189 protein-coding genes, 10 tRNA genes, 3 rRNA genes, 3 pseudogenes and 1 riboswitch (1 of these 206 running past the window's edge) are annotated in these 227669 nt (G+C 71.5%); of the genes and pseudogenes, 113 read left to right on the forward strand and 92 right to left on the reverse strand.

Translation table 11 applies throughout. From position 1 onward, the window contains the following. On the reverse strand, positions 1-705 hold the 5' end (the start) of the coding sequence (locus tag AC4BDD_RS15255) for an SDR family oxidoreductase (protein ID WP_490691552.1). 810 nt of this gene lie to the left of the window's left edge; only the first 705 of its 1515 coding nucleotides appear in the window; it begins with the start codon at positions 703-705; its stop codon lies off the left edge, out of view. Between the two features lie 358 nt (positions 706-1063). Here AC4BDD_RS15255 and AC4BDD_RS15260 point away from each other — a divergent pair, with 358 nt between their 5' ends. Together AC4BDD_RS15260 and AC4BDD_RS15265 are read left to right on the forward strand one after the other, a co-directional pair. Next, the gene (locus AC4BDD_RS15260; protein WP_490691553.1) at positions 1064-1831 is read left to right on the forward strand and encodes a GNAT family N-acetyltransferase; all 768 of its coding nucleotides are present in this window, start codon (positions 1064-1066) and stop codon (positions 1829-1831) included. A gap of 135 nt (positions 1832-1966) precedes the next feature. Continuing rightward, on the forward strand, positions 1967-4018 hold the full coding sequence (locus AC4BDD_RS15265; protein WP_490691554.1) for a hypothetical protein: 2052 nt from the start codon (positions 1967-1969) through the stop codon (positions 4016-4018). Between the two features lie 319 nt (positions 4019-4337). Here AC4BDD_RS15265 and AC4BDD_RS15270 read toward each other — a convergent pair whose 3' ends face one another. Next, a complete protein-coding gene (locus AC4BDD_RS15270; protein WP_490691555.1) occupies positions 4338-5267 on the reverse strand; it encodes a zinc-binding dehydrogenase in 930 nt (309 codons plus the stop codon). Positions 5268-5395: 128 nt separating this feature from the next. Here AC4BDD_RS15270 and AC4BDD_RS15275 point away from each other — a divergent pair, with 128 nt between their 5' ends. Further along, positions 5396-6043, forward strand: a complete 648-nt coding sequence (locus tag AC4BDD_RS15275; RefSeq protein WP_490691556.1) for a TetR/AcrR family transcriptional regulator — start codon at positions 5396-5398, stop codon at positions 6041-6043. Positions 6044-6229: 186 nt separating this feature from the next. On the opposite strand, the gene AC4BDD_RS15280 is transcribed toward AC4BDD_RS15275, so the two are convergent. Next, positions 6230-6859 carry a TetR/AcrR family transcriptional regulator gene (locus AC4BDD_RS15280; protein ID WP_490691786.1) on the reverse strand — a complete coding sequence of 210 codons (630 nt, stop codon included), beginning with the start codon at positions 6857-6859 and terminating at the stop codon, positions 6230-6232. A 113-nt stretch (positions 6860-6972) separates the two neighbouring features. Between AC4BDD_RS15280 and AC4BDD_RS15285 the strand changes: the two genes are divergently transcribed. Further along, on the forward strand, positions 6973-7557 hold the full coding sequence (locus tag AC4BDD_RS15285) for a dihydrofolate reductase family protein (protein ID WP_490691557.1): 585 nt from the start codon (positions 6973-6975) through the stop codon (positions 7555-7557). 59 nt (positions 7558-7616) lie between these two features. Next, positions 7617-8396, forward strand: coding sequence for a VOC family protein (locus AC4BDD_RS15290; protein ID WP_490691558.1), 780 nt, complete (start codon positions 7617-7619; stop codon positions 8394-8396). 228 nt (positions 8397-8624) lie between these two features. On the opposite strand, the gene AC4BDD_RS15295 is transcribed toward AC4BDD_RS15290, so the two are convergent. Genes AC4BDD_RS15295 through AC4BDD_RS15305 form a run of 3 tightly spaced genes read right to left on the reverse strand, consistent with a single transcriptional unit; the run spans position 8625 to position 9753 of the window. Next, the gene (locus AC4BDD_RS15295) at positions 8625-8888 is read right to left on the reverse strand and encodes a hypothetical protein (protein WP_490691559.1); all 264 of its coding nucleotides are present in this window, start codon (positions 8886-8888) and stop codon (positions 8625-8627) included. After that, the gene (locus AC4BDD_RS15300) at positions 8885-9184 is read right to left on the reverse strand and encodes a hypothetical protein (protein ID WP_490691560.1); all 300 of its coding nucleotides are present in this window, start codon (positions 9182-9184) and stop codon (positions 8885-8887) included. The genes AC4BDD_RS15295 and AC4BDD_RS15300 overlap by 4 nt, the downstream gene beginning before the upstream one ends. A 5-nt stretch (positions 9185-9189) precedes the next feature. Beyond that, positions 9190-9753: a DUF5994 family protein gene (locus AC4BDD_RS15305; RefSeq protein ID WP_490691561.1), complete on the reverse strand. Its 564-nt coding sequence runs from the start codon at positions 9751-9753 to the stop codon at positions 9190-9192. A gap of 300 nt (positions 9754-10053) precedes the next feature. Here AC4BDD_RS15305 and AC4BDD_RS15310 point away from each other — a divergent pair, with 300 nt between their 5' ends. The 4 genes from AC4BDD_RS15310 to AC4BDD_RS15325 all read left to right on the forward strand — a co-directional run bounded on the left by AC4BDD_RS15310 (position 10054) and on the right by AC4BDD_RS15325 (position 12314). Further along, the gene (locus AC4BDD_RS15310; RefSeq protein ID WP_490691562.1) at positions 10054-10581 is read left to right on the forward strand and encodes a DUF5994 family protein; all 528 of its coding nucleotides are present in this window, start codon (positions 10054-10056) and stop codon (positions 10579-10581) included. A 34-nt stretch (positions 10582-10615) separates the two neighbouring features. Further along, positions 10616-10894: a TetR/AcrR family transcriptional regulator gene (locus tag AC4BDD_RS15315; RefSeq protein WP_490691563.1), complete on the forward strand. Its 279-nt coding sequence runs from the start codon at positions 10616-10618 to the stop codon at positions 10892-10894. Positions 10895-11107: 213 nt separating this feature from the next. Beyond that, a tRNA-Trp gene (locus tag AC4BDD_RS15320) sits at positions 11108-11183 on the forward strand. A 363-nt stretch (positions 11184-11546) separates the two neighbouring features. Beyond that, positions 11547-12314 (forward strand): GNAT family N-acetyltransferase, encoded by a 768-nt coding sequence (locus AC4BDD_RS15325; RefSeq protein WP_490689069.1) that lies wholly within the window; start codon positions 11547-11549, stop codon positions 12312-12314. Between the two features lie 153 nt (positions 12315-12467). Here the strand turns inward: AC4BDD_RS15325 and AC4BDD_RS15330 are convergent, their stop codons facing one another. The 3 genes from AC4BDD_RS15330 to AC4BDD_RS15340 form a co-directional block, all read right to left on the reverse strand. Then, the gene (locus AC4BDD_RS15330) at positions 12468-13709 is read right to left on the reverse strand and encodes a PP2C family protein-serine/threonine phosphatase (protein ID WP_490691564.1); all 1242 of its coding nucleotides are present in this window, start codon (positions 13707-13709) and stop codon (positions 12468-12470) included. A 314-nt stretch (positions 13710-14023) separates the two neighbouring features. Continuing rightward, positions 14024-14296: a hypothetical protein gene (locus AC4BDD_RS15335; RefSeq protein WP_490691565.1), complete on the reverse strand. Its 273-nt coding sequence runs from the start codon at positions 14294-14296 to the stop codon at positions 14024-14026. A gap of 366 nt (positions 14297-14662) precedes the next feature. After that, positions 14663-15496 (reverse strand): YhjD/YihY/BrkB family envelope integrity protein, encoded by an 834-nt coding sequence (locus AC4BDD_RS15340; protein ID WP_490691566.1) that lies wholly within the window; start codon positions 15494-15496, stop codon positions 14663-14665. 157 nt (positions 15497-15653) lie between these two features. On the opposite strand from AC4BDD_RS15340, the gene AC4BDD_RS15345 reads away from it, so the two are divergent. Continuing rightward, positions 15654-16010 (forward strand): PRC-barrel domain-containing protein, encoded by a 357-nt coding sequence (locus AC4BDD_RS15345; RefSeq protein WP_304462683.1) that lies wholly within the window; start codon positions 15654-15656, stop codon positions 16008-16010. Between the two features lie 44 nt (positions 16011-16054). After that, positions 16055-16225 (forward strand): hypothetical protein, encoded by a 171-nt coding sequence (locus tag AC4BDD_RS15350; protein ID WP_490691567.1) that lies wholly within the window; start codon positions 16055-16057, stop codon positions 16223-16225. 181 nt (positions 16226-16406) lie between these two features. Here AC4BDD_RS15350 and AC4BDD_RS15355 read toward each other — a convergent pair. Continuing rightward, positions 16407-16480, reverse strand: a tRNA-Gly gene (locus AC4BDD_RS15355). Between the two features lie 475 nt (positions 16481-16955). Here AC4BDD_RS15355 and dcd point away from each other — a divergent pair. Together dcd and AC4BDD_RS15365 are read left to right on the forward strand one after the other, a co-directional pair. Beyond that, positions 16956-17531 carry a dCTP deaminase gene (dcd, locus tag AC4BDD_RS15360; RefSeq protein WP_490691568.1) on the forward strand — a complete coding sequence of 192 codons (576 nt, stop codon included), beginning with the start codon at positions 16956-16958 and terminating at the stop codon, positions 17529-17531. Positions 17532-17536: 5 nt separating this feature from the next. Further along, positions 17537-18034 (forward strand): phosphoribosyltransferase, encoded by a 498-nt coding sequence (locus AC4BDD_RS15365; protein ID WP_490691569.1) that lies wholly within the window; start codon positions 17537-17539, stop codon positions 18032-18034. Positions 18035-18152: 118 nt separating this feature from the next. Here the strand turns inward: AC4BDD_RS15365 and AC4BDD_RS15370 are convergent, their stop codons facing one another. Both AC4BDD_RS15370 and AC4BDD_RS15375 read right to left on the reverse strand, forming a co-directional pair. After that, positions 18153-19253 carry a Yip1 family protein gene (locus AC4BDD_RS15370; protein WP_490691570.1) on the reverse strand — a complete coding sequence of 367 codons (1101 nt, stop codon included), beginning with the start codon at positions 19251-19253 and terminating at the stop codon, positions 18153-18155. A gap of 170 nt (positions 19254-19423) precedes the next feature. After that, positions 19424-20887: an FG-GAP-like repeat-containing protein gene (locus tag AC4BDD_RS15375; protein ID WP_490691571.1), complete on the reverse strand. Its 1464-nt coding sequence runs from the start codon at positions 20885-20887 to the stop codon at positions 19424-19426. Positions 20888-21260: 373 nt separating this feature from the next. Here AC4BDD_RS15375 and AC4BDD_RS15380 point away from each other — a divergent pair, with 373 nt between their 5' ends. Further along, complete coding sequence (locus AC4BDD_RS15380; RefSeq protein WP_490691572.1) at positions 21261-23939, forward strand: SpoIIE family protein phosphatase; 2679 nt, start codon at positions 21261-21263, stop codon at positions 23937-23939. Between the two features lie 97 nt (positions 23940-24036). On the opposite strand, the gene AC4BDD_RS15385 is transcribed toward AC4BDD_RS15380, so the two are convergent. After that, positions 24037-26316 carry a 4Fe-4S dicluster domain-containing protein gene (locus AC4BDD_RS15385; RefSeq protein WP_490691573.1) on the reverse strand — a complete coding sequence of 760 codons (2280 nt, stop codon included), beginning with the start codon at positions 26314-26316 and terminating at the stop codon, positions 24037-24039. A gap of 300 nt (positions 26317-26616) precedes the next feature. Between AC4BDD_RS15385 and dnaK the strand changes: the two genes are divergently transcribed. The 6 genes from dnaK (at position 26617) to AC4BDD_RS15415 (ending at position 32848) form a co-directional block, all read left to right on the forward strand. After that, positions 26617-28476 (forward strand): molecular chaperone DnaK, encoded by a 1860-nt coding sequence (dnaK, locus tag AC4BDD_RS15390; protein WP_490691574.1) that lies wholly within the window; start codon positions 26617-26619, stop codon positions 28474-28476. Continuing rightward, positions 28473-29129 carry a nucleotide exchange factor GrpE gene (grpE, locus tag AC4BDD_RS15395; protein ID WP_490691575.1) on the forward strand — a complete coding sequence of 219 codons (657 nt, stop codon included), beginning with the start codon at positions 28473-28475 and terminating at the stop codon, positions 29127-29129. The genes dnaK and grpE overlap by 4 nt, the downstream gene beginning before the upstream one ends. A gap of 48 nt (positions 29130-29177) precedes the next feature. Next, entirely contained in the window at positions 29178-30347 is a 1170-nt protein-coding gene (dnaJ, locus tag AC4BDD_RS15400; RefSeq protein ID WP_490691576.1) for a molecular chaperone DnaJ, read from the forward strand. Positions 30348-30351: 4 nt separating this feature from the next. Continuing rightward, positions 30352-30795: a heat shock protein transcriptional repressor HspR gene (locus tag AC4BDD_RS15405; RefSeq protein ID WP_490691577.1), complete on the forward strand. Its 444-nt coding sequence runs from the start codon at positions 30352-30354 to the stop codon at positions 30793-30795. 162 nt (positions 30796-30957) lie between these two features. After that, a complete protein-coding gene (locus tag AC4BDD_RS15410) occupies positions 30958-32259 on the forward strand; it encodes an AAA family ATPase (protein WP_490691578.1) in 1302 nt (433 codons plus the stop codon). Then, positions 32237-32848: an RloB family protein gene (locus AC4BDD_RS15415; protein WP_490691579.1), complete on the forward strand. Its 612-nt coding sequence runs from the start codon at positions 32237-32239 to the stop codon at positions 32846-32848. The genes AC4BDD_RS15410 and AC4BDD_RS15415 overlap by 23 nt, the downstream gene beginning before the upstream one ends. A 22-nt stretch (positions 32849-32870) precedes the next feature. Here AC4BDD_RS15415 and AC4BDD_RS15420 read toward each other — a convergent pair whose 3' ends face one another. Next, positions 32871-33317, reverse strand: coding sequence for an ATP-binding protein (locus AC4BDD_RS15420; RefSeq protein WP_490691580.1), 447 nt, complete (start codon positions 33315-33317; stop codon positions 32871-32873). Between the two features lie 207 nt (positions 33318-33524). Between AC4BDD_RS15420 and AC4BDD_RS15425 the strand changes: the two genes are divergently transcribed. The 5 genes from AC4BDD_RS15425 to AC4BDD_RS15445 all read left to right on the forward strand — a co-directional run bounded on the left by AC4BDD_RS15425 (position 33525) and on the right by AC4BDD_RS15445 (position 36173). Then, positions 33525-34334, forward strand: coding sequence for a helix-turn-helix domain-containing protein (locus AC4BDD_RS15425; RefSeq protein WP_490691581.1), 810 nt, complete (start codon positions 33525-33527; stop codon positions 34332-34334). Positions 34335-34342: 8 nt separating this feature from the next. Next, complete coding sequence (locus tag AC4BDD_RS15430; RefSeq protein WP_490691582.1) at positions 34343-34540, forward strand: DUF397 domain-containing protein; 198 nt, start codon at positions 34343-34345, stop codon at positions 34538-34540. Positions 34541-34611: 71 nt separating this feature from the next. Beyond that, positions 34612-35409, forward strand: coding sequence for a bestrophin-like domain (locus AC4BDD_RS15435; protein WP_490691583.1), 798 nt, complete (start codon positions 34612-34614; stop codon positions 35407-35409). An 83-nt stretch (positions 35410-35492) separates the two neighbouring features. Beyond that, a complete protein-coding gene (locus tag AC4BDD_RS15440; protein ID WP_490691584.1) occupies positions 35493-35861 on the forward strand; it encodes a cupin domain-containing protein in 369 nt (122 codons plus the stop codon). A gap of 18 nt (positions 35862-35879) precedes the next feature. Then, complete coding sequence (locus AC4BDD_RS15445; RefSeq protein WP_490691585.1) at positions 35880-36173, forward strand: hypothetical protein; 294 nt, start codon at positions 35880-35882, stop codon at positions 36171-36173. A gap of 10 nt (positions 36174-36183) precedes the next feature. Here the strand turns inward: AC4BDD_RS15445 and AC4BDD_RS15450 are convergent, their stop codons facing one another. After that, a complete protein-coding gene (locus AC4BDD_RS15450) occupies positions 36184-36618 on the reverse strand; it encodes a pyridoxamine 5'-phosphate oxidase family protein (protein ID WP_490691586.1) in 435 nt (144 codons plus the stop codon). Between the two features lie 142 nt (positions 36619-36760). Here AC4BDD_RS15450 and clpB point away from each other — a divergent pair, with 142 nt between their 5' ends. Together clpB and AC4BDD_RS15460 are read left to right on the forward strand one after the other, a co-directional pair. Further along, positions 36761-39355 (forward strand): ATP-dependent chaperone ClpB, encoded by a 2595-nt coding sequence (clpB, locus tag AC4BDD_RS15455; protein WP_490691587.1) that lies wholly within the window; start codon positions 36761-36763, stop codon positions 39353-39355. A 170-nt stretch (positions 39356-39525) separates the two neighbouring features. Further along, the gene (locus tag AC4BDD_RS15460) at positions 39526-40062 is read left to right on the forward strand and encodes a type III secretion system chaperone family protein (RefSeq protein ID WP_490691588.1); all 537 of its coding nucleotides are present in this window, start codon (positions 39526-39528) and stop codon (positions 40060-40062) included. 34 nt (positions 40063-40096) lie between these two features. Here AC4BDD_RS15460 and AC4BDD_RS15465 read toward each other — a convergent pair whose 3' ends face one another. Then, the gene (locus tag AC4BDD_RS15465; RefSeq protein WP_490691589.1) at positions 40097-41371 is read right to left on the reverse strand and encodes an ArnT family glycosyltransferase; all 1275 of its coding nucleotides are present in this window, start codon (positions 41369-41371) and stop codon (positions 40097-40099) included. Positions 41372-41606: 235 nt separating this feature from the next. After that, on the reverse strand, positions 41607-42992 hold the full coding sequence (locus AC4BDD_RS15470; RefSeq protein ID WP_490691590.1) for an alpha/beta hydrolase family protein: 1386 nt from the start codon (positions 42990-42992) through the stop codon (positions 41607-41609). A gap of 311 nt (positions 42993-43303) precedes the next feature. Between AC4BDD_RS15470 and AC4BDD_RS15475 the strand changes: the two genes are divergently transcribed. Next, positions 43304-44302 (forward strand): hypothetical protein, encoded by a 999-nt coding sequence (locus AC4BDD_RS15475; protein ID WP_490691591.1) that lies wholly within the window; start codon positions 43304-43306, stop codon positions 44300-44302. Between the two features lie 47 nt (positions 44303-44349). Beyond that, a complete protein-coding gene (locus AC4BDD_RS15480) occupies positions 44350-44763 on the forward strand; it encodes a fucose-binding lectin II (protein ID WP_490691592.1) in 414 nt (137 codons plus the stop codon). Positions 44764-44842: 79 nt separating this feature from the next. Here the strand turns inward: AC4BDD_RS15480 and AC4BDD_RS15485 are convergent, their stop codons facing one another. Continuing rightward, on the reverse strand, positions 44843-46027 hold the full coding sequence (locus AC4BDD_RS15485) for a pyridoxal phosphate-dependent aminotransferase (RefSeq protein WP_490691593.1): 1185 nt from the start codon (positions 46025-46027) through the stop codon (positions 44843-44845). A 659-nt stretch (positions 46028-46686) separates the two neighbouring features. Here AC4BDD_RS15485 and AC4BDD_RS15490 point away from each other — a divergent pair. From AC4BDD_RS15490 to AC4BDD_RS15545, 12 genes are all read left to right on the forward strand, one after another. Continuing rightward, positions 46687-47205 (forward strand): DUF2617 family protein, encoded by a 519-nt coding sequence (locus tag AC4BDD_RS15490; RefSeq protein WP_490691594.1) that lies wholly within the window; start codon positions 46687-46689, stop codon positions 47203-47205. Between the two features lie 133 nt (positions 47206-47338). Then, positions 47339-49069: a polyamine aminopropyltransferase gene (locus AC4BDD_RS15495; RefSeq protein ID WP_490691787.1), complete on the forward strand. Its 1731-nt coding sequence runs from the start codon at positions 47339-47341 to the stop codon at positions 49067-49069. 139 nt (positions 49070-49208) lie between these two features. Continuing rightward, complete coding sequence (locus tag AC4BDD_RS15500) at positions 49209-50234, forward strand: SRPBCC family protein (RefSeq protein ID WP_490691595.1); 1026 nt, start codon at positions 49209-49211, stop codon at positions 50232-50234. A gap of 267 nt (positions 50235-50501) precedes the next feature. Beyond that, a complete protein-coding gene (locus AC4BDD_RS15505; RefSeq protein ID WP_490691788.1) occupies positions 50502-51308 on the forward strand; it encodes an aldose epimerase family protein in 807 nt (268 codons plus the stop codon). Further along, entirely contained in the window at positions 51305-51844 is a 540-nt protein-coding gene (gene pyrE / locus AC4BDD_RS15510; protein WP_490691596.1) for an orotate phosphoribosyltransferase, read from the forward strand. Before AC4BDD_RS15505 ends, pyrE begins: the two co-directional genes overlap by 4 nt. A 221-nt stretch (positions 51845-52065) precedes the next feature. After that, positions 52066-53088, forward strand: coding sequence for a class II fructose-bisphosphate aldolase (gene fbaA, locus AC4BDD_RS15515; RefSeq protein ID WP_490691597.1), 1023 nt, complete (start codon positions 52066-52068; stop codon positions 53086-53088). A 180-nt stretch (positions 53089-53268) separates the two neighbouring features. Next, on the forward strand, positions 53269-54783 hold the full coding sequence (locus AC4BDD_RS15520; RefSeq protein ID WP_490691598.1) for a DHA2 family efflux MFS transporter permease subunit: 1515 nt from the start codon (positions 53269-53271) through the stop codon (positions 54781-54783). 147 nt (positions 54784-54930) lie between these two features. Then, positions 54931-55344 (forward strand): DUF3151 domain-containing protein, encoded by a 414-nt coding sequence (locus AC4BDD_RS15525; protein ID WP_490691599.1) that lies wholly within the window; start codon positions 54931-54933, stop codon positions 55342-55344. A 237-nt stretch (positions 55345-55581) separates the two neighbouring features. Continuing rightward, a complete protein-coding gene (locus AC4BDD_RS15530) occupies positions 55582-56460 on the forward strand; it encodes a tryptophan 2,3-dioxygenase family protein (RefSeq protein ID WP_490691600.1) in 879 nt (292 codons plus the stop codon). Beyond that, entirely contained in the window at positions 56453-57802 is a 1350-nt protein-coding gene (gene kynU, locus AC4BDD_RS15535; RefSeq protein WP_490691601.1) for a kynureninase, read from the forward strand. Before AC4BDD_RS15530 ends, kynU begins: the two co-directional genes overlap by 8 nt. Continuing rightward, complete coding sequence (locus AC4BDD_RS15540) at positions 57799-58854, forward strand: alpha/beta hydrolase family protein (RefSeq protein ID WP_490691602.1); 1056 nt, start codon at positions 57799-57801, stop codon at positions 58852-58854. Before kynU ends, AC4BDD_RS15540 begins: the two co-directional genes overlap by 4 nt. 70 nt (positions 58855-58924) lie before the next feature. Beyond that, positions 58925-60139: a cytochrome P450 gene (locus AC4BDD_RS15545; protein WP_490691603.1), complete on the forward strand. Its 1215-nt coding sequence runs from the start codon at positions 58925-58927 to the stop codon at positions 60137-60139. 164 nt (positions 60140-60303) lie between these two features. Here AC4BDD_RS15545 and AC4BDD_RS15550 read toward each other — a convergent pair whose 3' ends face one another. Further along, entirely contained in the window at positions 60304-61245 is a 942-nt protein-coding gene (locus AC4BDD_RS15550) for a diacylglycerol kinase family protein (protein ID WP_490691604.1), read from the reverse strand. 154 nt (positions 61246-61399) lie between these two features. Between AC4BDD_RS15550 and AC4BDD_RS15555 the strand changes: the two genes are divergently transcribed. Further along, complete coding sequence (locus AC4BDD_RS15555; RefSeq protein ID WP_490691605.1) at positions 61400-62683, forward strand: adenylosuccinate synthase; 1284 nt, start codon at positions 61400-61402, stop codon at positions 62681-62683. A gap of 2197 nt (positions 62684-64880) precedes the next feature. Here the strand turns inward: AC4BDD_RS15555 and AC4BDD_RS15560 are convergent. Both AC4BDD_RS15560 and AC4BDD_RS15565 read right to left on the reverse strand, forming a co-directional pair. Next, positions 64881-66023: pseudogene (locus AC4BDD_RS15560) on the reverse strand (serine/threonine-protein kinase); the annotation flags it as partial. A 196-nt stretch (positions 66024-66219) separates the two neighbouring features. Further along, the gene (locus AC4BDD_RS15565; RefSeq protein WP_490691606.1) at positions 66220-67911 is read right to left on the reverse strand and encodes a serine/threonine-protein kinase; all 1692 of its coding nucleotides are present in this window, start codon (positions 67909-67911) and stop codon (positions 66220-66222) included. Between the two features lie 186 nt (positions 67912-68097). Between AC4BDD_RS15565 and AC4BDD_RS15570 the strand changes: the two genes are divergently transcribed. From AC4BDD_RS15570 to AC4BDD_RS15580, 3 genes are all read left to right on the forward strand, one after another. Then, positions 68098-69462 carry an aspartate aminotransferase family protein gene (locus AC4BDD_RS15570; RefSeq protein ID WP_490691607.1) on the forward strand — a complete coding sequence of 455 codons (1365 nt, stop codon included), beginning with the start codon at positions 68098-68100 and terminating at the stop codon, positions 69460-69462. Between the two features lie 164 nt (positions 69463-69626). Next, positions 69627-70343 (forward strand): GntR family transcriptional regulator, encoded by a 717-nt coding sequence (locus AC4BDD_RS15575; protein WP_490691608.1) that lies wholly within the window; start codon positions 69627-69629, stop codon positions 70341-70343. 161 nt (positions 70344-70504) lie between these two features. Next, positions 70505-71155 (forward strand): putative DNA-mimic protein, encoded by a 651-nt coding sequence (locus AC4BDD_RS15580; RefSeq protein ID WP_490691609.1) that lies wholly within the window; start codon positions 70505-70507, stop codon positions 71153-71155. 100 nt (positions 71156-71255) lie between these two features. Here the strand turns inward: AC4BDD_RS15580 and AC4BDD_RS15585 are convergent, their stop codons facing one another. Further along, a complete protein-coding gene (locus tag AC4BDD_RS15585; protein ID WP_490691610.1) occupies positions 71256-71987 on the reverse strand; it encodes an SLATT domain-containing protein in 732 nt (243 codons plus the stop codon). 375 nt (positions 71988-72362) lie between these two features. Between AC4BDD_RS15585 and purD the strand changes: the two genes are divergently transcribed. From purD to AC4BDD_RS15605, 4 genes are all read left to right on the forward strand, one after another. Next, complete coding sequence (gene purD / locus AC4BDD_RS15590; protein WP_490691789.1) at positions 72363-73622, forward strand: phosphoribosylamine--glycine ligase; 1260 nt, start codon at positions 72363-72365, stop codon at positions 73620-73622. A 276-nt stretch (positions 73623-73898) separates the two neighbouring features. Beyond that, positions 73899-76157 (forward strand): hypothetical protein, encoded by a 2259-nt coding sequence (locus tag AC4BDD_RS15595; RefSeq protein WP_490691611.1) that lies wholly within the window; start codon positions 73899-73901, stop codon positions 76155-76157. A 414-nt stretch (positions 76158-76571) separates the two neighbouring features. Beyond that, complete coding sequence (locus tag AC4BDD_RS15600) at positions 76572-78041, forward strand: N,N-dimethylformamidase beta subunit family domain-containing protein (RefSeq protein WP_490691612.1); 1470 nt, start codon at positions 76572-76574, stop codon at positions 78039-78041. A 135-nt stretch (positions 78042-78176) separates the two neighbouring features. After that, positions 78177-79076: a phosphoribosylaminoimidazolesuccinocarboxamide synthase gene (locus tag AC4BDD_RS15605; RefSeq protein ID WP_490691613.1), complete on the forward strand. Its 900-nt coding sequence runs from the start codon at positions 78177-78179 to the stop codon at positions 79074-79076. Positions 79077-79125: 49 nt separating this feature from the next. Here the strand turns inward: AC4BDD_RS15605 and AC4BDD_RS15610 are convergent. The 4 genes from AC4BDD_RS15610 to AC4BDD_RS15625 form a co-directional block, all read right to left on the reverse strand. Continuing rightward, a tRNA-Gly gene (locus AC4BDD_RS15610) sits at positions 79126-79201 on the reverse strand. A 234-nt stretch (positions 79202-79435) separates the two neighbouring features. Beyond that, a tRNA-Gly gene (locus AC4BDD_RS15615) sits at positions 79436-79508 on the reverse strand. Between the two features lie 95 nt (positions 79509-79603). Then, a tRNA-Gly gene (locus AC4BDD_RS15620) sits at positions 79604-79675 on the reverse strand. Between the two features lie 109 nt (positions 79676-79784). Next, positions 79785-80102 (reverse strand): histone-like nucleoid-structuring protein Lsr2, encoded by a 318-nt coding sequence (locus AC4BDD_RS15625; RefSeq protein ID WP_490691614.1) that lies wholly within the window; start codon positions 80100-80102, stop codon positions 79785-79787. A 302-nt stretch (positions 80103-80404) separates the two neighbouring features. On the opposite strand from AC4BDD_RS15625, the gene purS reads away from it, so the two are divergent. The 3 genes from purS to purL are packed head-to-tail and all read left to right on the forward strand — an operon-like array spanning position 80405 to position 83618. After that, positions 80405-80671, forward strand: coding sequence for a phosphoribosylformylglycinamidine synthase subunit PurS (purS, locus tag AC4BDD_RS15630; RefSeq protein ID WP_490691615.1), 267 nt, complete (start codon positions 80405-80407; stop codon positions 80669-80671). Continuing rightward, complete coding sequence (purQ, locus tag AC4BDD_RS15635; RefSeq protein ID WP_490691616.1) at positions 80668-81372, forward strand: phosphoribosylformylglycinamidine synthase subunit PurQ; 705 nt, start codon at positions 80668-80670, stop codon at positions 81370-81372. Before purS ends, purQ begins: the two co-directional genes overlap by 4 nt. Then, positions 81369-83618, forward strand: coding sequence for a phosphoribosylformylglycinamidine synthase subunit PurL (purL, locus tag AC4BDD_RS15640; RefSeq protein ID WP_490691617.1), 2250 nt, complete (start codon positions 81369-81371; stop codon positions 83616-83618). The genes purQ and purL overlap by 4 nt, the downstream gene beginning before the upstream one ends. 70 nt (positions 83619-83688) lie before the next feature. Here the strand turns inward: purL and AC4BDD_RS15645 are convergent, their stop codons facing one another. Beyond that, positions 83689-84087, reverse strand: a complete 399-nt coding sequence (locus AC4BDD_RS15645) for a nuclear transport factor 2 family protein (RefSeq protein ID WP_490686052.1) — start codon at positions 84085-84087, stop codon at positions 83689-83691. Between the two features lie 86 nt (positions 84088-84173). Here AC4BDD_RS15645 and AC4BDD_RS15650 point away from each other — a divergent pair, with 86 nt between their 5' ends. The 3 genes from AC4BDD_RS15650 to purM all read left to right on the forward strand — a co-directional run bounded on the left by AC4BDD_RS15650 (position 84174) and on the right by purM (position 87987). Continuing rightward, a complete protein-coding gene (locus tag AC4BDD_RS15650) occupies positions 84174-85028 on the forward strand; it encodes a sterol carrier family protein (RefSeq protein WP_490686053.1) in 855 nt (284 codons plus the stop codon). Positions 85029-85316: 288 nt separating this feature from the next. After that, complete coding sequence (purF, locus tag AC4BDD_RS15655) at positions 85317-86834, forward strand: amidophosphoribosyltransferase (RefSeq protein ID WP_490686054.1); 1518 nt, start codon at positions 85317-85319, stop codon at positions 86832-86834. A gap of 55 nt (positions 86835-86889) precedes the next feature. Next, on the forward strand, positions 86890-87987 hold the full coding sequence (purM, locus tag AC4BDD_RS15660; RefSeq protein ID WP_490686055.1) for a phosphoribosylformylglycinamidine cyclo-ligase: 1098 nt from the start codon (positions 86890-86892) through the stop codon (positions 87985-87987). Between the two features lie 152 nt (positions 87988-88139). On the opposite strand, the gene AC4BDD_RS15665 is transcribed toward purM, so the two are convergent. Both AC4BDD_RS15665 and AC4BDD_RS15670 read right to left on the reverse strand, forming a co-directional pair. Next, on the reverse strand, positions 88140-88400 hold the full coding sequence (locus tag AC4BDD_RS15665; RefSeq protein WP_490686056.1) for a DUF3073 domain-containing protein: 261 nt from the start codon (positions 88398-88400) through the stop codon (positions 88140-88142). A gap of 350 nt (positions 88401-88750) precedes the next feature. Next, entirely contained in the window at positions 88751-89860 is a 1110-nt protein-coding gene (locus tag AC4BDD_RS15670) for a Leu/Phe/Val dehydrogenase (RefSeq protein WP_490686057.1), read from the reverse strand. Between the two features lie 180 nt (positions 89861-90040). On the opposite strand from AC4BDD_RS15670, the gene AC4BDD_RS15675 reads away from it, so the two are divergent. After that, entirely contained in the window at positions 90041-90871 is an 831-nt protein-coding gene (locus AC4BDD_RS15675) for a DUF8083 family protein (protein WP_490686058.1), read from the forward strand. A 519-nt stretch (positions 90872-91390) separates the two neighbouring features. After that, positions 91391-91597 carry a developmental transcriptional regulator BldC gene (gene bldC / locus AC4BDD_RS15680; RefSeq protein ID WP_003949541.1) on the forward strand — a complete coding sequence of 69 codons (207 nt, stop codon included), beginning with the start codon at positions 91391-91393 and terminating at the stop codon, positions 91595-91597. Positions 91598-92114: 517 nt separating this feature from the next. Here bldC and AC4BDD_RS15685 read toward each other — a convergent pair. The 3 genes from AC4BDD_RS15685 to hrpA all read right to left on the reverse strand — a co-directional run bounded on the left by AC4BDD_RS15685 (position 92115) and on the right by hrpA (position 97053). Beyond that, positions 92115-92315, reverse strand: a complete 201-nt coding sequence (locus AC4BDD_RS15685; protein WP_490686059.1) for a DUF6274 family protein — start codon at positions 92313-92315, stop codon at positions 92115-92117. 558 nt (positions 92316-92873) lie between these two features. After that, positions 92874-92948 (reverse strand) — tRNA-Asp (locus tag AC4BDD_RS15690). Positions 92949-93099: 151 nt separating this feature from the next. Beyond that, entirely contained in the window at positions 93100-97053 is a 3954-nt protein-coding gene (gene hrpA / locus AC4BDD_RS15695) for an ATP-dependent RNA helicase HrpA (RefSeq protein ID WP_490686060.1), read from the reverse strand. A 182-nt stretch (positions 97054-97235) separates the two neighbouring features. Between hrpA and AC4BDD_RS15700 the strand changes: the two genes are divergently transcribed. Both AC4BDD_RS15700 and AC4BDD_RS15705 read left to right on the forward strand, forming a co-directional pair. Further along, positions 97236-98336, forward strand: coding sequence for an ABC-2 transporter permease (locus tag AC4BDD_RS15700; RefSeq protein WP_490686061.1), 1101 nt, complete (start codon positions 97236-97238; stop codon positions 98334-98336). Positions 98337-98455: 119 nt separating this feature from the next. Further along, a complete protein-coding gene (locus AC4BDD_RS15705; RefSeq protein ID WP_490686062.1) occupies positions 98456-99679 on the forward strand; it encodes an amidohydrolase family protein in 1224 nt (407 codons plus the stop codon). A 152-nt stretch (positions 99680-99831) separates the two neighbouring features. Here the strand turns inward: AC4BDD_RS15705 and AC4BDD_RS15710 are convergent. The 3 genes from AC4BDD_RS15710 to AC4BDD_RS15720 form a co-directional block, all read right to left on the reverse strand. Next, positions 99832-99908, reverse strand: a tRNA-Phe gene (locus tag AC4BDD_RS15710). A gap of 23 nt (positions 99909-99931) precedes the next feature. Further along, positions 99932-100006: transfer RNA gene (locus tag AC4BDD_RS15715), tRNA-Asp, on the reverse strand. Between the two features lie 38 nt (positions 100007-100044). Beyond that, positions 100045-100117: transfer RNA gene (locus AC4BDD_RS15720), tRNA-Glu, on the reverse strand. A 242-nt stretch (positions 100118-100359) separates the two neighbouring features. On the opposite strand from AC4BDD_RS15720, the gene AC4BDD_RS15725 reads away from it, so the two are divergent. The 8 genes and pseudogenes from AC4BDD_RS15725 to AC4BDD_RS15760 all read left to right on the forward strand — a co-directional run bounded on the left by AC4BDD_RS15725 (position 100360) and on the right by AC4BDD_RS15760 (position 109505). Beyond that, positions 100360-100710: a metallopeptidase family protein gene (locus AC4BDD_RS15725; protein ID WP_490686063.1), complete on the forward strand. Its 351-nt coding sequence runs from the start codon at positions 100360-100362 to the stop codon at positions 100708-100710. Positions 100711-100796: 86 nt separating this feature from the next. Further along, a complete protein-coding gene (locus AC4BDD_RS15730) occupies positions 100797-101381 on the forward strand; it encodes a hypothetical protein (protein ID WP_490686064.1) in 585 nt (194 codons plus the stop codon). Positions 101382-101638: 257 nt separating this feature from the next. Then, on the forward strand, positions 101639-104011 hold the full coding sequence (locus AC4BDD_RS15735; RefSeq protein WP_490686065.1) for a DEAD/DEAH box helicase: 2373 nt from the start codon (positions 101639-101641) through the stop codon (positions 104009-104011). Positions 104012-104247: 236 nt separating this feature from the next. Beyond that, positions 104248-104320, forward strand: a tRNA-Lys gene (locus tag AC4BDD_RS15740). Positions 104321-104646: 326 nt separating this feature from the next. Continuing rightward, a pseudogene (locus AC4BDD_RS15745) lies at positions 104647-105150 on the forward strand (DoxX family protein); the annotation flags it as partial. 511 nt (positions 105151-105661) lie between these two features. Beyond that, entirely contained in the window at positions 105662-106432 is a 771-nt protein-coding gene (locus tag AC4BDD_RS15750; RefSeq protein WP_490686066.1) for a DUF6227 family protein, read from the forward strand. Between the two features lie 459 nt (positions 106433-106891). Further along, positions 106892-107053: riboswitch (cyclic di-AMP (ydaO/yuaA leader) on the forward strand. An 11-nt stretch (positions 107054-107064) separates the two neighbouring features. Further along, positions 107065-108276, forward strand: coding sequence for a M23 family metallopeptidase (locus AC4BDD_RS15755; protein WP_490686067.1), 1212 nt, complete (start codon positions 107065-107067; stop codon positions 108274-108276). A gap of 221 nt (positions 108277-108497) precedes the next feature. Beyond that, positions 108498-109505, forward strand: coding sequence for an aldo/keto reductase (locus tag AC4BDD_RS15760; RefSeq protein WP_490686068.1), 1008 nt, complete (start codon positions 108498-108500; stop codon positions 109503-109505). 98 nt (positions 109506-109603) lie between these two features. Here the strand turns inward: AC4BDD_RS15760 and AC4BDD_RS15765 are convergent, their stop codons facing one another. Then, on the reverse strand, positions 109604-109906 hold the full coding sequence (locus AC4BDD_RS15765) for a hypothetical protein (RefSeq protein ID WP_490686069.1): 303 nt from the start codon (positions 109904-109906) through the stop codon (positions 109604-109606). Positions 109907-110053: 147 nt separating this feature from the next. Here AC4BDD_RS15765 and AC4BDD_RS15770 point away from each other — a divergent pair, with 147 nt between their 5' ends. Beyond that, entirely contained in the window at positions 110054-110659 is a 606-nt protein-coding gene (locus tag AC4BDD_RS15770; RefSeq protein WP_490686070.1) for a GNAT family N-acetyltransferase, read from the forward strand. Between the two features lie 36 nt (positions 110660-110695). Here AC4BDD_RS15770 and AC4BDD_RS15775 read toward each other — a convergent pair whose 3' ends face one another. The 7 genes from AC4BDD_RS15775 to AC4BDD_RS15805 form a co-directional block, all read right to left on the reverse strand. Beyond that, positions 110696-111898 carry a L,D-transpeptidase gene (locus AC4BDD_RS15775; protein ID WP_490686071.1) on the reverse strand — a complete coding sequence of 401 codons (1203 nt, stop codon included), beginning with the start codon at positions 111896-111898 and terminating at the stop codon, positions 110696-110698. A 35-nt stretch (positions 111899-111933) separates the two neighbouring features. Then, a complete protein-coding gene (locus AC4BDD_RS15780) occupies positions 111934-112776 on the reverse strand; it encodes a hypothetical protein (RefSeq protein ID WP_490686072.1) in 843 nt (280 codons plus the stop codon). Next, on the reverse strand, positions 112769-113311 hold the full coding sequence (locus AC4BDD_RS15785) for a SigE family RNA polymerase sigma factor (RefSeq protein WP_490686073.1): 543 nt from the start codon (positions 113309-113311) through the stop codon (positions 112769-112771). The genes AC4BDD_RS15780 and AC4BDD_RS15785 overlap by 8 nt, the downstream gene beginning before the upstream one ends. A 199-nt stretch (positions 113312-113510) precedes the next feature. Further along, on the reverse strand, positions 113511-115103 hold the full coding sequence (locus AC4BDD_RS15790; protein ID WP_490686074.1) for a PrsW family glutamic-type intramembrane protease: 1593 nt from the start codon (positions 115101-115103) through the stop codon (positions 113511-113513). Positions 115104-115304: 201 nt separating this feature from the next. Beyond that, on the reverse strand, positions 115305-116123 hold the full coding sequence (gene trmB / locus AC4BDD_RS15795) for a tRNA (guanosine(46)-N7)-methyltransferase TrmB (RefSeq protein ID WP_490686075.1): 819 nt from the start codon (positions 116121-116123) through the stop codon (positions 115305-115307). A 94-nt stretch (positions 116124-116217) separates the two neighbouring features. Then, positions 116218-117438, reverse strand: a complete 1221-nt coding sequence (gene lhgO / locus AC4BDD_RS15800) for an L-2-hydroxyglutarate oxidase (RefSeq protein ID WP_490686076.1) — start codon at positions 117436-117438, stop codon at positions 116218-116220. A 158-nt stretch (positions 117439-117596) separates the two neighbouring features. Next, positions 117597-119030, reverse strand: coding sequence for an NsdA family TPR-like regulatory protein (locus AC4BDD_RS15805; protein WP_490686077.1), 1434 nt, complete (start codon positions 119028-119030; stop codon positions 117597-117599). 735 nt (positions 119031-119765) lie between these two features. On the opposite strand from AC4BDD_RS15805, the gene AC4BDD_RS15810 reads away from it, so the two are divergent. Both AC4BDD_RS15810 and AC4BDD_RS15815 read left to right on the forward strand, forming a co-directional pair. After that, the gene (locus AC4BDD_RS15810) at positions 119766-121850 is read left to right on the forward strand and encodes an asparagine synthase-related protein (RefSeq protein ID WP_490686078.1); all 2085 of its coding nucleotides are present in this window, start codon (positions 119766-119768) and stop codon (positions 121848-121850) included. Between the two features lie 217 nt (positions 121851-122067). Further along, the gene (locus tag AC4BDD_RS15815; protein ID WP_490686079.1) at positions 122068-126048 is read left to right on the forward strand and encodes an AfsR/SARP family transcriptional regulator; all 3981 of its coding nucleotides are present in this window, start codon (positions 122068-122070) and stop codon (positions 126046-126048) included. A 20-nt stretch (positions 126049-126068) separates the two neighbouring features. Here the strand turns inward: AC4BDD_RS15815 and AC4BDD_RS15820 are convergent, their stop codons facing one another. Together AC4BDD_RS15820 and AC4BDD_RS15825 are read right to left on the reverse strand one after the other, a co-directional pair. Beyond that, the gene (locus AC4BDD_RS15820) at positions 126069-128396 is read right to left on the reverse strand and encodes a sigma-70 family RNA polymerase sigma factor (RefSeq protein WP_490686080.1); all 2328 of its coding nucleotides are present in this window, start codon (positions 128394-128396) and stop codon (positions 126069-126071) included. Positions 128397-128658: 262 nt separating this feature from the next. Then, positions 128659-129396, reverse strand: a complete 738-nt coding sequence (locus AC4BDD_RS15825) for a TetR/AcrR family transcriptional regulator (RefSeq protein WP_490686081.1) — start codon at positions 129394-129396, stop codon at positions 128659-128661. A gap of 323 nt (positions 129397-129719) precedes the next feature. Between AC4BDD_RS15825 and AC4BDD_RS15830 the strand changes: the two genes are divergently transcribed. Together AC4BDD_RS15830 and AC4BDD_RS15835 are read left to right on the forward strand one after the other, a co-directional pair. After that, the gene (locus tag AC4BDD_RS15830) at positions 129720-131186 is read left to right on the forward strand and encodes an NAD(P)/FAD-dependent oxidoreductase (RefSeq protein WP_490686082.1); all 1467 of its coding nucleotides are present in this window, start codon (positions 129720-129722) and stop codon (positions 131184-131186) included. 372 nt (positions 131187-131558) lie between these two features. Continuing rightward, positions 131559-133769, forward strand: a complete 2211-nt coding sequence (locus AC4BDD_RS15835) for an ATP-binding SpoIIE family protein phosphatase (RefSeq protein WP_490686083.1) — start codon at positions 131559-131561, stop codon at positions 133767-133769. A 195-nt stretch (positions 133770-133964) separates the two neighbouring features. Here AC4BDD_RS15835 and AC4BDD_RS15840 read toward each other — a convergent pair whose 3' ends face one another. Beyond that, complete coding sequence (locus AC4BDD_RS15840; protein WP_490686084.1) at positions 133965-135263, reverse strand: MFS transporter; 1299 nt, start codon at positions 135261-135263, stop codon at positions 133965-133967. Between the two features lie 140 nt (positions 135264-135403). Between AC4BDD_RS15840 and AC4BDD_RS15845 the strand changes: the two genes are divergently transcribed. The 4 genes from AC4BDD_RS15845 to rrf all read left to right on the forward strand — a co-directional run bounded on the left by AC4BDD_RS15845 (position 135404) and on the right by rrf (position 141637). After that, positions 135404-135964: a MarR family winged helix-turn-helix transcriptional regulator gene (locus AC4BDD_RS15845; RefSeq protein ID WP_490686085.1), complete on the forward strand. Its 561-nt coding sequence runs from the start codon at positions 135404-135406 to the stop codon at positions 135962-135964. A 543-nt stretch (positions 135965-136507) separates the two neighbouring features. Next, positions 136508-138035 (forward strand): 16S ribosomal RNA (locus AC4BDD_RS15850). Positions 138036-138318: 283 nt separating this feature from the next. Beyond that, a 23S ribosomal RNA gene (locus AC4BDD_RS15855) occupies positions 138319-141442 on the forward strand. 78 nt (positions 141443-141520) lie between these two features. Next, positions 141521-141637: ribosomal RNA gene (gene rrf, locus AC4BDD_RS15860) — 5S ribosomal RNA — on the forward strand. Together the 16S, 23S and 5S rRNA genes form the textbook arrangement of a ribosomal RNA operon. 213 nt (positions 141638-141850) lie before the next feature. Here the strand turns inward: rrf and AC4BDD_RS15865 are convergent. From AC4BDD_RS15865 to AC4BDD_RS15895, 7 genes are all read right to left on the reverse strand, one after another. Further along, on the reverse strand, positions 141851-143731 hold the full coding sequence (locus tag AC4BDD_RS15865; protein WP_490686086.1) for a type IV secretory system conjugative DNA transfer family protein: 1881 nt from the start codon (positions 143729-143731) through the stop codon (positions 141851-141853). A gap of 1 nt (position 143732) precedes the next feature. Next, positions 143733-145184 carry an ATP-binding protein gene (locus tag AC4BDD_RS15870; RefSeq protein WP_490686087.1) on the reverse strand — a complete coding sequence of 484 codons (1452 nt, stop codon included), beginning with the start codon at positions 145182-145184 and terminating at the stop codon, positions 143733-143735. Positions 145185-145309: 125 nt separating this feature from the next. After that, entirely contained in the window at positions 145310-146860 is a 1551-nt protein-coding gene (locus AC4BDD_RS15875; protein ID WP_490691790.1) for an SCO6880 family protein, read from the reverse strand. A 2-nt stretch (positions 146861-146862) separates the two neighbouring features. Then, positions 146863-148182, reverse strand: coding sequence for a hypothetical protein (locus AC4BDD_RS15880; protein WP_490686088.1), 1320 nt, complete (start codon positions 148180-148182; stop codon positions 146863-146865). After that, positions 148172-149086: a DUF8175 domain-containg protein gene (locus tag AC4BDD_RS15885; RefSeq protein ID WP_490686089.1), complete on the reverse strand. Its 915-nt coding sequence runs from the start codon at positions 149084-149086 to the stop codon at positions 148172-148174. Before AC4BDD_RS15885 ends, AC4BDD_RS15880 begins: the two co-directional genes overlap by 11 nt. A gap of 462 nt (positions 149087-149548) precedes the next feature. Then, on the reverse strand, positions 149549-149860 hold the full coding sequence (locus tag AC4BDD_RS15890) for a DUF8827 family protein (protein ID WP_490686090.1): 312 nt from the start codon (positions 149858-149860) through the stop codon (positions 149549-149551). Positions 149861-150177: 317 nt separating this feature from the next. Further along, positions 150178-150414, reverse strand: coding sequence for a DUF397 domain-containing protein (locus AC4BDD_RS15895; protein ID WP_490686091.1), 237 nt, complete (start codon positions 150412-150414; stop codon positions 150178-150180). A 281-nt stretch (positions 150415-150695) separates the two neighbouring features. On the opposite strand from AC4BDD_RS15895, the gene AC4BDD_RS15900 reads away from it, so the two are divergent. Together AC4BDD_RS15900 and AC4BDD_RS15905 are read left to right on the forward strand one after the other, a co-directional pair. Beyond that, entirely contained in the window at positions 150696-151721 is a 1026-nt protein-coding gene (locus AC4BDD_RS15900) for a bifunctional lytic transglycosylase/C40 family peptidase (protein WP_490686092.1), read from the forward strand. A 193-nt stretch (positions 151722-151914) separates the two neighbouring features. Further along, entirely contained in the window at positions 151915-152655 is a 741-nt protein-coding gene (locus tag AC4BDD_RS15905; protein ID WP_490686093.1) for a phosphatase PAP2 family protein, read from the forward strand. Positions 152656-152929: 274 nt separating this feature from the next. On the opposite strand, the gene AC4BDD_RS15910 is transcribed toward AC4BDD_RS15905, so the two are convergent. Continuing rightward, positions 152930-154546, reverse strand: coding sequence for an FAD-binding oxidoreductase (locus AC4BDD_RS15910; RefSeq protein ID WP_490686094.1), 1617 nt, complete (start codon positions 154544-154546; stop codon positions 152930-152932). 573 nt (positions 154547-155119) lie between these two features. On the opposite strand from AC4BDD_RS15910, the gene AC4BDD_RS15915 reads away from it, so the two are divergent. Continuing rightward, positions 155120-155938, forward strand: coding sequence for a hypothetical protein (locus AC4BDD_RS15915; protein ID WP_490686095.1), 819 nt, complete (start codon positions 155120-155122; stop codon positions 155936-155938). 130 nt (positions 155939-156068) lie between these two features. Beyond that, entirely contained in the window at positions 156069-156275 is a 207-nt protein-coding gene (locus AC4BDD_RS15920; RefSeq protein ID WP_490691791.1) for a hypothetical protein, read from the forward strand. Between the two features lie 129 nt (positions 156276-156404). On the opposite strand, the gene AC4BDD_RS15925 is transcribed toward AC4BDD_RS15920, so the two are convergent. Next, on the reverse strand, positions 156405-156785 hold the full coding sequence (locus tag AC4BDD_RS15925) for a metal-sensitive transcriptional regulator (RefSeq protein WP_490686096.1): 381 nt from the start codon (positions 156783-156785) through the stop codon (positions 156405-156407). Between the two features lie 196 nt (positions 156786-156981). On the opposite strand from AC4BDD_RS15925, the gene AC4BDD_RS15930 reads away from it, so the two are divergent. Next, on the forward strand, positions 156982-157602 hold the full coding sequence (locus AC4BDD_RS15930) for a DUF47 domain-containing protein (protein WP_030837909.1): 621 nt from the start codon (positions 156982-156984) through the stop codon (positions 157600-157602). Between the two features lie 6 nt (positions 157603-157608). Then, entirely contained in the window at positions 157609-158607 is a 999-nt protein-coding gene (locus AC4BDD_RS15935; protein WP_490686097.1) for an inorganic phosphate transporter, read from the forward strand. A gap of 160 nt (positions 158608-158767) precedes the next feature. Here AC4BDD_RS15935 and pstB read toward each other — a convergent pair whose 3' ends face one another. The 4 genes from pstB to pstS all read right to left on the reverse strand — a co-directional run bounded on the left by pstB (position 158768) and on the right by pstS (position 162875). Next, positions 158768-159544 (reverse strand): phosphate ABC transporter ATP-binding protein PstB, encoded by a 777-nt coding sequence (gene pstB / locus AC4BDD_RS15940; RefSeq protein WP_490686098.1) that lies wholly within the window; start codon positions 159542-159544, stop codon positions 158768-158770. 31 nt (positions 159545-159575) lie between these two features. Then, entirely contained in the window at positions 159576-160652 is a 1077-nt protein-coding gene (gene pstA, locus AC4BDD_RS15945; RefSeq protein WP_490686099.1) for a phosphate ABC transporter permease PstA, read from the reverse strand. Further along, complete coding sequence (pstC, locus tag AC4BDD_RS15950; protein ID WP_490686100.1) at positions 160649-161647, reverse strand: phosphate ABC transporter permease subunit PstC; 999 nt, start codon at positions 161645-161647, stop codon at positions 160649-160651. The genes pstA and pstC overlap by 4 nt, the downstream gene beginning before the upstream one ends. 106 nt (positions 161648-161753) lie before the next feature. Next, positions 161754-162875, reverse strand: coding sequence for a phosphate ABC transporter substrate-binding protein PstS (gene pstS, locus AC4BDD_RS15955; protein WP_490686101.1), 1122 nt, complete (start codon positions 162873-162875; stop codon positions 161754-161756). Positions 162876-163346: 471 nt separating this feature from the next. Between pstS and AC4BDD_RS15960 the strand changes: the two genes are divergently transcribed. Continuing rightward, positions 163347-164339: a C40 family peptidase gene (locus tag AC4BDD_RS15960; RefSeq protein WP_490691792.1), complete on the forward strand. Its 993-nt coding sequence runs from the start codon at positions 163347-163349 to the stop codon at positions 164337-164339. Positions 164340-164709: 370 nt separating this feature from the next. Beyond that, the gene (locus tag AC4BDD_RS15965) at positions 164710-165933 is read left to right on the forward strand and encodes a PP2C family protein-serine/threonine phosphatase (RefSeq protein ID WP_490691793.1); all 1224 of its coding nucleotides are present in this window, start codon (positions 164710-164712) and stop codon (positions 165931-165933) included. A gap of 45 nt (positions 165934-165978) precedes the next feature. Here AC4BDD_RS15965 and AC4BDD_RS15970 read toward each other — a convergent pair whose 3' ends face one another. From AC4BDD_RS15970 to AC4BDD_RS15980, 3 genes are all read right to left on the reverse strand, one after another. After that, on the reverse strand, positions 165979-166323 hold the full coding sequence (locus AC4BDD_RS15970) for a DUF2516 family protein (protein ID WP_490686102.1): 345 nt from the start codon (positions 166321-166323) through the stop codon (positions 165979-165981). 134 nt (positions 166324-166457) lie between these two features. After that, positions 166458-167201 carry a hypothetical protein gene (locus AC4BDD_RS15975; protein ID WP_490686103.1) on the reverse strand — a complete coding sequence of 248 codons (744 nt, stop codon included), beginning with the start codon at positions 167199-167201 and terminating at the stop codon, positions 166458-166460. 36 nt (positions 167202-167237) lie between these two features. Continuing rightward, on the reverse strand, positions 167238-167699 hold the full coding sequence (locus tag AC4BDD_RS15980; RefSeq protein ID WP_490686104.1) for a helix-turn-helix domain-containing protein: 462 nt from the start codon (positions 167697-167699) through the stop codon (positions 167238-167240). A gap of 93 nt (positions 167700-167792) precedes the next feature. Here AC4BDD_RS15980 and AC4BDD_RS15985 point away from each other — a divergent pair, with 93 nt between their 5' ends. From AC4BDD_RS15985 to AC4BDD_RS15995, 3 genes are all read left to right on the forward strand, one after another. Next, the gene (locus AC4BDD_RS15985) at positions 167793-168212 is read left to right on the forward strand and encodes a helix-turn-helix domain-containing protein (protein ID WP_490686105.1); all 420 of its coding nucleotides are present in this window, start codon (positions 167793-167795) and stop codon (positions 168210-168212) included. 10 nt (positions 168213-168222) lie between these two features. Beyond that, positions 168223-168639 (forward strand): VOC family protein, encoded by a 417-nt coding sequence (locus AC4BDD_RS15990; RefSeq protein ID WP_490686106.1) that lies wholly within the window; start codon positions 168223-168225, stop codon positions 168637-168639. Positions 168640-168720: 81 nt separating this feature from the next. After that, positions 168721-171123, forward strand: a complete 2403-nt coding sequence (locus AC4BDD_RS15995; protein WP_490686107.1) for an ATP-binding cassette domain-containing protein — start codon at positions 168721-168723, stop codon at positions 171121-171123. A 77-nt stretch (positions 171124-171200) separates the two neighbouring features. On the opposite strand, the gene sigJ is transcribed toward AC4BDD_RS15995, so the two are convergent. Further along, entirely contained in the window at positions 171201-172085 is an 885-nt protein-coding gene (gene sigJ, locus AC4BDD_RS16000; RefSeq protein ID WP_490686108.1) for an RNA polymerase sigma factor SigJ, read from the reverse strand. A gap of 105 nt (positions 172086-172190) precedes the next feature. Here sigJ and AC4BDD_RS16005 point away from each other — a divergent pair, with 105 nt between their 5' ends. Next, the gene (locus tag AC4BDD_RS16005) at positions 172191-172952 is read left to right on the forward strand and encodes an SDR family oxidoreductase (RefSeq protein ID WP_490686109.1); all 762 of its coding nucleotides are present in this window, start codon (positions 172191-172193) and stop codon (positions 172950-172952) included. A 44-nt stretch (positions 172953-172996) separates the two neighbouring features. Here AC4BDD_RS16005 and AC4BDD_RS16010 read toward each other — a convergent pair whose 3' ends face one another. Beyond that, entirely contained in the window at positions 172997-173386 is a 390-nt protein-coding gene (locus AC4BDD_RS16010; protein WP_490686110.1) for a MerR family transcriptional regulator, read from the reverse strand. A gap of 66 nt (positions 173387-173452) precedes the next feature. Here AC4BDD_RS16010 and AC4BDD_RS16015 point away from each other — a divergent pair, with 66 nt between their 5' ends. Beyond that, positions 173453-174619, forward strand: a complete 1167-nt coding sequence (locus tag AC4BDD_RS16015; RefSeq protein WP_490686111.1) for an alkene reductase — start codon at positions 173453-173455, stop codon at positions 174617-174619. A gap of 32 nt (positions 174620-174651) precedes the next feature. Here the strand turns inward: AC4BDD_RS16015 and AC4BDD_RS16020 are convergent, their stop codons facing one another. The 3 genes from AC4BDD_RS16020 to AC4BDD_RS16030 all read right to left on the reverse strand — a co-directional run bounded on the left by AC4BDD_RS16020 (position 174652) and on the right by AC4BDD_RS16030 (position 176343). After that, positions 174652-175323: a TetR/AcrR family transcriptional regulator C-terminal domain-containing protein gene (locus AC4BDD_RS16020; RefSeq protein WP_490686112.1), complete on the reverse strand. Its 672-nt coding sequence runs from the start codon at positions 175321-175323 to the stop codon at positions 174652-174654. A 122-nt stretch (positions 175324-175445) separates the two neighbouring features. Then, complete coding sequence (locus AC4BDD_RS16025) at positions 175446-175793, reverse strand: hypothetical protein (protein ID WP_490686113.1); 348 nt, start codon at positions 175791-175793, stop codon at positions 175446-175448. 118 nt (positions 175794-175911) lie between these two features. After that, entirely contained in the window at positions 175912-176343 is a 432-nt protein-coding gene (locus tag AC4BDD_RS16030) for a VOC family protein (RefSeq protein ID WP_490686114.1), read from the reverse strand. 49 nt (positions 176344-176392) lie between these two features. Here AC4BDD_RS16030 and AC4BDD_RS16035 point away from each other — a divergent pair, with 49 nt between their 5' ends. Further along, positions 176393-176971 (forward strand): MarR family winged helix-turn-helix transcriptional regulator, encoded by a 579-nt coding sequence (locus AC4BDD_RS16035; RefSeq protein ID WP_490686115.1) that lies wholly within the window; start codon positions 176393-176395, stop codon positions 176969-176971. A gap of 28 nt (positions 176972-176999) precedes the next feature. On the opposite strand, the gene AC4BDD_RS16040 is transcribed toward AC4BDD_RS16035, so the two are convergent. Continuing rightward, complete coding sequence (locus tag AC4BDD_RS16040; protein WP_490686116.1) at positions 177000-177941, reverse strand: serine hydrolase; 942 nt, start codon at positions 177939-177941, stop codon at positions 177000-177002. 217 nt (positions 177942-178158) lie between these two features. Between AC4BDD_RS16040 and AC4BDD_RS16045 the strand changes: the two genes are divergently transcribed. Further along, complete coding sequence (locus tag AC4BDD_RS16045) at positions 178159-178842, forward strand: TetR/AcrR family transcriptional regulator (RefSeq protein WP_490686117.1); 684 nt, start codon at positions 178159-178161, stop codon at positions 178840-178842. Between the two features lie 59 nt (positions 178843-178901). On the opposite strand, the gene AC4BDD_RS16050 is transcribed toward AC4BDD_RS16045, so the two are convergent. From AC4BDD_RS16050 to AC4BDD_RS16060, 3 genes are read right to left on the reverse strand one after another with little or no spacing between them, the layout of a single operon-like run. Next, a complete protein-coding gene (locus AC4BDD_RS16050; protein WP_490686118.1) occupies positions 178902-180875 on the reverse strand; it encodes an ABC transporter ATP-binding protein in 1974 nt (657 codons plus the stop codon). Beyond that, positions 180872-182632: an ABC transporter ATP-binding protein gene (locus tag AC4BDD_RS16055; protein WP_490686119.1), complete on the reverse strand. Its 1761-nt coding sequence runs from the start codon at positions 182630-182632 to the stop codon at positions 180872-180874. Before AC4BDD_RS16055 ends, AC4BDD_RS16050 begins: the two co-directional genes overlap by 4 nt. Positions 182633-182675: 43 nt before the next feature. Further along, the gene (locus AC4BDD_RS16060) at positions 182676-183314 is read right to left on the reverse strand and encodes an NADPH-dependent FMN reductase (protein WP_490686120.1); all 639 of its coding nucleotides are present in this window, start codon (positions 183312-183314) and stop codon (positions 182676-182678) included. Between the two features lie 53 nt (positions 183315-183367). Here AC4BDD_RS16060 and soxR point away from each other — a divergent pair, with 53 nt between their 5' ends. After that, on the forward strand, positions 183368-183823 hold the full coding sequence (soxR, locus tag AC4BDD_RS16065; protein WP_490686121.1) for a redox-sensitive transcriptional activator SoxR: 456 nt from the start codon (positions 183368-183370) through the stop codon (positions 183821-183823). A gap of 56 nt (positions 183824-183879) precedes the next feature. Here the strand turns inward: soxR and AC4BDD_RS16070 are convergent, their stop codons facing one another. The 3 genes from AC4BDD_RS16070 to AC4BDD_RS16080 all read right to left on the reverse strand — a co-directional run bounded on the left by AC4BDD_RS16070 (position 183880) and on the right by AC4BDD_RS16080 (position 186913). Continuing rightward, positions 183880-185127 (reverse strand): GNAT family N-acetyltransferase, encoded by a 1248-nt coding sequence (locus AC4BDD_RS16070; RefSeq protein WP_490686122.1) that lies wholly within the window; start codon positions 185125-185127, stop codon positions 183880-183882. A gap of 172 nt (positions 185128-185299) precedes the next feature. Next, entirely contained in the window at positions 185300-186259 is a 960-nt protein-coding gene (locus AC4BDD_RS16075; RefSeq protein ID WP_490686123.1) for an asparaginase, read from the reverse strand. 126 nt (positions 186260-186385) lie between these two features. Beyond that, on the reverse strand, positions 186386-186913 hold the full coding sequence (locus AC4BDD_RS16080; protein ID WP_490686124.1) for an RsiG family protein: 528 nt from the start codon (positions 186911-186913) through the stop codon (positions 186386-186388). Positions 186914-187057: 144 nt separating this feature from the next. On the opposite strand from AC4BDD_RS16080, the gene dtd reads away from it, so the two are divergent. Then, positions 187058-187483, forward strand: a complete 426-nt coding sequence (dtd, locus tag AC4BDD_RS16085; protein ID WP_490686125.1) for a D-aminoacyl-tRNA deacylase — start codon at positions 187058-187060, stop codon at positions 187481-187483. Between the two features lie 130 nt (positions 187484-187613). Here the strand turns inward: dtd and ygfZ are convergent, their stop codons facing one another. Genes ygfZ through AC4BDD_RS16100 form a run of 3 tightly spaced genes read right to left on the reverse strand, consistent with a single transcriptional unit; the run spans position 187614 to position 189720 of the window. After that, positions 187614-188579, reverse strand: a complete 966-nt coding sequence (ygfZ, locus tag AC4BDD_RS16090) for a CAF17-like 4Fe-4S cluster assembly/insertion protein YgfZ (protein ID WP_490686126.1) — start codon at positions 188577-188579, stop codon at positions 187614-187616. 25 nt (positions 188580-188604) lie between these two features. Next, positions 188605-189117: a Fur family transcriptional regulator gene (locus AC4BDD_RS16095; RefSeq protein WP_490686127.1), complete on the reverse strand. Its 513-nt coding sequence runs from the start codon at positions 189115-189117 to the stop codon at positions 188605-188607. 27 nt (positions 189118-189144) lie between these two features. Further along, on the reverse strand, positions 189145-189720 hold the full coding sequence (locus AC4BDD_RS16100; protein ID WP_490686128.1) for a heme-binding beta-barrel domain-containing protein: 576 nt from the start codon (positions 189718-189720) through the stop codon (positions 189145-189147). A gap of 275 nt (positions 189721-189995) precedes the next feature. Here AC4BDD_RS16100 and AC4BDD_RS16105 point away from each other — a divergent pair, with 275 nt between their 5' ends. Next, complete coding sequence (locus AC4BDD_RS16105; RefSeq protein WP_490686129.1) at positions 189996-190361, forward strand: DsrE family protein; 366 nt, start codon at positions 189996-189998, stop codon at positions 190359-190361. 98 nt (positions 190362-190459) lie between these two features. Here the strand turns inward: AC4BDD_RS16105 and AC4BDD_RS16110 are convergent, their stop codons facing one another. From AC4BDD_RS16110 to AC4BDD_RS16145, 8 genes are all read right to left on the reverse strand, one after another. Then, positions 190460-190726: a DUF3099 domain-containing protein gene (locus AC4BDD_RS16110; protein WP_490686130.1), complete on the reverse strand. Its 267-nt coding sequence runs from the start codon at positions 190724-190726 to the stop codon at positions 190460-190462. A 104-nt stretch (positions 190727-190830) separates the two neighbouring features. After that, the gene (locus AC4BDD_RS16115; RefSeq protein ID WP_490686131.1) at positions 190831-191118 is read right to left on the reverse strand and encodes a DUF1416 domain-containing protein; all 288 of its coding nucleotides are present in this window, start codon (positions 191116-191118) and stop codon (positions 190831-190833) included. Positions 191119-191152: 34 nt separating this feature from the next. Beyond that, entirely contained in the window at positions 191153-191989 is an 837-nt protein-coding gene (locus AC4BDD_RS16120) for a sulfurtransferase (protein ID WP_490686132.1), read from the reverse strand. 153 nt (positions 191990-192142) lie between these two features. After that, positions 192143-192250 carry an Ms5788A family Cys-rich leader peptide gene (locus AC4BDD_RS16125; RefSeq protein ID WP_490686133.1) on the reverse strand — a complete coding sequence of 36 codons (108 nt, stop codon included), beginning with the start codon at positions 192248-192250 and terminating at the stop codon, positions 192143-192145. 208 nt (positions 192251-192458) lie between these two features. Beyond that, positions 192459-193703: an LmeA family phospholipid-binding protein gene (locus tag AC4BDD_RS16130; RefSeq protein WP_490686134.1), complete on the reverse strand. Its 1245-nt coding sequence runs from the start codon at positions 193701-193703 to the stop codon at positions 192459-192461. Between the two features lie 90 nt (positions 193704-193793). Beyond that, on the reverse strand, positions 193794-195494 hold the full coding sequence (locus AC4BDD_RS16135) for a hypothetical protein (RefSeq protein ID WP_490686135.1): 1701 nt from the start codon (positions 195492-195494) through the stop codon (positions 193794-193796). Positions 195495-195504: 10 nt separating this feature from the next. Then, on the reverse strand, positions 195505-195789 hold the full coding sequence (locus AC4BDD_RS16140) for a MoaD/ThiS family protein (protein ID WP_490686136.1): 285 nt from the start codon (positions 195787-195789) through the stop codon (positions 195505-195507). A 133-nt stretch (positions 195790-195922) separates the two neighbouring features. Next, positions 195923-196858, reverse strand: coding sequence for an alpha/beta hydrolase (locus AC4BDD_RS16145; RefSeq protein WP_490686137.1), 936 nt, complete (start codon positions 196856-196858; stop codon positions 195923-195925). A 319-nt stretch (positions 196859-197177) separates the two neighbouring features. Here AC4BDD_RS16145 and AC4BDD_RS16150 point away from each other — a divergent pair, with 319 nt between their 5' ends. The 5 genes from AC4BDD_RS16150 (at position 197178) to AC4BDD_RS16170 (ending at position 202543) form a co-directional block, all read left to right on the forward strand. Further along, positions 197178-198002 carry a response regulator transcription factor gene (locus AC4BDD_RS16150; protein WP_490686138.1) on the forward strand — a complete coding sequence of 275 codons (825 nt, stop codon included), beginning with the start codon at positions 197178-197180 and terminating at the stop codon, positions 198000-198002. A gap of 24 nt (positions 198003-198026) precedes the next feature. Further along, positions 198027-199049 (forward strand): LacI family DNA-binding transcriptional regulator, encoded by a 1023-nt coding sequence (locus AC4BDD_RS16155; protein WP_490686139.1) that lies wholly within the window; start codon positions 198027-198029, stop codon positions 199047-199049. Positions 199050-199143: 94 nt separating this feature from the next. Further along, positions 199144-200229, forward strand: a complete 1086-nt coding sequence (locus AC4BDD_RS16160; protein WP_490686140.1) for a S1C family serine protease — start codon at positions 199144-199146, stop codon at positions 200227-200229. 161 nt (positions 200230-200390) lie between these two features. Beyond that, complete coding sequence (locus AC4BDD_RS16165; protein ID WP_490686141.1) at positions 200391-201143, forward strand: response regulator transcription factor; 753 nt, start codon at positions 200391-200393, stop codon at positions 201141-201143. After that, positions 201140-202543, forward strand: coding sequence for a sensor histidine kinase (locus AC4BDD_RS16170; RefSeq protein ID WP_490686142.1), 1404 nt, complete (start codon positions 201140-201142; stop codon positions 202541-202543). The genes AC4BDD_RS16165 and AC4BDD_RS16170 overlap by 4 nt, the downstream gene beginning before the upstream one ends. A 31-nt stretch (positions 202544-202574) precedes the next feature. Here the strand turns inward: AC4BDD_RS16170 and AC4BDD_RS16175 are convergent, their stop codons facing one another. Further along, positions 202575-204125 (reverse strand): LmeA family phospholipid-binding protein, encoded by a 1551-nt coding sequence (locus tag AC4BDD_RS16175; protein ID WP_490686143.1) that lies wholly within the window; start codon positions 204123-204125, stop codon positions 202575-202577. A gap of 245 nt (positions 204126-204370) precedes the next feature. On the opposite strand from AC4BDD_RS16175, the gene AC4BDD_RS16180 reads away from it, so the two are divergent. Further along, complete coding sequence (locus AC4BDD_RS16180; RefSeq protein ID WP_490686144.1) at positions 204371-204703, forward strand: hypothetical protein; 333 nt, start codon at positions 204371-204373, stop codon at positions 204701-204703. 254 nt (positions 204704-204957) lie between these two features. Further along, on the forward strand, positions 204958-206448 hold the full coding sequence (locus AC4BDD_RS16185) for an oxidoreductase (protein ID WP_490686145.1): 1491 nt from the start codon (positions 204958-204960) through the stop codon (positions 206446-206448). Between the two features lie 101 nt (positions 206449-206549). On the opposite strand, the gene AC4BDD_RS16190 is transcribed toward AC4BDD_RS16185, so the two are convergent. Next, a complete protein-coding gene (locus tag AC4BDD_RS16190; RefSeq protein WP_490686146.1) occupies positions 206550-208391 on the reverse strand; it encodes a bifunctional metallophosphatase/5'-nucleotidase in 1842 nt (613 codons plus the stop codon). A 119-nt stretch (positions 208392-208510) separates the two neighbouring features. On the opposite strand from AC4BDD_RS16190, the gene mshD reads away from it, so the two are divergent. The 5 genes and pseudogenes from mshD to AC4BDD_RS16215 all read left to right on the forward strand — a co-directional run bounded on the left by mshD (position 208511) and on the right by AC4BDD_RS16215 (position 214673). Then, on the forward strand, positions 208511-209443 hold the full coding sequence (gene mshD / locus AC4BDD_RS16195) for a mycothiol synthase (RefSeq protein WP_490686147.1): 933 nt from the start codon (positions 208511-208513) through the stop codon (positions 209441-209443). Between the two features lie 406 nt (positions 209444-209849). Next, positions 209850-212147, forward strand: a complete 2298-nt coding sequence (locus AC4BDD_RS16200; protein ID WP_490686148.1) for an RNA degradosome polyphosphate kinase — start codon at positions 209850-209852, stop codon at positions 212145-212147. Between the two features lie 160 nt (positions 212148-212307). Beyond that, positions 212308-212592, forward strand: a pseudogene (locus tag AC4BDD_RS16205) (CHAD domain-containing protein); the annotation flags it as partial. Positions 212593-213069: 477 nt separating this feature from the next. Next, the gene (locus tag AC4BDD_RS16210; RefSeq protein WP_490691794.1) at positions 213070-214158 is read left to right on the forward strand and encodes a CHAD domain-containing protein; all 1089 of its coding nucleotides are present in this window, start codon (positions 213070-213072) and stop codon (positions 214156-214158) included. Positions 214159-214166: 8 nt separating this feature from the next. Continuing rightward, positions 214167-214673 (forward strand): NUDIX hydrolase, encoded by a 507-nt coding sequence (locus tag AC4BDD_RS16215; protein ID WP_490686149.1) that lies wholly within the window; start codon positions 214167-214169, stop codon positions 214671-214673. Between the two features lie 56 nt (positions 214674-214729). On the opposite strand, the gene AC4BDD_RS16220 is transcribed toward AC4BDD_RS16215, so the two are convergent. After that, positions 214730-215755, reverse strand: a complete 1026-nt coding sequence (locus AC4BDD_RS16220; RefSeq protein ID WP_490686150.1) for an aldo/keto reductase — start codon at positions 215753-215755, stop codon at positions 214730-214732. A 198-nt stretch (positions 215756-215953) separates the two neighbouring features. On the opposite strand from AC4BDD_RS16220, the gene AC4BDD_RS16225 reads away from it, so the two are divergent. Next, positions 215954-216850: a helix-turn-helix domain-containing protein gene (locus AC4BDD_RS16225; protein ID WP_490686151.1), complete on the forward strand. Its 897-nt coding sequence runs from the start codon at positions 215954-215956 to the stop codon at positions 216848-216850. 99 nt (positions 216851-216949) lie between these two features. Here AC4BDD_RS16225 and AC4BDD_RS16230 read toward each other — a convergent pair whose 3' ends face one another. Then, on the reverse strand, positions 216950-217789 hold the full coding sequence (locus AC4BDD_RS16230) for a class I SAM-dependent methyltransferase (RefSeq protein ID WP_490686152.1): 840 nt from the start codon (positions 217787-217789) through the stop codon (positions 216950-216952). 164 nt (positions 217790-217953) lie between these two features. Between AC4BDD_RS16230 and mshA the strand changes: the two genes are divergently transcribed. Further along, positions 217954-219324 carry a D-inositol-3-phosphate glycosyltransferase gene (mshA, locus tag AC4BDD_RS16235; protein WP_490686153.1) on the forward strand — a complete coding sequence of 457 codons (1371 nt, stop codon included), beginning with the start codon at positions 217954-217956 and terminating at the stop codon, positions 219322-219324. After that, positions 219317-219814: a type III secretion system chaperone family protein gene (locus AC4BDD_RS16240; RefSeq protein WP_490686154.1), complete on the forward strand. Its 498-nt coding sequence runs from the start codon at positions 219317-219319 to the stop codon at positions 219812-219814. Before mshA ends, AC4BDD_RS16240 begins: the two co-directional genes overlap by 8 nt. Positions 219815-219853: 39 nt before the next feature. Here AC4BDD_RS16240 and AC4BDD_RS16245 read toward each other — a convergent pair whose 3' ends face one another. Next, a complete protein-coding gene (locus tag AC4BDD_RS16245) occupies positions 219854-221239 on the reverse strand; it encodes an MDR family MFS transporter (RefSeq protein WP_490686155.1) in 1386 nt (461 codons plus the stop codon). Positions 221240-221434: 195 nt separating this feature from the next. Between AC4BDD_RS16245 and AC4BDD_RS16250 the strand changes: the two genes are divergently transcribed. Then, positions 221435-222196: a phosphoglyceromutase gene (locus AC4BDD_RS16250; protein WP_490686156.1), complete on the forward strand. Its 762-nt coding sequence runs from the start codon at positions 221435-221437 to the stop codon at positions 222194-222196. A gap of 455 nt (positions 222197-222651) precedes the next feature. Here the strand turns inward: AC4BDD_RS16250 and phoU are convergent, their stop codons facing one another. Continuing rightward, positions 222652-223329 (reverse strand): phosphate signaling complex protein PhoU, encoded by a 678-nt coding sequence (phoU, locus tag AC4BDD_RS16255; protein WP_490686157.1) that lies wholly within the window; start codon positions 223327-223329, stop codon positions 222652-222654. Positions 223330-223721: 392 nt separating this feature from the next. Between phoU and phoR the strand changes: the two genes are divergently transcribed. Continuing rightward, positions 223722-225026 carry a two-component system sensor histidine kinase PhoR gene (phoR, locus tag AC4BDD_RS16260; protein ID WP_490686158.1) on the forward strand — a complete coding sequence of 435 codons (1305 nt, stop codon included), beginning with the start codon at positions 223722-223724 and terminating at the stop codon, positions 225024-225026. A 5-nt stretch (positions 225027-225031) separates the two neighbouring features. Then, positions 225032-225703 (forward strand): two-component system response regulator PhoP, encoded by a 672-nt coding sequence (gene phoP / locus AC4BDD_RS16265; RefSeq protein WP_490691795.1) that lies wholly within the window; start codon positions 225032-225034, stop codon positions 225701-225703. 95 nt (positions 225704-225798) lie between these two features. Here the strand turns inward: phoP and AC4BDD_RS16270 are convergent, their stop codons facing one another. Beyond that, the gene (locus AC4BDD_RS16270; RefSeq protein WP_490686159.1) at positions 225799-226548 is read right to left on the reverse strand and encodes a DUF461 domain-containing protein; all 750 of its coding nucleotides are present in this window, start codon (positions 226546-226548) and stop codon (positions 225799-225801) included. Positions 226549-227060: 512 nt separating this feature from the next. Between AC4BDD_RS16270 and AC4BDD_RS16275 the strand changes: the two genes are divergently transcribed. After that, positions 227061-227543: a CarD family transcriptional regulator gene (locus AC4BDD_RS16275; RefSeq protein ID WP_009716930.1), complete on the forward strand. Its 483-nt coding sequence runs from the start codon at positions 227061-227063 to the stop codon at positions 227541-227543. Positions 227544-227669: the final 126 nt, after the last annotated feature.

Genomic DNA, 227669 nt, shown 5'->3' on the forward strand with positions numbered 1-227669 from the left:
CCGCATCATGTCCCGGTAGGTGAGCACCTCCGGGCCGCCGATGTCGAAGGCGCGGTTGACGTCGGGGGGCAGACCGGCGCAGCCCACCAGGATGCGCAGCACGTCCCGCACGGCGATCGGCTGGATGCGGGTGCGCACCCAACGCGGAGTGATCATCACTGGCAGCCGCTCCGTGAGGTAGCGCAGCATCTCGAAACTCGCCGAACCGGAGCCGATGATCACCGCGGCGCTCAGGACAGCGGTCGGCACGCCCGAGGCCAGCAGGATGCGGCCGACCTCCGCACGGGAGCGCAGGTGCGGAGAGAGACGGGACTCCGGAACGCCCGCGGGATGGAGTCCGCCGAGGTAGACCAGGCGGCGCACACCGGCCCGCCGGGCCTGTTCGCCGAAGACCTGGGCAGCGGCGCGGTCGGCACGCTCGAAGCCGCGCCCGCTGCCCAGCGCGTGCACCAGGTAGTAGGCCACGTCCACACCGTCCATCGCCCGCGCCACCGACCCGGCGTCGGTCACGTCGCCCGGGACGATCTCCACCCGGCCGGACCACGGATGGTCACGCAGCTTGCCGGGGGAGCGGACCAGGCAGCGCACCCGGTGACCGGCGTCCAGCAACTCGGGCACCAGCCGGCCACCGACGTAGCCGCTGGCGCCGGTCACCAGACAGGTCAGGGCGACCGGAGCCGCCGCCGTGTCATCGGCCGTCGTCATGGCTGCCTTCTCCGCCACAGGTCCCGTTCCCGTCCGCCCATGAGTGATGTTCCGATGCACCGCACCGGATCTCTTCGCCCCTCCACCGTGTGGGTGGGCCGGCCGGGTGCGCCAGTGCGCGCGGCGATCGGGTGACATCCGAGCGCCAGGGAGCACGAGGCCGCGTCCGTACTCCTCCGGTCAGCCGTCGGATCGGCCTACTCCCGACCGAGGTCTGCGACCGGGCAGGGGCGGCAACGATCGAGACGGAACATGGAGCCGGTCGTGCTCGCCAGGTGGTCCGGCCGTGCGGGTGGCCCAGTCAGCTCGCATGGAATTGGCCCCTGCGATGGGGCAATTGAGCAGTAGCGTAGGCGCAATGACAACACGATCTCCGTCGGCCGACCAGCCCGTCTCCATAGCCTTGGCCGAGGCGCCGATGCGTCAGGCCCGTAACTCCGCCGCCTTCTGGACCGCGACCGGCCGATCCCGGGGGCATGAGGTCATCCGGCGCCGCGGATTCGTCGCGGTCGACGGCGACGCGCGCGCCGGCCTGCGGATCCTGATCCAAGAGCCGGTCCTCGACCCGCGCGAACTGACCGAGTTGAGCGAGCTGGTACGCCGAGCCGCAGGCCCGGTGAACGCCGAGGATCCGTTCGGCTCGACCGACCTGAGCCACCTGGGCATGCGCAGCTGGCAGATGCCGGTCATGCTGCGCCCGCCCGGGCCCGTCGGCGAACCGATGCTGGACGTGATCCGGGTACGGCGGCCCGAGGACCTCCAGGCGGCCGAGCGGATCGTGATCGACGGCTTCGAGCTGGCCGGATTCAAGCCCTACCGCCCCGGCGAGCTTTTCCCGGTGGCGCTGATCGAGCAGCCGGGCGTGGACGTGTTCCTCGCCACGCACGACGGCGTGCCCGCGGGAGCCGGCGTCTGTGTCGTGGACGACGGCGTCGGCAGCCATTACTGGGTCGGCACTTCGCCGGCTTTCCGGTCGCGTGGCGTGGGGCGGGCCGTCATGCTCGGCTCCCTCGCCCACCTGGCGGAGCTGCCGGTCACGCTCACCGCTTCGAAGCTGGGCAGGCCGCTGTACGAGTCGCTGGGTTACACCGCCGCGGCGCTCTCGACCTGGTGGGCCTCTCAGTGACGCCGCCGCGGTGAAGCCCGTCGGTCTGGAAACGGCGGGCCAGCGCCGCAGCCCGAACGGCCGCTCTGGAGAAGGGCGGAGAGGAGCTGGGCAAGTGCTGGGGGACGCGGCCGGACGGACGCTATAACAGAGCGCATGAACGCCATCGAAAGCCAGCGTATCGAGCTTCAACTGGCACTCAAACGAGCACATCGCTGGCTGACTGCCGGACGCGAACTGACCCACTATCTGGACGCTGATGCCGGGCGGCTGGATTACGACCTGAGGGTCATGGAGCAGTTGGGGACCCGCGCCGCCTCGACGATGATCAACGTGGCGATGCTGGGCGGGTTCTCCTCCGGAAAGAGTTTTCTGGTGGGCGGGCTCCAGGGCCGCCTGGAGTACGCGCCGGTCACCAATGACAACGGCATCACCTCGGACCAGTACATCGGACTGCTTTACTCCGCTTCCCGGGTGACAACCGCCTGTCCCGCGTCGGTGGTTCCGGTGGAGCGGACCACGGAGATCGACGCGAGCGGGCGCGGCTACCTCCGGGCGCGGTTCACCGATGAGCGGGCCTGGTACGACATCGGGCACGCGCCGGTACCCGCCGTCGTCGCGGCCTATACGACGCAGGATCCCCGGGCAGTCGCCCGGGGGCGGGCGGCCGAGCACCGGGAGCGGACGGTGGCCGAGGTGGAGGTGCTGCTGTCGGATCCGCTGCTCCCCGCGAAGCTGTACGACCTGCCCGGCCATGGCTCGCCGCATCCGGTCCACGACGAGATCGCCAACAACGCGTGGGCGGAGGCGGACTGTTTCCTTTACGTCGCCCAGGCCACGCACACCCTGTCGGCAGCCGATCTGGAGTTGATCAACCGGCTGCACGCGCACCATCTCAGCTCGGGCAAGCGCGTCATCTGGGTGCTGACCGCGATCGACCGGGCGGACAACGTCAACTTCGACAACGAGCCGGAGTGGAAGGACACCCTGGAGGCGAACAACGCTTATCTGCGGGAGAACTTCCCGCCCGCCTCGGGCGCCGCGGACACCTTCATCGGGCCGGACGGCTTCATCCCGGTGTCCCCGGCCTGGGAGGCGCTGGGCAACTGGCATCTGGCGCAGGGGAACGCCGCCATGGGCGAGCGGATGGTGGCCGCCAGCCGGATGCGCAGGCTGCGGCGGACGCTCTCCGACCTGATCGACACCGGCACCGGGAAGCGGCACATCGGCACGGTCGCCAAGGAGGCCGTGAAGCTGCTCGCGCCCCGCCATCAGGTGATCTCCGAACTGCTGGTCGCGGCGCGGCTGCCGCTGGACACGCTGTCGAGCGAGCGCGACGACCTGAGCCGTCGGCTGCGCCATCTGGGTGCGGCGGTGGATACGGTCCGCGACCAGCTGGCGGGCGCGCTCCGATCACATATCCGGCGCACCGAGGCGAGTTTCAGCGGGCTGGCGGACTTCCTGCACCAGCGGCTGGACCCGCAGATCAAGGAGGCCGACCTGACCAAGGACAAGGAGGCGAACCGGATCGAGGTCCGCAAGTCGCAGGTGCTGCAGGACTGGGTGGCGAACCACGGTCCCATGCGCGAGTGGGAGACGGAGCTGGGGGCGTTCACCGACGGCGCCCTCAACACGGTCCGAGCCACCCTCAGCGACACCGACCCACTGGGCGATCTGGGTGTGACTCCGGCCCGGGTGAACCTGGACGACCTGACCGTGCCGCCGTCCCAGCGACCGCAGAACGGGGCGCAGGACGTCGCGCAGACCGCGACCGGATTCGTCACCCTGGCCACGCCGGTGGCCGGCGGACTGGCGGCCGCCACCGGCATCGTCACCGGCCCGCTGCTGGCCATCCCGGCCGCGGTGACGCTGATCGCCGGGCTGATGTACGGCGGGATCCGGGGGCGGCGGCGGAACAAGACGGCGCTGGATCTGCTGCGGCAGGAGTGGATCGATGATCTGGACGAGACGGCCCGGCGGTACAAGCAGGCGTTCATCGGGGCGGCTCGAATGCAGGGCGACCTGATCATCGAGCGCGCGATCGAGCTGCTGTCCGAGCGAGAGGATGAGCTGTCGCGGAAGATCATTCTGGTGGAGAGCCGTCTCGCCGAACCGGCGAACACGGACCGGAGTGATCTGATCGCGCGGATGGGCCCGCACTGCCAGGCGGTGGAGGAACTGCTGGCCGACCTGAAGACGTTCACCTGACCCGCCGTCGTGCCGGACCTGCTCGGCTGGTCCGGGCCGATCCTGACCAGAAGCTCGTGACCGACTTCACCGAAAGCCCCTCCGCAGCACTCGTCACGACCGACGCGTGATCCGGCACAGCCCGATGACCGCTTCAGCCGTCCCCCCGAGGGAAGGTGACGTTCGGGGGTCACGCGGGGCATTACGGCCCTCACCGGAAGAATTCTCCGCGTACACGTGTACGCGGACGGTCGGGTACAGCGATACGCCCCCACCCGGAGGGTGGTCGCGAGCAGGCCAAAGAGTCGGGGCCGCCCCGGCCTGAGCGCCGACATCTTCGTCAGACGATTTCGAGTACCGCTTTGCCGTGGAGCCGGCGTCCGAGCAGGGTCTCGGCTGCTTCGGCCGCCTTCTCCCAGCTCCCTCGCCAGGAGATCCGCGGATCGAGGTCGCCGGCCGCGACTCGGGTGGCGAGCCAGGTCAGATCGGGGCCCAGACCGGTGCAGGAGAGCAGGAAGAAGGTGGCGATGGAGCGGTCATGCCGTCCCTGATCGCCGAAGAAGGCTCCGAACGGGAAGTTCTCACTCGCGCCCGTCGCGTGTCCCACGGCGACCAACGTCCCCTTCTCGGCCAGCCGCTCGTAGGCATCGACAAGCTGCCGGCCACCCACCAGGTCCACGACGCCGTCCACCGGCGTGCCGAGCGAGGCGGGCTCCGCGACCACCTCGTGAGCGCCGAGGCTGCGCAGGCCGTCACCGTGTGACTCGGGGCTTGCGGTGGAGGCGATGACGTACGCACCACCAAGCCGGGCGAGCTGGACGGCGTACCGCCCGACGCCACCGGTGGACCCGGTGACGAGGACCCGCCTGCCGAGGATCGGACCCAGGCGGTGCAGGGCACGCAAGGCGCTGGCGCCTGCGACGGGGATCGTACTGATCGCCCCGGGGTCGGCGCCGGCAGGAACCGTGCCGATCAGATCGGTGTCGACGGCGCGGAGTTCGGCCCAGGCCCCGTCGGGAGCCAGTGTCACCACGGGGGTTCCGGCGGCCGGCCCTGAGCCGTCGGCCGCCGCCTGCTCCACGACGCCGGCCGCGTCCCAGCCGGGGACGGCCCCGTCCGGCGCGTTCTCCAGGCCATGCCTGATCTCGCCGTAGTTGAGGGACGTCGCCGTCACCCGGACCAGTGCCTGATGGGGCGCTGGTGTCGGGTCGGGAGCATGGCCGAGCCGTAGTCCGGCGGGGGCGGAGCGGTCGACGAGCAGAGCACGCATGCGTGTGCACCTTCCGGCAGGGCTGAGCGGCGCCTCGGTGGAGGCACCGGAGATACTTATGCCACTGAGTGGCATAAGTGTGCAAGTGGCGTTAGCGCTCCTGAGGCATCACCGGATACGCTGCCGCCATGGCGGAAACCCAGAAGGAGCGGCTGCCGCTGCGCGAGCGCAAGAAGCTCCGCACCCGGCAGTCGCTGATCGATGCGGCCCTGGAGCAGTTCACCGAGCGCGGCTTCGACGGCACGACTCTCGACGAGCTCTGCGACGCGGTGGACGTCTCCAAGCGCACGTTCTTCCGCTACTTCGCGAGCAAGGAAGACGTCGCCATGGCGCCGGCCCAGGACCTCTGGGTGGCCTTCCTCGACGACCTGGAGACCCGCGACCCGGGCGGCCGTGCCCTCTTGGAGATGCTGCAGGACGCACTGCTGGCCGCCCTGGACCGGATGACGGCCGACGACTGGGCCCGACGCCTGCTGCTCAGTCGCCGACTCGCGGAGAAGACACCCTCCATGGGCGCGCACGGCCTCCACTTCTGCGACCGCACCTGCCGCGCCGCGCTCGCCGTCCTGCACCGCAGGTTCGACCTCGACCCCACGGGAGACCCGCGCCCCCGGCTCGCGCTGGATGTCCTGATCGCCGCGTTCCACTGCGCGCTGGCCACGTGGACGTCGCGTCCGGGCACCCCCACACGCGCCGGCCTCGCGGCCGACCTGCGCGAGGCGTTCGCCGCCGTACCCGGCAGCCTGACGCTGGCCGCAGTGCCGCGAAAGGGGTGAGTGGGCAGTCGTCCTGTCGATCACCGGCTGGGTTGACGCCTGCGGCTGGAACCACCGGGCCGATGCCATCGAGGCGTTGGGCCCTGTCGAAATTCAGGACGTCGTCATCGCATCAGAGATGACGGACCACGGAACTGCAACCAGGCGGGTCGTCTACCGTCTTGGCGGCCCGGACGTGCGGCAAGGTCACGAGGTTGCCGCCGTGGGATGGTTGCCAAGGGCGGCGGCGAGGAGAGTGCGGAGGTGGTCGGCCTCCGGAACCAGTGTGGCCTCGATCTCGTCGTCGGAGTGGCCGGCCAGGGTGAGTTCCTGGATGCGCCGGAACAGCAGCCGGTCCGCGGCGGCGATCAGGGCGGCGGCGGCCCGGGGCGCGATGTCCGGGGCGGGATCCGGGGTAGCGTCGGCCAGCGCTGCGGCGAGTGCCTCCTCTCGCTGATCGTGCAGTTCGCGCAGCCGGGCGATGAGGGTGGGGCTGTCGGCGACCATGCGTGCGAACGCGGGGCCGGTGAAGCCGACGACGGGGCTGTGTTCCAGCAGGGCGGCGCGGAACGTCCGCCGCAGGGCGGTGAGCGGCTCTTCGTCGGGCTCACGCTCGGCGACGGCCAGGGCCAGGCCCTGGGTGAACGCCTCGTGGTGGTCGAGGGCCAGGTCCTCCTTGCGAGGGAAGTAGTTGGTCACCGTCTTCTTGGCCACGCGAGCCGCCACGGCGATCTCGGCGATGGTCGTCTGCTCGAAGCCCTGCTCGATGAAGAGCCTGGTGGCGCAGTCGGAGATCAGCTGCCTGGTCTCCTGCTTCTTGGACTCGCGGAGCCCCATCTCGGTAGTCATGAAGCAATCTTACCCTCGATGCAAAATTATGCTTGACGTTCGATCATGCTCCGACGTAAAGTTGCGCCCGTTATAAAGTTCACCCTGACGAACGGACTGGGATGCGCAAGCTCACCTACCTCATCGGAACCACCATCGACGGCTTCATCGCCGCCCCCGACGGCGACTTCGACTTCTTCATGCCGCACGTCACCGAGGACTACCTGCCGCACCTGATCGCCGAGTACGCGGAAACCCTCCCGACTCCGGGCCGCGCGGCCCTCGGCATCCCGGACGCGCTCAACACCCGCTTCGACACCGTGCTCATGGGCCGCAGCACCTATGCCCCGGGGCTGGCTGCTGGCCTCACCAGTCCGTACGCCCACCTGCGGCAGATCGTCCTCTCCCGCTCGCTCACCACCAGCCCGGACCAGGCCGTCGAGGTCACCGACGAGGACCCGCTCACTCTGGTGCGCAAGCTCAAGCAGGAGGAAGGGCTCGGGATCTGGCTCTGTGGCGGTGCCGATCTGGCCGGCCAACTCCTGCCCGAGATCGACGAGCTGATCGTCAAGCAGTACCCGATCGTGGCCGGCTCGGGCATCCCACTCTTCCGGGCCGACTTCTCGCCGCGCACGTTCAAGCTCACCGACACCCGCGTGTTCGAGGGCGGGAACCTCGTCCTCACTTACGCGAAGACCTCCGACTAGAGCAGCACCCGCCCAGGCGCCCGCACACGATCCACCAGCCGAACCAGCCAGGAGCCACCTTGCGCGTCACCTCCTCCACCCTGTCCCTCACCGTCGCCGACGTGGACGCCTCCCGCGACTTCTTCTGCACCTACCTCGGCTACCAGGTCGCCATGGCCGCCGACGGCTTCGCGTCGCTGACCCGCGATGACGCCGCTGCCGACGTCGTGCTGCTGAGCCGCGGCACCGAGGTGCTCCCGCCCGAGCAGCGCGACCAGCAGGCCACGGGTCTGATCCTCGCGCTCACCGTCACCGGCATCGAGGCCGAGGAGCGGCGCCTGCGCGAGGCGGGCGCCCCGATCACCATGCCGCTGCGCGAGGAGCCCTGGGGTGAGCGGCTCTTCCAGCTGACCGGCCCGAACGGAATCGTCGTCCAGCTCGTCGAATGGTCCACCCCCGACGAGCCCACCCAGAGCGAGGAACCCGCCGTGATCGTGATCACCCCCGCCGCCGAGAACGTCACCGAGTCCCCGAACGCCCGCATGACCGGTCTGGCCGCCCCCAGCCGGGGCAGCGCGGAACTCAGCACCTGGACCGTCGCTATGGAGGCCGGTCAGACCGGCCCCGAGCACGTCATCAGCCGCGAACAGGTGTGGACGGTCACCGCCGGCGTCCTCGACGTCACCTGCGGAGGTCGCACCGAGAAGATCACGGCCGGGCAGACCTTCGTCCTCCCGCCGGATGTGCTCCGCCAGGTCCACGCCCCGCAGGCGGCCGAGGCCCACGTCGCCATGTGCTCGGACGGCGTGGCCTCCGTACCCGGCACGGAGGGCACCCGCATCCTGCCCTGGGCCCGGTAACGGCCGCGCGCAGGACGAATCCCACCCCTCGCACCTCCTTCCCGTAACGGAGACGGCTTGTCCGTGCGCATCACCGCCCTGACCGACCCCGAGGAGACCTCCGCCGGCCGCGCGCAGTGTTGCCATCGCCGCCGCCCTCTCATGCTTGGTGTCGGCGCGGGAAGTGGCCGGGGCGGGCGCCCTGCCCGGCCGTCTGGCACGCCGCCGCGCGGGTTTGCGGCCGGTGCCTCAGACCTCGTCGGACTGCGTTCGGTCGTCGTCCGATGACTTGCTGGACAGGAGCCAGGAGCGGGCGGGTTCGGCGGCGTGGGTGGTGTCCACGGTGAGGTGGAGACGGGTTCCGCCGTCGTGGCCTTCGGGGTAGCTGCGTTGTTCGGTGGAGGCGAAGCGGCGCCGGAGAACCTCCGCGACCTGGCGTGCCGTCTCCGGGGACGCGGCGACGATACGAACCTCGGCGTGTCCGGCCGAGGGCACGGGTTCCGCTGGTTTCATGGTGTCCTCGTTCCTCGGGTGACATGAGGTGACGTGCCGGTGGGCGCGCCGCCTTGGCGTCCCACCCACCGCCCCCGGTCGGAGAAGAGTCGGTGCCCTTCGCGGTCCCCGTGGTGTCCGGCGGCCCCGTCGACCGGCCGTCGGAGCTTCCGTCTCCGGCCGCCGCGCACCGGCAGGACGTCGCTGTAGCGGAAGGCCGCGATCCTTTGGGCGTGCTGGGCGTTGAGCAGGTGGATCAGCAGAACCGCCAGGACGATCATGGCGAGGATCACCGCGGTGGTGATGACGGTCTCCACTGTCCTCACCCCTCTGGGGCGGGGGTCGGGGGTCTGATCGGGTGCCTGAGCGGCGGGGGCGCGGCCCCGCCCTCGGTGTCCCACTCCGATTCCCGGCCGCGGTCCTGGGCCGCGTCGCGGATCGCGTCCTCGTCGTCCATCAGCATGCTGGCGGCGAGGAGGCTCCCCGGGGTGGTTGCGGCGGACATCAGCCGGGCGGCGGAGGCCGCGCTGGTTTCCGGCGGGATCACCAGCAGGTCCCAGCGTTCGGCGCTGTAGGAGAGCAGAACCAGCTTGTGCGGATCCTGCTCGTCCCTGAACCAGCCCACGTGCACCGTGTGCCCGGCGACGGGCACCTTCGGGGGGATCACCGGCCAGTGGGTGGGGTTCACCGTGACGCGGGTGATCCGGCCCCAGCACCTGTCCAGCCTGTCTGTCAGAGCGGGCAACTCGCGGAAGAGGTCGCGGGACCGGGGCCACCAAGCGCCGTCCAGAAGCCCTGGAAGCGCGCCCGTGGGCGTCAGAGCCAAGCGGGCCGGTGGCGAGGAGGCGCGCTCATCCGTCATCGTTCGTTCGGTGGTCATGGTCATGGCGCGAACCCGCCTCCGGGCTTCGACTGCCCGGTGTTGTTGCTCGCCGGGAACGGCACCGGTACGGGAGCCGGTGTGCGAAGTACTCCCGGTGTCTTCACACTACTCCGGCCCGCGACCCTCATCCCCCCGCGACCAGCGCTTTCTCAGGCGCGAGCACCGTACCTGGATTCGCGGACAAGCCTGCGGGCCGGCACGCGGAGTACGGTGAAGCCCTGGGACCCTTCGCTGTGACGACCACGGCGGTTCTGCCACGGGCTATCCAGTGAAGATGCCGATCCCCGTCGAGGGGAGCTCACCATGACCGACTCCGACACCCCCCGTCCCCCCGGGCTCCTGCCGGATGGGATCCACGAGGCAGTGAAGCCCGGGACAGCGCTGCTGCGACTGGAGACGACACGGCTGCGCGAGGGAATCCTCGACGGCGCGTGGTGGCCGCGATCCCGTGACATCGCCGCCGAACTACCCAATCTGATCACCGCGTTGAGCCGGCACCTCGGCCCGATCACCCGCGTCGGACTGGACGCGAGTGCCTGGGAGGAGTTGCCGACGCGACTGATCATCGACGACCGGGTCGTCCACCTCGACTCCTTCCCGGTCGGTGACGACACCGTCCTCATCACCCGGGGCGACAAGGATCATTTCTCACTGCTGGTCGTCCCTCCGCAGGCGACGCCGGATGTGGCACGCGCGGCGATGGCCCAGGCCGTACGAGCCGACAACATCACCTCGGCCGAGCAAATCCTCATCGACACCGGCACCCATCCCGCACGCCTGGGTCTCGCGGAACCCGCACAGACGGACCAGCGGGGCAGCGATTCGACCTGACGCCCCGCCCACGGCCCAGACGCTCACCCCGGCGGTGCCCGGGACCGCGTCTCGGGAGGGCCTCAGTCACCGGGCCATCGCCGAGCGGGCCGATGTCTCGCTCAGCTCCACGACCTACCACTTCGCCGATCGTGAGGCTCTGATCCAGGCCGCGATGGAGCGGGCTGCGGAGGGCTTCGCCGGGTATGTGCGCCAGTGGGCCGCCGACCATGCGGACGACACGCGTGAGCAGCTGGCCGAGGCGCTGGCGGACTCCGTCATGGCGTGTCTGGGCGAGGGGCGGACCGGGGCGGTCGTGGAGTTCGAGCTGTAGGGCCCGCGGTGGATGGCCGGCCCGCCGCCCACGTCGTCGGCGAGGAGGCGCTGGAACTGCTCGTGCCCCAGGTGCCCGCCGCTGGGTGACGCTCCTTGCTCGCGCCTTGTGTTCTGCCGCCACGTGGCCTCTTGCCGGCGGCGGCAGGAGAAGTGCCCACCATGAAAATGTGTGGAACCACCTGCTCGGCCATGCCAAGCTGAGCGGTGTCGAAGGGGTGTAGCTCAGAGGCCAGAGCGCCGGTCTCCAAAACCGGATGTCGCAGGTTCGACTCCTGTCACCCCTGCCATGGTTTCCGCGCGGTAAGCGGCGCGATAGGGACCGCGTGTGGCATGAATTCCCACGAGAGGTCTGGATAAGCAACAAGGTCCAGGTCGCTGACCCGGGCCTTCGTTATGGAGCGGGTGACGAGAATATCGAACTCGCGCTCCGAGCTTGGGAATCACCCAGCACTTGAGCGCTCAGACGGCCTCTGACCTGCGGGAAAGACCATCAGCTGCAGGGCTCGCAAACCATCTTCCCGTGCCTGCTGTTGACCGCTGTTCACTGGAGCCGCTCGTGCTCGCCAGGTAGTCCGGCCGTGCGGGTGGCCCAGTCAGCTCGCATGGAATTGGCCCCTGCGATGGGGCAATTGAGCAGTACCGTAGGCGCAATGACAACACGATCTCCGTCGGCCGACCAGCCCGTCTCCATAGCCTTGGCCGAGGCGCCGATGCGTCAGGCCCGTAACTCCGCCGCCTTCTGGACCGCGACCGGCCGATCCCGGGGGCATGAGGTCATCCGGCGCCGCGGATTCGTCGCGGTCGACGGCGACGCGCGCGCCGGCATGCGGATCCTGATCCAAGAGCCGGTCCTCGACCCGCGCGAACTGACCGAGTTGAGCGAGCTGGTACGCCGAGCCGCAGGCCCGGTGAACGCCGAGGATCCGTTCGGCTCGACCGACCTGAGTCACCTGGGCATGCGCAGCTGGCAGATGCCGGTCATGCTGCGCCCGCCCGGGCCCGTCGGCGAACCGATGCTGGACGTGATCCGGGTACGGCGGCCCGAGGACCTCCAGGCGGCCGAGCGGATCGTGATCGACGGCTTCGAGCTGGCCGGATTCAAGCCCTACCGCCCCGGCGAGCTTTTCCCGGTGGCGCTGATCGAGCAGCCGGGCGTGGACGTGTTCCTCGCCACGCACGACGGCGTGCCCGCGGGAGCCGGCGTCTGTGTCGTGGACGACGGCGTCGGCAGCCATTACTGGGTCGGCACTTCGCCGGCTTTCCGGTCGCGTGGCGTGGGGCGAGCCGTCATGCTTGGCTCCCTCGCCCACCTGGCGGAGCTGCCGGTCACGCTCACCGCTTCGAAGCTGGGCAGGCCGCTGTACGAGTCGCTGGGTTACACCGCCGCGGCGCTCTCGACCTGGTGGGCCTCTCAGTGACGCCACCGCGGTAAAGCCCGCCGGTTTCCAAACGACGGGCCAACGACGAAGCCCCAGGTCACTGACCTGGGGCTTCGTCATGGAGCGGGTGACGAGGATCGAACTCGCGCTCTGAGCTTGGGAGACGCCGTCAGCGATGGAGCGGCCGTCGGCTCACTCCAGGACGGCGAGGTGGTCGGCGGCGCCCCCGTGCCACTCGATCAGGAAGAGGGTCGCGTCGTCACTGGTGCTCCCGCCCCGTTCCTCCTTCAGGGTGTGGGAGAGCGCGCGCACCACTGCCCGCACTCCCTTCTCCTTCTGCCCGATGCGGTTGACCCAGTGGATGAGCTGTTCCTCGCCGAACTGCTCTTGGCCGGCTTCGTGCTCCTCGATCAGGCCGTCGGTGAAGCAAAGGACCCGATCGCCACGATGGAGTGTCTGCTCGCTGACCTGGGGTTCCTCACCTCCGAAGCCGACCGGCAAGGTGGTCGGGCTCTCCAGTCGCCGGAGGACCTGGCGGTTGCGGATCAGCAGCGGTGGGGGGTGACCCGCGTTGACCCACTGCAGGTGGCCCGTTGCGATGTTCAGGCGCATCATCTGCGCGGTCACGAAGTGTTCGGGGCCGAACTGCTCGGCGATGGCCCGATCCATGAACGTGTAGATCTCGGACAGACCGATGCCGGCACGTCTGGAGTGCCGGTAGGCGCCGATGGCGACCGTGGCCATCGTGGCGGCGTTCAGGCCGTGGCCCATGGCATCAACCACGGCCACATGCAGGATGTCGTCGTTGAGTGCGTAGTCGAAGCTGTCCCCGGCGACGCTGTAGGCGGGCTCCAGGATCCCGGCCACTGAGACCTGCGGCACGGACATCGCCAGCGGCGGGAGCAAGGACCACTGGATTTCCGCAGCCACGCTCATGGGTTCACGGCGCCGGGCGAGGAAGAACTGGTCGGTATAGCTGTGCTTGGTGACCAGCATGTCGGCGATCAAACCGGCGAGCCTGCGCAGCAAGCGCCGGTCGTCGTCATCGACGGTATCCAGAGTGAGGGCCAGCACACCCACCTGGTCACTGCCGTCCAGCAACGGTAGATACATGCGGAGACCGTCTGCCCGCGGTACTTCGACAGTGGTCGCCTCCAGGAAGGCCGTGCCGGCGGGGGAATCACCGATCGGCTCAGGCCCGCCGACGGCCAGCCGTCTGCCCGGCAGCGGCACCAGCAGCAGCTGTGCGTAGTCCTGCAGGAGGATCGAGACGTCCCGGCCACCGACCCTGGCCACCTCTTCCGCGATCAGCGGAGCGACCAGCTGAGGCGGCATCTCGTGGGCCCGGTCCAGCAGCACCCCCAGCAGTCGCTCACCGAACCCCTCCGACCGGTCCACCGTGTCCCTGCCAGGCTGCCGATCATCCTCCGCCATCGCCGTGCCCTTTCACCTCACCGGCCTGGTGTCGCCCGCACCCCGAGCCGGTGGTCCAACGAGTGGGCCCCAGGGCAGCCTCGTGCTGGGCTTCGGTGTTGCTCGGCCGCCAAACTCGCCAGGACCCGCTGGTTCCCTGCCGTCCGCCGACGGTGCGCAACGGCCCCGGCGTATACACACCGGGGCCGCCCTTCCGGGCCGGTTGCACGTGAGAGTGCACCGGTCCACTGACCATGTTATGCCTGTGTCGCTTATCCGGCAGAAGGGCTCTTTCCGGACAGTGTGGCCCTGGATCGAAGAGGGTCCGTGTCGTGTCAGCCGCGTCCCTCCTCCTCGGCCTCCATGAGCCGGATTCCCTCATGCGTCAGCATGACCATCGCGGGCGTGTTTCCCCGTGCCCAGTCGACGGTGATCAGCCCCTCGCCCGCCAGATATGTGCAGGCTGCGGCCAGGTCCTGCTCAGCCATGTGGAGGTCGTCGCGCAGCTTCGCCCCGGCGACGCCTAGGAGGCGATCGCCTTCCGTTGCCTCGTACAGGGTCTTCATGATCGCTTCGCGGTAGTTCTTCCGCTCGTGGAGTGTTGCCATGACTGCCACTCAATCGTCCAGGTTCAGCGTCTCCCACACGGCACGCGTGATGTCCTCGCCCGCCATCAGACCGCTGGCGGTATCGAGCCCGCCGGGGTGGCCGCGGCGGACATCAGCCGGGCGGCAGCAGCCGCACCGGTCTCCGGCGGGATCACCAGCAAGTCCCAACGGCCCTCGGTGCGATGGTCGCGGTCATGGCGCGGACCTGTTCCCCGGGCTCGTTTCGACGTCGGCACCGGCGTGGGAGCCGGTGCGCGGGTACTCCCGGTATGTCCACCGTACTCCGGGGCGTGGTCCGGCGAACCCCGCGTGACCAGCGACTTCCCAGGCGATCAGCGCACGCATAACGAACCCCGCTGCCGTATCTCATCCTCGCCTTCTCAGCGCCTGGGCCACGCGTGGGATCTCCTCGTGGACCAGGCGGCCGACCACCGCACCGCCGAAGACGACGACGCCGACACCGACCAGCCAGGACTGGAGGACCAGGACGGTTCCGAAGGGCCCGTAGGTGACCGTGTTGGATGCGATCAGCGGTGAGAAGACGAGCTGGGAGAAGACCCTGAGACCGAGCAGTCCGATCACGGTGGCCACCGCGCCGGGCAGCAGAGCGCGCCAGGCGACCCGCCCGCCGAGCAGCAGGCGCTGCGACCACCAGAAGAACACGACGGCGCTCAGCGCGGCGGCGAAGGCGCCCGCCGGGGATTCTCGCCGCAGTGTGGTGGTCGCGGAGACGAAGAGGTAGCCGGTGAGGACGCCGAGCCACACCACATGCCGCCACCTGGCCCACCAGCGAGCCGGCGGCAGATCCCAGATCTTCTCGTAGCCGGTCTGCACCGCCGCACCGAAGGACAGACCGAAGACGGCGAGGGCGGCGATGCCGAACACGGTGGTGGTCCGCAGCGCCTGGCTGGGGCGGATGAACAGTTGTTCGACCTCTTCTCTGGCGGCAGTCGAGACTCCCAGTCCTTCCCCCAGCCACTGCGCGAACCCGCGCCCGTGCTCCGGGTCGCCCGAGGACACAATGATCAGGAGCGGCACCAGAGTGAGGAACCCCAGCGCCGCGAAGCCCAGGGACCGCTGCCACAGTTCGAGATCGATGCTCCGCCGCCACCAGCGGCCCACTGGTGAATGGCTGATCGCGTCGCGTAGTCGTCCGAACAGAGATGGACGGCCTGCTGCACTGGAAGGCTTCATCGGCATGCCCGTCGACTACCACGGTCGATACGGTCACCGCGCGAACGCGCGACGCGCAGGTTCCCGGATAGCCTGGAAGGGCAAGGACGACCGGTCTCCGCGGGCTGTGATACTCGTGTTGACGGCTCGCACCGGCTGGGTGAACGGCTCAGGAGGGCAGGCCATGATCCAGGCAGCCGATATCCGTGAGTGGCGCAACCACAACGTCGTCGACCCGAGGGGCCACAAGATCGGCGTGCTCGAAGCGATCTATGTGGACACCACCACCGACGAACCGGCCGTGGCCACGGTCCGGACCGGACTCCCCACCCGTCACCGCCTGGCCTTCGTGCCCCTGGACGACGCGATCCTCGGGCCGGACTACCTCAAGGTCTCCTACGCCAGGGCACTGGTGAAGAAGGCGCCCTCGGTCGGCATGGACGACATCCTGCCCGCCGAGGCAGAGGAAGCGGTCTTCCGGCACTACGACATGACCTACCAGCCGGGCGCAGGCGGCGAACGGCAACTCGCCCGCCGCTGACCGCCACCCACCCAGTCCCCCAGCCACAAGGAGGCGTTCGCGTCATGGCTCTCTTCCTGTTCCTCGCACTGGTGGCCGTCGTGCTGGGGGTCATCGGCGTGGTGGCAGAAGGTCTGGGCTACCTGCTGATCATCGGCATCGTGCTCCTCGTGGCCGACCTGGTGTTCATCGCCGTGCGCTGGTCCCGACGGACGGGGCGGCGCCCCATCCGGTGACACCGGCAGCTTCGGGACACCCGGGGCCGCAAGCGTCAAGTGCCGCCGCAGTACGTGCTGATCCACTCATCCGGCACAGGGAGGCAGCGCGGTGGCCCAGAAGTGACGCGGAGGGCACGCCGCCCCTGAGGGGTTGTGAGACAACAAGTAAGGCCCAGGTCGCTGACCTGGGCCTTCGCAATGGAGCGGGTGACGAGAATCGAACTCGCGCTCTGAGCTTGGGAAGCTCATGTTCTACCATTAAACTACACCCGCCTGAGGGTGATCTTGCTTCGCCCTCATCGTTGCACACTGTACCCCATGGCTGACCCCCGGCGCATGCGTCGCGGGGTTTTTGTCGTGCCCGGTGCGGTGGTCCGGTGGGGGATGTGACTGCGGGGGGCGGGAGTTGGGGCGTACCGTGGTGGACCGGAGTGCCGCGTGGAGCGGCGACCCTTTGATCCCCTAATGTGGCTTTTGTCTTTCACGTCTCGGGGAAGGGACTCGATGGAGCGCACCATCGTCCGTTGTGCCGAAGGGCACGTGTTCAGTACCGCTTCGTTCCCGATGCAGAACCTCGGAGCCGATCGGATCGGTCCTGGGCGGCTGCTGCGCTGCCCGCGCTGTGCGCGGTTGCGGCGGGCGGTTCCGGTGGGATCGCGGAAGCGATAGTTCCGCAGTGCGGTGGGCTGGGGCCCGGTCCGGTTGGGCCGGGCCCGCGGCGTCCGCGGGGTTTGCGTATCCTCGTCCCGTGCTTCTCTCTGACAAGGACATCCGGGCCGAGATCGACGCCGGGCGGGTGCGGATCGATCCGTACGACCCCGCCATGGTGCAGCCGTCGAGTATCGACGTCCGGCTGGACCGCTTCTTCCGGGTGTTCGAGAACCACCGGTACCCGCACATCGACCCCGCCACCGAGCAGGCCGATCTGACGCGGCTGGTGGAGCCGGAGGGGGAGGAGGCCTTCATCCTGCACCCCGGTGAGTTCGTGCTCGCCTCGACGTACGAGGTGATCTCGCTGCCGGACGACATCGCCTCCCGGCTGGAGGGCAAGTCGTCGCTGGGCCGGCTGGGGCTGCTGACGCATTCGACCGCGGGGTTCATCGACCCCGGGTTCTCCGGGCACGTGACGCTGGAGCTGTCGAATGTCGCGACCCTGCCGATCAAGCTGTGGCCGGGGATGAAGATCGGGCAGCTGTGCATGTTCCGGCTGACCTCCCCCGCGGAGCACCCCTACGGGTCGGCACGGTACGGGTCCCGGTACCAGGGGCAGCGCGGGCCGACGCCGTCCCGGTCGTTCCTGAACTTCCACCGGACGCAGGTCTGAGGCATATGAGTGAGCAGCGGGAGAACCTGACCTACGAGCGCTTCGGCGGAGCCATCCGCGAGCTGGCGCAGGAGATCGCCGACGACGGGTACGAGCCGGACATCGTGCTGTCGATCGCGCGCGGCGGAGTGTTCGTCGCCGGCGGCCTCGCGTACGCGCTGGACTGCAAGAACATCCACCTGGTCAACGTGGAGTTCTACACGGGAGTGGGAACGACGCTGGAGATGCCGGTGATGCTCGCGCCGGTGCCCAACGCGATCGACTTCTCCGACAAGAAGGTCCTGATCGCCGACGACGTCGCCGACACCGGCAAGACGCTGAAGCTGGTACACGACTTCTGCGTCGGCACGGTCGCCGAGGTCCGCAGCGCGGTGATCTACGAGAAGCCGCACTCGCTGGTGAAGTGCGAGTACGTGTGGAAGCGGACCGACGACTGGATCAACTTCCCGTGGAGCGTCGAGCCGCCGGTGGTGCGGCGGGCGGGACAGGTCCTCGACGCCTGATCCTCACCCACGGAGCAGTTACGGCGAAGGGCCCCGGTCGCGATGACCGGGGCCCTTCGCCGTCACGGCCGGCGGGTCACGCCAGCCGTGGGCCATGCCGGGTGAGCCGCCGGGCAGCTCAGAAGGTGCCCAGCTTCAACAGCGAGAGCAGGCCGATCAGCTGGATCGCCGAGGCTCCCAGCGCCTTCGGCCACGGCAGGTCGTGCGACTTGCTCACCATGGAGGTGAACAGCGCGCCGGCCGCCACCCAGGTCGCCCAGCCCAGCACCTGCACCAGGGAGCTGTCGCCGCCCAGGAACATCGCGATCACCAGCCGCGGCGCGTCGGTGATCGACGTGATCAGCATCGTCAGGCCGATCGTGGGCGCCCAGGTGCCGTTGCCGCCCAGCTGGCGGGCGAGGGTGTGGGTGACCGCGCCCAGCACCAGACCGCTGAGCACCACCACGACGCCGGTGCTGAGGATCCACGGGATGCTCGTCGCCATCGAGGCGTTCAGCACGTCCTCGCGGGCCTTGTCGAAGCCGAAGACGGCGAGCAGGCCGTAGACGAAGGTGACGATGAGCGCGGGGCCCCACATGGTGTGGTCGCGCATCTGCCAGAAGGTGGCCGAGGGGCGGAGCACGATGCCGCTCAGCAGCTCCTTCCAGTGCAGCCGGGGACCGGCCGGCGGGGCCGGAGCCTGCCCGGCGCGGTAGGCGTCCCCGTCGTCGTAGGAGTCGGGGCCGTATCCGGGGTCCTGGCCGTACGGGTCGCCGTACGCGTCGTGGTCGGGCGCCTCGCCCACGCTGAACTGCTGGGTGTGACCCGCATCACCGCCGGGGTATCCGCCGTGGCCGCCGGGGTGGCCCGGGTGCCCGTGGCCGCCGGGGTGGCCGTGGCCGCTGTGCGGGTCCCGGCCGTCGAAGTACTCCGGCTCGCCCTGCGGGCCGGGCTGCTGCCACGACCGGCCGGGGCCGCCGGGGTTTCCATGGCCCCCGGGGCGGCCGTCGCCGCCGGGCGGGCCAGGCTGCCACTGCCCGCCGCGCTGGGCGGCCTGCGGAGGCTGCTGCCCGTACGGCGCCGGGGGCGGGGCCTGGCGGCCGTACGGGGACGGCGGGGTCTGCGGCCCGCCGTACGGCTGCCGGCCGTACGGCGGCTGCGGTGCTTGCTGCCGGGGGTGCTGCCCCGGCCGGCCATGCGGCCCCTGCTGCGCGGAGCCGGGGTCCTGTCCGCGTCCCATCCTGAATCCAGACACCATTCGAAAGTACCTGGTCGCCGGGGCCGCGACGCCCGCCTGTGGAAAACCCACCGGGCATTGCGGCCGAGCTGTGACATCCCCTAAGGGAACCCTGGGGTGATGGCCCCAGGGTTCCAGGGGAGAGGGCCCCCGGGAGGCGAACGGACGGCCCGTCAGCCGGAGATCTGCCCGCCGAACTGCGGGTAGCCCGCGGTGCTGACGCCGACCGCGGACGGGGCGTAGGAGCGGGCGCCGGTGGTGGTGATCCGGGTGCCGTCCGAGCGCAGGGCGACGACCGAGCCGTTACCGTCGTTCTCGCCGAACGCACCGATCGTCAGATCGGCCTTGGCGTCGCCGGTGACGTCCGAGAGGAAGACCTCGCCGCCGAAGTTGTCGTACGCCTCGTTGGCGCCGGGCACCCCCGGGGTGTCCTGCTGGAAGTACTGGACGCCGCTGGCGGTGTCGAGTCCGTCGCCGGAGCCGTAGACCAGGGTGACCGCACCGGTCTGGGTGATGCCGCCGAGGCTCTCGCCGGGGGCGCCGATGGCCAGGTCCTGGAAGCCGTCGCCGTTGACGTCCCCGAGGGTGACCTCCCAGCCGAAGCCGTCGCCGGTCTCCGAACTGCCGGGCACCGCACCGGAGTCCTGGGTGATGGCGTCGGTGCTGCCGGACGGGCCGCCGGCTGAGCCGTAACGGACGCTCACCTTGCCGCCCTTGGTGGCGCCGGGCACGGTGTTGTCCCAGTGCACGCCGGTGACCAGGTCGCCGTAGCTATCGCCGTTGACGTCGCCGATGGCGGTGACCAGTCCGGCGGGCAGCTTCTGGGTGGCCGAGGTGTCCAGGCCGGACGGGCTGCCGGGCAGGTAGTAGTTGGAGTTGTACAGGTACTCGCCGGAGCCGGTGTTCTCGATGCCGTTGACGACCAGGTCGGCGCGGCCGTCGGCGTTCACGTCGCCCGGGGTGAGGGTGTAGACGCCGTTGTCGCCGCCGCCGAGCACCGGGGTGGTGACGGCGGCCTTCGAGCCGGCCGCGCCGGAGGTGGCGATACCGCCCTTGAACAGCCGGAGGGTGGCCGAGGAGTCGCCGGTGACCAGATCGGTCTTCCCGTCGCCGTCGAAGTCGCCGGCGGCCACCGCGGCGCCGAACCGGTCGTGCTGGCCGGGCGCCGGGTCGGTGAGCGAGGCGCCGCCGGACAGGCCGGCGGCCGAGCCCCAGATGATCTGGACGGTGCCGCCGTCGGTGTCGCCGGAGACGTCCTCGCCGGGCGCGCCGACGGCCAGGTCCGCGAAGCCGTCGCCGTTGAAGTCACCGGCGTCGGTGGTGACGCCGAAGTAGTCGCCCTTCTCTGCGGAGCCGGGGACGCCCGCGGAGTTCTGGGTGATGGTGGAGCGCCTGGTGGCCCCGGCGCCGTCGGCCGAGCCGTACAGGACGGTGATCTGGCCCGCGTTGGCCTGGCCGGCCACGGTGGCGTACGGGGAGGAGACGGCGATGTCGCGGTAGCCGTCGTTGTCGAAGTCGCCCTGGAGGGTGGCGGGGGCGGGGGCCGCCGCGGCCTGTCCGGTCGCCGCGGTGAGCAGGCCGGTGGTGAGCGCGGTCACGGCGGCGGTGGCGAGGGCGATGCGGTGGTGCTGGTGCACGCGGAGTTCTCCTGCGGCATGCGGGGGATGCACGGGGGACATCCACAGTCGATGGGGTGCCGTCGCTTCTCGTGCCGTCGTTGACGGGGCAGCGGTCGGCGGCGAACAGGAGACTCGCGGTGGTGCGGCAGGGTTGTATCCGGATGGCTGATTTCTTAGGGGTCGCTGGCTGAAAGATGCCCATGCGTGGGCGCTGCCCCGGCCGCCTCGGGGGTTGTTAATACGGGCACTTGGTGGACAGGATCAGGACAGCGCCGAGAAGGTGCCAGGACGTTGAGTCCGTCAATGCTGAACGGGGGAACGGTCATGTCCGAGCAGGGCGGTGTGCAATCCGATCACAAGGTGGCGCGGGCGGCGGCCACGGCGTAGTCGGATGTTAAAAGGACACGGGGGAGCGGCCGCCGGTGCCCGGCGGCCGCCGAGCGGGCGGCGCGTGCGCACGGTCGCCGGTCAGGTCTTCGTGCTGCAGGCGGCGGTCGTCCTGCTGGTCGTCGTCGCCGCGGTGGCCGCGCTGCTGCTCCAGTCGCGCCACGACAGCAACCAGGAGGCCGAGAACCGGTCGGTCGCGGTCGCGGAGACCTTCGCCAGAGCCCCCGGGGTGGCCGAGGCGCTCCAGGGCTGGGACCCGACCGCGGTGCTCCAGCCGCGCGCGGAGGCGGCCCGCGAGGCGGCGGGGATGGACTTCATCGTCGTGATGACCCCGAGCGGCATCCGCTACACCCACCCCCGCCCGGACCGCATCGGGGGCAAGTTCCGCGGCACCTACGAGCCCGCGGCGCGTGGCGAGCGGGTCGTGGAGACCTGGACCGGCACCCTGGGCCCGTCCGTCCGGGCGGTCGTCCCGGTCCGGGCCGCGGACGGCAGGGTGGTCGGGCTGGTGGCCGCCGGCATCACCGTCGAGAAGGTCAGCGGGGTGGTCGAGCGCCAGCTGCCACTGCTGATCGGCGCCGCGATCGCCGCCCTCGCCCTGGCCACCGCCGGCACCGCCCTGGTCAGCAGACGGCTGCGGCGGCAGACCCACGGTCTTGACCCGGCCGAGATGACCCGGATGTACGAGCACCACGACGCCGTCCTGCACGCCGTACGCGAGGGCGTGCTGATCGTCGACGGGGACGGCCGGCTGGTGCTCGCCAACGACGAGGCGCGCCGGCTGCTCGACCTGCCGCCGGACGCCGAGGGCCGCCGGGTCTTCGAGCTCGGCCTCGATCCGCGCGCCGCCACCCTGCTGGCCTCCGGCCGCGCCGCCACCGACGAGGTGCACCGGGCCGGGGAGCGGTTGCTGTCGCTGAGCCACCGGCCCACCGACCGGCACGGCGGGCCGCCCGGCAGCGTCGCCACGCTGCGCGACACCACCGAGCTGCACGCGCTGTCCGACACCGTCGACCAGGCCCGCAAGCGGCTGAAGCTGCTCTACGAGGCCAGTGTGCGGATCGGCACCGGCCTGGACGTGACGCGCACCGCCGAGGAGCTGGCGGAGTACGCCGTGCCGCGCTTCGCCGACTTCGTCACCGTCGACCTGCTGGACTCGGTGCTCACCGGCGAGGAGCCCACCGACCAGCGCGGGCTGCGGCGTACGGCGGTGAGCGGGATCCGGGACGACGTCCCGCTTTTCGGGCGCGGCGAGCTGATCCATTTCTCCCCGTCCACCCCGCAGGGCTGGTCGTTCGAGAGCGGCAAGGCGGCCCTCGAACCCGACCTGCCCGCGTTCACCGGCTGGCAGTTGCAGGATCCGGAGCGGGCCAGGCGGATCGTGGACCGCGGCCTCCACTCGATGATCGCGGTGCCGCTGCGGGCCCGCGGGGTGGTGCTGGGCCTGGCCAGCTTCTGGCGTGCGGCCAAGCCCCAGCCCTTCGACGACGAGGACCTCTCGCTCGCCGAGGAACTGGTCGCGCGCGCCGCGGTCTCCATCGACAACGCCCGCCGCTACACCCGCGAGCACACCATGGCCGTCACCCTTCAGCGCAGCCTGCTGCCCCGGGTGCTGCCCGAGCAGCACGCCCTCGACGTCGCCTACCGCTATCTGCCCGCCCAGGCCGGCGTCGGCGGCGACTGGTTCGACGTCATACCGCTGCCGGGCGCCCGGGTGGCCCTGGTCGTCGGCGACGTCGTCGGCCACGGGCTGCACGCCGCCGCGACGATGGGCCGGCTGCGCACCGCCGTGCACAACTTCTCCACCCTGGACATGCCTCCCGACGAACTCCTGACGCACCTGGACGAGCTGATCGCCCGGATCGATCTGGAGGACGCGGAGGACGAGGGCGGCTTCAAGGCGATCACCGGCGCCACCTGCCTGTACGCGATCTACGATCCGGTCTCCCGGCGCTGCGCGATGGCGCGGGCGGGCCATCCGCCGCCCGCGCTGGTGCACCCGGACGGCACGGTGGAGTTCGTGGAGCTGCCCAGCGGCCCGCCGCTCGGCCTGGGCGGGCTGCCCTTCGAGACGGCCGAGTTCGAGCTGCCGGAGGGCAGCTCCATCGTGCTCTACACCGACGGGCTGGTGGAGAAGCGCGACCGGGACATCGACGACGGTCTGGAGCTGCTGCGGGAATCCCTCGCGGTCCCCGGCCGCGGCCCGGAGGAGACCTGCCGGGTGGTGCTGGAGGAGCTGCTGCCCGCCCGGCCCGGTGACGACGTGGCGCTGATCGTGGCCCGCACCCGGGTGCTGCCGGCCGAGCGGATCGCCGAGTGGGAGGTGCCGGCGGATCCGGCGGAGGTGGCCGGGGCGCGGGCGGCGGTGGCCGGCCGGCTGGCGACGTGGGGGCTTTCGGAGCTGGCGTTCAGCACCGAGCTGATCCTCAGCGAGCTGATCACCAACGCGATCCGGCACGCCGCGGGCCCGATCCGGGTGCGGCTGCTGTGCGACCGGACGCTGATCTGCGAGGTGTCCGACGGCGGCAGCACCTCTCCGCACCTGCGGTACGCGGCGACCACGGACGAGGGCGGGCGCGGACTGTTCCTGGTCTCCCAGTTCGCGGAGCGCTGGGGCACCCGCTACACCCCCGAGGGCAAGGTCATCTGGACCGAGCAACCCCTGCCGACGGGTAAGCCGTGAGTTTACGGCCGTAAAAGCCGAGCGCCGGACGGGCTGGAAATCCAGCCCGTCCGGCGCTTGAGGACCGGGGCTCGGGGCGGAGCCCCGAAAACCCGCGCTACTTCACCGGCTCCGGCTCAGCCTCCGCCTTCTCGCCGTCCCCGTTACCGTCCCCGTCGCCATCCACCGGCACCGGCGTCTTCACCGACTCCAGCAGCAGCTGCGAGACGTCCACGACCTGGATGGACTCCTTCGCCTTGCCGTCGTTCTTCTTGCCGTTGACCGAGTCGGTCAGCATGACCAGGCAGAACGGGCAGGCGGTCGAGACGATGTCGGGGTTGAGCGACAGCGCCTCGTCAACGCGCTCGTTGTTGATGCGCTTGCCGATCCGCTCCTCCATCCACATCCGGGCACCACCGGCGCCGCAGCAGAAGCCGCGCTCCTTGTGCCGGTGCATCTCCTCGTTCCGCAGGCCCGGCACCTTGGCGATGATCTCGCGCGGCGGCGTGTAGACCTTGTTGTGGCGGCCCAGGTAGCACGGGTCGTGGTAGGTGATCAGACCCTCGACCGGGGTGACCGGGATCAGCTTGCCCTCGTCGATGAGGTGCTGGAGCAGCTGGGTGTGGTGGATGACCTCGTAATGGCCGCCCAGCTGCGGGTACTCGTTGGCGATGGTGTTGAAGCAGTGCGGGCAGGTCGCGACGATCTTCTTCTTGGACTTCTCGACGACGACGCCCTCGTCCGCGTCCTCGCCGAACGCCATGTTCAGCATCTCGACGTTCTGCTGGCCGAGCTGCTGGAAGAGGAACTCGTTGCCCAGGCGGCGGGCCGAGTCACCGGTGCACGCCTCGTCGCCGCCCATGATCGCGAACTTGACGCCCGCCATGTGCAGCAGCTCCGCGAAGGCCTTGGTGGTCTTCTTGGCGCGGTCCTCCAGGGCACCGGCGCAGCCGACCCAGTAGAGGTAGTCGACCTCGGTGAGGTCCTCGATGTCCTTGCCGACGACCGGGACCTCGAAGTCGACCTCCTTGGTCCACGCCAGGCGCTGCTTCTTGGCCAGGCCCCAGGGGTTGCCCTTCTTCTCCAGGTTCTTGAGCATCGTGCCCGCCTCGGACGGGAAGGAGCTCTCGATCATCACCTGGTAGCGGCGCATGTCGACGATGTGGTCGACGTGCTCGATGTCGACCGGGCACTGCTCGACGCAGGCGCCGCAGGTGGTGCAGGACCACAGCACGTCCGGGTCGATGACGCCGTTCTCTTCGAGGGTGCCGATCAGCGGGCGCTCGGCCTCGGCGAGAGCCGCCGCCGGCACGTCCTTCAGCTGCTCCTCGGTGGCCTTCTCCTCGCCCTCCATGGTCTTGCCGCCGCCGGCGAGCAGGTAGGGGGCCTTGGCGTGCGCGTGGTCGCGCAGCGCCATGATGAGCAGCTTGGGCGACAGCGGCTTACCGGTGTTCCAGGCCGGGCACTGCGACTGGCAGCGGCCGCACTCGGTGCAGGTGGAGAAGTCGAGGATGCCCTTCCAGGAGAACTCCTCGATCTTCGACACACCGAAGACGTCGTCCTCGCCCGGGTCCTCGAAGTCGATCGGCTTGCCGCCGGAGGTCATCGGCTGGAGCGCGCCGAGCGCCACGTCACCGGACGCCTCGCGCTTGAACCAGATGTTCGGGAAGGCGAGGAAGCGGTGCCAGGCCACACCCATGTCGGTCTTGAGGGAGACCGTGATCATCCAGATGAAGGACGTCGCGATCTTGAGCATCGCGAAGAAGTAGGTGAGGTTCTGCAGCGTGGTGACGCTCATGCCCTTGAAGAGCGCGACCAGCGGGTACGAGAGGAAGAACGCGGGCTCGTAGGCGTCGACATGGTGCTGGGCGCCCTCCAGGGCGTGCAGCGTCACGATCGAGATGCCGACGATGAGGATGACGCCCTCGACGAAGTACGCCTGGCCGGTGTTGGAACCCGCGAAGCGGGACTTGCGGCCCGCCTGGCCCGGCCGGTTCAGCTGCCGGATCACGATCAGCGTGAGGATGCCCACCGCCGTCATCGTGCCCATGAAGTCGACGAACATCTCCCACACGACCCAGTCGCCGATGACCGGCAGCAGCCAGTCGGACTGGAAGAGCTGGCCGATGGCGTTGGCGATCGTCAGCAGCAGGGAGAAGAAGCCCAGTGCCACGAACCAGTGCGCGACGCCGACGATGCCCCACTTGTTCATGCGGGTGTGGCCGAGGAACTCCTTGACCACCGTGATGGTGCGCTGGGTCGGGTCGTCGGTCCGGGTGCCGGCGGGGACGGGCTGGCCAAGCCGCATGAAGCGGTAGATCTGCAGGATGGCACGGCCGAACAGCGCGACGCCGATCGCGATGAGGACCAGCGACACAATGATCGCGGCGAGTTGCATTGGGGGCTCCTCGGACCTGCGAGAGCGGTGATGATGAGTGATTACTAAGCAGTAACTTATCCGGTCTCTGCCGAGATTACCTAGGTTTCAAGGGCCCATGCAGTTGACCGGCCGGTGATCTGTGTCGCTCAGGCTGCCCTGACCTCTCCTCCCTCTCTCCGTGCCCCGCCCCTGCGGGGCTGCTGAACAGGAGCTCGATATGAAACTTGAGCGAGGTCGACTCAGCTCTGTTGACACCGAAAAGTGGATCATGCACTCTTGAGTCTGTTCCACTCAATGATGTAGCTGGAGGATCCCGAAATGGCACGTGCGGTCGGCATCGACCTGGGCACGACGAACTCCGTCGTCAGTGTTCTCGAAGGCGGTGAGCCCACCGTCATCACCAACGCCGAGGGCGCCAGGACCACGCCGTCCGTTGTCGCCTTCGCGAAGAACGGTGAGGTGCTCGTCGGCGAGGTCGCCAAGCGCCAGGCTGTTACCAATGTCGACAGGACGATCCGTTCGGTCAAGCGCCACATGGGCACTGACTGGAAGATCGGCCTGGACGGCAAGGACTTCAACCCCCAGCAGATCAGCGCCTTCATCCTGCAGAAGCTGAAGCGGGACGCCGAGGCGTACCTGGGTGAGAAGGTCACCGACGCGGTCATCACCGTCCCGGCGTACTTCAACGACTCCGAGCGTCAGGCCACCAAGGAGGCCGGTGAGATCGCGGGCCTCAACGTCCTGCGCATCGTCAACGAGCCGACCGCCGCCGCTCTCGCCTACGGGCTGGAGAAGGACGACCAGACCATCCTCGTCTTCGACCTCGGTGGCGGCACCTTCGACGTCTCGCTGCTGGAGATCGGCGACGGCGTCGTCGAGGTGAAGGCCACCAACGGTGACAACCACCTCGGTGGTGACGACTGGGACCAGCGCGTCGTCGACTACCTGGTCAAGCAGTTCCACTCCGGCCACGGCGTGGACCTGTCCAAGGACAAGATGGCCCTCCAGCGTCTGCGTGAGGCGGCGGAGAAGGCGAAGATCGAGCTGTCCTCGTCCACCGAGACCTCGATCAACCTGCCCTACATCACGGCCTCCGCCGAGGGCCCGCTGCACCTGGATGAGAAGCTCACCCGCGCGCAGTTCCAGCAGCTGACCGCGGACCTGCTGGAGCGCTGCAAGACCCCGTTCCACAACGTCATCAAGGACGCGGGCATCGCCCTGTCCGAGATCGACCACGTGGTCCTGGTCGGCGGCTCCACCCGTATGCCGGCCGTCGCCGAGCTCGTCAAGGAGCTGACCGGTGGCAACGAGGCCAACAAGGGTGTGAACCCGGACGAGGTCGTCGCCATCGGCGCCGCCCTCCAGGCCGGTGTCCTCAAGGGTGAGGTCAAGGACGTCCTGCTCCTCGACGTGACCCCGCTGTCCCTCGGTATCGAGACCAAGGGCGGCATCATGACCAAGCTGATCGAGCGGAACACGACGATCCCGACCAAGCGGTCCGAGATCTTCACCACCGCCGAGGACAACCAGCCCTCCGTGCAGATCCAGGTCTACCAGGGCGAGCGCGAGATCGCGGCGTACAACAAGAAGCTCGGCATGTTCGAGCTGACCGGTCTGCCGCCGGCCCCGCGTGGCGTCCCGCAGATCGAGGTCGCCTTCGACATCGACGCCAACGGCATCATGCACGTGACCGCCAAGGACCTGGGCACGGGCAAGGAGCAGAAGATGACCGTCACCGGCGGCTCCTCGCTGCCGAAGGACGAGGTCGACCGGATGCGCCAGGAGGCCGAGAAGTACGCGGAGGAGGACCACGCCCGCCGCGAGGCCGCCGAGACCCGCAACCAGGGTGAGCAGCTCGTCTACCAGACGGAGAAGTTCCTCAAGGACAACGAGGACAAGGTTCCCGCCGAGGTCAAGACCGAGGTCGAGACCGCGGTCGAGGAGCTGAAGGAGAAGCTCAAGGGCGAGGACTCGGCCGAGATCCGCACCGCGACCGAGAAGGTCGCCGCGGTCAGCCAGAAGCTCGGCCAGGCCCTCTACGCCGACGCCCAGGCCGCCGGCGCCGCTGCCGGCCCCGACGGTGCCGGCCCGGCCGGTGCCAAGGCCGAGGACGACGTCGTGGACGCCGAGATCGTCGATGACGAGAAGCCGAAGGACGCCGCCGGAGGTGCCGCGTGACGGAGGAGACCCCGGGCTTCGAGGAGCAGCCCGACGTGTCCTCCGAAGCCGGTGAGAAGAAGGCAGACGACGCCGCCAAGGGCGCCGGGTCCCCCGACAAGGGGGGCCCGGAGGCCCCGGCCGCGGAAGATCTGGCCACGGTCGGCGTCCAGGCGCAGCTGGACCAGGTCCGCACCGCGCTCAACGAGCGCACCGCGGACCTCCAGCGGCTCCAGGCCGAGTACCAGAACTACCGGCGGCGCGTGGAGCGCGACCGGGTCACGGTCAAGGAGATCGCGGTCGCGAACCTGCTGACCGAGCTGCTTCCGGTGCTCGACGACATCGGCCGCGCCCGGGAGCACGGCGAGCTGGTCGGCGGCTTCAAGTCCGTCGCCGAGTCGCTGGAGACGGTGGCCGCCAAGATGGGGCTGCAGCAGTTCGGCAAGGAAGGCGAGTCCTTCGACCCGCTGGTGCACGAGGCGCTGATGCACAGCTACGCGCCGGACGTCACCGAGACCACGTGCGTGCAGATTCTGCAGCCGGGGTATCGGATCGGCGAGCGGACGATCCGCCCCGCGCGGGTCGCGGTCGCCGAGCCCCAGCCGGGCAGCCAGGGCAAGTCCGAGTCCGACGAGGCGTCCGACGAGGACAGCGGTGGTCCGGACGAGGGCTGAGGCCGGCGCCGGTGAGAGTGGCATAGCAGGAGAGGAGGGACGTCGAGGATGAGCCTGAGCAGGGATGTGCTGGAGAAGGATCTCTACAAGGTCCTCGGCGTCCCGAAGGATGCCACCGAGGCGGAGATCAAGAAGGCGTACCGGAAGCTCGCCCGCGAGTACCACCCGGACGCCAACAAGTCCGACGCCTCGGCCGAGGAGCGCTTCAAGGAGATCTCCGAGGCCAATGACATCCTGGCCGATCCCAAGCGGCGCAAGGAGTACGACGAGGCCCGCGCGCTCTTCGGCAACGGCGGCTTCCGCCCGGGGCCGGGCGGCACCGGCAGCTTCAACTTCGACCTGGGCGACCTCTTCGGGGGCGCCCAGGGCGGGGGCGGGGCCGGCGGCGGTTTCGGCGGCGGCCTCGGCGACGTCTTCGGCGGCCTGTTCAACCGGGGCGCCACGCGGGCCCAGCCGCGCCGCGGCCAGGACATCGAGTCCGAGGTGACGCTCAGCTTCATCGAGGCCGTCGAGGGGGCCACGGTCCCCTTGCGGATGTCCAGCCAGGCCCCGTGCAAGGCGTGCGCCGGCACCGGCGACAAGTCGGGCACCCCCCGGGTGTGCCCGACCTGCGTCGGCACCGGCCAGGTCAGCCGGGGCGCGGGCGGTGGCTTCTCGCTCACCGACCCGTGCGCGGACTGCCGCGGCCGCGGCCTGATCGCGGAGAACCCCTGCGAGGTGTGCAAGGGCAGCGGGCGTGCCCGCTCCGCGCGCACCATGCAGGTCCGGATCCCGGCGGGCGTCAGCGACGGCCAGCGGATCCGGCTGCGCGGCAAGGGCGCGCCCGGCGAGACCGGCGGCCCGGCAGGCGACCTCTACGTCGTCGTCCATGTCGACGCCCACCCGGTCTTCGGCCGCAAGGGCGACAACCTCACCGTCACGGTGCCGATCTCCTTCGTGGAGGCGGTGCTCGGCGGCGAGGTGAAGGTGCCGACCCTGGGCGGCCCCCCGGTCACCCTCAAGGTGCCCGCGGGCACGCCCAACGGCCGGACCATGCGCGCCCGCGGCAAGGGCGCGCTGCGCAAGGACGGAACCCACGGCGATCTGCTGGTCACCGTGGAGGTCGCCGTCCCCAAGGGCCTCAGCGACAAGGCACGTGAGGCGCTGGAGTCCTATCGCGAGGCGACCGCGGGCGACGACCCGCGGGAGGAGCTCTTCCAGGCCGCGAAGGGAGCATGAGGCAATGGACGGCCGTCGTCGCAATCCGTATGAACTGACCGATGATTCGCCGGTGTACGTCATCTCGGTGGCGGCGCAGCTCTCCGGCCTGCACCCGCAGACCCTGCGGCAGTACGACCGGCTGGGCCTGGTCTCCCCGGACCGCACCGCCGGCCGGGGCCGCCGCTACTCCGCCCGCGACATCGAGCTGCTCCGCCAGGTGCAGCAGCTGTCGCAGGACGAGGGCATCAACCTCGCCGGGATCAAGCGGATCATCGAGCTGGAGAACCAGGTCGCGGCCCTCCAGCAGCGCGTCGCGGAGCTCACGGCGGCGGTCGAGGGCGCGGCGGCGGCGATGCGGCAGCGCGAGGCCCAGGTCCACGCCTCCTACCGCCGCGACCTGGTCCCCTACGACCAGGTGCAGCAGACCAGCGCACTGGTCGTCTGGCGCCCCAAGCGCCCGGAGTAGCCGCGCGGCCGTTCCCTTCACTGACTGGCGACAGGCCCGTCACCCATCAGGGTGGCGGGCCTGTTGCTGTGTGCCGCCAGCCCGTACGGTGGACGCAGAGCGCGATTCGTGCGATTTTCCCGTACGAAAGGCATCCTGGCCGCTCGAAGGAGGTGAACGGGGATGCTTCTGAGCTTCCGCGTGGCCAATCACCGGTCGATCCGGGAGGAGCAGCAACTGCTGCTGGCCCCGGTGTACGAGGCGGACCGCCCGGAGGGGACCGAGTGGGAGGCGGTGCCGGTGGCGGCGCTCTTCGGGGCGAACGCGGCGGGCAAGTCGAACGTGGTCGGCGCGCTGAAGTTCATGGCGCGGATGGTGGCGTCCTCCCACCGCGACGCGGAGCCGGGCGGCGGCGTGAGCCGAACCCCGTTCGCCCTCGACCCGGAGGCCGCCCAGGATCCCTCCTGGTACGTCGTCGATCTGCTGCTGGGCGGCGTCCGCCACACGTATGGCTTCTGCGTGGACGACGAGCGGGTCCTCGACGAGTGGCTGTACAGCTATCCACGGGGCCGGAAGCGGACGGTCTTCCAGCGCAGCGGGGACGACTTCACCTTCGGCGACGCGCTGCCCAAGCGCGAGCTGGAGCTGGTGAAGAACATCACCGAGCCCAACAGCCTGTTCGTGTCGGTGGCGGCGCGGTCCCGGCAGGAAGCGGTGCAGCCGCTTTATGCGTGGTTCACGCAGGGGCTGCGGTTCCGGGCGGGAGGGCAGCGTGACTTCCTCGGCGGTCATCTCTCGGAGATAGAGGTTCTGGAGGACCGGGAGAAGGCGCGGCGAGTGGTCTCCCTGCTTCGAGCCGCGGACCTCGGTATCGAGGATGTCGGAGTGGAGGAGGTGGAACAGCCTCCGCTTGGAGCCGGGCGACACTACACACCTGACGTCGTGACTGAGTGGGTTCATCTCACGCTCGGGCGGCCGGCACGTGTCTGGGTCGACCAACGAGGCCGCGAGGGCACGGTGCGCTTGGACATCAACGACCAGTCGGCGGGCACGCGCGCTCTTCTGGACTACGCCGGTCCCGTGCTCGGCGCGCTGGACGAGGGCGGCCTCCTCGTCGTGGACGAGGTCGACTCCAGCCTGCATCCCCGGCTCACCACTCACCTGATCAAGCTCTTCCAGGACCCGGCAAGCAACCCACACGGCGCCCAGCTGCTGCTCACCACGCATGACGCGAGCCTGCTGGGTCGCAGCGGCGGCGAGGACATCCTCAAGCGGGACCAGGTGTGGTTCGTGGAGAAGGACGAGTACGGCGAGACGACGCTCTTCCCGCTCTCGGATTTCAAACCGCGTCAGGAGGAGAACCGGGAGCGCCGGTATCTCGGGGGCAGTTACGGCGCGGTGCCGTTCCTGAGCGATGAACGTTTCGTGGCGGCGGTGGCTGCCAGGGGGAGGGCGACGAAGGATGGCGAGGACGCCGAAGAGTAGCGGCGGACGGCGCCCCGCCTTCGAGTCTGACGTCTCGCGGCGGCCGGGGACGCGACGGGGCCGGGAGCGTCTGCTGATCGTCTGCGACGGCGAGGTGACGGAGCCGGACTACTTACGGGGGCTGGTCAGCCACCTCAGCAATCCCGCCGTCACCGTGCGGGTGAAGACGAAGTCATGCTCGCCGACGCAGCTTGTCGCCTACGCGGCGGGGGAACGGGACCGCAGCCGCGAGGACTTCGACCAGGTCTGGTGCGTGTTCGACGTGGACGAGTACGACGTGGCCGAGGCGGTGCGGGCGGCGCGCAGGGCGGGCATCCATCTCGCGGTGTCGAATCCCTGCTTCGAGCTCTGGCTCATCCTCCACTTCCGCACGCACACCACCCATGCGGCCGGCTACAAGGAGCTGGTGCCGCACCTGAAACGGCATGTGCCGGGCTACGACAAGGCGCGCCTGGACTTCCGGGATTACGAGGGCGGGTGGCGAGACGCCGGCAGACGCGCCCGTGCCCTGGCCGAGGCGGGCCAGGAGCACCTCAGCAATCCCTCCACCGGTATGTGGGCGCTTGTGGACCGCATCGCAGGCGAGTGAACCGCGCCTGGGGCTGGTCCGTTCATGCCCATGGGCGTCGGGCCTTCCGGCCGATCTCGCACCAGACGATCTTGGCCGCCGTTCCCCACAGCTCTCCCTTGAGCGGGAAGGTGCTCCAGGTGTCGGCGAGCGCGGTCACCATCAGCAGCCCGCGCCCGCTCTCGCCGTCCTCGTCCGGGTGATCAGGGTCCTTGAAGACCAGCGGCGCCGGGCTGTTGTCCCAGACCATGAGCCGCAGCTTCCCCTCGTCGGTCCAGCTGATCCGCATATCGGCTTCGCCGCCGGAGTGCACGATCGCGTTGGTCAGCAGCTCGCTGGCCAACAGCTCGGCCCGCTCGATGAGTTCCGGAAGATCGTGCACGACGAGCGCGGTACGGAGGGAGGCTCTGGCGACGCTGACGGCACGCGGATCGTTGGGGATGTGGAGGGAGTACTCGAAGGGGGCGATGTCCTGGGCTGGGTTGGGCATACGGGCCTCCTGTGGGCACGCTTGAGCCGTGACGCTTCGCTGTGTGAGCGGCGCAACACCCAACGTAGGACCAACTTGTTGGTCCTACAACCCGGTTCCTGATTCTTCGCCCGATCGTGGCGAGGCGTGGCACAGTGGCGCTGCAAGTGCTGAGAGGAAGAGACGTTCATGCCGCGGAGAAGCAAACCCACCCTCCGGCAAGAGAGGTTGGGCGCCGAGCTGAGGAAGCTGCGCGAGGGTGCGGGCATCACTACAGGCGAGGCGGCTCAGACGGCCGGCATGAGGCAGAGCGACCTGTCCAACGTTGAGGCGGGTCGCCAAGCGGTGAGTGCGGAACGCGTGGGGGCGCTGGCGGCGCACTACGGCGTGACGGATACGGCGTTGGTTGATGCGCTTGCAGCGATGACGGGGCGACGCCAGCGCGGTTGGTGGGAGCAGTACCGGGGCACGGTTGGTGACCCGCTACTCGACCTTGCGGAGCTTGAGCACCACGCTCGTGCCCTCAGGCTTTACGAGGTGATGCACATTCCGGGTCTTTTTCAGACAGCGGAACACAGCTGTGCGCTCTTCGCTAACGCCCCGTATCAGGTGTCCCGCGAACTCGTCGAGGTACTCACGGAGTTCCGCCAGAAGCGACGTCACGTGCTGGACCGCGACGACTCTCCTGAGGTCAGCGTGGTCATCCACGAAGCGGCACTTCGCATCATGGTGGGTGATCGCGGGGTTGCTCGCAGGCAGTTGGAGCTGCTCTTGCAGGAATCCGATCGGTCCACTGTGAGCATGCGGGTGATTCCCTTCGCTCGTGAAGGATTCTCGGGCGGGTTCTCGATGCTCTACGCGGAAGCTTCCGTGCGGCAGCTCGACACCGCTCACTTCGATATCGTTCACGGCAGTGTCTTCGTGGATGCGGAAGAAGAGCTGCTGAGGCATCGGGAAGCCTTCAGGGCCTGGCTGGGCGTGGCGTTGTCCGAGGACGAGTCGCGCGACCTCATCAACAACATCACTCGAGAGCTGTGAGGACGGCGGTGACGACGTTGTACTGGCGGAAGAGCTCGTTCTCGGGTGATGGGCCGAACAACAACTGCGTGGAGCTCGGCGCAGCCGACCTCGTCGTACGGCTCCGGGAGAGCGACGAGCCCGCCAACATCGTCACCACCACCCCGCGCCCGCTCGGCGCCTTCCTGCGGGCCGTGAAGGCCGGGCGGTTCGACCGGCTGGCCTAGCCGGGGGTGTGCCGGGCGCGACGGGCACGGAATGCCTACCGGCGTAGGGTTCGCTCGCGGCGGGAGACGGCGTGGCACTGTGGCTGCTCAACCACCTCAGTACGGCGGTGCTGACGCTGCTGGTCGTGGGCGGGGTGGTGAGCCTCGCCGTGGCGGGGGCGCTGCTGGTGCGCCGCTGGCGTCCGCAGCTCGCCGACGGCAGGCACAACGACATGGTGGGCGTGGTGCTCGGCATGTTCGGCGCGATCTACGGCATCATCCTCGCCTTCGTGATCGTCACGCTGTGGGAGCAGCTGGAGGAGACCGAGACGACGGTCGCCGCCGAGGCCACCCACGTCTCGCTGGTCGTCCGCGACGCGGAGGCCTTTCCGCCGGAGCCGCGGGCGCGGGTGTACGCGGCCGTCGACGGCTATCTGCACGGCGTGGTGGAGAAGCAGTGGCCGCTCATGCGGGACGGTCACGCACGGCACAGCGTCACCTCGCCGCAGGTGCGGGCCCTCTATGAGGCGCTGCGCGGCTATGAGCCGTCCACCGAGATGGAGCGGACGTTCTATGAGCACGCCATCGACAGCCTGGGTGATGTGGCCGGGCAGCGCCGGCAGCGGCTGGAGATGGCGGGGAAGCAGCTGCCGCCGCTGCTCCAGGCGCTGGTCTTCGGCGGCGCGCTGGTGATCGTCCCGCTGACCTTCCTGTACGGCATCCGGAGCCGGACGATGCAGCTGCTGTTCGTCGGGTCGGTGGCGGCGCTGATCGGGTTCAGCCTGCTGCTGGTCATCGTGTTGGACCGGCCGTTCGCGGGCGACCTGTGTGTGAGCCCGGCGCCGTACAAGCAGGCCGCGCTGGCCCGGTTCTGGGGCGGGGCACGGTAGGCGCGTCGGGCCGGTTCGGGCGCACCATGGAAGTACGGCATGCAGGACGCCATAAGGCACATCTGACGTACGGAGGTGTCGCCATGCTGGAGGTCAAGACGACGCGGAAGCCTGACGAGAAGCTCGATTTCCCGCGGGGTCACCTGGAGACCATGCACCTGAGCGGGCTGGATTTCTCCGTGGCCACCTTTGAGCCGGGCTGGCGCTGGTCGGAGAGTGTGGGTCCGATCGTGGGCACCAAGACCTGCCAGGCCAGCCACCACATTTTCATGGTCCAGGGCCGGATGCGGGTCCGAATGGACGACGGCAGTGAGTCCGAGGTCTCGGCCGGTGACGTCTGCGTGATCTCGCCGGGACACGACGCCTGGGTGATCGGCGACCAGACGTGCGTGGCCTACGACATGGCCAGCGGGCTGGCGGCGGAGATCGCCAAGGCCGAGGGCGCCAAGTAGCGACGAGGTGGTCTGAGCATGAAGTTCATGCAGGTCATCGAGTACGAGACATCGAAGGAAGACGAGATGTCCCGGCTCATGGACGAATGGATGATGGCCACCGAGGGCCGGCGGACGGTGACGCGTGAGTTCCACACGCGGGATCGGGAGAAGCCGAAGCACTACATGGACATCGTCGAGTTCCCGTCGTACGAGAAGGCGATGGTCAACAACGACCTGCCGGAGACGCGGGAGATGGCCGAGAGGTTCCGGGCGCTGTGCGAGGGCGAGCCGCGGTTCGTGAACCTGGAGGTGCTGGACGAGGAGACCTGAGCGGGCTCCTTCAGACTGTTGAGGCTCTGGGCCTGGGGGCGGTGACGCGGCCCAGGGCCCGGGTCAGGGTGATCTCGATCAGGACGCGGTCGGGGTTGGGGGAGGGTGTGCGGCCGTAGCGCTCGGCGTAGCGGCGGACCGCGTCCTCGATCAGGGTCGCCTCGGTGCGGACGACGGCCCGGCCCTCGAGCGTGGCCCAGCGCTTGTCGGCCAGCTGGCAGAGGGCGACCGGCGCGCCGGAGGGGCCGGCGGCCCGGATGTGGGCGACCTTCCGGCTGTTCCTGTTGGTGATCACGCGGGCGAGCCCGGCCTCGGGGTCGTAGGTGACGCCCACCGGGACGACGTGCGGGGTGCCGTCGGCGCGGTGGGTGGTGAGCGTGCAGACGTGCCGCTCCCGCCAGAAGTCGAGGTACGCCGGGTCGGGGTTGCGAGGGTCGATCGCCATGCCGAGAATCTATCCCCGCATGCCTTGAGTGGAATAGACTCAACTTATTGGTTGTCGGATAGGGCAAGATTGTTGTGGACGCCTGCCCGGCGCCAACCCGTCGCGTACCCGTAGCCGATCGTGCGAGGAGGAGCAGCCAGTCGTGGACGCCGAGCTGACCAACAAGAGCCAGGAGGCGCTGAGCGCCGCCAATGAGCGGGCGGTGTCCGCGGGGCACGCGGACCTCACCCCCGCCCATCTGCTGCTGGCCCTGATCCAGGGCCAGGACAACGAGAACCTGATGGACCTGCTGGCCGCCGTCGAGGCGGACGCCGCCGCGGTGCGCGGCGGGGTCGAGCGGGTGCTGGCCGCGCTGCCCAGCGTCCAGGGGTCGACGGTGGCGCCGCCGCGGGCCAACCGCGAGCTGCTGGCGGTGCTCGCCGACGCCTCGCAGCGCGCCCGGAAGCTGGGCGACGACTTCGTCTCCACCGAGCACCTGCTGATCTCCATCGCCGCCAAGGGTGGGCAGGCCGGAGCCGTGCTCGACCAGCAGGGCGCCTCGGCGAAGAAGCTGGCGGACGCCTTCGAGCGGCGGCGCGGGTCGCAGCGGGTGACCAACGCCGACCCGGAGGGCACCTACAAGGCGCTGGAGAAGTTCGGTACCGACTTCACCCGGGCCGCCCGGGACGGCAAGCTCGACCCGGTCATCGGCCGGGACCACGAGATCCGGCGGGTGGTGCAGGTGCTCTCCCGCCGCACCAAGAACAACCCGGTGCTGATCGGCGAGCCGGGCGTCGGCAAGACCGCCGTCGTCGAAGGGCTGGCGCAGCGCATCGTCAAGGGCGACGTGCCCGAGTCGCTGCGGGACAAGCGGCTGGTGGCGCTGGACCTGGGCGCGATGGTGGCGGGCGCGAAGTACCGCGGCGAGTTCGAGGAGCGGCTGAAGACCGTCCTCGCCGAGATCAAGGCCAGCGACGGCCAGATCATCACCTTCATCGACGAGCTGCACACCGTGGTGGGCGCCGGGGCCGGCGGGGACTCCGCCATGGACGCGGGGAACATGCTCAAGCCCATGCTGGCCCGCGGCGAGCTGCGCATGGTCGGCGCGACCACCCTGGACGAGTACCGCGAGCGCATCGAGAAGGACGCCGCGCTGGAGCGCCGCTTCCAGCAGGTGCTGGTCGCCGAGCCGACCGTGGAGGACACCGTCGCGATCCTGCGCGGTCTCAAGGGCCGTTACGAGGCGCACCACAAGGTGCAGATCGCGGACGCCGCGCTGGTGGCCGCCGCGACCCTCTCCGACCGGTACATCACCTCCCGCTTCCTGCCGGACAAGGCCATCGACCTGGTCGACGAGGCGGCCTCCCGGCTGCGCATGGAGATCGACTCCTCGCCGGTGGAGATCGACGAGCTGCAGCGCGCCGTGGACCGGCTGCGGATGGAGGAGCTGGCGCTGGCCAACGAGGCCGACGAGGCCAGCAAGCAGCGGCTGGAGAAGCTCCGCCGCGACCTCGCCGACAAGGAGGAGGAGCTGCGCGGCCTGACCGCCCGCTGGGAGAAGGAGAAGCAGGGCCTCAACCGCGTCGGTGAGCTGAAGGAGACCCTCGACGACCTGCGCGGCCAGGCCGAGCGCGCCCAGCGGGACGGCGACTTCGACACCGCCTCCAAGCTGCTGTACGGCGAGATCCCGGCCGTGGAGCGGGAGCTGGAGGCCGCGACCGAGGCCGAGGCGGAGGTCAAGGAGTCGAAGAAGGAGACCATGGTCAAGGAGGAGGTCGGCCCGGACGACGTGGCCGACGTCGTCGCCTCCTGGACCGGGATCCCGGCCGGCCGGCTGCTGGAGGGCGAGACCCAGAAGCTGCTGCGCATGGAGGAGGAGCTGGGCAAGCGGCTGATCGGGCAGACCGAGGCGGTGCGGGCGGTCTCGGACGCGGTGCGCCGCACCCGGGCCGGCATCGCCGACCCGGACCGCCCCACCGGCTCCTTCCTCTTCCTCGGCCCGACCGGCGTCGGCAAGACCGAGCTGGCCAAGGCGCTGGCCGACTTCCTCTTCGACGACGAGCGGGCCATGGTCCGCATCGACATGAGCGAGTACGGCGAGAAGCACAGCGTGGCCCGTCTGGTGGGCGCCCCGCCCGGCTACGTCGGGTACGAGGAGGGCGGCCAGCTGACCGAGGCGGTGCGCCGCCGCCCGTACAGCGTGGTGCTCCTGGATGAGGTGGAGAAGGCCCACCCGGAGGTCTTCGACATCCTGCTCCAGGTGCTGGACGACGGACGGCTGACCGATGGCCAGGGCCGGACGGTCGACTTCCGCAACACCATCCTGATCCTCACCTCCAACCTGGGCAGCCAGTACCTGGTCGAGCCGACGACATCCGAGGAGGAGAAGAAGCAGCAGGTCCTGGAGGTCGTCCGGGTCTCCTTCAAGCCGGAGTTCCTCAACCGGCTCGATGACCTGGTGGTCTTCTCGGCACTGGAGAAGGAGCAGCTGGCCCGGATCGCCGAGCTTCAGATCGACCGGCTCGCCAGGCGGCTGGCCGAGCGGCGGCTGACCCTGGAGGTCACCCCGGCCGCGCTGGAGTGGCTGGCGGACGAGGGGATGGACCCGGCCTACGGGGCCCGGCCGCTGCGCCGCCTGGTGCAGACCGCGATCGGTGACCGGCTGGCCAAGGAGATCCTGGCGGGCGAGGTCAGGGACGGCGACACGGTCCGGGTGGACCGGGCGGGTGACGGGCTCCTGGTGGGCGCGGCGTCCTGATCCGTCCCGGCCTGCGGCGATGCCCGCCGCGATGCCTGCCGCTCGGTGATCCGGCCGTCGTCCGTACGGCCGGATCATGTCAGCCGGTAGCGGATCCCCGGCGTCAGGGGTTGCGGGGCCGGGGCGGGTGTGGGGGAGGATGGCCACATCCGTACGAAGGGAAATCCACGGTGACCATCGATCCGTCCTCGATCCCGAACTTCGGGGGCCAGCCCGAACCGGAGCCGACCGGCCCCGCGGGCCCAGTCATTCCGGACCAGGACCTGGTCAAGCAGCTGCTCGAGCAGATGGAGCTGAAGTACGTCGTCGACGACGAGGGTGACCTCGCCGCGCCGTGGGAGCAGTTCCGTACGTACTTCATGTTCCGTGGCGAGCAGGACCAGCAGGTCTTCTCGGTCCGTACGTTCTACGACCGGCCGCACGAGATCGACCAGAAGCTCCAGCTGCTGGAGGTCGTCGACGACTGGAACCGCCGCACCCTGTGGCCCAAGGTCTACAGCCACACCAACGACGACGGCACCGTCCGTCTGATCGGTGAGGCGCAGATGCTGATCGGCACCGGCGTCAGCCTTGAGCACTTCGTGTCCAGCACGGTGAGCTGGGTGCGCGCCTCCATCGAGTTCGACAAGTGGCTGGTCGAACAGCTCGGCCTGGAGGCCGACCTGGAGTCCGACGAAGACGAGAAGCCGGACACCGACGAGGACTGAGCCCGGCACTACCGCTCCTTGGCAGCCGCAGCCTTCACATCGGCTCGGGTGCCACGGCCAGGAGGTATGTGCCGTAGAGGCAGGAGAGCCCGGCCAGCGCGCCGACCGTCACCCGGACGGTGCGCGGCCGGGCTCTCGCCATCGCGACGGCCGCCGGGAAGAGCAGCGGGAAGGCCGGCAGCAGAAAGCGCGGCTTGGAGGCGAAGTAGCCCGCGCCGCCGAGTGCGAGGACCACCAGCACCAGGGTGTAGACGAGCAGCGCCAGCGGCGGCCGGTCCAGCACCAGCAGGGCCAGCAGGATGGCGGCCATGCCCAGCACCGCGAGCACCATGTACTGCGCGAGGATCTCCCGGCCGATGAGCAGGTGGCGTATCGAGCGGAGGGTGTCGCGGCCGAGGTCGAAGCGCGAACCCCAGTCCCGCTGGACCCCGAAATAGCCGAGTGGCTCCCCGCGCCGGGCCCCCACCCAGGCCAGGAACCCCAGCCAGCCCAGCGGCGCGAGGACGGCCGCCAGCCACATCCGCCAGTGCGTACGGGGTGTCGCGGCGGGGTGCGCGTGCGGTGGGCCGGTCGGCGTGGCGGTGGGTGCGGGGCGGGCCGCCGCCGGACGGTGGCCCAGCGCGGCGGCGGCCACGCAAGCCCACACCGCCGCGGCGACCGCGATGCCGCTGGGGCGGCAGACCCCGGCGAGCAGGGCCAGCGAGCCGGCCCACAGCCAGCGGTCGGTCAGCACCCCGTACAGCGACCAGGCGGCGAGCGCGGTCAGCAGCGGCTCGGTGTACGTCATCGACTGCACGATCGCGTGCGGCAGCAGCCCCCACAGGACCACCGCCCACAGCGCCACCCGCTTCCCGTACAGCCGTTTCGCCACGGCGTGGATGCCCCAGGCCGCCACCCCTGCCGACACCCAGGCGACCAGCAGCCCGGCGGAGACGGTACTCAGCGGGGTGACGGTGGCCACGGCGCGCACCAGGCCCGGCAGCAGCGGGAAGAACGCCAGGTCACTGAAGGTGAGGTCGGGCCAGTCCGGCGAGGGGAAGGAGGTGCCGTAGCCGCGCCGGGCGATGCCGACGTACCAGATGCAGTCCCAGGAGTAGCCCAGCAGCGTGAGCGGATGCTTGCCGATCCGCCAGGCCCAGACCACCACGCACACCATCCCGGCGAGCCGGATCGCGGCGTACGCCGCCAGCGCGGGCGCGGCCCGACGCAGCGAGTCCCGGACCTGGGCGAGTGGCGGCCGGCCCGGCCGGGTCGGAGACGGCCCCGGGGGCTGTACCGGGACGGCGGTGTCGGTGGCGGTCACGGGCACCTCCGGGACGGGCGGGTGCCGGGCCCCCGGGAATGCGGCGGGGGCCCGGCACATCGACCATCCGTGACCTCGGCGGCCGCCGCGAGGCGGAGTAGCCCGTCAGCGGCACGATCCACCCGCCCGGCGGGACCGGCCCCCGCCCCCGCTGGCGCCGCGCGCCCACACCGCGTAAGGCGACGCCCCCGTCACGAGGGTGTCGTCAGGCCCGTCACGCCCACGAGGCCCGTCAGGCCCGTCAGGGCACGAAGCGGACCTCGGGGAAGCGGTCGGACGGCCCGTCCAGCAGCCGGGAGTCGCGGTCGAGCAGCCAGCGGTCGAAGAACGCCGCGACATACGCCCGCTGGGCGACGACCGCACGGTCCGGGTCGATGGTGCCGATGGTGTCGGTGACGGTCCGCTCCGGCAGATCGAGCTGCCGGGCTATCTGCGGCAGCAGCACCTCGGCGTCACTGAACGTCGCGTGCTTCGAACCGGTGAGGGTCAGGTCCCGGTGCCAGCCCGAGCTGTGCTCCCACACCGCTCCCCAGGACGCGACCGAGTGGTGGTCGTTGCCCTCGTGGCCCATCAGCAGCAGCGGACGGTCCACCCCGTCGCGGCCGACCGTGGACGGGTTCGAGGGGTCGTCGCCCTCCTGGGTGTACCCCATATAGCCGTCCATGTTCACCGCGGCCTTGATCCGCCGGTCGTCATGCATGGTCTGGGCCGCGGTGAAGCCGCCGCCGGACTGGCCGAACATCCCGGTCCGCCGGGTGTCCAGCGCCCCGCGCAGCCCCTTGGGCAGCGGACCGTGACCGGCGTCGGGGTTGTGCCCGGCGGCGAGGCGGTCCAGCTGGTCGAGGACGAAGCGGGTGTCGGCCACCCGCACCGCCGTGACCTTCTTCAGCAGCTCGGGGACCCGGCCCTCCCGGTCGGCCTTGGCGTACTCCTCCATCAGCCGGCTGCGCTCCACCCTGCCGCCGGGGAACTCCACCGCGGAGGCCTCATAGGTGTGGTCGATGGTCACCACCGCATAGCCCCGGGAGGCCAGATCGTCGACGAGGGTGCTGTCCAGGCCGCGGGGGTCGAGTACACCGGGGGAGTAGAGCAGCACCGGCAGCCGCCCGCCGCGCCGGTCCACCGGCGCGGACCGGTGGGCGTGGGTGCGGGTGGCCGCCCAGTCGACCTTCCCCTTCGGCACGCCTGACAGGTTGTTGAGCGCGTCGAAGCCGGCGGCCTCGCCCGGCAGCATCTGCGGGGCGAACGGATACCGCCCGGCGTCGCGGGCGGGGTACCGGATGCTCACCATCAGCTCCCGGTGGGGCCGCGACGAGACCCACGGGTCGGGCCGCGAACCGTCGACGAGGTGCAGGGAGGTGGTGCCGACCGGGTGCGAGCCGCCGGGCGCGGGCAGCGTCAGCGAGGCGTGGGCCCCGGCGTGGCTGTCCTGCCGGGGCGGGAGGCCGGTCGCGGCCGAGGGCGCGGTCGACGGCGTGGGCGAGGGGGCGGCCGACGGGGCGGCGGCAGCGGTACCGCCCACGGCCAGGGTGGCCGCCACCGCCGTCAGCAGAGTGAGCCGCAGCTGCCGGCCCCGACGGTCGGCGGCCAGGGAGGCGGGTGCGGTGGCGGGGGAGGGTGCGGTCATGGAGCCACTCCAGTCGGGTCCGTCCGGCGTCGGGCCTGGGGCCCGGCCTGCCGGCCAAGCCCTCACGTCCACGGCGGAGTCGCGTCATCCGCCGTACGCCCAGGATCCCGGCGCACGGCGCCGGAGGACGATCACGCCAGCACCCCGGTCCGGGGTGGGGCTAGCCCGACCCCGGACCCTCTGACTTCGCCTGGCAGGCGCATTTTGCGGGTCACTCGAATGGAGTACTCCTTGGCTTGTGCGTACGACATATGCCGGAGCATATGCCTACGGTGTTTGCAAATGAAGAATAAGGGCTGGAAGGAGAGATCATGGCCACGCAGGTAGCTGCGGAAAGTACCATCACGCTGAACTGGGATCCCGCTCCTCGGCCATGGATAGAGTCCATCGTCAGCACGACGGGAATCGCTCACGGGTATACGAAGGCAGAAATCAGGTGTGCGGCGTTCGCCAAGAATCCATACCCGCTGACGCGTACGGATGGTTTCTGGAGCGGGCGAGTGGAGTTCGGCGGGAATTCCGGGGTGTTCGCCGTCCACGTGGACTGCTGGAACGAGCAGGGGAATCAGTACACCTACGACACGAGCATCACCCTTCCCTCTCCCCACTCGGACGACGAGCTGATCTTCAAAATCCGCAGGGAGATACGCCGCTATCTCGCCGCACATCCGCCTCAGAAGGGCGAGCGTGGCCCGCAGGGGCCGGAAGGCAAGCAAGGCCCCCAAGGTCCGGAGGGGAAACAGGGCCCCCAAGGCCCGGAAGGGAAGCAGGGAGTACAAGGGCCCGAAGGGAAGCAGGGCGTGCAGGGCCCCGAGGGCAGGCAAGGCGCGCAAGGGCCCGAGGGCAAGCAGGGGCCGCAGGGTCCTGAGGGCAAACAAGGACCGCAGGGCGTCGAAGGCAAGCAGGGCCCCGAGGGGCAACAGGGCAAGCAAGGTGTCCAAGGGGAGCGCGGAGAAAAGGGAGAGAAAGGCGATCCGGGGTCCGGGCTCGCCCTGACCCAGCGCATCAGAAAAGACGTCTCGGGCTGGAAAGATGTCGGTGATGGCACCAACGGACCCACCGAGTGGCCGTTCTACGAAGTCCATCTCGAACTGGACAAGGAGTACGCGAGCAGGGACTACGTCGTTGTCCCGACGATCCAGGGGCTGAAGCCCAACATGGCCTATGTGCGCGATGCCTACGACGTCAGCAAGAAAAAGGTCTGCGTCGAGGTCTACCTCAACCCCGAGTTCTACCAGGAGGGCGAACCGTCCAAGTTCGCGCCGTTCACTCTCCATGCCGACACCCTCGGCAGCCCGGCGCCGAAGTAGCAGAATGCCGCAGCGGACTAGTTCAACGGGGGGAAGGAAGGCCGACCATGGGTACGCGGAATTTCCGGATAGGCAAGAGGGATGTGCAACTCCGGGCGGTAACCAATGCCGCTTATGAGCAGAAAGCCAAAGTCGAAATATACAACGAGCGCAACGGTCAGCTGATTCAGACCTACGAGGTGCGCGGGCAGGGGGAGAAGAACAATCCCATGTACGGCGCGGGGCTCGACACCTGCGGCACCCTGTGGATACCCGCGAGCAGCGACAACCGCAAAGCCAAGGTACAGACGTGGTGGAGGTCATCCAGTTCAAGCTCTTGGAAGGAACACGCTCTGCACGGACAGAGCGCCCAACTCGACTACGCCTCGTACTGCGTCCTCTTCTCGGAGGACTCCACCGACAACGACTACAACGACTGTGTCCTCACCTTCATATGGTGGCATCCGAAGGGCGACTTGTAGACCTTCTGAGCGTTGTCGCGGTGAGAACACAGCCCCCGTCCGGACCTCGGGCGGGGGCTTCCACATGACGGCCGCCGGCTCAGGCGCGCAGCGCCTTGAGGCGGGAGGCGGCTTCGGAGAGCAGGGACTCGCGCTTGCAGAAGGCGAAGCGGACGAAGGGCGCGCCCTGGTCCTGGTGGTCGTAGAAGACCGCGTTCGGGATGGCGACCACGCCGCAGCGCTCGGGGAGGGCGCGGCAGAAGGCGAAGCCGTCGGTCTCGCCGAGCGGCCGGATGTCGGTGGTGATGAAGTACGTGCCGGCCGGGCGGAAGACGCCGAAGCCGGCGTCCCGCAGCCCGTCCGCCAGCAGGTCCCGCTTGGCGCTCAGCTCGTCGCGGAGCGCGTGGAAGTAGGAGTCGGGCAGTCGCAGCGCCTCGGCGACCGCGTACTGGAAGGGGCCGGAGGAGACGTACGTCAGGAACTGCTTCGCGGAGCGCACCGCCGCGATCAGCGGCGGAGCCGCCGTCACCCAGCCGACCTTCCAGCCGGTGAAGGAGAAGGTCTTGCCCGCCGAGCTGATGGTGACGGTGCGCTCGCGCATGCCGGGGAAGGTGGCGAGCGGCAGGTGCTCGGTGCCGAAGACCAGGTGCTCGTAGACCTCGTCGGTGACGACGAGCAGATCCCGCTCACAGGCGAGTTCGGCGACGGCGGCCAGCTCCTCGCGGGTGAGGACGGTGCCGGTGGGGTTGTGCGGGGTGTTGAGCAGGATCAGGCGGGTCCGGTCGGTGACCGCCGCGCGCAGCTCGTCGACGTCCAGGTGGTAGGTGCCGCCGGCCAGGTCGGGGCGGAGGGTCACCGGGACGCGGGTGGCGCCGGCCATCGCGATGCAGGCGGCGTACGAGTCGTAGTACGGCTCCAGGGCGATGACCTCGTCACCCGGCTCCAGCAGCGCCAGCAGCGATGCCGCGATGGCCTCGGTGGCGCCCGCGGTGACCAGCACCTCGCTGTCCGGGTCATGACTCAGCCCGTACCAGCGCCGCTGGTGGTCGGCGATGGCGGTGCGCAGCTCGGGGATGCCCGGGCCGGGCGGGTACTGGTTGCCGCGGCCCTCGCGCAGCGCGCGGACGGCGGCCTCCCGGATCTCCTCGGGCCCGTCGGTGTCGGGGAATCCCTGACCGAGGTTGATCGCCCCGGTGCGGACGGCGAGCGCCGACATCTCGGCGAAGATCGTCGTCCCGAAGGCGGCGAGGCGGCGGTTGAGCAACGGGCGTTCGTTGGCGGCCATGCCGGACATCCTCCGTCCAACCTCTGGACTTCCTCAACTCTGCTTTGGTCCGGATTCGGCCAGGGCATGAGACCGGCAGGTACGGAGCGGGACCTCGCTTCGGGGGACATACGAGGAAGGTGAGGAGCCCATGGAGTTCTTCTGGGTCGTTGTGGCGCTCATGGCCGTGCTGTCGGTGCTGGGCGTGGTGAGCGGATCGGGGCAGCAGCACAACCGGCGCCGCCGGGGGCGGAACAGCTGGTGGTCCGGCGGGGGTTCGAGTGGCGGCAGCTCCTGTGGCGGCAGCTCGTCGTGTGGCAGCTCCTCCTCCTGCGGAAGCTCGTCCTCCTGCGGAGGGGGTTCTTCCTCCTGCGGAGGTGGCGGCGGTGGCGGCGGCTGCGGCGGCGGCAGCTGATTCCGGCCTCCCTCACCCCGGTGCCCGGTGTGCCAACGCGCACCGGGCGCCCTCTTGTTGAACAATTGATCGTGGGTGCGCCCGAGGGGATGGAAACCCGGCGAACATGGGTAAAAACGATGTGCCGCCGCGCATTTCATGATTCCGTATTCACGGACCCTACGGACCCCACGTAGGCACGAGCCGGCGTACCCCCGACGCCTCTGGCCGAGTCCAGAGAGCGGTCCGGCCCACCTCTCTCTACGCGTGCTTGCGGAGCCGATTCATGCTCACGACCCTGAAGACGGCCTACATCGATACCCGCGCAACCGACCTCGCCTGGTGCCTCGGGCGGGAGCCGCTGCCCGCGCTCGCCGTGCTCGACCTCCAATTCGACCGCGCGACAGTACAGTTGAGACTGCTCGGGGCTTCTCACCAAGTCATCCTGGGCGGTGTCGACGGTGTCTGTTCGGAGACCGTCGCCTGTATGCCCGGCAGCAGCACTCCGCTGCCGCTGGGCGTCTCCACCCTCGTCGGCGACCGGGAGTACGAGTTCGCGGCGCGCGTCGAGGAGCTTTCCCGTGGCTCCTTCGCCGGCCGCGCCCAGGAGTTGCTGGCCCTCGTCGCCGACCACCCGCACGGCCTCGCCGGAACCTTCCCGGGCAGCCCGCACGCCTTCACCGCGATGCTCGCGCAGCGGCACGACGGGCAGGTGGGCTGGCGGACCTGGCACGCCTACCCGCAGGAGGGGCGGCTGGTCGCCACCCGCACCCGGGTGGGCCTGCACGCTCCGGCGACCATCTAGCAAGTATCCGGACGGGTGTGTCGGGCACCGCGGATTGCACTCGTGTGAGTGACAAAGAGTGGAGGAAGCGTGACGTAGCGTTCCGTGCGTGATCGATTCTCCGGTACCCGCCGTCCCGGATACGGCCCGCTCGATGGCCCGCCCTCCGGAGCCGGAGCGCTCGACGTCCCGCCCTTCCGAGCGCTCGATGGCCCGCCCTCCGGAGCCGGAGCGCCCGGTTCTGCTCCCTGTGCCGACCGGGCTCGGCCGCTCCCTGGTGCTCGTCACCGCCTTCGTCTGCGCGGCCTGCGGGTTGGTCTACGAACTCGAACTCGTCGCGCTCGCCGCGTACCTGACGGGGGATCCGGTCACCCAGACCTCCGTGGTCCTCTCCGTCATGGTCTTCGCCATGGGCGCCGGGTCACTGCTCGCCAAGCGGCTGCGCTGCCACGCCGCGGTCGCCTTCGCCGTCGTCGAGGCGGTGCTCGCGTTGGTCGGCGGTGGCTCGGCGATGGCGCTCTACGCCTGCTTCGCCTGGTGCGGCCAGTCCCGCGGCGCACTGGTCGGCTTCTCGCTCGCCATCGGGGTGCTGATCGGCGCCGAGGTGCCGCTGCTGATGACGCTGATCCAGCGGGTGCGACGGCAGGACGCGGGTGGCGCGGTCGCCGATCTCTTCGCGGCCGACTATGTGGGCGCCCTGGTGGGCGGGCTGGCCTTCCCCTTCCTGCTGCTGCCCGCGTTCGGCCAGTTGACCGGCGCGCTGCTGACCGGCGCGGTCAACACGCTCGCCGGCGGCGCGCTGGTGCTGTGGCTCTTCCGCCGCGATCTGACCCGCCGGATCCGGTGGCGACTGGCCGCGGTCAACCTCACCGTGCTCGCTCTGCTGACCACCGGCATCGCGCTCACCGACCCCTTCGAGCAGGCCGCCCGGCGGGCCGTCTACGGACCCCAGGTGCGGGTCGCGGTCCGCACCCGGATGCAGGAGGTGGTGCTCACCGGCGGCGGCCGCGGCGGCGCGCCGCTGCGGCTCTACCTCGACGGCCGGCTGCGCGTCAGCGAGGAGGACGGCGCCCGCTACCACGAGGCGCTGGTCCACCCGGCGATGGCCGGCGCCCACCGGCGGGTGCTGGTCCTGGGCGGCGGCGACGGCCTGGTCGCCCGCGAGGTGCTGCGCTACCCGGGCGTGGCGTCGGTGACCGTGGTGGAGGCCGACCCGGGAGTGGTGCGGCTGGCGCGCACCGATCCGGGACTGTCCGCCCTCAACGCCCGCTCGCTGGACGACCCCCGGGTCCGGGTGATCACCGGGGACGCTTTCGACTGGCTGCGCGGCGGCGGCCGGCAGCAGGCCCCGTTCGACGTGGTGGTCGCCGACCTGCCCGACCCGGCCGCAGGCTCCGGCACCAAGCTCTACGCCCAGGAGTTCTACGGCCTGGTGCGGCGGGTGATGGCGCCGGACGCCCGGCTGGCGCTGCACGCCGGCACCCTGTGCGCGCGCCCCAGGGTCTTCTGGACGGTGGAGGCGACGGTGCGCTCGGTGGGTTTGCGGACGGCGCCCTACGCGATCCGGGTCCGGCCGTGCGGGGATGCCGGCGCCGGCGGGCACGGTGACGCCGACGGGGACGGTGCGGGGCCGGGCGCCGCGGGGGCGGGTGGCGCCGGGGCGGGCGCGAGGCCGTCCGAGGATCAGGGCGGCCGGGGCGGCTGGGGTGACTGGGGGTTCGTGCTGGCCGCCCGCTCCGGGCCGCGCGTCCGGCTGGCCCCGCATCCGCCGCCGCTGCGGTCGCTGACCCGGGACGGGCTTGCGCGCGCGGTCCGCGACGCGGAGCGGCGGTGGTCGCCCGGGGCGCCGGTGTCGACCTTGACGCGGCCGCGCTACGGGCCGTAGCCGCCTGGCCGGTTCGAACGGCCGGGCGGCCAGGGGGCGGGGACCGGGGGCGAGGCGGCGCGAGTGGCCGGGCGGCGGCGCGCGAAACTTGCGGCAGGAGGAGCACTGACCCAGGGCCTGGTGGGTAGGCTCGGTCGACATGGAGCATGAGGTGTTCGTTGCGTTCCCCGTCGACACCGTCCGGCGCGCCCTCGCCGATCCGGCCCGCGTCGCCCGCAGCGTTCCCGGCCTCCAGCAGGACACCGGGCAGACCGCTGACCAGGCTGCTGAACAGGGCGCCGGCCCGATCGCCGGGCGGCTGCGGATCCGCGTCGGCGGGCACACGATCACCTACCGCGGCACCCTGAAGGTCATCGAACGCGACGGCGCCTTCGAGGCCGAGGCGGAGGGGACCGAGGCGCGCGGCGACGGCTCGGTGAAGCTCGCGCTCACCGTGCGGCTGAGCGCGGCCGACGGCGGCACACGGCTGAGCTGCTCCGGGACGGTGAGCAGCGAGGGGCGCCTGGCGGAGTTCGGCGCCGAGGCCACGGAGCCGGTCGCCCGGCGGCTGCTCGACCGGTTCGCCGACAGCCTGGCCGAGGGCCTGGTCGCGCAGGAGCAGCCCGCACAGCCGGCGAAGCCCGAGCGGCAGCCGACGGAGGCCGCGCAGCCCGCGCAGCCCGCGCAGCCCGAGCAGCCGGCGGAGGCCGAGGCAGGGGCCGGGGCGGCGGAGGAGGACGCGGACAGCTCGCCGCCTCTGCCGGAGAGCGGCCGGGGCCGGCCCACCCCCTCGGTCTTCGACACCGAGATCCCCCCGCCCTCCCTGGACCCGCTCAGCGACGACGACGTGATCGATGACGCCGTCGGGATCGATGACGCCGTCGGGGTCGATGAGGGCGGCGACGTCGAGGAGTCGGAGGGCATCACCCCGGTCGGCGGTCTGGAGGGGGCCGACCCGCTGGACCTCGGCGAAGAGCCGCCGGCCGAAGCCGCGCACGCCCGCCGCACGATGATCGGCCGCAGCACCGAGGAGGTCGACCACGCGCCGCCGCGCGGCCGGTACGCCCCGGTGCCCGCACCGGACGCGGCGCCCGCGGCTGCCACCCTGCGCTGGGCGGCGCCCGCCGCCGCGTTCCTGCTGGCGTCCGCGGTCGTGCTCGGCCGCGCGCTGCGCCGCCGCCGCTGAGCGCCGCCGGCCCCGGTAGCCGCCTTCTCGCCCGGCCGTCGGTCCCGCACGCGCCCGGCCGTCGGTCCCGCACGCGCCCGGCCGTCGGTCCCGTGCGCGTCCGCTCATCGGGCCGCGTGCGCGTCCGGTCGTCGCCTGCTGCCTCCGGTGCCCGTCGGCGCATAGGGTCGAGGCGTGACCACCCATGACCATGACGCCACGAACGCAACGGACGCCACGAACGCGACGAAGGCAACGGACGCGACGGACACGACGGGGCTCAAGGGCGTGACGCTGACCGCCGGCGACGCGGAGGTGACCGTGCTGCCGGAGAGCGGCTGCCGTATCGGCTCGCTGCGCATCGGCGGAACGGAACTCCTGCGGCAGGGCGAGAGGTTCGGCTCGTTCCCCATGGTGCCGTGGTGCGGCCGGGTCGAGCTGGGGCTGTTCCGTAACGGCGCCGCGCGCCACCAACTGCCGGTGAACGCCCCGCCGCACGCCATCCACGGGACGGGCCGCGACACCGCCTGGCGCACCGCGGTCGTGGACCGCGCCTCGGCGTCCTTCACCTACGATCTCGCCTCCCCCTGGCCGTATCCGGGCCGGGTCACCCAGACCTTCGAGCTGGCCCCGGACGCCCTGACCATCACCATGGGCGTGGAGACCATCGGCGACTCCTTCCCCGCGCAGGCCGGCTGGCACCCCTGGTTCGTGCGGAACCTGGGCCGCGGCGGCTCGGACGTGCGGATCGACTTCACCGCCGAGTGGCAGGAGGAGCGCGGGGAGGACCACCTGCCCACCGGCCGCCGGATCGCCCCGCTCCCCGGCCCGTGGGACGACTGCTTCGGCATGCCGGACGGCGTCGATGTGACGCTCACCTGGCCGGACGAGCTGGAGCTGAAGGTCACCAGCCGCAGCGAGTGGGTGGTGATCTACGACGAGCAGCCGGAGGCGGTCTGCGTGGAGCCGCAGTCCGGCCCGCCGAACGGGCTGAACACGCTGCCGCGCCTGGTCACCCCGATCGACCCCCTGGAGATCGCCACCACCTGGCGTTGGCGCACCCTCGCCCAGCCTCCTCTAGGCTCGTCGGCATGAGCGATGTGCGTGACCTCCTGCTTCAGCAGATCAAGAACAAGGCCGTGGTCCACGGCAAGGTGACCCTCTCCTCCGGACGCGAGGCCGATTACTACATCGACCTGCGCCGGATCACCCTGGACGCGGAGGCCGCCCCGCTGGTCGGACAGGTCATGCTGGACGCCACCGCGGACCTCGACTACGACGCGGTCGGCGGGCTGACCCTGGGCGCCGACCCGGTGGCGGCCTCGATGCTGCACGCCGCCGCGGCGCGCGGCCGCAAGCTGGACGCCTTCGTGGTCCGCAAGGCCCAGAAGACGCACGGCATGCAGCGCCGGATCGAAGGCCCGGACATCAAGGGCCGCCGGGTGCTGGTGGTCGAGGACACCTCCACCACGGGCGGCTCCCCGCTGACGGCGGTCGAGGCGGCGCGCGAGGCGGGCGCCGAGGTCGTCGCGGTGGCCACCATCGTCGACCGGGGTGCCGCCCCGGCCATCGACGAGGCCGGTCTGGCGTACGTGACGGCCTACTCGCTGGGCGACCTCGGCCTCAGCTGATCGCTGCTGAACCTCGTTTGACCTGGGCCTTCTCCGGCACGCGGAGTGTTTCACGTGAAACACTCCGCACCGCACTCCGCGGCCGGAGGCGGCCCGGGAACCGTGGCCGAGGCGATGTGTGGTGCAATCGGCCGCGTCTGGGACACTAAGCGCGACGAGGACGTCGCCCCCCTAGGTCAGGGCCACAGAACGAAACCCCGCACATCACAAGGAGCGGACACATGCCCATCGCATCCCCCGAGATCTACAACGAGATGCTCGACCGGGCGAAGGCAGGCAAGTTCGCCTACCCGGCCATCAACGTGACCTCCACGCAGACTCTGCACGCAGCGCTGCGCGGCTTCGCCGAGGCGGAGAGCGACGGCATCATCCAGATCTCCACGGGTGGTGCGGAGTTCCTGGGCGGCCAGTACAGCAAGGACATGGTGTCGGGCGCGGTCGCCCTCGCCGAGTTCGCGCACGTTGTCGCCAAGAAGTACCCGGTGAACATCGCGCTGCACACCGACCACTGCCCCAAGGACAAGCTCGACGGGTACGTCCGTCCGCTGCTCGCGATCTCCCAGGAGCGCGTCGCCGCCGGCCAGAACCCGCTCTTCCAGTCCCACATGTGGGACGGCTCCGCCGAGAAGCTCGACGAGAACCTGGCCATCGCCCAGGAACTGCTCGCCGAGGCCGTCAAGGCGAAGATCATCCTCGAGGTCGAGATCACCCCGACCGGTGGCGAGGAGGACGGCGTCTCGCACGAGATCAACGACGAGCTCTACACCACCGTCTCGGACGCCGAGCGCACCGCCGAGGCCCTGGGCCTGGGCGAGAAGGGCCGCTACCTGCTGGCCGCCTCCTTCGGCAACGTCCACGGCGTCTACAAGCCGGGCAACGTCGTGCTCCGCCCGGAGCTGCTGCGTGACCTCCAGGACGGCGTCGGCGCCAAGCACGGCAAGACCGACCCCTTCGACTTCGTCTTCCACGGCGGCTCCGGCTCCACCGAGGAGGAGATCCGCACCGCGCTGGAGAACGGCGTGGTGAAGATGAACCTCGACACCGACACCCAGTACGCCTTCACCCGCCCCGTCGCGGCCCACATGTTCGCCAACTACGACGGCGTGCTGAAGGTCGACGGCGAGGTCGGCGACAAGAAGGCCTACGACCCGCGCAGCTGGGGCAAGCTGGCCGAGAAGAGCATGGCCGAGCGCGTCACCAAGGCCTGCGCCGACCTGCGCTCGACCGGCACCAAGCTCAAGTAACGCGCACTACGACCAGGTAACGCGCACCAGGACCAGGTAGCCGCCTAGGGCGCGCAAGCGCCTGATCCGGGTTTCCGACGGGCCCGGCACCTCCGCTTGACGGGGGTGCCGGGCCCGTGTCGTGGGGGCAGCGGGCCGCAGCGGTGGCCGGGTGGCCGGTGCGCGGGGAGGATCGGGGACATGACCGAGTCCGCGTCCGTGGCGGCGCCCGGGGCCGTGCGGATCACCGAGCCCGTGGGCCGCTGGGTGCTGCTGACCACGGTGCTCGGCTCCAGCATGGCGCTGCTCGACTCCACCGTCGTCAATGTCGCGCTGCCGCGCATCGGTGCCGACCTCGACGCCGATCTCGCCGTCCTCCAGTGGACGGTGAACGCCTACATGCTCACCCTGGCCGGGCTGATCCTGCTGGGCGGCGCGCTGGGGGACCGCTTCGGCCGGCGGCGGGTCTTCGTCGTCGGCGTGGTGTGGTTCGCCATCGCCTCCCTGCTGTGCGGGCTGGCCCCGAACGCCGGGGTGCTGATCGCCGCCCGCGCCCTCCAGGGCGTCGGCGGGGCGCTGCTCACCCCCGGCTCGCTGGCGCTGATCCAGTCGACCTTCCACCCGGACGACCGGGCGCGGGCGGTCGGCGCCTGGTCCGGGTTCGGCGGCGTCGGGGCGGCCATCGGCCCGTTCCTCGGCGGCTGGCTCGTCGACGGGCCGGGCTGGCGCTGGGTCTTCTTGCTCAATGTGCCGCTGGCCGCGCTCTGCGTCCCGGTCGCGCTGCGGCACGTCCCGGAGTCCCGGGACCCGCGGGCGCACGGGCGGTTCGACGTGACCGGCGCCGCGCTGGGCGCGCTGTCTCTCGGCGCTGTGACGTACGCGCTGATCGAGGCGCCGGGGCGGGGCGCCTCGCCCCTGGTGCTCGCGTCCGCGGTGGGTGGGGTGCTGCTGGGAGTGGCCTTCGTGCGCTGGGAACGGCGCCGGCCGGACCCGATGCTGCCGCTGTCCATCTTCGCCTCCCACCAGTTCACCGCGGTCAACGCGGTGACCGTGTGCGTCTACGCGGCCTTCGGCGGCTTCTTCTTCCTCTCCGTGCTCCAGCTGCAGATCTCGGTCGGCTACTCCGCGCTGGCCGCCGGGACCGCGCTGCTGCCCACCACCGTGATCATGCTGCTGCTCTCCGCCCGCTCCGGCGAGGTGGGCCGCCGCATCGGCCCGCGCATCCCGCTCACCGTCGGCCCGCTGCTCTGTGCGGCCGGCATGCTGCTGATGATGCGGATCGACCAAGGCGCGGTGTACTGGCGGGACGTGCTGCCCGCGCTGCTGGTGCTGGGCCTGGGCATGGTGGTGCTGGTCGCCCCGCTCACCGCCACCGTGCTGGCCTCGGTGGAGGTCGCCCGCGCGGGCCTGGCCAGCGGGATCAACAACGCCGCGGCCCGGGCCGCCGGACTGGTCGCGGTGGCCGCGCTGCCGCTGCTGGCGGGCCTGGACCCGGACGACTACCGGTCGGCGGACCGCTTCACCGACGCCTTCCGGATCTCCATGGTGATCTGCGCCGTGGTGCTGGCCCTCGGCGCGCTGATCGCCTGGTGGACCGTCCGGTCCGATGTGCTGGAGCCGGAGGCGGCGGAGGAGAAGCCGCGCTGCCATGTGGAGTGCCGGACGCACTGCGCGGTGGCGGCTCCGCCGCTGGATCCGGGCGATGCCGCGCCTTGACTGGGGCCCCGCCCCAGGCCCCGGTCCTCAATCTCCCCCAGACTCCGTCCGGGGGTACCCCCAGGACGGGCTGGTTTTTCCTGGCCAAGGCTCCATCGATGGCCCGGGCCCATGGGGCCGCGGCGAGCGGTCCGGCAGACTGGATCTATGGCCATTCACGAGAACCTGCTCGGGGGACCGCCCCCGACCCACCTGCCCGATGACCCGGAGCCCCGCGAGCTGCTCGCCTCCGGCTCGGCCCCCACCGAGGTCGCCGCGAAGTACCCGGCCTCCTGCCTGGCCTGGGCCCAGCTCGCCGACGAGGCTTTCGAGGCCGGCCGGGTGGTCGAGTCCTACGCGTACGCCCGTACCGGCTACCACCGCGGACTCGACGCGCTGCGCCGCAACGGTTGGAAGGGCCATGGCCCGGTGCCGTGGGAGCACGAGCCCAACCGCGGCTTCCTGCGGGCCCTGCACGCGCTCGCCCGTGCCGCCCAGGCGATCGGTGAGCAGGAGGAGTACGAGCGCTGCTCGACCTTCCTGCGGGACTCCTCCCCGACCGCCGCGGACACGCTTTCCTGAGCTCGGCGCCGCTGATCGGAGCTGGTCGCCGAAGAGACACATCGGCCACTCACCGTCCGATTTCTGGGCCCGCCTGTACGAATATCGCCCAGGCGGGCCCTTGCCGTACGCACGTTCGCCACGCATGATGCGCACAGGGCCCGGGTCGAACCCGGGGCCCGAGAGGGGACCGGGGCTCCGAGACCGAGAGGAAGGAGCGGACCGCTACCCGGGAGCACGCAGTTCTAGGAGACAGTGATGTCACAACATCACGATGCGTACGATGCCCAGCCCTCTACCCGGACGGCGTCCGGAAACGGGCCGGAGACCCCGAATCTCGACTTCCAGGGCACCACGCCCTACGAGGACTACGTCCAGGCAGACGTCCTCACCCACCTCCAGCACCCGCTGTCCGACGACCCCGGCGAGATGGTCTTCCTCGTGACCACGCAGGTCATGGAGTTGTGGTTCACCGTCATCGTGCACGAGTGGCAGACCGCCGCCCGGGCCCTGCGCGAGGACGACCTGACGACCGCGATGGCCGCGCTGCGCCGCTCGGCCTACGAGCTGGAATCGCTCAACAGCTCGTGGAAGCCGCTCGCGCACCTCACCCCCGGCCAGTTCAACGCCTACCGCTCGGCGCTCGGCGAGGGGTCCGGCTTCCAGTCCGCGATGTACCGGCGGATGGAGTTCCTGCTCGGTGAGAAGTCCGCGTCCATGCTCGTGCCGCACCGGGGCGCGCCGCGCGTCCACGCCGAGCTGGAGAAGGCGCTGACCGAACCCAGCCTCTACGACGAGGTGCTGGCCTACCTCGCCCGGCGCGGCTGCGCCGTCCCCGCGTCCGTGCTGGACCGCGACCCCACCCAGCGGTACGAGCCGGTGCCGGAGGTCGAGGCCGTCTGGTCGCGGATCTACGCCGACGGCGGGGCGGGCGAGAACGAGCTGACCCGCCTGGGCGAGGCGCTCACCGAGGTCGCCGAGCTGGTCTGGCGCTGGCGCAACGACCACCTGGTCGCCACCCGGCGCGCGATGGGCGCGAAGACGGGCACCGGCGGTTCGGCCGGCGTGGCCTGGCTGGAGAAGCGCGCCGCGAAGAACGTCTTCCCCGAGCTGTGGACGGCGCGCAGCCATGTCTGAGCAGACGCCCTCGCGGCAGCACACGCACCAGGTGGCGTCCGGAGCCGGGGCGCTGGCAGCGGAGGCGGCCCGCCTCGACGAGAAGGACGAACTCGCCCCGATCAGGGACCGCTTCGACCTCGACGACGGCACCGTCTACCTCGACGGCAACTCCCTGGGCGCCCTGCCCCGCGCCGTCCCGCCGCGGCTGGCCGAGGTGATCGGCCATGAGTGGGGCCGGCTGCGTATCCGCTCCTGGGAGGAGAGCGGCTGGTGGACGGCGCCGGAGCGGATCGGCGACCGCGTCGGCCACCTGATCGGGGCCGCCCCCGGCCAGGTCGTCGTGGGTGACTCCACCAGCGTGAACGTCTTCAAGGCGGTCGTCGCGGCGGTCCGCATCGCCCAGGGCGGCGGCGCCGACGCCCCGGCCGGCCCGGCGCGGACCGGCCACGGTCGCGGTGACGGTGACCGTGCCCCGGTCCGGGACGAGATCCTGGTCGACGGCACGACCTTCCCCACCGACGGGTACATCGCGGAATCGGCCGCCCGGCTGACCGGCTGCACGCTGCGCCCCCTGCCACCCGGTGAGATCGCGGCCGCCGCCGGACCGCGCACCGCCATGGCGCTGGTCAACCACGTCGACTACCGGACGGGACGCCTCCACGACCTGCCCGGCATCACCGCCGCCGTGCACGCGGCCGGGGCGCTCGTCGTCTGGGACCTGTGCCACAGCGCGGGCGCGCTGCCGGTCGGCGTCGACGCGCACGGCGTCGACCTGGCGGTCGGCTGCACGTACAAGTACCTCAACGGCGGGCCTGGTTCGCCGGCCTACCTGTACGTGCGCCGCGACCTCCAGCCGCGCTTCGACTCCCCGCTGCCCGGCTGGAACTCGCACGCCGACCCCTTCGGCATGGAGTCGGAGTACGCCGCCGCCGACGGCGCCCTGCGCGGCCGGGTCGGCACGCCGGACATCCTCTCCATGCTCGCCCTGGAGGCCGCGCTCGACGCCTGGGAGGGCGTCGGGATCGAGGCGGTGCGCGGAAAGAGTCTGGCCCTGACCGACTTCTTCCTGCGCTGCGTCGACAGGTACCTCCCGCCGGACCGCGTGGCGTCGGTGACCCCGGCGGCGCATGAGGAGCGCGGCAGCCAGGTGTCGCTGCGCTGCCCGGAGGCGGGGTCGGTGATGAACGAGCTGATCCGCCGCGGCGTCGTCGGCGACTTCCGCCGCCCCGACGTGCTGCGCTTCGGCTTCACCCCGCTCTACACGAGCTTCGCCGACGCGGAGCGCGCGGCACGCGTCCTCGCGGAGGTCCTCCACGACCTGCCGGACGCGAGCGGGCGTGAGGAGGTGCCGCAGCCGTGACCACTGGACGCGAGCCCGCGGGCGGCGGCCCTGCGGGGGCCGCTGCGGCGGGTGGCGGCCCCGCGAGCCGCGGCCCCGCGGCCGACGGGCCGCCCGTCGGCGCCCCGGCCCCGGCCGCCGGTACCCCGGCTCCGGTGGCTGGTGCGACGGCCGCTGACCCGACGGCCCCGGTGGCTGGTGGCTCGGCCCCTGGCGCCCGGGCCAGCGCCCCCGTCGCCGGCGCCACGGCCCCGGCCGCCGCCGGGGCGGCGGCTGCTCCCGGCGGCGGGTCGTCCGGCAGGGCGGCCGTGGCCGAGGAGGACGCCATCTTCGGGCTCGCGTCCGTGTCCGCTGACGAGACCGTCGCCTACGGTGACCACCCGGACCAGATCGTCGACCTCTACCACCCGTCCGGCGCGGCGGAGGACGACCGCGCCCCGCTCGTGCTGCTCCTGCACGGCGGCTTCTGGCGGCAGGCGTACGACCGCTCGTACCTCACCCCCTGCGCCGCCGAGCTGGCCCGGCGCGGCCTGCCGGTCGCCCTCGCCGAGTACCGGCGGGTCGGCGGGGCGGGGGGCTGGCCGGAGACGTTCGACGACGTGGACGCGGTGCGGGGCGCCGTCCGGCACCATCCGCTGGCCGCGGGCCGCCCGCTGGTCGTGGTCGGCCACTCCGCGGGCGGACACCTCGCGCTGTGGACGGCCGCCGCCGAGCCGGAGCTCCGCGTCGTCGCCGTCGCACCGGTCGCGGACCTCGCTCACGCGCATCGACTCGGCCTGAGCAACGGCGCGGTGGCGGAGCTGCTCGGCGGCCCGGACCGGGTGGCCGAGCTGCTGCCGCTGACGGACCCGGTGCGGATGCTGCCCGCCCGTGCGCCGGTCACCATCCTGCACGGCACCGCCGACCCGGACGTGCCGCTCGAACTCTCCCGCCGCTACGTCGCCGCCGCGGCCCGGGAAGCCGAGGACGGTGCCACCCGCCCCGTCCTGCACGAGCTGCCCGGCGTCGGCCACTTCGCCCCTTTCACCCCCGGCACCCCGTCCTTCCACCGGCTGCTCGACGCCCTCGCCTGACCTGGGGACATGCTCGGCGCAGGCGCGATCACCGGCCGGCGCCCCACCCCCGCGGCTACCCTCACCACCCATGAGCCCAGCGATCCCCTTCGACCCCTGGAACAAATCCTTCGTCGCGGACCCCTACCCCTCCTACACCGAACTGCGCGACCACGGCCGGGTGTACCACTTCGCCCCGACCGACCAGTGGCTGATCCCCCATCACGCGGACGTGAGCGCCCTGCTGCGCGACCGCCGCCTGGGCCGTACCTACCGGCACCGCTTCACCGACGAGGAGTTCGGCCGCACCGCACCCCCCGCCGCGTACGCCCCCTTCCACACGCTCAACGACAACGGCCTGCTGGACCTGGAGCCGCCCGACCACACCCGTATCCGCCGGCTCGTCTCCAAGGCGTTCACCCCCCGCACCGTCGAGCGTCTCGCGCCCACCGTCCAGCGGATGGCAGAGGAGCTGGTGGACGGCCTGCTCGCGGAGGGCGGCGGCGACCTGATCGCGGCCGTCGCCGAGCCGCTGCCGGTCGCCGTGATCGCGGAGATGCTGGGCATCCCGGCCGCCGACCGGCACCTGCTGCGCCCCTGGTCGGCGGATATCTGCGGGATGTTCGAGCTGAATCCCGGCGAGGAGGCGGCACAGCGCGCGGTGCGCGCCTCGATCGAGTTCTCGGCGTACCTGCGCGAGCTGATCACGGCCCGTCGCAGCGCCCCCGGTGAGGACCTGATCAGCGCGCTGATCGCGGCCCACGACGGCGGGGACCGGCTCTCCGAGCAGGAGATGATCTCGACCTGCGTGCTGCTGCTGAACGCCGGCCACGAGGCGACCGTCAACAGCACGGGGAACGGCTGGTGGACGCTGTTCCGCCACCCCGAGCAGCTGGCCAGGCTCCGCGCCGAGCGGGAGACGCTGCTGCCGTCCGCCATCGAGGAGCTGCTGCGCTTCGACACCCCGCTCCAGCTCTTCGAGCGCTGGGTGCTGGACGACATCGAGGTGCACGGCACGGTCATCCCGCGCGGCAGCGAGGTGGCGCTGCTCTTCGGCTCGGCCAACCGCGACCCGGCCCGTTTCGACCGCCCCGACGAGCTGGACCTGTCCCGCGCGGACAATCCGCACCTCACCTTCGGCGCGGGCATCCACTACTGCCTGGGCGCGCCGCTCGCCCGCATCGAACTCGCCGCCTCCTTCGGCACGCTGCTGCGCCGGGCGCCGGACCTGCGGCTGGTCGGCGAGCCGGAGTGGAATCCGGGGTACGTCATCCGGGGCCTCAAGCAACTGCTCGTCGAGGTCTGAGCCGCCCTCGCGCCGGCTCGAACGCTTTGTCCACAGGGTGTGGACAGCGGCTGGGTTTTTCGCCACGCGGTGACCCCCTGAGCCACCGGTGACGCCTCAGCCTCAGCCGGCGGTGACAACGTCGGTGACCCGTGTGCCGGCGGCGGAAGCGGCGCGGTGCTGCGTCACGCGGGGAGCAGGAGCCGCCACGCCTCGCCGAGCACCGTCCAGGTGCGGGTACGGACCGGGCCGCCGACGAGGGCGTCGGCGCGGTAGCGGAAGTCGGGGCCGGAGACCGTGATCGCTCGGGCGCGGGCCCGTGCCGGAGCATCCGCGCCCGCCGCGTGCACCAGGACCTCGGCCAGGCCGGACCCGGGCGTGGTCACAGCGACCCGGTGCACCGGCTGATCCAGGTCCGCCAGCAGCACCCCGTCCGCCTCGATCCGCAACCGGTGGGCGAGCGGCTGCTCCCGGCGGCGGGCGGCCCCGCCACCGAGGCCCGGGACGGGCCGGGCGAGCAGCGACAGCGCCGAGCGGGCGGTGCGGGCGGCCGGGGTCCACCAGGGGTGCGGCCTGGCCTGCTGCGGCACGCGCGCCAGCGGCACGCCGCGGCCGTTCGGGTGGTCGAAGGCCCTGCCGGACCCGGTGCCCGACCCGTTTCCGCAAGGAATTCTCAGCCCGCCCAGCACCACTCCGCCGCTGTCGTCCAGCAGCAGATCGAGCCGTCGCTCACACCCGTCCAGCACCGCGCGGGCGGCGGCCACCGGGCCCGGCGGCACCCCCAGCGAGCGGGTCAGCCCGACCCGCGCCGCCGTGCCCACCGGGACCACCGACAGCGTCGCCTCGGCCAGCTCCCGGCTCTGGTGGAGCAACCGCACGACCTGCAACAACGCCCGGTCGTCCCCGACGATCACCGGTCGCCGTCCACCCCGGCGGGCCAGTGCCCGCGCGACCTCCTCCGGCCCGTCCGGGAGGCAGATCTTCGCCTCCGCCCGGGCGCACAGCACATCCCGGGCAATGCGTACGGACTCGCCGTCCGCGCGCCGCGCGGCCGGGTCGATGATCACAAGCAGCGGGCATCCCCGGGCGTCCGGGGGAAAGTCTCCGGCGGGGTCTGGAGCCGACACCTCGGTCCTTCCTCAGGTAATCTCTCGGTGCAAGAGCCCCTGTCGCTGTTGCGCCAGGGGCTTCGTCTATCCGGGGCACCGGTTCGACGGCTCTTGTGGCGCCAGGCGCCACCACGCACGTTGGACATGCCCCGCCCGGAAGGGGTGTACGCCTGTGCCCGCACTTGTGCTGCTCGGTGCTCAGTGGGGTGATGAGGGCAAGGGAAAGGCCACTGACCTGCTCGGTGGCTCCGTGGACTATGTGGTGCGCTACCAGGGTGGCAACAACGCCGGCCACACCGTCGTCGTCGGTGATCAGAAGTACGCGCTCCACCTCCTCCCTTCCGGAATCCTCTCGCCGGGGTGCACCCCGGTCATCGGCAACGGCGTCGTCGTCGACCCGGCGGTCCTGCTCTCCGAGCTGAGCGGGCTGAACGAGCGCGGCGTCGACACGTCCAAGCTGCTGCTCAGCGGTAACGCGCACCTGATCACGCCGTACCACACGACTATCGACAAGGTGACGGAACGCTTCCTCGGCAAGCGGAAGATCGGCACCACCGGGCGCGGCATCGGCCCGACGTACGCCGACAAGATCAACCGAGTCGGCATCCGCGTCCAGGACATCTTCGACGAGTCGATCCTCCGGCAGAAGGTGGAGGCGGCTCTCGATTTCAAAAACCAGATCCTGGCCAAGCTCTACAACCGGCGCGGCATCGCCACCGACCAGGTCGTCGAGGAGCTGCTGGGCTACGCGGACAAGCTGCGCGGCTTCGTCTGCGACACCACGCTGGTGCTGAACAACGCCATCGACGAGGGCAAGGTCGTCCTCTTCGAGGGCGGCCAGGGCACCCTGCTCGACGTCGACCACGGCACGTACCCCTTCGTCACCTCCTCCAACCCGACCTCGGGTGGCGCCTGCACCGGCGCGGGCGTGGGACCGACGAAGATCAACCGGGTCATCGGCATCCTCAAGGCGTACACCACCCGCGTCGGCGCGGGCCCGTTCCCGACCGAGCTGTTCGACGAGGACGGCGAGAAGCTGCGCACCATCGGCCACGAGCGCGGTGTGACCACCGGCCGTGACCGGCGCTGCGGCTGGTTCGACGCGGTCATCGCGCGCTACGCGACCCGGGTCAACGGCCTCACCGACTTCTTCCTCACCAAGCTGGACGTGCTCACCGGCTGGGAGCAGATCCCGGTCTGCGTGGCCTACGAGATCGACGGCAAGCGGGTCGACGAGCTGCCGTACAGCCAGACCGACTTCCACCACGCCAAGCCGATCTACGAGATGCTGCCCGGCTGGTCCGAGGACATCAGCAAGGCGAAGACCTTCGCCGAGCTGCCGAAGAACGCCCAGGCGTACGTGAAGGCGCTGGAGGAGATGTCCGGCGCGCCGATCTCCGCGATCGGCGTCGGCCCGGGCCGCGACGAGACGATCGAGATCAACTCGTTCATCTGATGCCCTGAGCGCACTCGTCCTGAGCGCACTCGTCCCGGAGCGCGCTGAACGCGAAGGGGGCCGCGCCACCTGTGGTGGCGCGGCCCCTTCGTGCTTCCCCGGAGTCGTCAGTCGTCCGTCGTCAGTCGAGACGGGTGAAGGTCATCGGCTGCGGCTCGTCGCTGTCGTCCGTGTCGTACTCGATACGGAGCTTGTTCTCACCGTCGGCGGTGTAGGTGTACGAGTCAACGGCCGAGCACTGGTCCGCCGGCACCGACTTGGTGATCTCCTCGGTGCTCAGCACCAGTCCGCCGTCGACCGAGACCAACCGCATGGTGCCCTCGCACTCGGTGCGGTCGCTCTTCCAGACGGTGGTGGCGACCGGGGCGCCGAAGGCGCCCTGCTTGATGGTCACCTCGTACGTGGCGTTCTCCACCCCGAACGCGTCGGTGGCCTGCCAGGTGCCCAGATAGGTGGCGGGGATGGCCTCGTCACCGGAGTCGGCCTTCCGCAGCTTCGCCTGCGCGGAACCGTCGGTGTCCGTCCAGACCAGCGAGCCGTCGCGCAGCTTCACGGTCTGCTCGCCGACCGCGCTGCAGGAGTCCGAGGGAACGCTGGTGGCGACCTCGTTCTCCTCGAGGACCAGCAGGCTGTTGACCGACGTGAGCGTGCCCGCCGCCTGGCAGTAGGCGTCGCTGGAGGAGGTCAGCGACTCGGAGACCTCGGAGCCGATGGTGCCCTGGGTGAGCACGATCCGCAGCGTCTTGCCGGTGTCGTAGTCGCCGTCGATGATCTTGCCCTCCCAGGCGCCCAGGTACTCCTCCGGGACGTCTCCGGTGGTGACGGGCTTGGTCGCCGAGTCCGACGGTGTCCCCGAGCCGGAGGGGGCCGGGGAGTCGCCGGGGGTGGGCGACTTGCTCTTCGGCTGCGAGCTGTGCTTGCCGCCGTCCTTGGCCTCGGAGTCATTGTCATCGCCGCCCCCGCGCGTCAGCGCGAAGGTGGCCACGCCCGCGACCAGCAGGGTCGCGACGGCGGCGGCGACGATGACGAGCGTGCGCTTGCGGCGCCGGCGGCCGGGGGACGGGTCCGGACCACCGGATCCGCCCGGGCCGCCCGATCCGCCCGGGCCGCCGGGACCACCGGGGCCACCGGACTCGCCCGGTCCGCCGGGACCGCCCGGGCCACCGGACCCGCCTGTTCCGCCGCTGCCCAGCGGGGGAGAGCCGCCGGGCGGGGTGTGCCCGCCATCCAGCGGCGGGGTGCCGCCCGGCGGGGTGCGACTCGGATCGAACGAGGTGACCTGCGGCGGCCCGAAGCCGGAGGGCGGCGGCGCCGGCTCACCGGTGGCCCCGGCCGACGGCATCGCGGCCCCGGCGGCCGGTGCGGGATCCGGTACGGAGTGCTGCGCCTGCGGGGCCGACCGCTGGGACTGGGGCACGGACTGCTGCGCCCCGTGCGCAGGCCGCTGAGCCTGAGCCTGAGCTTGCGAGGATGGCGTGGCGGGTGCGGTGCCGGCGCTCGCCGCCGCCGGGCCGCGCCCGGGGACGGGGGCCGCGGCCGCCGCTCGCGGATCCACCTTGGCGCCCGGCGCGGGCGCTGCGGCGGGACCCCTCCCCGGGGCCGACGCGGCGGCCTCGGCTGCCCGTGCCCTGCCGGTCTCGGCGGCCGGGACACCCGACGACGGAGTCGCGGGCTCGGCGGCGGGCGTGGCCGGCGCACCCGCGCGCGGGGGCGCGGCCGCTCCCGTACCGGAGGCCGCCGCGCCCGAGGCCGGAGCGGCGTGCGACCCAGCGGGGCCACCCGCACTCGCCGGTGCCGCGTGCGGTGCGGCCTGGGCCGCTGGGCCTGCGCCCGGAGCCCCGTGTGGGACAGCCGGCTCACCCGGAGGGGCCGCGCCCGGGCCACCCGCGTGCGGCGCGGCCGCGCCCGCGGCAGCGGCTGCGTGGCCGGGCGGGGCAACCGGAGCACCCGCGTGCGGGGTGGCCGGGCCACCCGCAGCCGCGGCCGGGCCGGTTGGGGGCGCCAGGGCAGCCGCAGCCGCAGCCGCAGCCGGAGCCGCCGCGCCCGCGGCCAGGGCACCTGCCGCCGCGCCCGCACCCGGGGCCGCCGGGACGGCGCCAGGCGGCGCCGACGGCGGCACGGGCGGGCCGGCCGGGGCACCCCCAGGCGCACCCCCAGGCGCACCCCCAGGCACAGGCGGGGCGGACGGCGGCGGGGGCGTCGACGGCTCCGCGGGGACGGCCAGCGGGAACGACGTCGGGGGCGGCGGAGTGGACGGCGGCGGAGGCGTCGCGGGCCCGGCCGGTGGCGGAGGCGTCGCGTCCGCCGTGGGCGGCACGGTCGGCGGCAGCGGGACCGTGCCCCCGCCGGCCGCGGGCGCGCCCGGCGGGGCGACGGGCGGGGCGGGCATGCCCGGAGCGGGCATGCCCGGAGCGAACGGGCTCGCCGGCGACTCGGCGTCCAGCAGCTCCACCGCGTGCCGGCCCAGCTGGGCGACGAGGCTGCCCGGCAGCCACGGCTCGCCGGCGTCCTCGTCCTCACCCTCCGGCGTGGCCGTACGCTCCAGCAGCTGCTCCAGCGTGGGCCGCTCGGCCGGGTCCTTGCGGAGACAGTCGCGGACCAGCGGGAGCAGCCCCTCGGGCATGCCCTTCAGGTCCGGTTCCTCCTGCGCGATGCGGTACATCACCGCGTGCACACCGCTGTCGGAGGTGCCGAACGGCTGCCGCCCGGTGCCCGCGAAGGCGAGCACCGAGCCGAGGCAGAAGACGTCGCTGGCCGGAGTGACCCGCTCGCCGCGCACCTGCTCGGGCGACATGAAGCCGGGCGAGCCGACGACCGCGCCGCTGCGCGTGAGGATGCCGTCGGTGATGGTCTCCAGGGCGCGGGCGATACCGAAGTCGATGACCCGGGGGCCGTCGATGGTGATCAGGACGTTGGAGGGCTTGAGGTCGCGGTGGACCAGACCGGCACGGTGGATGTCCTCCAGAGCGCGGGTGAGCCCGTTGCCCAGGATGCGGACGGACCGCTCGGGGAGCGGCCGGCGCCCCTCGGCGATGACCGCGTGCAGCGAGGGGCCGGCGATGTAGCCGGTGGCCACCCACGGGGTGGCCGCCTCGGTGTCCGCGTCGAGCACCGGCGCGGTCCACTCGCCGCCGACCCGTTTCGCGGCCTTGACCTCCTGTTTGAACCTCCGCCGGAACTCGGCCTGTTGCGCCAGTTCCGTCTGCACCAGCTTGACCGCCACCGTGCGGCCGCGCGCCGAATGCGCCAGGAAGACCCGGCCCATACCCCCCGCGCCCAGCCGCCGTAGCAGCCGGTACTCGCCGATGAAACGAGGGTCCTCCGCCCCCAGGTCTTCCATGCGCTGACGTCCCTTCCCCTGATCAACCCTCGCCTGAGAATAGAGGCGGCGGGGAGCGATGGGGACGACGCGGACGATCCGTTATCGGTTCCGTATCCGACCGAGTCGAACGTCTGTTTAGGACGGGTCGGCAGAGGGCGGCGGGGGGCGCGGGGTTGATGTTCCGTCAGAAGTGGTCGCGGAGTGCCGGAGGGCTTCACTCCACCCGGGTGTACGTGAGTGACTCCTGGTCCGAGCCGAGGAAATCGCGGGTGAGCGTGGTGTCCGAAAGCAGCGTCAGTTCGGTCGCCCGGCCGGGCTGGCACTTGCTCGGGGGTTCGGCCACGGTCACCTTCGAGGGGTTGAGGCGCAGCGCCGAGGTGTCCGTCCCCGCCGCGGCCAGCGTCGCGGTCCAGGCGCAGCGGTACGGCACGCCGTCCTTGTCGTTGGTGCCCGCGCCGGTGATCTTGGCGACGGGGGCGCCGGTCTTGCCCTGGCTGATGATGATGCGCCGGATCTGCAGGCCCCGGGTGTTGTTGAAGTTGGAGTCCCAGGTGCCCAGGAAGCGCTGAGGTACCGCGCCCGGGCCCGAGGGGGTCGGGCCCGGTGCCTTGTCGCCGTTGCCGCCCCCGTTCTTTCCGCCGTTCTCGTCCTCGTCCTCGCCCTCGTCGGCCCGGAGGCTCGACGTGTCGTCCTGGTGCATCACGTAGTAGGCCGCCACCGCCCCGGCGCCGGCCAGACCCGCGAGCAGCAGAGCGGCGATGAGCAGCGGGGTCCGGCCGCGCCGGGGGCGTCCGGGGGTGCCGGGCGCGGGATGGGCGTGCGCGGTGCCCGGTGCGGGGTGGCCGTACGCGCCGCCGGGCGTGGGGTGGGCGTACCCGGCGCTGGGCGTGGGGTGGCCGTACGCCGAGTGGTCGGCCACGGTCGGGGTTGCGGCCGGCGGCGGGGTGGCGGTCGTGGGCGGGTGTGGGAACCCGTAGCCGTCGCCGTCCGGGTCCTCGGCGTCCAGCAGCCGGATGGCCTGCCGCCCCAGCTGTGTCACCAGCCCGCCGGGCAGCCAGGACTCCGCGGCGCGCGGATCGGTCAGCAGGTCCAGGGCGCCGGTCTGCCGCACGACGTCCTCGGGGCCGGGCCGGTCGGCCGGGTTCTTGGCGAGGCAGGCGGAGATGAGCGGGCGCAGGGCGTCCGGCACCGTGGAGAGGTCCGGTTCCTCCTCCGCGATGCGGAACATCAGCGCGTGCGCACCGCTGCTCTCACCGCCGAACGGCATCCGGCCGGAGGCCGCGTACGCCAGCACCGAGCCCAGGCAGAAGACGTCGCTGGCGGCGGTGACCCGCTCGCCGCGGACCTGCTCGGGCGACATGAAGCCGGGCGAGCCCACCGCCGCACCGGTGCGGGTGACCCCGCCGTCCAGCGTCGCCGAGTCCAGCGCGCGGGCGATGCCGAAGTCGATGACCCGGGGGCCGTCCAGGGTGATCAGGACATTGGACGGCTTGAGGTCGCGGTGCACGATGCCGGCGGCGTGGATCGCCTGCAGGGCCCGGGCGAGGCCCGCGCCGAGCGCCCGGACGGAACGTTCCGGCAGGGGCCCGAAGTCCCGTGCGACACGCTGCAGGGTGGGACCCGCGATATAGCCGGTGGCGACCCAGGGGATGGCCGCCTCGGTGTCCGCGTCCAGCACCGGCGCGGTCCACTCGCCGCCCACCCGGCGCGCCGCCGCCACCTCCTGGCGGAACCGCTGCCGGAACGATTCCTGGTTGGCCAGTTCCGGATGGACGAGCTTCACCGCGACCGTGCGGCCACGGCCCGAGCGGGCGAGGTAGACCCGGCCCATGCCGCCCGCGCCGAGCCGGCCGAGCAGCCGGTACGAACCGAGCGTGCGCGGATCGTCTGGCGCGAGGCTGTGCATGGAGTGCGGTCCCTTCCCCCTGATGTCCTCGCGGGAGGATAGCCGCCGCTTCGGCAGAGCCGGGCCCACGGGGCCCGACAGGGTGCCGGGCGACGTGGCCGAAGCCATACACCTTGGCGGTGCCGGGGCGCCCGGGTCGCTCCTTACGCTGAATGGACCGTCCACACGTGATCGAGGTGCGTTGCCGTGACCGTTTCCCCGCAGGTCCCCGACCCCGCCACCGGCGCCGCCGTCAAGGCCGCCGACCGTGCGCACGTCTTCCACTCCTGGTCCGCGCAGGGGCTCATCGACCCGCTCGCGGTCGCGGGCGCCGAGGGCTCGTACTTCTGGGACTACGACGGAAACCGCTACCTCGACTTCTCCTCCCAGCTGGTCAACACCAACATCGGGCACCAGCACCCCAAGGTCGTCGCCGCCATCCAGGAGCAGGCCGGGAAGCTGTGCACGCTGGCCCCGGGCTTCGCGGTGGACGTGCGGTCGGAGGCGGCCCGGCTGATCGCCGAGCGCACCCCCGGTGACCTCGACAAGATCTTCTTCACCAACGGCGGCGCCGAGGCCGTGGAGAACGCCGTGCGGATGGCCCGGCTGCACACCGGCCGGCCCAAGGTGCTCTCCGCCTACCGCTCCTACCACGGGGCGACCGCCGCGGCGATCAACCTCACCGGCGACCCGCGCCGCTGGGCCTCGGACACCGCCTCGGCCGGTGTCGTCCACTTCTGGGCGCCTTTCCTCTACCGCTCGCCGTTCCACTCCGAGAGCCAGGAGCAGGAGTGCGAGCGCGCGCTGCGGCACCTGGAGGACACCATCGCCTTCGAGGGCCCGCAGACCATCGCCGCGATCATCCTGGAGACCGTGCCCGGCACCGCCGGGATCATGGTCCCGCCGCCCGGTTACCTGGCCGGCGTCCGGGAGCTCTGCGACCGGTACGGGATCGTCTACATCCTGGACGAGGTGATGTCGGGCTTCGGGCGCACCGGCCGCTGGTTCGCCGCCGACCACTGGGACATCACCCCCGACCTGCTGACCTTCGCCAAGGGCGTCAACTCCGGCTACGTCCCGCTCGGCGGCGTCGCGATCTCCGCCGAGATCGCCGCCACCTTCGACACCCGGCCCTACCCCGGCGGCCTCACCTACTCCGGCCACCCGCTGGCCTGCGCCTCCGCGGTGGCCACCATCAACGCGATGGCCGAGGAGCGGATCGTGGAGAACGCCGCCGAGATCGGCGAGCGGGTGATCGGCCCCGGCCTGCGCGAGATCGCCGAGCGGCACCCGTCGGTGGGCGAGGTGCGCGGCATGGGCGCCTTCTGGGCCCTGGACCTGGTCCGGGACTTCACGACCCGCGAGCCGCTGGTGCCGTACAACGCCGCCGGTGCCGACAACAAGCCGATGGCCGACTTCGCGGCCGCCTGCAAGCAGCGCGGACTGTGGCCGTTCGTCAACATGAACCGCACCCATGTGGTGCCGGCCTGCACCATCAGCGAGGCCGAGGCCAAGGAGGGCCTGGCCATCCTGGACGAGGCGCTCACCGCCGCCGACGCGCACACCGCCTGACCGCCGACGCGGGCCCGGCGCCCGGGCCGGGCGGACCCCGCCCGGCCGTCGACGGACACACACCGTATTCGCCGCAGCGGCCCTCGCTTATGGTGAGGCGGGGGCCGTCGTGCATTCAGCCGACGACGGCCACGGAAAGTGAGTCGTTAAGGAGTCGGTGGCCGATGCCCGTGCCCGGCAGCAGCCCGGTGAGGCGCAGCACTCTGCGACAGCAGATCGCGGACGCGCTGTGCGACGAGGTGCTCGCGGGCAGACTCCCGGCCGGCCGGCAGTTCACCGTGAAGGAGATGGCCGAGCAGTACGGCGTCTCGGCGACCCCGGTCCGCGAGGCGCTGATCGACCTGTGCTCCCAGGGACTGCTGGACGTCGAGGAGCACCGCGGCTTCCGGGTCCATGAGTTCACCCTCGACGACTTCCGCGCCATGGTCGAGGCCCGGATGCTGATCGTCGAGGGCATCTTCCGCCGCCCGCCCGGTGCCGAGAGCACCGCCGGCGGCCCCCCGACCGCCGAGCAGGTGCTGCGTGCCGCGACGCCGGAGGCGCTGGCCTCGGTGCGGCGCCGGGCGGAGGAGGCGGAGCGTGCCGCCCGCCTCGGCGACCTGGACATCCTGATCGGCTACGACCTGCGGTTCTGGCGTGAGCTGATCGGGCTGGTCGGCAACTGCTACATCTCCGACTTCCTCCAGCGGGTCCGCGTGCAGAGCTGGGTGTTCACCGTCCCCTACCTGCGCCGGATGCCCGACCTGACCGGGCTGCTGTGGGCCGAGCACGGGGCGCTCACCGACGCGGTGACCCGCGCCGACGCCGAGGAGGCGGAGCGCATCATCGCCGCGTACAACGCGCACTCGCTCACGCTCGTCGAACGGCTCGTCGAGAGCTGACGTCCCCCAGGTGGTGCCGACTTGTGCCGACCGGTGGCGCGCGGCGGGCGGTGACCCGCGTGTACCGGCTGGATTTCGGGCCTGACGCGGCACTTCGCGGGGCGTATCCGGAGCACTACGCTGGCCGCACCATCGACCTTCCGGAACGAGAGTGAGATCGCGTGGCATGTGACCTCTGGCTGGTCCCCCTCGTCGATGTGCTCTGTCACAGCCCCGACAACCCCTTCGCCGAGGAGATCGCGGCATACGACCAGGTGCTCGGCGACGCGGGCCTGCCCCCCGTGCCCGTCTTCGGCTACATGCCGGGGCTGTCCGGGGACGTCGCCCCGGTCGCGGGCTTCGACTACGACGCACTGCACTTCCTGCGGCGTGCCTATCTGCTCCAGATCTGCGGGCTCGCCGTCACTCCGGTCGACGAACTCGGCGGCGACTACAAGCAGTTGCTGGAGATGTTCGAGAGCACCGCCCAGCAGTCGCATCTGGTGTGGCACTACGACCACGCCGGCGCCTATGTCCCCGTCGACTTCCCCACCCCGCTCTCCAGCGACGAACTCCTGGAAGGCGGCGGTCCGCTGGGCTCCAGCCACGGTCTGCTGCGCGAACTGCACACCGTCGCACCGGCGATCGGCATCGACCCCGCCAACCCGCCGGCCGCTCCCGCGCCTCCGCCGCGCCCGACCAGCCTGGAGGAACCGGCGGCCCCGGTTCCGTACGAGGACAGTCCGTTCGCCCGGGAGCGCCATGTGTGGCTCGGGCTGCACGCGGCCGCCACCCGCAGCCTGAGCCAGGGCTCCATGATCGTCTTCAGCTGAGAGCCACGGCACTCCCCGGCGATCCGCCCCGTCAGCACGGCGGCTCCGGCCGACGACCCACCACGCACACCCGGGCCGGCCACGCACGGGGCCGGCCGTGTCAGCACGGCGGCTCCGGCGGCCGCTGCCGCGGCATGTTCGGCCGGGTGCCGGGCGGCAGCGGGACGCGGCTGCCGGGGATCCCGCCGTCCGGGCGGGATCCCCAGGACACCAGCGACTGGGTGTGCAGCGGCGCCGAACCCGACCGGAACTCCACCATCCACCCCGCCGTCTCGGTCCGCACCAGCTCCGAGACGTCCTCGTTGAACCGGCGCAGCATCGCCAGGCAGCGCTCCGCGGCCTCGCTCGCCGTGCCCTCCGCCGGCCCCAGCACCTCCCGCACGCTCTCCGCCGCCCAGTCGAACTGCAGAGCCTCCAGCCGCCGGTACACCGCCTGCGCGGTCGCCACGTCCCGCATCCAGCCCGAGGTCAGCCCGAAGAACCGGTCGCAGGCCACGCACGCCACCGCCAGCAGCAGCGCCAGACACCCCCAGCCGGTGCCGCCCTCCAGCACCTCGTTGAGATCCAGCAGCGGAAGCGCGGCCCCGACCACCGCCCCCGCCCCGGCGCCCGCCCGCAGCCCGTACGCCGTGCGGCGCTTCCACACGCGGTCGGCGAGATACCAGTCGCCCACCCGAAGTGCCCCGCTCTCCACCCACTGGTACAGCTCGTCCAGGCGCGCCGCGGGCTCTCCCCAGTCGCCGAGCGGGAACGGCCGCCCGAGCAGGTCGCTCTGCTTCCTCCCGTATCCCGGCCGAGGCGGCCCCTCGGGTTGCATCTCCGGCTGGCTCACCCGTGCACTCCCTGCTGCGGCTGCGGTGCTGCTGCTGTGATGGCGTGTGGTCCTGCGATGTCGTGCTGTCCTGTGGTCCCCTGTGCTCCCGTGACGTGAGCCACTTTCCTACCGCCGAACGGTTGGCCTCACCGCCGCAAGCCGTGGAATTCCGCCCGTAAGTGGTGGCCGATCGGATATAGGAACGTTTCCACCCTCACTCGAAAGAGGGCACGGAGAAGCCGGGCGGGCACCGGCGGGAGGCAAGGCAGGGCGGGCGGCGGGAGGCACCAGGGCGGGCGGCGGGAGGCACCAGGGCGGGCGGCGGGAGGCGAGACGGGGCGGCGGAGGGAGGCAGGACGGGGCGGGCGGGAGGGAGGCAATAGGGTGCCTACCGTGAAGGTCCTCGTCATCGGCGGCGGCGCCCGCGAACACGCCCTGTGCCGCGCTCTCTCCCTCGACCCCGACGTCACCGAGCTGCACTGCGCCCCCGGCAACGCCGGGACCGCGGAGCTGGCGCGGAGCCACGCGGTCGATGTCCTCGACGGCGCCGCCGTCGCCGACCTCGCCGTCTCCCTCGCGGCCGACCTGGTCGTCGTGGGCCCGGAGGCCCCGCTGGTCGCCGGGGTCGCGGACGCGGTGCGCGACCGTGGCGTCCCGGTCTTCGGCCCGTCCGCCGAGGCCGCCCAGCTGGAAGGCTCCAAGGCGTTCGCCAAGGACGTGATGGCCGCCGCCGGGGTCCCCACCGCCCGCTCCTACGTCTGCACCACCCCGGAGGAGATCGACGAGGCCCTGGACGCCTTCGGCGCGCCGTACGTCGTCAAGGACGACGGCCTGGCCGCGGGCAAGGGCGTCGTGGTGACCGGCGACCTCGAGGCCGCCCGCGCCCACGCGCTGGCCTGCGACCGGGTGGTGATCGAGGAGTTCCTGGACGGGCCCGAGGTGTCGCTGTTCGCGATCACCGACGGGGAGACGGTGCTCCCGCTCCAGCCCGCGCAGGACTTCAAGCGCGCCTACGACGGCGACGAGGGCCCCAACACCGGCGGCATGGGCGCCTACTCCCCGCTGCCCTGGGCCGACCCCAAGCTGGTCGACGAGGTGCTGGCCACCGTGCTCCAGCCGACCGTGGACGAGCTGCGCCGCCGCGGCACGCCCTTCTCCGGCCTGCTCTACGCGGGGCTGGCGATCACCTCGCGCGGCGTGCGGGTCATCGAGTTCAACGCGCGCTTCGGCGACCCGGAGACCCAGGTCGTGCTGGCCCGCCTCAAGACCCCGCTGGCGAGCGTCCTGCTCAACGCCGCCACCGGCAATCTGGCCGCCGAGCCGCCGCTGCGCTGGAGCGACGGCGCCGCGGTGACCGTCGTCATCGCCTCGCACAACTATCCGGACGCCCCACGTACCGGCGACCCGATCAGCGGCCTGGACGAGGTCGCGGAGGCGGACGCGCCCACGGCCTACGTGCTGCACGCGGGCACCAAGCGGGACGAGGCCGGCGGCGAGATCGTCAGCGCGGGCGGCCGGGTACTCTCCGTCACCGCCACCGGCGCGGACCTCGCCACCGCCCGTGAGCGGGCCTACCGGGCGGTCTCCCGCATCACCCTCCCGGGCTCGCACCACCGCACGGACATCGCGGAGCGGGCCGCCGACGCCCGCTGAACCGGCGATCGGCCCGGTCAGGCGGCGCGACGTCACGCCTGATCGGGCCCGAAGGTTGCCTCCCGGAGCCCAACGCCATTCCATCGAGTGAGAGCTTCGCCAGCCTACTGACGGGCGCCCCGACCCCAACTAATGTGCCGCCCAGATGCGCTGCGGCAACTGGCCCACCGGCATTGCGCCGGCGGTCACCGGTGTGACAGTGGGGGGAGTACGAAGGAACGCCGCCGGCGTCCGCTGTTCCCACCCATCGGCAGGGCAGTAGGGGGTGTCAGACTCGTGGCAGGTCCGGAAGCAGACCACAAGACAGGTGCACTCGCGGCACGCGCCCGCGCCCTGGCGGTACTGCGCATCCGCAGCACCGCACTGGCCGTGGCCCTCCTTCCCACCGCCGCCGCCGTGGTGCTGCTGGCCGGCAGCGCCACCGGCCGGATCGGCGGCGGGGACGGCTGGACCGCGCTCCGCTGGGCGGTGGTCGGCGTGGCCCTGGTGGTCCTGCTGGTCGCTGCCGGAATCGCCGCCGTGGTGGTGCGGGCCAGGCCCGCCCTCAGCCCCACGGTGCCGATCCCCGAGGAGACGGCACCGGATCTGTACCGCCTCGTTCGCGACCTGGCCGACCGGCTCGATGTCCCCGCCCCCTCCGCCATAGCGCTCACCCCCGACTGCGACAGCTGGCTGGAGGACCGTACGCACCGTGCGCACGGCGCGGAGCGGCAGGACCCGGCACGGCAGCACCCGGCCCGGCAGGACGCGGCAGCGGTGACCGGGCGGCCGGGCGGCCGACGGGAGCGGCGGCAGCCCTCGGCCCCGGTGCTGGTGATCGGGTCGCCCTTCCTGTGGTGGATGCGGGTGGAGGAGCTGCGGGCGCTGCTCGCCCCGGTGGTCGCCGGCACCGGCCCCTCCGCCCACCCCGACATAGCCGCCGCCCGCCGCTTCGTGCGCGGGCTGGACGCCGCCGTCGCCGTCGCGGCCAGGGGCACCCGGCCCCCCGGGGACCCCTTCGGACGGCCGCAGGCCCCCTCTGATCTCCCGCCGGCCGCCACCGGGCCCGCCCCCGGTCCGGACGCCCTCCCTCCCGGCGCAGGCCCCGGCCGGTCCCGGTCGCCGTGGGGCCGGTCCCTGTTCGACCGGGCGGTGCGCAGGCCCGCGCTCGGCTGCGTCGGCTGGGTCGCCCGGCTGCTGCTCCGCGGCTGCCGGGAGCACGCCGCGGAGATGGAGCGCGGGGTGGCCACCGCCGCCTCACAGCGCGCCCAGGACGTCGACTACGGACTGCGCATCGTCGCCCAGGAGCAGGTCGGGCTCGCCTACGCGGGCTGGGACCGGCTGCTGACCCGGGTCGCCCTGCCCGCCTGGCGGATGGGCCGCTGGCCCTCCCGGCTGGATGCCGGAGTGGTCTCCGCCCTCACCGAACTCTCCCGCCGCGACCGGCTGGCGGAAGGGTTCGCATCCCGCCTCGGGGAGCGCCCGGCGTGCGACCTGCTGGAGGAGCCGGGCCTGATCGACGAGGCCACCTCGCTGCTCGCCGCCCGCCTCTTCCACGGCGGCCCGCCCACGGCCGGCCCGGACTGGGTCCCGATCGGCTGGGACGAATACCCCGACGAGGTCGTGGACCGCACCTGGCGGCTGGAGGCCGCCCGGCTGCTCCGGGTCCTGGACGAGCTGCCGCGGACCGAGCCCCGTCCCGAGCCGGGACACCCGGCGCCGGGCGCGCCGGAGCTCCGCGCCGAGGGCCGCAGCCGAGGCCCCGCGGAGCGGCACCGCGGGCCCGCCGAGACCCGCCCCGAGACCCGGACCCGCGGCCGCGGTACGGCCCGTCCCGAGGCCCCCAGCCGCCGGACGACCGAATTCCCCGCCGAGGCCCCGGCCGTCGCCCGGGCCGCCGGAGGGCGCCCCGCCGCGCTGCGCACCCCGTTCCTGGGCGCGGGCGCGGCGCGCGCCTCCCGCGATGCCGGGCCGGCGGCCGCGGACAGCCCCGGCGGCCACCCCGGGCAGGACGCCGTGCCGACCCTGGCCCGGGTCATCGACCGGCTCAGCGCCACCGGCCCCGGTGCCGGGACCCCGGTGGAGGAGCTGGCCGCGCTGCTCACCGGCGAGCTGGCCCGCGAGGAGGCCGCCGCCTGGCGGGAGGCATCCCGGGCGAGCACGGACGCGGACTCCGGGACCACCCAGGGGAGCGGTGGCTTCGGCGACGGCGGCCCGGGCGAGCCCCTCGGGCCCGGCGCCTTCGGCCCGGGCGAGGGAGCGGAGTTGTGGACGGACGGATTCGCGCCGCTCTTCCCGCTCCAGCCGCCGCGCACCGGCCGCGAACTCCTCGCCGACCACGTCACCGCCATGGTGTGCTGCGCCGCCCTGGACACCGCGGACGCCGCCCCCGGCCTGGACTGGCTGGACGGTCCGGTGCTGCTGATCGGCGGGCGCCGGGCGGCGGATCTGGCCGTGCCGGTGCTAAGCCTGGTGGAGGACGGCGACGCCGAGCCGCTGCGCGCCTGGCTGGGCGACACCGGGGTGCGCTCCGAGCGGCCCGTCCGGCTCGGCTGACCCGGCTGACCCGGCCCGGTACCTCCCGCGCCCCCGGACCCGATCGGCACCGCCCAACGCCCCGGGCCCTGCCCCCAAGGCCTCCGCTCCCGGCCCCGCACTCAGGTCCGCGCTCAGGTCCGCACTCAGGTCCGGACTCAAGTCCGGACTCAAGTCCGGACTCAGGTCCGCCGACCGTCCCAGCGGCCCGACCGTGCTGACCGGCGTGACCCGAGTGGTCTGCGAGCCGGCTCGAAATGCGTCGGGATAAGTTCGCTCACGTCAATTCACGACGAACAGTGATGGAGTGGGTGCGTTATGTGATGTGCTGTAACCGACCACTGTCGCACGGCCCGGACAGATAGTGCCCAAACAGAACAGTGAGCGTGGCAAGGCGTGAGCTGAGCCGACCGGGGGAGCCAGGGAGGGAAGCGCGTGGGGACGGAGCACATCCGGCGCTGGGAGTCGGGAGCACTCGCGCATGCGGTATCGGACCCTTTCGGACAGGGACCGCTGCCCTGGTTGCGCGGAACCGAGCAGTACTTCGACGACACCGGTCAGGTGGTGCCCTGGTACGTGGACGTCGCCCAGACCGGTGCGGCCGCCGGTTCCCGGGGCTCCGGGCCGCGCAGCGCCGATGACGTCCACCGCCAGATCAAGGGCTTCACCTCCACCCCCGCCGCCGCCCCCGGCGAGGCCATCGACTTCCGGATCACCGTCGACCCGCCCCAGCAGTTCGGCGTGGACATCTACCGCATCGGCCACTACGGCGGCGACGGCGCCGCGAAGATCACCACCAGCCCGCGGCTGTCCGGCATCGTCCAGCCGCCGCCGCTGACCGTGGACCGCACCGTCTCCTGCCATCACTGGTGGCTGTCCTGGCGGCTCCAGATCCCCAGCTACTGGAAGCTCGGCGCGTATGTCGCCGTGCTGACCACGGCCGACGGCTACCGCAGCCACGTCCCCTTCACGGTCCGCGACGACCACCCCGCCGACCTGCTCCTCGTCCTCCCCGACGTCACCTGGCAGGCCTACAACCTCTACCCCGAGGACGGCCGCACCGGCGCCAGCCTCTACCACGCCTGGGACGAGCAGGGCCGGCTCCTCGGCGAGCAGGACGCGGCGGTCACCGTCTCCTTCGACCGGCCGTACGCGGGCGCCGGCCTGCCGCTGCACGTGGGCCACGCCTACGACTTCATCCGCTGGGCCGAGCGGTACGGATACGACCTGGCCTACGCCCACACCTGCGATCTGCACGCCGGCCGCGTCGACCCCACCCGCTACCGGGGGCTGGTCTTCCCCGGCCACGACGAATACTGGTCGGTGCCCATGCGCCGGGCCGTCGAGCACGCCCGGGACAGCGGCACCTCGCTGGTCTTCCTCTCCGCGAACACCATGTACTGGCAGGTCGAGCTCGCCCCCTCCCCGGCCGGGCCGGACCGCCTGCTCACCTGCCGCAAGCGCCGCGGCCCCGGCCGCTCCGCGTTGTGGCGCGAGACGTCCGTCCCGGAGCAGGAGCTGATGGGCATCCAGTACGCCGGGCGGGTCCCGGAGCCGCACCCGCTGATCGTGCGCAACGCGGGCCACTGGCTGTGGGAGGCGACCGGCGCCGGCGAGGGCGACGAACTGCCGGGCCTGGTGGCGGGCGAGGCCGACCGCTACTTCCCGCGCACCTGCCTGCCCGAGCACACCCGCCGGATCCTGCTCGCCCATTCGCCGTACACCGACGCGGACGGTGTCATCCGGCACCAGGAGACCTCGCTGTACCGGGCGCCCAGCGGCGCCCTGGTCTTCGCGGCGGGCACTTTCGCCTGGTCACCGGCGCTGGACCGGCCGGGCCATGTGGACGAGCGCGTCCAGCGCGCCACCGCGAACCTCCTCGACCGGATGTGCAAGCGCGACTGACGTCCCCGGCTGCCGGCTTGGCGCCGACGGGCCGGCTCCTCCTGGGCCGGGGAACGCCGCCGCCGACCCTTGTCACGCCGCCGGAGACCGGTGAGGGACAATCGGGGGACTTGGTCAAAACCCCCAGGAGGATCCGTGTCCGGATTCGTAGAGAAGCCCGAACCGGTCGAGGTTCCCGGCCTTGAGCACCTGCACACCGGCAAGGTGCGCGACCTCTACCGGAACGAGAGCGGCGAACTGGTCATGGTCGCCAGCGACCGGATCTCCGCCTTCGACTGGGTGCTGCCCACCGAGATCCCGGACAAGGGCCGGGTGCTCACCCAGCTCTCCCTGTGGTGGTTCGACCAGCTCGCCGACCTCGCCCCCAGCCATGTGCTGTCCACCGAGGTGCCCGAGGGCGCGCCGGCCGACTGGGCGGGCCGCACCATGGTCTGCAAGCCGCTGAACATGATCCCGGTCGAGTGCGTGGCCCGCGGCTATCTGACCGGCTCCGGCCTCCTGGAGTACGAGAAGGACCGCACCGTCTGCGGCCTCGCGCTCCCCGAGGGCCTGGTGGACGGCTCCGAGCTGCCCTCCCCGATCTTCACTCCGGCCGCCAAGGCCGAGGTCGGCGAGCACGACGAGAACGTCTCGTACGAGGAGGTCGCCCGCCAGGTCGGCGCGGAGACCGCCGCCATGCTGCGGCAGCTCACCCTCGCCGTCTACGGGCGGGCCCGCGACATCGCGCGCGACCGGGGGATCATCCTCGCCGACACCAAGTTCGAGTTCGGCTTCGAGGGCGAGACCCTGATCCTGGCCGACGAGGTGCTGACGCCCGACTCGTCCCGCTTCTGGCCCGCCGACGAGTGGGAGCCGGGCCGTGCCCAGCCCTCCTTCGACAAGCAGTTCGTCCGCAACTGGCTGGCCTCGCCGGCCTCCGGCTGGGACCGGCACGGCGAGCTGCCGCCGCCCGCCCTTCCGGCGGAGATCGTCGAGCAGACCCGCGCCAAGTACATCGACGCCTACCAGCGCCTGACCGGCACCCGCTGGGCCTGACCGGCGCAACGCGAAGGGCCCCGGTCGTGATGACCGGGGCCCTTCGTCATGGAGCGGACGACGAGGCTCGAACTCGCGACCTCAACCTTGGCAAGGTTGCGCTCTACCAACTGAGCTACGTCCGCCTGCCCCGCGCTCTCCGCGCGGTGCGAAGTCCACTATAGCCAACCTCGCGGGCAATCGAACCGCTCGACCGCCGCCCATCCGGCAGATGTGGCAACCGCCACACCGCCCGCACACCTTTCGCGGGCCGGGCGCGGGGCTCGATTCACCGGGATCCGCCAGGTCCGTCGTGGCGTGGCCACGGCCACAGCCAACGAAGAAGGCCCCGGTCGTGATGACCGGGGCCTTCTTTTCCGAGCGGACGACGAGATTCGAACTCGCGACCCTCACCTTGGCAAGGTGATGCTCTACCAACTGAGCCACGTCCGCATGTTCACAACCCTTGGTCTCCCGAAAAGGGAGTCCGCCGGGTGGTGCGAACACCACTGTACCTGATCCACCGAAGTGGTCGGCCAAGTGATGAGAGCGGGTGACAGGGATCGCACACTGCGCCTCCCCCTTGGAAAGGGGGCGCTCTACTACTGAGCTACACCCGCATGGTCCTCGGGGCTTTGCCTTTCGGCCTCGCCCCTCGGCGTGATCCAGACTCTAGCGGATCACCAGGGGTGTTGCGCAACTCGGCTGAACGAGAGGTTCCGCAGGGGCTCAGCCCGCCGCGTTGAACGCCTCGTAGACCTTCTTCGGGATGCGGCCGCGCGGCGGCACGTCCATGCCGTGCGAGCGCGCCCAGGCGCGCACCGCCGCCGGGTCCGGGGCCACCGAGGTCCGCTTGTAGGCCTTGCCGGAGCGGGCCCGCTTGCGGCCGGCCTCCACGAAGGGGGCCAGGGCCGTACGGAGTTTCTTCGCATTGGCGGAGCTCAGGTCGATCTCGTACGACCTGCCGTCGAGTCCGAAGGTGACCGTCTCCTCGGCTTCTCCGCCGTCGATGTCGTCAGAGAGCGTGACCACTACGCGCTGCGCCACGGATATCGGTCCTTTCGGGGTGCATCGATGCAGTGAGGAGCACAGATGCCGGGGGTGAAGTGTCGGGGCTCAATGCTTTTTCTTTTGTACAGCGGCGGACAATGCATTGTGAAGCCCCTTGAATTTCGTCCGCGTGTCACGCCGCAATCGGGACCATACGTTTTACGGGGCCCTTTCCGCAGTACTTCCTGCCGTCGATGCTTAAACGTGATCACGGCCACGAGATATCTACTCGCGTAGATTTTTCCGGGGGGTACGCTGAGGACACCGCCTTACGCACCACATCACCACCGGGAGTGCCAGTGGCACGCGTCGTAGTCGACGTCATGCTCAAGCCGGAGATCCTCGACCCGCAGGGCCAGGCGGTGCAGCGTGCACTGCCCCGCCTGGGATTCGAGGGGATCTCGGACGTCCGTCAGGGCAAGCGCTTCGAACTCGAAGTGGAGGGCCCGGTCGACGACACCGCCCTCGCCCGTATCCGCGAGATGGCAGAAACCTTCCTCGCCAACACCGTCATCGAAGACTTCGTCGTGAAGGTCGAAGATGCCGACGCAGAGGCCGTGTCGTGACGGCGCGCGTCGGAGTCGTCACTTTTCCCGGCACTCTGGATGACCGCGACACCCGGCGGGCCGTCCGTATCGCCGGTCTGGAAGCAGTGCCGCTGTGGCACCGTGACAAGGATCTCAAGCAGGTCGACGCGGTCGTTCTGCCCGGCGGCTTCTCCTATGGGGACTATCTGCGTGCCGGGGCGATCTCGCGCTTCTCCCCGGTGATGGAGACCGTCATTGAGCAGGCCAAGGCGGGCATGCCCGTACTTGGCATCTGCAATGGCTTCCAGGTGCTCACCGAGACGCACCTGCTGCCCGGCGCGATGCTGCGAAACAACCATCTGCACTTCATCTGCCGCGATCAGAAGTTGCGGGTGGAAAACACCGCGACCGCCTGGACGAGTTCGTACGAACCCGGTCAGGAGATCAGCATTCCGCTGAAGAACATCGACGGCCGGTACGTCGCCGAGGAGCGCGTCCTGGACGAGCTGGAGGCGGAGGGCCGCGTGGTCTTCCGCTACCTCGCCCAGGGTGAGGCCGCCGAGGGATACGGAAACCCCAACGGCTCGCTCCGCGACATCGCCGGCATCACCAACGCGGCGGGCAACGTCGTCGGTCTGATGCCGCACCCGGAGCACGCCGTGGAGCCGCACGTCGGCACCGGCCGCACCGACGGCCTCGGATTCTTCACTTCGATCCTCAAGAAGCTGGTCGCAGCATGACCCTCGACACCGTCAAGCACGCCACCGAGACCCCGGACGTCGACCAGCCCTGGGCCGAACTCGGCCTGAAGCAGGACGAGTACGAGCGCATCCGCGAGATCCTCGGCCGCCGTCCCACCGGCGCCGAGCTCGCCATGTACTCGGTGATGTGGTCCGAGCACTGCTCGTACAAGAGCAGCAAGGTCCATCTCAAGCAGTTCGGCGAGAAGGCCCCGGAGAGCGACGCGATGCTCGTCGGCATCGGTGAGAACGCCGGTGTGGTCGACGTCGGCCAGGGCTACGCGGTCACCTTCAAGGTCGAGTCGCACAACCACCCCTCGTACATCGAGCCCTACCAGGGCGCCGCCACCGGCGTCGGCGGCATCGTCCGCGACATCCTCGCCATGGGCGCGCGGCCGGTCGCGGTCGTCGACCCGCTGCGCTTCGGCGCGGCCGACCACCCCGACACCAAGCGGGTGCTGCCCGGTGTGGTCGCGGGCATCGGCGGCTACGGCAACTGCCTGGGCCTGCCCAACATCGGCGGCGAGGTCGTCTTCGACGCCTGCTACCAGGGCAACCCGCTGGTCAACGCCGGCTGCATCGGCGTGATGAAGCACGAGGACATCCACCTCGCCAAGGCCTCCGGCCCGGGCAACAAGGTCATCCTCTACGGCGCCCGCACCGGCGGCGACGGCATCGGCGGCGTCTCCGTGCTCGCCTCCGAGACCTTCGACGACACAAAGCCCGCCAAGCGCCCGGCGGTCCAGGTCGGTGACCCGTTCCAGGAGAAGCTCCTCATCGAGTGCACCCTGGAGGTGTTCCGCGAGGACCTGGTCGCCGGTATCCAGGACCTGGGCGGCGCCGGTCTGTCCTGCGCCACCAGCGAGCTGGCCAGCGCGGGCTCCGGCGGCATGCGGGTCGAGCTGGACACCGTGCCGCTGCGCGACGCGACCCTCTCGCCCGAGGAAATCCTCATGAGCGAGTCGCAGGAGCGCATGTGCGCGATCGTCGAGCCCGACAAGGTCGACCGCTTCCTGGAGATCTGCGAGAAGTGGGACGTCATCGCCACCGTCATCGGTGAGGTGACCGAGGGCGAACGCCTGGAGATCTTCTGGCACGGCGAGCAGATCGTCGACGTGCCGCCGCGTACCGTCGCGCACGAGGGCCCGGTCTACCACCGGCCCTACGCCCGCCCCGAGTGGCAGGACGCGCTCCAGGCCGACGACGCCGGGAAGCTCCCGCGCCCGCAGACCTCCGAGGAGCTGCGCGCGCAGGTCCTGCGGCTGGTCGGCTCGCCGAACCAGGCGTCGAAGTCCTGGATCACGGACCAGTACGACCGTTTCGTGCAGGGCAACACCGTGCTCGCCCAGCCCGAGGACGCCGGCATGGTCCGGATCGACGAGGAGTCGAACCTGGGCGTGGCCATGGCGACCGACGGCAACGGCCGGTACGCCAAGCTCGACCCGTACACCGGCGCGCAGCTGGCCCTGGCCGAGGCTTACCGGAACGTCGCGGCGTCCGGTGCCAAGCCGCTGGCCATCTCCGACTGCCTGAACTTCGGTTCCCCCGAGGACCCGGGCGTGATGTGGCAGTTCGCCGAGGCCACCCGTGGTCTGGCGGACGGCTGCCTGCGCCTGGGCACCCCGGTGACGGGCGGCAACGTGTCGCTGTACAACCAGACCGGCGATGTCGCCATCCACCCGACGCCGGTCGTCGCCGTGCTCGGTGTGATCGACGACGTCACCCGCCGCACCCCGATCGCCTTCGCGGAAGAGGGCCAGCTGCTCTACCTGCTGGGCGACACCCGCGAGGAGTTCGGCGGCTCGGCCTGGTCCCAGGTCATCCACGACCACCTCGGCGGCATGCCGCCGGCCGTGGACCTGGACCGCGAGAAGCTGCTGGGCGAGATCCTCATCTCGGCCTCCCGGGACGGCATGATCGACGCCGCGCACGACCTCTCCGACGGCGGCCTCATCCAGGCCGTGGTCGAGTCCTGCCTGCGCGGTGGGAAGGGCGCCCGGCTGATCGTCCCGGACGGCCTTGACGCGTTCACCCTGCTCTTCTCCGAGTCGGCCGGCCGCGCAGTGGTGGCCGTGCCGCGCAGCGAGGAGGTCCGCTTCAACGACATGTGCGGTGCGCGCGGCCTGCCGGCCACCCGTATCGGCGTGATCGACGGCGAAGCGGTCGAGGTGCAGGGCGAGTTCAGCATTCCGCTGGCCGAGCTCAAGGACGTCCACGAGGCGACCATCCCGGGGCTGCTGGTCTGACCCCGTCCGCACCCGTCCGACGACGGGCGGCCGGGCCGTACGCGTGGCGTACGGCCCGGCCGCGCTGCGGTCAGTTGCTCCAGAACTCGTCCTCGGCGTCGATGTCGGCCCAGCACTCGTCGATGTCGCTGATCTTGCCACCGACGATGGTGAAGAACAGGCCCTCACGCATCTCCAGGCCGCGGTCCTTGCGGTCCGCGTAGAAGGTGTGGACGGACATGGCGTGCCCGCGCCCATCGGCGAGCACGGTGTCCAGCTTCACCCGCATCGTGCCGCCCGTCTCCTCGTGGAGCCGGCGGTAGAGGTCGATGCAGGCGTCACGGCCCTTGTGGTGGCCGGAGAACGGGTTGTCGCCGGGCACATGGTGGACGCAGTCCGAGGTCATCATGGCCGCCAACGCGTCCATGTCACCCCGGCCGAAGGCGTCGTAGCCCCGGCGTACCAGAGCACTGTCCGGGTGCTCGCCCATGGCAACGCACCCCCTTCTGGCGGGAGACAGCCTCTCTTTCCCATAATCTGCCGGGCGCCCGGTGCTGTCTCGTTAAGCTCGCACGCATGACCGCCGCGCGCCGCACGTCCCGTGCCCGTACGTACGACTCCGCCAAGACGCGCGCCGCGGTCGCGGCGCAGTTTTCGCATGTCCGCGACGCCGTGGCGGCGCTGAGCGCCGAGCAGTTGGCCGGGCCGACCCGGCTGGTGGGGGCACTCCCCCTGGCTTCGCCGGGGGTACCCCCACCCGGCGGCAGCGCCGGGGGAGGCTGGACCGTGCGCGACCTGGTCGCGCATCTGTCCCTGGTGGTGGAGGCCGCGGGCCGCCATCTGGAGCGGCCCGCGCCGCCCACCGTGGAGGTCACCGTCACCGGCTGGGTGGCCGCGACCGCCGCCCATGCCGCCGACATCGACGAGGCCGGCCGTGCCCTGGCGGCGCGGGCCGAGCCGGCCGAGCTGCTGGAGCGGGCCGCCGCCCGGTACGAGGAACTGGTGCTGCCCGCCCCTGGTGACCGGCTGCTGGCCGCCCGGGTGGGCGCGATGTCACTGGACGACTTCCTGGTCACCCGCTGTGTCGAACTCGTCGTGCACACCGATGACCTGGCGGCCGCCACAGGGGCCGAGATCCCCTACGACCGCCAGGCGCTGGCCACCACCGTGCGGCTGCTGGCCGACGCCCTCGCGGCCAAGGCCCCCGGCGGCTCGGTGGAGGTGCGCGTACCGCCGTTCGCCGTCGTGCAGTGCGTCGAAGGGCCGCGGCACACCCGCGGCACCCCGCCGAACGTCGTGGAGACCGACCCGCTGACCTGGGTACGCCTCGCCACCGGGCGCATGAGCTGGGGCGAGGCGGTCGAGTCGGCGGATCTCACGGCGAGCGGCGAGCGGGCCGACCTGGCCGCGCTGCTGCCGCTGCTGCGCTAGGGGGTGTCCGACGGGTCTGCGCACTCCGACCCATCGGACACCCCTGGTTACACCCCGCGACGGATCGCGCTCGTGGTGTGGCTGAAATCCATGCACCGGTGCCGGTCGAGCAGGGCGTACGCACCGGTAGCCGCCGCAGGGGATGTGATCCTCGCCGCAGCCCGCATCCGGTATCGACGCCGGTCAGCTGGGCGGACGCGGTCACATGGCCTCCGAGGTGGTGTGATGTGCGCCCCTGCGCCCTTCTCTCGTTCGGAGGCGCGCCGGAACTGGCCTAGACTCGAAGACGTGCCACGTGGTGACGGACGACTCAGCCACGACCTGCTCCCCGGCGAGAAGGGCCCCCAGGACGCTTGCGGCGTCTTCGGTGTCTGGGCCCCGGGTGAAGAGGTCGCCAAACTCACCTACTTCGGGCTGTACGCGCTGCAGCACCGTGGACAGGAGTCCGCGGGCATCGCAGTGAGTAACGGCTCCCAGATCCTCGTCTTCAAGGACATGGGCCTTGTGTCCCAGGTCTTCGACGAGACCTCCCTCGGTTCCCTTCAGGGCCACATCGCGGTCGGTCATGCCCGCTACTCCACCACCGGTGCCTCGGTGTGGGAGAACGCGCAGCCGACCTTCCGGGCCACCGCCAACGGCTCGATCGCTCTGGGCCACAACGGCAACCTGGTCAACACCGCCGAGCTCGCCGAGCTGGTCGCGGCCCTGCCGCGGCAGGACGGCCGGGCCACCCAGGTCGCGGCGACCAACGACACCGACCTGGTCACCGCGCTGCTCGCCGGTCAGGTCGACGACGACGGCAAGCCGATGACCCTCGAGGACTCGGCAGCCCGCGTCCTGCCGAAGGTCAAGGGTGCTTTCAGCCTCGTTTTCATGGACGAGCAGACGCTGTACGCCGCCCGCGACCCGCAGGGCATCCGCCCGCTGGTCCTCGGCCGCCTGGAGCGCGGCTGGGTGGTGGCGTCCGAGACCGCCGCCCTGGACATCGTCGGCGCGAGCTTCATCCGCGAGGTGGAGCCGGGCGAGCTGATCGCCATCGACGAGAACGGCCTGCGCACCTCCCGCTTCGCCGAGGCCCGCCCCAAGGGCTGCGTCTTCGAGTACGTCTACCTGGCCCGCCCCGACACCGACATCGCCGGGCGGAACGTCTACCTCTCCCGGGTGGAGATGGGCCGCAGGCTGGCCGCTGAGGCGCCGGCCGACGCCGACCTGGTGATAGCCACCCCGGAATCCGGCACTCCGGCCGCGGTGGGCTACGCCGAGGCCAGCGGGATTCCCTACGGTTCCGGGCTGGTCAAGAACTCCTACGTCGGCCGGACCTTCATCCAGCCGTCGCAGACCATCCGGCAGCTGGGCATCCGGCTGAAGCTGAACCCGCTCAAGGAAGTCATCCGCGGCAAGCGGCTGGTGGTCGTGGACGACTCCATCGTCCGCGGCAACACTCAGCGGGCGCTGGTGCGGATGCTGCGCGAGGCCGGGGCGGCCGAGGTCCACATCCGGATCTCCTCCCCGCCGATCAAGTGGCCGTGCTTCTTCGGCATCGACTTCGCCACCCGCGCCGAGCTGATCGCCAACGGTCTGTCGGTCGAGGAGATCGGCAAGTCGCTGGGCGCGGACTCGCTCGCCTACATCTCCATCGACGGCATGATCGAGGCGACCACCATCGCCAAGCCGAACCTGTGCCACGCCTGCTTCGACGGCGAGTACCCGATGGAGCTGCCCGACCCGGAGCTGCTGGGCAAGCACCTGCTGGAGACCGAGCTGGCCGGCGGCGCCGACGCCGCGGACGCGCTGCGCCGCCCGTAGCCGGCCGGCCAAGCCCCGTAACGCCCCGTAATACACGAGACGAAAGTTTTCAGCCATGTCTGCTGAGTCCTCCGAGCGCGCGTCGCACGCGGGCACCGGTGCCAGTTACGCGAGCGCGGGCGTCGACATCGAGGCGGGCGACCGCGCCGTCGAGCTGATGAAGGAGTGGGTGAAGAAGGCCACCCGTCCGGAGGTCGTCGGCGGCCTCGGCGGCTTCGCCGGGCTCTTCGACGCCTCCGCCCTCAAGCGGTACGAGCGGCCGCTGCTGGCCTCCGCCACCGACGGTGTCGGCACCAAGGTCGACATCGCGCGCCGGATGGGTGTCTACGACACCATCGGCCACGACCTGGTCGGCATGGTCGTCGACGACCTCGTGGTGTGCGGTGCCGAGCCGCTGTTCATGACGGACTACATCTGCGTCGGCAAGGTCTACCCCGAGCGGGTCGCCGCCATCGTCAAGGGCATCGCCGAGGGCTGTGTGCTCGCCGGCTGCGCACTGGTCGGCGGCGAGACCGCCGAGCACCCCGGGCTGCTCGGCGAGGACGACTTCGACGTGGCCGGCGCGGGCACCGGAGTGGTCGAGGCGGACCAGGTGCTGGGCGCCGATCGCATCCGTACGGGTGACGCGGTGATCGCCATGGCGTCCTCCGGACTTCACTCGAACGGGTACTCACTCGTCCGGCACGTGCTGTTCGACCGGGCCGGCTGGTCGCTGGACCGCGAGGTCGCGGAGCTTGGCCGGACACTCGGCGAGGAGCTGCTGGAGCCCACCAAGATCTACTCGCTGGACTGCCTGGCGCTCACCCGCACCACCGAGGTGCACGGCTTCTCGCACGTCACCGGCGGTGGGCTGGCCAACAACCTGGCCCGCGTCATCCCCGACCACCTGCACGCCACGGTCGACCGGTCGACCTGGACCCCGGGCGCGATCTTCGACCTGGTCGGCACGGCCGGCTCGGTGGAGCGGCTGGAGCTGGAGAAGACCCTCAACATGGGCGTCGGCATGATCGCCGTCGTGCCGCAGGACTCCGTCGACGTGGCGCTGACCACGCTCGCCGACCGCGGTGTCGACTCCTGGGTCTGCGGCGAGATCCTCGACCGCGGGGCCGAGCACACCGAGGCCGTGACCCTCACCGGTGACTACGCGAGCTGACGCGACGGCGGGTCGGGGACGCGGGTCCGTGCGGGCGGCTGAATCCGTGAGGGCGGCCGAGTCAGTGAAGGCAGCACAGAAGCCGGTCCGAGGCAAGGGCCTCGGACCGGCTGAGGTTCAGCGAAGCGCTGGACGCCCCTATAGGGACGCGGTCAAGCGCGGCGACGATAGGAGGACGGTCCGGACGACTGGTCGTCGTCCTCGTCCTCATCGTCGTTGTACCGATCCGCGTACTGTGCGTACGGGTCATCCAGCTCATCGTCGTCCTCGAACGGCTCGCCATTCGGCGGCTGGTTCGTTGTCGGCGATGCGCCCAGCTCCTCAGCCAGGCGTGAGAGGTCCGTCCCGCCGCTGTTGTACTTCAGCTGGCGGGCGACCTTCGTCTGCTTGGCCTTGGCCCGGCCGCGCCCCATGGCTCGACCCCCTCAACGACGGGGCTCGACGGCCCCAGAGTCTTGACACGCGTTCACGTTCATGATTCGGAGCGGACTCTCCTGAGAGAACCCGGTCCGTAGGGCTTCAACGGTACCTGCTTCTGTGGCCATACGGTACGTCGCCCGCATGACGTGCCACGTCACACAACCCGCAAGGCGCCCCGTCCCCGCTGGTCAGCTGCGATTTTAACGTGTCTTGTGCGCCGACCCGCCGACAGGCCGTGAGGGATCTCTCGCTTCCCGGCCTGTCGGGATCGCCGTCGACGGCCCTCTCGGGCCGTCGATTGGCTGGAAATGGGCCGTTTGGGTTACGCCCCGATACGCCCTGCTTACGCCTGGCGGGCCTCCGCCATGCGCTGCTCCGCCAGCCGGTCGGCGGCGACGGCCGGCGGCACGCCGTCCGCCTCGGCCCGCTCGAAGATGGCCAGCGTGGTGTCGAAGATCTTCGTCGCCTTGGCCTTGGCCCGGTCGAAGTCGAAGCCGTGCAGCTCATCGGCCACCTGGATGACCCCGCCGGCGTTCACCACGTAGTCCGGGGCGTAGAGGATGCCGCGGTCCGCGAGGTCCTTCTCGACGCCCGGGTGGGCGAGCTGGTTGTTGGCCGCGCCGCACACCACCTTGGCGGTCAGCGCCGGGACGGTGTCGTCGTTGAGCGCGCCACCGAGCGCGCACGGCGCGTACACGTCCAGGTCGGCGCGGATCAGCGCGTCGGTGTCCACGACCGCGGTGACCTCCGGGTGACGCGAGCGCACCCGCTCCACCGACTCCGCCCGCACGTCCGTGATCACGACCTCGGCGCCGTCCTCCAGCAGGTGCTCGACCAGGTGGTGGCCCACCTTCCCGACGCCCGCGATGCCCACCCGGCGGCCGCGCAGCGTGGGCTCGCCCCAGGCGGCCTGCGCGGAGGCGCGCATGCCCTGGAAGACACCGAAGGCGGTGAGCACGGAGGAGTCGCCCGCGCCGCCGTTCTCCGGGGAGCGGCCGGTGGTCCAGCGGCACTCCCGGGCCACCACGTCCATGTCGGAGACGTAGGTGCCGACGTCGCAGGCGGTGACGTACCGGCCGCCGAGGGAGGCGACGAACCGCCCGTAAGCGAGCAGCAGCTCCTCGCTCTTGAGCTGCTCGGGGTCTCCGATGATCACAGCCTTGCCGCCGCCGTGGTCGAGACCGGCGAGCGCGTTCTTGTACGACATACCGCGCGCGAGGTTGAGCGCGTCCCGGACGGCTTCCTCGTCGGAGGCGTACGCGTGGAATCGGGTGCCGCCGAGGGCCGGGCCCAGGGCGGTGGAGTGAATGGCGATCACGGCCTTGAGACCGCTCTCGCGGTCCTGGCAGAGCACGACCTGCTCATGGCCGCCCTGGTCGGATCGGAACAGGGTGTGCAGCACGTCATCGGTCTCGACGGTGGGACGTACGTCGGTCACGGTGGTGACTCCCATAAGTCGCGGAGGGACGCCCTCCTGCGGGTGGGGAGGGCCGGTCGGCAAGAGCGTAAGCCCTTGTGACCTCATCGCGGACCTTCCTTTCGGCGGTTCCCCCGCAGGGTGGGCGTGGGACGATTCGAGCATCCGGGAGGACTAACTTCCGGCAGTCGAATCTGCCTTGAGGGAGTGCGTGGCGTGGCGTCTTCGGTGACCGTCCCGTACGCGGCGTATCTGCGGGTCTACGAGCCGCTGGCCGCTTTTCCCGAACCGGAGCGCACCCACTGGGCGCGCTACGCGCGACGGGACCGCATCCCCGGGGTGCAGGACGAGCTCCGCCGCTCGCTCGCGGACCTGCTGCCGGTGCCGCCGGTACCGGTGCCGGTGCATGAGAGCAGTGACGCCTTCATCGCGGTCGTGGACGGCATCATCTGCGTCTGTCCCTGGCGCACCCGGCTGCGCGGCTGGCTGGCCCTGGAGGCGCTCTCCGAGCGCTTCCCCGAACCGCTGCTGGACGCGGTGCTGCCGCCGGTGGTGCGCCGACAGGCGGTGGCCGACTTCGAGCAGTGGCTGGAGCGCAACCCGGACGCCCGGCCCTGGATCCGCTCGGCGACCTGGCACGTCCCGGTGCGCTGGTTCGCGCTCTTCGCGGACGAGGAGCGGGAGTTCACCAAGGGCGGGGACGGGCCCGTGCTGCGCTACCGGACGCCGATGGTGGAGGCGCGGCGGCGGGTGGCCCGCGGGCTGAAGGTGCTGCGCGAGGCGCTCGGCGAGGGACCGCTGATCGACGGCCTGGTGGATGTGGGTCGCTGGCTGGAGGAGTTCCATCCGCGCTCGCTGGTGGAGCTGGACTACGGGGGTCTGGTGCACGTGATCCCCGAGGGTCAGCTCGCCGACGACCGCTCGGCCGCCGACGTGGCCGAGGGCCTGGCCGCGCTCCGGGACGAGGACGGCGACCGGGCCGGCCGCGCGTACGAGAAGCTGACCGAGCGGTGGAGCGCGGTGCGCGGACTGCAGCACGCGAGTTAGCCTTCGGCCTCCGGACTGATGTGGATCTCGGGGCATCCTCCGGAGGCTGCGCCGGCCGGGTGTAAAAGTCGGCCGGGACGTAGGTCCCTATCCGGGCGATTACGGCAACCGTGACCTAACCCACTTACTTCGGGTCTTGCGGCTATCCCCTGTCCTCGTGTCAAAATAGGACAAGGAGTCCATGGGGGCCTCCTTCCGTCCAAGTTGGGGCGGATTCTTCGGTATTGCACTTCTTGGTGTGGCTGATGCCCACTGATCCTGTTGTGACTGATCGTCACGGCTGCGTGACTGTCCGCTATGGCATGGTCCATCGGCTTCCGCCGAGGTTGAACACCTGAGAGGGCAATTCCATCGGTTTGGCCGACGGTGCTGGACAGATGGTGTAGTTGTAGTGCCGAGGACAAGCCGTTCGTCCTATAACCGACTCGGCCCGCGTCCGCCATATCGGGCAACGTGGGTCAAGGTGCAGAATTTAGAGGAAAGAACCGTGATGGTTCGGTTCTCCCGAGGAGGCCGCTCATGACCGCTCGCACCCCTGATGCCGAGCCGCTGCTGACCCCGGCTGAGGTTGCCACGATGTTCCGCGTGGACCCGAAGACGGTCACGCGCTGGGCCAAGGCAGGCAAGCTCACGTCCATCCGCACGCTCGGAGGGCACCGGCGCTACCGCGAAGCGGAGGTCCGGGCACTGCTCGCGGGCATCCCGCAGCAGCGCAGCGAGGCCTGAACAACCGCTTGACCGGGCATTTTCCGGGCCCCCCAGCCCGTTGAACGCCCGCCCTTAGCACCACACGACAGGCGCCTGCCCCAACAGGCCCCGCCGCCCGCACATCATGGGTGAGTCGTCGATCGCGCTGGACTCCGCCGGGTCCAGCGCGATTTTGCTTTGTCCCGGCCCGGCCGGACGCCGGGCCCACGGCCTCGTCCAGCCTCCTCGGCGCCCCTCTCCACGCCCCGTCCCCGGTGCTTCGCGACCCTTCGGAGCGGCACCGTGGCAGCCCGCAAGCGCGCTGTTCCCGCCAGTGGTGATCGATGGGAAGCGCTTCCCGTAGCCGCCTCGGCAGGGGCCGCAGGAGGCCCTGAGAGGGTGGTGCAATTGCACATATTAAATTGACCTGTTGTAGGAGGTGGGTAAGATCCGCCGCCTACGAAAGCTGTTCGGTGACTCCCGTCACACCGCATGCGCCTTGTCATCGAGTGCGCACCTACGGTAAAGAGTCCTCTCCGTGGGTGCGGGGCCGCGATCATCCGCATTCGGCGGACACCTCCGTGGCGGCGCCCCGGGGGCGCTCGCCGGCCCCGGCGGGCGCCGGCTCCATGGCGAGCCGCAGCAGCCGGTGGCAGATCGGACAGTGCCGGGTGGAGTGGCGGTATCCCGCAGCGGCGGACAGATGGGCGCGCAGCAGCGCCCGGATCTCATGCCTTTGCCTTGCGGACGTCCCCATGCGCCGCACCTCCCGCGCCGCCGCATCACTCACTGCTTGGGTACCGCTGGTACGTGCCTCAGTCAAGAGACCGAGGAGCCCCGGATCCTTGTGCGGACACCGCCTGTGGTGCCGACCTGACGCTGGTTCCTGACGACGGTTCCGCCCCGGTCTCGCGACTTCCCCGAACGGGTGCGGGTTATGCGGCGGAAACGTCCGTATCGAGGCTGTCGGCGGCTGCGGAAGGCTCGCGGCCCGACAGAGGAGTGGAACGGCCCCGCGCGCAGCCCGGGCAGCGCGTCGCGCCCGACACGCGGCTGAGGGCTGTGGCGCGGCCCTGACGGGACGTGCTGTGCCCATTGCGGCTCCGCCGCGGGTGGGGCCTGTCCTGCCTGGGCGCTGCGGGGTAGGAGGCGATGCGCGTGCGATGCGTGGGGCGCGGGCCTCTGCTGCGTGCGGTCCTGACGGGATTTGCTGTGCCCATTGCGGCTCCGCCGCGGGCGCGGCCTCTCCCGCCGCCCGCCACGGGGGTAACGCAAAGGCCCGCGTCGTATATCTGACGCGGGCCTTTGTTACGTGCGGTCCTGACGGGATTTGAACCCGCGGCCTCCACCTTGACAGGGTGGCGAGCACTCCAAACTGCTCCACAGGACCTTGCTTCGCTTTCGCACTTCGTGCGGCTGCGGAACCAGACTCTACAGCAGGTCAGGGGGTGCGGTCGAACTCGCGCCCGGCGGCTCTCCGGGGAGCCCTCGCGCACCGGTCCGGGTCCGCCCCCCGACGCGGGCCCGGACCGCCGCGACGCTCAGGGCGCCACCGCGTCGATCGCCTTCACGATGCGCTTGTCCGACACCGGATACGCGGTACCCAGCGCGTGCGCGAAGTAGCTGACCCGCAGCTCCTCGATCATCCAGCGGATCTCCAGGGCCTCGCGCGGCACCGGGCGCCCCTGCGGGAACTGCTCCAGCAGCCACGCGTACTCGTCCTGCATCTCCCGCACCTTCGCCATCCGGGTGCGGTCCCGCTCCGCGTTGGACGGCAGCTGCTGCAGGCGCCGGTCTACGGCCACCAGATAGCGCATCAGGTCCGGCAGCCTGCGCACCCCGTGCGCGGTCACGAAGCCGGGCTTCATCAGCTCGGCCAGCTGCTCCTTGACGTCCGTCAGGGACGCCAGCAGCACCGGACTGGTGGTGGCCTTCAGCCGGCGCTCACAGGACTGCCAGGCGGCCAGCACCTCCTGGACCTTCCGGATGGTGTCCAGCGTGACGTCGGTGATGTCGGCGCGCACCGCGTCGAAGAGCTTGCGGAACGCCTCCTCGTCCCAGGCCGGGCCGCCACGGGCGGCGATCAGCCGGTCGGCCGCCGCCGCGACGCAGTCCTCGAAGAGCGCCTGGACACTGCCGTGCGGAGTGCGGGCCAGCGCCAGCTTCGCGCTGTTGCTCAGCTTGTCCTGGGCGAACTTCGCCGGGTTGGACGGCAGGTTGAGCATGATCAGGCGGCGGGTGCCGCGCCACATCGCCTGCTGCTGCTCGGCCTCGGTGTCGAAGAGCCGCACCGCGACGGACGTGCCCTCATCCACCAGCGCCGGATACGCCTTGACCGGCTGCCCGGCGCGCCGGGTCTCGAAGGTGCGCGGCAGGGCGCCGATGGTCCAGCCGGTCAGCCCGGTGCGCTGCTCGATGCCGGTGCCTTCCTTGGACGTCTCGAAGGCCTTGGAGATCGCGGCCCGGGTCTTCGGCTTGAGCCGCAGCCGCAGCGCCTCCAGGTCCTTGTCCTCGGCGAGGTTGCGGCGCCGCTCGTCGACGACCCGGAAGGTGATCTTCAGGTGGTCCGGGACCTTGGCCGGGTCCCAGTCCTCCGCCTCGATCTTCACGCCGACCATCCGCTGGAGCTCGCGGCCCAGCGCCACCGTCAGCGGCTCGTCGAGAGGGATCGCGCTTTCCAGAAAGCGCTTGGCGTAGTTGGGCGCCGGGACGTAGTGGCGGCGCACCGGCTTGGGCAGGGAGCGGATCAGCTCGGTCACCAGGTCCTCGCGCAGGCCCGGGATCTGCCAGTCGAAGCCGTCGGAGGTGACCTGGTTGAGCACCTGGAGCGGGATGTGGACCGTCACGCCGTCCGCGTCCGTGCCCGGCTCGAACTGGTACGTCACCTTGAACTTGAGCTTCCCCTGCCGCCAGGAGTCCGGATAGTCGTCCTTGGTGACGCCTTCCGCCCGCTCGTTGATGAGCATCGACTTCTCGAAATTGAGAAGCTCCGGCTCCTCGCGGCGCTTGTGCTTCCACCAGGAGTCGAAATGCGCGCCGGAGACGACATGCTCAGGAATGCGCTGATCGTAGAAATCGAAGAGCGTCTCGTCGTCCACCAGGATGTCGCGGCGCCGCGCCCGGTGTTCCAACTCCTCCACCTCGCCGAGGAGTTTGCGGTTGTCGTGGAAGAACTGGTGGTGGGTGCGCCAGTCGCCTTCCACCAGCGCGTTGCGGATGAACAGGTCGCGGCTGGTCTCCGGGTCGATCCGGCCGTAGTTCACCTTCCGCTGGGCGACGATCGGCACGCCGTAGAGCGTCACCCGCTCGTACGCCATCACGGCCGCCTGCTTCTGCTCCCAGTGCGGCTCGCTGTACGTCCGCTTCACCAGGTGCTGCGCGAGCGGCTCGATCCACTCCGGCTCGATCTTGGCGTTGACCCGCGCCCACAGCCGGGAGGTCTCCACCAGCTCCGCCGACATGATCCAGCGCGGCGGCTTCTTGAACAGCGCCGAGCCGGGGAAGACCGCGAACTTGGCGCTGCGCGCGCCCAGGTATTCGTTGCCCTTCGTGGTCTCCTTGGCGCCCTCCACGCCGGCGTTCTTCAGCCCGACGTGGGAGAGCAGCCCGGCCAGCAGCGCGGTGTGGATGTGCTCCGGCGCCGCGTCCTGCTCGCTGAGGTGGATTCCCATGGACTTGGCGACCGTACGCAGCTGGCTGTAGATGTCCTGCCATTCGCGTATGCGGAGGTAGTTCAGGTACTCGCCGCGGCACATCCGCCGGAAGGCCGAGGAGGACAGCGCCTTCTGCTGCTCGCGGACGTACTTCCACAAATTGAGGAAGGCGAGGAAGTCGGAGGTCTCGTCCTTGAAACGGGCGTGGCTCTGGTCGGCCTGCTGCTGCTTGTCCGAGGGCCGCTCGCGCGGGTCCTGGATGGACAGCGCGGCCGCGATCACCATGACCTCGCGCACGCAGCCGGTGCGGTCGGCCTCCAGCACCATCCGGGCCAGACGGGGGTCGACCGGCAGCTGGGAGAGCTTCCGCCCGGTGGGGGTGAGCCGCTTCTTCGGGTCCTTCTGCTGGCTGTCCAGCGCGCCCAGCTCCTCCAGGAGCTGCACGCCGTCCTTGATGTTGCGGCGGTCCGGCGGGTCGATGAAGGGGAACTTCTCGATGTCGCCGAGGCCGGCCGCGGTCATCTGGAGGATGACGGAGGCGAGATTGGTGCGGAGGATCTCCGCGTCCGTGAACTCGGGACGGGAGAGGAAGTCGTCCTCGGAGTACAGCCGGATGCAGATGCCGTCGCTGGTGCGCCCGCAGCGGCCCTTGCGCTGGTTGGCGCTGGCCTGGCTGATCGGCTCGATCGGCAGCCGCTGCACCTTGGTGCGGTAGCTGTAGCGCGAGATACGGGCCATGCCGGTGTCGATGACGTACCGGATGCCGGGCACGGTCAGCGAGGTCTCGGCGACGTTCGTGGCGAGCACGATGCGCCGCCCGGTGTGCCGCTGGAAGACGCGGTGCTGCTCGGCGTGCGACAGCCGGGCGTACAGCGGCAGCACCTCGGTGTTGCGGAGCTGCTGCTTGTTGAGCGCGTCCGCGGTGTCCCGGATCTCCCGCTCGCCGGAGAGGAAGACCAGGATGTCGCCCGGCCCCTCGGCCTGGAGTTCGTCGACCGCGTCGCAGATCGCGGTGATCTGGTCGCGGTCGGCGTCCTCGCCGCCCTCTTCGAGGAGGGGCCGGTAGCGCACCTCCACCGGGTACGTACGGCCCGAGACCTCGATGATCGGCGCGTCCCCGAAATGCCGGGAGAACCGCTCCGGGTCGATGGTCGCGGAGGTGATGACGACCTTCAGGTCGGGGCGGCGCGGCAGCAGCTGCGCCAGATAGCCCAGGATGAAGTCGATGTTGAGGCTGCGCTCGTGTGCCTCGTCGATGATGATCGTGTCGTACTGGCGCAGCTCGCGGTCGGTCTGGATCTCGGCGAGCAGGATGCCGTCCGTCATGAGCTTGATGTGGGTGTCCTGGCTCACCTGATCGGTGAACCGGATCTTCCAGCCGACGGATTCGCCCAGCGGGGTGCGCAGCTCCTCGGCCACCCGCTCGGCGACCGTGCGGGCGGCGATCCGGCGCGGCTGGGTGTGCCCGATCAGGCCCCGCACGCCACGCCCCAGCTCCAGGCAGATCTTGGGGATCTGGGTCGTCTTGCCGGAGCCGGTCTCGCCCGCGACGATCACGACCTGGTGATCCCGGATGGCCTCCAGGATCGCGTCCTTGCGCTGGCTGACCGGCAGCGCCTCGGGATAGCTGATGCCGGGCACGGCGGCGCGGCGACCGGCCACCCGCGCCTGCGCCTGCTCGATGTCGGCCGCGATCTCGGCGACCACTGCCGCGCGGGCCTCGGGTTTGCGGATCCGCCGCGCGCCGTCGAGCCGGCGCCCCAGCCGCTGCTCATCGCGCAGCATCAGCTCGGGGAGCCGCTCCAGGAGGGCGGGGAGTGTGGGGGCAGGCGTAGTGGACATACGGGATCCAGGATCTCACCTCGCCGAAACGGCTGGCGAACCATTTCTGCCCGGACCGATCCGCGCTGGTCGCGACCGGTCCCGGCACGTGTCGCGACGTTCACGACCGGTTCGTCCCGACCTCGGGGCAGTTCGGGCTAGTCCGGGAAGTATGCCGGAGATGCGTGTCTTAGCGTGAGCCCATGGGTGAAGCTCAGGGGCCGGAGGCCGATCTTCCTGTCGATCAGCCGGGGCGCCGGCGAGGGGCGGCGCGGTGGTCGGCCTTCACCCGGTCCCCCTTCTTCCCGGCCGTCGTGCTCACCCTGATCCTGGCCGCGGCCGCCGGCCTCTTCGCCGGTTCGTACACCTACGCCATGGCGAACCCGACACCGCACCGCATCCCGGTCGCGATCACCGGCGGACACGGCGCCGCCCGCGGTCAGGCGTTCATCGCGGGCATGGAGAAGGCCCTCGACGCCTCGCTGCGCCTGCACCGGTACGACGACTATCCGGCCGCCCGGGAGGCGGTGGAGGAACAGGAGGTCTTCGCGGTGATCCGGGTGCGCGGCGAGCGTGTCCGGCTCGACGTCTCCGGCGCTTCCGGCGCCTCGGTCGCCGACCTGCTCGCCACCGCCGGCCCCCGGGTGGGGCGCGCGCTGGGCCTGCCGGTGACGGTCCGCGACATCAACCCCCTGCAAGAGGGTGACCCGCGCGGCCTCGCCCTCTTCTACATCTCGCTCGCCGCCGTGATCATCGGCTTCGTCGGCGCGATCCAGATGAGCGTCCACGCCCGCGCCCTCAATCCGGCCGAGCGCGTCGCCTTCACCGCCGGCTACGCGCTGCTCGGCGCCTTCGCGATCGCGGCGGTCGTCGACTGGGGGCTGGACGCCCTCGACCTGCCGTTCGCCGAGTCGTGGCTGATCCTGGCGCTCACCCTCTTCGCCTCCGGCATGGTCTTCTCGATGTTCAACGTGCTGATCGGCCGCTGGGCGATGCTCCCCACCTGGGGGCTGATGGTGCTGCTCGGGAACCCGTCCTCCGGCGGCGCGGTCTCCTGGCCGCTGCTGCCCTCCCCGATGGGTGAGATCGGCCGCTGGCTGCCGCCGGGCGCCTCGGTCAACGCCCAGCACACCGCGGTCTACTTCGGCGACCACCAGCACGCCTTCCCGTTCCTGGTGCTGGGCGCCTGGGCCGTGGTGGCCACCGCGGTCTTCTGGACCTGGCGGCACCGCCACCCGGGCGGCCGCGAAGCGCCGGACGAAGAGACGGAGCCCGCCCAGGCGGCGGACGGAGCGGGCGCCTGAGCGCGCGGCCACCGGCGGCCGCGAAAGCGCGGCGCCACGCGCCGCCCCTTGTGGGCCTCGGCGCTTCTCCCTAACCTCAAAGCTGACGGTCCGTCAGATTCAAGGTGAGGGGTAGGCCCATGTCTCAGGCGCCGCACCACGACACCGCCGAGGTGCCCCTGGTCATCAGCGTGGACGACCACGTGATCGAGCCCGCGCACCTCTTCGAGACCTGGCTCCCGGCGAAGTACCGGGACCGCGGTCCCAAGCCGCTCACCGCCGGGATCGGCGAGCTGGCGTACGTCGGCGGGAAGTACCGGATCACCACCGACCCGGACGGCCCGCTCACCGACTGGTGGGAGTACGAGGGCGGCCTCTTCCCGTACAAGCGGATCATCGCGGCCGTCGGCTTCTCCCGCGACGAGATGACGCTGGAGGGCATCACCCGGGAGCAGATGCGGCGCGGCTGCTGGGATCCGAAGGCCCGGCTGGCGGACATGGACCTGAACCATGTCGAGGCGTCGCTGTGCTTCCCGACCTTTCCGCGCTTCTGCGGGCAGACCTTCGCCGAGGCAGCCGACAAGGAGGTCGGCCTGGCCTGCGTCCGCGCCTACAACGACTGGATGGTCGAGGAATGGTGCGGCGACAGCGGCGGCCGCCTCATCCCGCTGTGCCTGATCCCGTTGTGGGACGTGGGGCTGGCGGTGGCCGAGATCCGCCGGAACGCCGCACGCGGGGTGCGGGCGGTGACCTTCAGCGAGATCCCCACCTACCTCGGCCTCCCCAGCATCCACAGCGGCTACTGGGACCCGTTCTTCGCCGAGTGCGAGGCGACGGGGACGGTGGTGTGCATGCACATCGGCTCCTCCTCGCAGATGCCGGCCGCCTCCCCGGACGCTCCGCCGGCCGTGCAGGCGTCGCTGAGCTTCAACAACGCGATGGCGTCGATGACGGACTTCCTCTTCAGCGGCGTGCTGGTGCGCTTCCCGCGGCTGAAGCTGGCGTACGCCGAGGGACAGATGGGCTGGATCCCGTACGCGCTGGAGCGCGCGGACGACGTCTGGCGGGAGCACCGGGCCTGGGGCGGGGTCCGCGACCTGATCCCCGAGCCGCCCTCCACCTACTACTACCGGCAGATCTACTGCTGCTTCTTCCGCGACAAGCACGGCATCACCGCGCTCGACACCGTCGGCGTCGACAACGCCACCTTCGAGACCGACTACCCGCACGTCGACTCCACCTGGCCCCATACCAAGCAGGTAGCGGCCGAACACGTCGCCGGCCTGCCCGCCGAGATCGCGTACAAGCTGCTGCGCGGCAACGCCATCCGGATGCTGGAGCTGGACTTCGACCGGGCCCGGTGAGGGGCGGCTCACCGAACGTCGTCGTCCGCTACGGCGACCGGGTGAGCGGCTCGGCTGAGAGCTCTGAGAGCCGTCGGGGTACGCGGTGGCGTCGCGCAACCAAAATGCCCGTCCCAAGTGATCTTGGAACGGGCATTTGTGCTTTTCAGCTGTGGTGGCTGGGGCCGGGGTCGAACCGGCGACCTTCCGCTTTTCAGGCGGACGCTCGTACCAACTGAGCTACCCAGCCACGTCGCCCACGAAGGGCGACAGCGGTCCTGACGGGATTTGAACCCGCGGCCTCCACCTTGACAGGGTGGCGAGCACTCCAAACTGCTCCACAGGACCAAGCTCGTGCGAGAACTAGTCTCGCACATGGTGTTGCGTGCCCCCAACGGGATTCGAACCCGTGCTACCGCCTTGAAAGGGCGGCGTCCTGGGCCACTAGACGATGAGGGCTGATGGCCCACCTGTTGCGCCTTCCGGCGCCGTCGGGGACGTGAGAAGCATATGGGATGCCGGGGAGGTTCGCCAAAACGGTTTGGCGGCGAGGTGGCCAGCGGCGATGTTCCCGTGGGGTCGGCGGCGAGATTCCCTGTGGCGGCGGCGACGCTCCCGTGTGGCCGGCGGTGACGCTCCCCGGCGGGCCGAGACCGGTCGCCGCGCTGCGCCGCGCCGCGCGGCTGGCTGACAATGGCGGCGTGCTGGAGATGACGCGCGAGGAGTTCGAGGAGCTGGTCGCCGAGGCGCTGGACCGCATCCCGCCGGAGCTGACGCGGCTGATGGACAACGTCGCGGTGTTCGTGGAGGACGAGCCGCCGACGGATGATCCGGAGCTGCTGGGGCTGTACGAGGGAACGCCGCTGACCGACCGGGGGGAGTGGTACGCGGGGGTGCTGCCCGACCGGATCACGATCTACCGGGGGCCGACGCTGCGGATGTGCGAGTCGCGGGAGGACGTGGTCACCGAGACGGAGGTCACGGTGGTCCATGAGATCGCCCATCACTTCGGCATCGACGACGAGAGACTGCACGACCTCGGATACGGGTGAGGGGAGTCCCTGGGCGCGCGTGTCCTGGGCGGTGCGGGGCCAGTTGGGCAGGGGACTGACCCCCGCGGCCTGGAGGTGGCCCGCTCATGCCTGGAATGTCCGTACCGTCACCCCGCGTCGCGGCGCGCATCGCTGCGGCGATGGTCGCCGCCGTGGCGCTGGGGGGCTGCATGAGCGTGTCCGGGGACGCCGGGAAGCCGGCTCCGCGAGGCAGTGGCGGGCACAGTGGGCGCACGGCGGAGCCCGGCGGGGAAGGGTGGATCCCCGACCGGGTGGTCCGCGGTGCGGACGGCACGGGCCCGGACGGGAAGCGGCGCGGCGAGCGGGACGCTGACGAGAAGGGCGAGAAGGGCAAGAAGAAGGGGGCGTCCGCCTCGCCGTCGGCCTCCGAGTCGCCGGACGGAGGGGAGAAGCCCGACGGTGATGCGTCCACATCGCCCGGCAAGGGTGGAGCCTCGCCGTCCGCCACGCCGCCCGCGCCCCGGCCCTCGCGCCCGGCCACCCCGGTGCCGAGCACCCCCGCGCCGCAGCCGACCGACCCCGGCCCCGGGCCGTCGTCGCCCGAGCCCACTCCGGGTGATTCCGGCGGCGCCGGTGGTTCGGGCGGCACGGGCGACACCGGGGGTCAGAGCGGGAGCGGGGGGCCGTCCGGCGAGGGCGGCGGCGAGTAGGGCGGCGGGCGCGGGAATAACAGGCGGCGCCCGGACGCTGTGCCAGAAGCCACAGTGCACCCGTGCGAGTGAATTTGCTTCACGGCGGTGGGGGTGCGTATGCTGGCAGATCGTTTGATCCCATTTGCCCGGCGCCAAACCGAAGCGCGCCGCGTGGCGCGTTCCTTACCTTGCCGTGGCTGACCGCATTGAGGCGGTCTTTTGCGAAACACGGAGCTTGGGCGCGTGCCGAGACTCCGGAAGGTTTCGCATTTCGCATGTCCATTTCCACTGATCACTCCGTCATGCCCGCCGACAGTGTCGACACCGAGTCCGTAAGCACCGAGCCGGCGGCGACCGAGGTCGTCGAGGCCGTCGAGATCGCTGAGGCCGTCGAGGCCGCGGAGATCGCCGAGTCGGCTGAATCCGCCGAGTCCACCGAGGACGAGCAGGCGGCGGAGACGCCTCAGATCACCTTCGCGGACCTCGGCCTGCCCGAGCACATCGTCCGCAAGCTGGCGCAGAACGGCGTGACCACCCCCTTCCCGATCCAGGCCGCGACCATCCCGGACGCCCTGGCCGGCAAGGACATCCTGGGCCGCGGCCGTACCGGCTCCGGCAAGACCCTCTCCTTCGGCCTGCCGCTGCTGACCACGCTGGCCGGCGGCCACACCGAGAAGAAGCGCCCGCGGGGCCTGATCCTCACCCCGACCCGCGAGCTCGCCATGCAGGTGAGCGACGCCCTCCAGCCGTACGGCGATGTGCTGGGCCTCAAGCTCAAGGTCGTCTGCGGCGGTACCTCGATGGGCAACCAGATCTACGCCCTGGAGCGCGGCGTCGACATCCTCGTCGCCACCCCGGGCCGACTGCGCGACATCATCGACCGCGGCGCCGCCTCCCTGGACCGGGTGCAGGTCGCCGTCCTGGACGAGGCGGACCAGATGGCCGACATGGGCTTCCTGCCCGAGGTCACCGAGATCCTCGACCTGGTGCCGCAGGGCGGCCAGCGGCTGCTGTTCTCCGCGACGCTGGAGAACGAGATCGACACCCTGGTCAAGCGCTACCTGGTCAACCCCATCACCCATGAGGTCGACCCCTCCGCCGGCGCCGTCTCGACCATGACCCACCACGTCCTCGTGGTGAAGCCGAAGGACAAGGCCCCGGTCACCGCCGCCATCGCGGCGCGCAAGGGCCGCACCATCATCTTCGTCCGCACCCAGCTGGGCGCCGACCGGGTCGCCGAGCAGCTGCGCGACGCGGGCGTCCGGGCCGACGCGCTGCACGGCGGCATGACGCAGGGCGCGCGGACCCGCACCCTGGCCGACTTCAAGGACGGCTACGTCAACGTCCTGGTCGCCACCGACGTCGCCGCCCGCGGCATCCACGTCGACGGCATCGACCTGGTGCTCAACGTCGACCCGGCCGGCGACCACAAGGACTACCTGCACCGCAGCGGCCGCACCGCGCGCGCCGGGCAGAGCGGCACCGTCGTCTCGCTCGCCCTCCCGCACCAGCGGCGGCAGATCTTCCGCCTGATGGAGGACGCGGGCGTCGACGCCTCGCGCCACATCGTCGGCGGCGCCGGCGCGTTCGACGAGGACGTGGCCCGTATCACCGGTGCGCGTTCGCTCACCGAGGTGCAGGCGGAGTCGGCGGCGAACGCCGCCAAGCAGGCCGAGCGCGAGGTGCAGCAGCTCACCCGCGAGCTGGAGAAGGTGACGCGTCGCGCCACCGAGCTGCGCGAGGAGGCCGACCGGCTCTCCGCGCGCGCCGCCCGCGAGCGCGGCGAGGACCCGCAGGCGGCCGTCGCCGTCGGCGAGCAGGCCGCCGACGCCGCCCCCTCCGTGACCGCCGTGGTGCTGCCGGAGCAGGCCGCCGCGCCGGAGGCCGAGACCGTCGCCGCGGACGAGGCGCCGCGTCGTACCACCGGCTACGAGCGCCGCGACGACCGTGGCAACTTCGAGCGCCGGGACGAGCGCGGCAACTTCGAGCGCCGCGACCGTGACCGGGACCGTCGTGATGACCGTCCGTTCAACCGTGACCGGCGGGACGAGCGGGGCGGCAGCGGCTTCGGCCGTGACCGTGACCGCGACCGTGGCTTCGGCCGCGACCGCGATGGTGGCCGGGAGCGTCGTGACGACCGCCCGTTCAACCGCGACCGCCGGGACGGCGACCGTGGCGGCTTCGGCGGCGGCCGCTCGTACGAGCGCCGGGACGACCGTGGCTTCGGCCGCGACCGTGACCGCGATGGTGGCCGGGAGCGTCGTGACGACCGCCCGTTCAACCGTGACCGGCGGGACGAGCGGGGCGGCAGCGGCTTCGGCCGTGACCGCGACCGTGGCTTCGGCCGCGACCGCGACGGTGGCGAGCGCGGCTTCGGCCGGGACGGCGGCGACCGCGGCGGCTTCAACCGCGACCGTCGCGACGACCGCGCCGGGCGCCCGTTCGAGCGCCGCGACCACGGCCACCGCGACCACAACCACCGTGGCGGGGACCGCCCGTTCAGCCGCGACCGCCGGGATGAGCGTCCGTTCAACCGCGACCGTCGTGACGACCGTCCGGCCCGTCGCGACGACCACCGCGGCGGTGCGACCGGCAGCCGTCCCTTCGACCGCCGCGCCGACAAGCCGCGCTGGAAGCGCAACGGCTGATCCCGACTCGGACTGAACGACGACCGAGGATCTGGAGATAGATCGGCAGGTCGACGTCGAAGGACGTAGCGTGCGCGAAGGCCCGTACGACATGAAGATGTGTCGTACGGGCCTTCGTGCGCCGCTGGCAAGTCCGGTCGAGGACCGCCCAGTTGGGCGGTCCCGAGCAGCCGGCGCGGCTTCGGGACGGTATTGGCTCGGGGCTTTGCCGTCGGCCGGGCTATGCTGCGTTGTGCGGGTCATTAGCTCAATTGGCAGAGCAGTGGACTTTTAATCCATTGGTTCAGGGTTCGAGCCCCTGATGACCCACCGGATGCGAGGCCCCGACTGGGCCTGACCATCGAACATGAGCCCCGGCCAGGACGAATGGCCGGGGCTCCTCGGTTTTTCGGGCCCGCGGTGGGCGTGGCGCGGCCGCTCGAATGGCCCAGTTACGAAGGTGCGCGCGGCCGGGGCCGCACAGACTGGGGGCTGGACCGGGCTGCGGGCGATCTCCGCACGTCCCGATGGACCGTACGGACCGACCCCCGTCCCGCACGGACTGGCTCTCGTCTCGTACGGACTCGTCCTCGGGCGGGCCCCTGTGCGGGCCCCCTGCGGCTGGGACTCCGACCGCCCCTCGAACGGGAACTGCCATGTCGATGACGTACCGCAAGGACCTCGGACTGCTCGTGCTGCGGCTCGGTGCGGGCGGCGTGCTCTTCGCGCACGGCGCGCAGAAGCTGTTCGGCTGGTTCGGCGGCCAGGGTCTGGAGGGCACCGGCCGGGCCATGGAGCACATGGGCTTCACTCCGGGGCGCCCGAGCGCGCTCGGGGCGGGGTTGGGCGAGGCGGGCGGCGGGCTGCTGCTCGCCGCCGGTCTGGCGACCCCGGCCGCCGGCGCGGCGGCCGCGGGGGCGATGTCGGGCGCGGTGTCCGTCCACGCCCCGGCCGGGTTCTTCAGCGCGGCCGGGGGCTACGAGTATCCGGCGTTCCTCGGCTTTGTGGCCGCGGGGCTGGGGCTGGCCGGGCCCGGCCGGTACTCCCTCGACCGGGTCACCGGGCACTGCCTCAACCGCCCCTGGGTGCTCGTGTCGGCGTTCACGGCCAGCGCCGCGGCGGCGGCCGTCGTGGTCAGGCGCCGGGCGGCGACCGTCGCGGCGGCGAGCGGTCCGACCGGGGAGGGGCCGGGAGGGGAGGAACCGGAGCCGGAGGGGTCGGAACAGGAGGGGCCGGGGCCGGACGGTGCGGGCCCGGAAGGCACCGGGACGGAGATCGCGGGTCCGGACGGAGCGGGGCCGGACTGAGCGGGGCCGGACGGAGCGGGGCTGGAGAGAGCGGGTCCGGACGGTGCGGGACTGAGCCGGGATAGAGATCGCGGGTACGGACTGAGCGGGTCCGGACTGAGTGAGGCGGCAGGTCGCCCGATCCGGATGCGGAGCGCCCGGATCCGTCGATTTCCCGACTTCTCGGAGCGCCATCCTCCGGATCAGTCACCGCTCGGGTCCGCAGAGTGATGCTTCTGAGCCTCCTGGCGCAGATGTGAGTACCGAAGTCGTGTCAGGAGACAGCTTCTCGAAAGACCGCACGCGGGGTGTGTCTGCGCCGCTACGGTAAGTCGCGAATGGTCGCTGGGGGGCGCGGCGAGTCGATGGCCGGGAGGAGAGAGACATGGTGCATGCACAGGACGGCGGGACGCCCGCCGAGCATCTCGACGGGCTGCTGGCCCGCGCCCAGAACGGGTTCGAGATCGACGCGGCGGCGGTCACCACGCTGAGCGGCGCCCTGATGCACCAGACCGAGCTGCGTTCATGCCGCCAGTGCAACGAGCCGCCCGGCCCGCTCGGGTACAGCACCTTCCGACATATCTTCCTGCTCCCTGACGGCAGCAGCGGTGTGCTGTGGGAGCTGGAGCACAACACCGGCCCCGACGAGCGCCCGCTGTACGAGCTGTACGCCGACGAGGAGACCCTCCGGGCCGCTGAGCGCCGCGCATACGAGCGGACCGGAGGCAGCCGCTGGGAGGAGTTCGACGAGGCGCCGCTGTGGCTGCCCGACCAACTGCTGCACACCCCGCTGCCGCTGGACACCGCGCGTGCGTACGTGGCCGACAACTCCGCCGACCACGCGCGCCGGGTGCTGCGCCGCGCGGAGAACGACGACCGGCCGGGGGAGGAGGTCGAGCGGCTGCTGGAGAACGCGTTCGCGCACGACATCGCGCTCGCCCCCAAGCCGCGCCGCCGCACCGCCGGCCCGGACGCGACCTGGTGCCGCTTCTACGAGCACGCCTTCCTGCTCGCGGGTGGGGACGAGATCAGCCTCTGGGAGCTGGAGCACAACCTCACCAGTGACGGGCGGCTGGTGTGCGAGGTCTACCTCGACGAGGCCGCCGCCGAGCTGGCGGCGGACCGCCGGGCGCGCGCCCTCGGCGTCGAGCTCTGAGCCGTGACGCGCTGACGCCCGCCGTCACCTGCTGATGGCACTGTCTGCTGACGCCCGCCGTCACCTGCTGGCGCCCGCCGTCTGCTGATACCCGTCACTCCGCTGATGCCCGCTGTCTGCTGATGCCCGCCGTCGCGTCGCGGGCTCGGGCCCCGGCCGGATCGTCCGCCGGGGCCCGCCTTTCTGGGGCCGTCTTCCCGGGGCCGTCTTCCCGGCGAAGGCCGTCACCGTGCGTGTCCGGCCGCCACCCTCCGCATAACGATTGACGCACGATCAGCTCCTGGCCGTTTCAGCCGCGTATCTCTCATGGCGTCAATTCGCCCCGGGCTGCCCGAGAACATCCCGATAGGTGAGCGTCAAAGCTCCGTGGATTCCGGAGAACAGCTTGGAATAGCGTCGCGCCGTCTATTAACGTTCGATAACGCAGCGCGGTCGTCACAGCCGTCGCAGAGGCGGCACCGTGCGCCGTCGCCGAATCCCGCACGCACACTGCACCACCAGCAGCACCAAGGGAACCGGGGAACCACCAACCTTGGGGTGAATCGGGCCGAACCTGGCCCGTAGGAGACCTTCCTGCTCCGAACCCGTCAGCTAACCCGGTAGGCGAGAAGGAAGGAAAGGAGTACGCCCCCGTGGCGTCCAACAGGTCTGCCCTCGACGAGGCACCGCACGGCCCCGCCGGCTTCCCGCTCGGCCACGACTCCGGCCCCGACGCCACCGGAACCGACGCCTCCGCCGCGCCGGCCGCCACGGCCACCACCGCCACTGCCACGCTGCCGGCCATCGGCCCCGGTCCCGGGGCAGCGCCGTACGACGACGAGCCGTACGAGGAGTGGAACCCGACCGCCGAGTCCATCGCCCCCGTCCGCGGCCGGCACCGGGTCGTCAAGCAGCGCGGCGGCAGCATGGCGCGCAGCGGCGCGGTGCTCGGTGTCGGTGTCATCGCGGCGGTCGGCGCGGGTGGCATGGCGACCGCCAAGGACCGGCCCCAGGCTCCGATATCCATGCCGGATGTCGCGCACCTGATGGACGAGGCGCAGGACGCCCTGCCCGACGCCGAGGACCTGCCCGGCATCGGCCCGCTGATATCCGACGACTCATCCGGCTCCACCGCAAGCTCCCAGGGCTCCGCCCACCCCATCTCCCAGGCCGGGCTCACCGCCCAGGACAGGGCGCAGGGCTTCACCGACCCGGCCGAGGCACTGCGCGCCCGCATCATGCGGCAGGCCGAGCAGCAGCAGATCGGCGCTGACGCGGCCGAGCGGGAGGCGGCGGAGACGGCCGCGGCCGAGGCCGCCGTCAAGCAGGCCGCGGCGAAGAAGGCCGCGGAGGTCAAGAAGCAGGCCGCGGAGGCCGAGGCCAAGCGGGAGGCCGCGGCGGAGGCCAAGCGGAAGGCGGCGGAGGAGGCCCGGCGGAAGGCCGAGGCCGAGCGCCTCGCCAAGCTGGCCGCGTCCTACACCCTCCCGCTCGCCTCCTACACCCTCACCTCGTCCTTCGGTGAGGCCGGCGACATGTGGTCCGCCGACCACACCGGCCAGGACTTCGCCGCCCCGACCGGTACGCCGGTCAAGGCGGTGCACGGCGGCACGATCACCGAAGCCGGCTGGGCCGGTTCCTACGGCTACCGCATCGTGCTCACGCTCGAGGACGGCACCGAGATCTGGTACTGCCACCTGTCGTCGATGGTCCAGACGTCCGGCTCGGTGACCACCGGCGAGGTCATCGGCCGCGTCGGCGCCACCGGCAACGTCACCGGCCCGCACCTCCACTTGGAGGTCCGTCCGGGCGGCGGGGCCCCCATCGACCCGATGGGCTGGCTGCGCGAGCACGGCCAGAACCCCTGAGCCGCCCGAACCCCTGATCCGCCACCCCCCACCCCCACTCCCACCCCCCACACCCCCCCCACGCTTCCCCGATACGCCGACGGCCCTGGTGCTCTCTCCCCCCCCCTTGACACCAGGGCCGTCGGTTTCTGCCGCGGCCGCGGGCGCCCCACCCGCGTCGGCCCCGGAAGGGATGGCCCGCGGCCGGAATAAGCGGTGCGCGGCGTGCGCTGAAACAACGCATGGCTGAGAACGACAAGCACACCGGTAGGACCGACAGCGGCACCACCGACACCGGCCCGGAACCGAGGCCGGCCCGGAAGACGATCGGCAGCCTCGCGGTCCACCCGCTGGCCCTCGGCGGGAATGTCTTCGGCTGGACGGCCGATGAGGCCGAGTCCTTCGCCGTGCTGGACGCCTACGCCGCGGCGGGTGGCAATTTCATCGACACAGCCGACGTGTACTCGGCCTGGGTGCCGGGGAATTCGGGCGGCGAGTCCGAGACCGTCATCGGCAACTGGCTCGCGGCGCGCGGGAATCGGTCCGAGATCGTCGTCGCCACCAAGGTCGGCGCCGGATACCCCGAGCGCCGCGGTCTGTCCGCCGCGGCCATCAAGGCGGGAGCCGAGGAATCCCTCACCCGGCTGCGGACGGACTACATCGACCTCTACTACACGCACTTCGACGACACCTCGGTGCCGGTCGAGGAGATCATCACCGCACTGGACGACCTGGTGAAGCAGGGCAAGGTCCGGGAGATAGCGGCCTCCAACATCTCCGCGGAGCGCCTCGAGGCGTCGCTGGCGTTCTCGGAGCAGGAGGGGCTGGCCCGGTACGTCGCCCTCCAGCCCCACTACAACCTGGTCTCCCGGGACACCTACGAGGGCGAGCTCGCCGAGGTGGCCGCGCGGCACGGCCTGGCCGCCGTGCCGTACTTCGCCCTGGCCTCCGGCTTCCTCACCGGCAAGTACCGCCCCGGTACGTCCGTGGACAGCGCCCGCTCCGGCAGCGCGGCCCAGCACCTGGAGACCGAGCGCGGCCGCAAGGTCCTGGCCGCCCTGGACGACATCGCGGCAGCTCGCGGAGTCGAGCAGGCCACCGTCGCGCTGGCCTGGCTGGCTGCCCAGCCGACCGTCGCGACGCCCATCGCCAGCGCCCGCACGGTCGACCAGCTGCCGGCCCTGCTGGCCCTGGCCGACCTCAAGCTGACCGAGGCCGAGGTGGCCGCGCTGACCGCCGCCTCCGCATAACCCCACGCCCGCGCCGGCTCCGACCGAGCGGAAGCGGAAGGCCGGGGGCGGCGGAATCCATCACCGGATTCCGCCGCCCCCGGCCTTCCCATCCTCGCTCAGCTCTTGCGGTCGGCGGCGGCCCAGGAGGCGGCCGCCACCGCGCCGGCCACGGCGAACACCGAGGGCCAGGCACCGACCTTCTTGGCCAGCGGATGCGAACCGGCGAACGCCGCGACGTACAGCCCGCTCAGCGCGGCCGCCGTCCCGTTCCCGGCCTTCGCCCGCCAGCCCCGCGCGGCCACCGCCCCGGCTGCGGCCAGCGCGACCCCGCCCAGCTGCCGCTTCTTCGTCCAGCGCGCCACGCCGTACCCGCCGACGAGCCCGCCCGCGGCCACTACCCCTGCCGGAACCCCAGCCATTGCCACAACCCTCCAGTCACAGACGACTCAGCCTTCCAAGAGCCATTCGACCGCATCAGGGGGCGATTTTCCCCACGAGACGGTCACGAATCGCGCCTTTTCCTGCAACAACCACCAAGCCGCGATCACTCCTCGTACGTTTGATCCATGTCTATGCACCCGTACGCCTACCGGCCGGCGACCCCGGCCGACGCGGGCCAGATCGCCTCGCTCGACGACTCGTTCACCACCGACACCGTCTACGCGGTCACGGCCACCGAGACCGGCTTCTCCCTGCACCCCACCCCCCTGGAGGCGCCCCTCACCAAGCACTTCCCCGATGACGAGGCCGAGGACGAGGCCGAGGACGAGGCCGAGAACGGCGGCGAGAACGACGACGAGGACAACGAGCCCGCCGAACACACCCTCGTGGCACTCGACGGCGACACCATCTGCGGTGTCATCACCGTCGCCTACGAGGACTGGAACCGCCGCCTGACCATCCGCCACGTCGCCGTCGCCGCCACCCACCGGGGCCACGGCATCGGCAACCACCTGATGTCCATAGCCCTCGCCTACGGCCAAGCCCACGGCGCCCGCACCGCATGGCTGGAGGTAACCAACATCAACGCCCCCGCCATCCGCGCCTACCAACGCATGGGCTTCACCCTCTGCGGCCTGGACACCAGCCTCTACATCGGCACCGAGTCGGAGGGCGAGACCGCCCTCTTCATGAGCCGCCCCCTCACCGCGCCCCCCGCAGACCGGACCTGACCGCTCACTCAGCGCCGGCGGGGTGAGTGTCATGGATCAGGCGAGGGCGCTGAGCTTCTGCCACTCCTCGTAGGACAGGTTCCATTCGCCGTAGCCGTTGCCGGTCTTGACGGGTTGGCTGACGGAGCCGGTCACCTCGACGATGTCGCCGGCGGTGGCGCGGTCGTAGAACCACTTGCCGTCTGCTCCGGACATGCCGACGCAGCCGTGGCTCTTGTTGAGGCGGCCGAAGTAGCCCTTGCCTTCGTTCCAGGGGGCGGCGTGGGCGTAGGTGCCGGAGGTGGTGAGGCGGACGGCCCAGGGGACGTCCTTGTCGTAGAAGTCGGCGATGTTGACGGATTCGCTGGTCATCTTGACCAGCGGGGCCTTGTCGAGGACGACCATGGTGCCGTTCCAGGTGGAGAAGCGGGGCTCCTCACCGCCGGATATGGGGAGTACCCGGACCTGCCGGTCGTCCTCGTAGACGGCCATGGTGTGCTTCTTGATGTCGACCTTGGAGACGCGGACGGTGCCGATGGTGAAGGTGCTGGTCACGTCGCGGCGCAGGTAGCGGGAGTCGCCGGTGTCGACGCCGCTGAGCTCGGCGCGGACGGTGACCTTGGTGCCCTTGGCCCAGTGGTCCTTGGGGCGCCAGTCGACGCGCTCGATGCCGGTGAGCGGGTCTTGGAGCCAGCCCCAGGAGCCCTCGGTCCTGGGGGAGGTCGTCACCGAGAGATGGCGCTCGACGGCGGCCTTGTTCTTCACGGGGTGGTCGAAGGCGATGGAGATCGGGTGACCGGCGCCGACGACCTTGTTGTTGGTGGGGGAGACGGTGACGCCGTTGAAGACCTGGGCGGGGCGGGTGCGGAACGTGGACCGGTGGGTCGTGCGCTTGCCCGAGGCGTTGGTCGCGGTGGCCTGGACCTGGTAGGTCGCGCCCGGCGTCATGGTGCGGGTGGAACGCCAGCCCTTCTTGTCGCCCTCCCATCTGCCCGTGATCGACGCGGCGCCGGCGTCCTTGGAGGTGACCTCCACCTGGGTGAGCCGGCCGCCCGCCACATCGACCTTGACGGTGCCGTCCGGGGCGACCTGCTGAGTGTCGCCGCCCGGAGTCACCGATATACGGGCGGGCTTGCCGTCTCCGGCGTCGGCTGAGGACTTGCCGGAGCTGTTCGACGACTGGCAGCCGACCAGCGCGGCGAGGGCGAGACACGATGCCGCGAGGGCGCGGACGGAACGTACGGAGCGGGTGGATCGCACAGTTGACCTCTTGGATCGGTTGTGGGGTCGGTGAGTCAGCAACGCTTTTCGGCGGCTTCGGGGTTGCTGTCGTAGGGGGGCGGCGAAGGGGTGTCGTGGGGATGGAGCCGCCACAGGGACACCGCCACGCAGTGGGTCGTGACGCCGTCCGTGTATCCGTCGCCGAAGCCGCTCATCTCGGGCACCTTGAGCACGGCGACGTCCTCGCCGGAGCGCATCAGCACGATCAGAGCGATGTCGGACTGGTCGCGAGACGTCCAGGGGTACATCCTGACCCTCGGCTCCGCGCGGGAGCCCGTACTGTCCTTGGGCAGGCCACTGATTCCCCTGAGGCCGCACCGGGTCTCCAGCGTCTTCTCCACGGAGTCGTACGCGGCGATGGCATCGCGCTCGCGGGCATAGGCGTTGATCGTGTGCTGGGCCAGCTGCTCCGCGGTCCTCCCCCGGTAGCTGCGGGAGCGCTGGCCCACGGGCCGCTTGCCCCCTTCGCCGTCCAGGTCGGTCAGGCGGCAGCGGGTGCCCAGATCGAGGAGCGGGGTCTCGACCCGGGCGGATTCCCGGACCGTGCTCCAGTGCGCCTCGGCATCGAAGGGCAGGGCGCTCGGCGGCAGCAGGGCGGCAGACCTGATGTCGACCGTGGGCCGGGGAGCCGAGGGCGGACCCGCTGGGAGCGTCCGGGTCGGATCGTCGCCCGGCAGCAACTGCCAGGAGCCGATGGTGAGGGCGGCAGCGGTGAAGACCGCCGAGGCGGCGAGGGCCGCGCGCTTGCGGGCGCGGCGCCGGCGCCCCCGGGCACGGGCGGCTTCCGGGCCCGCCAGCTGTATCGACGGCTCGGCGGCGCGCACGATGTCGCGCAGGTGCTCTTCCAGATCAGCCATGGGCGGGCACCTCCTTCGATGGGCGGGCTGGGGTGTGCGGGACGGACTGCTCGGCGTCGCTGAGATGGGGACCGAGGGCCTTGCGGGCACGGCTGAGCCGGGTGCGCACCGTGCCCGGGGAGACGCCCGTCTCCCGAGCCACCTGCTCGATGGGCAGGTCGAGGAGGTGATGGAGGACGACGGCGGTGCGCTGATCGGGCTTCAGCGCGCGCAGGGCGTGCACCAGCGCCACCCGGTCCGGGGCGAGCCCGGGCAGATCAGTGGGTGGACCGTGCCGAAGGTGGGCGCGCAGACGGTTCCGGGTGCGCCGCCAGGAGCTGACGGCCAGCCGCAGCGCGACCGTGCGGACCCAGGGTGTCGGGTCGCCTTCCTTGGTGATGCGGTCCCAGCGCTGCCAGGCGCGGGCGTACGCCTCCTGCACCGCGTCCTCGGCCTCGGTCAGGTCGCCGGTCGCGGCATAGACGGCCGCCACCAGCCGCTTGGCCGTTGCCGAGTAGAACTGGTCGAAATCGGATACCGCTGATGGTGCTGACATGTGCCCCCCGATGCCCCCCCCGGCGCATCCCCCTCGGTGCGCTGGGTTCCCCCTCCTGTAATGGGCACGCCCGGGAGCCGCGAAAGGTTACCGGTGAATTTTGCGGTGCCTGGTGAGGTAGAGGGGCGGGCCCGTCATCCGGTTGCTTGGGGAGGGGAAAGGGGGAGAGAGGAGGCATCCCCTGGGACGGAGGCCGGGGTTACGGGGCCGGGGGGTACGTCCCCGGCGGGTACGTCCCCGCGTGGTGGGCTCCCGCGTGGTGCGGACCTGGGAGAAAGGGACCCGGGTGGTACGGCCCCGGGTGGTGGGCACCGGGGTGGTACTGACCCGGGTGGTGCAGCCCTGGGTGGTACTGACCCGGCTGGTACGGGCCCGGGATGTGGGGGAGTTGCGGGTGGACCGAGGTGTGCGGTCCCCAGTGCGGCGGGGGCATCGGCGGGCGGGGGAGCGGAACGGCCAGCGCCGCATGGGCCAGGACGGGCTGGGCTGTGTCCTTGCGCTGCCAGAGGTGGTGGAGGAGTTCCTGCTCCCGGGCGGTGAAGTCGGGTCCCACCGTGCCCCGGTAGGCCCGCTGCCGGAGGAAGGCCAGGGAGGTGGCGAAGGCGGTGTATTCGGCGACCGTACGCGCCGCCGCCGCGCCCCCGGTACGGCGGGCGAGGTCCCGGGCGATGCCGCGGGCCCGGAGCGAGGACAGGGCCAGCGGCTCGGGCGGAGTGAGCCAGCCGGCGGCCTGGTAGACCGGGAGGTACGCCCGTATGGTGCGCAGCTCGTTGTTGCGGGACCAGATGGTGAGCCAGATCAGCAGGCCGAAGACGGGGACCATGAAGAGGGCGTAGACGGCGAGGAAGCTGCGGCCGCCGAGGGTGGCCGAACCGTTCCAGACACCGTGCAGGACCATCGCGGCGAGCAGCGCGGCTATCGGCAGCAGGACCCGGCGGACGCGCTGCCGCGCTTGCGCCGCGGCGGCGAGGCCGAAGCCTATGCCGGTCATGGAGGTGAAGAGCGGATGCGCGAAGGGCGACATGACGCCGCGCATGAAGAACGTCGCGGCGGTGCTGGAGCGCAGGCCCGAGTAGCCGAACTCCTGGTCGCTGACGAAGGCCGAGCCCAGGTAGAGGATGTTCTCGGTGAAGGCGAATCCGGTGGCGGTGATTCCGGCGATCACCAGCCCGTCCACGATGCCGTTGAAGTCGCGCCGCCGGAAGAGGAAGAGCAGCAGGACGGCCCCGGCTTTGGCGCTCTCCTCCACCACCGGGGCGACGAACACCGCGCCCCAGGTGTCGGCGTCGGACTGGGGATCGGATGCGGAGGAGTCGACGACGTTGGTCGCCAGCCACTCGGTCGCGAAGCCGTTGGCGATCAGGGCGACGAGTGTCGCGGCGCAGGCGCCCCAGGCGAAGGCGAAGATCAGGTTCCGCCAGGGCTTCGGCTCGACGCGGTCCATCCAGCGGAAGACGGCGATCAGCAGCGGCACCGGAAGGACGGCAAGGCCGAGGCCGACCAGGAAGCCCTCGGTGCCGGTCTGTTCCCGGACGAGCGCGAGGATGGTCAGTCCGGAGAGGGAGAGCAGGAGGATCAGCGCGGCGACGCGCAGCGCCCGGTTGTCCCACAGCGCGCGACGCGGCGTATAGCGCCATCGGGCGCGCTCCGGTACGGCGTCGAAGCGCGGCTGCGGGGTGTACTCCGGGACCGGGTGGGCCGCGTCGACGGGGTCGGCGGGGTGGACACGGTCGACGGGGTGATCCGGCCGGACCTGGTGAGCTGACTCGTGCGGGGACGGGGACTGATGCACTCGGCGACCCTAGCGAAGGGGGGAGTGGGGGGCTTCGGGATTATGCCCACCGGGATCATGCCCACGCGCGGGCCGTCGTCCTGTGCGCGAGGCGACGCGGCGCGAGGCGACACGATGCGACGCCATGTGACGCACGGCGTGGCGTGGCAGCGGCGTGACGCGGCTCACGGTGGCGCGGCGTGGGCGGTGATCCGGTGCGGGCTATGCCGTGCGGCGGAAGACGAGGTCGTGCACCACATGGCCCTTGTCCAGGCCCTGCCCCTCGAACTTCGTCAGCGGGCGGAACTCCGGGCGCGGGGTGTAGCCGCCATCGGGCTGGGTGTTCTCCAGGCCGGGGGCGGCGGTCAGCACCTCCAGCATCTGCTCCGCGTACGGCTCCCAGTCCGTCGCGCAGTGCAGCAGGGCGCCGGGGCGCAGCCGGGTGGCCGCGAGTTCCACGAACTCGGGCTGGATCAGCCGCCGCTTGTGGTGCCGCTTCTTGGGCCACGGGTCCGGGAAGAAGACGCGCAGGCCGGCGAGGGAGCCGGGCGCGAGCATCTCGCGGAGCAGGATGATCGCGTCACCGTTGGCCACCCGGATGTTGGACAGGTCGTTCCGCTCGGCGAGAGCGAGCAGGTTTCCCTGGCCGGGGGTGTGGACGTCGGCGGCGAGGATTCCGGTGCCCGGGTCCGCAGCCGCCATCTGGGCCGTGGCCTCGCCCATGCCGAAGCCGATCTCCAGGATCACCGGCAGCTCCGGGTCGCCGAACAGCTCGCCCAGGTCGATGCGGTGCAGGCCGTCGATGTCCAGGCCCCACTTCGACCACAGGCGGCGCAGCGCCTCGCCCTGGCCCAGCGTGACGCGGCCACGACGAGGCCGGAAGGAGCGGATGCGGCGCTCGTGGTGCGAGCCGGCCGGATCCGCGGTCGGACCGCCGGGGAACATCGGCTCGCCGCGGTCGCGGCGGCGTTGCGCTTCGGCGGGCTGGGGTGCGGTGGGCTGTGCTTCGGCGGGCTGGGGCGCGGTGGAGTTCTCGGACACAATGGTTCGATTCTACGGTCGGTGCGCGGCACACCGGTGGCGGTGGCCCGACGCGGCCGCGGCCGAGCGCCGCCGGGTGGCGCCGGTCCGGGTGTCAGGCCGCGTCGGCCAGGGCGGCCAGGGCCCGGCGGGCGACCTCGCGGCCGATGGGCAGGGAGGCCGTCGCCGCGGGGGACGGTGCGTTGAGCACGTGCACCATGCGGGGTGACTCGGCGAAGAGGAAGTCGTCGACCAGGGTGCCGTCGGGCAGCACGGCCTGGGCGCGGACGCCGGCCGGGGCACGCACCAGGTCGTCGGCGGTCACCATGGGCAGCAGCCGTCGGACGGCCTCGGTGAAGGCCCGCTTGGAGATCGAGCGGTGGAATTCCCCCAGGCCGTACCGCCAGTGCTGGCGGGCTATCCGCCAGGCGCCGGGGTAGGCGAGGGTCGCGGCCAGCTGGTCCGGTCGCACGGTGTGCCAGGTGTACCCCTCGGTGGCCAGCGCGGGCACGGCGTTGGGCCCGACGTGCACCCCGCCGTCGGTGCCACGGGTCAGGTGGACGCCGAGGAACGGGAAGGCCGGGTCGGGGACCGGGTAGACCAGTCCGCGGACCAGCGGCGCCCGGTCCGGGGTGAGCTCGAAGTACTCCCCCCGGAAGGGCACGATCCGCATGCCCGGGTCGTCCCCGGCCAGCCGGGCGATCCGGTCGCAGTGCAGGCCCGCGCAGTTGACCAGGGCCCCGGCGCGCAGCACCGTCCCGTCCGCCGTGCGCACCGCCACCGCCGAGCCGCGGCGCCCGATGGTGGTGACCCGGGAGCGGTACCGGATGGTGGCGCCCGCGTCCTGCGCGAGCCGGGCCAGCCGGTCGCTCACCGCGGTGAAGTCGCAGATGCCCGTCGTCCCGACATGGATGGCGGCCAGGCCCCGCACCTGCGGCTCGTACTCCATGATCTGGGCCGGGCCCAGCTCGCGGACGGGTATGCCGTTCTCCCGGCCGCGCTGCACCAGGGCGTGCAGCCGCGGCAGCTCGGCGCGGTCGGTGGCGACGATCAGCTTGCCGGTGATCTCGTGCGGGATGTCGTGCTCGGCGCAGAACTTCACCATCTCCGCCGCGCCCTGCACCGCGTACCGGGCCTTCAGGGACCCGGGCCGATAGTAGATGCCACTGTGGATCACGCCGCTGTTGCGCCCGGTCTGGTGGTGGGCCGGGCCGGCTTCCTTCTCCAGCACCGTGACCCGGGTGCCGGGTGCCGCCCGGGTCAACGCGTACGCCGTCGACAGGCCGACGATCCCGCCCCCGATCACCAGCACGTCGCAGTCCCACGCCGCCGTCACGACACCTCACCTCCCCGCCGCTCTCGACGCTCAACCGCTAGCACGACGATCACTATCATGACCCGCGCCACTGACAACGGGCCCAAGACCGGTCCTTTGGCCCGGAGCGAGCCCGGCGCCGCGGCCGCCTCAGGCGGAGCGAGCCGGGCCGCGGCGCCTCAGGCCGGAGCGACCAGCAGCGGCCTCGCCCGCTCCCGCAGCTCGGCCACCCGGGGCTCGTTTCCGTACGGCTCCAGGCGGTGCAGCAGATCCCGTACGTACTCGGTGGTACGCGCCGAGGAGATGCGGCCCGCCACCTCCACCGCGCGCACCCCCTGCTCACACGCCGCGTCCAGATTGCCGGACTCCAGCTCGGCGACGGCCGAGACCACCAGCCGCAGCCCGTGCGAGCGCACGAACTCCTCGGTGGGCCGGGCCAGCGCCTGCTCGGTGAACCGCCGCACTTGTCTGGGAAGCCGCAGGTCGCGGTAGCACTCGGCGGCGTCCGCCGCGAAACGCTCATGGGTGTAGAAGTCCAGCCAGGACGGGTCGGGGTCGCCGGCCCGCGACCGCTCCAGCCAGCCTTCCGCGGCCTTCAGCGCGGCCCCGCAGGCCGGGCCGTCTCCTGCCTTGGCCTGCGCCCGGGCCTCGACGAGCCGGAAGAAACTCATGGTGCGGGCGGTCGCCAGGCCGCGATTGCGCTCCAGGGCGGCCTGCGCGAGGTCCACGCCCTCGTCGCCGAAGCCGCGGTAGGTGGCCTGCAGGCTCATCGACGCCAGGACATAGCCGCCCAGCGGCACGTCCGCCGCCGCCCGGGCCAGCCGCAGCGCCTGGATGTAGTACCGCTGGGCGGCCTCCTGCTGACCGGTGTCGAAGGCCATCCAGCCGGCGAGCCTGGTGAGTTCGGCGGTGGCGCCGAACAGCGCCCGGCCGACCTCGTCGCTGTACGAGCCGAGCAGCAGCGGCGCGGCGTCCACCCGCAGGCACTCCGGCACCATCGACGAACGCCAGTCCCCGCCGCCGTACTTGGAGTCCCAGCGGCGCGCGTCCTCGGCGGCCTCGCGGAGTTTGGTGACGTCGCTGTGGCCGACGCGCTGAGGTAAGGAATCAGGGCCTCCGCCCCCTTCTCCTTCCTTGGGCTCGCGGGCCACCGAGCTGTCGGCGGGGGATATCAGCCAGCGGGAGGCCGGGGTGGCGTACGCGCTGACCGCGAACGATCCGGCCAGGCTCTGCCAGATGCCGCCGCCCCCGCGCCGCCCGGCGAGATCCAGGCGGTACAGCTCGGTGGCGCTGCGCACCGCCTGCCCTATGTCGCGCGGAAAGGCCAGGCCCACCTCCGGGGCCGGGTCGGCGTCGGCCAGCCCGATCTCGTGCAGTGGGACGGGGCGTCCCAGCTTGGAGCCGATCGCGGCCGCGATCAGATGGGGTGCGGCGCCCTGCGGGACCATGCCCTTGGAGACCCAGCGCGCCACCGACGTCTTGTCGTAGCGCAGGGTCAGGCCACGCTGAGCACCGAGATCATTGACTCTGCGGGCGAGCCCGGCATTGCTGATTCCCGCGAGGGCGAGAACGGTGCCGAGCTTCTCGTTCGGCCCGCGTGGCTCCCTGGACATGCGCACCCCTCGAACAGCACCGACGGCCGCCCCGGCATAGGCACGGGGCATTCGTAAACCCAGCGTAGTTCGCCGCATCCCGACCGTTAAGAGGTGTCGTCCCGGATGGCGGGATTCTTGTACGAACGCAGGTGCGGCAGGGGGCGTGTGCTCCCGGTGTGTGTGGCTGTGCGCCCGTCTGTGCGCTCTGTCTGGATCGGCGCGGGAGCGTTTCCATAGTGGTGCGTGGGTCGGCCCATGGCTCTTGAGCCATTGGGCTGGGGGACACCGCTGCCTCATTCCCCGCGGGCGGCGGAACGGTCCGGGAGGTGAACTCCACCTCCCGGACTGTGGTGTTGGGCCACCGCAAGCCCATGGAGGGTGCGTCGCCAAATTGGCTGAATGCCGCTCCTGACGGCCGGACTGCCGCGTCGGGCCGGGGAGGGGGAGGCCCGGCGCGGAGTTCGGACGGCGAGACGCGAAGTAGCGGTGGTGCGCGGCATGTTCGAAAGCGCCGACCGCGCGCGCACCCGCTCTCCCGCGCCCCAGTCATGGCAGCATGGGCCCCGACGGAACGGCAGCGCGCGCCCCCGGTGCGTGCGCATGGCCGTGCCCGGGACGAGGCCGCCGCTCACGCGTCGCCTCCCGGATCCCGGCTGCCGGACCCCGGATGCCAGAGGCCGGATGCCGGAACCGTCGACCAGCTGTGCATGATGGCTGCTCTTTCTTGGTTGTCCACAGCCTGTGGAGGCGGGGATGCGGTGGTTGGTGGGGTGGAGCAGAGCCGCCTCAGGACCGGCCACGTCCCTGGGCGCGGTCCAACCGGTCGGCGCCCAGCTCCTGTGGGCCGACCCGGATCCGCTCTGGGCCGTCGGTGACTGGCGCCCGGACGAGGTGCGAGTGGTGCGGACCGACCCCGCCACCCGGCTCGCGGTCTTCGGCTGCTGCGGGGCGAGCGACGAGGAACTGCGGGTCGGACTCTTCGCGGCCCGCGGCGGCGCGCTGCGCCATCTCACCGCCTGGCCAGGGAGTTACACGGCCGTCGCCCAGGTCGGCCGCCGGGTCACCGTCGTCGGCGACCTGGCCGGCGCCCGCCCCGTCTTCCACACCGACTGGGCCGGCGGCACCGCCTACGCCACCGCGGCCCTGCCGCTCGCCGACCTCATCGAGGCCCAGCTCGACGTCAGCCACCTCGCCGCGCTCCTGGCCTGCCCCGACTCGCCCGAAGCCCTCGGCGACGGCACGCCCTACCTGGGGGTACGCCGGACGGCGCCCGGCCACGCGCTGATCCTCCGGGAGGGCTCCCGGGACATCGTCGGCTACGAGCCCACCGCGTCGCTCGCCGTCGCGGCACCCCGGATCGACCCGGAGCAAGCGGTGGACGGCGTCCGCGACGCCCTCGTCGACGCGGTGCGCGCCAGACTCGCCGCGCCCCGCCACGCCCCCGAGACCGACAGCCGGCTGGACCCCGGGCCGGTGCCCGGCATGGGCCCGGCCGAGCGGCGCGCGGCACGCGGCGCCCCGGCCCCCGGCGTCGGCGCCGACCTCTCCGGAGGCAGCGCCTCCGGCACGCTGGCGCTGCTGGCCGCCGGACTCCCCGGTGTCCCCGGCACCCCGCTGGGCCACGGCACCGGCGCGGGCGAGCGGCTGCTGGCCGTGACCTTCAACGACCTCGGCGTGGCAGGCGGCCGGGCGCGCGAGGCGGAGCTGGAGCGCGCCCGCAGCATCGCGGCCAACCCCCGCCTGCACCACGTCGTCGTCACGGCCGGGCCCGAGGCGCTGCCGTACGCGGCGCTGGACGGCGGGCCGCTCACCGACGAGCCCGGCCCCTCCCTCGTCCTCGCCGAAGGCCACCGGCGCCGCCTCGCCGCGGGCAGCGCCGACCATCTCGTCGGCCATGGCGCACGCCAGGTGCTGGACGCCCACCCGGCGCGCCTCGCCGACCTGCTGCTCGACCGGCGCCGACGGCACCTGCTGCGGCCCGCGACCGCGCTGGCCCGCTCCGAAGGGCCGTCCGCGCACTCCTTCTTCGTGCCCTTCACCGTCTACCGCGCCGCCCGGAAGCTGGCCCGCACGCCGTACAAGGACGGCCTCGAACAGGCCGCGCACCGCCTCCTGGAGCGGCACTTCGCCCCCGAGCACGGCGCCGGCCGCCCCGGCGCGGTGACCGCCTCCCTCGCCGCGCTCACCTGGTGCCGGCCGGGCCCCGCCGCCCGCTGGCTCACCGGCGAGGCATTGGCCGAAGTATCGGTTCGTCTGGAGGCCGCGGCCGCCCGGCCCGCGGCCCTGCGGCGCCCCGGCGAACGCCGTGCCCACGCCGCCCTCGCCCGCTACGCCGCCGACCACCGCGTCTTCGAGCAGGCGGCGGAGGCGCGCAGCCAGCGCCTCCACGCGCCCTTCCTCGACAACCAGGTGGTACGCGCCTGCCGCGCGCTCCCCGAAGCGCTCCGTGTGCAACCGGGGGCGCGCGCCGCGGTGCTGCGCGCGGTGCTGGCCGGCGCGGGCATCCGTGACCTTCCGCCCGGCTGGGGCGCCACCTCGCACCCCACCCACACCGCCGCGGTACGGGCCGGTCTCCGCTCCCACGTCAGTGAGCTGGTCGACCTCTTCCACACGCCGCTGCTGGCGGACGCGGGGCTGGTCGAGGCCCGCGTGGTCCGCAAGGCGCTGCGGGCGGCCGCCGAAGGGGAGCGGCTCCCGCTGGACGGCCTGGCCGAACTGGTCGCCACCGAGATCTGGCTCCGGCGGCTGCTCGCCCGGCGCGGCAGCTGCTGGACGGGCACCGCGGCGCCGCGCCAGCGGGCGGTGGCGGGCGGCGTCGGACCGCGCACCAGCCTCTGAGGGCCGGCGGACGGGCTTCCGGCCCGGCTTTGCGGGGTCCGGGTCGGCCTTGCGGGGGGCCGGCTCCGGGCTGGGATCGGGGTCGGCCTTGTGCGGGGGCCGGCTCCGGGCTGGGGATCGGGGCCGGCCGGAGCCTTGTGCGGGGCCCCGGGGGGGTGCCGGCCGGTACGGGGGCTGGTCGTGGCCTTGAGGCGGTGCCCGGGCGCGTAATTGATCCGTGCATGCCGTCGTCACCGAGGACAATGAGCACGTGCGGTATCTGATACTCGGCGCCACCGAAGCGCGCGACAGCCAAGGGAACCCGCTGCCGCTCGGTGGTGCCCGGCTCCGCGCGCTGCTCGCCGCGCTCGCGCTGCGCGCCGCACGGCTCGCTCCCGTCCCCGCCCCCGTCTCCGTTCCCGTCCCCGTCGACGTGCTCATCGACGAGGTCTGGGCCCATGACCCGCCGCCGCAGGACGCGCCCGCGGCACTGCAGGCCCTCATCGGCCGGTTGCGCCGGGTGATCGGCAAGGACGCCGTCGTCTCCGCGCCGGGCGGTTACCGGCTCGCCGCCGACCCCGACGAGATCGACCTGTTCCGCTTCGCGCGACTGCTCGACGAGGGCCGCCGCGCGCTGCACGCCGGAGATGCCGGAACGGCTGCGTCCACCCTCCGCGCCGCGCTCGCGCTGTGGCGCGGCCCGGCCTTCGCGGATCTGCCGGACCGCGAAGCCGCCGCGGCCCGCCCCGAAGCGCTGCGGCAGACCGCGCTGCGCCAGCGGATCGAGGCGGACCTGGCGCTGGGCCGGGCCATGGACACCATCCCCGAGCTGCGCGAACTCGTCGCCGACCACCCGCTGGACGAGCCGTTCCACGCCCAGCTGATCCGTGCTCTGCACCTGGCGGGCCGGTCGGCCGACGCGCTCTCGGCGTACGAAGACGTCCGACGCGGCATCGCGGACCGGCTGGGCACCGAACCAGGGGCCGAGCTTCAGCGCCTGCACCGCCACCTGCTGCACGCTTCGACATACCCGCTGGAGACCACGGCCGGGCCGGGGCACGCCGGTGAGCCGGGGGCAGTAGCTCGGCCGGGGGCCGGGGCCGTGCCGGAGAGCGCAGCCGTGCGCCCTGCCGCACGCACCCCGCGAACAGCCTCCGCGCGAGGGGGCGGTCCGGATGCGGCGCCCGGTCCGATCCCGGGGCGTATGCCCGGGGTTGTGTCCGGCCCAGGCGGCGCACTCCCGCCGGATGCGGCTGCGCCGCCGGATGCGGCTGCGCCGCCGGGGGCGGCCGCGCCGACGGACGGGGTCAAGCCGACTGACGGGGCCGCGGCGGCGGGTGAACCGGCGCCGACGAGCGAGCCGGTGCCGGCAGCCAGACCGGCTCCGAGGAACGGGAGAGTTCCGTCCAACGGGCGGCTTCCGTCGGACGGACAGCTTCCGGTGGACGGGTCGGCTGCGGCGGCTGGGCCTTGGCCGGTGGACGGGTCGGGTCCGGTGGCTGGGCCGGGCGTGGCGGTCGGGCCAGGGCCGCTGGGCGGGCGGAGTCCCGGGCCGATCGGATCCGCGTACCCACCCGTACCCGGCAACCTGCGGTCCCGCCTCACCAGCTTCGTCGGTCGGCAAACCGACGTCGAGGCTCTCCGCGACGGCCTGCGCGGCGCGCGTCTCGTCACCCTCACCGGCCCCGGCGGCTCCGGCAAGACGCGGCTGTCCGAGGAGACCGCGACGACCGTGACCGGCCACTACCCCGACGGGGTCTGGATCGCCGAACTCGCCCCGCTCGACGACCCGTCCGCGGTCCCCGGCACCGTCCTCAGCGCCCTGGGCCGACGCGAGACGACCCTCTTCGGCACCGGTCTGGAGGGCCGTTCCACCAGCGGCCCGGACGGAGCGGACCCGACCGCCCGGCTGGTCGAGCACTGCGCCCACCGCCGGCTGCTGCTCCTGCTCGACAACTGCGAGCACGTCATCGACGCCGCCGCCCGGCTCGCCGAGACGCTGCTGGCGCACTGCCCGGGCGTCACCGTACTCGCCACCAGCCGCGAACCGCTCGGCGTGCCGGGCGAGACGGTGCGCCCGGTGGAGCCGCTCCTTCCGGCCCCGGCACACCAGTTGTTCGCCGAGCGCGCCGCCGCCGTGCACCCCGGCTTCGACCCCAGGCGCGACCCGGCGACCGAGGCAGCGGTCGCCGAGATCTGCCGTCGGCTCGACGGACTCCCGCTGGCCATCGAGCTGGCCGCGGCGCGGCTCCGCCTGCTCACCCCACACCAGATCGCCGAGCGCCTGGACGACCGCTTCCGGCTGCTGACCAGCGGAAGCCGGACCGTACTGCCGCGCCAGCAGACGCTGCGCGCGGTCGTCGACTGGTCCTGGGAACTCCTCGACGAGCGCGAGCGCACCGTGCTGCGGCGGGCGTCGGTCTTCGCCGGCGGCTGGGACGTGGCAGCGGCGGAGGCGGTGTGCGCCGACCCGGCGCCAGCGGAGCCGGCGTGCATCGAGCGCTCCGACGTGCTCGACCTGCTCGGCTCGCTGGTGGACAAGTCGCTGCTGGTGGCCGAGCATCCGCACCAGCGCGCGGGCAGCCCCGCCGAGCACGGGCACGTCCGCTACCGCATGCTGGAGACGATCCACGAGTACGCCGCCGAACGCGCCGCCGAGGACCCGGCCTCCCGCCGCGATCACGCCGCCGCGATCCGCCGCCACACCGAGTACTTCCGGGAGTTCACCCACGCCGCCGCGCCCCGGCTGCGCTCGGCGGAGCAACTTCCCTGGCTGCGCCGTGTCGAGACGGAGCTGGACAACATCCGCGCCACGCTGCACCGCTCGCTCCAGGCGCGGGACACGGACAGCGCACTGGCGATCATCTTCGACCTGGGCTGGTTCTGGTGGGTGCGCAACTACCGCGACGAGGGCGCCTCATGGATCAGCCGGATGCTGGAGATCATCGACCCGGACGGATACACGGCTCGCCTCGCCTCCTCAGACGCAGGGGCGTCCCGCTCCGCCGAGCCGGGTGGCGCCGGGGAGGTGAGCCCGATCCCCGCCACCGGCCAGAGCTCCGACCGCTGGGCCTCGCCGCCCTGCTGGGACGTCCTCGATCTCCATCTCCTGCTTCTCTTCCTGCTCTCCGATCAGCGCTCCGAGCTGGAGCTCAACAGTCCGGAGAACCTGGCGGTCGCCCGCGACATCCGTGACGCGTACGGCGCGAGCCCCGGGCCGCGCGCCGCCCGCTTCCCGGGCATCCTGTGGCCGTTCGCGGTGTTCTTCACGGAGGGCCAGCTGGGCGTGCTCCACCTGCTCGACGAGGGCGTGGAGAACTGCCGTGCGCACGGCGAGGACTGGGCGCTTGGCGTGACGCTGATGTTCCGTACCCATGTGGCCATCGACGTGCCCGGTGGTATGAGCCGCGCCGAGACGGACTGGGCTGAGCTGCGCGAGCTGAGCAGACGGATCGGCGACCGGTGGATGCTGGCGCAGGTGGAGGGTGCCAACGGCGAGATCGCCATGGCGAAGGGCCGTTACGAGGAAGCGAAGGCCTCGTACGAGGAGGCGCTGCGGCTCGCACGGGAGCTCGGCGCGTACACCGAGACCCCGTTCCTCATCACCCGCCTCGCCGACCTGGCCTATAACTGCCGGGACATGGCGGCCGCGGAGAGGCTGCTGGAACGGTCCGAGCGGGAAGCGGAACGCTACGGCGTGCGTGACGCCTTCGTCTTCAACCGCACCCTGCAGGCCATGATCGCGCTGCTCGCCGGCGAGGTCGCGCGGGCCCGCGCACTGTGTGACAGCGCGCGGCAGGCAGCGGCGTCAGCCACCCCGCCGCCGCAGTTCTGGGTGGCGATGGACGGTGTGGACGCCCGGATCGCCGCGGAAGAGGGGGACCTGGTGGAGGCGCTACGCAAGTCGCGTGCCACCTTGCGCCGGGGGTTCGAGGTGCACTGCACGGAAATGCTGATGGCCGTGCAGGCCGTGAGCGCCACCCATGCCCTCCGCGCACTCGGGGAGTACGCCCTGGTCGCCCGGCTGCTGGGAGCGGCCGACGGCTGGCGGGCCGGGCAGCCGTGGCCCCCGCTCCTACAGGCCCAGGCCGACGAGATCGAGCGGGTGGTGGGCGAGGCGCTGGGCTCAGACCGCTTCGAGGAACTGCACGCCGAGGGCACCCGGCTGAGCATGGAGCAGGGTGTCGCCCTCCTCGACGACGTGCTCGCCGCCCTGTGACGCCGCCCCCGACCACGCGCTCACCGGCAGCTGATGGTGGCCTCGGCCCAGTCCGCCAGTGCCTGATGCCAGGCCGATCCGTGCCGCTCGACCACGAGACGAAGCGTCCTGCGTCCGGAGAGCTCCACGTGGACAGGTACGGCGGGGTCCCCGGCATGGATGACCCGGGAACGCCACAGCCGCGCCCCGTCCGCGTAGATCGCGAAGCGCGCCGCACCGGGTGTCGGCGTCAGATCGTCCACACCCACCGACGCCGTATAGCTGACGCAGGAGCGGTTGAGGTCGATGGTGAGTGAGGACGGCTCGGTGACGGTGACCCCGTGCGCGTACAGCGAGCCGCCGATCAGCAGGCCCCAGCGCTGCCACATCCAGCTGCTGGCGCCGGGCCGCACCTCTGGTGCGGTGCCGTCGCCCTCCCCGGCGTAGTGCAGCGTGTTGAGCTGGTAGACCGCCGGGGCGGGGACCGTGGGCCTTGGCGTGGGCCTGGGCGTGGGTGTCGGCGTAGGCGTCGGCGTCGGGCTGTGTGAAGGGGCCGGCTTCGTCGGAGCGGCCGTGGGCGCGGGTGTCGGCTGGGGGATGGGTGGGGTCGGCTTCGGCGACGGTGAGTTCGGCGCGGCCTTCGACGGGGTCGGCTTCGGTGTGGGGCTTGGCTTCGGGGATATCCGGGACGGGGAGGTGGTGGGCTTCGGTCCGGGCTTCGAGGCCGACGCCGGCGGTTTGGCTTCCGGCTTCGGCTTCGCCGGGGTAAGAGCCGGCGCCGACGGCTTGGCCTCGGCCTTCTCCGGCGCATCGCCGCGGCCTGCGGTCAGCGCGAGCGCGGTCGCGGCGGCCGCGACGACGACGCCCGCCACGAGGCCCGCCTTCACCGCCGCCCCCAGCCCTTCAGCCGCCGCCCCCGCACCAGCCCCACCGCCGGCACCAGTACCCGCCCCGGCTCCCGCACCAGCCCCGGCGCCTGCCACGGCCCCGGCACCAGTGCCCGCTCCAGCCCCGGCCCCGGCGCCCGCACCTCCGGCGATGGCCGCCGCGCCGGCCCCCGCGCCCGCGGCACCAGCCGCCCCCGCCGCGGCTCCGGCCGCGGCCTTGAGCGCGTACTCGGCGGCGAACCAGCCGATGACCGCGACCGGAAGCACCGCACGCAGCCGTGCGTTGACGTCCGCGACCTCCACCGCCGCCATCCGGCACCTGGGGCAGGCGTCCAGGTGCTTCCGCAGGCCGTGCTCGGCCCGCGTCCGCAGGCCGCCACGGGCGTACGCGCCGAGCCGGTCCGCGTAGCGGGCGCAGTCGCCGCCCTCGGTCAGCGCGGAGCTGACGTGCGCCTGGAGGTACGCCTGCTTGAGCTTCTCCCGTGCCCGGTGCGCCAGCACGGCCGTCGCGTTGTCCGACAGCCCGAGCAGCGGGGCGACCTCGCGTGGTGACTCTTCCTCGACCGTGGTGTGCCACAGGACCGTCTGGTAGTGCTCCGGCAGGCTGCGGAACGCCCGCACCGCCAGCGACTGCTCGGCCTGGTGCATCGCCTTCACGTCCGCGCCCAGGTCGTGCGTCCTCGCCCCGGCGGCCGGCCGAGCCGCTTCGGCCGCGAAGGTGGCGAAGTCCTCGACCAACTGCTCCCGCTTGGCCGTCCTTCCCCAGGTGGCGGCCACCCGCCGGACCGTGGTCAGCAGATAGGCCCGCACCGCGGTCTCCGGGCCGGCGCCGCGCCGCACGGCCTGGAGGGTGCGCGCGAACACCTCGGCGGTCAGGTCGTCGGCGGTGTCAGCGTCCCGGCAGCAACTGCGGGCGTAGCGGCGCACTGCGGCGGCGTGCCGCCGGTACAGCTCCTCGTACGCGGTGTCGTCGCCGCCCCGCAACTGTGTGAGGAGCTCGGTGTCAGAGGGAGCCGTCTCGCCTCCCGGCCCACGGTTCGGCGCGTCGTTGCCGCGCCCGCGCTGCGGCGGAACGCTCGGCCCGCCGCCGACCGATGCCCCGGACGCCCCCGGCGCGACCCCCGAGGCCCCCCGAGCCGCGTGGGCGCGCGCTGGGCCCGTCCTGGCAGAGCCTGAACCCGCAGAGCCTGCCCCTGCGGAAGCAGATTCCGCTGCGGAAGCAGATTCCGCCGAACCAGATTCCGCCGAACCCGAACCGGCCGGAGCAGAGCCCGAAGCCGCCGAACCCGCCTCCGAATCCGGGCGCGCTGCGCCCGCCCCCGGACCCGCCGGAGCGGAGTTCGTCGATCCGGGCCCGTACGGACCGCCCTGCCCGGGCACCTGCGGCGACGGCGGACCGCCCTGCCCGGCACGGTCTGTCCGCCCTGCCCCGGCGCCCCGCCCGCTGCGGCCGTGTGGCTCTTCCCGCCCGTCAACACCCATAACGGAAGCTCCCGCACCGACCGACGCACTCGAACACCGGGCCAGAGTGCCACAGCCACCCTCGGGTGCCACCCCCTCGAACGGGCAACCACCCTTCCGGGGCGTGTTGAGAGCGGCGGAACGAGCATTCACCCGTTCGGGGAATACATGTCGGACGGAACACCGCCGTCAGGCAACGAGCGGGCGAACCACCACCGGGCCGCTGAACGGAGCCGCACAGCTCGGCCGACCCCGGGCCGGCGGCCCGGTGCGGGAGCCCCCGTCAGTGCGCCGGGCGCGAGCGCAGCCCGTCGAGCAGGATGTCCAGCAACCGGGAGGAGGCCGCCGCCTGCTGAGCCGCGTCCGGCAGCGAGGGCGCGGCCGTGGCTATCACCAGCAGCACATCGGCGACGGTCACGTCCGAGCGCAGCTCACCCGCCGCCCGCGCTCGCTCCACGAGCCGGCCGACGACCTCCAGCAGCGCCGCCACACCCGCGTCGTCCGGCTCCTCGACCGGGGCAGGGCGCTGCTCCACGAGGCGCAGTTCCGGCTGCGTGGATCCCGGCTGCCGCTGGTGCGGCACCCGGGCGGTCTCCTCGATTTCCGCGCCCGGCTCCTCCACATCGACGCCGACCCGCAGCACCTGCGGCGGCAGCAGCCGGCCCGCGCCGGACGCCACCGAAGTGCGCAGAAAGCGCGCCAGCGCCGACCACGGCTCGTTCTCCTGGCCCAGCGCGGCCTTCGCCTGCTCGGTCAGCCGGGCCGTCTCCTCCTCCGCTATGCGCCGCACCAGCACGTCCTTGCTGGGAAAGCGCCGATAGACGGTCCCCACTCCGACTCTGGCCCGCCGGGCCACGTCCTCCATCGGCGCGCCATATCCCAGCTCGCCGAAGACTTCGCGCGCGGCACGCAGAACATGCTCGAGATTGCGCTGGGCATCCACGCGCAGCGGCGTATGACGGCTGCCGGCCCCGTCCGGCGATGCGACGGCAGCAGACCAATGAGAGCCCTGAATGTGCATATGTGATCCCCCGGTAATGACGCGTCTCCCCCCGGAGACTCCCCGCCCTGTCTGGTCGGGCAGTCTCAACCCCGACCAGGTATGAACATAGTTGAGCCCAGGTCAAGAAAGAAGGGGGGCGTTCCGCACGGCCTGCCCCCTGATCGGAGTACCGACCCGATCCCTCCCGATTTCGCGCCCGACAACAAGGTGCCACCCTGGCCCTGACCTGCGCGCATTCCGTATCCACCGAATAATCCCAGCCAACGGGACGACCATCTCCTCCGGTCACACAATTCGCCGGGCCTGTGGACAAACGCCGATCTCGGGTGCGTCATGGGAGAGTGAAGGAACCCGCTCGCATTCTCGTTGTCGGCGGTGGCTACGTCGGGATGTACACCGCGCTGCGCCTCCAGCGGAAGCTGAAGCGCGGCGAGGCGCAGGTCGTCGTGGTCGACCCCGAGCCGTACATGACCTATCAGCCCTTCCTGCCCGAAGCCGCGGCCGGATCCATCTCCCCCCGCCATGTCGTCGTGCCGCTCCGCCGGGTGCTGCCGAAATGCAAGGTGGTCATCGGCGAGGTCACCGCCATCGACCACGCCAAGCGCACCGCGAGCGTCCAGACCCTCGCCTCGCGGGAGGAGGGCACCGGCGCGATCGCGATCCACTACGACGAACTGGTGCTGGCCCCCGGCTCGGTCTCGCGCACCCTCCCCGTGCCCGGCCTGGCCGACTACGGCATCGGGTTCAAGACCGTCGAGGAGGCCATCGGCCTGCGCAACCACGTGCTGGAGCAGCTCGACATCGCGTCCTCGACGCGCGACCCGGAGGTCCGGGACGCCGCGCTCACCTTCGTTTTCGTGGGCGGCGGCTACGCCGGCGTGGAGGCGCTCGCCGAGTTGGAGGACATGGCTCGTTACGCCGCCCGGTACTACCACAACATCGCTCCGGAAGACCTCAAATGGATCCTTGTGGAGGCGACCGGACGGATCCTCCCGGAGGTCGGTGAGGAGATGGGTGGGTACGCGGTGCGGGAGCTGCGTGGCCGAAATATCGACGTCCGGCTGGAAACCCGGCTGGAGTCGTGCGAGGACCGGATCGCCGTGCTCAGTGACGGCTCCCGCTTCCCCACGCGCACGCTGGTGTGGACCGCGGGCGTCAAACCCCATCCGATCCTCGCCGCGACCAACCTGCCGCTGAACGACCGGGGCCGCCTCGTCTGCACCGCTGAGCTGCGCGTCAAGGGGGTCGAACACGCCTGGGCCGCGGGCGACGCGGCGGCCGTCCCCGACCTGGCGGCCGAGCGCGCCCGCGCCAAGAAGCCGGAGAAGAAGCCGGACAAGGAGTCGGGCGGAAAGCCGGCGGGGGAGCCGGATCGACGGGCAGACAAGGAGCCGGAGGCAGAGCCGAGCGCGGCGGCCGGGGCGGGCGCCGTCAAGGAGTGCGCCCCCAACGCGCAGCACGCCCTCCGGCAGGCCAAGGTGCTCGCGGAGAACGTCCTCGCCTCGCTGCGCGACCAGCCGCTCAAGGAGTACGAACACGAGTACGTCGGCTCCGTGGCCTCGCTGGGCCTGCACAAGGGTGTCGCGCACGTCTACGGCCGGAAACTCAAGGGCTACCCCGCCTGGTTCATGCACCGCGCCTACCACCTCAGCCGGGTGCCGACGTTCAACCGGAAGGCACGGGTGCTGGCCGAATGGACGCTCTCCGGGCTGTTCAAACGGGAGATCGTCTCGCTCGGCTCGCTGGAGAACCCGCGCGCCGAGTTCGAGCTCGCCGCCGGCACCGGACGCCACCCGGAAGGCAGTTGAGGCGCGCGTCCGGCGTGCGGGCGGCATGCCTCCGGTTCGCGCCCGTGGTGCGTCCGCGCTCGTTCGAGGACCGCTGGAGACCGGCGAGGCGGAGCCGGGAACTCCTCCCGAGCGACCGCCGTCTGACGTGTGTCAGTACGGTCGGCCACACTGGACGTGTGACCATGGGTGGGCTCGAATCTACGAAGAGTGACAATCGTGTAAAGAGTGACAAACGGCGAGGATCTGGACGTTTGCTGCATTTCCATGGGGGCCGGCCCCCGCATCCGCAGACGTGCCCGCAGCGGAGCTGCTGACCATCACGGCAGCCGCTTGCGCGGCGTGGCCACCCCCGACGGGCCGCCCCGAAACGACACCGCGAGGCAAACCTCAGTGAACTTCACGCGCTGGAGCGCTCGGCTCCCCGGAACACAGCGACGCGCCGCCGCGCGGACCGGCCGCGCAGCAGGCGGGTCCGTACCGGCCGCCCGTGGCGAGCGCCCCGACCTCTCGCGGCCCGCTGACGGGCCGTCGGCGGGCAGGCCCGCCGCCCCGGCCGGGCACGCGGACGACAGCGGGCAGCCGATGCCCACCCTCGACGGGCTGTCGGTGCACGACATCCTCGGCCATGTCCCGGCCCTGGTGGCCGTGGTCTACGGCCCCGAGCACCGCATCGCCTACGTCAACGACGCCTACACCACCCTCTTCGGTCCCTGCACCCCCGGTGCCCCGGCCGGCCAGGCACTTCCCGAGCTGCGCGAGCTCGGCCTGCTGCCACTGATGGACCAGGTACTGCGCAGCGGCAAGCCGCGCACGGTCAAGTCCCGCCGGGTGCCGCGCGGAGGAATCGCGTCCGCACCGGCGGAGCCGCTCGCCACCACCGATGACCCGGCGGCGCCGGCCACGGACGGCGGACCTGATGACCGCGCCGGGGACGTGGTCGCACTCGCGGTCGGCGTAGCCGGTGCTCCGTCCGCGGACGGAGCCGATACGGAGCACCGGCCCGCGGCCCCGCCCGGCGCCGGCACTCCGGAGGCGAGCCTCCAGCCCGCCCACGTCGAGCCCGAGGGCACCGCCGTCACGGAGGTCGCCGCCGAAGGCGTCGGCACCGGGGACGCCGAGGCCGACCCCGGCACCACCCTCGGCCCGCGACCCGCCCGGCCCCTTGCCCGCCCGTCCGCCGCCCGCGGAGGGCGCACCCGGGACGCCTACTACACCTTCACCTGCACTCCGATCGACGTCACCGTCCCGGCCCCGCCGGAAGACGGTGGCGTCACCGAGCCGTCCGCGGCCGACCCCGCACCCGACGCGTCCACAGCGCCAACCGCCGCCGCCACACCAGACACCCCAGAAACCCCGGACACCCCGGATGCCGCGCCCGCCGCGTCGGCGCCCCCGCGCACCGTCTCCTGCTCCGGCGTCCTCGTCTTCGGCGCCGAGGTCACCGACCAGGTCGAGGCAGCCGAGCGGCTCCGGGCCAGCGAACGCCTCCAGCGCGAAGCGGCCGTCACCCTCCAGCGCAGCCTGCTGCCCCAGGAGCTGGAGCAGCCCGACGACCTGCGGATCGCGGCGACCTACCGCCCGGGCGGCGAGGACGCCGCGGTCGGCGGCGACTGGTACGACGTGATCACCCTCGGCGCGGGCCGCACCGCCCTCGTCATCGGCGACGTCATGGGCCGCGGGGTCCGGGCGGCGGCGGTCATGGGCCAGCTGCGCACCGCGGTGCGCGCCTACGCGCGACTCGACCTGCCCCCGCACGAGGTGCTCCAGCTCCTCGACGGACTCGCGGCCGAGATCGACGCCAGCCAGATCGCCACCTGCGTCTACGCCGTGCACGACCCCAATGAGGGGCGCCTCGTCTACGCCTCGGCGGGCCACCTGCCCATCCTGGTCCGTGACCCAAACGGCACGGTCCACCGCGCCGCCGACCCCACCGGTCCGCCGCTGGGCACCGGGGGCTGGCTCCACGCCTCGGGCTCCGTGCCCCTCAGCCCGGGCTCCAGCGCCGTCCTCTACACCGACGGCCTGGTGGAGCGGCGGGACAAGGACATCGACGACGGCGTCGCCGAGCTGGAGCGCGCCTTCGCCGGCGCCTCGGGCTCCCCCCAGGTGATGTGCGACCGCCTGATCCGGGCTCTGGGCATCACCGAGGACCACGATGACGACGTGGCCGTCCTGGTGATCCAGCACCCGGAGCGCACCGGCCATGACGCGGAGCTCTTCCACAACGCCGCCCTGGAACTCCTCGGCGGTGTCGAGGCCGCGCCCCGCGCCCGCGCCTTCGCCTCCGGCGTCCTCGCCAGCTGGCGCTTCCCGACCGAGCTGCGCGATCTGGGCGTACTGGCCGCCAGCGAGCTCGTGGCCAACTCACTCCAGCACGGCACGCCACCCATGCGGCTGCGACTGCGCCGCACCGACCGCCGACTGATCATCGAGGTCACGGACGGGGACGACCATCTGCCGCGTCGCCGGCGCGCGGAGCTCGGAGACGAGGCCGGGCGCGGCATCTCGATCATCGCGACCATCGCCTCGTCCTGGGGCTCGCGCCGCACCCCCGGCGGGGGTAAAGCGGTGTGGTGCGAGTTCGCGCTCCCCACCGGCTGACCGGCCCCGGCGCGTGACCCCGCCCCGGATGCGAGGCGGCCCGGCGTCCGGCCGGCCTGCCAGGCGCCCGGCCGCACCGGATCCCAGCCTGGGACCGACCGGACCGGACACCCGGCCGGGGACCGACCGGACCGGACACCCGGCCCGGGACCGACCGGACAGGCCACCGGGCCTGGACCGACTGGACAAGCGGCCTTAGGCGGCGGCCGCGACCTGCTCCACGGGGGTCGCACGCTGGGCGGGCACCGGCGCCGGGACCGCGCGCAGCGGATTGTCCTGCGCGGGAGTCAGCCGGCGCCCGAGCCGCAGGGCGAGCGCGGTGATGCCCAGTGAACAGACGACGAGCATCGCTATGTAGGCCACGTACATCCCGGAGCCGGCCAGCAGCCCGCCCACTGCCGGGCCGATCGCCAGGGCCAACTGCTTCACCAGGGCGAACGCGGAGTTGTACTGCCCGATCAGGGAGGACGGCGCGATGTCCGCCACCAGCGGGGCCACGGTCGGCGACAGCATCGCCTCGCCCAGCCCGAACAGCGCGTACGTCGAGATGATCCCCGCGGTCGCGAGCGCATGGCTCCCGGGCACCAGTCCGGCGGTGGCCGCCACCAGCCAGGCGACGGTCCATATCAGCCCGACCAGCGCGATCACCCGGCTTCGGCGCCGACGCTCGACGAGCTTCAGCACCACGAACTGGGCCACCACGATGACCGCGGTGTTCGCCGCCAGGGCGATACCGAGCATGGCGGGGGATATACGGGTGACCTCCACGGCGAAGGCAGCCAGCCCCGACTCGAACTGTCCGTAGCAGGCGAAGAACATCACGAAGCCCAGCACACACAGCTGCACCATCGCCCGGTCCCGCAGCAGGACCCGCGCCCCGCCCCGGGCGCTCTCGTCGGTCGGCACCGCGTCGACGACCTTCGGCACCTTCGGCAGCCGCACCGTGGCCACCGCGGCGGCCAGCACCAGGAACATCGCGGACTCGATGGCGAAGAGCCGGACGAAGCTCGACGGGTGCGAGGTATCCACCAGCAGTCCGCCGAAGAGACCGCCGACGCCCAGGCCGAGGTTGTTCAGGAAGAACTGCATGGCGAACGCACGGGACCGCGTCTGGGTGGTCGAACTCCAGACGATCATGGTTGCCAGGGCGGGCTGGATCACCGCGAACCCGGCACCCAGCACTCCGGCCGCGGCGATCACCAGCGGCTCGCTCGCCGCGAGCCCAAGACCCATCGAGCCGACGGCGGCGGCGATCGCTCCCGCGAGGACCACAGGCAGCGGCCCGCGCCGGTCGATCACCCGACCGGTGAGGGGCAGCACGACAAGCGCGGCCACCGCGAGCGTCGTGAGCACCACGCCCGCAGTGCCCGCTCCGAGGTCCCGCACCTGCGCCACGTAGACGAACAAGAAGGGGACGGTGAAGCCGTTGCCGAACGCGCTCAGCGCGTTACCCAGCTGGATCCGGCGCAGCGCGGCGCCCATCGCGGTGGTCACACTCACCTGCCTAGGTCGAGAAGAAGAGGTCTACAAGGTTGGACTGTCGAAGCCTGAAGACTTCAACAGTAAAGTTCGAAGCTAAAGACTACACGGGGAAGGACTTCAACGCCAATGAGTTACGTGCGATACTTCGCGGCATGTCCGACCACCCCGACCAGGCGTCCGTTCCGGCCGAGCCGAGCCTCCAGGAGCAGATCGCGGCCTATCAGCGCGAGTTCCGGGACCTGGACCCCCAGGTCGAGCAGGTCGTCTCCGCCCTCCAGCGGCTCAACCGCCGGATGAACGTCGCCTACGGACGCCAGACCGCGGCCCTTGGCATCAGCAACGCCGAGTGGGAGGTCCTCAAGGCCCTCGTCCTCTCCGGTGAGCCGTACCGGCTGGGCCCGGGTGAGCTCGCCAAGCGGCTCGGCCTCACCCCGGCCGCGATGACCCACCGCATCGACCGCATGGCGGGCGAGGGGCTGGTGACCCGGGAGCGCGACGAGAACAACCGCGTCCGCGTCATCGTCGAGCTGACGCACGCGGGGCGGGAGAAGTGGCTCGAGGCGATGCGGATGGCCAGCGTCTTCGAAGAGGACCTGCTCCAGGACCTCTCCGCCGCGGAGCGCGGCCTGCTGGGCGAAGTCCTGGACCGCCTGCTGCGGCGGGTCGAGGAGACCCAGCCGGACGCCGGCGGGCGCCTGAACGACCTCGACTGACCGAGGTTGACACGGGTCCGGTGGATCCGTAGTGTTCTCCGGGTTGCCACGGAGCCGATCCGGTTCCACGGCAGCCACTCGCGCCGCAACCGGCGGCAAACCACTACTGCACGGCCCCTGATCGGGAACGACTTCGGCATGCCGAATTCCGGTCCGAATAGCTCGATTATGAGCTGCCAGGGAAATCCGCTAAAGTAGTGAACACGCCGGAAGGCGCGAAACAAACCCCCTCCAACGGGGACCGGAAATGAATTCCGACCGGGAACGGAACGGAAAACGGATCTGGTAAGGTTGGAAACACCGAAGGGAAGCGCCCGGAGGAAAGCCCGAGAGGGTGAGTACGAAGGAAGCGTCCGTTCCTTGAGAACTCAACAGCGTGCCAAAAGTCAACGCCAGATATGTTGATACCCCGTCTCCGGGCCTGATGGTCTGGGACGAGGTTCCTTTGAAGAAAAAACACAGCGAGGACGCTGTGAACCGAGGGGACTATTCCTCCTCTTGGTTCCGCTCAACGCGAGTGTGCAACCGGATTACCGGTAAACATTCACGGAGAGTTTGATCCTGGCTCAGGACGAACGCTGGCGGCGTGCTTAACACATGCAAGTCGAACGATGAACCCGCTTCGGTGGGGGATTAGTGGCGAACGGGTGAGTAACACGTGGGCAATCTGCCCTGCACTCTGGGACAAGCCCTGGAAACGGGGTCTAATACCGGATATGACCACTGACCGCATGGTTGGTGGTGGAAAGCTCCGGCGGTGCAGGATGAGCCCGCGGCCTATCAGCTTGTTGGTGGGGTGATGGCCTACCAAGGCGACGACGGGTAGCCGGCCTGAGAGGGCGACCGGCCACACTGGGACTGAGACACGGCCCAGACTCCTACGGGAGGCAGCAGTGGGGAATATTGCACAATGGGCGAAAGCCTGATGCAGCGACGCCGCGTGAGGGATGACGGCCTTCGGGTTGTAAACCTCTTTCAGCAGGGAAGAAGCGAAAGTGACGGTACCTGCAGAAGAAGCGCCGGCTAACTACGTGCCAGCAGCCGCGGTAATACGTAGGGCGCGAGCGTTGTCCGGAATTATTGGGCGTAAAGAGCTCGTAGGCGGCTTGTCGCGTCGGATGTGAAAGCCCGGGGCTTAACCCCGGGTCTGCATTCGATACGGGCAGGCTAGAGTTCGGTAGGGGAGATCGGAATTCCTGGTGTAGCGGTGAAATGCGCAGATATCAGGAGGAACACCGGTGGCGAAGGCGGATCTCTGGGCCGATACTGACGCTGAGGAGCGAAAGCGTGGGGAGCGAACAGGATTAGATACCCTGGTAGTCCACGCCGTAAACGTTGGGAACTAGGTGTGGGCGACATTCCACGTTGTCCGTGCCGCAGCTAACGCATTAAGTTCCCCGCCTGGGGAGTACGGCCGCAAGGCTAAAACTCAAAGGAATTGACGGGGGCCCGCACAAGCGGCGGAGCATGTGGCTTAATTCGACGCAACGCGAAGAACCTTACCAAGGCTTGACATACACCGGAAACATCCAGAGATGGGTGCCCCCTTGTGGTCGGTGTACAGGTGGTGCATGGCTGTCGTCAGCTCGTGTCGTGAGATGTTGGGTTAAGTCCCGCAACGAGCGCAACCCTTGTTCTGTGTTGCCAGCATGCCCTTCGGGGTGATGGGGACTCACAGGAGACTGCCGGGGTCAACTCGGAGGAAGGTGGGGACGACGTCAAGTCATCATGCCCCTTATGTCTTGGGCTGCACACGTGCTACAATGGCCGGTACAATGAGCTGCGATACCGCGAGGTGGAGCGAATCTCAAAAAGCCGGTCTCAGTTCGGATTGGGGTCTGCAACTCGACCCCATGAAGTCGGAGTCGCTAGTAATCGCAGATCAGCATTGCTGCGGTGAATACGTTCCCGGGCCTTGTACACACCGCCCGTCACGTCACGAAAGTCGGTAACACCCGAAGCCGGTGGCCCAACCCCTTGTGGGAGGGAGTCGTCGAAGGTGGGACTGGCGATTGGGACGAAGTCGTAACAAGGTAGCCGTACCGGAAGGTGCGGCTGGATCACCTCCTTTCTAAGGAGCACAGCACCGTCTGCGAGCGAATGTCTCGCACGGTCAGCTCATGGGTGGAACGTTGACTACTCGGCACTCTTGTTGGTTGTGACTGTTAGTACTGCTTCGGCGTGGAACACAGGTCATCGGCTGCGAGGGTGTCGGGCACGCTGTTGGGTGTCTGAGGGTGCGAGCGTTTGCTTGCCCTTCAAACGCCGGCCCCGGTAAAGCATCGCAAGTTTTGTGGTGTGTGACGGGTGGCTGGTCGTTGCTTGAGAACTGCACAGTGGACGCGAGCATCTGTGGCCAAGTTTTTAAGGGCGCACGGTGGATGCCTTGGCACCAGGAACCGATGAAGGACGTGGGAGGCCGCGATAGGCCCCGGGGAGCTGTCAACCGAGCTTTGATCCGGGGGTGTCCGAATGGGGAAACCCGGCAGTCGTCATGGGCTGTCACCCATACCTGAACACATAGGGTATGTGGAGGGAACGCGGGGAAGTGAAACATCTCAGTACCCGCAGGAAGAGAAAACAACCGTGATTCCGGGAGTAGTGGCGAGCGAAACTGGATGAGGCTAAACCGTATGTGTGTGATACCCGGCAGGGGTTGCGCATGCGGGGTTGTGGGAGTGAGCTTCAGTCGTCTGCCGGCGGCTGGGCGAGTCAGAAACCGTATGGATAGGCGAAGGACATGCGAAAGGTCCGGCGTAGAGGGTAAGACCCCCGTAGCTGAAATCTGTACGGCTTGCTTGCTTATTTCCCAAGTAGCACGGGGCCCGAGAAATCCCGTGTGAATCTGGCGGGACCACCCGCTAAGCCTAAATATTCCCTGGTGACCGATAGCGGATAGTACCGTGAGGGAATGGTGAAAAGTACCGCGGGAGCGGAGTGAAATAGTACCTGAAACCGTGTGCCTACAAGCCGTGGGAGCGTCGCATGCAAGCTTGCTTGTATGTCGTGACTGCGTGCCTTTTGAAGAATGAGCCTGCGAGTTTGCGGTGTGTTGCGAGGTTAACCCGTGTGGGGAAGCCGTAGCGAAAGCGAGTCCGAATAGGGCGATGTAGTAGCGCGCTCAAGACCCGAAGCGGAGTGATCTAGCCATGGGCAGGTTGAAGCGGAGGTAAGACTTCGTGGAGGACCGAACCCACCAGGGTTGAAAACCTGGGGGATGACCTGTGGTTAGGGGTGAAAGGCCAATCAAACTCCGTGATAGCTGGTTCTCCCCGAAATGCATTTAGGTGCAGCGTCGTGTGTTTCTTGCCGGAGGTAGAGCACTGGATAGGCGATGGGCCCTACCGGGTTACTGACCTTAGCCAAACTCCGAATGCCGGTAAGTGAGAGCGCGGCAGTGAGACTGTGGGGGATAAGCTCCATGGTCGAGAGGGAAACAGCCCAGAGCATCGACTAAGGCCCCTAAGCGTACGCTAAGTGGGAAAGGATGTGGAGTCGCAGAGACAACCAGGAGGTTGGCTTAGAAGCAGCCACCCTTGAAAGAGTGCGTAATAGCTCACTGGTCAAGTGATTCCGCGCCGACAATGTAGCGGGGCTCAAGCGTACCGCCGAAGTCGTGTCATTGCAGTACATACCCCCAACGGGGACTGTGATGGGTAGGGGAGCGTCGTGTGCCGGGTGAAGCAGCGCCGGAAGGTAGTTGTGGACGGTTCACGAGTGAGAATGCAGGCATGAGTAGCGATTCACACGTGAGAAACGTGTGCGCCGATTGACTAAGGGTTCCTGGGTCAAGCTGATCTGCCCAGGGTAAGTCGGGACCTAAGGCGAGGCCGACAGGCGTAGTCGATGGACAACCGGTTGATATTCCGGTACCCGCTTTGAAACGCCCAATATCGAGCCCATTAATGCTAAGGCCGTGAAGCCGCCTCTGATCTCTTCGGAGTGAGGGGGAGTGGTGGAGCCGCTGATCCAAGGTGGTAGTAGGTAAGCGATGGGGTGACGCAGGAAGGTAGTCCAGCCCGGGCGGTGGTTGTCCCGGGGTAAGGGTGTAGGCCGTGTGGTAGGCAAATCCGTCACACGTTAAGGCTGAGACCTGATGCCGAGCCGATTGTGGTGAAGTGGATGATCCTATGCTGTCGAGAAAAGCCTCTAGCGAGTTTCATGGCGGCCCGTACCCTAAACCGACTCAGGTGGTCAGGTAGAGAATACCGAGGCGTTCGGGTGAACTATGGTTAAGGAACTCGGCAAAATGCCCCCGTAACTTCGGGAGAAGGGGGGCCATTTCCGGTGATGGAATTTACTTCCTGAGCTGGGGGTGGCCGCAGAGACCAGCGAGAAGCGACTGTTTACTAAAAACACAGGTCCGTGCGAAGCCGTAAGGCGATGTATACGGACTGACGCCTGCCCGGTGCTGGAACGTTAAGGGGACCGGTTAGCTCTGTTTCGACGGGGCGAAGCTGAGAACTTAAGCGCCAGTAAACGGCGGTGGTAACTATAACCATCCTAAGGTAGCGAAATTCCTTGTCGGGTAAGTTCCGACCTGCACGAATGGCGTAACGACTTCTCGACTGTCTCAACCATAGGCCCGGTGAAATTGCATTACGAGTAAAGATGCTCGTTTCGCGCAGCAGGACGGAAAGACCCCGGGACCTTTACTATAGCTTGATATTGGTGTTCGGTTCGGCTTGTGTAGGATAGGTGGGAGACTGTGAAGCATGCACGCCAGTGTGTGTGGAGTCGTCGTTGAAATACCACTCTGGTCGTGCTGGATGTCTAACCTGGGTCCGTGATCCGGATCAGGGACAGTGTCTGGTGGGTAGTTTAACTGGGGCGGTTGCCTCCTAAAGGGTAACGGAGGCGCCCAAAGGTTCCCTCAGCCTGGTTGGCAATCAGGTGTTGAGTGTAAGTGCACAAGGGAGCTTGACTGTGAGACCGACGGGTCGAGCAGGGACGAAAGTCGGGACTAGTGATCCGGCGGTGGCTTGTGGAAGCGCCGTCGCTCAACGGATAAAAGGTACCCCGGGGATAACAGGCTGATCTTCCCCAAGAGTCCATATCGACGGGATGGTTTGGCACCTCGATGTCGGCTCGTCGCATCCTGGGGCTGGAGTCGGTCCCAAGGGTTGGGCTGTTCGCCCATTAAAGCGGTACGCGAGCTGGGTTTAGAACGTCGTGAGACAGTTCGGTCCCTATCCGCTGTGCGCGTAGGAGTCTTGAGAAGGGCTGTCCCTAGTACGAGAGGACCGGGACGGACGAACCTCTGGTGTGCCAGTTGTTCTGCCAAGGGCATGGCTGGTTGGCTACGTTCGGGAGGGATAACCGCTGAAAGCATCTAAGCGGGAAGCCTGCTTCGAGATGAGGACTCCCACCTCCTAGAGAGGGTAAGGCTCCCAGTAGACGACTGGGTTGATAGGCCAGATATGGAAGCCGGGTAACCGGTGGAGTTGACTGGTACTAATAGGCCGAGGGCTTGTCCTCAGTTGCTCGCGTCCACTGTGTTAGTTCTGAAGTAACGAATTCGCCTTTGCTGGCTGGAGTTCGATATCTTCATAGTGTTTCGGTGGTCATTGCGTTAGGGAAACGCCCGGTTACATTCCGAACCCGGAAGCTAAGCCTTTCAGCGCCGATGGTACTGCAGGGGGGACCCTGTGGGAGAGTAGGACGCCGCCGAACAAATTGTGTGAGTAAGCCCTGTCGGGGACCTTTGGTTCCTGGCAGGGCTTACTCGCGTTTACGGGCCTGGTAACAGGCCCTTCTCCATGTTCGGGCATGCTCGGGCGATACCCGCGGCGTTGGCCATGCGGTCGTATGAGCCCTGGTGGGGCGATGTCGGCGGCAGCCGGCAACCGCGATGCGGTGGGCTCCGCTGCGGTGTTCCCGCCTGGTTCAGTGGGCGAGGGTGCGGTTGGGCCAGCGTGTGCGGGCCTGCTCCTGGGAGCGCATCAGAGCGAGCGTCAGCAGGCCCTGGGCGGCTCCGTGCGTGACGAGATCGGGGAGCGCCGGGATGGGGGCCACTGCGGCGATGTCATCGAGCACCAGGGTCATTGGTGGGTCGAGCCGACCGGAGGATGACCGTTCGGCCATGCGCCGGCCGTGCTCGACCACGCTTGAGGCGAGTGCGGTCAGCAAGGGCATCGCACCCGGGTGGGTCCGTGGATCCTCGAGGGATTCGCCCACCAGGTAAAGCGTTCCCCCCTCGGCGATGAATGACTCCACAGCGAGGGCATCGGCTCGTCCTGGATTGCAGGCGTCCCGGATATGGATGGAGGACAGCGCGCTGAGCGCACGCGCCGTCAGCTCAAGCGCCATGTCCCGGCGTTCGGGATGAGCGGTGAGCGTGGCCTCCAGCTCGCCCGCGGCTCCGCCGGCGGCCTTCGGGTGCGTACGCAGGATGCGTACCGGCTCGTGTGCCGCGTTGCCCTGCGCCCAACGGTGCACCTGGCGGAACGGCTTGGAATCCACCGCGGCGGCGTGCAGCCAGCAGCGCAGCAGAGTCTCCGCGGCGTCCGCCGTGGGCCGGTCGAGGGCGTGCCCGGGCCGCACCGGGGCCAGCAGCGCGGCGGCCCGGGCGGCGGCGGTGTCGCGCGTCTCGCAGCCCGTGGCGGGGTTCCAGCGCACCCGCATCGGGGTGTCCAGGAGGTGCGACGGGTCGAAGGTGTGCACCGGGCCCAGCTTGGCGCGGGCGTCCTTGGTGGCGGCCCAGAGTCCGGGGTCGCTGGTGACGACGAGGACCGGACCGTCGGCCTCCAGCACGGTGCGGACCGCCTCGTCGCCGCGCTGGACTCCGTAGACGATCCGGGGAAGGGAAGCTTGGGGGGAGGGGAAGGCTGTGGTGCCGGGAGCGGGGACGACGCCGGACTGGTGACCGACGGAGAAGGCGGGCGCGGGCGGCGCCGGGGGGCTCACGGCGCTGGTGGAGGTCTGCGTCGTCCCGGTTGTGACTGCCGGGTCCATCGGGGAGCTTGGGCGGCCGCCGGGCGTTCCGGCGGCCGGTGCGGGCGCGGGTGTCGGTGCCAGGCCGGGAACCGGGGCGGAGGCGGAGGCGGCGTGTGAGGCAGGGGAGCCGCCGTTCACGCCGGGGGTCGGGGGCGCCTCGGCTGCCTGCGCTGCGGTCATCTGCTGCGCGGTCGTGGGGGGTGCCGTCATGGGCGGTGCGGTCATCGGTGGCGTGGCCGCCGGTGGTGCCCAGGCGGCGGCGGGCGGCTCATGGGCCCCGCGCGGCTGCGGGGCGGGCTGCGGAGGCTGGGCCTGGGCGGTGTGGGCTTCCGCTGCCCGTGCGGTGGCCTCGCGTCGCGGGCCGGCCTGCTCCTTGGGCTGGTACTCCGCGGGGAGCGGTTCGCCGGAGCGCTCGGCGTGGCGGCGGGCGCGCACCATCCGGTAGCGGGCCACCGTGCCGATCGCGAAGACCGTGAGCACGGTCAGCACCATCAGCTGGCTGATGAGGATGCCCCAGAACAGCCCGTACCCCGAGAGCTGTTCGGCCGGTGTCTCCGGCCAGGCCGCGGGGAGGTCGTCCGGCCGACCGATCAGATGCCGCAGCGCCCTCGGCGTGCGGATGAAGCTGACGTTCTCGGGCCAGGCGCCGTGCGCGAGCAGCGCCGCCAGGCCGGTGGCGGACCACACCAGGAGGGTGACGCCGATGAGGAAGAGAAGGATGCCGACCAGCAACCCGTCCGGAATGCCGCGCTCCGGGGCGCTGTCGCGTCCGCCGGGGCCGCCTAGGCCCGCGCCGCCCCGGCTGCCGCCCCCTCGGGGATCCCGCGCCATCTCAGGCCACCGTCGACCCGTACGACGAGCCGCCGTAGCCGGGGCCGCCGTACGCGGCCTCCTCGGCCTTCTCGGCGAGGTGCTGTTCCACCGCGGCCGCGGCACGCTCCTCGGCTTCCGCCTCCGCCGCGCGGGCCAGTTCCAGAGCCATCCCGTCCTCGGTCATCGCGCGGTCGGTGTAGACCAGCGGGCGCTCGGCCTCGGTGATCAGGTGTTTGACCACTTGGACGTTGCCGTTGACGTCCCAGACGGCGATGCCGGGGGTGAGCGTCGGGATGATCTCGACGGCCCAGCGGGGCAGGCCCAGCACCCGTCCGGTGGCCCGCGCCTCGTCGGCCTTCTGGGCGTAGATGGTGCGGGTGGAGGCCATCTTGAGGATCGCGGCGGCCTCCCGTGCCGCCGCGCCGTCCACGACGTCCGACAGGTGGTGCACCACGGCGACGAAGGACAGGCCCAGCCGGCGGCCGAACTTCAGCAACCGCTGGAACAGCTGGGCGACGAAGGGGCTGTTGATGATGTGCCAGGCCTCTTCGACCAGGAAGATGCGCTTCTTGCGGTCCGGCCGGATCCAGGTGTGCTCCAGCCAGACGCCCACGATCGCCATCAGGATGGGCATGGCGATGGAGTTGCGGTCGATGTGCGACAGGTCGAAGACGATGAGCGGGGCGTCCAGGTCGATGCCCACGGTGGTCGGCCCGTCGAACATGCCGCGCAGGTCACCGTCGACCAGACGGTCCAGCACCAGGGCGACGTCCAGGCCCCAGGCGCGGACGTCGTCTATGTCGACGTTCATCGACTCGGCCGATTCCGACTCCGGATGGCGCAGCTGCTCGACGATGTCGGTGAGTACCGGCTGGCGGTCGGTGATGGTGTCGTTGACGTAGGCGTGGGCGACCTTCAGCGCGAAGCCGGCGCGCTCGTCCAGGCCGTGCCCCATCGCGACCTCGATGATGGTGCGCAGCAGGGCCAGCTGGCCGGTGGTGGTGATCGACGGGTCGAGCGGATTGAGCCGGATTCCGCCGTCCAGGGCGGCCATCGGGTCGAGCCGGATGGGGGTTATGCCCAGCTCCTGGGCGATGAGGTTCCATTCGCCGACGCCGTCCTCGCCCTGCGCGTCCAGGACCACGACCTGGCGGTCGCGGAAACGGAGCTGGCGCAGCACATAGGTCTTCTCCAGCGCGGACTTGCCGTTTCCGGATTCGCCGAGGACCAGCCAGTGCGGGGCGGGCAGCTGCTGCCCGTACAGCTGGAAGGGGTCGTAGATATAGCCCTTCCCGGAGTACACCTCGCGGCCGATGATCACGCCGGAATCGCCGAGTCCAGGGGCGGCGGTGGGGAGATAGACGGCCTGCGCCTGCCCCGTCGACGTGCGGACCGGCAGCCGTGTCGTCTCCACCTTTCCGAAGAGAAAACTGGTGAAGGCGTCGGTGACGGCGCCCAACGGGTCGACCACGGCCAAGCCCCTCTCTTCCCTGCGTCCCTTGATCTGTGCCGCTTGTCTGTGCCGCCGGTGGCGGCGTCGGTGCCTTGGCGGAGTCCGTGCCTGGGTGGCGTCCGTGCCTGGGTGGCGTCCGGGCCTCAGCGGCGGATGCCGGTCGCGAACGGCAAGGTGTTCACGAACGCCCGGTGGTGCTCCCGGTCGCACCACTCCAGCTTGAGATAGCTCTTTCCGGCGGAGGCGCGGATGGTCCGCTTGTCGCGGGCGAGCGCCTCGGGGGAGCGGGAGGAGACGGTGATGTAGCCGACGAGGTTGACCCCCGCCGCGCCGCTCGCCAGGTCCTCGCCGCGCTGGTCCAGCCGGCCGTGCGCGGCGACGTCACGCGGGTCGACGGTGCGGTTCATCTTGGCGGCGCGGCTGGCGTCCGCCTCGTCGTTGGTCTTCTCGGTCAGCATGCGCTCGATCGCCACCTCGGTGGGCTCCAGGTCCATGCAGACCGCGACCGTACGGATCACATCCGGGGTGTGAACCAGCAGCGGGGCGAGGAAGTTGACCCCCACCGGGGTCATCGGCCACTCCTTGACCCAGGCGGTGGCGTGGCACCAGGGCTCGCGGGTGCTCGACTCCCGGGTCTTGGCCTGGAGGTAGGTCGGCTCCATCGCGTCCAGCTCGGCGGGCCAGGCGTTGCGCTGGGTCATGGCCTGGATGTGGTCGATGGGGTGGTCCGGGTCGTACATGGAGTGGATGAGGGAGGCCAGGCGGCCTTGGCCGAGGGGCTGGCGCACCCGGATGTCCGCCTCGGCGAGCCGGGCGCAGATGTCGGTCAGCTCACGGGCCATGACGACGGCGAGCCCGGCGTCCTTGTCGATCTTCCGGCCGGCGCTCTGGCGGGCGGCGCGGGCGATGACCTGGGCCTCGGTGGCGAGATCGCGGGTGTAGTGCATGCAGGCGACCAGGTAGGCGCGGTGCTGCTCGGAGGAGGTCGACACCATGGACTGCAACTGGTCGTAGGAGTCCTTGAGCCAGTCGGGGGCGCTTCTGTCGCCGCGCCGCTCGACGTCCTTGGCGTGCGCGTCCGGGTCGGCGGGGAGCGTACGGGCCAGCATCTGCAGGCGGGTCACGAAGCCGTCGCCGTTGGCCACGTGCTTGAGGAGGGTGCCGAACCGGTCGACCAGCGCCTCCTGGTCCTCCGAGTCGCGCAGGCCCACGCCCGGGCCCTCGATCTCGATGGCGGCGGTGACGGTGCGCCGGTCGGCGTGGAGCAGGACGGCGATCTCGTCGGGGCCGAAGGGGGCGGCCAGCCAGCTGATGCGGCCGATTCCGGGGGGCGGGCCCACCTCGACCTCGCGGCCGTCGATACGGGTGCCGGCCTCGGCGACGGCGGAGCGGTAGGTGGAGCCCTTGCGGAGCTGGCGCTTGTACGAGCGGTTGATCTCGAACCACTTGTAGAAGGTGCGGCCGTTGTACGGGACGTACACCGCGGCGAGGGCGAGGGTCGGGAAGCCCACCAGGGTGACGATGCGCAGCATCAGCATCGGCACCAGCAGGCCGCACATCATGCCGACGAACGCGCCACCGATGATCAGCGAGATCTCGCCGGTCTCACGGTTCTTGCCGATGACCGCGTTGGGGCGGGCGCGCCCGATCAGATACGTGCGGCGGGGCGCGATGGGGTGGGAGTGGGCCTCCATGGTCAACGCCGGTCACCTCCCGGATTGTTGCTGCTGCGGTTGGACTGGGTGCGGGGGGCCGGGGTGGACGGGGTGGCCGGGGCCGCTGGGCTCCCGCCTCGGCCGCCGCCCGCGGCGGAGGGTGTGGGGCGGGTGCTGTGTGCGGCCACGCCGCCGGAGACCGGGTTCGCGGGCTTGGGGGTGGCGGAGGAGGAGCCTTGGGCATCGCCGCCGGTGCCCGTGCCGGTGCCGCGGGTGCTGTGGGTGTTGATGCCCTGCTTCACCAGCGAGGCCGGGGAGCTGATGATGGCGGCGGCCTGGCGGGATGCCGGGTCGGAGCTGGCGCTGCGGGACTTGACGATCTCGTCGCCGAACCCCGGCACGAAGCGGTAGATCATCGCGCTCGCGAAGATGGCGAGGATGATGATCGACAGGCCGGAGACGACGGCCGAGAAGGCGTCCGGATCCTTGCCGGAGGTGGACAGCGCGCCGGCGAGGGCCAGCACGATCACGATGACCGGCTTGACCAGGATGACGGCGATCATGATGCCCGCCCAGCGGCGGACGTGGCCCCACATGTTCTTGTCGACGAGGCCGGCGTAGACGGCGGTGCCGAGCAGGGCGCCGACGTAGAGCAGCGCGGCCCGGATGACCAGCTCCAGGCAGAGGACACCGGCGGCGAGGATCGTGACCAGGGAGACCACGATCAGCATGATCGGGCCGCCGCCGATGTCCTCGTCCTTCTTCAGGGCGGCGGAGAAGGAGCTGAAGAAGGTGTCCTTATCGGCGCCGGTGCCGGAGGCGATGACGTCGGTGACGGCGTCGGTGGCGGAGACGACGGTGTAGAGGATCAGCGGGGTGAAGGCGGAGGCCAGGACGGTCAGCCAGAGGAAGCCGATGGCTTCGGTGAGCGCCTCGGTGAACGGGACGCCGCGGACGGCGCGCTTGGCGACGGCCAGCAGCCAGAGGATCAGGGTGAGGATGGTGGAGGCGGCGAAGACGACGGCGTACTGGCGGAGGAACGCCTCGTTGGTGAAGTCGACGTTGGCGGTCTCTTTGACGAGCTTGGAGATCTTGCCGACGAGCCAGGCGGCGGCGTCGGCGCAGCCGCGGGCCAGGGAGGCGGCGGGGTCTAGGGGGTTGGTGGGGTCTGGGGTGCCCGGGCTGCCCTCACCATTGCGTTCGCATAGGTCCTTCAGCCTGCCGTCGAGACCGGCACAGGGATCGGTCGATGGTTTGGGAGTCGGGTCAGCTGCGGCACGCGATGCCAGCAGGACGCCAAGAGCTTGCACGACCACCGTCGTCGCGGTCAGTGAGAGAGCCCGGCGGCGATTAGCGAGCATAGGTCAACCCTCCGAACCCTTTGACGGCGTCCGCCATTTCCTTGGCCGGAGAGGCGGTCTGGTCGCGGCCCACTGGCGCCGGGCCGTCCTTCTGGGTGTGCTTGGTGACCTTCCAGTCACCCTCTACCCACTTCAGCTCGAATGTGTCCGTGTACCAGCTCTCGGCAACCGGATTCTTCGAACCCTCGCCTGCGAGTCCGAACAGGACGGAGTTCCACACGGCTACTCGCGCCGTGCCATCGGCGTACTGTTCCAACTTGGTACCCACCGGGTTCGCGCGGGATACGAACGTCATGTCGTCCGGAGCCTTGCCATCCGGATCGAGACCGGCTGCCGCCAGCAACGACTCGCTGGCGAAGGCCCTGTCCAGCTCTCTCTGCCGAGCGGACGCGCTTTTCGGGTCCCAGATCGACGCGATGATGTCATGCCGGTGGTCGGTCACGAACATGCCGTCGGAGCCCAGCGCGACGGTGAAGTTGGCTGCCGCGCTCTGGGCTCCCTGCTCCGTCCTGGCGAAGCCCGACGCGATGCCGCTGACCTCGTTCTTCCCGTCCACCGGGCGTTCGCCGGTGGGAGCGGTGGGCTGGGCCTTGGGGGCGTTGCCGCCGGAGGATGAGGAACTTCCGGAGTCCTCGCTGCTGCTGTTGCCGCCGCCGTCACCGCGGTTGGCGAACGCGATGGCGGCGATGAGGAGCACCACGACGCTCACCACGGTGATGAAGTTACGGCTCGGCTTGGTGCGGCCGGAGCGGCGCGGGGAGCCGTAGGGGTCGCCGTCGCCTTCTGGCAGGCGGGTGCGCGTCAGGTGGGCGTCGTTGCCGCCCACCGCGCCCATGCCGCCGGTACGGGCCGGGTCTTGGCCGCCGTATCCGTCTCCGTACCCGTCGTCCCCGCCGAGACTCATCGCCCGTACGCCCCTTCAGCTGTCTCGTCCGCCGTTACCGCTGGCGTGCCGCCCACATATGACGGTAGCGGCGCGGACCGCGGAACGGGCGCGATGGAGTGAGTGCACATCAGGCTGACACGACCTCAGCAGAGATCCGGAGGGACGGGCGGGGTGGGTGATGGGGGTGGGATGGGGAAGGCAGAGCGGGGTGAGTCGGGCGGCACCCGTCCATGCCGTGAACGGCCGCTCGCCGGCTTCGCCGCGTAGGCGTGCGGCCGCCCGGTTGGGCGCACGGCCTGCCTGCCGCAGCACGGCATGGAACCCCAGGGGCCTACCTGCCTGCGGCCGCAGGCGCTTGCCTGTGGCGCCAGGCGCCACGGGAGGCGGCCCCCCGGGCATGTACGCCTGGCGCTGGGCGCTTGAGCAGGAGGTCCCTGGTGGCGCTGGCGTGGGGCGGGCCGCCCCCCCCGGCGGGAGCGGCTAGATGGCCATGCCGTACACGATCGTGAAGAGGGTGCCGAGTGAGCCGATGATGAATACGCCGGTCAGGCCCGCGACGATCAGCCCCTTGCCCTGCTCGGCGCTGAAGGTGTCGCGGAGTGCGGTGGCGCCGATCCGCTGTTTGGCCGCGCCCCAGATCGCGATGCCGAGGCAGAGCAGGATGGAGACCGCCATCACGACTTCGATCATGACCCGGGCCTCGGCGCCGAGGCTGCCGAAGGGTCCCCAGTCCGGGGCGATTCCGCCGATGATGGTGGTGATGTCGCCCTCGTCGCCGGCTGCCAGGAACATTTTGAACTCACCGCCCCTTATGGGTTGTTGTGTCCCCATGCCGCATGGCACGGTTCAGCTTCTATCTTCGCTGACGATGTGGCTCTCGCATGTCGACTTGGCGGCATTTCTTTCCGGATCTCGTACGTGTTGTAGGCCACGGTGCGTTCGCCGGGTCGCCGGACGTGCGAAAGCGTGACGTTTCGTCACTCGATGTACCAGTAGATGTGACGGCGGGTCGCCGGGCTCGTGGCGACGATTCCCCGTTCGGCGGGACGGTCGGCGATGATCCCTCGTTCGGGTGTGTGCCGGTCGTCGGAGTGCCGCGTGCCCGGTGTTCACTCCGCGCCGGGCGGCTCTTCGGCGAAGTCGTCGAACTCGCCTGCCTTGACGCCGAGGAGGAACGCCTCCCACTTGGCCTGGGTGGTGATGACGACGGTGTCCGGGTCGTTGCTCTCCCGCATATAGATCCGGCCATCCGGCCCCGCGGCGACCTCCAGGTACGCCTCCTCGTCGAATCCGTCCTCGGGGGCGGGGCGCTGCCAGTCGAGCTGCGTCGGATCGACGTCCGTCATGTGGTCCTCCGTGGTGAGAGTGGTGGGGGTGGCCTGCGTTCCGGTCGGGAGCCGCTGGGCTGGGAACCGGGAGAAAGGACGGGAGAAGGGGGAAGAGAGGGAGGGAGGAGGGAAAGAGGGAGAGGGAGGAGGGTAGAGGGAAGAGGGGGTGAGGCGGGGGCAGGGGCGGGGCGGACTCTACGCTTCCGGGGCCCCTCCGTGCCCGGTCGCCCCAGGAGGTCGGTCGAACCGCCGACCAATTCCCGCCGTGCGGTCCGGAAACGCGTTCGTGCGACCGCCGGATGGGGGAGGATGAGCAGGTGCGTAGGGTCTGGCTGGGTGTCAGTGTCGGTGTCGCGCTGTGCGCTTCGTTCGTGGCGCTCCTCGTCATCGGCACCTATGTGGTGGCCGGAAACCTGACCGCCGGCACCAGCGGCAGGTCGGTCGGGCTGGCTCAGGGCGCCGTACCCGCCGCGTATCAGCCGCTCGTCCAGAAGTGGGGGAACCACTGCCCCGCCATCAACCCGGCGCTGCTCGCCGCCCAGCTGTACCAGGAGAGCGGCTGGAATCCCAAGGCGCAGAGTCCGGCGAACGCCAAGGGGATAGCCCAGTTCATCCCGGGCACCTGGGCGACGCACGGAGTCGACGGTGACCACGACGGCGATCGGGACATCTGGGATCCGGCGGACGCGATCCCCTCGGCGGCGGTCTACGACTGCTCGCTGGCCAAGTACGTGAAGGACGTTCCGGGCAACATCACGCACAACATGCTGGCTTCGTACAACGCCGGCGCTTACGCCGTCATCAAGTACAACGGGGTCCCGCCGTACACCGAGACGCGCAACTACGTGAAGCGGATCACCACGCTCGCCAAGAGCTTCGAGGCGCCGACCCAGCCGGTGGCGCCGTCCCAGCAGGCCTCCGGCGCCATCTACTTCGCACAGGACAAGCTGGGCACGCCGTATCTCTGGGGCGGAAACGGCACTCCGGAGCAGGGCGGGCGATTCGACTGTTCGGGTCTGACCAAGGCGGCCTATCACTCCGTCGGGATCGAGCTGCCGCGTGTCGCCAACGACCAGTGGAATGCCGGCCCGCACCCGCGCCGGGATGAACTCCTCCCCGGCGACCTGGTGTTCTTCGCCTACGATCTGAGTGATCCCCGGTCCATCCACCATGTGGGGATGTACGTGGGCGGCGGCTACATGATCAACGCCCCGTACACCGGCGCCGTGATCCGTTACGACAAGATCGATACGCCCGACTACATCGGCGCGACGCGGGTCACCCAAGATGGCGCAAAAGCACTGCGCAGGGTGGACGCTGCGTAAAGCTTTGGCCTTGAGCTGCGACGATCGGTCACCCTTCGATAACGTCCCGGTGATCATTGGGTAGAGGATGGAACGCAGAGCGTGAGCGGGGCGTTTCCTAGAGGTGGGTGAGCAGCACTACCCAGCGGGGGCCGGCAGCTGCAGACAGCGACCTGACACATAGCGACTGGTAAGAGATAAGGGGCCGCGGCATATGGCTGGACTCGTACTGGGGTCCCCCCACGCAGAGCTGCGGGGAGGGGCCGAATCGAACGCGGATGTCAGCCTGCTCTACGACATCAACGGTCTCGCCAAGGACGCCCCGCACTGGTTCGACCGGGTCATGGAGTTCGTCGGCGAGTACGGCATCGTCTTCGGCATGGCGCTGGTGATGTTCGGTGCCTGGTGGAGCGTGCGCAAGCGCTCCACGGACGCGCCTGGCGCGGTCGCCGGCCTGGTCTGGGCGCCGCTCGCGGCCGGGCTGGCGCTGATCGCGAACATCCCGATCCGCGATTTCGTCGAGCGTCCCCGGCCCTTCAAGGACCATCAGGGACTCGAGGTCCTGGTGGACGGCAAGAGCGACTACTCCTTCGTCAGCGACCACGCCACGCTGACCATGGCGCTCGCCGCGGGCATCTTCATGGCCAGCCGGAAGTACGGTCTGGCGGCCATCGGCCTGGCGCTGCTGGAAGGCTTCTGCCGGGTCTACATGGGCGTGCACTACCCGTCGGACGTGATCGGCGGCTTCGCTCTGGGCACGGCCGTGGCACTGCTGCTGGCGCCGCTCGCGATGATGCTGCTGACGCCGCTGATGACCTCGATCGCCGGATCCCGGGCGGCCTGGCTGGTGCGGGCCGGACCGGCCGGTGGCGCCGCGGGTGGCCGACGGTCAGCCGGCTCGCCGCCGGTGGCCGAGCCCCGGCGCAGCGGGCGCGAGGAGGACCTGGCGGCCTGACCGCCGGAGCGCCACCGATCGCCCGGGATCGCCCGCGATCGCCCGAAAACGCAACGGCGACGGCCCGCCGCTTCCCCTCGGAAGCGGCGGGCCGTCGCCGTTGCGTCCGTTCGCGCAGGTGCGGCAAGGACAGGACCGCCATCTCGCGCCGTCGCCGCACCGGCGGGGGCGCGAGACGGCGGGGGTGCGAGGCCGCATGCCCCGCCGGTCCGCCCGCGTTCGCTGAGCGTCCGGACCCGCTCAGCGTCCGGACCCGTTCAGCGCCGCGGACCGCTCACAGCGCCTGCGGGAAGTCGAACAGCCGCTCCGGGTCGTAACGCTTCTTCAGCTTGGCCAGCCGGTCGGCGGCGTCGCCGTAGTACGCGCTGCGCCAGTCCTTGAGCCCGGCGTCGGTGTAGTTCTGGTACGCGCGCCCGGAGGAGTGCCGGCGCATCGCGGTGTGCGCGCCGTCCAGCCACGCGGTCTGGGCGCTGCCCGAACCGCCCGCGGCCCAGGACGCGGTGTACTGGGCGAGGAAGCGCGAGCGCCGGTGGACGAAGGCGGTGGAGAGCGGGGAGACCCGGTTGACGGCTCCGCCCAGCGCGGTCAGCGCGACGGAGACCGCGCCCCCGCCGCTGCTGCGGCGGCCGTAGCGCTCGACCTGGTCGAGCATGGCGCGGATGCCCGCGGTGCTCAGCGAGCGGTCGAAGAAGTCGGAGCGGGCCGCGTAGGTCTCGCGCCCCAGGACCCCGCCGGTGCTGTGGCCGGGGACGTCGCCGGGCAGATGGCACTGGGTGGTGGAGGACGAGGAGCAGCCCGCGTACATCCGCATGGCCTCCAGGTACGAGCGGCGGCGCAGCGAGACGCTGGTGGCAGGGCCGGGGCCGCCGGCCCGGTCGGCGAGCTTGTCGACCGCGTTCTGCAGGTCGCCGTAGGTGCCGAGGGAGAAGCAGGCCACCGAGACGCGCGGGGTGTGGCCGGGCGTGGCCGACAGGTGCAGCGACGACCAGATCTCGTCGGGCCGGCTGGGCCCCCACTCCTGCCAGGAGCGGAGGACGGCCGCCGCCTTCGACCACGGCCAGGACATGTACGCGGTGACGCCCGGGGCCGCCTTGTGCGTGCGGAAGCGCAGCTCGGTGACGACACCGAAGTTTCCGTTTCCGGCGCCGCGCAGGGCCCAGAAGAGGTCGGTCTCACGGTCCTTGGAGACGTCCAGGGTCTTGCCGTCGGCGGTGATGATGCGGGCGCCGGTGAGGTTGTCGGAGGTGAGCCCGTACGCCCGGGAGACCACGCCGTGGCCGCCGCCGAGGGTGAGCCCGGAGATTCCGACGGTGGGGCAGGAGCCGCCGGGCACGGTGACGCCGTGCGCGGCGAGCTGGGTGTAGACGTCGATGAGTTTGGCGCCGGCGCCTATGGTGGCGGCGCCGGAGCTGGTCCGTATGGACTTAAGCGCCGAGACGTCGATGATCAGGCGGCCGTTGCCGCTGGACCAACCGGCGTAGCTGTGGCCGCCGTTGCGGATGGCGACCGGGACGGAGTGGCGGCGGGCGAAGGCGAGGCACTCCGCTATGTCCGAGTTGTTCTCGACATAGGCGACGGCGGCGGGGCGCAGCCGGTCGAAGCGGGTGTTGTACAGCTGCCGGGCGGTGGTGAAGTTCCGGTCGCCGGGCCGGAGCAGATCGCCTTGCAGGCCGCGGCCGAGGGCGGACCAGTCGGTGCCGGCCGGCTTGCCCGCGTGGGCGCCGGGCACGGCGGAGGTGGTGCCGATCGATGTGTTCTGTCCGGCCGTGCCGGTGCCCGTCGCGGTGGAGCGGCTGGGCGACGCGTTGCCCGTGCCGCTGTCGCAGCCGACCGTCCAGGCGGCGGCCGCCGCCACTCCCGTGCCGGCTGCCAGCAGTGTGCGCCTGTCCATGGCGGCCTCCGTTCCTCTTTGGCTCTGCTTCCCTATGAGCCAGAGGGTGAACGGGGGTTCGTGGTTCCCTCCGGGAGCGGCCCGACGTGCTCCTGGTGGTCCGCGGCGTCGTCGCGGGCGCGGGCTCGTGCCCGGCGCGCGGGGCCGTACCAGCCGCAGGAGCAGCGGGCCGTGCAGAAGGAGCCGTGCTCCACGGTGGTCGTGCGGTGATGTCGGAGGTCGGGGTCGCCCGCGTCGCCTGAGTCCAGCACAGGACCACGCTACCGGGACCGTGACGGGCCCTGGGACCGGGTCGTTGACAGGAGGGAGCACTCACGTCAGGAGCGCGTGAGCCCGAGCGTGGCCAGGGGGTCAGGGCCGATGAGCCAGCAGCGCGGACGCACAGGGCACGCCCTTGCCGGGGACGGCGGCGGGAGTGGCGGCGGGCGCGGCGGCGCGGGCGTCGGTCGCCGGGGCGGCGGGGATCGCGGGGGCGGCGGGGATCGCGGGGGCGATGGGAACGGTCGGCGCGGCGCGAGCGGTGGGTGGAGCGCCGGCGGCTGGCTGGTCGGGGCGATCTTGTCCGGGAGTCTGGTGGCCGGGTTGCTGCTGACTGGCGCGGGGTGCTCGGAAGAGACCGTGGTGGTGGACGGCCGGCCCGCTCAGGCCGCGGTGTCGGCGCTGCATGAGGCGGCCGATGTGCTGCTGCGGTCCGGGAGCTCCCGGGTCCGTACGACGGTGGAGACGGCGACGGGCGGCACCCGGGTGGCGATCAGCGGCCGGGGCGGTTACGACTTCGGCAGGCGGCTGGGGCGGCTGCGGGTGGTGCTGCCCAAGGACGCGGCCGGGGTGGCCGAGCACGAGCCGATCACCGAACTGCTCACCTCCGGAGCGCTTTTCATGCGAAACCGGGGTGAAGGGGTGCCAGCCGACAAATGGGTGCGGGTGGATACCTCGGGGGTCCCGGACGGGAATCTGGTCACCGGCGGGGCGACGGACCCGCTGGCCGCCGCCGAGCTGCTGCGGGTGGCGCGGCAGGTGCGGCTGGTCGGTGAGGAGCGGCTGGGTGGCGCCGCGGTGCGTCACTACCGGGGGATGACGGACATCCGCCGGGCGTCGCGGGTCGCCTCGCCGGGGGTGCGGGAGGCGCTGCGGGCGGCGGCGAAAGGGTTCACCCGGCATCCGGTGGTCTTCGACGCGTATCTGGACGAAGAGGGGAGGCTGCGCAAGGTGCGGCACCGCTTCACGGTGACGAACGGGTGGACCGGTGCGGACGGGAGGCAGCTGGTCGCCTCCACGACCGAGTTGTACGACTTCGGGGCGCGGGTCCTGGTGCGGCTGCCCGCTTCGGAGGACATCTATACGGGCACGGTCGGGTCACCCGGAGGCTCCGCCGAGCGTGGTGGCGGGTGACGGGCGGGCAGGGCCGATGGGGCCCGCGAAATGGTCCGTCCGTGCCATGCGCGGATTGTGTACCGCTCCCTACGCTGGGAAGCCGCTGCTCGTAGGTGCTCGCATGTGCTCGTAAGGGGAGGTGAAGCACGTGGTGGCGCGTCGTGGCTCAGCGGTCCCGGATCCTGTGGCCCTCGTCGAGATCGATCTCTACGGCGACTTGATGATCGCCGCGTCGAGCGCGGACGAGGACCGGCTCAGCCCGGACCGGATCGACGAGGTGCTGGGCGTCGAGGCCGATCGGGCAGAACGAACGGACCGATCGGATCCGGCCGGCGGGCCGGACGCCGGGCAGTGATGTCCTGACCGGAAACGGACGGGCGGTTTTCGGACGAGATCGAGCCGCCCCCAGACTCTCCCCAGACTCCGTCCGGGAGGTGCCCCCCAACCGGGGGGCGCCCCGGCCGCGGGGCGCGGGCGAGCGGAATCAGGTCCTCAGCAGGCGTGCGATGGCCGCGGTGGCCTCGGCGACCTTGGCGTCGATCCCGCCGCCGGCGGCCTCGCCGTCCTGCGCCGCACTCTCCACGGCCGCGCTCGCGACACAGTGCCGCAGGTGTTCTTCGAGGAGTTGCAGGGCAAAGGACTGGAGGGCCTTGGTGCTCGCGGACACCTGCGTGAGTATGTCGATGCAGTACACGTCCTCGTCGACCATCCGCTGCAGGCCCCTGATCTGTCCTTCGATGCGGCGGAGGCGCTTGAGGTGCTGGTCCTTCTGCTTGGTGTAGCCGTGCGGTCCGTGGTGCTGCTCGCATGCCTCGGGCGGCTGTGCGCCCTCAGCGGCGGTGGTGCCGGCTGCCGTGGTGGTCATGGCGTCCTCTCGTTCCTCTGCCCATCCCCGCAGATACCCCCTGCGGGTATACGATACTCGATTTGTCCGACTGAGTCCTGACCCGGTGCTGAGCACATTGCCCGATGGGCGACACTGGGTGAATGCCGGTTAGCCGTGGCCGGATGATGCGCCTAGCATCAACGAGACCGAATCCGCTGTACCCCGAGGATCCCCAGTGCGCTTTCGTCTGACCCCCAGGGAGACGAGCTTCTACGACATGTTCGCCGCGTCCGCGGACAACATCGTCACAGGCTCCAAGCTCCTGATGGAACTGCTCGGGGCGGACTCCTCCGCTCGGGCCGAGATTGCCGAACGGATGCGGGCCGCGGAGCACGCGGGGGATGACGCGACGCACGCGATCTTCCACCAGCTGAACTCCTCCTTCATCACGCCGTTCGACCGCGAGGACATCTACTCCCTCGCGTCCTCGCTCGACGACATCATGGACTTCATGGAGGAGGCCGTCGACCTGGTCGTTCTGTACCAGGTCGAGGAGCTGCCGAAGGGCGTCGAGCAGCAGATCGAGGTACTCGCACGGGCGGCCGAGCTGACCGCCGAGGCGATGCCGAACCTGCGCACCATGACCAACCTCACCGAGTACTGGATCGAGGTGAACCGTCTGGAGAACCAGGCGGACCAGATCCACCGCAAGCTGCTGGCCCACCTCTTCAACGGCAAGTACGACGCCATCGAGGTGCTCAAGCTCAAGCAGATCGTGGACGTGCTGGAGGAGGCGGCCGACGCGTTCGAGCACGTCGCCAACACCGTCGAGACCATCGCGGTCAAGGAGTCCTGACCCCCGGTGGACACCTTCGCGCTTGTCGTGACCATCGGGGTCGCGCTCTTCTTCACCTATACCAACGGCTTCCATGACTCCGCGAACGCCATCGCGACCTCGGTCTCCACGCGGGCGCTGACCCCCCGGGCGGCGCTGGCCATGGCCGCGGTGATGAACCTCGCGGGTGCCTTCCTGGGCAGCGGTGTCGCCAAGACCGTCAGTGAGGGCCTGATCGAGACGCCGCACGGCGACAAGGGGATGGGAATCCTCTTCGCCGCGCTGGTCGGCGCGATCGTCTGGAACCTGGTCACCTGGTACTTCGGCCTTCCGTCGTCCTCCTCGCACGCGCTGTTCGGCGGCATGGTCGGCGCGGCGCTGGCCGGCGGGACCGAGGTCATCTGGTCCGGGGTGCTGGAGAAGGTCGTCATCCCGATGTTCGTCTCGCCCTTCGTCGGCCTGATCCTCGGCTATCTGGTGATGGTCGTCATCCTGTGGCTGTTCCGCCGGACCAATCCGCACAAGGCCAAGCGCGGCTTCCGTATCGCGCAGACCGTCTCGGCCGCCGGCATGGCGCTCGGGCATGGCCTCCAGGACGCCCAGAAGACGATGGGCATCGTGGTGATGGCCCTGGTCATCGCCGATGTGGAGGACGCGGGCGACCCGATCCCGGTCTGGGTGAAGATCGTCTGCGCGCTGATGCTCTCGCTCGGCACCTACGCGGGCGGCTGGCGCATCATGCGGACCCTCGGCCGCCGGATCATCGAGCTGGACCCGCCGCAGGGCTTCGCGGCCGAGACGACGGCGGCGTCCGTGATGTACACCGCGTCCTTCATGTTCCACGCGCCGATCTCGACGACCCATGTGATCACCTCGGGCATCATGGGCGTCGGCGCCACCAAGCGGGTGAACGCGGTGCGGTGGGGCGTTGCCAAGAACATCATCATGGGCTGGTTCATCACGATGCCGGCGGCGGCGATTGTCGCTGCGCTGAGTTATGGGGTTGTGCAGTTGGCCTTCGGCTGACGGTTGCTTGCCGGGGCTCCGCCCCGCACCCCGCTCCTCAAACGCCGGAGGGGCTGGAGATACGGACGGGCCCGCCCCCTGTGGCCAGGGGGCGGGCCCTTTCGCCTTGCGGTGGCACCGCCATGCAGCACCGCAGGACGCTCTGGGGCGGCTGTGTCGATCAGCCGAAGCGGCCGGAGATGTAGTCCTCGGTCGCCTGGACCGACGGGTTGGAGAAGATCCGCTCCGTCTCGTCGATCTCGATGAGCTTGCCCGGCTGGCCGACGCCCGCCAGGTTGAAGAAGGCCGTGCGGTCGGAGACCCGCGCCGCCTGCTGCATGTTGTGCGTCACGATCACGATCGTGAATCGCTCCTTGAGCTCGCCGATCAGATCCTCGATGGCGAGGGTCGAGATCGGGTCGAGCGCCGAGCAGGGCTCGTCCATCAGCAGCACCTGCGGCTCCACCGCGATGGCGCGCGCGATGCACAGCCGCTGCTGCTGGCCGCCGGAGAGGCCGGCGCCCGGCTTGTTGAGCCGGTCCTTGACCTCGTTCCACAGGTTGGCGCCCTTCAGGGAGCGCTCGACGACGTCCTTCAGCTCGGACTTGGAGTACGAGCCGTTGAGCCGGAGCCCGGCCGCGACGTTGTCGAAGATCGACATCGTCGGGAAGGGGTTGGGGCGCTGGAAGACCATGCCGACCGTGCGGCGGACGGAGACCGGGTCGACGCCCGGCCCGTAGAGGTTCTCGTCGTCCAGCATGACCTTGCCCTCGACGCGGCCGCCGGGGGTCACCTCGTGCATGCGGTTGAGCGTGCGCAGGAAGGTGGACTTGCCGCAGCCGGACGGGCCGATGAAGGCGGTCACGGAACGGGGCTCGACGCTCATCGAGATGTCCTCGATGGCCTTGTGGTTGCCGTAGTAGGCGGTGAGGCCGCTGACATCAATGCGCTTGGCCATGGAAATCACTTCTCTTCTTCGGGTCTGGCCGTCAGCGGCCGGTCTTCGGGGCCTTCCAGCGGGCGATGCCGCGAGCCACCAGATTGAGGATCATCACGAAGGCGATCAGGACGAGCGCCGCGGCCCAGGCCCGGTCGTACGAAGCCTCGCCGTTCGACCACTGCTCAAAAATGTAGTACGGCAGCGACGACTGCTCTCCGTGGAACGGGTCGTTGTTGATCGCCGGGTTGCCGAAGATCAGCAGCAGCACCGGGGCGCTCTCACCGGCGATACGGGCGACGGCGAGCATCACACCGGTGGTGATACCGCCGATCGCGGTGGGCAGGACCACCTTCATGATCGTGCGCCACTTGGGCACACCCAGCGCCAGCGACGCCTCGCGCAGCTCGTTCGGGACGAGCTTGAGCATTTCCTCGGTCGAACGGACCACGACCGGCATCATCAGGATCGCCAGGGCGATGGCGCCCGCGAAACCGGAGTAGTCGAAGCCGAGCAGGACGATCCAGAAGCTGAGGACGAACAGACCGGAGACGATCGAGGGGATGCCGGTCATGACGTCCACGAAGAACGTGACGGCCTTGGCGAGCTTCCCGCGCCCGTACTCCACCAGGTAGACGGCGGTGAGCAGGCCGATCGGGACCGCCATCAGGCAGGCCAGGCCCACCTGCTCCAGGGTGCCGATGATCGCGTGGTAGACACCGCCACCCGGACCGTTGGTGAGCACCAGGTCCATGGAGTGGGTGAGGAAGTACATGTCCAGCGCGTGCCGGCCGCGGTTGACCGTCTCGTAGATCAGCGAGAACAGCGGGGCGACGGCGGCCAGGAAGCAGACCCACACCAAGCTGGTGGCCAGCCGGTTCTTGGCCTGCCTACGGCCCTCGACCTTGGCCGCGAGGCAGAAGTCGGTGACCACGTAGAGCAGGGCCGCGATCAGGCCCCACTGGATGCGGCTGTCGAGACCGAAGCCGAGCCCGATGCCGCAGCCGACGGCGGTCGCGCCGACCGCGATGGCCAGCGGTGCCCAGCGGGGGAGCCGAGGGCGGTGGAGCGAGACGGGGCTGGGCGCGGGGCCCGCCGTCCCGGTCTTCTCCATCAGGACGTGGCTCATGCGTTGGCCCCCGAGTACTCCTTGCGGCGGGCGATGATCAGCCGGGCCGCGCCGTTGACCAGCAGCGTGATGATGAACAGGACCAGGCCGGAGGCGATCAGGGCGTCACGGCTGACGCTGCCGCCGATGTCGGTGGTCTCCTTGAAGCGGCTGGCGATGTTCTGGGCGAAGGTGCCGCCGCCGAAGTTCAGCAGGCTCTTGTTGATCTCGGGGCTGCTGGAGAGCACGGTGGCGACCGCCATCGTCTCGCCGAGCGCACGGCCGAGGCCCAGCATCGAGGCGCTGATGATGCCGGAGCGCCCGAAGGGCAGCACCGACATGCGGATGACCTCCCAGCGGGTCGCGCCCAGCGCGAGCGCCGCTTCCTCGTGCATCTTCGGGACCTGGAGGAACACCTCGCGGCTGACGCTGGTGATGATCGGCAGGATCATGATCGCCAGCAGGATGCCGACGGTGAACAGCGAGCGCGCGGCGCCGTCGTCATAGGAGAAGACGCCGGTCCAGCCGAGGTAGTCGTCGAACCACTTGTACAGTCCCTCCACGTGGGGGACCAGGAAGAGGATGCCCCAGAGGCCGTAGATGATCGAGGGGACCGCGGCGAGCAGGTCGATCACGTAGCCGAGCAGGGAGGCGACCCGGCGGGGCGCGTAGTGCGAGATGAACAGCGCGATGCCGATCGCGACGGGAACCGCGATGATCAGCGCGATGACCGAGGTCACCACCGTGCCGAAGGCCAGCACGGCTATGCCGAAGACCGGCGGGTTCTCCGCTGCCCGCCACTCGAAGGTGGTGAAGAAGTTTCCTTCGTTCTCGGAGAGCGCGATGGCGGAGCGGTAGGTGAGGAAGATCGCGATGGCGGCCATGATCACCAGGAGGGTGATCCCGGAGCCGCAGGACAGGGCGGTGAAGATCCGGTCACCGAGGCGGCCGGTGTTCTTCTGCTTCGCCAGGGGCGGTGGACTTGCTGAAGCGTCTGGTCGTATGTCCGTTTTCATGGATTCTCCGGTCTGCGGAGCCGCTGCCCGGGGCTGCGGCTCCTGGTGCGGCGGTGCACCGGACGATGCGGCCGGCCCCGGGAGCCGGGACCGGCCGCATACGGGGTCAGGCGAGGCCGGCGATGGTCTCGCGAACCTTGGTGATGATCTCGGCCGGCATCGGCGCGTAGCCGTTCTCCTTGAGGGTGGCCTGGCCGTCCTCGCCGGCGGCGTAGTTCAGGAAGGACTTCAGGGCCGGCAGGGTGTCGGCCTTGTTGCCCTTGTCGCAGACGACCTCGTAGGTCACCAGGGTGATCGGGTAGGCGTTCTCGGCCTTGGTGTCGTAGGCCAGCTCCAGCGCCAGGTCCTTGCCCTTGCCGACGACCTTGGCCTCGGCGATGGCCTTGGAGGCGTTGTCGACGGTGGCCTGGACCGGGGCGGAGGCGCCGGTGGCCAGGTCGACGGTCTTGATGCCGCCGGCGGCGTAGGACAGCTCGAAGTACGAGATGGCGCCCGGGACCTGCTTCACCTGGTTGGAGACACCGGCGGAGCCGTCGGCGGACTGGCCGCCCTTGCCCGCCCACGCCTTGGCCGGCTCGTGCGGCCAGGCCGAGGGGGCGGCGGCCTTGAGGTACTTGGTGAAGTTGTCCGTGGTGCCCGAGTCGTCGGAGCGGTGGAACGTCTGGATCTTGGTGTCCGGGAGGTTGACGCCCTTGTTCAGCTTCGCGATCGCGGGGTCGTTCCACTTGGTGATCTTCGAGTCGAAGATCTTGGCGAGGGTCTCGGCGTCCAGCACGAGCTTGTCCACGCCCGGGACGTTGTAGCCGACCGCGATCGGGCCGCCGACCAGCGGCAGGTCGATGCCCTGGCCGGTCTTGCAGGCCTTCTTGGACGCGGTGATCTCCTCGGGCTTCAGCGCGGAGTCGGAGCCCGCGAAGGTGGTGTTGCCCTGGAGGAACTGCTGGATGCCGGCACCGGAACCGGTGGCCTGGTAGTTGATCTTCACGTCCTTGCAGGCGCCGCCGTACTGCTGGACCCACAGGTCCATGGCGTTCTTCTGCGCGGAGGAGCCGGAGGCCCGCAGGTTGCCCGTGCCGTCGCACTTGATGTTGCCCGCGGCCTTGGTCGTGCCGCCGCCCGAGCCGCCACCGTTGTCGTCCGAGCCGCAGGCGCTGAGAGCGAGCGCACCGGAGACGACGAGGGCACCGGCAGCGATGGCGCGAAGCCGGTTGTTGCGCTGAAGCTTCACTTTCAGGAGTTCCTTCCGGGAGCCGCCGGTGGGGACGGCGTGCGAGGAGAAATGGGTGACGCGGGTCTTGATCCAGCTAGCGGTGCGCTGGCCGATCGGACGGCGCGACTCGCACTCACTGGGCCCGAAATTAGGCAGAGCAGGTGAAGCCGCCGATGGGGGTGAGTGAACGAGGGGTGAACCTCGGCCGTCAGTGTGGTGGCCTGAACCGGCCCCTCGCGGGACGGCGGCGAGCCCTTCACGAGTGGATCTTCCGCGCCGCTCTGTCGGATTGCGGTAGGTCATGTCACCATCCGTTCCTGCGCGCCGGTACGCGTCGGTAACGGGGATTCGGTCAGGGCGCGCGGAGCAGCGAAGGGACGATCGGGGCCGCAGCGGTCGCGAACGGAAGAAGGGGGCCGGCCGGTGGGGCGTGGCAGGGGGAGGGGTGCGGGCGTCGTCTCGGCGACCGCCCTGGTCTGCGCGGTGGGTATGGCGGCGGTGCCGCAGGTGGCGTACGCCGCACCGGGGGACAAGAAGGACAAGAAGCCGAAGACCGTGGAGGAGGTCCACCGGCAGGTGGAGAGCCTCTACCGGCAGGCCGAGGCGGCCACCGACGCGTACAACCTGGCCCGCGGGCGGCAGACCGCGCAGGAGAAGACGATCGTGGACATCGCGCGGGCGGTGGCGAAGGCGGACCGGAAGATGGCCGACCTGAAGCGGCGGGCCGGTGCCATGGCCCGGGCGCAGTACCGCTGGGGCAGCGTGCCGCCCGAGGCGCAGCTGCTGCTCTCCGATGACCCGCAGGAGTTCATGGAGGGGGTCTCGCTCTCCCGCCGCGGACAGAACGCCACCCGCGGCGTGATCAACCAGCTGGCCACCACGCAGGCCACGCTCGACCGCTACGCCGAGTCCGCTTCCCGGGAGTGGGTGCGGCTGGATCAGAGCCGGTCGAAGAAGGCGGCGGCCCGCAAGCAGATCAATGCCAAGCTCGCCGCGGCCAAGAAGCTGGAATCGCGGCTGAAGAAGGAGGAGAAGGAACGGCTGCGGCGGCTGGAGGAGGAGAAGGCGCGGGCGGCGCAGGAGAAATGGCTCGGTTCGGGAATTCTCGAAGACATCGACGGAAAAGCCTCACCGGCGGGTCAGCGTGCGATCGACTTCGCGACCGCGCAAATCGGCAAGGACTACGTATGGGGTGCGGAGGGGCCGGACACCTATGACTGCTCCGGGCTGACGCTGAAGGCGTGGGCGGCGGGCGGGCTGCCGATACCGCGCACCTCGCAGGAGCAGTGGAAGCAGTTGCCGCGGGTGGAGATCGAGGACATGCGGCCCGGCGACCTGATCATTTATTTCAAGGACGCGACGCATGTCGGGATGTATGTCGGGGACGGCACGATCGTGCACGCGCCACGGCCGGGGCGCCAGGTCACGCTGGCCGGGGCCGGCTCTATGCCGATCCTGGGCGTGGTCCGGCCGGACAAATGACCCCGGTGTGGCCGGTCCGGCGGGGATCGTGACATTCGTCATCGCGGGCGCGGGTTCTCTGTGTCAGGTTTTCCGTTTGTCAGTGGCAACCGTCATTGGCATATGACAGAAGTTGCTTGCCGGAGGTCATTCCGTTTCGGCGTGCCCTACCGCTAGGGTCGCCAGGCATGACCGGCACACGACATGAGACCGACTGGTCGGTGTGGTGAGCCGGGACAGCCGGCCCGTCGCCCGGGGCGGGAACACCGCGCCCCTCGGGGGAGGTGGGGGTGCCCCCAGCAGCAGTCCCCCGGGCCTGGCGGTCCGGGAGGCGCCCCCAGGGGGAGAAAGGGAGCGAGGCATGTCCGTACCCCTGCCCCGGCAGCGGGAAATGCTGACCGCGCAGCCCCGGTCCGTCGCACCGCCCGACGGCGGACTCACCCTCCTGGTGATCGAGGACGACCCGGTCGACTCCCTCGCCCTCCCGGAGATGCTGGACGCCGACGGCAACCGGGTCCGCGTCCGCACCGCCCGCAACCTCACCGAGGCGGCCCGGCTGCTCACCGACGACGTGCAGTGCATCCTGCTCGACCTCGCGCTGCCCGCCTCCGGCGGCGCGCACCCCGCCGACCCGCACTCCGCCGACGCGCTGGACACCCTGCGCCAGGTGCTGCGGCTCGCCCCCACCCAGGCCGTGCTGGCGCTCACCGCCGAGGGGGACACCGAGCGCGCCGCCGAAGCGGTGCGGGTGGGCGCCCAGGACTACCTCTTCCGGGACGAACTCGACGACCGGGTGCTCAGCCGCGCCATCCGCTACGCCGTCGAGCGAAAACGCGCCGACCTCGCGCAGCGCCAGCTGACCGAGTCCCGGCTGCGCGCCCAGGAGAACGCCCGGCTGGAGCGCGGACTGCTGCCCACCCCGCTGCTGGACGGCTCCGACCTGCGATTCGCCGCCCGCTACCGCCCCGGGCGCAGCCGCGCGCTGCTCGGCGGAGACTTCTACGACACCGTCCGCACCCCGGACGGCACCGTCCACGCGATGATCGGCGACGTCTGCGGCCACGGCCCCGACGAGGCCGCGCTCGGCGTCGAGCTGCGCATCGCCTGGCGCGCACTGACCTTCGCCGGACTCTGCGGAGACGTGCTGCTCAGCACCTTGCAGCGGGTGTTGGAGCACGAGCGCGCGGACGACGAGATCTTCGCGACGCTGTGCACCGTCGACATCGCGCCGGACGGCCGGCGCGCCGGTCTCTGCCTGGCCGGGCACCCCGCGCCGCTGGCGGTCCGGGCCGGCCGGCCGCCCCGGATCCTGCCGTACGAGGACACCGGCCCGGCCCTCGGCCTGCTTCCGAACGCCCGGTGGCCGCGCCGCCAGGTGGAGCTGGGCGGGGCCTGGAGCCTGATGATGTACACCGACGGCCTGATCGAGGGCCGGGTGGCCGCGGACAGCAGGCAGCGCCTCGGCCAGGAGGGGATGGTGGAGATCGTCGCCCGGCAGCTGGCCGCAGGGTTGAGCGGCGAGGCGCTGCTGGACGCGACCGTCACCGAGGTCCGCGCGCTGAACGGCGGCGAGCTGACGGACGACCTGGCGGTACTCCTGCTCGACCGCGGCTGAGACCGCGCCGGGGCCCGCGCCTCAGCCTCCGGCGTTATACGCGCCTCAGCGCCCGCCGTTGTAGGGGCCGTACGGGCCGTCGGAGCTGGAGGGGCGGCGCCGGCCGCCCCGGCCGCCGCCGGAGACCTGCTGGAGCGCGGGACGTACGTCCACGAAGTAGACGATGGTGGCGATCAGGCCGATGATCGGCAGGAACGAGAAGATCGAGAAGAGCTTCATCACCGCCGCCGACAGGCCGAGGATGATCAGCCAGAAGCCCTTGGTGTTCTTGTCCGCGGCGCGGTAGGCGTCCTCGCGGTGCAGCGCGGCGTCGATGAACGCCGCCAGGGCGAACAGGGCCAGTACCAGGGAGATCAGTCCCACGATGCTGAAGAACCCCAAAACCAGCACTTCGTCACCCGCTTAGTCGATGATGCGTACGACCGTCATGGCTCTGCCGCCACCGTACCCGCTGGGCGGGCCGGACACGCGGGTCGTGCCCGGCCCGACCACCGGCGGCATCGATGGCGGCATAAACGGCGGGGTCAGTCGGTGGACTTGGGCGCCGTCTTCTTCGGCGGCGTGGTCTTCCGCGCCGTGGCGGTCTTCTTGGCGGCGGGCTTCTCCGCCGCGCTCTTCTCGGCGGGCTTGGACGCGGCCTTGGTGCCGTTGGCGGCGGCGGTGCGCGGGGCGGTCCTGCTGCCGTTGGCGGTGCCGGTGCGCGGCGCGGTCTTCGAGCCGTTCGCCGTCCCGGCACCGGACCGGGCGGCCGGAGCCGGCTTCTGCTCCGAAGCGGCCTTCTCCTCCGTCGCCGGCTTCCGCGCGGGGGCGGGCTTCTGCTCCCCGGGCCCGGCCTCGATCTTCTCGGCGACCTCCACGACCTCGTCGGCGATCTCGCCGCGCCAGCTCTTCACGGCCTCCCGGCCGTGGTCGGCGACCTCTTCGTAGGTCTCCCGCGCCCGGACGGCGAACTCGGCGGCCCGGCCGACGCCCTGCAGGGCCAGGTCCTGAGCGGTGTCCCGCAGCTTCTTCAGATCGGTGTCGAGCGAGCCGAGCAGCTCATTGAGCTTCTCCTGGGCCTCCTTGGCCCGCTGGGTGATCTGCTCCTGCACGGCCTGCGGTTCGGCGGCGCGCACCGCGGCGAGGCGCTCGGGGGCCTCGGCGCGCACCTTCTCGACCAGCGCGGGCACCTCCTTCAGCCGCCGGACGGCGAGGTCGGCGGTGCCTGCCACGAAGTACAGGGGGGTCGGGTCGGTGAAGGTCTTGCGCACGTCGTCGGTGATGGCCATGGTGATGGTCCTCCCGGATCGGTTCGAGGTTCCGGATCAGTTCGAGGTTCGTGCGTCGTCGGCCGAGCCGTCGCTGCTCGTGCCGCCGCGCTTGCTGCCGCTCCCGGCAGCGGGGGTGCTGTCGTCGTCGCGGGGGACGCTGTCGCCGGCGGAGTGGGCGTTCTCCTTGCGGAACGACTCGTAGATCTGCAGCAGCACCTGCTTCTGCCGCTCGTTGATCGACGGGTCGGCGAGGATCACGCTGCGGACCTCCGCGTCGTCGCGGTCCCGCTCGTCGAGGATTCCGGCCTGGACGTACAGCGTCTCGGCGGATATCCGCAGCGCCTTGGCGAGCTGCTGCAGGATCTCCGCGCTCGGCTTGCGCAGGCCGCGCTCGATCTGGCTCAGATACGGATTGGACACCCCGGCGGCGTCGGCGAGCTGCCGCAGCGACAGCTGCGCGCTGCGCCGCTGCTCCCGCAGGAACTCACCGAGATTGCCGACGTTCAGTGATGCCATGCCTACGATCCTGCACCCTGTTGCTAACTTTTGCAAGCAAGCCGCTTGCAAAAGTGGCGGTGCGGTGAGGGTGGGGCGTGCGATGGTGGTGAGGTGAACCTGGATGACCTCGTCCGGCTGCGCCGGGCCCGTGACCTGATGGACCGCGACTACGCGCAACCACTCGACGTCCCGGCGCTGGCGCGCGCCGCCCTGATGTCGCCGGGTCACTTCCACCGCAGCTTCCGCGCCGCCTTCGGCGAGACGCCGTACAGCTACCTCATGACCCGCCGGATCGAGCGGGCCAAGGCGCTGCTGCGGCGCGGCGACCTGTCGGTGACGGAGGTCTGCTTCGCGGTCGGCTGTACGTCACTGGGGTCGTTCAGCTCGCGCTTCACCGAGCTGGTCGGCGAGAGCCCGAGCGCCTACCGGGCCCGCGACCACGCGGCGGGGGCCGCCATCCCGGCCTGCTACGCCAGGATTCACACCCGACCGGTCAGGAATGGAGAAGCAAAACCAGCCACCCGCTCGTAGCGTGAGGCGCATGGACATCAAGCTCTCACAGACCTTCATCGCCGTCGACGACCACGACAAGGCGCTCGCCTTCTACCGGGACATCCTCGGCCTCGAGGTGCGCAATGACGTCGGGTTCGAGGGCATGCGCTGGGTGACCGTCGGCTCGCCCTCCCAGCCGGACGTGAACATCGTCCTCGAACCGCCGCTGGCGGACCCGAACGCCTCGCCCGCCGACCGGCAGGCCATGGCGGAACTGCTGGCCAAGGGGCTGCTGCGGGCCGTCATCTTCGCCACCGACGACGTCGACGCCACCTTCGAACGCATCCGCGCCGCGGGCGGCGAGGTGCTCCAGGAGCCGGTCGACCAGCCGTACGGCGTCCGCGACTGTGCCTTCCGGGACCCGGCCGGAAACATGCTGCGCTTCAACCAGCCGCGTAAACAGTGAACTTGGCCTCTTCGCCGGGCGCTACCCTGCCCGCCTGACCCGCACCGCATCCAGACCTCGTAACAGACGGATGGAGACACGATGAGCAGGGCCGCGAGGACGGACAGCCAGTCGCCCGCGTCGCACACAGCCGACAGCCACGACCTGATCCGCGTGCACGGCGCGCGCGAGAACAACCTCAGGGACGTGAGCGTCGAGATCCCCAAGCGCCGGCTGACCGTCTTCACCGGTGTCTCCGGCTCGGGCAAGAGCTCGCTGGTGTTCGACACGATCGCCGCGGAGTCGCAGCGGCTGATCAACGAGACCTACAGCGCGTTCGTGCAGGGCTTCATGGGGACGCCGGCGCGGCCCGACGTCGACTTCCTCGACGGGCTGACGACCGCGATCGTCGTCGACCAGGAGCGGATAGCGGCCAACGCCCGCTCCACCGTCGGCACCGTGACCGACGCCAACGCGATGCTGCGCGTCCTGTTCAGCCGGCTCGGGGACCCGCACATCGGCCCGCCCGGCGCGTACTCCTTCAACGTCCCCTCGGTGAAGGCCGGCGGGGCGATCACCGTCGAGCGCGGGCCGGGCAAGACGAAGGCCGAGAAGGTGACCTTCACCCGGCTCGGCGGCATGTGCCCTGGGTGCGAGGGCATGGGTTCGGTCACCGACTTCGACCTCTCCGCGCTGTACGACGAGAACCTCTCGCTCAACGAGGGCGCGCTCACCATCCCCGGCTACAGCGTGGACGGCTGGTACGGCCGCATCTTCCGCGGCTGCGGCTTCTTCGACCCGGACAAGCCGATCCGCAAGTACACCAAGAAGGAACTGCACGACCTGCTCCACAAGGAGCCGGTGAAGATCAAGGTCGACGGGATCAACCTGACGTACGAGGGGCTGATCCCGAAGATCCAGAAGTCGTTCCTGGCCAAGGACGTGGACGCGCTGCAGCCGCACGTCCGCGCCTTCGTGGAGCGGGCGGTGACCTTCACGACCTGTCCGGCGTGCGACGGCACCCGGCTCAGCGCGGAGGCCCGGTCCTCGAAGATCGACGGGAAGAACATCGCCGACCTCTGCTCGATGCAGATCAGCGACCTGGCCGACTGGGCCCAGGGACTCGGGGAATCCGCGGGGAGGGCGTCGGCCCCGCTGCTCACCGGGGTGCGGCACCTGCTCGACGCGTTCACGGAGATCGGGCTGGGCTACCTCTCCCTCGACCGGCCGTCGGGCACGCTGTCGGGCGGCGAGGCGCAGCGCGTGAAGATGATCCGCCACCTCGGCTCCTCCCTCACCGACGTCACCTACGTCTTCGACGAGCCGACGATCGGGCTGCACCCGCATGACATCCAGCGGATGAACGACCTGCTGCTGCGGCTGCGCGACAAGGGCAACACGGTGCTGGTGGTGGAGCACAAGCCGGAGGCGATCGCGATCGCCGACCACGTCGTCGACCTCGGCCCCGGAGCGGGTACCGCGGGCGGCACCGTCGCCTACGAGGGTCCCCTCGAGGGCCTGCGGGCCAGCGGCACCGTCACCGGGCGCCACCTGGACGACCGGGCCTCGCTCAAGCCGGCGGTGCGCACCCCCACCGGGCTGCTGCCGATCCGCGGCGCCTCCACGCACAACCTGCGCGACGTCGACGTGGACATCCCGCTCGGCGTGCTGTGCGTGGTCACCGGCGTGGCCGGCTCCGGCAAGAGCTCGCTGATCCACGGCTCCATCCCGGCCTCGGCTGGCGTGGTGTCGGTCGACCAGGGCGCGATCCGCGGCTCGCGCCGGAGCAACCCGGCGACGTACACCGGGCTGCTCGACCCGATCCGCAAGGCGTTCGCGAAGGCCAACGGCGTGAAGCCGGCGTTGTTCAGCGCCAACTCCGAGGGTGCCTGCCCCACCTGCAACGGCGCCGGCGTCATCTACGTCGACCTGGCGATGATGGGCGGTGTCGCCACCCCGTGCGAGGAGTGCGAGGGCAGGCGGTTCCAGGCCTCGGTGCTGGAGTACCGCCTCGGTGGCCGCGACATCAGCGAGGTGCTCGCGATGTCGGTGGACGAGGCCGAGGAGTTCTTCAGTGCCGGTGAGGCGCGCACGCCGGCCGCGCACCGCGTCCTGGACCGGCTCGCCGACGTCGGGCTCGGCTACCTCACCCTCGGCCAGCCGCTCACCACGCTCTCCGGCGGTGAGCGGCAGCGGCTGAAACTCGCCACCCACATGGGCGAGAAGGGCGGCGTCTACGTCCTCGACGAGCCGACCACCGGTCTCCACCTCGCCGATGTCGAGCAGTTGCTCGGCCTGCTCGACCGGCTCGTCGACTCCGGCAAGTCGGTCATCGTCGTCGAGCACCACCAGGCGGTCATGGCGCACGCCGACTGGATCATCGACCTCGGCCCCGGAGCCGGTCACGACGGCGGCCGGATCGTCTTCGAGGGCACCCCCGCCGACCTCGTCGCCGCCCGCTCCACCCTCACCGGCGAGCACCTCGCGGAGTACGTCGGCAGCTGACCGAGGACCGCCGCCGTCAGGACTCGCGGGCGCCCAGGCCCTGGGCGCCCGCACCGTGGGCGCCCAGGCCGAGGCGCTCAGCGGTCGAGGGCAACCAGGTCGAGCCGGTCCAGGCGCTCGGGGTCGGCCAGCACGTCGATGGCGGCGATCTTCCCGCCGGTGACGGTGAAGGCCATGACGGACAGCGGCGCTCCGTTCACCACGACAACGACACCGGCGGTGCCGTTGATCAGCGCCGGGCGAGCGAACGGGGAGAGCTGCCCGAAGGAGACCGCTCGTCCGGCCACGGTCCGGGCGCCGGAGAGCACCACGGTGTACTGGGCGCGGGTGCGGCCGCCGTCGGACCGCAGCACGATGTCGGGGTCGAGCACGGCGACGAGGGCGTCGAGGTCGCCGTCGCGCGCCGCGGCGAAGAACGCGTCGACGGCGGCGCGTTGCCGGGTGAGGTCGGGGTCGGGGGCCGGTGCCTGACCCTGCACCCGGCGGCGCGCGCGGCTCGCGAGCTGCCGGGTCGCGGCCGGGGACTTCTCCAGCATCACGGCGATCTCGTCGAAGGGCACGGCGAACATGTCGTGCAGTACGAACGCGAGCCGCTCGGCCGGGGCCAGCAGGTCGAGCACCACCATCATCGCCAGCCCGACCGAGTCCGCCAACAGCATCTCCCGCTCGGGGTCGATCCCCGACTCATGGCTGATGACCGGGTCGGGAACACGCACCTCAAGAGGGTCCTCGCGGCGCCGTTCGCGCGAGCGCAGCTCGTTCAGGCAGATCCGCCCCACCACCGTGGTCAGCCATGCGCCGAGGTTCTCCACCTCGCCGGCATCGGCGCGGGCCAGGCGCAGCCAGGCTTCCTGCAGGGCGTCGTCGGCCTCGCTGACCGAGCCCAGCATCCGGTAGGCCACCGCGCGCAGTTGGGGTCGATGCTCCTCGAAACGCCCGGCCAGCTGATCGCGATCGTCCACCGTGTCACATTCCTTCCCGGTGCGGGGTCGAAGCAGCAGAAGCACGAAAACTAGCCGATCCGAACAGGGGTCCGACTCCCGGGTGGATCGAGTGGGGAGAACGTCATGACCGCACCCATCCTGGTCACCGGTGGCACGGGCACCCTCGGACGCCTGGTCGTGCCGCTGCTGCGGGACGCCGGTCGCGAGGTGCGGGTGCTCAGCCGGCACAGCCACGAGCCGGCGGCGGGCGTCAGTTACGTGGCCTGCGACCTGCTCAAGGGCGAAGGGGTCGAGGCCGCGGTGGACGGGGTGGAGATCGTCCTGCACCTCGCCGGCGGCCCCAAGGGCGACGACGAGGCGACCCGGCACCTGGTGCGGGCCGCGTCGCAGGCCGGGGTCCGGCACCTGGTGTACATCTCGGTCATCGGGGCGGACAAGGTCCCCCTCGGCTACTTCCGGTCGAAGCTGGGTGCCGAGCGGGCCATCGCCGAATCCGGCATTCCGTGGACCACGCTGCGCGCCGCCCAGTTCCACGACCTGTGCCTGACGGTGGTGGGGAAGATGGCGAAACTGCCGGTGGTGCCGGTCCCGGGCGGACTCCGCTTCCAGCCGGTCGATGCGCGCGAGGTGGCGGTCCGGCTGGTGGAGCTGACGCTCGGCGAGCCGGCCGGCCTGGTGCCCGACCTGGCCGGCCCGAAGGTGTACGGAATGGCCGACCTGAGCCGCGGATACCTGCGGGCGCGCGGCAAGAGCCGGCTGATGCTGCCGGTCCGGATGCCCGGGAAGGCCGGCCGCGCGTACCGGGCCGGCGAGAACCTGTCGTTCGACGGGGCGGTGGTGGGTGAGCGGACCTGGGAGGAGTTCCTGGCCGAGCGGGTGGGGTAGCCCCCCGTCAGCGGGTCAGGGCCGGGTCGGGGTGGGCTTCGGGCTCATCCGGGGTGCCCCGAGGTGCGGCCGCTGGTGACCGTGGACGCTGTGGCGATCACGTTGTCCAGGACCTCGCGGGAGCGGAGCAGGTCGGTGATGAGCCGGTCGATGCGGTCGCGCTCCGCGGCGAGCTCGGTCACCAGCCGCGGCGTGGCCGTCGCGGACGGCCCGCCGTCCGCGTCCCGCATGCAGGGGAGCAGTTGTGCGATCTTCGTGCTGTGCAGCCCGGCGGCGAAGAGCTCCTGGATGTGGATGACCCGGTCGACCGCGCTGTCGGGGTAGTCGCGGTGGCCGCCGGGTGTGCGCTCGGCGGCCAGCAGGCCCTGCTTCTCGTAGTAGCGCAGCGAACGCTCGCTCACCCCGGTGCGCCGGGCCAGTTCACCGATCCGCATTTCCCACCCCGGTTGCTGACGAAGGGACTTGAACCTGACACTGATGTCAACTTCTACCGTACCGGCATGACGAACACACCAGCCCCGTCCCGCTTGTTCGACACGACCCGCCTCGGAACCCTGGAGCTGCCCAACCGCCTGGTCATGGCGCCCATGACGAGGAACCGCGCCGGATCCGACGGCGTACCGCGACCACTCATGGCCACCTATTACGCGCAACGCGCCTCGGCGGGACTGATCATCGCCGAGGCCGCCACGCCCAACGCCGTGGGTCAGACCTATCCCGACATCCCGGCGATCCACGATCCGGCACACGTGGCCGGATGGCGGCGGGTCACCGACGCGGTGCGGGCCGAGGGTGGCCGGATGTTCCTGCAACTGCAGCACGGCGGCCGGGTCGGCCACCCCGACAACAGCGGGCTGACGCCGGTGGCGCCCTCGCCGGTGCCGCTGCCGGACGGGATCCACACCCCTTCCGGGCACCAGCCGGGCGCCGTGCCGCGGGAGATGACCGCCGACGACATCCGCTCCACCGTGGCCGACTTCGCCGCGGCCGCCCGCAACGCCATCGACGCGGGCTTCGCCGGGGTGGAGGTGCACGCGGCCAACGGCTACCTCCTCCACCAGTTCCTGGCGCGGGGTACCAACCGGCGCACCGACGCCTACGGCGGCTCGGTGGCCGGCCGCATCCGGTTCGCCGTCGAGGTGGTGCGCGCCGTCGCGGAGGCGATCGGTCCGGAGCGGGTGGGCCTGCGCATCTCGCCCGGCGGCACCGCCAACGGCATGGCGGAGGACGACACGGCGGACATCTATCCCGCACTCGTCGGCGCCCTGGCGGACACCGGACTGGCGTATCTCCACGTCGTCACCGCCGACCCGGACCAGCCGCTCTTCCAGGAGATCCGGGCCGGCTGGCCGGGGGTGCTGATCGCCAATCCGGCGCTGCCCTGGCCCGGGCCGCTCCCCGCCGACGGCGGCAGGCACGAGGCCGAGCGGCTGCTGGCCGCGGGCGCCGACCTGGTGTCGCTGGGCCGCGCGTTCCTGGCCAACCCCGACCTCGTCGAGCGGCTGCGGATCGGGGCGCCGCTCAATCCGGTGCGCGACCAGTACCTCATGTACGTGGGCGGGGCGACCGGGTACACCGACTACCCCACGCTGGCCGCGACTGCCGGGGCCGCGGCTGCCGGGGCGGTGGTGCCTGGGGCCGCGGCGTCCGGGCCGGCCGCGGCCTGAGCGCGGTCGGCGGCCGCGACTCGCCTACTGGCCTACTGGCCCGTGTCGCCCGGCTGGGTCCCGGGCCGCCGGTCGAGGCTGGCGATGATCAGCTCCAGGCCGGCGTGGAAGTCCGCTTCCGTGCTGCCGCAGTCGGCCGCCGCTTCGGCCACCTCGATGAGCCGGGGGAAACGGTCGGCCGGGAGGGCGCGCAGCCGTTCCATGGCGGCCTTGGCGTCCTCGCCCCGCGCCACGGACAGCGGACCCGCCACATCCGCCTGGGCGCATCCCATGACGTAGCCGGAGACGACGCGGAAGGCGACCAGCAGGTCGGCGCCGGAGCGCCCGCTGCGGGCCAGGGCGTCGAGCAGGCCCTCGGCGCCCAGCAGGGTCGGCTGGTCCACCCCGCGGCGGGTGAGGATCAGCGGGATCACGTCCGGGTGGGCGCGGGCCGCTCGCCAGTGCGCCGTGGCGAGGATCCGCAGATCGTCCCGCCAGTCCGCCGAGGGCACCCCCGGCGTATGCCGGGCCTCGGCCATCACCGCCTCGACGAGCAGCGCCTCGAGTCCGTCGCGGCCATCGACGTAGTTGTAGATCGTCATGGCGCCGGTGCCGAGCGCCGCGGCGAGATTGCGCATGGTCAAGGCGGCCAGGCCGCGCTTGTCGACCAGCGCCAACGCGGCGGTTCGCAACTGTTCTTCGCTGAATCTGCGTGGCGCTGGCATGTCTTTCGCGGCATCCTCTCATTGAGACTCGTACATCGTACGTTTTTCAATGCGAGGTCCGGTGCGCACCCGGGGCGGCGGGCTCCCGGGCCGGGGTCTGGGGGGCGGTGCGGCGAGACCCCCTAGAGCAGCACGCAGACGGCGAAGGCCTGGATCCTGCCGGCGATTTGTTTCGCCTGCCAGCCCGAGCCGTCCCGCAGTGGGGCGTTGCGGAGCACGTAGTCGGTGAGCGCGCCATTGGTCATCCGGAAGCCGTGGCTCACATAGCCCCCGTTCAACACCCGGGTCCCGCGCGGGCACTTGGCCACCGAGACCCCGTTCAGCCTGCTGATCGGGCCCTGGACCACCCGCGGCGCCCGGGACGGTGCGGCCTCGGCCCCGGACACCCCGGGCAGGCTCACGGCCAGCACCGACACCAGGGCACCGCCGACCGCGCCGCTCCACAGCAAGCCCGTTGTCTTCCTCATCATCCCCAGGTCCCTTTCGCCCTACCGCACCGCGTGGCAACGGAGTAACGAGGCGCGCTCGACAGTCGCCGCGAGAGCGGCGACGGATGACCCGGATGAGTGATGAATAGGACAATCCCGGTCAGTAGGACTGAAGCTCGATCAGGCGCCCCTCGGGGTCGCGGAGGTGGGCGGCGCGCAGGCCGGGCCCCCACTCGGGGCGATCGGCGGGCTCGGTCACCACCGCTCCGCCGTGGCTCAGGCAGAGCGCGAACGCCGCGTCGACGTCCGGGACCCGGTAGACGAACATCGCCGTGTCCTGGGCGGCCCCGGGCTCGGCGGGTGGTGTCGCGGCGCCCGTCGCCGCCGCCATCGCGGCCCGGTCGAACAGCGCCAGCGCCGTCTGGTCGCCGACGTCCCAGCTGGCGTACGGGCCACGGGCGTCGCCTCTGGCCAGGGTGGCGCCGGCCAGGGGTGGGAGTACGGCCGCGTAGAAGTCGAAACAGGCGGCGAAGCGGCCGACCAGCAGCCGCGGATAGAGCGCGTCCATGAGAGCCCCGTGGTCAGTCGGCATAAATAGTAGGTCGGCACCTACTATAGGTGTGCGCCATAGAATGCTGTCCATGGATGTGACGGGGCAGACGGACGGCGACGGCGCGGCGGACCGCCCGGCGGTGGCGGGCGGAGCAGGCGCGGCGGGCGCCGGAAGCGCTCGTGCTGCTGGGGGTGGCGGGAGCCCCGAGGGCGCGATCGGCACGCCGCCGAGCCTGTCGGGCCTGAGCACCTATCTGCTGTCCCGGATCGGGAAGACCGCGCGCGGCAGGCTGGGGGACCGGCTGGCGGCCCGCGGCCTGCGGCTGTGGCACATGGCGGTACTCGCCGCGCTCGCCGACTTCGGCCCGCATGTCCAGCGGGACCTGGGCGCCCGGCTCGCCCTGCACCCGAGCGATGTCGCCAAGGTGGTGGAGGACCTGTCCGCCGCCGGGCATGTGGAGCGCACCCGTGACCCGGCCGACCGGCGGCGGGTGCGGGTCGCGGTGACCGCCGCCGGACGCGCGGAGCTGGCCGGGCTCGACGCCGAGGCGCGGGCGGTCCAGGACGAGATCCTGGACCCCCTCACGGGCGCCGAGCGCGACCAGCTCGCGGGGCTGCTGCGCCGGGTCTTCGAGGGGCTCCACCGGGACGGCGCGATCCCGGTCTGAACGACCGCGCTGCCCGGCGTGGCCGCCCCTACGAGCGCGGCAGCGGCGGCAGGACTTCCTGAGGTGTGCGGGTGGGGGTGTAGGTGGCGGCCGCCGGCACCGCGGGGTTGAGGTCCTTGTGGACGGCGCGGGCCACGGCCTGGATGGTCGCGACGCCCTCCTCCATGGTGCGGTTGTCATGCGTGAGCACGGTGATCGTGTAGTCGTGCCCGGAGCCGGTGAACGCGCCGACGCTGTGCACCCGCCAGCCGTGCGTGTTCCGGGGCAGCCAGCCGTTCTTCACCTGGACCTTCGCGGTGGACGGTGCCCCGGCCGGCGTGCCCCAGCGCTGCGAGGAGACGACCTTGCTCATCAACTTCAGGATGTAGGCGCGGGAGTTCTTGGTCAGCACGGTGTTGGACGAGGTCAGCAGATCCATCAGCCGCTGCTCGTCGTGCGCGGTGATCTGGGTGAGCCCCCAGGCGCCGTCGCGGTCCAGCGTGGTCTGGGTCATCCCGGCGGCCCGCAGGAACGCCTTGACCTTGGTGGGGCCGAGCTGCCGCCACAGCTTGGTGGTGGAGTCGTTGTCCGACTGGGTGATCATGGCGGTGGCGAGGGCGTGCTCGCGCTCGGTGAGATAGCGGTCGGTCTTCTTCGCGTCCCACAGCAGCGTGGCCAGGACGGTGACCTTCACCACGCTGGCGGAGTCGTACCGCTGATCGCCGCGGAGCGTGCAGACGGTGTCGGTGGTGCGGTCGTGGAGCGACACCGCCACGGTGGCGGACCGGCCGCGGAGCGCCGAGGTGATGTCCCGGGAGAGCTTGTCGGCCAGCCCCGCCTTCGCCGAGGAGCAGACCACCCGCGCGGTGCCCGCGGTGGTGGGCTGCGCGGCGGCGGGGTGCGCGGCGGCGGTGAGCGGCACGAGCACGCCGGCCGCCACCGTCATGGCCAGCGTGCCGCGGGCACGCCGGGATATCCGGTCTTGCGTCATGGAGGCTTTTCCCATCCCCTGTGTCGTTCGCCCGGACACTCCGGGTGCGGGCTCGTCACCAAGGACAGCCCCCAGGGGTCGAATGGTTGTGCGCGGCGGGCGTGGTCTTCCCCGCACTCGGCGGGCGAGGGAAATCAGGCAAACGTTGTCAGCTCCTCGGCCGCGGGCGACAGTAGGGTGACAGCGGAGCGGGAAGCGGAATGACGGGGGCGATGCGGTGACGGAGCAGGGGAAGTCACGGGGCGCGATCACGGTCGGCGCGGCAGGCGCGACGCGTACGGACCGCCGACGGGCGCGCACCCGGGGGGCGTTGATCGCCGCGGCCCGTTCGATCCTGGCCGAGCAGGGACCCACCGACGTCAGCATCCAGCAGATCACGCATCTCGCGGACGTCGGATTCGGCTCCTTCTACAACCACTTCACCAGCAAGAGCGAGCTGTTCGAGGCCGCGGTGGCGGATGCCATGGCGGAGTACGGGGCGCTGCTCGGCGAGCGGACGGCAGGGCTGGACGACCCGGCCGAGGTGCTGGCCGTCAGTGTCCGGCTGACCGGCCGGCTGCCGGACTCCCACCCGCAGGTGGCCCGGCTGCTGACGAGGGCCGGTCCGGCCGGTCTGCGGGCGGGGCGCGCGCCGAAGGCCCGGCTGGTCTCGCTCATCGAGGCGGGCTCGGCCGCGGGCCGCTTCCAGGCCGCTGACCCCTGGGCCGCGCTGGCCGGGGTGGCCGGCTCCCTCTTCGGCCTTCTGGAACTGCGCATGTCCCGGCCGGAGGTGGCCGCCCCGGACGCCTGCGAGCAACTGGCGGAGCTGGTGCTGCGGATGCTGGGCGTGGCACCCGGCGAGGCGGCCGAGCTGGCCCGCCGCCCGCTGCCGTCGCTGGTGCCCCTCCCGACTCAGGCATAACCGGAAGCGGAACCGGAACGCGGCGGGGCCCAAGGGCGGTGCCGGGCCCCGCCGATCGCTCAGCTCGCCGGGGCGTGCGCGAACTGGGCCGCGTACAGCCCGGCGTACGCACCGCCCGCGGCCAGCAGCTCCGTGTGCGTGCCCTGTTCCACGATCCGTCCGGACTCCATGACCAGGATCACGTCGGCGTCGCGGATGGTGGACAGCCGGTGCGCGATGACGAAGCTGGTGCGGCCCTGGCGCAGTGAGGCCATGGCGCGCTGGATGAGCACCTCGGTGCGGGTGTCGACGGAGCTGGTCGCCTCGTCCAGGATGAGGATCGCCGGATCGGTGAGGAAGGCCCGCGCGATGGTGACCAGTTGCTTCTCGCCCGCGCTGAGGTTGGCCCCGTCGTCCTCGATGACGGTGTCGTACCCGTCGGGGAGAGTGCGGATGAACCGGTCCGCGTGGGTGGCGACGGCGGCCCGCACGACCCGCTCCCGCGACACCTCGTCCGCGCCGTTCCCCAGCCGGCCCGCCCCGTAGGCGATGTTCTCCGCGATCGTGCCGCCGAACAGCCAGGTGTCCTGGAGGACCATGCCGATCGGGCCGCGCAGCTCCGCGCGGCTCATCCGCGCGATGTCCGCTCCGTCGATCGTGATCCGGCCGCCGGTGACCTCGTAGAACCGCATCAGCAGATTGACCAGGGTGGTCTTCCCCGCTCCGGTCGAGCCGACGATGGCCACGGTGCGGCCCGGTTCGACGGTCAGCGAGAGATCCTCGATCAGCGGCTTGGCCGGCTCGTAGCGGAAGGACACGTTCTCGAAGGTGACGCGGCCGGTGGGGGCCGGGGCGGCGGCGCGCCCGGCCGGGTCGGGCGTCTCCTCCTCGGCGTCCAGCAGGTCGAAGACGCGCTCCGCCGAAGCGACCCCGGACTGGAGCAGGTTGGCCATCGCGGCGATCTGCGAGACCGGACCGTTGAACTGGTACGAGTACTGGACGAACGCCTGCACATCGCCGATGGTCAGCGCGCCGGAGGTGACCCGCAGACCACCGGCCACCGCGACCAGCACGTAGTTGAGGTTGCCGAGGAAGGCCATCACGGGCTGGATGACGCCCGAGATGAACTGCGCCCGGAAGGCCGCCTGGTAGAGCTGCTCGTTGTGCTCGGCGAAGGTCCGCGCCGCCTCCCGCTGCCGCCCGAAGACCTTCACCAGGGTGTGCCCGGTGTACATCTCCTCCACATGGGCGTTGAGGCGGCCGGTCACGTCCCACTGGCGGACGAACTGCGGCTGGGCGCGCTTGCCGATCCAGGTGGCGGCGAGCGCCGAGACCGGCACCAGGGCGAGGGCGACCAGGGCCAGCAGCGGGGAGATCCAGAACATCATCACCAGCACACCGACCAGGGTGAGCAGCGCCCGGACCATCTGGCCGAACGCCTGCGCCAGGGTCTGGGTGATGTTGTCGATGTCGTTGGTGGTCCGGGAGAGCACCTCGCCACGCGGCTGCTTGTCGAAGTACGCCAGCGGCAGCCGGGAGAGCTTGTGCTGGGCGCTCTCCCGCAGCCGGTGGGCCATCCGCTGCACGATGACCGCGGACAGCCGCATCTGGAGCCAGGAGAAGCCGGCGCCCGCCGCTATCGCCGCGATCGCGACCAGCAGCACCTGGCCGATCTCGGCGAAGTCGATGCCGCCCGGGCGGGTGGCGCCGCGGATGATCAGGTCGGTGGCGCGGCCGAGCAGCCAGGGGCTGAGGACGGTCAGCGCGACGCCGGTGGCGGCGAAGGCCAGGACGGCGGCGATCAGCGCGCGCTCGGGGGCCATCATGCGCAGCAGCCGCAGGCCGGAGACCCGGAAGTCGATCGAGCGCTCCAGGGAGGGGGTGCCGGGCATCAGCCCGGCCTTGCTGCGCGGGCCGCGCCGCTCGGGCGGCTTCCGGGCGGCAGGGCGTTCGGCGGCCTCGGCCGCGGTGGTGGGCTCGGGGGCCGTGGTGGGCTCGGCCGCGGCGGTGGTCTCGGGGGCCGTGGGCGCGACGGGGCGTCTCGGGGCGCTCATGCCGCCTCCTCCTCGCTGAGCTGGGAGAGCACGATCTCCCGGTAGGTGGGGTTGTCCGACATGAGCTCGCGGTGGGTGCCGGTGCCGACGACCCGGCCCTGGTCGAGGACGACGATCCGGTCGGCGTCACGGATGGTGGCGACCCGCTGGGCCACGATGATCACGGTCGCCTGTCCGGTCCGCTCCGCCAGCGCCGCGCGCAGCCGGGCGTCGGTGGCGTAGTCGAGCGCGGAGAAGGAGTCGTCGAAGAGGTAGACATCGGGCCGGGCGACCAGCGCGCGGGCGATGGCCAGGCGTTGCCGCTGCCCGCCGGAGAGGTTGCCGCCGCCCTGCCCGACCGGTGAGTCGAGCCCTTCCGGCAGCTCGGCGACGAACTCCCGGGCCTGGGCGGTCTCCAGCGCCCGCCACAGCTCGGCGTCGTCGGCCTCCGGGTTTCCGTAGCGCAGGTTGGAGGCGATGGTGCCGGAGAAGAGATACGGCTTCTGCGGCACCAGCCCGATCACGCCGGCCAGCTCCGACTCCGCCAGCTCCCGCACGTCCCGCCCGCCGATCCGCACCTCGCCGCCGTCGGCGTCGAAGAGCCGCGGGATGAGGTTGATCAGGGTGGTCTTGCCGCTGCCGGTGGAGCCGATGACCGCGGTGGTCTCGCCCGGCCGCGCGGTGAGGTCCACCCCGTGCAGTACGGGCTCCTCGGCGCCCGGGTAGCGGAAGTCGACGCCGCGCAGCTCCACATGGCCGCGGGCGCGCAGCGTGCTGGGGGCGGCGTGGGCGGTGGGCGCCGGGCCGGTGGCGGGCCGCCGCGTCAGGCCCGGCTCGGTCATCAGCACCTCCCGTACCCGCTCCGCGCTGACCTCGGCCCGCGGCAGCTGCATCACCAGGAACAGCGTCATCAGGACGGCGGTGAGGATCTGCATCAGATAGCCGAGGAAGGCGATCAGCGAGCCGACGGGCATGCCACCGCCGTCGATGCGGTGGCCGCCGACCCACACCACGGCGACGGTGGCGCTCTCCCAGAGCAGCAGGATGGTCGGGTACATCAGCGCGGTGAGCCGTCCGACCCCGAGTGCGACCCGCGTCAGTTCGTCGTTGGCGGCGCCGAAGCGGTGCTGCTCGTGCCGGTCGCGGACGAAGGCGCGGATGACGCGGATCCCGGTGATCTGCTCCCGCATCGTCCGCTGGACCTGGTCGACCTGGCGCTGCATGGAGCGGAAGAGCGGCGGCATCCGGCGCACGATCAGGGTGACCGTCCCGCCGAGCACCGGGACGATCAGCAGCAGCATCGAGGCGAGCGGCACATCCTGGCCGAACGCCATCAGGGTGCCGCCGACGCAGGCGATCGGCGCGGGCACCAGCAGCGTGAAGCCGAGCACCACCACGGTCTGGATCTGGGTGACGTCGTTGGTGGTGCGGGTGATCAGCGAAGGGGCGCCGAACTTCCCCATCTCGCGGACCGAGAAGCCCTGCACCCGCTCGAAGACGGCGGCGCGCAGGTCCCGGCCGATGGCCATCGCCGTGCGCGCGGTGAGGTAGACGGCGCAGGCGGCGGAGACCACCTGGAGCAGCGTGACGGCCACCATCACCCCGCCGGTGCGCAGGACGTATCCGGTGTCGCCGGTGATCACACCGTGGTCGATGATGTCGGCGTTGAGGGTGGGCAGGAAGAGGGCGGCGAGCGTCTGCAGCAGCTGCAGCGCGACCACCAGCGCGATGGGCCGGGCATACGGGCGCAGACGGCCACGCAACAGCGCGATGAGCAAGGGACCTTCTCTCCGGAACGGAACAGAACGAAAGGCGGTACTTTCAGGCGGCGTACGGGCGGGTGGCACGGGCGGTTCGCAGCGCCTGGGCCCACCACAGGAGCTGGTCGAGCATGGTCTTCGCGGCGCCGTTCGCACGCGCGCCGTCCACCGGCCGGCCGTCCGCGTCGAACCGCTCCCAGGCGTTGTGGAAGCTGACGGTGTCGCGGACGGTGACCGCGTGCAGTTCGGCGAAGACCGGGCGCAGATGCTCCACCGCGCGCAGGCCGCCCGACACCCCACCATAGGAGACGAAGCCGACCGGCTTGGCGTGCCAGGGGGCGGAGTGCCAGTCGATGGCGGTCTTCAGCGAGGCCGGGTAACTGTGGTTGTACTCGGGGGTGATGACCACGAACGCGTCCGCCCCCTCCAGACGCGGCGTCACGGCGTCCAGGGCGGTCCTCGCCTCGGGGCCGGGCCGGAAGCTGAGCCGCTCGGGCAGCCCGGCCTCGGCCAGGTCGATGACGTCGGTGTCGAGGTCGTCGAAGGCGCGGGCCTGCTCCGCGAACCAGTCGGCGACGGTCGGTCCGAAGCGGCCTTCCCGGGTGCTGCCGACGATGACGGCGAGCCGGAGCGGGCCGGCGTGGAGCGCGGAGTGGGTGCGGTCGGTGGGGGAGACGGCGGAAGCCGTGTCGGTGTCCATGCGGTAGAGGCTCCGACTTAAACGAAGGTTGAAGTCAAGTTACGATCTTCGGTATGCCCCAACTCAGTTGGAAGACCCACGAACTCACCATCGGCGAACTCTCCCAGCGCAGCGGGGTGCCCGCCTCCGCGCTGCGCTTCTACGAGCGGGAGGGCCTGATCCACAGCCGCCGGACCAGCGGCAACCAGCGCCGCTACACGCGTGACACGCTGCGCCGGGTCGCCTTTGTGCGCGCCTCGCAGCGAGTGGGCATGCCGCTGGCGCAGATCCGCGACGTGCTCGCGCTCTTCCCCGAGGACCACGTCCTCACCAAGGGCGACTGGGGCCGGATCTCGGAGTGCTGGCGCGAGGACCTCAACGAGCGTATCCAGCAGCTGGAGAATCTGCGGGACCACCTCACCGAGTGCATCGGCTGCGGCTGCCTGTCGATCGACAGGTGCGCGCTGACCAACCGTTACGACCGCCTCGCCGAGAAGGGCTCGGGCCCCCAGCGGCTGCTGAAGGCGTAAGCCCCCGGCGCCTGTGGAAGGCGCGGGGGCGCCCGGCGGGTCGCCGAGGACGGCGGTCAGAAGACGTCTGGGCACCAGGGGCGGCGCGAGGTGCGCAGCAGGGCGTCCGCCCGCTGGGCCGCACCCTCCCGCTCCTCCAGGACGCGGCCCAGCGCGGCCAGCCGCACCGCCGACTCGTCGCCCAGCCACAGCGCGCCCAGCTCGCCGACGTCCAGGAAGAGGTCGGCCGACTGGGTGGTGGGCACGCAGCGGGCCCCGTCCGGCCCGGCCTCCAGCAGATAGCGGCCCTCGGTCAGCCCCGTCCGGTCGTCGATGCCCAGCACCAGTGACCCCTCGGTGGGGTACGTACGGGCCTGAAGCATGCGCGGCACGTCCAGCGGCCGCACCCACAGGAAGTCGGCGTGCGTGGTGATCCGGGCGGCGCGCGGGTCGGGCAGCAGCAGCGGCAGCAGATCGTCCGGGGCCCTGAAGCCGCTGTTCACCGTGGTGACCCAGTCGACGGAGAGCAGGAAGTGCCACAGTGCGCGCTCGGCGGCCGGGGTGACGGCTATCAGCTCGTGCACCTTCGCGGTGTTCTGCGGAAGCTTGGCCTCCCACCTGTCGTCGCAGGTGTAGGCGAGCAGCCCGTCCACCGTGCCGTCGGCGGAGCGGTGGATCACGTAGAACGGTTCGGTGAAGGGGTAGCCGGGTATCCGGTGCACGCCCGTGTTCAGCAGCCACCAGCGCTCGTCTCGATTGACCGCCCCGGGTTGCCGGGCACGGAGCCGCTCATGCAGCGCCGGGCCCAGGGCGCGCACCGCGTCGCCGTCGATCAGTTCGGTGCTGCCGCCGTCGGCCGGGCCCGAGTAGCGCGGGTCGAGCCCGCAGCGCGCCACGTCCACCTGCCACTCGGTCACCCAGGTCGCGGGGCCGAAGCCGTACCGCCCGTAGATCGGGTACTCGGCGGCGATCAGCGTGGCGACCAGGTCCCCGCGCTCCTTGGCGTCCCGCAGATCCCGGTCGATCATCCGGCTGAGCAGCCCGCGGCGGCGGTGTGTCGGGGAGACGGTGACGTTGCTGATCGCGTTGGCGGGCACGGATCCGCCACCGACCGCGGTCAGCTCCTGCGGAAAGCTGCGGAAGGTGGCCACGCAGCGGCCCGCCTCGGTGTCGAAGGCACCCTGGGCGCGGGTGAAGTCGATACCCGGTCTCCGGATGTCGATCTCTTCCTTGCTGACTGTCGGCTCCAGCAGGAAGCCGGTGCGCTTCGCCAGTAGCCAGTCGTGCAGGTCGGAATCGTCGATCGTCCGGATATCGAGGCCCATGCGCCTCACGCTAGGTGGCCGCCCCGCCGGTCCGCACCGCATTTTTCCCCGGCGGCGCGGCCGTCGGATTCGCAGGCGGCGGGCGCGTCCGGCGCTCCGCCCGGCGGTCCTCGCCCGGCGCCCCGGGCGGTGGTCCCGCCCCCCGCGGCCGCCCGCCCCGGGCGCGCGCGGATCAGAAGGCCGCGCGGACCTCGCCGACCCGCTCCCCGCCGCCCAGCAGCGGCACCTCGCCGATCCGGGCGAGCACCGGGGAGGAGACGCCAAGCTGCTCCAGGGCGCGGGCCAGTACCGGACCCAGCGCCCGCACCGAACCGTCGTCGATCTTGAAGGCGAGGGCCCGCCCGTCCGGCAGCGCCACCGCCTGGACCGCTTCCGCGCCCATCTTCGCGAGCGTGCCGGGGACCTCGCGCATCAGCCAGGTGTCGGGCCGCCGGGTGCCGGCGACGTACTCCGGGTGGGCGCGCATGGCGTCCGCCACCCGGCGCTCGCAGCTTCCCGGGTCGGCCAGCACGAAGGAGCGGAAGGCGCGGGCCAGCCCGGTCAGCGACAGGGCCATCAGCGGGGCGCCGCAGCCGTCGGTGCCGATGTGTTCCACGCGCTCGCCGCTCGCCTCCTCGACCACCTGGAGGATCAGCTGCTGGAGCGGGTGGGCGGGGTCGAGGTAGCTCTCCAGGGGCCAGCCGTTGCGGGCGGCGGCGGCGAGCATCGCGGTGTGCTTGCCGGAGCAGTTCATCGCGATGCGGTCGCGGGGCCGCCCGGTGGCCAGGAAGGTTTCCGCTTCGACCGGGTCCAGCGGCAGGTCCGGCGGGGTCCGCAGGACGTCGGCGGTCAGCTCGTGCTCGGCCAGCATCGTCCGCACGAGATCGAGGTGGAACGATTCACCGGAATGGCTCGCGGCCGCCAGCGCCAGCCGCTCACCGGACAGCTCCAGGCCCGCCCGCAGCACCGCCGCAGCCTGCATGGGCTTGTTGCTGGAGCGCGGGAAGACCGGGGCGTCCACATCGCCCAGCGCCCGCTGGACGCTGCCGTCGGCCGCCAGCACGACCAGCGAACCCCGGTGCCGGCCCTCGACGAAGCCGGAGCGGACGACCTCGGCGAGGACGGGACGTATGGCGGTGGCGGAGGAGGTCATCGTCGGCCTTCCGGGGGTGCGGGCTGGTGCCGGACCCGCCCCCGGCCGCGCCCGTCCGGGACGCCGCGTCCGTCATGACGCTACGCCCGCCGAGGACGGCGCGCCCGTCCGCGCGGTGCGCGAGGCTCACGAGAGCAGATCGTCGACCTGCGCTTCCCCCTCACGGTACCTGCGCGCGATCTCCGCGCTGCAGTCGTCGGCGGCCCGCTGGAGCTCCTGCCTGCGCCGCGAGACCTGCTGCTCGCAGTTCATCAGCCGCCCCATCGCGCCGTTGAGCTCCTCGTCGGTGCGGGCCCGCAGATCGGACAGCTCGACCTCGGCGAGCATCTTCTCGGCCAGACGGCGGTACTCCTCGCTGTGCGGAGTCCCCAGCGTCACGTGCCGGGCCGAGCTGCGGTGCCGCGACGGCCCGTCGGCGAGGATCTGCGGCAGCCGGTCGACCACCGAGCCGGCCGGCGCGGAACGGTGCCCCAACTCGGCGCGGAGGATGTCGATGCGGCCTTGGAGCAGCCGCCGGAGATAGCTGAGATCGGCCTCCTCGCGCTGTGACCCGCGGCGCAGCTCCCGCAGCTCGGTCAGCCGCAGCCCGTCCAGCGTCGGCTGGGCGCAGGTGGGTGCGGGCCAGGGTGCCTGTCCGGTGCCGGGTGTGCTCATGCGTGTTAAGTCCCCTCGCTACGCGACCTGGGTCGCGCTGTTCACCTGACGCATTGCGTGCTCGCATCGTGCCATCGCCGGTCGCGACACGTGGCGGCCGTGCACCCGATCGGCCCCGGATGGACGCACGGCATCATGGATCCCATGCGTGCTGTGATACAGAGAGTGAACGGGGCGAGCGTCGTCGTCGACGGCGAGACCGTCGGCGAGATCATCGGCCAGGGGCTGTGCGTGCTCGTCGGCGTCACCCATGACGACACCCCGGCCAAGGCCGCCCAGCTGGCCCGCAAGCTGTGGTCGGTGCGGATCCTGGAGGACGAGAAGTCCTGCTCGGACGTGGGCGCGCCGCTGCTCGTCATCAGCCAGTTCACGCTCTATGGCGACGCCCGCAAGGGCCGCCGCCCCACCTGGAACGCCGCGGCCCCCGGCGAGGTCGCCGAGCCGCTGGTGGATGAGGTGGTGGCGCAGCTGCGGGCGCTGGGCGCGCAGGTGGAGACGGGCCGGTTCGGCGCGGACATGAAGGTCTCGCTGACCAACGACGGCCCGTTCACGGTCATCGTGGAGGTGTGAGCGGACCCCGCGGGGAGCGACCCCGCGGGCGCCTGGGCGAATCCCGCGGGGGTGCGGAAGCGGACGGGTCACATGCGCGGGTCGCCGAGGCGGGACCGGGCGGAGCCGCCGTGGGATCGGGCGGAGCCGCTCAGGGCTCCACCACCACCTCCTGGGCCGCCGCCGTGCCCCCGGCGACCAGCTCCGCGTCCACGGGTACGTTCCGCTTCACCAGGGCGAGCGCGATCGGCCCCAGCTCGTGGTGGCGCGCCGAGGTGGTGACGAAGCCCAGCTGACGGCCGTCCTCGGGCTCCGAGGCCAGCCGCACCGGCGTGCCGTGGCCCGGCAGCTGCACCTCACTGCCGTCCAGGTGCAGGAAGACCAGCCGGCGCGGCGGCTTGCCCAGGTTCTGCACCCGGGCGACCGTCTCCTGCCCCCGGTAGCAGCCCTTCTGGAGGTGGACGGCGACGCCGATCAGCCCCAGCTCGTGCGGGATCGTCCGGTGGTCGGTCTCCATGCCCAGCCGCGGCCGGTGCGCCTCGACGCGCAGCGCCTCGTACGCCAGCAGGCCGATCGCCGGCCCGTGCTCGGCCGCGAAGGACTCCAGCTCGCCGCGCGGCAGGAACAGATCGCGGCCGTAGGACATCTCCCGCACCACCGTGCCCTCGGGGGCGGGGGTGATGGATCCGGCGGGCAGGTGGACCACGGCGTACGCGTCGGTGACGTCCGCGATCTCCACCCGGTAGAAGAACTTCATGCTCTCCAGGTAGGCGAGCAGGTCGCCCTGGGTGCCCGGCTCGACGTGCGCCCAGGTGGTCTCGCCGTCGTCCACCAGCGAGAGGGCGTGCTCGATGTGGCCGTGCGCGGAGAGGATCAGCGCCTCGGTGGCCTGGCCCGCGGGGAGTTCGCTGACGTGCTGGGTGACCAGCAGATGCAGCCAGCTCAGCCGGTCCGCGCCGCGGACGGTGATCACGCCGCGGTGCGAGAGGTCCACGAAACCGGTGCCTGCCGCGAGCGCGCGCTGCTCACGGAACAGGTCGCCGTAGTGCGCGGCCACACCTTCATCGGGGCCCTCGCCGGGGACGGCGCCGGGCAGCGACAGCAAAGGGCTCTTCATGTCCCACAGCCTACGACGCGCCGGATCAACCCTTGCTGGAGTCCGCGGCCCTGCTGGAGTCGGCCGCGCCGGAGTCCGCCGCTCCGCCGGAGTCGGCCGCGCCGGAGTCGGCCGCGGCCTCGCGGGCATCGCAGCCGGCGCACCGTCCGAAGATCGCGAAGTGCTTGAGGTCGGTCACGAAGCCGAACTCCTCGCGCAGCCGGGCGGTGAACGCCTCGGTCACCGACAGATCGGCCTCGATGACGTCCGTGCAGTCCCGGCAGACCAGATGGATGTGGTGGTGCCGGTCGGCGAGGTGGTAGGTCGGCGCGCCGTGCCCGAGGTGGGCATGGCTGACCAGGCCCAGCTCCTCCAGCAGCTCCAGGGTGCGGTAGACCGTGGAGATGTTGACCCCGCTCGCGGTGCGCCGCACCTCGGTGAGGATGTCGTCCGGAGTGGCGTGCTCGAGGTGGTCCACGGCCTCGAGCACAAGCTGCCGCTGCGGCGTCAGGCGGTAGCCGCGCTGCCGCAGGTCGCTCTTCCAGTCGGTGGTCGCCACGGGGCCAGTGTAGGGAACCGGCCGGCCTCAGCGGGAGAAGGTGATCCCGTCGTCCGGCAGGTCGTCCGGCAGGCTCTCCACCCAGGCGGCCAGCTCCTCGCGGGTGACGGCCTTCTTCAGGTGGGCCGACATGTAGGGGCGCAGCGGCACCTCGGGGGTGGCCTTCTCGCCCACCCACATCAGGTCGCCCTTGACGTAGCCGTACAGCCGCTTGCCGCCGGAGTACGGGCCGGCGGCGGCGGTGCGCGCGACGGCGTCGGTGGCCAGGTCGATCTGCGGCTTGTTCGCCGCCAGCTCGCCGTACCAGACCTCGACGATGCCCTGGTCGCGGATCATCACGACCTCGACCTTGCGGTCCTTGTCGATGCGCCAGTAGCCGGTCTCGGTCTCCAGCGGACGGACCTGCTTGCCCTCGCTGTCGAGCACCCAGCTGCGCGAGACGTACTCCAGGAAGTCCCGGCCGTCGTGGGTGAAGGTCACTTCCTGCCCGAAGTTGCACTTCTCGGAGCCCGGGAAGTCGGCGACACCGGCTCCGGTCCACTTGCCGAGGAGGAAGACGAGGGGCACGAGGTCCGGGTGAAGGTCGGACGGGATCTCGATCATGGATTCAGGCGATCTGTTTCGGAGAGGGGGCAGGAGGGGGTCAGCGCTGGCCCTGGTACAGCTTCTTCCAGGTCAGCCCGACGAAGCCGATGGTCGCGAGGCCGACGAGGACCATCAGAGCGGTGAAGACTGCCTCAAGCACGAGCGGGCTCCTCGGACGGAGTGAGGTGTTACGGACCGCGGCCAAGTCTAGTCGGCGGCTCGGGCGGGACCGCTGTGAGGTAGGCGGCCCGGCGAGTGTCGGCGCCGCGGAGCCCGCGCATTACAGTGCGGACATGGCTGACAAGCTGGTGATCAAGGTGACGGCGGGCGCGGACGCGCCCGAGCGCTGCTCGCAGGCGTTCACGGTGGCGGCGGTGGCCGTGGCGAGCGGTGTCGAGGTCTCGCTGTGGCTGACCGGCGAGTCCAGCTGGTTCGCGCTGCCGGGCCGGGCCGCGGAGTTCGAGCTGCCGCACGCCGCGCCGCTGCCGGAGCTGATCGAGGGCATCCTGGCGGGCGGCGGCTTGATCACGGTGTGCACCCAGTGCGCCGCCCGGCGGGGGATCGAGGAGCGGGACCTGATCGAGGGCGCGCGGATCGCGGGGGCGCAGGTTTTCGTGAGCGAGATCATGCCGGACGGCGTGCGGTCCCTGGTCTACTGACCGGGCTCCCGGGTCCACCGACCGGGCTCCCGGGTCTGCTGACGGGGCTCCCGGGTCCACCGACCGGGCTCCCGGGTCTGCTGACGGGGCTCGCGGGTCTACTGCCGGGGCTCGCGGGGCTCGCGGCGGTCGATCTCCCGCCACCACTCGTCGGACTCCCGGTCCCCGGTCTCGTCCCACCAGTGGTCGTCCGGCCCCCGGCGATTGGCGATGATCGCGGCGATGGGCGGCAGCACCATGGCCACCACGCACATGCCGACGGCCACCGGGACGGACCACAGGCGCACCACGGCCCAGGCCGTGATGAACAGCGTCAGACACGCGCCCATCAGAACGAAGTACACGTGGCGCCGCCGGGCGTACATACCTTCAGCGTACGACCGCGAGGGCGGAAAAGAGCGAGGGCCGCACCCCGCCGAGGCGTCCAACCCCGGGGTGCGGCCCTGGCCCGATCGTTTGAGCTCGTGGCTCAGACGGCGATGGCGACCTCCGCCAGCCCGCCGTGCTGGGCCACCACGGTACGGTCCGCGGTCGCGCCCGGCACGAGGGCGCGCACGGTCCAGGTGCCCTCGGCGGCGTAGAAACGGAACTGCCCGGTCGCCGAGGTGGGGACCTCGGCGGTGAACTCGCCGGTGCTGTCCAGGAGTCGGACGTACCCGGTGACGGGCTGGCCGTCGCGGGTCACCGAACCCTGGATGGTGGTCTCGCCGGGCTTCGCGGTCGACGCGTCAGGGCCGCCGGCCTGTGCTCCACACATAGTGCCTGTCCTTATGGTCGCGGTGGTGGGTGGTTCAGTTGGCGCCGAGCTCGATCGGCACGCCGACGAGGGAGCCGTACTCGGTCCAGGAGCCGTCGTAGTTCTTGACGTTGGTCTGGCCGAGCAGCTCGTGCAGCACGAACCAGGTGTGCGCGGAGCGCTCGCCGATCCGGCAGTAGGCGATGGTGTCCTTCGACAGGTCGACGCCCTCGCCCTCGTAGAGCGCCTTGAGCTCCTCGTCGGACTTGAAGGTGCCGTCGTCGTTGGCCGACTTGGACCACGGGATGTTGCGGGCGGACGGGACGTGGCCCGGGCGCTGCGACTGCTCCTGCGGCAGGTGGGCCGGGGCCAGCAGCTTGCCGGAGAACTCGTCGGGGGACCGGACGTCGACCAGGTTCAGCGAGCCGATCGCGGCCACGACGTCGTCGCGGAAGGCGCGGATCGAGGCGTCCTGGGCCTGGGCCTTGTACGCGGTGGCCGGGCGGGTCGGCACCTCGCTGACCAGGTCGCGGGAGTCCAGCTCCCACTTCTTGCGGCCGCCGTCGAGGAGGCGCACGTCCTGGTGGCCGTAGAGCTTGAAGTACCAGTAGGCGTAGGCGGCGAACCAGTTGTTGTTGCCGCCGTAGAGGACGACGGTGTCGTCGTTGGCGATGCCCTTCTCGGACAGCAGCTTCTCGAACCCGGCCTGGTCCACGAAGTCACGGCGCACCGGGTCCTGGAGGTCCTTCTTCCAGTCGATCCGGACGGCGTTCTTGATGTGGTTCTTCTCGTACGCCGAGGTGTCCTCGTCGACCTCGACGATGACCGTCTTCGGGTCGTCGATGCGGGCCTGGACCCAGTCGGCGTCGACCAGGACGTCACTGCGGCTCATGTTCTCTCCTCCGGGGCAGTTGCGGCGGTGTGGTGCGGTGATGCGTCGGCAGCCCGTGCGGTGGTACGGCGAAGAAGCGGTGCTGCGCGGGACTGCGCGAGGGGGTACGGGGAGACCCTTGAGAAGGGCTGGATGGGCGAGAAGCCCAGCCGGTCAGACGGAGCGACAGAGCATGGCGGCGACGCGGCACAGGTCGACTGCCCGCCGCTTCGTGAGGTGCGCCTGCCCCCGGTGACGGGGACCGCTGATCCAGCTCTGCATGGGTCCGATCGTAGGGACGCCCGGGCGGGCGTGTCACCGGCGTGTCGGATCGTGAGACGCGATCGTCTGGAATGCGAGATAGAACGAGGCGCGGAGCCTCGGGCGAGGGGGCCGACGTGCCCGTACGGCAACGGTAATCTGCCCTACGGACACGGTCGTCTCAGTTAGTGGGATTTCCGCCCCGGCCGGCTCCGGGACGGGGCCCGGATCAGCCGGCCAGGTTGACGCCGCTGCCGGTGATCGGGATGTCCACGCCTTCCGGCGTCGACTCGACCCCCTCCAGCCGGATGCCGGCCGGCAGGCCGTCGATCTTCCGGTCGAAGTCCGTCTGCCGCCGGACCTGCGACTCGAAACGCTTGGGGACGGCGTCCGGAATCGTGTTGGCGCGCAGCCGGATGGTGTCGCCGTTCACCACGGACACCGTGCCGTCCACGCTCAGGCTGAAGCCCATCATGCTGCCGGTGATCTTGACCTGGCTCTTGCCCTCCGCGCTCTTCCCGGCGTAGCTGATCGTGACGCCCGGGCCCGCGTAGGCCGACAGGTCCGCGTAGCTGATGTGCGCCCGGCCGGTGGCCCGGTCCGCGGTGGCCGAGGAGAAGTCGCCGGATATCCGCACCTGGTGCAGGGTGGCTCGGAGTTCGGTGACGCGGATCGAGCGGCCGTCGTCGGTGTCGGTCTCCATCCCGTCGAGGTTCACCTCGACCTCGTCCAGCTCCTTGTTCAGCGCCTGGGTCAGGAAGGGGAACCCCTTGATCGAGACCTTCGGGGTGATGTTGAGCCCCTGGGTGCTCTTGATCTTGTCCGCGGCCTCGCTCTCGGCGAAGTTCACCGCCAGCCGGTCGGCGCCCACGGCCAGACCGCCGAGGATGACCAGGGCGATCACCGTGTTCCGCAGGCCGCGCCGCGGCTTCCGCTTCCGGCGCGGTTCCGGCTCCGGGGCCGGCTCGGGCGCCTGCCCGAGCGGGGGCGGCGGGGGCACCTGCTGCGCCGACGCCGGTTCCTGGCCGTGCGCGTACGCAGCCTGGTCGTGGCCCTCGGCGTACGGGGCCTGGTCATAGCCCTCCGCGTACGGGGCCTGGTCATGGCGCTCGGCGTACGGGGGCTGCTCGGGGCGCTCGGTGTACGGGGCCTGGGAGTGGCCCTCGGTGTACGGGGTCTGGTCGGTGCCTTCCCGGTACGGGGCCTGGTCGTGGCCCTCGGCGTACGGGGTGTGCTCGGGGCCGGCCGGGTAGCGGACCTGGTCGGGGCCCGGCGCGTACGGGGCCTGGGCGGGCTCGGCCGGGTAGCCGGCCGGCGCCGGGCCCGGGGGATACGGGGGCTGCTCGGGGCTCGGCGGGTACCCGCCCTGCTCGGGGCCCGGCGGGTAGGGCCCGGCCTCGTGATGCCCCGGATGCGTGGCGCCCGCCCCGCCCGCGCCCGTGCCCGCCCGGTTCGTGTGCCCCGCGTCCGTCATGCTTCGTCCCCCAGTGATTCGGCAGCCGCAGGCATCCGCCTGCGGCTGCGAGCCTAACCGGATTACCGGACCTACGGCCTTGCGGACCGGTCAGCCGATGGCCCGGCCGATCAGGTAGACGGCGGGCGCCGCGGCGGCGAGCGGCAGCGCGACACCGGCGGTCATGTGCACGAAGCGCGATGGGTAGTCATAACTCGCCACCCGCAGGCCGATCAGCGCGCACACCCCGGCCGCCGCACCCAGCCCGGCGGCCCCGGCGGTGTCGATCCCGGCCAGCTGCCCGGCGCCGAATCCGGCCCCGGCCGCCGCGAGCAGCGCCAGCACCACCGAGACCGCGGTGGGCAGCGGGAGCGCCCGGGCGATGGCCGCGGCGGCGATCGCGGCGGCGCCCACGACGACCGCGTCCGCGGACTCCGCGGCCGCGGCCAGGTGCCCGGCCGCGATGACCGTCAGGGCGGACGAGACGGTCGTCACGGTGAGGCTGTACATCCGCTCGTCGGGGGTGCTGCGGTTGCGCAGCTGGAGGACGAGCACCAGCAGCATCCACACGCCGATCGTGGCGATCACGACCGTCGGGGCGTCCTCCCGGTCGGTGGCCAGCAGCCCGATGTCGGCGGCGACGCCGCCCGCGAAGGCGAGCATGATGCCCTGCCGCGCGGGCCACATGCCGTTGAGCCGGAACCAGCCCGCCGCGGTGACCGCCTGGAGCAGCACCACCGCCACGGCGACGGCCGGACGCGGGAGCGGCGCGGTGGCGGCGAGCAGACCGGCGATCGCGGCGGTCAGCAGCGCGGGCACCAGGCCCGGGTCGACGATCATCGGGCGGCCCTCGGCGCGGGCCTTCTCGGCCGCCGTCATCGGTCTCGCCGGTGCCGCCCCCTCCCGCGCGGCCTCGCCCGCTCCCGGCTCGGCGCCGTGGACCTGCGGCTCCAGCCGGCCCGGCCCCCGCGACTGCGACAGCGGTTGGGCCGGCGGGGGTGCCTGCCGGTGCCGGGACCGGCCCGGACGCGGCTCGGTGTGGCCCGGCGCGGCTGGGCCGTGGGCCTGCGGCGGGAAGGGGGTGCCGGTGCCGGTGTCGGCGGTGGTGGCGGTGCCGGTGGCGTAGCCGGCCGGCGCCTGCTGCGGGTGCTCGGACCAGGAGCCCTGGGCGTACCCCTGCGGATCCGCGTACGGCGCCTGACCCTGCTGCCCCCACCCGCCGGCATGGCCGGTCTGGTGCCCCGCGTCCTGCGGATGCGCGGCCTGCCCCGGATGCCCGGGGTACGGCTGGTCCGGCGTCTGCTGCGGCGAGTACGGCTGGTGCGGGTACGGCGCGTGGCCCTGCTCCGGACCGGCGTCGCCGTACCCCGGGTACGGCTGCTGCCCGGCGTGCTGCGCGTGCGGTCCGTCCTGCGCGTGGTGCCCGTGCGGCTGAGATTGCTGGTACGCCTGCTGCTCGCCGTAGCCGGGCCACCCCGCCGTGGACGAGCCGTAGGCGTCCTGCACCGCGTGCCCGGCCTGCCCGGCCTGCGCGGCGTAGGGGTCCTGCGCCGGGTACGGATTCTGCGCGGCGTACGGATCGTGGGCCGGGTACGGATCCTGCGGCGGATAGTGCGCTTGCGGGTGCTGGGCGTGCGGCTGCTGCTGCCCGTACGCCTCCGGCGCGTAACCCTCCGGCGCGTAGCCGTCGGGCGCGTAACCCTCCGGCAGGTAGCCCTCGGGTCCGTAGCCCTGCGGCGCGTACGCCTCCGGTCCGTAACCCTCCGGCCCGTAAGGCTCCGGCTCGTACGGATGGTGCGGCTGATTGCTCATCGGTTGGGGGTCACCCTCCTGCGAACGGCGGGAGCACCTCGACCGTGCCGCCCTCGGCCAATGGAACCGTCGAATGGTCGCGCTTGCCGACCGGCTCGCCGTCGACCAGGAAGGAGCAGCGCAGCAGCACCCGGGCGAACTCCGGTCGCTCGGTGTGCCGCTGCCGGGCGGCGTCCAGGGCCTCGGCGAGGGTGGCGGCGGCGTACGGCTCCTCGGCGGTGCCGGCCGCGGCCTTCGCGGCGGCCCAGTACCGGATGGTGCCGGCGGGCCGGTCCGTTGTGTCGCTGATCACCATCGCGACCCCTTTCCCATGTCGTCCGCCTCGGCGGTTACCGCCTCCATGATGGCGGGTGACAGGGGGCGGACGATGCCTCCCCCGGCCTCCGTCCGGGGGGACCCCCAGCGGGGCGGTGGAGCCTGCGGCGGGCTCAGACGTGGGCGGCGGCCCAGTCGCCGATGCGGGTCAGCAGCTCCGGCGAGGCGGCGTTCTCCGCGTGGCCGAAGCCGCGCTCGATCCACAGCTGAGTGGAGGACGGGTCACCCGCCCGGGCCAGCATCCGCGGATGGTCCAGCGGAAAGTACGGGTCCTGGTCGCCGTGCACGATCAGCAGCGGGGTGGGGGCGATCATCGGCACCGCGGCGACCGGCGACAGCGGCACCGGGTCCCAGTGCTTCCGGGCGATCCGGATCCCCATGCCGTAGCGGCCTACCAGTCGGCCGGTGGGACGCATTACCACCCAGTGCAGTCGCCGCATAGGCGCGGTCCCCCGGTAGAACCAGCGGGCGGGGGCGCTCACGGCGACGACTGCATCGGTGTGTGCGCCCATGCGCCCCTCACGCCTCTGGTGCTTCCCAGTGCGCTCCTGTCCGTCCCCTCCGCTCGGCTGCGACCCGAGCGGCTGAATCTCGGCAGTCCCATGGAGAGCTCCGGCGGCCTCCCGGAACAGCGCGGCGTGCCGCAGCACCACCGAGCCGCCCATCGAGAAGCCGACCGTCACCACCCGCCGGTGGCCCAGCTCACGCGCCCAGCGGACGGCCGCGGCGAGGTCCAGCACCTCCCGGTCGCCGACCGTGGACCGCCCGCCGGATCGGCCGTGACCTCGGAAGGAGAAGGTGATCACGGCGGCGCCGCGCCCCAGTTCGCGCGCCGCCCGCCGCAGCGCGGGCCGCTCCAGGGCGCCGCTGAAGCCATGCGCCAGCACGATGGCGGGCTGCTCGGCAGAAGCCCGGGCGGCGTCCGCGCCCGGGGTGTACACCGCGTCGATCGGGGTCCGGTCCTCGGTGAGCAGGGTCACTTTGCGGGCGCCGCACGTGACCGGCGAAACACGACGACGTGCAGATTCGGCCTCTGATCCGCGTGTCATGTGGGCTATTCTGCTGGGCAGAGGATCCGGGCAAAGCAGCCCCCGGGTCCTTTTGTGCTTTCAGGCGCGCATTGCGCGTTTGAGCGCAGGCGCGCTCCAGGGCGCGGAGCCGCAAACCGTACGAAGCAGTGCCGCAACCTCCCTCTGGCAGGGACCGAGGAGGAACCGACGTCATGGGCAAATCAGGCGAGCTGAAGATGCCGCAGCGCGTGCGGGGCCGCGGGCTCCAGACGCAGGCAGTCACGATCGGGGCGATCACGGCGGTCACGGTCCGGTCGATCGCGCTCGGGGCGATCACGGTCGAGGCGGGGGGTCGGCGATGAGCTCGTTGCTGCTGCTGACCAACGCCCTCCAGCCGTCGGCGGAGGTGCTTCCGGCGCTCGGGCTGCTGCTGCACAGCGTGCGGGTCGCCCCGGCCGAGGGGCCCGCCCTGGTGGACACCCCCGGCGCCGACGTGATCCTCATCGACGGCCGCCGCGATCTGCCGCAGGTGCGCAGCCTGTGCCAGCTGCTGCGGTCCACCGGCCCCGGCTGCCCGCTGATCCTGGTGGTGACCGAGGGCGGCCTGGCCGCCGTCACCGCGGACTGGGGCATCGACGACGTGCTGCTGGACACCGCCGGCCCGGCGGAGGTCGAGGCCCGGCTGCGCCTGGCCATGGGCCGTCAGCAGATCGGCTCGGACGACAGCCCGATGGAGATCCGCAACGGCGATCTCTCGGTGGACGAGGCGACGTACAGCGCCAAGCTCAAGGGCCGGGTGCTGGACCTGACCTTCAAGGAATTCGAACTGCTGAAGTATCTGGCGCAGCACCCCGGCCGGGTCTTCACCCGCGCCCAGCTGCTCCAGGAGGTGTGGGGCTACGACTACTTCGGCGGCACCCGCACCGTCGACGTCCACGTCAGGCGGCTGCGGGCCAAACTGGGCCCGGAGCACGAGTCCTTGATCGGCACCGTGCGGAACGTCGGCTACCGATTCGTCACCCCGGAGAAGGCGGACCGGGCCGCCGGGGAAGCCAAGGCGAAGGCCGCCGCCCGGGCCGCCGAGCGGTCCGTCGGCACCCGCGAGGATGCGGAGAGTGTGCGGCCGGACGCGATGCGTACGGAGAGTGACAAAGTCGCCGCCGAACGACCGGTCAAGAGGTAGATGGACCCGCGTAGACTGCCGCGCGTGGCCAAGGTGACGCGTGACGATGTGGCGAGGCTGGCGGGGACTTCGACCGCGGTCGTCAGCTATGTCATCAACAATGGACCAAGGCCGGTCGCCCCGGCCACGCGCGAGCGGGTACTCGCAGCGATCAAGGAGCTCGGCTACCGGCCGGACCGGGTCGCGCAAGCGATGGCGAGCCGCCGCACCGACCTCATAGGCCTGATCGTGCCGGACGCCCGGCAGCCGTTCTTCGGCGAGATGGCGCACGCCGTGGAGCGGGCCGCCGCCGAGCGCGGAAAGATGGTCCTGGTCGGCAACTCCGACTACCTCGACGAGCGCGAGGTGCACTACCTGCGCGCCTTCCTCGGAATGCGGGTCTCCGGGCTGATCCTCATCAGTCAGGGCCTCAGCGAGAACGCCGCCGCCGAGATCGAAGCCTGGGACGCCCGAGTCGTGCTGATGCACGAGCGGCCCGAGGCGATCGACGACGTCGCGGTGGTGCTCGACGACGTCGGTGGCGCCCAGCTCGCGGTGCGCCACCTGCTGGAGCACGGCCACGCGTACGTCGCCTGTATCGGTGGCACCGAGGTCACCCCGACCGTGGGTGACCCGGTCACCGACCACGTCGAGGGCTGGCGCCGGGCGATGATGGAGGCCGGACGGCCCACCGAAGGCCGCCTCTTCCAGGCCCCTTACAACCGTTACGACGCCTACCGGGTCGCGCTCCGGCTGCTCTCCGGCCCCGACCGCCCGCCGGCGATCTTCTGCGCCACCGACGACCAGGCGATCGGCGTGCTGCGGGCCGCCCGCGAGCTGCGCATCGACGTGCCCGGCGAGCTGGCGGTCGCGGGCTTCGACGACGTGAAGGAAGCCGCCCTGACCGACCCGCCGCTGACCACGGTCGGCTCCGACCGGCCCGCGATGGCGCGCGCCGCGGTCGACCTGGTGCTGGACGACGGGCTGCGGGCGGTCGGCTCCCGGCGCGAGCGGCTGCGGCAGTTCCCCTCCGCGCTGGTGGTGCGCCGCTCCTGCGGATGTGAGTGAGCGGCCCGGTCCTTATCCCGGGCATACCCACTTCTGTCGGGCTTCTCAGTAGGCACTCAGACAATTCTCATGCGCGCTGAGCACAGTCGGACGCATGACGGACAACCCGCGCCGCAGCGGCGGCTTTGACGCCTTCTTCCGGCCCGCGTCCGAGGGCCCCCAGGGGACCCCCACCCCGCAGCCGTACGTCCCCATCCCGCCCGGGCCGTATCCTCCCGTCCCGCCTGCCCCGCAAGGGCCCGCGCCTGCCCCGCAAGGGCCCGCGCCTGCCCCGCAAGGGCTCCCGCCCGCCCCGCAAGGGCCCGCGCATGCCGCGCCGGGCGGGCGCGGCCGCAGGCGCGGAGCGGTGCTGCTGGCCGCGGTCGCCCTCGTCTCGGCGGTACTCGGCGGCGGGGCGGCCGCGCTGGTCGGCAACGCCACCGAACCGGACGGCGACCGGGCCGCGGCCACCCCGGTGGTCAACACCAGCGCGAGCGGCGGCGGGGTCGCCGCCGTCGCGAAGGCGGTCAGCCCCAGCATCGTGGAGATCAAGGCGGCCTCCGGCGGCGGCGGATCCACCGGCTCCGGCGTCATCATCACCGGCGACGGCGAGATCATCACCAACAACCACGTGATCGCGGGCGCGAGCACCATCACGGTCCGGTTCAGCGACGGCAGCGAGAAGACCGCGTCGGTGGTGGGCGCCGATCCGGGCAAGGACCTCGCGCTCATCCGCGTCCAGGGCGCGAAGGGCCTGAAGGCGGCGACCCTCGGCGACTCGGACAGCGTGCGGGTCGGCGACCAGGTGGTGGCCATCGGCTCCCCCGAGGGCCTGACCGGCACGGTCACCAGCGGCATCGTCTCCGCGCTGGACCGGGACGTGACCGTCTCGACCGACGAGAGCCAGGGCGGGGCGGGCCGCGACGAGTGGCCCTTCGAGTTCGGCGGCGGCCGGTACAACGGGGACGTCGGCTCCTCGAAAACCACCTACAAGGCCATCCAGACCGACGCCTCGCTCAACCCCGGGAACTCCGGCGGCGCCCTGATCAACATGCGGGGCGAGGTCATCGGCATCAACTCGGCGATGTACGCACCGGGCTCCGGCCAGGCACCGGGCGGCGCGGGCAGCGTCGGCCTCGGCTTCTCGATACCGATCGACACCGTCACCTCCGACCTCGGCAAGCTCCGCTCCGGCGACTGACCTTCCGGGCCGGACCGGCCGCCCCGGCTGGCCGACCGTCCCTGCCGGACCGGCCGCCCCGGCCCGGTCGACCGTCCGTGTCAGGCTGACCGTCCGTGAGCCGGACCGGCCGCCCGTGCCAGGCTGGCGGGCGACGCCCGAGTGACCCGAGGTAGGTATCGATGAGCCCCGCCGACCACGGCGACCCGCGGCCGAGGGCCGCCCGCATCCTGATCGTCGACGACGAGCCGGCCGTCCGCGAGGCGCTCCGGCGCAGCCTGGACTTCGAGGGCTACCGCACCGAGACCGCCGTCGACGGTCTCGACGCGCTGGAGCGGACCGGCCGCTGCGACCCCGAACTGATCGTGCTCGACGTGCTGATGCCCCGGATGGACGGGCTGACCGCCGCCCGGCGGCTGCGCGCCGCCGGGGTGACGGTGCCCATCTTGATGCTCACCGCGCGGGACACCGTCGGCGACCGGGTCACCGGCCTGGACGCGGGCGCCGACGACTACCTGGTGAAACCGTTCGAGCTGGACGAACTGCTGGCCCGGATCCGCGCCCTGCTCCGCCGCAGCTCCTACGCCGCGGTGGCCGCCGGCGGCGAGGAGCCCGCCGGCCGGGTGATGTCCTTCGCCGATCTGCGGATGGACCTGGCCACCCGGGAGGTGACCCGGGGCGACCGGCGGGTGGAGCTCACCCGCACCGAGTTCACCCTGTTGGAGATGTTCCTGGCCCATCCCCGCCAGGTGCTGACCCGGGAGCAGATCCTCAAGGCCGTCTGGGGCTTCGACTTCGAACCGGCCTCCAACTCGCTCGACGTCTATGTGATGTACCTGCGGCGCAAGACCGAGGCCGGCGGCGAACCCCGCCTCGTCCACACCGTCCGCGGGGTGGGTTACGTGCTGCGGGCCGAGGACGGGACGGCACCATGAACCCGGTGACGCGCAGGCTGCGGCGGCTGCCGCTGCGCTCCCGGCTGGCGCTGCTCACCACGCTTGCGGTGGCCGTCGCGGTCGCCGCCTCCGCGCTCGCCTGCTGGCTCGTCACCCGCGACCGTCTGATCAGCGCGCTGGACGCCAAACTCCAGGACGTCAACCAGATCTCGGTACGCCGGCTCGCCGAGACGCAGAGCGACTGCCGGCCCGAATCGCGGGCCGAGGACGGCCTGAGCCCGGGCGCCTCCGACGTACAGCTCGTGCTGCCGGACGGCACCGCCTGCGTCGCCCCCGGCTCGCACGCGGTGAACGTCACCGACGAGGACATCGCGGTGGCCACCGGGCAGCTGGGCGAGAGCACCCATGACGGCACCACCCGGGACGGCACACCCGTCCGCGTCTACACCTTCTCCTTCCCCGGCGCCGGCCCGACCGTCTCCGTCTCCCGCCCGCTGGAGGAGGTCACCGACCCGCTGAACACCCTCGCCCTGGTGATGCTGGTGGTCTCCGGCATCGGCGTGCTCGGCGCAGCCACCGCGGGCCTGGGGATCGCCCGGGCCGGACTGCGGCCGGTGGACCGGCTCACCGGCGCGGTGGAACACGTGGCCCGCACCGAGGACCTCGCGGTGCGCATCCCGGTGGAGGGCGAGGACGAGATCGCCCGGCTGTCCCGGTCCTTCAACTCCATGGCCGCCGCGCTCGCCTCCTCCCGCGACCGGCAGCAGCAGCTGATCGCGGACGCCGGGCACGAGCTGCGCACCCCCCTGACCTCGCTGCGGACCAACATCGAGCTGCTGGTCCGCAGCGAGGAGACCGGCCGCCCGCTGCCGCCCGAGGACCGCCGGGCGCTGCTGGCCGGCCTCACCGCCCAGATGACCGAACTGGCCGCGCTGATCGGCGACCTCCAGGAGCTGGCCCGGCCGGACGCGCCGCCCGGCAGCGGCCCGCTCCAGGTCGTCGGCGTGCACCAGGTGGCGGAGTCGGCGCTGGACCGGGCCCGGCTGCGGGGCGCCGAGGTGACGATCGAGGCGGCGCTCCAGCCGTGGTACGCGCGGGCCGAGCCCGCGGCGCTGGAACGGGCGCTGGTCAACCTGCTGGACAACGCGGTGAAGTTCAGCCCGCCGGGCGGGGCGGTGGAGGTGGCGCTGAAGGACGGCGAGTTCACCGTCCGGGACCACGGCCCCGGCATCCCCGCCGAGGAACTCCCGCACGTCTTCGAGCGCTTCTGGCGCTCCCCGTCCGCGCGCAGCCTGCCCGGCTCGGGGCTGGGCCTGTCCATCGCGGCCCGCACGGTGCGGGGTGCGGGCGGCGAGATCTCCCTCCACCCGGCACCGGGCGGTGGGACCCTCGCCCGCGTCGTGCTGCCGGGCGCCGCGACCCCACCGCCGGGGTCGTAGACCCCACTGCCGGGGCCGTGGACCACACCTTCTAGCCGTGCCGCTTCTTTCCGTAGGCCAGGTCGACGCCGGAGAGGTCCGCGCGGATGCCCTCCCGGTCCACCGTGATGTGACGCAGCCGCAGCGGGCCCGCCTTCTTCGGCAGCTGGAAGGAGAACGACAGCCGCTCCGCCAGCTCCGGCGGCTTCAGCGCGGTCAGCGCCGCCGCCAGCTTGGGGTCGACGCCGATCCGGTCCAGCAGCCAGGGGTGCTCGGTGACCGCGTCCACCAGATTGACCTTCGTGAGCGCTTCGACGAAGCGCGGCGAGCCGGTGATCTCGTGCAGCCGGGCGTCGCTTCCCCGCGCCTGCCGCGCGGCCTCGTCCGGCACGCCCAGCCGCCGCGCCAGCGACGGCACCGACAGCATCGCCTTCGCCTTCTCGGCGTCCTTGCTGATGCGTGTCGCGGTCTCCCGGTGCAGCCGCAGGCCCGCGTGCCGGCCCGGCCGGTAGGTGGCGATACCGGGGATGTCCAGCCGCATGCCGCTGACGTTGGTGGAGATGCCGCGGTCGCCGTCGCGCCGGATGCGCGCCCGGGCGTTCACCCGCACCTGCTGACCGGCGACCGTCATCTGCCCGGCGGCGCGCACCGAGTGGTCGTCCAGCGGACTGAACGTCACCTGCGAGGCGCCCAGCTCGCGGTTGAGGTCGTCGAAGGCGAGCAGCACCTCGCCCCGCACCTCGCCGACCACGGCCCCGGTGACGGAGTCGGGCAGGCTGCCGGTGAGCCGGATGTCCCGGGCGCCGGCCCGCACTTCGGCGAGCGAGACCCGATCGGCGGCCACGTCCGGAATGGTGATGTCCACCCGCTCCAGCCGCCGGTCCAGCACCTGGGTGAGGAAGGGGAACCCGCGGATCTCCACCTGCGGCGCGGTGGTCAGCCCGAGCTGGCGCTGCAGCCGCTTCTCGGCCTGCGCCTCCGCGTACATCACGGCGCAGCGGTCGGCCAGGACCAGGATGACGATGCCGGCGGCGGCCGCGATCACCAGCTTGAGCATCAGCGAGACCCCGGACAGCGGCCGGCGGCGGCCGCGCTTGGTCCGCCGGTGGTTCGGCGGCGACCAGGGTTCGTCGTCCTCGCCGCCGTACCCGTCGCCGTCGTCGTCCGCCTTGAGCCCGAGGCCGAGAGGGTCCTCGGGGTCGTACGGATCGGCCAGCTCGGCCAGCTCCTCGTACGGATTGCGAGGGCGCGGACGCGGATCGAGCTCCATCGCCGAGGGGGCGGGAGCGTCCGGGGCGAGCGGTACGGCCACGGTGGTGGGGGCGAGCGGCATGACCGCGGTGGTGGGGTCGAGCGGTGCGACGGGGCCGAGTGGGGCGGCCGGGTGCTGCGGGGGCGTCACCTCAAGCGGCGCGATGACCTCCAGTGGCGTGGTGTCCGCCGGGGCCGCGTCCATCAGCGCCGTGTCCGCGGGCGCCGTGTCCGTCGGTATCGCGGTCGCCTCCAGCGGTCCGGGCTCGCCCTGGGCGGGGGGACCGTGCCCGGCGCGTCGGCGCCCGCGGCGGTGCGTGCGGGGCCTGGAGCTGTCGCGGGGTGAAGACATGCGTGTGGGGGATCGCATCGCGTCATCCCACACGCGCCCTTGCCCCGAACGCAAGTTTTACCGTCGGTCATGTGGCGGACGGCATGGGGTTCAAGCCGTTCCTCCACCGGAGTCACCTCCCCGTTCAGCTGCCCGGAGTCCGGCCCGGTCGCCGCCCCAACGGGGCAGGCCACCGCCGCTTCGGGGGCCTACCCGCCGCCCTTCGGGTGACGTGACGCACCCCTGACAAAGTCGTTGGTGGGGGCATGAACCGTATTCCTGCCACCTTCATCCTCACCGCGGCCGCACTCGGTGTGGCCACTCCGGCCCAGGCCGGCGCCCTCTTCGACGCCCCGCCCGGAGTCCCGGTCGGGGTCCCGTACGTCATGCAGACCAACGACGGGGGCGACTCGGGACACAACTCCCAGCAGACCCAGCGCAGTCCGCACCCGCAGGGGCGTGAGGTGACCCGCCGCATCCCGGAGACGGTGGACCGGCTGGTCCACCTCGGCGGCCAGCGCGACCGCGACCAGGATCCGGAAGACGCGCCGGCCCCGCGCCCGGAGTCCGAGCCCTGGGCGGAGGAGGAGGAAATGTGACGGACGGCGCCGGAGCCAAACGTTCCGCGCCGCGCTTCCGCCCGAAGGGGTGATCGGCGGTCTGCCGGGAACCGCGGCATGTGATCCGAGCGTCAGGATTGGTTCCGTCGCCATGACGCGCGAGGCCATGACGCGCGAGACACCACGGCCGGTCCCGAACACTCCCCGGGACCGGCCGTGGTGCGGTGGGCGGTCCTGCAGTTGGCCGTGGTGCGGTCGGCTGTCGTGCGGGGGTGTCCCTCTACCCTTCCCGGGTGGTCTCCTATGACGAACTGACGCCTGTCGAGCGGGAGATGTGGGACGCCTTCCCCACCGGCCGCTGGATCGATCTCCGCACCCGGGTGGCCGAGGAGGACGACCCCTCCCGCGGCGCGGAGTGGGGGCCGGAGCGCACCGTGCGGGCCGAGGTCGTCACCGCGCTGCTGCTGGGCGCGAACGCGACAGCCGCCGGGGCCGTCGCGGCGCTGCGGCTGGCCGGGGCGCGGATCACCGGCGCGCTCGACCTCGCCGGAGCGGAGATCACGCACACGGTCTGGCTCAAGGAGTGCCGCCTCGAGGAGAAGGTGAGCCTCTACGGGGCCTCGACACGGACGGTCCGGATCTCCGGCAGCCGGCTCCCCGGCCTCAACGGCGGGCTGGCCCGTGTCGAGGGCCACCTGGACCTGGCCCGGTCCACCCTGGACGGTTTCGGTCTGTCGCTGGTCAACGCGCATATCGCGGGGGAGCTGATCATCAGCCGCGCGACGATGCGGACCCCCGGCCGGTGGTCCGTCTTCGCGGGCGGGCTGGTCATGGGTGGCGCGCTCTTCGCCAAGGGGCTGGATACCGACGGCGGGGTGCGGCTGCGGGGCGCGCAGTTGCCCGGCGGGCTGTACCTGGCGGGGGCCCGGCTCGGCGAGACCGACGGGCTCACGCTCCTGCTGGAGAACGCGACGGGGTCGATCGTGCGGTGTTCGGACGGCTTCACCGCGCCGGGAACGGTGCGGCTGCGCAGTGCGCAGATCGCCGATCTGGTGACCTTCGAAGGAGCCCGGCTGCGCGCCCCGGAGAAGGCGCTGGTGTGCATAGGGATGCGCTGCGAGGACCTCGATCTGGCCCTCGGCGAGCGGCCGTCCGGGGCGGTGGACCTGCGCAGCGCACAGGTCAGCTGGTACCAGGACACCGAGGACACCTGGCCGGACGTCCTGGAGCTGGAGGGCTTCTCCTACGGCTCGGCGCGGTTCGAGAGCGCGGATGCCTCCTTCCGGGACGACGTGGCCCGGCGGCTGCGCTGGGTGCGGCACAGCCCGCGCTACCACCCGCAGCCCTACGAGCAGCTGGCGAGCTGCTACCGGCGGCTCGGCCATGACGACGAGGCCCGCCGGGTGCTGCTGGCCAAGCAGCGGCACCGCCGCCGGACGCTGCACCCGGCCGGGCGGGCGTGGGGCCGGCTCCTCGACGGCACCGTCGGCTACGGCTACCGGCCCTGGTTGGCCGGAATCTGGCTGATCGCGCTGACCCTGCTCGGCACCCTGGTCTTCCGCACCGCCTCCCCGGTCCCGAACAAGCCCGGCGAAGGGCCGCCGTTCAACGCCTTCGTCTACACCCTCGACCTGCTGATCCCCATCGGCGGACTCGGCCAGCGCGGGGCCTGGCACTTCGCGAGCGGCGGCCCGCAGACCCTGTCCTACGCCCTGATCGCCCTGGGCTGGATGCTCACCACCGCGCTGGTCGCCGGAGTCACCCGCACGCTGAACCGGAACTGAAAGACCCGGAGGGCCGGGGCTGAAACCGAAGGGCCGGGGCTGAGGGAGTGTCCCCCTCGAAGCCCCGGCCCTCCGGCGAGCCGTACAGCGCTACGTCGCGCTTACTTCACGATGGTGATGCGGTCCGCCGCCGGCGGGGCCAGCGGGGACTGGGGCGAGGAGTGCGCGCCCAGGTAGCCGAGGAAGGCGTCCAGGTCGGAGGCGCCGACCTGCTTGTTCTTGCCCTCCTTGATGGCCGGGAAGCCGTCGCCGCCGCCCGCGAGGAACTCGTTCATCGCGACGCGGTAGGTCTTCGCCGGGTCGAGCGGCGCACCGTTCAGCTTCACCGAGTCCGCGACGATCCGGTCCGCGCCGGTCTTCGTCAGGTCCAGGGTGTAGGTGAAGCCCTTGGACACCTGAAGGATCTTCGGCTGGGCCTGGTTGGCGCCGCTGACCTGCTGGCGCAGCACGGTGAGCAGCTGCTCGCCGGTGAGGTCCAAGGTGGTCATCATGTTGGTGAACGGCTGGACGGTGAACGCCTCGCCGTAGGTCACCACCCCGTCGCCCTCACCGCCCGACGCCTTGTAGGCCAGGTCGGAGCGGATGCCGCCCGGGTTCATCAGGGCCAGCTGGGCGCCGCCCTTGTCGGCCGGGGCGAGCGCCTCCAGCTGGGCGTCGGTGATGACGTCACCGAGCGGCGACTCGTACGCCTCGGAGCCGCGGCCCTTGATCTCCGCCGAGACGTAGCCGACGGGACGGTTGGCGACCGGCGCGGCGATCGCGTTCCAGCGCTCGATGAGCGCGGTCATGTCGGCGGCCTTGGGCTGCTCGCGGTGCACCACGTGGTTGGCGGACTTCACGCTGGTCCGCACGATGTCGCCGGTACGGCGGTCGTAGGTGAGGGTGGTGTCGGTGTACAGGCGGCCGAAGGAGGCGGCCGAGGTGACGGTGCGCGGCGTGCCGGACGGGTCCGGGATGGTGCACGCGTACGCCTGGTGGGTGTGGCCGGTCACCAGCGCGTCGACCTTGGGGGTCACCTTCTTGGCGATGTCCACGATCGGGCCGGAGATGCCGTCACCGGCGCCCGGGCTGTCGCAGTTGTAGTTGTACGAGGAGGAGGCGGGCATACCGCCCTCGTGGATGAGGGCGACGATCGACTTCACGCCCTGGCGGTTGAGCACCTTGGCGTACTTGTTGATCGTCTCGACCTCGTCGTGGAACTTCAGGCCCTTGATGCCCTCCGCGTTGACGACGTCCGGGGTGCCCTCCAGGGTGACCCCGATGAAGCCGATCTTCACGCCCTTGTGCTTCCACACGGTGTAGGGCTTGAGGATGGGCTTGCCGGTCTTCTCGTCGGTCACGTTGGCCGCGAGGTAGGGGAAGTCGGCGCCGGGGAAGGTCTTGCCCTCCTCGAAGCAGCCGTCCTTGGGGTGGCAGCCGCCGTTCTGCATCCGGGCGAGTTCCTTGGCGCCCTCGTCGAACTCGTGGTTGCCCACCGAGGTGACGTCCAGGTCGAGCTTGTTGAGCGCCTCGATGGTCGGCTCGTCGTGGAAGAGGCCGGACACCAGCGGGCTGGCGCCGATCATGTCGCCGCCGGCGGCGGTGATGGAGTACGGGTGGCCCTCGCGCGCCTTCCGCAGCGAGGTGGCGAGATATTCGACACCGCCGGCCGGTATTGACTTGGTGGTGCCGTCCGGCTGGAGCTCGCTGACGGTCCCGGAGGAGCCCTGCGGCGGCTGGAGGTTGCCGTGCAGGTCGTTGAAGGACAGCAGCTGCACGTCCACGGTCCGGCCCGGGTAGTAGCGCTGGCCCGAAGCACCGCTGTCACCTGCGGTGTTGGCCGCGTTGGCGCCCGCCGGTATCGCGGCGACGAGCACGCCGGCGGTCGCGGCCAGCACCGCCACTCCCGCGATCGAACGGCTTGCTCGACGTGCTGTTCGTCGCCGGTCCGGTCTTGCTGGCATGGTTTCCCCTTTTTGTGTGCTGGTCGGACGACGGCGGAAGCTTACGGTCAACGCGCGTAGCCGGGCAGGGGGGTCGAGGTTACGACCTGGTTGCGCATACCTGGCCTAGGCTCGGGTTCATGAGTGACGTGGTGAACGACCCGGTCGGCGGCGGGCGCATCGAGGTCCTGGACGAGCTGACGCCCGAGCAGGCGCGACGGGTGCTGGACCTGATCGCGGAAGCCGCGCGCACCGACGGACAGCCGGCCGTCTCGGAGCAGGGGCGGCTGCAGCTGCGGGGGCGGCGGGAAGGGGTGCGGCATCTGCTGGTCACCGACCGGATGGGCGAACTCCTCGGCTACGGCCAGCTGGAGGACACCGATCCGGTGGAGGCCCCGGCGGCCGAACTCGTGGTCCACCCGGCCCACCGGGGGCGCGGGCACGGGCGGGCCCTGGGCAGCACGCTGCTCCGCGAATCCGGCAGGCGGCTGCGGCTGTGGGCGCACGGCGGCCACCCGGCGGCCCGGCACCTGGCGCAGGTGCTGGGCATGTCGCTCTTCCGCGAACTGCGGCAGATGCGCCGCCCGCTGGTCGACCCGGCGCTGCCCGCCCTCCCGGAGCCGGTGCTCCCGGACGGGGTGACGGTGCGGACCTTCCGGCCCGGTGTCGACGACGCGGCCTGGCTGGCCGTCAACGCCGCGGCCTTCGCCCACCACCCCGAACAAGGCTCACTGACCCAGCGGGACCTGGACGACCGCAAGGCCGAACCGTGGTTCGACCCGAAGGGGTTCTTCCTCGCGGAGCGGGCCGGCGAGCTGATCGGCTTCCACTGGACCAAGGTCCACCAGGAGGAGCGGCTCGGCGAGGTGTACGTGCTCGGGGTGCGGCCGGACGCGCAGGGCGGCGGCCTGGGCAAGGGGCTCACCGCGATCGGCCTGCGCCACCTGGAGGGGCTGGGCCTGCCCACCGCGATGCTCTACGTGGACGCCGACAACACGGCCGCGGTGGCCGTGTACGAGGGGATGGGGTTCACCACCCACGAGGTGGATCTGATGTACCGCACGGAGAGCTGAGCGCCTCCCGGCGAGGGGCCGTGAGCCTTGGCGCCGCCGGTGGGTTGGTCGGGTGCTGGTCCACCGGCGGAAGGGGGCGTGCCGGGGCCGGGGCACTCCCCGCAGCGCGGCGAAGCAATCGACCTTCACTCCGCGAACCGGCTGGTGGCTTCGCCGCGCGAGGAGATGCCCCGGTGGCGCCCCCGACTCATCCGTGCCCCCGGGACCACGCTCAGTGATCACGCATCCCGGGGGATGCGCCCCGATTTCCTACGCGCCATGTCGCCGTTACCGGCGATTCAATCTTGGTTGCGAGCATCGCTGAATGCAGCCCGCTGTGCCCAAGCCCCAGCACCGGAGACTCCAAGTCGCTCCGGCGCCTACTTCCGGCGCGCCTGACCTGCCCGGGGCGCGGAAGAATGAGGTCATGAACCAGCCCAGTGGTCCGGCGCCCACCCGCTCGCAGTCCCACCCGCAGGCAGACGCCCAGGCGCAGCCGCAGTCGGCCCAGGCCGAGCCGAAGCCGCAGCCCTCGGTCGGCTCGATCGCGGCGCACCGGCCGAACGCCGTCGCCGCGCCGCCGGTCAGCGAGCTCGACCCGGACCTCGACGGCGACCTGGACTCCTACCACGGGGGCGACGGTGCCGAGGCGGATGCCGAGCTGCCCCAGGGCCGCTTCCTGGACCGGGAGCGCAGCTGGCTGGCGTTCAACGAGCGGGTGCTGGAGCTGGCCGAGGACCCGACGACCCCGCTGCTGGAGCGGGCCAACTTCCTGGCGATCTTCGCCAGCAACCTCGACGAGTTCTTCATGGTCCGGGTGGCCGGTCTCAAGCGGCGCATCGCCACCGGTGTGGCCACCCGCTCCGCCTCCGGGCTGCAGCCCCGTGAGGTGCTGGACCTGATCTGGACCCGGTCCCGGGAGCTCATGGCCCGGCATGCCGCCTGCTTCCAGCAGGACGTCGCCCCAGAGCTGGCCGAGCAGGGCATCCACCTGATCCGCTGGCCGGACCTGACCGAGAAGGAGCAGTCCCGCCTCTTCACCCTCTTCCGGCAGCAGATCTTCCCGGTCCTCACGCCGCTGGCGGTGGACCCCGCGCACCCCTTCCCGTACATCTCGGGGCTCTCGCTCAACCTCGCCGTGGTCGTCCGCAACCCGGTCAGCGGGCACGATCACTTCGCGCGTGTGAAGGTTCCGCCGCTGCTCTCGCGGTTCCTGGAGGCGTCCCCCGGGCGCTATGTGCCGCTGGAGGACGTGATCGCGGCGCACCTGGAGGAGCTCTTCCCCGGTATGGAGGTGCTGGCGCACCACATGTTCCGGGTCACCCGCAACGAGGACCTGGAGGTCGAGGAGGACGACGCGGAGAACCTCCTCCAGGCGCTGGAGAAGGAGCTGCTGCGGCGCCGCTTCGGGCCGCCGGTGCGGCTGGAGGTCGAGGAGTCCATCGACCGGTACGTGCTCGACCTGCTCATCCGCGAGCTGAAGATCTCCGATGCCGAGGTCTACCCGCTGCCCGGCCCGCTGGACCTCACCGGCCTCTTCGGCGTCGCCGCCCAGGACCGGCCGGAGCTGAAGTACCCCAAGTTCGTCGCCGGCACCCACCGGGACCTGGCCGAGGTGGAGTCCGCCTCGCCGCCGGACATCTTCGCCGCGCTGCGCGAACGGGACGTGCTGCTGCACCACCCGTACGACTCCTTCTCCACCTCCGTCCAGGCGTTCTTGGAGCAGGCCGCCGCCGACCCGGACGTGCTGGCGATCAAGCAGACGCTCTACCGGACCTCGGGCAAGTCGCCGATCGTGGACGCGCTCATCGACGCCGCCGAATCCGGCAAGCAGGTGCTGGTGCTGGTGGAGATCAAGGCCCGCTTCGACGAGCAGGCCAACATCAGCTGGGCGCGCAAGCTGGAGGAGGCCGGCTGCCACGTCGTCTACGGCCTGGTCGGGCTGAAGACGCACTGCAAGCTGTCCCTGGTGGTCCGCCAGGAGGGCGGCACGCTGCGCCGCTACTCGCACGTCGGCACCGGCAACTACCACCCCAAGACCGCGCGGCTGTACGAGGACCTGGGCCTGCTGACCGCCGATCCGGAGGTCGGCGCCGACCTGTCCGACCTGTTCAACCGGCTCAGCGGATACTCGCGCCGGGAGACCTACCGGCGGTTGCTGGTCGCGCCGAAGTCGCTGCGCGACGGGCTGATCTCCCGGATCAACAAGGAGATCACCCACCACCGCGCCGGCCGCCCCGCCTACGTCCGGATCAAGGTCAACTCGATGGTCGACGAGGCCGTCATCGACGCGCTGTACCGCGCCTCGCGGGCGGGCGTGCCGGTCGACGTGTGGGTGCGCGGCATCTGCGCGCTGCGACCGGGCGTGTCCGGCCTCTCGGAGAACATACGGGTGCGGAGCGTGCTCGGCCGTTTCCTGGAGCACTCGCGAGTCTTCGCGTTCGGGAACGGTGGCGAACCCGAGGTGTGGCTCGGCAGCGCCGACATGATGCACCGCAACCTGGACCGCCGGATCGAGGCGCTGGTCCGCGTCGCCGACCCGGCCCACCGCGCTTCGCTCAGCCGACTCCTCGAGGCCGGAATGTCGGACTCGACCGCCTCCTGGCACCTGGGCCCGGACGGCGAATGGACCCGGCGTGCGACGGACGCCGACGGGCAGCCGCTGCGGAACGTACAAGAAATGCTCATCGACGCCCGGAGGCGCCGGCGTGGTTCGACGACATGACCTGCCGCCGGCCGGAGTTACCGGGACGGGGACGGCCGGGCCGCCGTCGGACGGCAGCGCGCCGGCCGGCGTTCTCGGCACCGGGGGGAACGACATGACGGAACACGCGACGGGCACCACGGCCGGCGGCCCAGCCCTGGCCCAGGCCCCTTCGGAGGTCATGACGGACGCGACGGGGGCCGCGCCGCCGGGCGACGCGACGGCGGGCGAGGTGCTGGCCCGCTATCTGCACGCGCAGGCCGGTGATTTCCTGCGCAGCCTGCGGCTGCACCAGGAGAGCGGGGCGGATGTCGAGGAGGCCGCGGAAGCGGTCCGGCAGCTCCGCCGCTCGGCCCGCCGGATCAGCGGCGCGCTGCACGTCTACCGCCCGCTCACCGACACGGCCTGGGCGGACCAGCTCCGTACCGAACTGATCTGGCTGTCCGGCACCCTCGCCCGCGAGCACGCCTACGCGGGCCGGCTGTCCCGGCTGCGGGGCGCGCTGCACCGGCTCTCCGGCGCGACCGCCGCCCATCCGGACTCGCCGGATCCGGACCGCCTGGACCGCTGGGACGACCCGGACCGCTGGGATGACCCGGACCGTGCCGACCGCTTGGACCGCCCCGACAGCCGGTCCCGGCTGAACGGCCCGGACGCCGAGCCGGGCCGGCCGTCCGGTGCGGCAGCCGGCCCTCGGGGCGCCGGTGCCCCGGCCGACGGCGGCCTGGGCGCGGACGCGGCGGGCCGTGGGATTCCGGCCGACCTGCCCGGTCCGGCCGCCCCGGCAGACCGGGTCCGCCAGGGCACGGCTTCGGGCGCTCCGGACGGGGATCCGCGCCGGCCGTCCGGCGCGACGGCGGACGCCCGTGGCGGGCCGGCCGATCCGGCGAACCCGGCGGGCCAGGGCACCGATCCGGGCCGCCCGGACGCCGCCGGGCAGGACATGGACACGGCCCCGGCCCCCGGCAGCGGCCGGGGCGGCGGCGCCCGCCCGGCCGTGGCCGCTGCCGGGCCTGCCGCCGGGCGCGCATCCGTCTCCGCCGCGCGGCACACCGGCCGGGCCGCCCGGCGCGGCGTCTCGCTCACCGCCGACGACCCGGTGGACCAGCCGGCCGGCGGCCTGGCCCCCACCGCGCGGCGCGGCGCCAGGGTCACCGAGCTGACAGCGCCCGGCACGTCCGCCGGGCCCACCGGCCGGGGCGGCAACGGCGCCGAGCCGGAGCCGGGCGGCGCCCGGTCCGGCCGAGAGGCCCGGCAGAGCGGGCGGGAGGCGCGGCAGAGCGGGCGGGAGGCGCGGCCGGGCGGTCCGGCGCGCGCCGCGGGACGCGAGGCACCGCGCCCCGGCGCGCTCACCGTGGGGGCGGCCCGGGCCGGGGCCCTGCTGGAGCGCCAGCTCACGCTCGCCCGGACCCGCGCCCACACCGCCGCCCTGCAAGCCCTCGGCTCCTCCCGCTTCCACGCCGTGGCCGACGCCGTCGCGCTGCTCGCCTCCGAGGTGGTGCTGGACCCGGCCGCCGCCGCGCGCCCCGCCGGACAGGCGCTGCCGCCGCTCGCGGAGCTGGCCCACCGGCGGTTGGTGGAGGCCGTGCAGGCGCTGCCGCTGGGCCGCGCCGGACACCCGTACAACGCCGAGGCGCTGGTGCACGGGCTGGCCGCCACCCCGGCCGCGGACGCCCCGCCCGCCAGCGAGCAGCAGGACGCGCCCTGGCATCAGGTCCGGCTGCTGGTGCGGATGCGGCGGTACGCCCTGGAGGTGATCGACGAGGGGCAGCCCGCCGGGTCGGACGGGCTGCTGGAGACCGAACCATCGCTGTCGGTGCGACTGCTCGCCGCGGCCCAGGCGCTGGAGCGGCACCGGGACGCGGCCGAAGCGGCGGCCGCCGCCGCGGCCGCCGCCCGCACCCCGCGCATCGCCCCGGCCACCGCGTACGCCCTGGGGGTGCTCCATGCCGACCAGCGCCACGAGGTGGAGGCGGCGCGCTTCGCCTTCGGCCGCATCTGGCACCGGCTCCACACCGCCGGCGGGGCGTGACGGCGGCTATGGACGCGGGCCGGAACGGAAACGCGGGCCGGGACGCGCGGCAGGCGGGCGCGCCGGGCGGAGACGCCGGCCGGGGCGGACCGCGGGCCGGCGCGGCGGCGCGGCCCGTCCTCGCGGCGGGGTGCGCCCTGTGGCGGCGCTCCGCCACCGGCGAGGGGATCGAGCTCGCCTTGGTCCACCGGCCCAAGTGGGACGACTGGTCCCTGCCGAAGGGCAAGCTCAAGCGCCGCGAGGACGCCCGGGAGGGCGCCGTGCGCGAGGTGCTGGAGGAGACCGGCATGACCTGTGCGCCGGGGCCGGAGTTGCCCACCGTCCGGTACCTGGTCGACGGGCGCCCCAAGCAGGTCCGCTACTGGGCGGCCGAGGCCACCGGTGGCGGGTTCCTGCCCAACAAGGAGGTGGACCGCATGGTGTGGCTGCCGCCCGCCGCCGCCCGCCGCGTCCTCACCCACGACCACGACCGGCGGCTCGTCGACGCGCTGCTGGAGGCCCTGCACGCCTCCTGAGCCACCGGTGGCGGCGTCACCGGCGGGTCACCGGCGGCTCGGCGCGGGCCGCATGCCTACCGGCGGCGCAGCTTCTTGTCGGCCAGCGCCGGCGGCAGGTAGTAGCTGTCCGCCCGGTTCAGGTCGGTGCCCGGCGGCACGATCTCGTCGATCCGGTCCAGCACGTCCTCGCTCAGCACCGTGTCCGCACCGGCCAGCAGGTCGGTCAGCTGCTCGTGGGTGCGCGGGCCGATGATCACCGAGGTGACGGCCGGGTGCGACCGCACGAACGCGGTCGCCAGGTGCGGCAGCGAGAGCCCGGCCTCCTCGGCGAGCTTGCTCAGCGCACCGACCGCCTCCAGCTTCCGCGCGTTCTCCGGCAGCGCGGGGTCGAACTTGTGGCGCTCCAGCGCCGTACGGCCGCCCGACAGATCGATGTCGGACGCCTTGGTGTAGCGGCCCGACAGCCAGCCCGCGGACAGCGGCCCCCAGGTCAGCACGCCCATGCCGTACTTCTGCGCGGTCGGCAGCACCGCCGCCTCCGCGCCGCGCGCCAGCATCGAGTACGGCGGCTGCTCGGAGCGGAACCGGACATGGCCGCGCCGCTCGGACACCCACTGCGCCTCGACGATCTGCTCGGCGGGGAAGGTGGAGCTGCCGACGGCCCGCACCTTTCCGGCGCGCACCAGGTCGGAGAGGACCGACAGGGTCTCGTCGATGTCCGTGTCCGGGTCGGGCCGGTGGATCTGGTAGAGGTCGATGTGGTCGGTGCCCAGACGGCGCAGGCTGTTCTCGATCTCGCGGGTGATCCAGCGGCGCGAGTTGCCGGAGTGGTTGGGGTCGTCGCCCATCGAGCCGTGCGCCTTGGTCGCAAGGACCACGTCCTCGCGGCGGCCCTTGAGCGCCTTGCCGACGATCTCCTCCGACTCCCCGGCCGAGTAGATGTCGGCGGTGTCGATGAAGTTGATGCCCGAGTCGATGGCGTGGTGGATGATCCGCACCGCGTCGTCGTGGTCGCTGTTGGCCCAGGCGCCGAACATCATCGCGCCGAGGGCGAATTCGCTGACCGAGATGCCGGTGCCGCCGAGGATCCTGCGCTGCATGGTGTGATCCGTCTCCGCGTCTGTGGGGTCTGTGGGTGGGCGGGGTTGGTGTCCGTTACGTGTTCCACCTTTCCCGGCGGGCAGAGGCCGGGACAGGCCCGGCTCAGCCTGGGTCCGGCAGACCCCCCTTCGCCTGGCGGGCCTCCGGCGGGTCGCCGCGGAGACCCGCCGGAGGCCCCCTGGGCCGATAATGGACCGATGGGCAATTCGGAACCCGAGATCACCCCGTTCCTGAAGGCGCGCCGCGCGGCGCTCGACCCGGCCGCGGTCGGACTGCCCGAGGGGCTCGTCCGGCGGCGGGTGCGGGGGCTGCGCCGCGAGGAGGTCGCCCAGCTCGCCGGAATCAGCGTCGACTACTACACCCGGATCGAGCAGGGCCGGGCGAACGGCATCTCGGACTCGGTCCTGGACGCCGTGGCGCGGGCGCTGCGCATGTCCGACGCCGAGCACACCTACCTGCGCAACGTCTCCCAGCCCCGTCGGCGGGGCGAGCGGGCGGGCCAGGCGGAGCTGCTGCGGCCGCGGGTACGCCCCCAGGTGCGTCAGCTGCTCGACGCGCTCGACGACACCGTGCCGGCCTTCGTCTACGGGCCCGGGATGGACATCCTGGCCTGGAACCGGCTCGGCGGGCTGGTCTCGTTCGATCTGGCGGCCATCCCGGAGCAGGAGCGGAACGCGGCGCGGCTGGTGTTCCTGCACCCCGAGGCGAAGACGCTGCACCCGGACTGGGAGCAGCTCGCCGAGGAGACGGTGGCCAGCCTGCGGGCCGAGGCGGGCCGCAATCCGCAGCTGCTCTGCCGGAGGATCTGCGAGCTGCTGGAGGGCAGCGCGGACTTCCGGCGGCACTGGGAGGCCCAGGCGGTCAACGAGCGGACCCACGGCATCAAGCGGATCATGAACCCGGTGGTGGGGGAGCTCGTGGTGACCTACGAGGCGCTCCGGTTCCCGACCGACGGCGGGCAGCTGCTCTGCACGTACACGGCGGAGCGCGGCTCGGCCACGGCGGCGGCCCTGCGCGAGCTGGCCCGCCTGGGACGCCCGGACACGCGGATGGCGGCGGCGAGCGCCGCGCCCGGGGGCCTGGATCTGAGCTGACTGGGGCCTGAGCCGACGATCAGCGCGCCGTGACCGGGGGCCTGTGCCTGAGCCGACGATCAGCGCGCCGCGACCAGGGGCCTGGGCCTGCGCTGGCGGTCAGAGCAGCGCGGCGCGGGGGGCCAGCGCCTCCCAGGCCACCGTGACCTCGCCCTGGCGCCAGCGGCGGGGGCCGTCGGCGAGCGGCCAGTCCGCGCGGAGCGCCGCGCAGCTGCGGATCCAGCGCTGGCGGGCGCTCAGCCCCGCGTACGGGGCGGCCGCCGCCCAGGCGCGGTCGAAGTCGCGGAGGAAGGCGTGCACCGGCTCGCCCGGCACATTGCGGTGTATGAGGGCCTTCGGCAGCCGCTCGGCGAGATCGGAGGGGCGGTCCAGGGAGCCCAGGCGCGCGGCGAAGGTGACGGTCCGCGGGCCGTCGGCGTCGAGCGCGACCCAGACATGGCGGCGGCCTATCTCGTCGCAGGTGCCCTCGACCAGCAGGCCGCCCGGCGCCAGCCGGTCGCACAGCCGCCGCCAGACCGCGACGACCTCCTCCTCGTCGTACTGCCGCAGCACATTGGCCGCGCGTATCAGCCCGGGGCTGGTGCCGTGGCCGGCGGGCAGCGGCACCTCGAAGCCGCCGTGTGCGAAGGCCAGGCCCTCCCGCTCGTACGGCCGCGCGGCGGCGACCCGGGCCGGGTCTATCTCGACGCCGACGACGCGGATGCCGTCTCCCACCGTCCGCAGCCGCTCCAGCAGCTCGACGGCGGTCCACGGGGCGGCGCCGTAGCCGAGGTCGACCGCGACCGGCGCCGACCGCAGGGCGCCGCCGTGCACCGCGGCGATCCAGCGGTCCATGCGGCGCAGCCGGTTCGGGTTGGTGGTGCCGCGCGTCGCCGACCCTATGGGGCGGGTCGCCGGGCCCATCGGGCGTCTCGGCGAGGGAATGCGTGCGGCGGGCATGCGCTCGACTGTAAAGCAGCGCCGTTGTGGAGCGGCGCCGCGAAGGAGTGCCGGCCGTGAGCGTTACGTCACGCTTTGGCAAAGCGGAAATGTGAACGCCATGTTCCGTGTTGACCGCTTGAGAGCAGTTCGAAGGTCGCGGGCCGGTATGGAGGTATCAGGCGGTGAGCCAGTACATAGCCCGGCTCGGCCCTCTGCGGGGCCGCGGCACGGCCGGCGCCCCGGCGCATCAGCGGCCGCGGTGGCGGTCCGGCCGGCAGCCGCGCCGGATCGCGATGCTCAGCGTGCACACCTCGCCGCTCCACCAGCCCGGCACCGGTGACGCCGGCGGTATGAACGTCTACATCGTCGAGCTCGCCAAGCGCCTCGCCCATCAGGGCATCGAGGTGGAGATCTTCACCCGCGCCACCACCGGGGGCCTGGCCTCCTCGGTCGAGCTGGCGCCCGGGGTCCTGGTCCGGCACGTCGACGCCGGCCCGTACGAGGGCCTGGCCAAGGAGGAGCTGCCCGCCCAGCTGTGTGCCTTCACCCACGGCGTGATGCAGGCATGGGCGGGCCAGCGCCCCGGCTACTACGACCTCGTGCACTCCCACTACTGGCTCTCCGGGCACGTCGGCTGGCTGGCGGCCGAGCGCTGGGGCGTGCCGCTGGTGCACGCCATGCACACCATGGCCAAGGTCAAGAACGCCGCGCTCGCGGACGGCGACACCCCCGAGCCCGCGGCCCGGGTCATCGGCGAGATGCAGATCGTCCGGGCGGCCGACCGGCTGATCGCCAACACCGCCGAGGAGGCCGGCGAGCTGGTCCGGCACTACGAGGCCGACCCCGGCAAGGTCGCCGTCGTCCATCCGGGCGTCAACCTCGACCGCTTCACGCGCGCCGACGGCCGGGCCGCCGCCCGGGCCCGCCTCGGGCTGCCGGCGGACGCGCTGATACCGCTCTTCGCGGGCCGCATCCAGCCGCTCAAGGCCCCGGACATCCTGCTCCGCGCGGTCGCGATCATGCTGGAGGAGGAGCCCGCGCTCCGCTCGCGCCTGGTGGTGCCGGTGGTCGGCGGCCCCAGCGGCACCGGGCTGGCCAAGCCGGAGGGGCTGCAGAAGCTCGCCGCGCGGCTCGGCATCGCCGACGTGGTGCGCTTCCGGCCGCCGGTCGGCCAGGACCAGCTCGCCGACTGGTACCGCGCGGCGTCCGTGCTGGTCATGCCCTCGTACAGCGAATCCTTCGGGCTGGTCGCGATCGAGGCCCAGGCCAGCGGCACGCCGGTGGTGGCCGCCGCGGTCGGCGGTCTGCCGGTGGCCGTGGCGGACGGCGAGAGCGGCTTCCTGGTGCAGGGCCACAACCCGGCCGACTACGCCCGGGTGCTGCGCCGCTTCGCCCCCGGCCCGGGGGAGGATCTGGTGGACCGGATGGGTGCCGCCGCCGCCCGGCACGCGCAGCGCTTCGGCTGGGACACCGCGGCCGCCGCCACGGCGGAGGTCTACCAAGCCGCGATGTCGGCCCGTCGTCGCCTACGATCAGCTCATGGTCATGGGTGACGCAGACGCCGGGACGATCATCGAGCAGACCCTTCGGGACGCCGGGCTGGAGTGGGAGACGCCGAACGACGGCAACTACGTGGTGAAGCTGCCCGGCACCCGGAAACTCTCCACCACCTGCGCGCTGCGGGTCGGCAAGCACTCGCTGTCGGTCAACGCCTTCGTGATCCGGCAGCCCGACGAGAACCACGAAGCCGTGCACCGCTGGCTGCTGGAGCGCAACACCCGGCTGTACGGCGTCAGTTACGCCATCGACCAGCTCGGCGACATCTACCTGGTGGGCCGCCTGCCGCTGGCCGCGGTCACCCCCGAGGAGCTGGACCGGCTGCTCGGCACCGTGCTGGAGAACGCCGACGGCAGCTTCAACACCCTGCTGGAGCTGGGCTTCGCGACGGCGATCCGCAAGGAGTACGCCTGGCGGACGTCGCGCGGCGAGTCCACCCGCAATCTCGAAGCCTTCGCCCACCTGACCCGCGAATCCACCGACTGACCGCGGCTTCCGCCTGCCGGCCGGCAGGCGGATGACCCGTCAGCGCCCGCCCGCGGCCGCCATCCCGTCCGCGTCCATCGGTGCCGGGTCCGCGGGCGCCGCGTCCACCGGTTCCGCGTCCATCGGCGCCAGGTCCCGCTGCTCCCGGTCCCGCTGCTCCGGGGCGGCGGGCTCCGGCGCCGGCTCCTCGGCCAGGCCGCGCATCAGCAGCCAGTACCCGGCCGCGGCCACCGTGCCCACCGCCGCGGAGCTGGCCCACAGCCAGCCGGCGCCGAAGTGGTCGATGATCTGACCGGACATCAGCGGCGCGGCCAGCGCCGCCACCGACCAGGACATCGTGTACATGCCCTGGTAGCGGCCCCGGCCGTGCGTCGGGGACAGCCGGACCACCAGGCTCATCTGGGTGGGGGAGTTGACGATCTCGGCCAGCGTCCAGACGCAGACGGTCAGCGCGTACGCGCCCAGCGACCCGGCGAAGGCGGTGAGCCCGAAGCCGTACCCGGCGAGCAGGGCGGAGACCACCAGCAGCCGCTGGGCGTCGCGGTGCTCGATGAAGCGGGTCACCGGGATCTGCAGGGCGACGATCAGTACGCCGTTGACCGCGGCCACCAGGCCGAAGTCCGCGCTGGAGAAGCCCTCGCCGCCCATCGCGATCGGCAGCGCCACCGAGCCCTGCTGGAAGATCAGCGCGATCAGGAACGACAGCCCCACCACGCCCATGAACCGGCTGTCCCGCAGCACCGTGCCCAGCCCGATCTGCTCGGTCTGCCCGCTCTCACCGCTCTCACCGCTCTTGCCGTCCTTCCCGGCCGCGGCCGGATCCTGCTGCGGGCGGGACTCGGGGATCTTGGCGAAGACCAGCACCGCGCAGAGCATGGTCATCACGGCCTCGCCGATGAAGCCCGCCTGGTAGCTGTACTCCGCGATGAAGCCCGCGGCCGTCGAGGAGATGGCGAAGCCGAGGTTGATCGCCCAGTAGTTGAGGGAGAAGGCGCGCACCCGGTCTGAAGGCGGCACGATGTCGGCCATCATCGCCTGCACGGCGGGCCGCGAGGCGTTGGACGCCATGCCGACCAGGAAGGCGACCGCGGCGATCGCCACCGGATGCTCCATGAAGCCCAGCACCGCCACCGAGACGGCGGTCGAGGACTGGGCGATCAGCATCGTGGGCCGCCGGCCCATCCGGTCGGTCATCACCCCCGCCCCCAGCGAGGAGATCACCCCGCCCAAACCGTGCAGCGCGGCGACCAGGCCGGCGTACGAGGCGGAGTAGCCGCGGTCCAGGGTCAGGTAGAGCGCCATGAAGGTGGCGACGAAGGCGCCCATCCGGTTGACCAGGGTGCTGGTCCACAGCCACCAGAACTCCCGGGGCAACCCCGAGACGCTCTCTCGTACGGCCCGTTTCACGGCGGCAGCGGACGCCATCTGTATCCCCCGAAGATGTAAGTGGCTCAAGCGGCGCCCGTAACTTACGACTGCTGAGTTCTCACCCGCCAGTCATTTAACGGAACACGTCAATCGACGCGCCGATGTCCGCCTGTCCCGGGGCCCGGCCCGCGCGTTCGTCCGGCGCCCGTGCAGCGTCTGGTGCGCCCAGCGGCGTCGATTACGCTCTCAGCCATGGCCGACGCACCGTACAAGCTGATCCTCCTCCGCCACGGCGAGAGCGAATGGAACGCGAAGAACCTGTTCACCGGCTGGGTGGACGTCAACCTCAACGACAAGGGCGAGAAGGAGGCGGTCCGCGGCGGTGAGCTGCTGAAGGACGCCGGCCTGCTCCCCGACGTGGTCCACACCTCGCTCCAGAAGCGCGCCATCCGCACCGCGCAGCTGGCGCTGGAGGCCGCCGACCGCCACTGGATCCCCGTCCACCGCTCGTGGCGCCTCAACGAGCGCCACTACGGCGCCCTCCAGGGCAAGGACAAGGCGCAGACCCTCGCCGAGTTCGGCGAGGAGCAGTTCATGCTGTGGCGCCGCTCGTACGACACCCCGCCGCCCGCGCTGGAGGACGGCACCGAGTGGTCGCAGAGCGACGACCCGCGCTACGCCACCATCCCGCCGGAGCTGCGCCCGCGCACCGAGTGCCTCAAGGACGTCGTCGTCCGCATGCTGCCGTACTGGTACGACGGCATCGTCCCGGACCTGCTGGCGGGCCGCACCGTCCTGGTCGCCGCCCACGGCAACAGCCTGCGCGCGCTGGTCAAGCACCTCGACGGCATCTCCGACGCCGACATCGCGGGCCTGAACATCCCCACCGGCATCCCGCTCGCCTACGAGCTCGACGCCGACTTCCGCCCGGTCGTCCCCGGCGGCACCTACCTCGACCCCGAGGCCGCCGCGGCCGCCATCGAGGCCGTCAAGAACCAGGGCAAGAAGAAGTAACGGCGCCCCGAGGGCGGCGTGACATGGCAGGGCCCCCGACCGGATGCCGGTCGGGGGCCCTCCGTACAGCCCGTGTGGACGGTCGTACGGTTCAGATTCAGCCGCAGCCGCCGCCGCACTGGCACGAGCCGCCGCTCTGACAGCCGCAGGAGCAACCGGGGCCGCAGGAGCAGCCGCTCAGCGCCGGGGCTTCGGTGGCCGGGACGGGGATGGAGGAGCTTGTCATGCGAGACCTCCTGACGTCGGACGGATCCTGAGTGTCCATTGGACTCCCGGGACCGAGGGCGCATCAACGGCGCGTTCGGGCACTTCACGCGCCCCTCGGTCCCGGAACGCGCCGGTAGCCGAGGACCGAACGCGCCGGTGGCCGGGCGGCGAGTGCGCTGATCGTCAGCCGCCGAACGTGCCGCCGTCAGCCGCCCGGCGCGCCGCCGGGAGGCGTCGCGGGACCGCCGTCAGGCGCCGTCCACCGGCTCGGCCGGCATGATCTCGTCCGCGTGCTCACCGGTGACCAGGTAGACCACGCGCTTGGCGACCGAGACCGCGTGGTCGGCGAACCGCTCGTAGTAGCGGCCCAGCAGGGTCACGTCCACCGCGGTCTCGATGCCGTGCTTCCAGCGGTCGTCCATCAGGTGCTGGAAGAGCGCGCGGTGCAGCAGGTCCATCGCGTCGTCGTCCTGCTCCAGCTGGAGCGCGAGGTCGACGTCCTTGGTGATGATCACCTCGGCGGCCTTGGCCATCAGCCGCTGGGCGAGCTGGCCCATCTCCAGGATCGTGGCGTGCAGGTCGCGCGGGACGGCGGTGTCGGGGAAGCGGAGCCGGGCGAGCTTGGCCACGTGCTGGGCGAGGTCGCCGGAGCGCTCCAGGTCGGCGCTCATCCGCAGGCTGGTGACGACGATCCGCAGATCGGTGGCGACCGGCTGCTGGCGGGCCAGCAGCGTGATGGCGCGCTGCTCCAGCTCCCGCTGGAGGTCGTCGACCTTCTCGTCGGCGGCGATGACCGCCTCCGCGAGCTTGAGGTCCGCGTCGAGTATCGCCGTCGTCGCGCGGCCGATGGCCGAGCCGACGAGCCGGGCCATCTCGACCAGACCCTCGCCGATCGAATCCAGCTCCTCGTGGTACGCGTCCCGCATCAGTGACCTTCTCTCGCTCTCGGTTGGGCAGTGGTGGCGTCTGGTGTGTCACGTCCCGCAGCACTGAACGGCTCGCCGGTACGGTCGTGGGCCGGTTGCCCCACGCTCCCAACCGTCCGGCCGGAACACGTCGGGCGCCGACATCCGGCATGAACCCCGGCGGTCCCCTCGGTGAACTCTAGGCAACGCCGGTTTACCTCGCCGGGCGAACGCCGGGAACGAGTGCCCCAGGTCACGCCGCCCGCCGGCCCCGGAGGGCGGCGCGGGGCGGCAGTGGGGCCCGCGCGCGGAGTGAACCCACCACGACCCTTCGGTGAACTCTCGGCAACGTCTGCCCGAGCAAACCCGTCAGCGGCTGTGGAGCTGTCTCAATCCGTGCATAACCTGGATGCATGAACGTGGACGCGGCGGTCGCCGCACTGGCTGCGGTCGCCGGTCTGTGCACCGGCGTCATCGCCATGCTGGCGTTCCGCTGGAGTGAGCACACCCAGGCCAAGCCGACCCGCTCCTCCTCCCTGCACACCGACGCCCAGCTGCCGCCCGGCGTGGACACCGTGCTGTCCGTGCTGCGCTCCTCGGCCGTGGTGCTGGACGAGGCGGACGCCGTGGTCAAGGCCAGCTCCGCCGCGTACGCCCTGGGGCTGGTGCGCGGCGGGAAGCTGGCCGTGGAACCGATGCTGGCCATGGCCCGGGACACCCGGCGGGACGGCGAGATACGGCAGATCGAGCTCGACCTGCCCCGCCGCGGCAGCGGCCGCGGCGGCGACGCGCTGGCGGTCTCCGCGCGGGTCGCCCCGCTCGGCTCCCGGCTCGTCCTGCTGCTGGTCGAGGACCTCACCGAGGCCCGCCGCATCGAGGCGGTCCGCCGCGACTTCGTGGCCAACGTCAGCCATGAGCTCAAGACCCCGGTGGGGGCCCTTTCGCTGCTCTCCGAGGCCGTCATGGACGCCTCCGACGACCCGGAGGCGGTCACCCGCTTCGCCGGCCGGATGCAGATAGAGGCGACCCGGCTGACCAACCTGGTGCAGGAGCTGATCGACCTCTCCCGGGTGCAGAACGACGACCCGCTGGAGGACGCCGAGCCGGTCCGGGTCGACGAACTGGTCGCCGAGGCGATGGACCGCTGCCGCCACCAGGCCGGCACCAAGCAGATCACCATGGCTGCCGGGGGAACGGCGGAGTTGCACGTGTGGGGCAACCGCGGCCAGCTGGCGGCGGCCCTGGGCAACCTCGTGGAGAACGCCGTCAACTACAGCCCGGCCCGCACCCGGGTGGGCATCGCCGCGCGCCGGATCAACGCGCCCGGCGGCGACCTCATCGAGATAGCCGTCACCGACCAGGGCATCGGCATCTCCGAGAAGGACCGCGAGCGGGTCTTCGAGCGGTTCTACCGCGTCGATCCCGCGCGCTCGCGGCAGACCGGCGGGACCGGCCTCGGCCTCGCCATCGTCAAGCACGTGGCCGCCTCGCACGGCGGGGAGGTCACGGTGTGGAGCGCCGAAGGCCAGGGCTCCACCTTCACCCTGCGGCTTCCGGAGGCCGGCAGCGTCCGGGACCGGGCCGCAGCCGAGGCGGAGCGTGAACGCCGCCGCGGTAGCCGCTCACTGCTCGGTCCGGAGGACCTCGAAGGTGAGGACCAGGACCGTGCGTACGAGACCTTCACCAACGATCCACTTTCCCCGGAGGTCCTTCCGTGACCCGAGTGCTCGTCGTCGAGGACGAAGAGTCGTTCAGCGACGCGTTGTCGTACATGCTCCGAAAGGAGGGATTCGAGGTCGCGATCGCGACAACGGGGCCCGAGGGGCTGGACGAGTTCGAGCGGAACGGCGCCGACCTGGTGCTGCTCGACCTCATGCTGCCGGGCCTGCCCGGCACCGAGGTCTGCCGGCAGCTGCGCGGCCGTTCCAATGTCCCGGTCATCATGGTGACCGCCAAGGACAGCGAGATCGACAAGGTCGTCGGCCTGGAGATAGGAGCCGATGACTACGTGACCAAGCCCTTCTCCTCGCGCGAGCTGGTCGCCCGCATCCGCGCGGTGCTGCGCCGCCGCGGCGAGCCGGAGGAGGTCACGCCGGCCGCGCTGGAGGCCGGCCCGGTCCGGATGGACGTCGACCGGCACGTGGTCACCGTCGGCGGCGGCAAGGTGGACCTGCCGCTGAAGGAGTTCGACCTGCTGGAGATGCTGCTGCGCAACGCGGGCCGGGTGCTGACCCGGATGCAGCTGATCGACCGCGTCTGGGGTGCGGACTACGTCGGCGACACCAAGACGCTGGACGTCCACGTCAAGCGGCTGCGCGCCAAGATCGAGCCCGACCCCGGCGCCCCGCGCTACCTGGTCACCGTCCGCGGCCTGGGCTACAAGTTCGAGCCGTAGGCCCGGCCTCGGGTTCGGCCCCTCGGGCACGGACCCCTCGGTACGCGATGAGGGCGGCTCCCGGAAGATTCCGGGAGCCGCCCTCACGCGTGTCGTCAGTGAGCGGCGCTGTGGCCGGTCGGGTCGGGCTCGCCGGAGGCGATGCCCTGCTGGCCGGCGGCGGCCGCGTCACCCGGCTCGGTGGTGTGCTCGCCGGCGCCCTGCTCCGTGCCGGAGCTCGGCTTCTGGCCGGGCTCCTGCTCCCCGGCGCCGTTCTCCGCGCCCGCCTCACCGGTGGGCGTGCCGGTCGGCTTGCCCGGCTCCGCGGGCTTCGTCGGCTTGGCCGTGGCCGGCGGCTCCTCGGGGCCCCACTTGTCGAAGTAGTGGGTGGCCGGGACGACGAAGGCGTCCAGCTTCACCTCGCCGGTGGAGCTGAAGTCGAAGGCGACGGACTGGGCGTCTCCGTCGCGGGCGGCCTCCCGGCCGCTGTCCACGACGGCGGCGGCGTTGTCCTTGCCGCCGATGGTCAGCGAGCCGTGCGCCGGCACCACGAGCTCCTTCTCGCCCTTGGCCGGGGTGAGCTTCGCGGTGGCCTTGCCGCCGATGGTGACCGACTTCAGCGTCTGGGCGGAGGAGCCGGTGTTGAAGATCTGGGCGGTGACGACCGCGGGACCCTTCGCCTTCAGGTCCGGCTGGGTGATGACCGTGGCGTTCTGGATCTTGATGCTGCCGACCGAGGTCGCGGCGTTGTCCGGCTTGATCTCCAGCGTCTGCGCGTCGTTCCCGGCTCCGCACGCGGTGAGCGAGGCGATGGAGAGCACGAGGGCGGTGGCGGCGAGGGCGCCGCGTCGAAGGTCGCTGCTCACGGCGGCGGCATCTCCTAGGACGAAGTAAAGGTTGGATCAGCGGGCTTAGGTTACCGAGCCGTCCCCGCCGGGCCGCACCCGACCCGCCTCATGACGATCTCCGGGACGTCGGAATATCGTCCTGGTGGCCGGTCGGCGGATTATCGGTAAGGAATGCATGGAGCTCCGGGGGGAATTGATCACGATGATGATCATCTGTGGCGTGATCAATTCGCGAAACGCTCGGCTTCTGCCCTCGCGGGACCGAACGGAGTAGTGGAAGTACGGCTCAGGGACTCCGGCAAAACGGGACGTACAACCTCTCGCGCGACCCCTTCGGGCCGTGTAACGTACGCGTTTCGCCCTGCCCGGACAGCCGCTCCGACCTGCGAATACCTTCGCTCGAGCACCCCTCGAAGCACGTTCCGGTCGCTGTTGTCAAGCCCCGAGATATGCCCTGACCTGCGAAAACGCCATTCAGAACAGTGCGTTCCCGTGTTACCCTGGATAGCCACGGAAGGGGTACCTGTCACATGACGTTCAAGGTTGGCGACACCGTGGTCTATCCCCATCACGGGGCCGCGCTGATCGAGGCCATCGAAACTCGCCAGATCAAAGGCGTGGACAAGACCTACTTGGTGCTGAAGGTCGCGCAGGGCGACCTCACGGTTCGTGTGCCGGCGGACAATGCGGAGTTCGTCGGTGTCCGCGATGTGGTCGGCCAGGACGGGCTGGACCGGGTCTTCGAGGTGCTGCGCGCACCCTACGCGGAGGAGCCGACGAACTGGTCCCGTCGTTACAAGGCAAATCTTGAGAAGCTCGCCTCCGGCGACGTGATCAAGGTCGCTGAGGTCGTGCGCGACCTGTGGCGTCGGGAGCGCGAGCGCGGCCTGTCCGCCGGTGAGAAGCGCATGCTGGCCAAGGCCCGGCAGATCCTGGTGAGCGAGCTCGCCCTTGCGGAGTCCACCAACGAGGACAAGGCCGAGGCCCTGCTCGACGAGGTCCTCGCGTCCTGACGCGGTGCTCGATTCGACGCACTCATGCCGCGGCGCCCGCGTGACCGATCTGGACTTCGCGTCCATGATCGTGTCGTCGCCGGGCGCTGCGGCATCTCTGCCTCACGCATTCTGCTGTGCCACGGC

This window comes from Streptomyces sp. JLBT605, assembly GCF_058215555.1.

Excerpts from the sequence above, each read along its gene's own strand:
- AC4BDD_RS15530 (WP_490691600.1), top strand. The coding sequence starts at position 55,582 with ATGTCACAACATCACGATGCGTACGATGCCCAGCCCTCTACCCGGACG.
- AC4BDD_RS15310 (WP_490691562.1), top strand. The coding sequence starts at position 10,054 with ATGACCGACTCCGACACCCCCCGTCCCCCCGGGCTCCTGCCGGATGGG.
- AC4BDD_RS15670 (WP_490686057.1), bottom strand. The coding sequence starts at position 89,860 with ATGGGAGTCACCACCGTGACCGACGTACGTCCCACCGTCGAGACCGAT.
- AC4BDD_RS15645 (WP_490686052.1), bottom strand. The coding sequence starts at position 84,087 with ATGGGCGAGCACCCGGACAGTGCTCTGGTACGCCGGGGCTACGACGCC.
- purM (WP_490686055.1), top strand. The coding sequence starts at position 86,890 with ATGTCTGCTGAGTCCTCCGAGCGCGCGTCGCACGCGGGCACCGGTGCC.
- mshD (WP_490686147.1), top strand. The coding sequence starts at position 208,511 with ATGAGTGACGTGGTGAACGACCCGGTCGGCGGCGGGCGCATCGAGGTC.
- pyrE (WP_490691596.1), top strand. The coding sequence starts at position 51,305 with ATGAGCGATGTGCGTGACCTCCTGCTTCAGCAGATCAAGAACAAGGCC.
- AC4BDD_RS16215 (WP_490686149.1), top strand. The coding sequence starts at position 214,167 with ATGGACGCGGGCCGGAACGGAAACGCGGGCCGGGACGCGCGGCAGGCG.
- AC4BDD_RS16100 (WP_490686128.1), bottom strand. The coding sequence starts at position 189,720 with ATGATCGAGATCCCGTCCGACCTTCACCCGGACCTCGTGCCCCTCGTC.
- AC4BDD_RS16105 (WP_490686129.1), top strand. The coding sequence starts at position 189,996 with ATGGCTGACAAGCTGGTGATCAAGGTGACGGCGGGCGCGGACGCGCCC.
- AC4BDD_RS16125 (WP_490686133.1), bottom strand. The coding sequence starts at position 192,250 with ATGCAGAGCTGGATCAGCGGTCCCCGTCACCGGGGGCAGGCGCACCTC.
- AC4BDD_RS15565 (WP_490691606.1), bottom strand. The coding sequence starts at position 67,911 with ATGCACAGCCTCGCGCCAGACGATCCGCGCACGCTCGGTTCGTACCGG.
- AC4BDD_RS15415 (WP_490691579.1), top strand. The coding sequence starts at position 32,237 with ATGGCGAGGACGCCGAAGAGTAGCGGCGGACGGCGCCCCGCCTTCGAG.
- AC4BDD_RS15980 (WP_490686104.1), bottom strand. The coding sequence starts at position 167,699 with ATGGCATCACTGAACGTCGGCAATCTCGGTGAGTTCCTGCGGGAGCAG.
- AC4BDD_RS15405 (WP_490691577.1), top strand. The coding sequence starts at position 30,352 with ATGGACGGCCGTCGTCGCAATCCGTATGAACTGACCGATGATTCGCCG.
- dtd (WP_490686125.1), top strand. The coding sequence starts at position 187,058 with ATGCGTGCTGTGATACAGAGAGTGAACGGGGCGAGCGTCGTCGTCGAC.
- AC4BDD_RS16145 (WP_490686137.1), bottom strand. The coding sequence starts at position 196,858 with ATGACACGCGGATCAGAGGCCGAATCTGCACGTCGTCGTGTTTCGCCG.
- AC4BDD_RS15925 (WP_490686096.1), bottom strand. The coding sequence starts at position 156,785 with ATGACCACCACGGCAGCCGGCACCACCGCCGCTGAGGGCGCACAGCCG.
- AC4BDD_RS15475 (WP_490691591.1), top strand. The coding sequence starts at position 43,304 with ATGGCCACGCAGGTAGCTGCGGAAAGTACCATCACGCTGAACTGGGAT.
- AC4BDD_RS15285 (WP_490691557.1), top strand. The coding sequence starts at position 6,973 with ATGCGCAAGCTCACCTACCTCATCGGAACCACCATCGACGGCTTCATC.
- AC4BDD_RS16060 (WP_490686120.1), bottom strand. The coding sequence starts at position 183,314 with ATGGACACCGACACGGCTTCCGCCGTCTCCCCCACCGACCGCACCCAC.
- AC4BDD_RS15350 (WP_490691567.1), top strand. The coding sequence starts at position 16,055 with ATGGCTCTCTTCCTGTTCCTCGCACTGGTGGCCGTCGTGCTGGGGGTC.
- AC4BDD_RS16140 (WP_490686136.1), bottom strand. The coding sequence starts at position 195,789 with ATGGTGATCAGCGACACAACGGACCGGCCCGCCGGCACCATCCGGTAC.
- AC4BDD_RS15275 (WP_490691556.1), top strand. The coding sequence starts at position 5,396 with ATGGCGGAAACCCAGAAGGAGCGGCTGCCGCTGCGCGAGCGCAAGAAG.
- AC4BDD_RS16240 (WP_490686154.1), top strand. The coding sequence starts at position 219,317 with ATGGGTGACGCAGACGCCGGGACGATCATCGAGCAGACCCTTCGGGAC.
- AC4BDD_RS16040 (WP_490686116.1), bottom strand. The coding sequence starts at position 177,941 with ATGACGCAAGACCGGATATCCCGGCGTGCCCGCGGCACGCTGGCCATG.
- AC4BDD_RS16165 (WP_490686141.1), top strand. The coding sequence starts at position 200,391 with ATGAGCCCCGCCGACCACGGCGACCCGCGGCCGAGGGCCGCCCGCATC.
- AC4BDD_RS16035 (WP_490686115.1), top strand. The coding sequence starts at position 176,393 with ATGGATGTGACGGGGCAGACGGACGGCGACGGCGCGGCGGACCGCCCG.
- AC4BDD_RS16200 (WP_490686148.1), top strand. The coding sequence starts at position 209,850 with ATGAACCAGCCCAGTGGTCCGGCGCCCACCCGCTCGCAGTCCCACCCG.
- AC4BDD_RS16245 (WP_490686155.1), bottom strand. The coding sequence starts at position 221,239 with ATGGCGTCCGCTGCCGCCGTGAAACGGGCCGTACGAGAGAGCGTCTCG.
- AC4BDD_RS15495 (WP_490691787.1), top strand. The coding sequence starts at position 47,339 with ATGGCCCGCCCTCCGGAGCCGGAGCGCTCGACGTCCCGCCCTTCCGAG.
- AC4BDD_RS15380 (WP_490691572.1), top strand. The coding sequence starts at position 21,261 with ATGTTAAAAGGACACGGGGGAGCGGCCGCCGGTGCCCGGCGGCCGCCG.
- AC4BDD_RS15525 (WP_490691599.1), top strand. The coding sequence starts at position 54,931 with ATGGCCATTCACGAGAACCTGCTCGGGGGACCGCCCCCGACCCACCTG.
- AC4BDD_RS15990 (WP_490686106.1), top strand. The coding sequence starts at position 168,223 with ATGGACATCAAGCTCTCACAGACCTTCATCGCCGTCGACGACCACGAC.
- AC4BDD_RS15325 (WP_490689069.1), top strand. The coding sequence starts at position 11,547 with ATGACAACACGATCTCCGTCGGCCGACCAGCCCGTCTCCATAGCCTTG.
- pstA (WP_490686099.1), bottom strand. The coding sequence starts at position 160,652 with ATGAGCCACGTCCTGATGGAGAAGACCGGGACGGCGGGCCCCGCGCCC.
- purL (WP_490691617.1), top strand. The coding sequence starts at position 81,369 with ATGACCCTCGACACCGTCAAGCACGCCACCGAGACCCCGGACGTCGAC.
- AC4BDD_RS16190 (WP_490686146.1), bottom strand. The coding sequence starts at position 208,391 with ATGCCAGCAAGACCGGACCGGCGACGAACAGCACGTCGAGCAAGCCGT.
- pstC (WP_490686100.1), bottom strand. The coding sequence starts at position 161,647 with ATGAAAACGGACATACGACCAGACGCTTCAGCAAGTCCACCGCCCCTG.
- AC4BDD_RS15345 (WP_304462683.1), top strand. The coding sequence starts at position 15,654 with ATGATCCAGGCAGCCGATATCCGTGAGTGGCGCAACCACAACGTCGTC.
- AC4BDD_RS15485 (WP_490691593.1), bottom strand. The coding sequence starts at position 46,027 with ATGGCCGCCAACGAACGCCCGTTGCTCAACCGCCGCCTCGCCGCCTTC.
- AC4BDD_RS15805 (WP_490686077.1), bottom strand. The coding sequence starts at position 119,030 with ATGTCCAGGGAGCCACGCGGGCCGAACGAGAAGCTCGGCACCGTTCTC.
- AC4BDD_RS16025 (WP_490686113.1), bottom strand. The coding sequence starts at position 175,793 with ATGATGAGGAAGACAACGGGCTTGCTGTGGAGCGGCGCGGTCGGCGGT.
- AC4BDD_RS15705 (WP_490686062.1), top strand. The coding sequence starts at position 98,456 with ATGTCTCAGGCGCCGCACCACGACACCGCCGAGGTGCCCCTGGTCATC.
- AC4BDD_RS15545 (WP_490691603.1), top strand. The coding sequence starts at position 58,925 with ATGAGCCCAGCGATCCCCTTCGACCCCTGGAACAAATCCTTCGTCGCG.
- AC4BDD_RS16160 (WP_490686140.1), top strand. The coding sequence starts at position 199,144 with ATGACGGACAACCCGCGCCGCAGCGGCGGCTTTGACGCCTTCTTCCGG.
- bldC (WP_003949541.1), top strand. The coding sequence starts at position 91,391 with ATGACCGCTCGCACCCCTGATGCCGAGCCGCTGCTGACCCCGGCTGAG.
- AC4BDD_RS15650 (WP_490686053.1), top strand. The coding sequence starts at position 84,174 with ATGACCGCCGCGCGCCGCACGTCCCGTGCCCGTACGTACGACTCCGCC.
- AC4BDD_RS15910 (WP_490686094.1), bottom strand. The coding sequence starts at position 154,546 with ATGGACAGGCGCACACTGCTGGCAGCCGGCACGGGAGTGGCGGCGGCC.
- AC4BDD_RS15685 (WP_490686059.1), bottom strand. The coding sequence starts at position 92,315 with ATGGGGACGTCCGCAAGGCAAAGGCATGAGATCCGGGCGCTGCTGCGC.
- AC4BDD_RS15500 (WP_490691595.1), top strand. The coding sequence starts at position 49,209 with ATGGAGCATGAGGTGTTCGTTGCGTTCCCCGTCGACACCGTCCGGCGC.
- AC4BDD_RS15865 (WP_490686086.1), bottom strand. The coding sequence starts at position 143,731 with ATGGCGCGGGATCCCCGAGGGGGCGGCAGCCGGGGCGGCGCGGGCCTA.
- AC4BDD_RS16110 (WP_490686130.1), bottom strand. The coding sequence starts at position 190,726 with ATGTACGCCCGGCGGCGCCACGTGTACTTCGTTCTGATGGGCGCGTGT.
- AC4BDD_RS15735 (WP_490686065.1), top strand. The coding sequence starts at position 101,639 with ATGTCCATTTCCACTGATCACTCCGTCATGCCCGCCGACAGTGTCGAC.
- AC4BDD_RS15450 (WP_490691586.1), bottom strand. The coding sequence starts at position 36,618 with ATGGCGATCGACCCTCGCAACCCCGACCCGGCGTACCTCGACTTCTGG.
- AC4BDD_RS16070 (WP_490686122.1), bottom strand. The coding sequence starts at position 185,127 with ATGGGCCTCGATATCCGGACGATCGACGATTCCGACCTGCACGACTGG.
- AC4BDD_RS15260 (WP_490691553.1), top strand. The coding sequence starts at position 1,064 with ATGACAACACGATCTCCGTCGGCCGACCAGCCCGTCTCCATAGCCTTG.
- AC4BDD_RS16015 (WP_490686111.1), top strand. The coding sequence starts at position 173,453 with ATGACGAACACACCAGCCCCGTCCCGCTTGTTCGACACGACCCGCCTC.
- AC4BDD_RS16275 (WP_009716930.1), top strand. The coding sequence starts at position 227,061 with ATGACGTTCAAGGTTGGCGACACCGTGGTCTATCCCCATCACGGGGCC.
- AC4BDD_RS16230 (WP_490686152.1), bottom strand. The coding sequence starts at position 217,789 with ATGCCCGCCGCACGCATTCCCTCGCCGAGACGCCCGATGGGCCCGGCG.
- pstB (WP_490686098.1), bottom strand. The coding sequence starts at position 159,544 with ATGGCCAAGCGCATTGATGTCAGCGGCCTCACCGCCTACTACGGCAAC.
- AC4BDD_RS16130 (WP_490686134.1), bottom strand. The coding sequence starts at position 193,703 with ATGACGGACGCGGGGCACACGAACCGGGCGGGCACGGGCGCGGGCGGG.
- AC4BDD_RS16220 (WP_490686150.1), bottom strand. The coding sequence starts at position 215,755 with ATGCAGCGCAGGATCCTCGGCGGCACCGGCATCTCGGTCAGCGAATTC.
- AC4BDD_RS15770 (WP_490686070.1), top strand. The coding sequence starts at position 110,054 with ATGTCTATGCACCCGTACGCCTACCGGCCGGCGACCCCGGCCGACGCG.
- AC4BDD_RS15700 (WP_490686061.1), top strand. The coding sequence starts at position 97,236 with ATGGGTGAAGCTCAGGGGCCGGAGGCCGATCTTCCTGTCGATCAGCCG.
- AC4BDD_RS16020 (WP_490686112.1), bottom strand. The coding sequence starts at position 175,323 with ATGCCAGCGCCACGCAGATTCAGCGAAGAACAGTTGCGAACCGCCGCG.
- AC4BDD_RS15900 (WP_490686092.1), top strand. The coding sequence starts at position 150,696 with ATGGGGGAGGATGAGCAGGTGCGTAGGGTCTGGCTGGGTGTCAGTGTC.
- AC4BDD_RS16250 (WP_490686156.1), top strand. The coding sequence starts at position 221,435 with ATGGCCGACGCACCGTACAAGCTGATCCTCCTCCGCCACGGCGAGAGC.
- AC4BDD_RS15895 (WP_490686091.1), bottom strand. The coding sequence starts at position 150,414 with ATGACGGACGTCGATCCGACGCAGCTCGACTGGCAGCGCCCCGCCCCC.
- AC4BDD_RS16210 (WP_490691794.1), top strand. The coding sequence starts at position 213,070 with ATGGACACGGCCCCGGCCCCCGGCAGCGGCCGGGGCGGCGGCGCCCGC.
- AC4BDD_RS15470 (WP_490691590.1), bottom strand. The coding sequence starts at position 42,992 with ATGACCGCACCCTCCCCCGCCACCGCACCCGCCTCCCTGGCCGCCGAC.
- AC4BDD_RS15785 (WP_490686073.1), bottom strand. The coding sequence starts at position 113,311 with ATGTCAGCACCATCAGCGGTATCCGATTTCGACCAGTTCTACTCGGCA.
- AC4BDD_RS15445 (WP_490691585.1), top strand. The coding sequence starts at position 35,880 with ATGAAGTTCATGCAGGTCATCGAGTACGAGACATCGAAGGAAGACGAG.
- AC4BDD_RS15385 (WP_490691573.1), bottom strand. The coding sequence starts at position 26,316 with ATGCAACTCGCCGCGATCATTGTGTCGCTGGTCCTCATCGCGATCGGC.
- AC4BDD_RS16170 (WP_490686142.1), top strand. The coding sequence starts at position 201,140 with ATGAACCCGGTGACGCGCAGGCTGCGGCGGCTGCCGCTGCGCTCCCGG.
- AC4BDD_RS15330 (WP_490691564.1), bottom strand. The coding sequence starts at position 13,709 with ATGGCGGAGGATGATCGGCAGCCTGGCAGGGACACGGTGGACCGGTCG.
- AC4BDD_RS15885 (WP_490686089.1), bottom strand. The coding sequence starts at position 149,086 with ATGAGTCTCGGCGGGGACGACGGGTACGGAGACGGATACGGCGGCCAA.
- fbaA (WP_490691597.1), top strand. The coding sequence starts at position 52,066 with ATGCCCATCGCATCCCCCGAGATCTACAACGAGATGCTCGACCGGGCG.
- AC4BDD_RS15960 (WP_490691792.1), top strand. The coding sequence starts at position 163,347 with ATGGCGGCGGTGCCGCAGGTGGCGTACGCCGCACCGGGGGACAAGAAG.
- AC4BDD_RS16135 (WP_490686135.1), bottom strand. The coding sequence starts at position 195,494 with ATGAGCAATCAGCCGCACCATCCGTACGAGCCGGAGCCTTACGGGCCG.
- AC4BDD_RS15265 (WP_490691554.1), top strand. The coding sequence starts at position 1,967 with ATGAACGCCATCGAAAGCCAGCGTATCGAGCTTCAACTGGCACTCAAA.
- ygfZ (WP_490686126.1), bottom strand. The coding sequence starts at position 188,579 with ATGAAGAGCCCTTTGCTGTCGCTGCCCGGCGCCGTCCCCGGCGAGGGC.
- AC4BDD_RS15365 (WP_490691569.1), top strand. The coding sequence starts at position 17,537 with ATGAGTGAGCAGCGGGAGAACCTGACCTACGAGCGCTTCGGCGGAGCC.
- AC4BDD_RS15975 (WP_490686103.1), bottom strand. The coding sequence starts at position 167,201 with ATGGCCATCACCGACGACGTGCGCAAGACCTTCACCGACCCGACCCCC.
- dnaJ (WP_490691576.1), top strand. The coding sequence starts at position 29,178 with ATGAGCCTGAGCAGGGATGTGCTGGAGAAGGATCTCTACAAGGTCCTC.
- AC4BDD_RS16005 (WP_490686109.1), top strand. The coding sequence starts at position 172,191 with ATGACCGCACCCATCCTGGTCACCGGTGGCACGGGCACCCTCGGACGC.
- AC4BDD_RS15845 (WP_490686085.1), top strand. The coding sequence starts at position 135,404 with ATGTCCGACCACCCCGACCAGGCGTCCGTTCCGGCCGAGCCGAGCCTC.
- AC4BDD_RS16120 (WP_490686132.1), bottom strand. The coding sequence starts at position 191,989 with ATGAGCCGCAGTGACGTCCTGGTCGACGCCGACTGGGTCCAGGCCCGC.
- AC4BDD_RS15305 (WP_490691561.1), bottom strand. The coding sequence starts at position 9,753 with ATGACCATGACCACCGAACGAACGATGACGGATGAGCGCGCCTCCTCG.
- AC4BDD_RS15370 (WP_490691570.1), bottom strand. The coding sequence starts at position 19,253 with ATGGGACGCGGACAGGACCCCGGCTCCGCGCAGCAGGGGCCGCATGGC.
- AC4BDD_RS15825 (WP_490686081.1), bottom strand. The coding sequence starts at position 129,396 with ATGCACATTCAGGGCTCTCATTGGTCTGCTGCCGTCGCATCGCCGGAC.
- AC4BDD_RS15905 (WP_490686093.1), top strand. The coding sequence starts at position 151,915 with ATGGCTGGACTCGTACTGGGGTCCCCCCACGCAGAGCTGCGGGGAGGG.
- AC4BDD_RS15480 (WP_490691592.1), top strand. The coding sequence starts at position 44,350 with ATGGGTACGCGGAATTTCCGGATAGGCAAGAGGGATGTGCAACTCCGG.
- AC4BDD_RS15995 (WP_490686107.1), top strand. The coding sequence starts at position 168,721 with ATGAGCAGGGCCGCGAGGACGGACAGCCAGTCGCCCGCGTCGCACACA.
- AC4BDD_RS15490 (WP_490691594.1), top strand. The coding sequence starts at position 46,687 with ATGCTCACGACCCTGAAGACGGCCTACATCGATACCCGCGCAACCGAC.
- hrpA (WP_490686060.1), bottom strand. The coding sequence starts at position 97,053 with ATGTCCACTACGCCTGCCCCCACACTCCCCGCCCTCCTGGAGCGGCTC.
- AC4BDD_RS15440 (WP_490691584.1), top strand. The coding sequence starts at position 35,493 with ATGCTGGAGGTCAAGACGACGCGGAAGCCTGACGAGAAGCTCGATTTC.
- AC4BDD_RS16180 (WP_490686144.1), top strand. The coding sequence starts at position 204,371 with ATGAACCGTATTCCTGCCACCTTCATCCTCACCGCGGCCGCACTCGGT.
- AC4BDD_RS16030 (WP_490686114.1), bottom strand. The coding sequence starts at position 176,343 with ATGCCGACTGACCACGGGGCTCTCATGGACGCGCTCTATCCGCGGCTG.
- AC4BDD_RS15730 (WP_490686064.1), top strand. The coding sequence starts at position 100,797 with ATGCCTGGAATGTCCGTACCGTCACCCCGCGTCGCGGCGCGCATCGCT.
- AC4BDD_RS15890 (WP_490686090.1), bottom strand. The coding sequence starts at position 149,860 with ATGTTCCTGGCAGCCGGCGACGAGGGCGACATCACCACCATCATCGGC.
- AC4BDD_RS15520 (WP_490691598.1), top strand. The coding sequence starts at position 53,269 with ATGACCGAGTCCGCGTCCGTGGCGGCGCCCGGGGCCGTGCGGATCACC.
- dnaK (WP_490691574.1), top strand. The coding sequence starts at position 26,617 with ATGGCACGTGCGGTCGGCATCGACCTGGGCACGACGAACTCCGTCGTC.
- AC4BDD_RS16050 (WP_490686118.1), bottom strand. The coding sequence starts at position 180,875 with ATGAGCGCCCCGAGACGCCCCGTCGCGCCCACGGCCCCCGAGACCACC.
- phoU (WP_490686157.1), bottom strand. The coding sequence starts at position 223,329 with ATGCGGGACGCGTACCACGAGGAGCTGGATTCGATCGGCGAGGGTCTG.
- AC4BDD_RS16150 (WP_490686138.1), top strand. The coding sequence starts at position 197,178 with ATGAGCTCGTTGCTGCTGCTGACCAACGCCCTCCAGCCGTCGGCGGAG.
- AC4BDD_RS16010 (WP_490686110.1), bottom strand. The coding sequence starts at position 173,386 with ATGCGGATCGGTGAACTGGCCCGGCGCACCGGGGTGAGCGAGCGTTCG.
- AC4BDD_RS15875 (WP_490691790.1), bottom strand. The coding sequence starts at position 146,860 with ATGGAGGCCCACTCCCACCCCATCGCGCCCCGCCGCACGTATCTGATC.
- AC4BDD_RS15665 (WP_490686056.1), bottom strand. The coding sequence starts at position 88,400 with ATGGGGCGCGGCCGGGCCAAGGCCAAGCAGACGAAGGTCGCCCGCCAG.
- AC4BDD_RS15295 (WP_490691559.1), bottom strand. The coding sequence starts at position 8,888 with ATGAAACCAGCGGAACCCGTGCCCTCGGCCGGACACGCCGAGGTTCGT.
- phoR (WP_490686158.1), top strand. The coding sequence starts at position 223,722 with ATGAACGTGGACGCGGCGGTCGCCGCACTGGCTGCGGTCGCCGGTCTG.
- AC4BDD_RS15420 (WP_490691580.1), bottom strand. The coding sequence starts at position 33,317 with ATGCCCAACCCAGCCCAGGACATCGCCCCCTTCGAGTACTCCCTCCAC.
- AC4BDD_RS15750 (WP_490686066.1), top strand. The coding sequence starts at position 105,662 with ATGGTGCATGCACAGGACGGCGGGACGCCCGCCGAGCATCTCGACGGG.
- AC4BDD_RS15410 (WP_490691578.1), top strand. The coding sequence starts at position 30,958 with ATGCTTCTGAGCTTCCGCGTGGCCAATCACCGGTCGATCCGGGAGGAG.
- AC4BDD_RS15765 (WP_490686069.1), bottom strand. The coding sequence starts at position 109,906 with ATGGCTGGGGTTCCGGCAGGGGTAGTGGCCGCGGGCGGGCTCGTCGGC.
- AC4BDD_RS15270 (WP_490691555.1), bottom strand. The coding sequence starts at position 5,267 with ATGCGTGCTCTGCTCGTCGACCGCTCCGCCCCCGCCGGACTACGGCTC.
- AC4BDD_RS16175 (WP_490686143.1), bottom strand. The coding sequence starts at position 204,125 with ATGTCTTCACCCCGCGACAGCTCCAGGCCCCGCACGCACCGCCGCGGG.
- AC4BDD_RS15335 (WP_490691565.1), bottom strand. The coding sequence starts at position 14,296 with ATGGCAACACTCCACGAGCGGAAGAACTACCGCGAAGCGATCATGAAG.
- AC4BDD_RS15810 (WP_490686078.1), top strand. The coding sequence starts at position 119,766 with ATGCGGTGGTTGGTGGGGTGGAGCAGAGCCGCCTCAGGACCGGCCACG.
- AC4BDD_RS16225 (WP_490686151.1), top strand. The coding sequence starts at position 215,954 with ATGGGCAATTCGGAACCCGAGATCACCCCGTTCCTGAAGGCGCGCCGC.
- kynU (WP_490691601.1), top strand. The coding sequence starts at position 56,453 with ATGTCTGAGCAGACGCCCTCGCGGCAGCACACGCACCAGGTGGCGTCC.
- AC4BDD_RS15760 (WP_490686068.1), top strand. The coding sequence starts at position 108,498 with ATGGCTGAGAACGACAAGCACACCGGTAGGACCGACAGCGGCACCACC.
- AC4BDD_RS15780 (WP_490686072.1), bottom strand. The coding sequence starts at position 112,776 with ATGGCTGATCTGGAAGAGCACCTGCGCGACATCGTGCGCGCCGCCGAG.
- AC4BDD_RS15280 (WP_490691786.1), bottom strand. The coding sequence starts at position 6,859 with ATGGGGCTCCGCGAGTCCAAGAAGCAGGAGACCAGGCAGCTGATCTCC.
- AC4BDD_RS15965 (WP_490691793.1), top strand. The coding sequence starts at position 164,710 with ATGCTGACCGCGCAGCCCCGGTCCGTCGCACCGCCCGACGGCGGACTC.
- AC4BDD_RS15820 (WP_490686080.1), bottom strand. The coding sequence starts at position 128,396 with ATGGGTGTTGACGGGCGGGAAGAGCCACACGGCCGCAGCGGGCGGGGC.
- AC4BDD_RS15880 (WP_490686088.1), bottom strand. The coding sequence starts at position 148,182 with ATGCTCGCTAATCGCCGCCGGGCTCTCTCACTGACCGCGACGACGGTG.
- AC4BDD_RS15340 (WP_490691566.1), bottom strand. The coding sequence starts at position 15,496 with ATGCCGATGAAGCCTTCCAGTGCAGCAGGCCGTCCATCTCTGTTCGGA.
- AC4BDD_RS16080 (WP_490686124.1), bottom strand. The coding sequence starts at position 186,913 with ATGAGCACACCCGGCACCGGACAGGCACCCTGGCCCGCACCCACCTGC.
- AC4BDD_RS16115 (WP_490686131.1), bottom strand. The coding sequence starts at position 191,118 with ATGTGTGGAGCACAGGCCGGCGGCCCTGACGCGTCGACCGCGAAGCCC.
- AC4BDD_RS16075 (WP_490686123.1), bottom strand. The coding sequence starts at position 186,259 with ATGACCTCCTCCGCCACCGCCATACGTCCCGTCCTCGCCGAGGTCGTC.
- soxR (WP_490686121.1), top strand. The coding sequence starts at position 183,368 with ATGCCCCAACTCAGTTGGAAGACCCACGAACTCACCATCGGCGAACTC.
- AC4BDD_RS15575 (WP_490691608.1), top strand. The coding sequence starts at position 69,627 with ATGCCCGTGCCCGGCAGCAGCCCGGTGAGGCGCAGCACTCTGCGACAG.